At 68.3% G+C, this 226592-nt stretch carries 218 protein-coding genes, 3 tRNA genes and 3 pseudogenes (1 of these 224 running past the window's edge); 89 read left to right on the top strand and 135 right to left on the bottom strand.

Features of this window, described 5'->3' with window-relative positions; all coding sequences use genetic code 11:
- The coding region (locus E6C70_RS11675; RefSeq protein WP_136424735.1) for a glutamine amidotransferase-related protein at window positions 1-632 on the top strand (632 nt) is incomplete at its 5' end.
- Window positions 633-641: 9 nt separating this feature from the next.
- On the opposite strand, the gene tadA is transcribed toward E6C70_RS11675, so the two are convergent.
- On the bottom strand, window positions 642-1103 hold the full coding sequence (tadA, locus tag E6C70_RS11680) for a tRNA adenosine(34) deaminase TadA (protein ID WP_207670118.1): 462 nt from the start codon (window positions 1101-1103) through the stop codon (window positions 642-644).
- A gap of 34 nt (window positions 1104-1137) precedes the next feature.
- On the opposite strand from tadA, the gene upp reads away from it, so the two are divergent.
- Complete coding sequence (upp, locus tag E6C70_RS11685; protein WP_136424736.1) at window positions 1138-1770, top strand: uracil phosphoribosyltransferase; 633 nt, start codon at window positions 1138-1140, stop codon at window positions 1768-1770.
- A 496-nt stretch (window positions 1771-2266) separates the two neighbouring features.
- Window positions 2267-3004 (top strand): winged helix-turn-helix domain-containing protein, encoded by a 738-nt coding sequence (locus E6C70_RS11690; RefSeq protein ID WP_136424737.1) that lies wholly within the window; start codon window positions 2267-2269, stop codon window positions 3002-3004.
- Between the two features lie 358 nt (window positions 3005-3362).
- Here E6C70_RS11690 and E6C70_RS17090 read toward each other — a convergent pair whose 3' ends face one another.
- Both E6C70_RS17090 and E6C70_RS16730 read right to left on the bottom strand, forming a co-directional pair.
- A complete protein-coding gene (locus E6C70_RS17090; protein ID WP_235833421.1) occupies window positions 3363-5507 on the bottom strand; it encodes a cation:proton antiporter in 2145 nt (714 codons plus the stop codon).
- A 34-nt stretch (window positions 5508-5541) separates the two neighbouring features.
- Window positions 5542-6042, bottom strand: coding sequence for a MarR family transcriptional regulator (locus E6C70_RS16730; protein ID WP_168770939.1), 501 nt, complete (start codon window positions 6040-6042; stop codon window positions 5542-5544).
- Between the two features lie 84 nt (window positions 6043-6126).
- Here E6C70_RS16730 and E6C70_RS16735 point away from each other — a divergent pair, with 84 nt between their 5' ends.
- Together E6C70_RS16735 and E6C70_RS11710 are read left to right on the top strand one after the other, a co-directional pair.
- Window positions 6127-6294: a hypothetical protein gene (locus E6C70_RS16735; RefSeq protein WP_168770940.1), complete on the top strand. Its 168-nt coding sequence runs from the start codon at window positions 6127-6129 to the stop codon at window positions 6292-6294.
- The gene (locus E6C70_RS11710) at window positions 6291-7943 is read left to right on the top strand and encodes a DHA2 family efflux MFS transporter permease subunit (RefSeq protein ID WP_136424739.1); all 1653 of its coding nucleotides are present in this window, start codon (window positions 6291-6293) and stop codon (window positions 7941-7943) included. Before E6C70_RS16735 ends, E6C70_RS11710 begins: the two co-directional genes overlap by 4 nt.
- 216 nt (window positions 7944-8159) lie before the next feature.
- Here the strand turns inward: E6C70_RS11710 and E6C70_RS11715 are convergent, their stop codons facing one another.
- From E6C70_RS11715 to E6C70_RS11725, 3 genes are all read right to left on the bottom strand, one after another.
- Entirely contained in the window at window positions 8160-8459 is a 300-nt protein-coding gene (locus E6C70_RS11715; protein WP_136424740.1) for a metal-sensitive transcriptional regulator, read from the bottom strand.
- Window positions 8460-8500: 41 nt separating this feature from the next.
- Window positions 8501-10591, bottom strand: coding sequence for a copper-translocating P-type ATPase (locus E6C70_RS11720; RefSeq protein WP_136424741.1), 2091 nt, complete (start codon window positions 10589-10591; stop codon window positions 8501-8503).
- A 129-nt stretch (window positions 10592-10720) separates the two neighbouring features.
- Window positions 10721-11329 carry a TetR/AcrR family transcriptional regulator gene (locus tag E6C70_RS11725; RefSeq protein ID WP_235833422.1) on the bottom strand — a complete coding sequence of 203 codons (609 nt, stop codon included), beginning with the start codon at window positions 11327-11329 and terminating at the stop codon, window positions 10721-10723.
- An 83-nt stretch (window positions 11330-11412) separates the two neighbouring features.
- Here E6C70_RS11725 and E6C70_RS11730 point away from each other — a divergent pair, with 83 nt between their 5' ends.
- A complete protein-coding gene (locus E6C70_RS11730) occupies window positions 11413-12348 on the top strand; it encodes an aldo/keto reductase (protein ID WP_136424742.1) in 936 nt (311 codons plus the stop codon).
- A 15-nt stretch (window positions 12349-12363) separates the two neighbouring features.
- Complete coding sequence (locus E6C70_RS11735; protein ID WP_136424743.1) at window positions 12364-12684, top strand: DUF2316 family protein; 321 nt, start codon at window positions 12364-12366, stop codon at window positions 12682-12684.
- A gap of 28 nt (window positions 12685-12712) precedes the next feature.
- On the opposite strand, the gene E6C70_RS11740 is transcribed toward E6C70_RS11735, so the two are convergent.
- Window positions 12713-13009 (bottom strand): hypothetical protein, encoded by a 297-nt coding sequence (locus E6C70_RS11740; protein ID WP_136424744.1) that lies wholly within the window; start codon window positions 13007-13009, stop codon window positions 12713-12715.
- Between the two features lie 57 nt (window positions 13010-13066).
- The gene (locus E6C70_RS11745; protein WP_136424745.1) at window positions 13067-13294 is read right to left on the bottom strand and encodes a VOC family protein; all 228 of its coding nucleotides are present in this window, start codon (window positions 13292-13294) and stop codon (window positions 13067-13069) included.
- A gap of 117 nt (window positions 13295-13411) precedes the next feature.
- On the opposite strand from E6C70_RS11745, the gene E6C70_RS11750 reads away from it, so the two are divergent.
- Both E6C70_RS11750 and E6C70_RS11755 read left to right on the top strand, forming a co-directional pair.
- Window positions 13412-13864 (top strand): hypothetical protein, encoded by a 453-nt coding sequence (locus E6C70_RS11750; protein ID WP_136424746.1) that lies wholly within the window; start codon window positions 13412-13414, stop codon window positions 13862-13864.
- Window positions 13865-13912: 48 nt separating this feature from the next.
- Window positions 13913-14572, top strand: coding sequence for a dihydrofolate reductase family protein (locus E6C70_RS11755; protein WP_136424747.1), 660 nt, complete (start codon window positions 13913-13915; stop codon window positions 14570-14572).
- On the opposite strand, the gene E6C70_RS11760 is transcribed toward E6C70_RS11755, so the two are convergent.
- A complete protein-coding gene (locus E6C70_RS11760) occupies window positions 14550-15599 on the bottom strand; it encodes a helix-turn-helix transcriptional regulator (RefSeq protein ID WP_136424748.1) in 1050 nt (349 codons plus the stop codon). The two genes, E6C70_RS11755 and E6C70_RS11760, sit on opposite strands and share 23 nt — an antisense overlap.
- Before the next feature lie 101 nt (window positions 15600-15700).
- Between E6C70_RS11760 and E6C70_RS11765 the strand changes: the two genes are divergently transcribed.
- Entirely contained in the window at window positions 15701-16168 is a 468-nt protein-coding gene (locus E6C70_RS11765; RefSeq protein ID WP_136424749.1) for a VOC family protein, read from the top strand.
- Window positions 16169-16257: 89 nt separating this feature from the next.
- Here the strand turns inward: E6C70_RS11765 and E6C70_RS11770 are convergent.
- Window positions 16258-16646: pseudogene (locus tag E6C70_RS11770) on the bottom strand (VOC family protein).
- Window positions 16643-16960, bottom strand: coding sequence for an ArsR/SmtB family transcription factor (locus tag E6C70_RS11775; RefSeq protein WP_235833423.1), 318 nt, complete (start codon window positions 16958-16960; stop codon window positions 16643-16645). The pseudogene E6C70_RS11770 and the gene E6C70_RS11775 overlap by 4 nt, the downstream one beginning before the upstream one ends.
- A gap of 297 nt (window positions 16961-17257) precedes the next feature.
- On the opposite strand from E6C70_RS11775, the gene E6C70_RS11780 reads away from it, so the two are divergent.
- Window positions 17258-17692 (top strand): MarR family winged helix-turn-helix transcriptional regulator, encoded by a 435-nt coding sequence (locus tag E6C70_RS11780; protein WP_136424750.1) that lies wholly within the window; start codon window positions 17258-17260, stop codon window positions 17690-17692.
- A gap of 414 nt (window positions 17693-18106) precedes the next feature.
- Here the strand turns inward: E6C70_RS11780 and E6C70_RS11785 are convergent, their stop codons facing one another.
- Both E6C70_RS11785 and E6C70_RS11790 read right to left on the bottom strand, forming a co-directional pair.
- Window positions 18107-18457, bottom strand: a complete 351-nt coding sequence (locus E6C70_RS11785) for an A1S_2505 family phage non-structural protein (RefSeq protein ID WP_136424751.1) — start codon at window positions 18455-18457, stop codon at window positions 18107-18109.
- A 4-nt stretch (window positions 18458-18461) separates the two neighbouring features.
- Entirely contained in the window at window positions 18462-18779 is a 318-nt protein-coding gene (locus E6C70_RS11790) for a DUF7882 family protein (protein ID WP_136424752.1), read from the bottom strand.
- A gap of 141 nt (window positions 18780-18920) precedes the next feature.
- Here E6C70_RS11790 and E6C70_RS11795 point away from each other — a divergent pair, with 141 nt between their 5' ends.
- On the top strand, window positions 18921-20396 hold the full coding sequence (locus E6C70_RS11795) for an FAD-dependent oxidoreductase (protein ID WP_136424753.1): 1476 nt from the start codon (window positions 18921-18923) through the stop codon (window positions 20394-20396).
- Between the two features lie 132 nt (window positions 20397-20528).
- Window positions 20529-21518, top strand: coding sequence for a prohibitin family protein (locus E6C70_RS11800; protein ID WP_136424754.1), 990 nt, complete (start codon window positions 20529-20531; stop codon window positions 21516-21518).
- A gap of 54 nt (window positions 21519-21572) precedes the next feature.
- On the opposite strand, the gene E6C70_RS11805 is transcribed toward E6C70_RS11800, so the two are convergent.
- The 10 genes from E6C70_RS11805 to E6C70_RS11850 all read right to left on the bottom strand — a co-directional run bounded on the left by E6C70_RS11805 (window position 21573) and on the right by E6C70_RS11850 (window position 32835).
- Window positions 21573-22988 carry a dihydrolipoyl dehydrogenase family protein gene (locus E6C70_RS11805; protein WP_168770941.1) on the bottom strand — a complete coding sequence of 472 codons (1416 nt, stop codon included), beginning with the start codon at window positions 22986-22988 and terminating at the stop codon, window positions 21573-21575.
- Between the two features lie 157 nt (window positions 22989-23145).
- Window positions 23146-23218, bottom strand: a tRNA-Arg gene (locus E6C70_RS11810).
- A gap of 174 nt (window positions 23219-23392) precedes the next feature.
- On the bottom strand, window positions 23393-24313 hold the full coding sequence (locus E6C70_RS11815; RefSeq protein WP_235833456.1) for a carbohydrate ABC transporter permease: 921 nt from the start codon (window positions 24311-24313) through the stop codon (window positions 23393-23395).
- Window positions 24314-24357: 44 nt separating this feature from the next.
- Window positions 24358-25332 carry a carbohydrate ABC transporter permease gene (locus tag E6C70_RS11820; protein WP_328590850.1) on the bottom strand — a complete coding sequence of 325 codons (975 nt, stop codon included), beginning with the start codon at window positions 25330-25332 and terminating at the stop codon, window positions 24358-24360.
- 84 nt (window positions 25333-25416) lie between these two features.
- On the bottom strand, window positions 25417-26784 hold the full coding sequence (locus tag E6C70_RS11825; RefSeq protein ID WP_136424757.1) for an ABC transporter substrate-binding protein: 1368 nt from the start codon (window positions 26782-26784) through the stop codon (window positions 25417-25419).
- Between the two features lie 90 nt (window positions 26785-26874).
- A complete protein-coding gene (locus E6C70_RS11830) occupies window positions 26875-28539 on the bottom strand; it encodes a glycoside hydrolase family 13 protein (protein ID WP_136424758.1) in 1665 nt (554 codons plus the stop codon).
- A gap of 193 nt (window positions 28540-28732) precedes the next feature.
- On the bottom strand, window positions 28733-29746 hold the full coding sequence (locus E6C70_RS11835) for a LacI family DNA-binding transcriptional regulator (RefSeq protein WP_136424759.1): 1014 nt from the start codon (window positions 29744-29746) through the stop codon (window positions 28733-28735).
- A 94-nt stretch (window positions 29747-29840) separates the two neighbouring features.
- The gene (locus tag E6C70_RS11840; RefSeq protein WP_136424760.1) at window positions 29841-30290 is read right to left on the bottom strand and encodes a hypothetical protein; all 450 of its coding nucleotides are present in this window, start codon (window positions 30288-30290) and stop codon (window positions 29841-29843) included.
- A 113-nt stretch (window positions 30291-30403) separates the two neighbouring features.
- Window positions 30404-31186, bottom strand: coding sequence for an aggregation-promoting factor C-terminal-like domain-containing protein (locus E6C70_RS16740; protein ID WP_168770942.1), 783 nt, complete (start codon window positions 31184-31186; stop codon window positions 30404-30406).
- Window positions 31187-31446: 260 nt separating this feature from the next.
- A complete protein-coding gene (locus E6C70_RS11850; protein WP_136424762.1) occupies window positions 31447-32835 on the bottom strand; it encodes a glycine--tRNA ligase in 1389 nt (462 codons plus the stop codon).
- Between the two features lie 134 nt (window positions 32836-32969).
- Here E6C70_RS11850 and E6C70_RS11855 point away from each other — a divergent pair, with 134 nt between their 5' ends.
- The 13 genes from E6C70_RS11855 to E6C70_RS11915 all read left to right on the top strand — a co-directional run bounded on the left by E6C70_RS11855 (window position 32970) and on the right by E6C70_RS11915 (window position 48566).
- Window positions 32970-35537: a rhomboid family intramembrane serine protease gene (locus E6C70_RS11855; protein ID WP_136424763.1), complete on the top strand. Its 2568-nt coding sequence runs from the start codon at window positions 32970-32972 to the stop codon at window positions 35535-35537.
- A 91-nt stretch (window positions 35538-35628) separates the two neighbouring features.
- Window positions 35629-36882 (top strand): ROK family transcriptional regulator, encoded by a 1254-nt coding sequence (locus E6C70_RS11860; protein ID WP_136424764.1) that lies wholly within the window; start codon window positions 35629-35631, stop codon window positions 36880-36882.
- A gap of 218 nt (window positions 36883-37100) precedes the next feature.
- Complete coding sequence (locus E6C70_RS11865) at window positions 37101-39803, top strand: discoidin domain-containing protein (RefSeq protein WP_235833424.1); 2703 nt, start codon at window positions 37101-37103, stop codon at window positions 39801-39803.
- Window positions 39804-39939: 136 nt separating this feature from the next.
- Window positions 39940-42210, top strand: a complete 2271-nt coding sequence (locus E6C70_RS11870) for a discoidin domain-containing protein (RefSeq protein ID WP_235833425.1) — start codon at window positions 39940-39942, stop codon at window positions 42208-42210.
- 97 nt (window positions 42211-42307) lie between these two features.
- Window positions 42308-43252, top strand: a complete 945-nt coding sequence (locus E6C70_RS11875; RefSeq protein ID WP_207670137.1) for a DUF1996 domain-containing protein — start codon at window positions 42308-42310, stop codon at window positions 43250-43252.
- A gap of 142 nt (window positions 43253-43394) precedes the next feature.
- On the top strand, window positions 43395-43730 hold the full coding sequence (locus tag E6C70_RS11880) for a ferritin family protein (RefSeq protein WP_235833426.1): 336 nt from the start codon (window positions 43395-43397) through the stop codon (window positions 43728-43730).
- Window positions 43731-43901: 171 nt separating this feature from the next.
- Complete coding sequence (locus E6C70_RS11885; protein ID WP_136424765.1) at window positions 43902-44201, top strand: hypothetical protein; 300 nt, start codon at window positions 43902-43904, stop codon at window positions 44199-44201.
- Between the two features lie 4 nt (window positions 44202-44205).
- Window positions 44206-44790: a GrpB family protein gene (locus E6C70_RS11890; RefSeq protein WP_136424766.1), complete on the top strand. Its 585-nt coding sequence runs from the start codon at window positions 44206-44208 to the stop codon at window positions 44788-44790.
- A gap of 228 nt (window positions 44791-45018) precedes the next feature.
- Window positions 45019-45630 carry a LysE family translocator gene (locus E6C70_RS11895; protein ID WP_136424767.1) on the top strand — a complete coding sequence of 204 codons (612 nt, stop codon included), beginning with the start codon at window positions 45019-45021 and terminating at the stop codon, window positions 45628-45630.
- A 29-nt stretch (window positions 45631-45659) separates the two neighbouring features.
- Window positions 45660-46325 carry an HAD family hydrolase gene (locus tag E6C70_RS11900; RefSeq protein ID WP_136424768.1) on the top strand — a complete coding sequence of 222 codons (666 nt, stop codon included), beginning with the start codon at window positions 45660-45662 and terminating at the stop codon, window positions 46323-46325.
- A gap of 87 nt (window positions 46326-46412) precedes the next feature.
- Window positions 46413-47369, top strand: coding sequence for a TIGR03557 family F420-dependent LLM class oxidoreductase (locus E6C70_RS11905; RefSeq protein WP_136424769.1), 957 nt, complete (start codon window positions 46413-46415; stop codon window positions 47367-47369).
- A 180-nt stretch (window positions 47370-47549) separates the two neighbouring features.
- Complete coding sequence (locus E6C70_RS11910; protein ID WP_136424770.1) at window positions 47550-47909, top strand: cupin domain-containing protein; 360 nt, start codon at window positions 47550-47552, stop codon at window positions 47907-47909.
- A 114-nt stretch (window positions 47910-48023) separates the two neighbouring features.
- The gene (locus E6C70_RS11915) at window positions 48024-48566 is read left to right on the top strand and encodes an alpha/beta fold hydrolase (RefSeq protein WP_235833427.1); all 543 of its coding nucleotides are present in this window, start codon (window positions 48024-48026) and stop codon (window positions 48564-48566) included.
- On the opposite strand, the gene E6C70_RS11920 is transcribed toward E6C70_RS11915, so the two are convergent.
- Entirely contained in the window at window positions 48455-48826 is a 372-nt protein-coding gene (locus tag E6C70_RS11920) for a hypothetical protein (RefSeq protein ID WP_136424771.1), read from the bottom strand. The two genes, E6C70_RS11915 and E6C70_RS11920, sit on opposite strands and share 112 nt — an antisense overlap.
- A 100-nt stretch (window positions 48827-48926) precedes the next feature.
- Here E6C70_RS11920 and E6C70_RS11925 point away from each other — a divergent pair, with 100 nt between their 5' ends.
- Entirely contained in the window at window positions 48927-49379 is a 453-nt protein-coding gene (locus tag E6C70_RS11925) for a TIGR03618 family F420-dependent PPOX class oxidoreductase (RefSeq protein WP_235833428.1), read from the top strand.
- Between the two features lie 32 nt (window positions 49380-49411).
- On the opposite strand, the gene E6C70_RS11930 is transcribed toward E6C70_RS11925, so the two are convergent.
- The 9 genes from E6C70_RS11930 to E6C70_RS11965 all read right to left on the bottom strand — a co-directional run bounded on the left by E6C70_RS11930 (window position 49412) and on the right by E6C70_RS11965 (window position 59993).
- The gene (locus E6C70_RS11930; RefSeq protein WP_235833429.1) at window positions 49412-50776 is read right to left on the bottom strand and encodes an MFS transporter; all 1365 of its coding nucleotides are present in this window, start codon (window positions 50774-50776) and stop codon (window positions 49412-49414) included.
- A 3-nt stretch (window positions 50777-50779) separates the two neighbouring features.
- Window positions 50780-51034: a hypothetical protein gene (locus tag E6C70_RS17095; protein ID WP_235833430.1), complete on the bottom strand. Its 255-nt coding sequence runs from the start codon at window positions 51032-51034 to the stop codon at window positions 50780-50782.
- Between the two features lie 4 nt (window positions 51035-51038).
- Window positions 51039-52070 (bottom strand): glutaminase A, encoded by a 1032-nt coding sequence (gene glsA / locus E6C70_RS11935; protein ID WP_136424772.1) that lies wholly within the window; start codon window positions 52068-52070, stop codon window positions 51039-51041.
- A gap of 72 nt (window positions 52071-52142) precedes the next feature.
- Complete coding sequence (locus E6C70_RS11940; RefSeq protein WP_136424773.1) at window positions 52143-53285, bottom strand: glutathione-independent formaldehyde dehydrogenase; 1143 nt, start codon at window positions 53283-53285, stop codon at window positions 52143-52145.
- A gap of 139 nt (window positions 53286-53424) precedes the next feature.
- Window positions 53425-54291: a fumarylacetoacetate hydrolase family protein gene (locus E6C70_RS11945; RefSeq protein ID WP_136424774.1), complete on the bottom strand. Its 867-nt coding sequence runs from the start codon at window positions 54289-54291 to the stop codon at window positions 53425-53427.
- Between the two features lie 10 nt (window positions 54292-54301).
- Window positions 54302-55900 carry an FAD-dependent monooxygenase gene (locus E6C70_RS11950; RefSeq protein WP_136424775.1) on the bottom strand — a complete coding sequence of 533 codons (1599 nt, stop codon included), beginning with the start codon at window positions 55898-55900 and terminating at the stop codon, window positions 54302-54304.
- A 2-nt stretch (window positions 55901-55902) separates the two neighbouring features.
- Window positions 55903-56991, bottom strand: a complete 1089-nt coding sequence (locus E6C70_RS11955) for an amidohydrolase family protein (protein WP_136424776.1) — start codon at window positions 56989-56991, stop codon at window positions 55903-55905.
- 2 nt (window positions 56992-56993) lie between these two features.
- Complete coding sequence (locus E6C70_RS11960) at window positions 56994-57605, bottom strand: VOC family protein (protein WP_136424777.1); 612 nt, start codon at window positions 57603-57605, stop codon at window positions 56994-56996.
- 45 nt (window positions 57606-57650) lie between these two features.
- Window positions 57651-59993, bottom strand: coding sequence for a thiamine pyrophosphate-binding protein (locus E6C70_RS11965; RefSeq protein ID WP_136424778.1), 2343 nt, complete (start codon window positions 59991-59993; stop codon window positions 57651-57653).
- Window positions 59994-60123: 130 nt separating this feature from the next.
- Between E6C70_RS11965 and E6C70_RS11970 the strand changes: the two genes are divergently transcribed.
- The 4 genes from E6C70_RS11970 to E6C70_RS11985 all read left to right on the top strand — a co-directional run bounded on the left by E6C70_RS11970 (window position 60124) and on the right by E6C70_RS11985 (window position 63525).
- Window positions 60124-60822, top strand: coding sequence for a GntR family transcriptional regulator (locus E6C70_RS11970; RefSeq protein WP_136424779.1), 699 nt, complete (start codon window positions 60124-60126; stop codon window positions 60820-60822).
- Window positions 60823-60916: 94 nt separating this feature from the next.
- Window positions 60917-61795, top strand: a complete 879-nt coding sequence (locus tag E6C70_RS11975) for an alpha/beta hydrolase (RefSeq protein WP_136424780.1) — start codon at window positions 60917-60919, stop codon at window positions 61793-61795.
- Between the two features lie 44 nt (window positions 61796-61839).
- Window positions 61840-62604, top strand: a complete 765-nt coding sequence (locus E6C70_RS11980) for an SDR family oxidoreductase (protein ID WP_136424781.1) — start codon at window positions 61840-61842, stop codon at window positions 62602-62604.
- A 117-nt stretch (window positions 62605-62721) separates the two neighbouring features.
- Window positions 62722-63525: an SDR family oxidoreductase gene (locus E6C70_RS11985; RefSeq protein ID WP_136424782.1), complete on the top strand. Its 804-nt coding sequence runs from the start codon at window positions 62722-62724 to the stop codon at window positions 63523-63525.
- An 89-nt stretch (window positions 63526-63614) separates the two neighbouring features.
- Here the strand turns inward: E6C70_RS11985 and E6C70_RS11990 are convergent, their stop codons facing one another.
- Genes E6C70_RS11990 through E6C70_RS12005 form a run of 4 tightly spaced genes read right to left on the bottom strand, consistent with a single transcriptional unit; the run spans window position 63615 to window position 68867 of the window.
- The gene (locus tag E6C70_RS11990; protein WP_136424783.1) at window positions 63615-64943 is read right to left on the bottom strand and encodes an ABC transporter substrate-binding protein; all 1329 of its coding nucleotides are present in this window, start codon (window positions 64941-64943) and stop codon (window positions 63615-63617) included.
- A gap of 29 nt (window positions 64944-64972) precedes the next feature.
- Window positions 64973-65881, bottom strand: a complete 909-nt coding sequence (locus E6C70_RS11995) for a carbohydrate ABC transporter permease (protein ID WP_207670120.1) — start codon at window positions 65879-65881, stop codon at window positions 64973-64975.
- Window positions 65878-66816 carry a carbohydrate ABC transporter permease gene (locus tag E6C70_RS12000; RefSeq protein WP_136424784.1) on the bottom strand — a complete coding sequence of 313 codons (939 nt, stop codon included), beginning with the start codon at window positions 66814-66816 and terminating at the stop codon, window positions 65878-65880. The genes E6C70_RS11995 and E6C70_RS12000 overlap by 4 nt, the downstream gene beginning before the upstream one ends.
- Window positions 66816-68867 (bottom strand): beta-galactosidase, encoded by a 2052-nt coding sequence (locus E6C70_RS12005; protein ID WP_136424785.1) that lies wholly within the window; start codon window positions 68865-68867, stop codon window positions 66816-66818. Before E6C70_RS12005 ends, E6C70_RS12000 begins: the two co-directional genes overlap by 1 nt.
- Window positions 68868-69000: 133 nt before the next feature.
- Between E6C70_RS12005 and E6C70_RS12010 the strand changes: the two genes are divergently transcribed.
- Window positions 69001-70023 carry a LacI family DNA-binding transcriptional regulator gene (locus E6C70_RS12010; protein WP_207670121.1) on the top strand — a complete coding sequence of 341 codons (1023 nt, stop codon included), beginning with the start codon at window positions 69001-69003 and terminating at the stop codon, window positions 70021-70023.
- 16 nt (window positions 70024-70039) lie between these two features.
- Here E6C70_RS12010 and E6C70_RS12015 read toward each other — a convergent pair.
- The 6 genes from E6C70_RS12015 to serS all read right to left on the bottom strand — a co-directional run bounded on the left by E6C70_RS12015 (window position 70040) and on the right by serS (window position 75014).
- Window positions 70040-70128: transfer RNA gene (locus E6C70_RS12015), tRNA-Ser, on the bottom strand.
- A gap of 72 nt (window positions 70129-70200) precedes the next feature.
- Window positions 70201-71457, bottom strand: coding sequence for an LCP family protein (locus E6C70_RS12020; RefSeq protein ID WP_235833431.1), 1257 nt, complete (start codon window positions 71455-71457; stop codon window positions 70201-70203).
- A gap of 37 nt (window positions 71458-71494) precedes the next feature.
- A tRNA-Ser gene (locus E6C70_RS12025) sits at window positions 71495-71579 on the bottom strand.
- A gap of 107 nt (window positions 71580-71686) precedes the next feature.
- The gene (locus E6C70_RS12030; RefSeq protein WP_235833432.1) at window positions 71687-72853 is read right to left on the bottom strand and encodes an LCP family protein; all 1167 of its coding nucleotides are present in this window, start codon (window positions 72851-72853) and stop codon (window positions 71687-71689) included.
- Between the two features lie 62 nt (window positions 72854-72915).
- A complete protein-coding gene (locus tag E6C70_RS12035; RefSeq protein ID WP_136424789.1) occupies window positions 72916-73746 on the bottom strand; it encodes an HAD family hydrolase in 831 nt (276 codons plus the stop codon).
- On the bottom strand, window positions 73743-75014 hold the full coding sequence (gene serS / locus E6C70_RS12040; protein ID WP_136424790.1) for a serine--tRNA ligase: 1272 nt from the start codon (window positions 75012-75014) through the stop codon (window positions 73743-73745). The genes E6C70_RS12035 and serS overlap by 4 nt, the downstream gene beginning before the upstream one ends.
- Before the next feature lie 84 nt (window positions 75015-75098).
- Between serS and E6C70_RS12045 the strand changes: the two genes are divergently transcribed.
- Complete coding sequence (locus E6C70_RS12045; RefSeq protein WP_136424791.1) at window positions 75099-76091, top strand: diacylglycerol/lipid kinase family protein; 993 nt, start codon at window positions 75099-75101, stop codon at window positions 76089-76091.
- On the opposite strand, the gene E6C70_RS12050 is transcribed toward E6C70_RS12045, so the two are convergent.
- From E6C70_RS12050 to pheA, 3 genes are read right to left on the bottom strand one after another with little or no spacing between them, the layout of a single operon-like run.
- Window positions 76061-76309 carry a hypothetical protein gene (locus tag E6C70_RS12050; RefSeq protein ID WP_136424792.1) on the bottom strand — a complete coding sequence of 83 codons (249 nt, stop codon included), beginning with the start codon at window positions 76307-76309 and terminating at the stop codon, window positions 76061-76063. The two genes, E6C70_RS12045 and E6C70_RS12050, sit on opposite strands and share 31 nt — an antisense overlap.
- Window positions 76309-77046, bottom strand: a complete 738-nt coding sequence (locus E6C70_RS12055; RefSeq protein ID WP_136424793.1) for a flagellar biosynthesis protein FlhF — start codon at window positions 77044-77046, stop codon at window positions 76309-76311. Before E6C70_RS12055 ends, E6C70_RS12050 begins: the two co-directional genes overlap by 1 nt.
- 8 nt (window positions 77047-77054) lie before the next feature.
- A complete protein-coding gene (gene pheA, locus E6C70_RS12060) occupies window positions 77055-78041 on the bottom strand; it encodes a prephenate dehydratase (RefSeq protein ID WP_136424794.1) in 987 nt (328 codons plus the stop codon).
- A gap of 78 nt (window positions 78042-78119) precedes the next feature.
- Between pheA and pgm the strand changes: the two genes are divergently transcribed.
- Window positions 78120-79748, top strand: a complete 1629-nt coding sequence (gene pgm, locus E6C70_RS12065; RefSeq protein ID WP_136424795.1) for a phosphoglucomutase (alpha-D-glucose-1,6-bisphosphate-dependent) — start codon at window positions 78120-78122, stop codon at window positions 79746-79748.
- 172 nt (window positions 79749-79920) lie between these two features.
- Here pgm and E6C70_RS12070 read toward each other — a convergent pair whose 3' ends face one another.
- The 3 genes from E6C70_RS12070 to E6C70_RS12080 form a co-directional block, all read right to left on the bottom strand.
- Window positions 79921-81003 carry an amidase domain-containing protein gene (locus E6C70_RS12070; protein ID WP_136424796.1) on the bottom strand — a complete coding sequence of 361 codons (1083 nt, stop codon included), beginning with the start codon at window positions 81001-81003 and terminating at the stop codon, window positions 79921-79923.
- A gap of 126 nt (window positions 81004-81129) precedes the next feature.
- Window positions 81130-81975 (bottom strand): M15 family metallopeptidase, encoded by an 846-nt coding sequence (locus E6C70_RS12075; RefSeq protein WP_235833433.1) that lies wholly within the window; start codon window positions 81973-81975, stop codon window positions 81130-81132.
- Between the two features lie 22 nt (window positions 81976-81997).
- Complete coding sequence (locus E6C70_RS12080; RefSeq protein ID WP_136424797.1) at window positions 81998-82618, bottom strand: amidase domain-containing protein; 621 nt, start codon at window positions 82616-82618, stop codon at window positions 81998-82000.
- 155 nt (window positions 82619-82773) lie between these two features.
- On the opposite strand from E6C70_RS12080, the gene E6C70_RS12085 reads away from it, so the two are divergent.
- A complete protein-coding gene (locus E6C70_RS12085; RefSeq protein WP_136424986.1) occupies window positions 82774-84819 on the top strand; it encodes an MDR family MFS transporter in 2046 nt (681 codons plus the stop codon).
- Between the two features lie 348 nt (window positions 84820-85167).
- Here the strand turns inward: E6C70_RS12085 and E6C70_RS12090 are convergent, their stop codons facing one another.
- Window positions 85168-86109 carry an endonuclease domain-containing protein gene (locus E6C70_RS12090; RefSeq protein WP_136424798.1) on the bottom strand — a complete coding sequence of 314 codons (942 nt, stop codon included), beginning with the start codon at window positions 86107-86109 and terminating at the stop codon, window positions 85168-85170.
- 335 nt (window positions 86110-86444) lie between these two features.
- On the opposite strand from E6C70_RS12090, the gene E6C70_RS12095 reads away from it, so the two are divergent.
- The 5 genes from E6C70_RS12095 to E6C70_RS12115 all read left to right on the top strand — a co-directional run bounded on the left by E6C70_RS12095 (window position 86445) and on the right by E6C70_RS12115 (window position 92361).
- On the top strand, window positions 86445-87764 hold the full coding sequence (locus tag E6C70_RS12095) for an ABC transporter substrate-binding protein (protein ID WP_136424799.1): 1320 nt from the start codon (window positions 86445-86447) through the stop codon (window positions 87762-87764).
- Window positions 87765-87844: 80 nt separating this feature from the next.
- Window positions 87845-88963: a carbohydrate ABC transporter permease gene (locus E6C70_RS12100; protein WP_235833458.1), complete on the top strand. Its 1119-nt coding sequence runs from the start codon at window positions 87845-87847 to the stop codon at window positions 88961-88963.
- The gene (locus E6C70_RS12105) at window positions 88960-89871 is read left to right on the top strand and encodes a carbohydrate ABC transporter permease (protein WP_136424801.1); all 912 of its coding nucleotides are present in this window, start codon (window positions 88960-88962) and stop codon (window positions 89869-89871) included. Before E6C70_RS12100 ends, E6C70_RS12105 begins: the two co-directional genes overlap by 4 nt.
- Entirely contained in the window at window positions 89871-91298 is a 1428-nt protein-coding gene (locus E6C70_RS12110; protein ID WP_168770943.1) for a GH1 family beta-glucosidase, read from the top strand. Before E6C70_RS12105 ends, E6C70_RS12110 begins: the two co-directional genes overlap by 1 nt.
- Before the next feature lie 85 nt (window positions 91299-91383).
- Entirely contained in the window at window positions 91384-92361 is a 978-nt protein-coding gene (locus E6C70_RS12115) for a LacI family DNA-binding transcriptional regulator (RefSeq protein WP_136424988.1), read from the top strand.
- A gap of 12 nt (window positions 92362-92373) precedes the next feature.
- Here the strand turns inward: E6C70_RS12115 and E6C70_RS12120 are convergent, their stop codons facing one another.
- From E6C70_RS12120 to E6C70_RS12135, 4 genes are all read right to left on the bottom strand, one after another.
- Window positions 92374-93195: a VOC family protein gene (locus tag E6C70_RS12120; protein WP_136424802.1), complete on the bottom strand. Its 822-nt coding sequence runs from the start codon at window positions 93193-93195 to the stop codon at window positions 92374-92376.
- Window positions 93196-93389: 194 nt separating this feature from the next.
- On the bottom strand, window positions 93390-94163 hold the full coding sequence (locus E6C70_RS12125) for a PspA/IM30 family protein (protein WP_136424803.1): 774 nt from the start codon (window positions 94161-94163) through the stop codon (window positions 93390-93392).
- 39 nt (window positions 94164-94202) lie between these two features.
- Window positions 94203-96224: a TPM domain-containing protein gene (locus E6C70_RS12130; protein ID WP_168770944.1), complete on the bottom strand. Its 2022-nt coding sequence runs from the start codon at window positions 96222-96224 to the stop codon at window positions 94203-94205.
- A 172-nt stretch (window positions 96225-96396) separates the two neighbouring features.
- Window positions 96397-97290, bottom strand: a complete 894-nt coding sequence (locus E6C70_RS12135) for a DNA-methyltransferase (protein ID WP_136424805.1) — start codon at window positions 97288-97290, stop codon at window positions 96397-96399.
- Between the two features lie 58 nt (window positions 97291-97348).
- Here E6C70_RS12135 and E6C70_RS12140 point away from each other — a divergent pair, with 58 nt between their 5' ends.
- On the top strand, window positions 97349-97633 hold the full coding sequence (locus E6C70_RS12140) for a GNAT family N-acetyltransferase (RefSeq protein WP_136424806.1): 285 nt from the start codon (window positions 97349-97351) through the stop codon (window positions 97631-97633).
- A 165-nt stretch (window positions 97634-97798) separates the two neighbouring features.
- Here E6C70_RS12140 and E6C70_RS12145 read toward each other — a convergent pair whose 3' ends face one another.
- From E6C70_RS12145 to E6C70_RS12175, 7 genes are all read right to left on the bottom strand, one after another.
- Entirely contained in the window at window positions 97799-98110 is a 312-nt protein-coding gene (locus tag E6C70_RS12145) for a hypothetical protein (RefSeq protein ID WP_136424807.1), read from the bottom strand.
- Window positions 98111-98199: 89 nt separating this feature from the next.
- A complete protein-coding gene (gene lplAB / locus E6C70_RS12150; protein WP_136424808.1) occupies window positions 98200-99249 on the bottom strand; it encodes a lipoate-protein ligase LplAB in 1050 nt (349 codons plus the stop codon).
- A 110-nt stretch (window positions 99250-99359) separates the two neighbouring features.
- Window positions 99360-100931, bottom strand: a complete 1572-nt coding sequence (locus E6C70_RS12155) for a glycoside hydrolase family 6 protein (protein ID WP_168770945.1) — start codon at window positions 100929-100931, stop codon at window positions 99360-99362.
- A 153-nt stretch (window positions 100932-101084) separates the two neighbouring features.
- Window positions 101085-101936, bottom strand: a complete 852-nt coding sequence (locus E6C70_RS12160; RefSeq protein ID WP_136424810.1) for an alpha/beta fold hydrolase — start codon at window positions 101934-101936, stop codon at window positions 101085-101087.
- 378 nt (window positions 101937-102314) lie between these two features.
- Window positions 102315-103160 carry a transglutaminase family protein gene (locus tag E6C70_RS12165; protein ID WP_136424811.1) on the bottom strand — a complete coding sequence of 282 codons (846 nt, stop codon included), beginning with the start codon at window positions 103158-103160 and terminating at the stop codon, window positions 102315-102317.
- Window positions 103157-104086, bottom strand: a complete 930-nt coding sequence (locus E6C70_RS12170) for an alpha-E domain-containing protein (protein WP_136424812.1) — start codon at window positions 104084-104086, stop codon at window positions 103157-103159. The genes E6C70_RS12165 and E6C70_RS12170 overlap by 4 nt, the downstream gene beginning before the upstream one ends.
- Entirely contained in the window at window positions 104080-105837 is a 1758-nt protein-coding gene (locus E6C70_RS12175) for a circularly permuted type 2 ATP-grasp protein (protein WP_136424813.1), read from the bottom strand. Before E6C70_RS12175 ends, E6C70_RS12170 begins: the two co-directional genes overlap by 7 nt.
- Before the next feature lie 278 nt (window positions 105838-106115).
- On the opposite strand from E6C70_RS12175, the gene E6C70_RS12180 reads away from it, so the two are divergent.
- Together E6C70_RS12180 and E6C70_RS12185 are read left to right on the top strand one after the other, a co-directional pair.
- Window positions 106116-106535, top strand: coding sequence for a MarR family winged helix-turn-helix transcriptional regulator (locus E6C70_RS12180; protein WP_136424814.1), 420 nt, complete (start codon window positions 106116-106118; stop codon window positions 106533-106535).
- Window positions 106535-108025, top strand: a complete 1491-nt coding sequence (locus tag E6C70_RS12185; protein WP_136424815.1) for an MFS transporter — start codon at window positions 106535-106537, stop codon at window positions 108023-108025. Before E6C70_RS12180 ends, E6C70_RS12185 begins: the two co-directional genes overlap by 1 nt.
- On the opposite strand, the gene E6C70_RS12190 is transcribed toward E6C70_RS12185, so the two are convergent.
- The 9 genes from E6C70_RS12190 to E6C70_RS12230 form a co-directional block, all read right to left on the bottom strand.
- A complete protein-coding gene (locus E6C70_RS12190) occupies window positions 108002-109024 on the bottom strand; it encodes a LacI family DNA-binding transcriptional regulator (protein WP_136424816.1) in 1023 nt (340 codons plus the stop codon). The genes E6C70_RS12185 and E6C70_RS12190 overlap by 24 nt on opposite strands.
- Window positions 109025-109391: 367 nt before the next feature.
- Entirely contained in the window at window positions 109392-109808 is a 417-nt protein-coding gene (locus tag E6C70_RS12195; protein WP_136424817.1) for a hypothetical protein, read from the bottom strand.
- The gene (locus E6C70_RS12200; protein WP_235833435.1) at window positions 109805-110326 is read right to left on the bottom strand and encodes a TetR-like C-terminal domain-containing protein; all 522 of its coding nucleotides are present in this window, start codon (window positions 110324-110326) and stop codon (window positions 109805-109807) included. Before E6C70_RS12200 ends, E6C70_RS12195 begins: the two co-directional genes overlap by 4 nt.
- Before the next feature lie 43 nt (window positions 110327-110369).
- On the bottom strand, window positions 110370-111206 hold the full coding sequence (locus E6C70_RS12205) for an alpha/beta fold hydrolase (protein WP_235833436.1): 837 nt from the start codon (window positions 111204-111206) through the stop codon (window positions 110370-110372).
- A gap of 307 nt (window positions 111207-111513) precedes the next feature.
- Window positions 111514-111840 carry an antibiotic biosynthesis monooxygenase family protein gene (locus E6C70_RS12210; protein ID WP_136424820.1) on the bottom strand — a complete coding sequence of 109 codons (327 nt, stop codon included), beginning with the start codon at window positions 111838-111840 and terminating at the stop codon, window positions 111514-111516.
- A gap of 251 nt (window positions 111841-112091) precedes the next feature.
- Window positions 112092-112955: a DNA-3-methyladenine glycosylase family protein gene (locus E6C70_RS12215; RefSeq protein WP_136424821.1), complete on the bottom strand. Its 864-nt coding sequence runs from the start codon at window positions 112953-112955 to the stop codon at window positions 112092-112094.
- A 16-nt stretch (window positions 112956-112971) separates the two neighbouring features.
- A complete protein-coding gene (locus tag E6C70_RS12220) occupies window positions 112972-113463 on the bottom strand; it encodes a hypothetical protein (protein ID WP_136424822.1) in 492 nt (163 codons plus the stop codon).
- 230 nt (window positions 113464-113693) lie between these two features.
- The gene (locus E6C70_RS12225) at window positions 113694-113984 is read right to left on the bottom strand and encodes a hypothetical protein (protein ID WP_136424823.1); all 291 of its coding nucleotides are present in this window, start codon (window positions 113982-113984) and stop codon (window positions 113694-113696) included.
- A gap of 50 nt (window positions 113985-114034) precedes the next feature.
- Entirely contained in the window at window positions 114035-114628 is a 594-nt protein-coding gene (locus E6C70_RS12230) for a TetR/AcrR family transcriptional regulator (protein ID WP_136424824.1), read from the bottom strand.
- 207 nt (window positions 114629-114835) lie between these two features.
- Between E6C70_RS12230 and E6C70_RS16865 the strand changes: the two genes are divergently transcribed.
- From E6C70_RS16865 to E6C70_RS12295, 13 genes are all read left to right on the top strand, one after another.
- Window positions 114836-117529 (top strand): family 43 glycosylhydrolase, encoded by a 2694-nt coding sequence (locus E6C70_RS16865; protein ID WP_207670122.1) that lies wholly within the window; start codon window positions 114836-114838, stop codon window positions 117527-117529.
- 149 nt (window positions 117530-117678) lie between these two features.
- Window positions 117679-119205, top strand: a complete 1527-nt coding sequence (locus E6C70_RS12240) for a sugar ABC transporter ATP-binding protein (protein WP_136424825.1) — start codon at window positions 117679-117681, stop codon at window positions 119203-119205.
- Window positions 119202-120248 (top strand): ABC transporter permease, encoded by a 1047-nt coding sequence (locus tag E6C70_RS12245; RefSeq protein ID WP_136424826.1) that lies wholly within the window; start codon window positions 119202-119204, stop codon window positions 120246-120248. Before E6C70_RS12240 ends, E6C70_RS12245 begins: the two co-directional genes overlap by 4 nt.
- Window positions 120241-121347 (top strand): ABC transporter permease, encoded by a 1107-nt coding sequence (locus E6C70_RS12250; RefSeq protein WP_136424827.1) that lies wholly within the window; start codon window positions 120241-120243, stop codon window positions 121345-121347. Before E6C70_RS12245 ends, E6C70_RS12250 begins: the two co-directional genes overlap by 8 nt.
- A gap of 13 nt (window positions 121348-121360) precedes the next feature.
- On the top strand, window positions 121361-122422 hold the full coding sequence (rhaS, locus tag E6C70_RS12255; protein WP_136424828.1) for a rhamnose ABC transporter substrate-binding protein: 1062 nt from the start codon (window positions 121361-121363) through the stop codon (window positions 122420-122422).
- Between the two features lie 96 nt (window positions 122423-122518).
- Window positions 122519-122932 carry an L-rhamnose mutarotase gene (locus E6C70_RS12260; protein ID WP_136424829.1) on the top strand — a complete coding sequence of 138 codons (414 nt, stop codon included), beginning with the start codon at window positions 122519-122521 and terminating at the stop codon, window positions 122930-122932.
- Window positions 122929-124095, top strand: coding sequence for an L-rhamnose isomerase (rhaI, locus tag E6C70_RS12265; protein WP_136424830.1), 1167 nt, complete (start codon window positions 122929-122931; stop codon window positions 124093-124095). Before E6C70_RS12260 ends, rhaI begins: the two co-directional genes overlap by 4 nt.
- Before the next feature lie 16 nt (window positions 124096-124111).
- A complete protein-coding gene (locus E6C70_RS12270) occupies window positions 124112-125554 on the top strand; it encodes an L-fucose/L-arabinose isomerase family protein (protein WP_136424831.1) in 1443 nt (480 codons plus the stop codon).
- Between the two features lie 2 nt (window positions 125555-125556).
- Entirely contained in the window at window positions 125557-125886 is a 330-nt protein-coding gene (locus E6C70_RS12275; protein ID WP_136424832.1) for a putative quinol monooxygenase, read from the top strand.
- Window positions 125887-125898: 12 nt separating this feature from the next.
- Window positions 125899-127935 carry a bifunctional aldolase/short-chain dehydrogenase gene (locus E6C70_RS12280; protein ID WP_136424833.1) on the top strand — a complete coding sequence of 679 codons (2037 nt, stop codon included), beginning with the start codon at window positions 125899-125901 and terminating at the stop codon, window positions 127933-127935.
- Entirely contained in the window at window positions 127932-129356 is a 1425-nt protein-coding gene (locus E6C70_RS12285) for a rhamnulokinase (RefSeq protein WP_136424834.1), read from the top strand. The genes E6C70_RS12280 and E6C70_RS12285 overlap by 4 nt, the downstream gene beginning before the upstream one ends.
- A 163-nt stretch (window positions 129357-129519) precedes the next feature.
- The gene (locus E6C70_RS12290; protein ID WP_136424835.1) at window positions 129520-130437 is read left to right on the top strand and encodes a 2-hydroxyacid dehydrogenase; all 918 of its coding nucleotides are present in this window, start codon (window positions 129520-129522) and stop codon (window positions 130435-130437) included.
- 97 nt (window positions 130438-130534) lie between these two features.
- Window positions 130535-131425: an NYN domain-containing protein gene (locus E6C70_RS12295; RefSeq protein WP_136424836.1), complete on the top strand. Its 891-nt coding sequence runs from the start codon at window positions 130535-130537 to the stop codon at window positions 131423-131425.
- Between the two features lie 9 nt (window positions 131426-131434).
- On the opposite strand, the gene E6C70_RS12300 is transcribed toward E6C70_RS12295, so the two are convergent.
- Window positions 131435-131887, bottom strand: a complete 453-nt coding sequence (locus E6C70_RS12300; RefSeq protein ID WP_136424837.1) for a DUF1707 SHOCT-like domain-containing protein — start codon at window positions 131885-131887, stop codon at window positions 131435-131437.
- 88 nt (window positions 131888-131975) lie between these two features.
- Entirely contained in the window at window positions 131976-132935 is a 960-nt protein-coding gene (locus E6C70_RS12305) for an aldo/keto reductase (protein WP_136424838.1), read from the bottom strand.
- 164 nt (window positions 132936-133099) lie between these two features.
- Between E6C70_RS12305 and E6C70_RS12310 the strand changes: the two genes are divergently transcribed.
- Together E6C70_RS12310 and E6C70_RS12315 are read left to right on the top strand one after the other, a co-directional pair.
- The gene (locus E6C70_RS12310; RefSeq protein WP_235833437.1) at window positions 133100-133828 is read left to right on the top strand and encodes a FadR/GntR family transcriptional regulator; all 729 of its coding nucleotides are present in this window, start codon (window positions 133100-133102) and stop codon (window positions 133826-133828) included.
- Complete coding sequence (locus E6C70_RS12315; RefSeq protein WP_136424840.1) at window positions 133828-135093, top strand: alpha-hydroxy acid oxidase; 1266 nt, start codon at window positions 133828-133830, stop codon at window positions 135091-135093. Before E6C70_RS12310 ends, E6C70_RS12315 begins: the two co-directional genes overlap by 1 nt.
- Window positions 135094-135248: 155 nt before the next feature.
- On the opposite strand, the gene E6C70_RS12320 is transcribed toward E6C70_RS12315, so the two are convergent.
- Window positions 135249-136016, bottom strand: coding sequence for an SDR family oxidoreductase (locus E6C70_RS12320; RefSeq protein ID WP_136424841.1), 768 nt, complete (start codon window positions 136014-136016; stop codon window positions 135249-135251).
- A gap of 192 nt (window positions 136017-136208) precedes the next feature.
- On the opposite strand from E6C70_RS12320, the gene E6C70_RS17325 reads away from it, so the two are divergent.
- Complete coding sequence (locus E6C70_RS17325) at window positions 136209-136304, top strand: VOC family protein (RefSeq protein ID WP_407921038.1); 96 nt, start codon at window positions 136209-136211, stop codon at window positions 136302-136304.
- 6 nt (window positions 136305-136310) lie between these two features.
- Here E6C70_RS17325 and E6C70_RS12330 read toward each other — a convergent pair whose 3' ends face one another.
- The 21 genes from E6C70_RS12330 to E6C70_RS12430 all read right to left on the bottom strand — a co-directional run bounded on the left by E6C70_RS12330 (window position 136311) and on the right by E6C70_RS12430 (window position 152496).
- Window positions 136311-137219 (bottom strand): fumarylacetoacetate hydrolase family protein, encoded by a 909-nt coding sequence (locus tag E6C70_RS12330; RefSeq protein ID WP_136424842.1) that lies wholly within the window; start codon window positions 137217-137219, stop codon window positions 136311-136313.
- Window positions 137216-138433, bottom strand: coding sequence for an FAD-dependent monooxygenase (locus E6C70_RS12335; protein WP_207670123.1), 1218 nt, complete (start codon window positions 138431-138433; stop codon window positions 137216-137218). Before E6C70_RS12335 ends, E6C70_RS12330 begins: the two co-directional genes overlap by 4 nt.
- A 46-nt stretch (window positions 138434-138479) precedes the next feature.
- Window positions 138480-139136 carry a polysaccharide deacetylase family protein gene (locus E6C70_RS16870; protein WP_136424844.1) on the bottom strand — a complete coding sequence of 219 codons (657 nt, stop codon included), beginning with the start codon at window positions 139134-139136 and terminating at the stop codon, window positions 138480-138482.
- Window positions 139136-139666, bottom strand: coding sequence for a maleylpyruvate isomerase N-terminal domain-containing protein (locus tag E6C70_RS12345; protein WP_136424845.1), 531 nt, complete (start codon window positions 139664-139666; stop codon window positions 139136-139138). The genes E6C70_RS16870 and E6C70_RS12345 overlap by 1 nt, the downstream gene beginning before the upstream one ends.
- Entirely contained in the window at window positions 139663-140760 is a 1098-nt protein-coding gene (locus E6C70_RS12350; RefSeq protein WP_136424846.1) for a cupin domain-containing protein, read from the bottom strand. The genes E6C70_RS12345 and E6C70_RS12350 overlap by 4 nt, the downstream gene beginning before the upstream one ends.
- Window positions 140750-141385: an MBL fold metallo-hydrolase gene (locus E6C70_RS12355; protein ID WP_136424847.1), complete on the bottom strand. Its 636-nt coding sequence runs from the start codon at window positions 141383-141385 to the stop codon at window positions 140750-140752. The genes E6C70_RS12350 and E6C70_RS12355 overlap by 11 nt, the downstream gene beginning before the upstream one ends.
- Before the next feature lie 34 nt (window positions 141386-141419).
- Window positions 141420-142115: a maleylpyruvate isomerase family mycothiol-dependent enzyme gene (locus E6C70_RS12360; RefSeq protein ID WP_136424848.1), complete on the bottom strand. Its 696-nt coding sequence runs from the start codon at window positions 142113-142115 to the stop codon at window positions 141420-141422.
- On the bottom strand, window positions 142112-142813 hold the full coding sequence (locus E6C70_RS12365; RefSeq protein ID WP_207670124.1) for a class II aldolase/adducin family protein: 702 nt from the start codon (window positions 142811-142813) through the stop codon (window positions 142112-142114). The genes E6C70_RS12360 and E6C70_RS12365 overlap by 4 nt, the downstream gene beginning before the upstream one ends.
- On the bottom strand, window positions 142810-143145 hold the full coding sequence (locus tag E6C70_RS12370) for a ferredoxin family protein (protein ID WP_136424849.1): 336 nt from the start codon (window positions 143143-143145) through the stop codon (window positions 142810-142812). Before E6C70_RS12370 ends, E6C70_RS12365 begins: the two co-directional genes overlap by 4 nt.
- 2 nt (window positions 143146-143147) lie before the next feature.
- Entirely contained in the window at window positions 143148-144149 is a 1002-nt protein-coding gene (locus E6C70_RS12375; RefSeq protein ID WP_136424850.1) for an NAD(P)/FAD-dependent oxidoreductase, read from the bottom strand.
- Between the two features lie 3 nt (window positions 144150-144152).
- The gene (locus tag E6C70_RS12380) at window positions 144153-145166 is read right to left on the bottom strand and encodes a TAXI family TRAP transporter solute-binding subunit (protein ID WP_136424851.1); all 1014 of its coding nucleotides are present in this window, start codon (window positions 145164-145166) and stop codon (window positions 144153-144155) included.
- Window positions 145163-145432 carry a DUF4242 domain-containing protein gene (locus tag E6C70_RS12385; RefSeq protein ID WP_136424852.1) on the bottom strand — a complete coding sequence of 90 codons (270 nt, stop codon included), beginning with the start codon at window positions 145430-145432 and terminating at the stop codon, window positions 145163-145165. Before E6C70_RS12385 ends, E6C70_RS12380 begins: the two co-directional genes overlap by 4 nt.
- A 61-nt stretch (window positions 145433-145493) precedes the next feature.
- Window positions 145494-146033, bottom strand: a complete 540-nt coding sequence (locus E6C70_RS12390; protein WP_136424853.1) for a cupin domain-containing protein — start codon at window positions 146031-146033, stop codon at window positions 145494-145496.
- The gene (locus tag E6C70_RS12395) at window positions 146033-146680 is read right to left on the bottom strand and encodes a hypothetical protein (protein WP_136424854.1); all 648 of its coding nucleotides are present in this window, start codon (window positions 146678-146680) and stop codon (window positions 146033-146035) included. The genes E6C70_RS12390 and E6C70_RS12395 overlap by 1 nt, the downstream gene beginning before the upstream one ends.
- Before the next feature lie 253 nt (window positions 146681-146933).
- Window positions 146934-147401 (bottom strand): MarR family winged helix-turn-helix transcriptional regulator, encoded by a 468-nt coding sequence (locus tag E6C70_RS12400; RefSeq protein ID WP_168770946.1) that lies wholly within the window; start codon window positions 147399-147401, stop codon window positions 146934-146936.
- 35 nt (window positions 147402-147436) lie between these two features.
- The gene (locus E6C70_RS12405) at window positions 147437-148225 is read right to left on the bottom strand and encodes an IclR family transcriptional regulator (protein WP_136424856.1); all 789 of its coding nucleotides are present in this window, start codon (window positions 148223-148225) and stop codon (window positions 147437-147439) included.
- Between the two features lie 58 nt (window positions 148226-148283).
- Complete coding sequence (locus E6C70_RS12410; protein WP_136424857.1) at window positions 148284-148589, bottom strand: hypothetical protein; 306 nt, start codon at window positions 148587-148589, stop codon at window positions 148284-148286.
- Window positions 148586-150250 carry a bifunctional 3-(3-hydroxy-phenyl)propionate/3-hydroxycinnamic acid hydroxylase MhpA gene (gene mhpA, locus E6C70_RS12415; RefSeq protein WP_168770947.1) on the bottom strand — a complete coding sequence of 555 codons (1665 nt, stop codon included), beginning with the start codon at window positions 150248-150250 and terminating at the stop codon, window positions 148586-148588. The genes E6C70_RS12410 and mhpA overlap by 4 nt, the downstream gene beginning before the upstream one ends.
- 4 nt (window positions 150251-150254) lie before the next feature.
- Window positions 150255-151013: a GntR family transcriptional regulator gene (locus E6C70_RS12420; RefSeq protein WP_136424859.1), complete on the bottom strand. Its 759-nt coding sequence runs from the start codon at window positions 151011-151013 to the stop codon at window positions 150255-150257.
- Window positions 151013-151879, bottom strand: a complete 867-nt coding sequence (locus tag E6C70_RS12425; RefSeq protein WP_136424990.1) for a fumarylacetoacetate hydrolase family protein — start codon at window positions 151877-151879, stop codon at window positions 151013-151015. Before E6C70_RS12425 ends, E6C70_RS12420 begins: the two co-directional genes overlap by 1 nt.
- A gap of 5 nt (window positions 151880-151884) precedes the next feature.
- Window positions 151885-152496: a VOC family protein gene (locus E6C70_RS12430; RefSeq protein ID WP_136424860.1), complete on the bottom strand. Its 612-nt coding sequence runs from the start codon at window positions 152494-152496 to the stop codon at window positions 151885-151887.
- A 130-nt stretch (window positions 152497-152626) separates the two neighbouring features.
- Between E6C70_RS12430 and E6C70_RS12435 the strand changes: the two genes are divergently transcribed.
- The gene (locus E6C70_RS12435; RefSeq protein ID WP_136424861.1) at window positions 152627-153085 is read left to right on the top strand and encodes an anthrone oxygenase family protein; all 459 of its coding nucleotides are present in this window, start codon (window positions 152627-152629) and stop codon (window positions 153083-153085) included.
- 100 nt (window positions 153086-153185) lie between these two features.
- On the opposite strand, the pseudogene E6C70_RS17100 reads toward E6C70_RS12435, so the two are convergent.
- Window positions 153186-153476: pseudogene (locus tag E6C70_RS17100) on the bottom strand (glycoside hydrolase family 3 N-terminal domain-containing protein); the annotation flags it as partial.
- A 305-nt stretch (window positions 153477-153781) separates the two neighbouring features.
- The gene (locus tag E6C70_RS12445) at window positions 153782-155263 is read right to left on the bottom strand and encodes a peptide MFS transporter (protein WP_136424862.1); all 1482 of its coding nucleotides are present in this window, start codon (window positions 155261-155263) and stop codon (window positions 153782-153784) included.
- Window positions 155264-155414: 151 nt separating this feature from the next.
- Between E6C70_RS12445 and E6C70_RS12450 the strand changes: the two genes are divergently transcribed.
- The 3 genes from E6C70_RS12450 to E6C70_RS12460 all read left to right on the top strand — a co-directional run bounded on the left by E6C70_RS12450 (window position 155415) and on the right by E6C70_RS12460 (window position 157258).
- A complete protein-coding gene (locus tag E6C70_RS12450) occupies window positions 155415-156245 on the top strand; it encodes an SDR family oxidoreductase (RefSeq protein ID WP_136424863.1) in 831 nt (276 codons plus the stop codon).
- 67 nt (window positions 156246-156312) lie between these two features.
- Window positions 156313-156753, top strand: a complete 441-nt coding sequence (locus tag E6C70_RS12455) for an Lrp/AsnC family transcriptional regulator (RefSeq protein ID WP_136424864.1) — start codon at window positions 156313-156315, stop codon at window positions 156751-156753.
- Between the two features lie 142 nt (window positions 156754-156895).
- On the top strand, window positions 156896-157258 hold the full coding sequence (locus E6C70_RS12460; protein WP_136424865.1) for a GntR family transcriptional regulator: 363 nt from the start codon (window positions 156896-156898) through the stop codon (window positions 157256-157258).
- A gap of 221 nt (window positions 157259-157479) precedes the next feature.
- Here E6C70_RS12460 and E6C70_RS12465 read toward each other — a convergent pair whose 3' ends face one another.
- Entirely contained in the window at window positions 157480-158676 is a 1197-nt protein-coding gene (locus E6C70_RS12465) for a RimK family alpha-L-glutamate ligase (RefSeq protein WP_136424866.1), read from the bottom strand.
- 25 nt (window positions 158677-158701) lie between these two features.
- On the opposite strand from E6C70_RS12465, the gene E6C70_RS12470 reads away from it, so the two are divergent.
- Entirely contained in the window at window positions 158702-159190 is a 489-nt protein-coding gene (locus E6C70_RS12470) for an ATP-dependent zinc protease family protein (RefSeq protein WP_136424867.1), read from the top strand.
- A gap of 125 nt (window positions 159191-159315) precedes the next feature.
- On the opposite strand, the gene E6C70_RS12475 is transcribed toward E6C70_RS12470, so the two are convergent.
- Complete coding sequence (locus tag E6C70_RS12475; protein WP_136424868.1) at window positions 159316-162873, bottom strand: proline dehydrogenase family protein; 3558 nt, start codon at window positions 162871-162873, stop codon at window positions 159316-159318.
- Window positions 162870-163232 (bottom strand): hypothetical protein, encoded by a 363-nt coding sequence (locus tag E6C70_RS12480; RefSeq protein ID WP_136424869.1) that lies wholly within the window; start codon window positions 163230-163232, stop codon window positions 162870-162872. Before E6C70_RS12480 ends, E6C70_RS12475 begins: the two co-directional genes overlap by 4 nt.
- Between E6C70_RS12480 and E6C70_RS16875 the strand changes: the two genes are divergently transcribed.
- The 3 genes from E6C70_RS16875 to E6C70_RS12495 all read left to right on the top strand — a co-directional run bounded on the left by E6C70_RS16875 (window position 163231) and on the right by E6C70_RS12495 (window position 166563).
- Window positions 163231-163956, top strand: coding sequence for an META domain-containing protein (locus E6C70_RS16875; protein WP_207670125.1), 726 nt, complete (start codon window positions 163231-163233; stop codon window positions 163954-163956). The two genes, E6C70_RS12480 and E6C70_RS16875, sit on opposite strands and share 2 nt — an antisense overlap.
- A 41-nt stretch (window positions 163957-163997) precedes the next feature.
- The gene (locus E6C70_RS12490) at window positions 163998-165686 is read left to right on the top strand and encodes a phytoene desaturase family protein (RefSeq protein WP_136424870.1); all 1689 of its coding nucleotides are present in this window, start codon (window positions 163998-164000) and stop codon (window positions 165684-165686) included.
- A gap of 97 nt (window positions 165687-165783) precedes the next feature.
- On the top strand, window positions 165784-166563 hold the full coding sequence (locus E6C70_RS12495) for an alpha/beta hydrolase (protein ID WP_136424871.1): 780 nt from the start codon (window positions 165784-165786) through the stop codon (window positions 166561-166563).
- An 18-nt stretch (window positions 166564-166581) separates the two neighbouring features.
- Here the strand turns inward: E6C70_RS12495 and E6C70_RS12500 are convergent, their stop codons facing one another.
- Complete coding sequence (locus E6C70_RS12500) at window positions 166582-166959, bottom strand: hypothetical protein (protein ID WP_136424872.1); 378 nt, start codon at window positions 166957-166959, stop codon at window positions 166582-166584.
- 89 nt (window positions 166960-167048) lie between these two features.
- Here E6C70_RS12500 and E6C70_RS12505 point away from each other — a divergent pair, with 89 nt between their 5' ends.
- Together E6C70_RS12505 and E6C70_RS12510 are read left to right on the top strand one after the other, a co-directional pair.
- On the top strand, window positions 167049-167555 hold the full coding sequence (locus tag E6C70_RS12505; protein ID WP_136424873.1) for an SRPBCC domain-containing protein: 507 nt from the start codon (window positions 167049-167051) through the stop codon (window positions 167553-167555).
- Window positions 167556-167573: 18 nt separating this feature from the next.
- Window positions 167574-168671, top strand: a complete 1098-nt coding sequence (locus tag E6C70_RS12510; RefSeq protein ID WP_136424874.1) for an AI-2E family transporter — start codon at window positions 167574-167576, stop codon at window positions 168669-168671.
- A gap of 21 nt (window positions 168672-168692) precedes the next feature.
- Here the strand turns inward: E6C70_RS12510 and E6C70_RS12515 are convergent, their stop codons facing one another.
- The 6 genes from E6C70_RS12515 to E6C70_RS12540 form a co-directional block, all read right to left on the bottom strand.
- Window positions 168693-169256 carry an acyl-CoA thioesterase gene (locus tag E6C70_RS12515; RefSeq protein WP_235833438.1) on the bottom strand — a complete coding sequence of 188 codons (564 nt, stop codon included), beginning with the start codon at window positions 169254-169256 and terminating at the stop codon, window positions 168693-168695.
- Between the two features lie 120 nt (window positions 169257-169376).
- Window positions 169377-170492 carry a bifunctional 2-methylcitrate synthase/citrate synthase gene (locus E6C70_RS12520; protein WP_136424875.1) on the bottom strand — a complete coding sequence of 372 codons (1116 nt, stop codon included), beginning with the start codon at window positions 170490-170492 and terminating at the stop codon, window positions 169377-169379.
- Window positions 170493-170722: 230 nt separating this feature from the next.
- Entirely contained in the window at window positions 170723-171622 is a 900-nt protein-coding gene (gene prpB, locus E6C70_RS12525) for a methylisocitrate lyase (RefSeq protein ID WP_136424876.1), read from the bottom strand.
- A gap of 78 nt (window positions 171623-171700) precedes the next feature.
- A complete protein-coding gene (locus E6C70_RS12530; protein WP_136424877.1) occupies window positions 171701-172504 on the bottom strand; it encodes a GNAT family N-acetyltransferase in 804 nt (267 codons plus the stop codon).
- A gap of 9 nt (window positions 172505-172513) precedes the next feature.
- Window positions 172514-174052 (bottom strand): MmgE/PrpD family protein, encoded by a 1539-nt coding sequence (locus E6C70_RS12535; RefSeq protein WP_136424878.1) that lies wholly within the window; start codon window positions 174050-174052, stop codon window positions 172514-172516.
- Between the two features lie 276 nt (window positions 174053-174328).
- Window positions 174329-175360 (bottom strand): 3-hydroxyisobutyryl-CoA hydrolase, encoded by a 1032-nt coding sequence (locus tag E6C70_RS12540; RefSeq protein WP_136424879.1) that lies wholly within the window; start codon window positions 175358-175360, stop codon window positions 174329-174331.
- 160 nt (window positions 175361-175520) lie between these two features.
- Here E6C70_RS12540 and E6C70_RS12545 point away from each other — a divergent pair.
- Window positions 175521-176160, top strand: a pseudogene (locus tag E6C70_RS12545) (LysE family translocator).
- 150 nt (window positions 176161-176310) lie between these two features.
- On the opposite strand, the gene E6C70_RS12550 reads toward E6C70_RS12545, so the two are convergent.
- Complete coding sequence (locus tag E6C70_RS12550; protein ID WP_136424880.1) at window positions 176311-176847, bottom strand: YbhB/YbcL family Raf kinase inhibitor-like protein; 537 nt, start codon at window positions 176845-176847, stop codon at window positions 176311-176313.
- Between the two features lie 214 nt (window positions 176848-177061).
- Between E6C70_RS12550 and trhO the strand changes: the two genes are divergently transcribed.
- Window positions 177062-177958 carry an oxygen-dependent tRNA uridine(34) hydroxylase TrhO gene (trhO, locus tag E6C70_RS12555; protein WP_136424881.1) on the top strand — a complete coding sequence of 299 codons (897 nt, stop codon included), beginning with the start codon at window positions 177062-177064 and terminating at the stop codon, window positions 177956-177958.
- Here the strand turns inward: trhO and E6C70_RS12560 are convergent.
- Window positions 177948-179381 (bottom strand): LssY C-terminal domain-containing protein, encoded by a 1434-nt coding sequence (locus E6C70_RS12560; protein WP_136424882.1) that lies wholly within the window; start codon window positions 179379-179381, stop codon window positions 177948-177950. The genes trhO and E6C70_RS12560 overlap by 11 nt on opposite strands.
- 66 nt (window positions 179382-179447) lie before the next feature.
- Here E6C70_RS12560 and E6C70_RS12565 point away from each other — a divergent pair, with 66 nt between their 5' ends.
- Entirely contained in the window at window positions 179448-180656 is a 1209-nt protein-coding gene (locus E6C70_RS12565) for a cysteine desulfurase-like protein (protein ID WP_136424883.1), read from the top strand.
- A 16-nt stretch (window positions 180657-180672) separates the two neighbouring features.
- Here E6C70_RS12565 and E6C70_RS12570 read toward each other — a convergent pair whose 3' ends face one another.
- Both E6C70_RS12570 and E6C70_RS12575 read right to left on the bottom strand, forming a co-directional pair.
- Window positions 180673-181638 carry a MarR family transcriptional regulator gene (locus E6C70_RS12570; RefSeq protein WP_136424884.1) on the bottom strand — a complete coding sequence of 322 codons (966 nt, stop codon included), beginning with the start codon at window positions 181636-181638 and terminating at the stop codon, window positions 180673-180675.
- A 31-nt stretch (window positions 181639-181669) separates the two neighbouring features.
- Complete coding sequence (locus E6C70_RS12575; RefSeq protein WP_207670126.1) at window positions 181670-182068, bottom strand: DUF7882 family protein; 399 nt, start codon at window positions 182066-182068, stop codon at window positions 181670-181672.
- 135 nt (window positions 182069-182203) lie between these two features.
- Between E6C70_RS12575 and E6C70_RS12580 the strand changes: the two genes are divergently transcribed.
- The 5 genes from E6C70_RS12580 to E6C70_RS12600 are packed head-to-tail and all read left to right on the top strand — an operon-like array spanning window position 182204 to window position 186699.
- Window positions 182204-183256, top strand: a complete 1053-nt coding sequence (locus tag E6C70_RS12580; protein ID WP_136424885.1) for an ATP-binding cassette domain-containing protein — start codon at window positions 182204-182206, stop codon at window positions 183254-183256.
- A complete protein-coding gene (locus tag E6C70_RS12585; protein WP_136424886.1) occupies window positions 183253-184092 on the top strand; it encodes an ABC transporter permease in 840 nt (279 codons plus the stop codon). The genes E6C70_RS12580 and E6C70_RS12585 overlap by 4 nt, the downstream gene beginning before the upstream one ends.
- Window positions 184093-184119: 27 nt before the next feature.
- The gene (locus tag E6C70_RS12590) at window positions 184120-185148 is read left to right on the top strand and encodes an MDR family oxidoreductase (RefSeq protein ID WP_136424887.1); all 1029 of its coding nucleotides are present in this window, start codon (window positions 184120-184122) and stop codon (window positions 185146-185148) included.
- Window positions 185149-185153: 5 nt separating this feature from the next.
- Window positions 185154-186266, top strand: coding sequence for a winged helix DNA-binding domain-containing protein (locus tag E6C70_RS12595; protein WP_136424888.1), 1113 nt, complete (start codon window positions 185154-185156; stop codon window positions 186264-186266).
- 43 nt (window positions 186267-186309) lie between these two features.
- A complete protein-coding gene (locus E6C70_RS12600; protein ID WP_136424889.1) occupies window positions 186310-186699 on the top strand; it encodes a DUF1304 domain-containing protein in 390 nt (129 codons plus the stop codon).
- Between the two features lie 28 nt (window positions 186700-186727).
- On the opposite strand, the gene E6C70_RS12605 is transcribed toward E6C70_RS12600, so the two are convergent.
- The 15 genes from E6C70_RS12605 to hemE form a co-directional block, all read right to left on the bottom strand.
- Entirely contained in the window at window positions 186728-187054 is a 327-nt protein-coding gene (locus E6C70_RS12605) for a DUF4190 domain-containing protein (RefSeq protein WP_136424890.1), read from the bottom strand.
- Window positions 187051-187419: a hypothetical protein gene (locus E6C70_RS12610; protein WP_136424891.1), complete on the bottom strand. Its 369-nt coding sequence runs from the start codon at window positions 187417-187419 to the stop codon at window positions 187051-187053. The genes E6C70_RS12605 and E6C70_RS12610 overlap by 4 nt, the downstream gene beginning before the upstream one ends.
- An 83-nt stretch (window positions 187420-187502) precedes the next feature.
- Window positions 187503-188678 (bottom strand): alcohol dehydrogenase catalytic domain-containing protein, encoded by a 1176-nt coding sequence (locus tag E6C70_RS12615; protein WP_136424892.1) that lies wholly within the window; start codon window positions 188676-188678, stop codon window positions 187503-187505.
- A gap of 105 nt (window positions 188679-188783) precedes the next feature.
- Complete coding sequence (locus E6C70_RS12620; protein WP_136424893.1) at window positions 188784-189656, bottom strand: Rieske (2Fe-2S) protein; 873 nt, start codon at window positions 189654-189656, stop codon at window positions 188784-188786.
- A gap of 99 nt (window positions 189657-189755) precedes the next feature.
- Window positions 189756-191078: a glutamate-1-semialdehyde 2,1-aminomutase gene (gene hemL / locus E6C70_RS12625; RefSeq protein ID WP_136424894.1), complete on the bottom strand. Its 1323-nt coding sequence runs from the start codon at window positions 191076-191078 to the stop codon at window positions 189756-189758.
- A complete protein-coding gene (hemB, locus tag E6C70_RS12630) occupies window positions 191075-192073 on the bottom strand; it encodes a porphobilinogen synthase (protein WP_268895963.1) in 999 nt (332 codons plus the stop codon). The genes hemL and hemB overlap by 4 nt, the downstream gene beginning before the upstream one ends.
- 404 nt (window positions 192074-192477) lie before the next feature.
- The gene (locus tag E6C70_RS12635) at window positions 192478-193260 is read right to left on the bottom strand and encodes a uroporphyrinogen-III synthase (RefSeq protein WP_136424995.1); all 783 of its coding nucleotides are present in this window, start codon (window positions 193258-193260) and stop codon (window positions 192478-192480) included.
- 5 nt (window positions 193261-193265) lie between these two features.
- A complete protein-coding gene (gene hemC, locus E6C70_RS12640) occupies window positions 193266-194297 on the bottom strand; it encodes a hydroxymethylbilane synthase (protein WP_136424895.1) in 1032 nt (343 codons plus the stop codon).
- Window positions 194240-195496, bottom strand: coding sequence for a ferrochelatase (locus E6C70_RS12645; RefSeq protein ID WP_136424896.1), 1257 nt, complete (start codon window positions 195494-195496; stop codon window positions 194240-194242). Before E6C70_RS12645 ends, hemC begins: the two co-directional genes overlap by 58 nt.
- Entirely contained in the window at window positions 195496-196251 is a 756-nt protein-coding gene (hemQ, locus tag E6C70_RS12650; protein ID WP_136424897.1) for a hydrogen peroxide-dependent heme synthase, read from the bottom strand. Before hemQ ends, E6C70_RS12645 begins: the two co-directional genes overlap by 1 nt.
- Window positions 196252-196367: 116 nt before the next feature.
- Window positions 196368-196634 carry a DUF3618 domain-containing protein gene (locus tag E6C70_RS12655; protein WP_136424898.1) on the bottom strand — a complete coding sequence of 89 codons (267 nt, stop codon included), beginning with the start codon at window positions 196632-196634 and terminating at the stop codon, window positions 196368-196370.
- Window positions 196627-197034, bottom strand: coding sequence for a phage holin family protein (locus E6C70_RS12660; protein WP_136424899.1), 408 nt, complete (start codon window positions 197032-197034; stop codon window positions 196627-196629). The genes E6C70_RS12655 and E6C70_RS12660 overlap by 8 nt, the downstream gene beginning before the upstream one ends.
- Before the next feature lie 4 nt (window positions 197035-197038).
- Window positions 197039-197401, bottom strand: coding sequence for a YtxH domain-containing protein (locus E6C70_RS12665; protein ID WP_235833440.1), 363 nt, complete (start codon window positions 197399-197401; stop codon window positions 197039-197041).
- 101 nt (window positions 197402-197502) lie between these two features.
- Window positions 197503-198987 carry a protoporphyrinogen oxidase gene (gene hemG / locus E6C70_RS12670; protein WP_136424901.1) on the bottom strand — a complete coding sequence of 495 codons (1485 nt, stop codon included), beginning with the start codon at window positions 198985-198987 and terminating at the stop codon, window positions 197503-197505.
- Complete coding sequence (gene hemE / locus E6C70_RS12675; protein ID WP_136424902.1) at window positions 198984-200141, bottom strand: uroporphyrinogen decarboxylase; 1158 nt, start codon at window positions 200139-200141, stop codon at window positions 198984-198986. Before hemE ends, hemG begins: the two co-directional genes overlap by 4 nt.
- 261 nt (window positions 200142-200402) lie before the next feature.
- On the opposite strand from hemE, the gene E6C70_RS12685 reads away from it, so the two are divergent.
- From E6C70_RS12685 to E6C70_RS12695, 3 genes are all read left to right on the top strand, one after another.
- Complete coding sequence (locus E6C70_RS12685) at window positions 200403-203606, top strand: hypothetical protein (protein WP_168770948.1); 3204 nt, start codon at window positions 200403-200405, stop codon at window positions 203604-203606.
- 82 nt (window positions 203607-203688) lie between these two features.
- Window positions 203689-204582, top strand: coding sequence for a DUF4397 domain-containing protein (locus tag E6C70_RS12690; protein WP_168770949.1), 894 nt, complete (start codon window positions 203689-203691; stop codon window positions 204580-204582).
- A gap of 33 nt (window positions 204583-204615) precedes the next feature.
- Window positions 204616-205350, top strand: a complete 735-nt coding sequence (locus tag E6C70_RS12695) for a sortase domain-containing protein (RefSeq protein ID WP_136424906.1) — start codon at window positions 204616-204618, stop codon at window positions 205348-205350.
- Window positions 205351-205616: 266 nt separating this feature from the next.
- On the opposite strand, the gene E6C70_RS12700 is transcribed toward E6C70_RS12695, so the two are convergent.
- On the bottom strand, window positions 205617-207080 hold the full coding sequence (locus E6C70_RS12700; RefSeq protein ID WP_136424907.1) for an HNH endonuclease signature motif containing protein: 1464 nt from the start codon (window positions 207078-207080) through the stop codon (window positions 205617-205619).
- Between the two features lie 121 nt (window positions 207081-207201).
- On the opposite strand from E6C70_RS12700, the gene E6C70_RS12705 reads away from it, so the two are divergent.
- Window positions 207202-208095: an alpha/beta fold hydrolase gene (locus E6C70_RS12705; protein WP_136424908.1), complete on the top strand. Its 894-nt coding sequence runs from the start codon at window positions 207202-207204 to the stop codon at window positions 208093-208095.
- A 381-nt stretch (window positions 208096-208476) separates the two neighbouring features.
- Here E6C70_RS12705 and E6C70_RS12710 read toward each other — a convergent pair whose 3' ends face one another.
- Window positions 208477-209226 (bottom strand): tyrosine-protein phosphatase, encoded by a 750-nt coding sequence (locus E6C70_RS12710; RefSeq protein WP_136424909.1) that lies wholly within the window; start codon window positions 209224-209226, stop codon window positions 208477-208479.
- The gene (locus E6C70_RS12715; protein ID WP_207670127.1) at window positions 209223-209933 is read right to left on the bottom strand and encodes a YdcF family protein; all 711 of its coding nucleotides are present in this window, start codon (window positions 209931-209933) and stop codon (window positions 209223-209225) included. The genes E6C70_RS12710 and E6C70_RS12715 overlap by 4 nt, the downstream gene beginning before the upstream one ends.
- A 241-nt stretch (window positions 209934-210174) precedes the next feature.
- Between E6C70_RS12715 and E6C70_RS12720 the strand changes: the two genes are divergently transcribed.
- From E6C70_RS12720 to E6C70_RS12735, 4 genes are all read left to right on the top strand, one after another.
- Window positions 210175-211476 carry a glutamyl-tRNA reductase gene (locus E6C70_RS12720; RefSeq protein WP_136424910.1) on the top strand — a complete coding sequence of 434 codons (1302 nt, stop codon included), beginning with the start codon at window positions 210175-210177 and terminating at the stop codon, window positions 211474-211476.
- Window positions 211476-212132, top strand: coding sequence for a GNAT family N-acetyltransferase (locus E6C70_RS12725; RefSeq protein WP_136424911.1), 657 nt, complete (start codon window positions 211476-211478; stop codon window positions 212130-212132). The genes E6C70_RS12720 and E6C70_RS12725 overlap by 1 nt, the downstream gene beginning before the upstream one ends.
- Entirely contained in the window at window positions 212129-213424 is a 1296-nt protein-coding gene (locus E6C70_RS12730; RefSeq protein WP_168770950.1) for an alpha/beta hydrolase, read from the top strand. The genes E6C70_RS12725 and E6C70_RS12730 overlap by 4 nt, the downstream gene beginning before the upstream one ends.
- Before the next feature lie 392 nt (window positions 213425-213816).
- The gene (locus E6C70_RS12735) at window positions 213817-214854 is read left to right on the top strand and encodes an NAD(P)H-binding protein (RefSeq protein ID WP_136424913.1); all 1038 of its coding nucleotides are present in this window, start codon (window positions 213817-213819) and stop codon (window positions 214852-214854) included.
- Here E6C70_RS12735 and E6C70_RS12740 read toward each other — a convergent pair.
- The 5 genes from E6C70_RS12740 to E6C70_RS12760 form a co-directional block, all read right to left on the bottom strand.
- The gene (locus tag E6C70_RS12740) at window positions 214824-216269 is read right to left on the bottom strand and encodes an ion channel protein (RefSeq protein WP_207670128.1); all 1446 of its coding nucleotides are present in this window, start codon (window positions 216267-216269) and stop codon (window positions 214824-214826) included. The two genes, E6C70_RS12735 and E6C70_RS12740, sit on opposite strands and share 31 nt — an antisense overlap.
- Complete coding sequence (locus E6C70_RS12745) at window positions 216266-217570, bottom strand: alpha-hydroxy-acid oxidizing protein (RefSeq protein ID WP_136424914.1); 1305 nt, start codon at window positions 217568-217570, stop codon at window positions 216266-216268. Before E6C70_RS12745 ends, E6C70_RS12740 begins: the two co-directional genes overlap by 4 nt.
- A 189-nt stretch (window positions 217571-217759) precedes the next feature.
- Window positions 217760-218350, bottom strand: a complete 591-nt coding sequence (locus E6C70_RS12750) for a DNA alkylation repair protein (protein ID WP_136424997.1) — start codon at window positions 218348-218350, stop codon at window positions 217760-217762.
- The gene (locus tag E6C70_RS12755) at window positions 218347-219255 is read right to left on the bottom strand and encodes a serine hydrolase (protein WP_407921039.1); all 909 of its coding nucleotides are present in this window, start codon (window positions 219253-219255) and stop codon (window positions 218347-218349) included. The genes E6C70_RS12750 and E6C70_RS12755 overlap by 4 nt, the downstream gene beginning before the upstream one ends.
- Window positions 219256-219331: 76 nt before the next feature.
- A complete protein-coding gene (locus tag E6C70_RS12760) occupies window positions 219332-221311 on the bottom strand; it encodes a M13 family metallopeptidase (RefSeq protein ID WP_136424915.1) in 1980 nt (659 codons plus the stop codon).
- A 330-nt stretch (window positions 221312-221641) separates the two neighbouring features.
- On the opposite strand from E6C70_RS12760, the gene E6C70_RS12765 reads away from it, so the two are divergent.
- From E6C70_RS12765 to E6C70_RS12780, 4 genes are all read left to right on the top strand, one after another.
- Window positions 221642-222211 (top strand): hypothetical protein, encoded by a 570-nt coding sequence (locus tag E6C70_RS12765; RefSeq protein WP_235833443.1) that lies wholly within the window; start codon window positions 221642-221644, stop codon window positions 222209-222211.
- A 127-nt stretch (window positions 222212-222338) separates the two neighbouring features.
- Window positions 222339-223079 (top strand): YcnI family copper-binding membrane protein, encoded by a 741-nt coding sequence (locus tag E6C70_RS12770; protein ID WP_136424917.1) that lies wholly within the window; start codon window positions 222339-222341, stop codon window positions 223077-223079.
- Window positions 223080-223083: 4 nt separating this feature from the next.
- Complete coding sequence (locus tag E6C70_RS12775) at window positions 223084-223725, top strand: copper resistance CopC family protein (RefSeq protein ID WP_136424918.1); 642 nt, start codon at window positions 223084-223086, stop codon at window positions 223723-223725.
- Entirely contained in the window at window positions 223718-225802 is a 2085-nt protein-coding gene (locus E6C70_RS12780) for a bifunctional copper resistance protein CopD/cytochrome c oxidase assembly protein (RefSeq protein ID WP_136424919.1), read from the top strand. Before E6C70_RS12775 ends, E6C70_RS12780 begins: the two co-directional genes overlap by 8 nt.
- 66 nt (window positions 225803-225868) lie before the next feature.
- Here E6C70_RS12780 and E6C70_RS12785 read toward each other — a convergent pair whose 3' ends face one another.
- On the bottom strand, window positions 225869-226348 hold the full coding sequence (locus E6C70_RS12785) for a GbsR/MarR family transcriptional regulator (RefSeq protein ID WP_136424920.1): 480 nt from the start codon (window positions 226346-226348) through the stop codon (window positions 225869-225871).
- Window position 226349: 1 nt separating this feature from the next.
- A protein-coding gene (locus E6C70_RS12790; protein WP_136424921.1) for an ABC transporter permease crosses the window boundary here: on the bottom strand, window positions 226350-226592 show its 3' end. It continues 1395 nt past the right edge of the window; 243 of the gene's 1638 nt are visible here — the last part of the coding sequence; its start codon lies beyond the right edge, outside the window — the gene reads right to left on this strand; its stop codon occupies window positions 226350-226352.

A 226592-nucleotide genomic window follows, 5' to 3' on the forward strand; every position in this document is an offset into this window, starting at 1 on the left:
ACACCCCGACTGCTGACCTCGCCGGCATCGACCCGGCGGCAGCCGACCTCCTCGTCGTGCTCGGCGGCGAGGAGGGTGCGTACGAGGGCGCGGACTTCCCTTACATCGCCGTCGAGATCGACCTGTTGCGCGCCCGCATCGACGCGGAGGCGCCCATCTTCGGCGTCTGCCTCGGCGCACAACTGCTCGCCGCATCGCTCGGCGCATCCGTCTATCGCGGGCCCCGCAAGGAGGTCGGCTACCTCGACGTGACGCCGACGGATGCCGGAGCCGACTCTCCCTTGCGTCACCTGTCCGGCGTGCCCGTCATGCAGTGGCACGGGGACACCTTCGACCTGCCGGAGGGCGTCACACGGCTGGCGACCTCGCCGCAATACGAGAACCAGGCCTTCGGCATCGACGACTGGCTGCTGGCCGTACAGTTCCACCCCGAGGTCACGAGTGCGATGCACGATGAGTGGGTCGGGTTGTGGAGCGACGAGCTGCCCGAGTACGGACAGGACGCCGAGAGCATGGCCCGCGATCGCGATCAATACTCCGCGGCGATGCAGGACGCGTCCCGCGCACTCCTCGGCGACTACCTCGCCGGACTGCGCTCGCGGCGCTCGACGGGTGCCGTCCGCTACCTCTAGTTCCGCGGATCAGCGGCGCTGCTCGAAGAAGTCCAGCAGCAGCGCTGCGCACTCCTCGGCCCGAACGCCCGCGTGGACCTCGACACGATGGTTGAGCCGTCGATCGCGCAGTACGTCGTAGACCGAACCTGCGGCGCCAGCCTTCTCGTCCCACGCCCCGAACACCACGATGGGCAGGCGAGCGGCGAGGATGGCGCCCGCGCACATCACGCACGGCTCGAGGGTGACCGTGAGCGTGCATCCGTTCAGCTGCCAGTCTCCCAGGGACTCGGCGGCGGCGCGGATGGCGAGCACCTCGGCGTGTGCCGTCGGGTCGTGCCGCAGTTCACGCTCGTTGCGACCGACGCCGATGATTCGGCCCGCGGCATCCGTCACGACGGCCCCGACCGGCACGTCCCCGGTGGCCGTTGCAGCGCGGGCCTCGGCGAGGGCTGCGGTCATCCGCTCGTCGTGGTCGCCGGAGGTCGCCATGCTCGCCGCACCTCCTAGAACCTAGGATGAGCCTATGCGAGTACACGTTGCCGACCACCCGCTGATCACTCACAAGCTCACGGTGCTGCGCGACAAGAACACGCCGTCACCGGTCTTCCGCGCCCTGGTCGGCGAGTTGATGACCCTGCTCGCCTACGAGGCCACCCGCGACGTCCGCGTCGAACCGCACGCCATCGAGACGCCGGTCGCTCCCACGACGGGCGTGCGCATCAGCGAGCCTCGGCCGCTCATCGTGCCGATCCTGCGCGCGGGCCTCGGCATGCTCGAGGGCATGGTCACCCTGCTCCCGACCGCCGAGGTGGGTTTCCTCGGCATGGCGCGGAACGAGGTGACACTCGAGCCGACGACCTACGCCGAACGCCTGCCCGACGACCTGTCCGACCGCCAGTGCTTCGTGCTCGACCCGATGCTCGCGACCGGCGGATCTCTGACGGCCGCCATCCAGTTCCTCTTCGCCCGCGGCGCTCAGGATGTCACCGCCATCTGCATCCTCGCTGCACCGGAGGGCCTGGCCGCCATCGAGAAGACGCTCGACGGTCATGACGTCACCATCGTGCTCGGCGCCCTCGACGACCACCTCAACGAGAACGGCTACATCATCCCGGGACTCGGTGACGCCGGCGATCGGCTGTACGGACTCGTCTGAGCCTCGCGCGCGCAGCTTCTTCATGCGGTGACGCGCCGGCGGTGTGGAACTTCACGGATATCCGATGAAATGCCTTTCGGTCGAACAATTATCGATTGATTGGCGATCGACGACGGAATGTGTGGCGAATCACGCCCTGATCGAACGTCATACGGCGTCATCGGCGTCATGCGACGACGCCGGATTGACACACGCCGTCACAGTGGATTTACTAACCGACATGACGACCAGCGCGCTCCCCTCGACCTCTCCTGAGGCCCAGAGGCCTGCCGGCATGATGATGCCCGGCATGGCGCATCCGTGTTGTCGAATGTGCCGCTGACCGACGAACTCCCGCCGAGCAGCCGACGCAGGGCCCGCATCCCGGCCCGTGCGGCACTCCCGGATCAGCTGATCCGCACCGGCTCACGCCGAACCTCTCGAACCGCTCTTCGCGATCCCCTCAGCGACGGTTCCGCTTCATCATCTGCCAGCATCATCACCTGAAGGACTCATCATGTCGATCGCCCAGCTCTCCCCCGCCGCCATCCGTCGCGCCGATCTCGCCGAGGTGGCCGCCCCTTCGTCGATCGGCACTCCGACCCCGGCCACCGCGCCCGCCCCGCGCATCCGTGCCGTGCCAGAGGGCACCGAGGCCCGCGGCTTCGTCCTCTACGTCGGATTCGACGAGGCCAAAGCCGCCGCCGCCGGCACGTCGCTGCACCGCGTCGTGGAAGCGCTGAAGGCGTTGGCGGAGGAGGTCGCACCCGGCTCCCAGACCTACGCCGCCGTCGCCCTCGCCCCCGAGGGAGCCGGCGGACGCGACGTGGACGTCGTCCGGCTCGCGCTGCAGGACCCGTCCGCGCTGGCCAAGCACCGACAGGCGACCGAGACGACGGATGACGCCGACCGCCACCCCGCCGGCGTGATCGTCGACATCAGCCGCAAGCGCGTGCTGCTCGACGGCGACTCGGCCGGGCTCACCTACAAGGAGTTCGAGCTGCTGCAATACCTCGTGCTGCGCGAGGGCCGCACCATCGAGCGCGCCGAGCTGATCTCGTCGCTGTGGGACGCCGCAGACGAGGACGACGTGCCGAACGAGCGCACGATCGACGTGCACGTGCGCCGTCTGCGCGCGAAGCTCGGCGCATACGAGGACATCGTGCGGACTGTGCGCGGCGTCGGCTACCGGTTCGACCGTCACGCGGACGTGTCCATCCGCCAGGCCTCCACCCCCAGCCCCGACCGGTTCTGAGGCCGGTTCTGGGGCGTGCGGGTTCGGGCTCGGGCTCCGCTGGGGCTCCGGCTCGGGTTCGACTGCTGGGGCTTGGGCTTGGGCGCGAGCTTGAGCTCGGGCTCCGCTGGTGCTCGGGCTCCGGCTCGGGTTCGGGTTCGGGTTCGGATGCTGGGGCTTGGGCTCGCGCGCGAGCCTGAGCTCGGGCTCGGGCTTGGGCTTGGGCTCTCCTATCCGACTCGGCACTATGGACGCGCATTCAGGCAATCGGACGCGGGTCAGGCGAGAATCCACGATTTTCGGCCTGACTGCGCGACGTTCGCCTGAATCTGCGTGGCTCGCGCGGCCGGAGTCGAGCGTGCACGTGGGTCGACGTGCATCACGCGTCGACGGATCGCACCTCGATGCTGATCTGGTCGGCGTCCAACGACTCGAGTGCCCATGACAGCGCCCCCGACGAGTAGGTGCCGGCCTTCTGCAACTCCAGCAGCCGCGATCGCTGCGCCTCGATCATGAGCAATCGCGCCACCCGGAACTTCTCGAAGTCGACGGATGGCGTGGGCACGTCGCCGTCACCGCCTTCGCCCCCCTCCCCGCCGGTCACCACCTCACTGCCCTCGCCGCCCACCTCGCTGCTGCCTTCGTCGCCGACCGCACCATTGCGGACGTCGTCACCTCGTCCGTCACCGCCCTCGCTGCCGTCACCGCCCTCGCTGCGCCCGCCTTTGCTGCGCTTGCCGACTTCAGAGCCGGCTTCCTTGCCACTGTCGCCGACCACCCTGCTGTCCGCATCGCCCCCGTCGCCGCCCGCACCGCTCTGGCCGCCGTCGCCGCCGCCGTCGGCGCTGCTCTCGCCCTGACCCACGATGAGCCGTCCCTCCCGCCGCAGGTCGATGCCGCTGTCGTCGAGCGCGGCCTTGGCGGCGACCCGCAGCTCGTCGGAGAGCCGCTGGCGTTCCTCGATGTTGGTGCGCACGCCGGTGAGCCCGAGCTTCGTTGCGACGTAGCCGAGCGTTCCCCCTTGAATGAGGAGCGATGCGGCGGCGACCAGGAAGGCGATGAGGACGAGCAGGGAACGCGACGGAGTGTCTGCCGGGAGCGTCTGGGCGGCCGCCAACGTCACGACACCACGCATGCCCGCCCACACGACGACGCTGCCCTCGCGCCACCCGAGCGGCTCCCCTTGCAGGTAGGCGACGTCTGCCACGTACCGCACGGCGCGCTGCTGGAAGCGCAGGACATCCTCCGGTTTGACGGTGCGACGCATCCGCTTGTCCTGAGCCTGGATCGACTCCGGCGATCCCGGCGCCAGCGGCCTGCCCGCACGACGCTCGGCCCGGGTCGGGCGCTCGCGGAGCGCTGAGGCACCGGCATCCGTCTGCGAGGAATTCGTCCTGTCGCCGGCCACCCCGGCAGCCCCGCTCGGCGATGCGACGATCGCGCGTGGCTCATCCGTCGACTGGGCAGCGACGAGGCCGTTCAAGCGGGTCTGGATGGAGGCGAGCCCTTCCTTGCGCTCGGCCTTGCGCTCGGCTGACCGCCGCAGACCGCGCAACAGAGGGAACACGTAAGCCGCGCGCACCGCCACCGTGACGACCAGCGCGGCGAGGGCGATGCCCGCGGCTACGCCCAGTCCGGCTCCGCCGTCGTTCTGCACGTCGCCGAGGATGACGGAGAGCTCCAGACCCATGACCAGGAAGACGGCGCCCTCGAGCAGCAGTTCGACGAGGCGCCAGTTCTGGGAGTCCGAGAGCCGATGGGTGGGCGAGAGCCACTTGGCCGCCCCGCTGCCGGTGATGAGCCCGGCGGTCACCGCGGCGACGAGGCCGGATGCCCCCAGGTACTCGGCGGGGATCGCTGCGATGAAGGGGACGGTGAACGAGATGGCCGTGTTGACGGCGGATTCCCGCACCTTGGAGCGCAGGCGCAGATTCAGCCAGCCGACCACCAGCCCGATCGCCACGGCAACGGCGACGGAGTAGAGGAAGGTGCCGATGACACCCCAGAACGAGACGGCCGCGGCGGTCGCGACGATGGCGGTGCGCAGGAGCACGAGCGCTGTGGCGTCGTTCAGCAGGCTCTCGCCCTCGAGCACGGCAACGATGCGCGGAGAGACGCCGAGTCGCTTGACGATGGTCGTCGCCACGGCATCCGTCGGGCTCACGATGGCGCCTAGGGCGATGCCACCCGCCAGCCCGAGACCGGGAATCAGCCACCAGAACAGCAGGCCGAGCACCGCGGAGGTGAGCACCACGAGCACGACGGATAGCCCCGCTATCGCGCCGAAGTCGCGCCGGAAGTCCATCGTCGGCATGGACACCGCCGCCGAGTAGAGCAGCGGAGGCAGCACTCCGGCGAGGATCCACTCCGGTTCGATGGGCACGTCCGGAGTGAACGGCAGGAGGCTGATGCCGGTGCCCAGCACTACGAGCAGCAGCGGCGTGGCGACCCGCATGCGAGTGGATACCTGCGACGCCGCGACGATCGCGAGCACTCCGAGCACGCCGATGATCAGCCAGTCCATGGGTTCCCCTCTCGGCGGGCGTTCGCCCGGCGTGTCACTCGGTCGCTTCGCCTCCGCGCAGGCGATCGGCGTGAGCCGACATCCCGTCCGCCGCCTTGTCCAGGTAGCCCAGAATCAGGTCGAGCTGCTCGGGCGTGTACTGCCTCATCAGATCGGTCGTGACCTCGCCGAGCGGCCGGAAGAATCCCTCCGCCATGCGCATGGCGTGGTCGGCGTAGTGCAGGTGCACGCGGCGGCGGTCCACCGCGTCGCGCCGGCGCTCGAGGTGGCCGGCCTTCTCGAGCCGGTCGATCAGACCTGTCGTGGCCGCCGAGCTGAGGTGCACCGCGGCCCCCAGCTGGCCGGGGGTGAGCGGCGAGCCCGCCTGCTCGGCGTTCATCACCGCGAGCAGCGCCTCGAGGTCGACGCGGTGCAGGCTGTTCGCCGCGGCGAACTGGCTCGAGACCTCCTCGGTGGCGGAGTGCAGCCGCTGGTGGGCGCGCGTCACGCGACGGAGGTAGGACTCCTCCGTGTACCCCGCATCCGACGCGACCACAACCCCATTGTGGCGGACGAACGCCGTCGAATAAACTCTCGGTGTCCGAGAGATATCACTGCAGAGATAAAAGGAGTTCCGCGGATGGCGTCCGAGACCGCAGAGCCGAGCCCGATGCGCGAGGCCGACGTTCCCACATTCGCCGAGGAATCGGCGCGCGCGGACCGCGTCGTCGAGCGGGCGTTCACCCAGCGCGAGCCCGCCGATCGCGCGGTGATCGCGGCATTCCTGCGCGACGTCCTCGACGCATGAGCGCCGAGCAGTCCGGGGCGCCTGCCCGGCCCGAGCAACCGACATCCGATCGACGTCGCTGGCTCGGCCTCGTCGTCATCAGCGTCGCGGTGGCACTCATCATCGTCGACTCCACCATCGTCAACGTCGCGATCCCGTCGATCATCGACGACCTCGGCATCACCTCCACCCAGGTGCAGTGGGTGCAGGAGAGCTACACCCTCGTGTTCGCCGCGCTGCTGCTGGTGTTCGGCACCCTCGCCGACCGGTTCGGACGACGACGGATGCTGCTGATCGGCGTGAGCATCTTCGCGCTGTCGAGCATCGCGGCCGCGCTGGCTCCGACCGGCGACTTCCTCATCGGCTCGCGCGTCATCCAGGGCGTCGGCGGAGCCATGATCCTGCCGACCACTCTCTCGATCATCAACGCCACCTTCCGCGGTCGGGAGCGCGGCATCGCGTTCGCCGTGTGGGGGTCGACGATCGGCGGCATGGCGGCCGTCGGCCCACTGCTCGGCGGCTGGTTGACCACCGACTTCTCGTGGCGGTGGGCGTTCGGCATCAACGTGCCGCTCGGCATCATCATCGTCGTCGGCATCCTCTTCGCGGTGCGCGAGTCCCGCGCGGCGAATGCGGCGAGGGTCGACGGCGTCGGTGCGATCTTCTCGGTCATCATGTCGGCGAGTCTGGTCTTCGGCCTGATCGAGGGCCGAACCTACGGCTGGTGGCTGGTCGACAAGCCGTTCACGATCGACGACTGGACCTGGCCGTTCGCTGTATCGGTGATCCCGTTCGCCTTCGCCGTCGCTGCTCTCGGTGTCGTCGCGTTCGTCGCGTGGGGACTGCACCGCCAGCGTCAGGGTCGCAGCACGATGCTCGCGTTCTCGCTGTTCCGCATCGCGTCGTTCCGCAACGGCAACATCGCCGCGATGATCGTCTCCCTCGGCGAGTTCGGCATCATCCTGTCGCTGCCGCTGTGGCTGCAGAACGTGCTCGGGTACGACGCCCTGCAGACCGGGTTCGTGCTGCTCGCCCTCGCGATCGGCTCGTTCGTGGCGAGTGGAGCGGCGGCGGGCTTCGGCAACCGGATCGCAGCCGTGTGGATCGTGCGTGCCGGCATCCTGTTCGAGATCATCGGCCTCGTCGCGATCGCCCTGGTGATCTCGACGGACACCCCGTGGTGGCAGCTCGTGATCGGGCTGTTCGTCTACGGCTTCGGGGTGGGCCTCGCCACAGCGCAGCTGACCGGCGTGGTGCTTGCGGACGTGCCCGTGGAGCAGAGCGGCGCGGCATCCGGCACGCAGAGCACCGCGCGGCAGTTCGGCTCGGCGCTCGGCATCGCCGTGCTGGGCACCGTGCTGTTCACGTCGCTCGGTGGCGGGCTCGACTCGAGGCTCGAGGGATCGGTTCCGGATGCGACCCGCGCGAAGGTGGTCGACCTCGTCGTCGACAGTGCGGGCGCCGCCATCCCAGCCCTCGAGAAGCAGTCACCGGCCGCAGCGACAGCAGCGCGCGAGGCGTTCAGCGATGCGACCCGCTACGCGGCATTCTCGGCCGCCGGCTTCCTGACGCTCGGCCTCCTCACAACGCTCTCGCTCGTGACAGGGCGAGTCCGCGAGGATGACGACGCGGTGACGGATGCCGCTGCCGCGCCGCCCGTCGCCGCCTGAGTCCGGGCATCCGCCCACCCCGTCAACGGAGACTTTCACCCGCACAATTCAGGACTGGAGAGCGTGTCGCGCTTCGTCCACCGGGCGCGGCACCGTGCGACGCACCTCCGATCCTGAATAGTGCGCCGGCCGGAGGGATCGAATCGGGGCGGGTCGGCCTTTGCGCGGGCGCTCGAGGGTCGCGCGCGTCAAGAACGCAAGAGTGGCAGGCGCTCGTCAGGAGCGCACGAGACGGGCGATGGCGGCCGAGGCCTCGGCGATCTTCTCGTCCGCGGCATCCCCACCGACGACCACCGCGTCGGCAACGCAGTGCTTGAGATGGTCGTCCATGAGGCCCAGCGCGACGTTCTGCAGCGCCGAGGTGATCGCCGAGATCTGGGTGAGGATGTCGATGCAATACTGCTCCTCGTCGACCATGCGGTGGATGCCGCGGGCCTGACCCTCGATGCGCTTGAGGCGCGCGAGGTAGCGATCCTTGTCGCTGATGTAGCCGTGAGCGGCTGAGGTGTGGTCCATGTGTGTGTCGTCCTGTCAAAGATGCGTGGGGGTGATGCGGGTCAGCGGGAGGCGCGCGCGAGTTCGCGGTCGGAGGCGGGGGTGGAGCTGCGAGCGGATGCCGAGTGCCCCAGCGCGCGGCGGACGCTCGCTTCGGGACTCACGTCGAGTCGGCGCAGCAGCTGAGCGTTGAGCGCGACGACGATGGTCGACAACGACATCAGGATCGCGCCGACCGACATCGGCAGCACGAACCCGATGGGCGCGAGCACCCCGGCAGCGAGAGGGACGGACAGCAGGTTGTAACCGGCCGCCCACCAGAGGTTCTGCGTCATCTTGCGGTAGGTCGCTCGGGAGAGATCGATCACTGACACCACCGAGCGCGGATCGTCGCCGGCGAGGATGACGCCTGCCGAAGCGATGGCGACATCCGTTCCCGCTCCGATCGCGATGCCGACGTCGGCCTGCGCGAGTGCTGGGGCATCGTTCACGCCGTCCCCCACCATCGCCACCCGGCGGCCCTCGGCCTGCAGGGTGCGAACGGCGTGGGCCTTATCCTCTGGGCGGACGCCAGCGAAGTAGCGGTCGATGCCGAGCTCGGCGGCGACCGCCGCTGCAACCGCTTCGGCGTCCCCCGTGATCATGACGACCTGCACGTGCAGTGCGCGGAGGGCGTCCACCGCCTCGCGCGACTCGGGCCGGACGGTGTCGGAGAGGCGCAGGCTCCCCAGGACGGTGCCATCCGCCACGACATGCAGGACGGTCGAGGCGTCGGCATCCGGGTCGGATATGGCTGACACGCCCTCCTCCTCGAGGAGGCGGGGGCCGCCCACCCTGATGCGCCGACCGTCGACCGTCGCGGTCACACCGACGGCGGGTGACGACGCGAAGTCGGATGCCGAAGCGACCACCAGGCCTCGGTCGTGCGCGGCACTGACGATGGCTCGCGCGAGCGGATGTTCGGAGTCGCTCTCGGCCGCGGCGGCCAAGGCGAGCAGCTGGTCGTCATCCGTCCCGGGCGCGGAGTGAATGCCGACGACCTGGGGCCGACCGGTCGTGAGGGTGCCGGTCTTGTCGAACAGCACCGTGTCGACGGTGCGCATGCCCTCGAGCGCGAGACGGTCCTTGACGAGCACCCCGCCCTTCGCCGCGCGTTCGGTGGCGATGGACACCACGAGCGGGATGGCCAGGCCGAGCGCGTGCGGGCACGCGATGACCAGAACCGTGATGGTGCGCACGACGGCTTCGTCGGGCAAGCCGATGAGCGTCCACACGATCGCCGTGAGGATGCCGGCTCCCAACGCGAACCAGAACAGCCATCCGGCCGCGCGGTCGGCGATGCGCTGCGCACGCGACGACGAATTCTGCGCCTCGGCGACGAGCCGGCTGATGCCGGCGAGCGCGGTGTCGTCGCCCACCGCGGAGATGCGGATGCGCAACCCGGAGTCGGTCGCCACGGTCCCCGCGACCACTGCGTCACCCTCGGAACGACGGACGGTGCGCGACTCCCCCGTGATCATCGACTCGTCCATGCTCGCAGCGCCGGACACGACCGCGCCGTCGGCCGGCACCCGACCACCTGGACGTACCACGACGACATCGCCGATGCGAAGGTCGGCCGGAGCGACCGTCACCGTGGAATCGCCTTCGACGCGTTCGGCCTCATCGGGCAGGAGGGCCGCGAGCGAGTCGAGGGCCGAGGTGGTCTGCGCAAGAGCGCGCATCTCGATCCAGTGACCGAGCAGCATGATGACGATCAACAGCGCGAGCTCCCACCAGAAGTCGAGCTGGTGGTCGAGGAGGCCGAGGCTCGCCCCGAGGGAGGCGAAGTAGGCGACCGTGATGGCGAGGGCGATGAGCAGCATCATCCCCGGTTGACGGGCGCGCAGCTCGGTGACGGCACCGGTCAGGAACGGCTTGCCGCCCCAGACGTACATGAGCGTGCCGAGCAGCGGAGACACCCAGGCGACCCACCCCTGGGCAGGCAGCGAGTATCCGAGCAGCATCGCGAACATGGCCGAGAATCCGATGACCGGCACGGCGATGACGAGCATGATCCAGAACAGGCGCCGGAACTGGGCGACGTGGTCGCCGTGCCCGGCATGGCCGGAGTGGCCGTGCTGATCATCGTGGTGCTGGTGCTCGTGACTCATGTCGACCTCCATACCCCCGGTGGGTATCATCCCTCCACTATACCCCCGGGTGGTACGGCATCATCGGGTCGGCGACGCCGGAATCCCGACTGGCACGCCGTTGTCCGCGCCGATGAGCCCTGGCCGCCCTCACGCCGCGCGCACCGCGTCGAGAATCAGGTCGAGCAGACGTGCCATCTGCTCGTCGTCGTCGTTGCGCGCCGTCGAGAGGAAGACGCCGAGCACGAGAGTCGTGACGTCGTCCGCCAGCACGTCCGAGCGAAGCGTGCCCGCACGCACTCCGGCCTCGAGGATGGCGGCGATGGCGGCTGTGACCCGCTCGCGGGTGGTGGGGGTCGCCATCCGTCCCGACGCCCATCCGGCGCGGAGGGTGTCGATCATTCCCCGCTTGTGCTCCGCGAAACGGGCGTACCCGTCGAGCCACGCGCGCAGCGCGACATCGGGCGGGAGGGTCGCCAACAGCGTCGGGGCGCTCGACGTCACCTCGTCCAGCTCGGCGGCGTAGACCGCCTCGACGAGCGCCTCACGGGTGGGGAAATGCCGGTAGAGCGTGCCGATGCCCACGCCCGCGTCGCGCGCGATGACCTCGAGGGCCACGGTGTCGTCCGCGGCGGCGAATGCCGACTGCGCGGCCGCGACGAGCCTGTCGCGGTTGCGCTGCGCATCCGCTCGGAGAGGGCGGGCGTCGGGCTCCGGTGCCCCGGCCGCCTCGGCGAGTACGGGATTCAGCGAACTCAAAGCGGAGGCACCTCCACTTAGTGCTATCGTGGCTAACGGAGGGACCTCCGGATCTTCCCATCATCTCATACGGAGGAGAGAACATGACCGCTGACACCCGCTCAGAAGACGTCACCGCAGTTGGTGCTCCCCGACCCGGCGGAGCTGGACGGATCGGCGACCGCATCGTCTCGCGCATCGGCTACGGGGCCATGCAGCTGGAGCGGCTGCGCGACGACCGTCCCGCCGCGGTGGCACTCCTCCGTCGTGCCGTCGAGCTCGGGGTCGATCACATCGACACCGCCCAGTTCTACGGGGACGGACTGGTCAACGGCATGATCCGCGAGGCGATCCGACCGGAGGACGGCGTCACGCTCGTGAGCAAGGTCGGCGCGGAGCCCGCAGCCGGCCCCGTCCCGCTGCGTGCCGCGCAGCGCCCCGAGCAGTTGCGCGCGGGCGTGGAGGACAACCTGCGCAGCCTCGGCATCGATCAGGTGCCGGTGGTGAACCTGCGCCGCCTCGACAGCGGCCCCGGCCTGCGCGCCGAAGGCGATCAGGCCGTCGACCTCGACGACCAGCTCGCGGTCATGACCGCGATGCGCGACGAGGGCATGATCGGCGCGATCGGCCTCAGCAGCGTGACGCTCGAGGGACTGCGGAGGGCTCTTCCCGCCGGAATCGTCTGCGTTCAGAACGCGTACAGTCTCGTGTCGCGTGGCGACGAGGACATGCTGGAACTCTGCACGGCAGAGGGCATCGCCTGGGTGCCGTACTTCCCGCTCGGAAGCGCCTTCCCCGGCATCCCGAAGGTGACGGATGAGCCGGCCGTCCTCGCGGCCGCCACGTCCCTCGGCGTCACCGCGTCCCAGGTCGGCCTGGCGTGGTTGCTCCACCACGCCCCCGAGTCACTGCTCATCCCGGGAACGGCCACCATCGGTCACCTCGAGGAGAACATCGAGGTCGGCAGCCTCGTCCTCGATGCGGCGACCCTTGCCGAGCTCGATTCCGTCCCGACTCGCTCGGCCGGTTCACTCGGCTGAATTGAAAGGCACCCCATGCTCAACGCTGAAGAATGCCGCCGGACGAGTGACGAGCTCACCCGCAACCTGTCCGTGTCCGGACTGACGCCCGCGGAGGTCGCCGCCGACCTCGGGTACTCGCCACGACGCCTCGCCTCCACCCTGGCGGTCGACGGCCCGACCGACCCGGTCGACGTCTGGCAGCTGCGTGACTACCTCGAGCAGGCGGTGCGCGATGCGGGCCAGACACCCGTCCCGTTCACCGTGCTCACCGAGCGATCGCGCTCAGCCGCGGTCTCGTGGTTCCGCCTGCGTTCGGCGCCGCATCACGACTTTACCGCGGCTGGAGTGGTCTGAGGCGCAGTCGGCGCTCTGCCGGGGGCCGCTAGCGCTGGGCGGACGAACGTCGGAGACGCGCGATCAGGCCGACGACCGCGAGCGCCACGAGCGTGATGACGGATGCGATGAGGATGGCGCTCCATTGCGTTCCGGCGACGGGATCCGCCCAGTTCTCGATCTCCGGTCGCGCGGCGAATGCCGCCCGGTTGGCGCCGATCAACGTGCTCTGTGCCAGCCAGCGAACCGCGAGCCACACGCCCACGACGGCCGCGAACCCTGCGAGGCCGAAGAGGATTCCCGAGGCAGACGCGTTGCGGTCCCGCGACACGGAATTCTCACCCATGGTGCGATCGTATCCGCCTGGAAGCCGCATCGAAAGCCTCCCCGTGCCATGCGCCCGTCAAGCGTCGCCGCCTCGCACTCCGAGCGCGTACCCCGCCGTCTGCCGAACGTGTCCGGCATCGACGCCACGGGCGAAGACGGTGTCGAGGAAGAGAGTCGCACCGCTGCCCATCCGGTGCACGAACCGCTTACCGTCGGCTGAGACGGGGATGTCGAGCCCGACGAGTCGGTAGAACCGCACTACGGCTGGCATGTCGGTCACGATGATGCCGAGCAGGGATCTCAATGACTCATCCTCGTCCTGCTCCTCGGGGTTCTCGATCGATCAGGATTGGAGAAGCGCCAGGGCGTCCCGACGGATAGCGTCTAGGGAGTCGATCATCACCAGAAGAGGGAGCGAGACATGGCGGACCAGACCAAGACGCAGAAGGCGGCCGACGGGCTGTCGAAGGACGAGCGCGACGCGGTCAGGAACCGTGCAAAAGAGCTGCGCGCCGAAGCGAAAGCGGCTGGCAATCGGGCGGCCGGGGAGAAGGCGCTGCTCGAGGCCATCTCCGAGATGGCGGATCACGAGAAGGCTCTCGCCGAGGGCCTGCACGCGATCGTCACGGATGTCGCCCCGCAGCTGATGCCGAAGACCTGGTACGGGTTCCCGGCGTACGCGGACGACAATGCGAAGGTGGTGCTGTTCTTCCAGCCCGGGTCGAAGTTCAAGACCCGCTACTCCACCGTCGGCTTCAACGATGCGGCGCAACTCGACGACGGCGACCTCTGGGCGACGGCATTCGCGCTCGCGAAGTTGACCCCGGCGACCAAGAAGAGCCTCACCGACCTCGTGCGTCGCGCCGTCGGCTGACTCACCACCGCGACGGGACTGTCAGTGGTCGCCGAGTAGGCTCCTGCCATGGCCCTCGTCCGCGTGCACAACTTCTCGGTCTCCCTCGACGGCTTCGGCGCGGGCGCTGGCCAGACCCTCGACACGCCGTTCGGCCACGCAGGCATGCGACTGATGACGTGGGCGGCCGCAACACGTACGTTCCGCGCTATGGGGATGCCCGGCGAGGGCGACGGCTCCTTCGGCGTCGATGAGGCGTTCGCCGGCAACTGGGGACCGGGGATCGGCGCCGAGATCATGGGCCGCAACAAGTTCGGCCCTCAGCGAGGCGCTTGGGAGAACGAGGAGTGGAAGGGGTGGTGGGGCGATGACCCGGTGTTCCACACCCCGGTCGTGGTCCTGACGCACCACCCCCGACCCGTTCTCGAGATGGATGGCGGAACCACCTTCCACTTCGTCGACGCCGACCCCGCCACCGTCCTCGAGCAGGCCCGCGCCCTGGCCGGCGACCTCGACGTGCGCATCGGCGGCGGCGTCAGCACGGTCCGACAGTTCCTCGAAGCCGACCTGATCGACCACATGCATATCGCCCTCGTGCCGATCGTTCTCGGCCGGGGTGAACGACTCTGGGACGGACTCGAGGGACTCGAGCAGCGCTTCGACATCGAGGCGACGCCGTCGCCCTCCGGCGTCACCCACCTGATCTTCACACGTCGCCCGCGGTCGTAAGCTCTCCCGTCGTCACGCGACGGTGTTCGCGCTCGTATTGGGCCACGGTGTCCGAGTTGCGTGCGGCGAGTCGCGCGAACGCATCCGCCAGTTCAGCTGGACCGATCACGTCGATGTCGGCGTCGAATCGGTTGAGAGCTGCCGCAAGGGCCGTCCATGACCAAGAGCCGCCTTCGATGCTGCAGCGGTCGCCGCCGAGGTCCTCGACGATTCCGTCGCCGGCGAACGGCAAGACGTATGACGCAGGCCGGTGAAGGACGACCGCGCCGTAGCAGGGCCAGCTGTTCTCCTGGGTCGATCCCTTGAACCGGGCGGATACGTAGGCGGCGACGTCGCCGCCGGGGATGTCGCGTGGTGCGAAGCGGCCGCCGGTGGGGGTACGGGGTTCGATCCGGTCGGCACGGAAGATGCGCCAGTCATCTCGATCGAGGTCCCAGGCGAGGAGATACCAGCGGCCGCCGGAGTTCACCAGATGATGAGGCTCCACTCGGCGTGGCGGTCGCGGTTCTGTACGCGCGCTCTTCCCGCCGACTCCCGGCCCATCGGAGTAGTCGAACCGCAGCACCTCGGAGGCGCGGGTCGCCGCCGAGATGGCGAGGAGCACCTCCGGCGAGACAGCAAGCGTCGCAGCCTCACCGGGTCGAGCGACGATGGACGTGAACTCGAGGGCGTCGAGGCGGTGGCGAAGCCGCGAAGGCATCACCTGGCGCACGGTGGTCAGGGCGCGGAGGGCCGCCTCCTCGATGCCGGCCCCGATCACGGTCGCCGCCTGCAGTGCAACCGCCAGAGCGATGACCTGATCGTCGTCGAACAGCAGCGGCGGCAGCTCGGCGCCCGAGTCGAGCCGGTAGCCGCCATCCGGCCCCATCGTCGCCCCAATGGCGTAGCCCATCTCGCGCAACCGTTCGACGTCACGACGCACCGTGCGGCCGCTGACCGCCAGGCGTGAAGCCAGCACGCCGCCCGGCCAGTCCCTACGCGTCTGCAGGAGGGACAGCAGGGTCAGCAATCGAGAGGTCGTGGGCACTGCGCCACAGTAGGCCGACCCTAGGACAGAACCCGTCCTATACCGCTGTCAGAGTTGAACCCGTCGGGGAAAGACTCCGACAGGTTATGCGAGGAGCAGCCATGAGCATCACCACTACCACCCACCTCAACTTCCGCGGCGAAGCGCGTTCCGCCCTCGGCTTCTACCAGTCGGTCTTCGGCGGACGGACGACGATTGCGACTTACGGAGATTTCGGGATGCCCGCGGATCTTCCCGGTTCTGAGAACGTCGTCTTCGGCCAGGTCGAGGCCGCCGATGGGTTCCGGGTGATGGCCTACGACATCCCGGGGAAGCCCTCGGCTGCAGCAGAGACGGCGAGTTCCACGCGTCGCGAGAACGGCCTCACCATCACCGACCAGCCGTTCTTCGTCTCGGTCCGAGGCGAGACCCTGGACGAGGTGCGGGGCTACTGGGACGAGCTCGCTGTCGGCGCGTCGATCCTCGAACCGCTCGCCGCCTCCGCCTGGAGCGCCGGGTTCGGGATGCTCACGGATAGCTTCGGAGTCACGTGGATCCTCGACGTCGCCACCGCGCGACCGGAGAGTTGACCCGCCGTGAGGTGCGGTGGGGATCTCCGTACCGCACCCCGTCGGGACGCCTCGGCTCCGACGAGTCCGGCGGACGTGCCAATACCCGCTCAGCGGATGAACTGAGCGAGTTGCAGCAGATTGCCGCAGGTGTCGTCGAGCACGGCGATGATCACGGGCCCCATCTCGGTGGGCGGTTGAGTGAAGGTCTCGCCAAGCGCGACGAGACGCTCGTACTCGGCCTGGACGTCCTCGACTCCGAGCATGCAGAAGGGGATCCCATCGGCGATGAGCGCGTCGGTGAATCGTGCGGCAGCCGGATGACCCTTCGGCTCGAGGGAGATCTGGGTGCCATCGGGTCTCGCCGGGTCGACGACGGTCAACCATCGGTACTCGCCAGAGGGACGTCGGCGGCGACCTCGAACCCCAGCCGGTTCGTGTAGAAGTCGACGGCGCGCTGCTGGTCGTCGACGAAGATGCTGACGGTCTGAAGTTTCATGGGTGGGTCCTTCCAGAGGGCCATCGATCGGCGATCTGCTTCAAGGGGGCGGTATCGATCGTGTGGAGCTTGTAGCGCCCGCGGCGCGCGGTGTGAACGAGGTCGGCTTGCTCGAGAACCTCGAGATGCTGCGAGACGGCTTGGCGCGATGGCGTGAGGTCGTACCGCACGGCGAGCTTCGAACACAGCTCGAACAGCGTCTGCTCGTCGCGCTCGAGGAGCAGGTCGAGCAGGGCGCGGCGCGTCTCGTCGGCTATTGCCCGATACACGTCGCTCACGCGCCCAGAATAGGCAAGCAACTGCTTGCCTGTCAAGGAAAGGTCCTCAGGAAGACGGAGCGGCTATGAACGCGATGAGAATCCGAGAATTTCATCGCGGCGCACTAGCGGCCGTTACCTCATCGTTATATATTCATAGAGCGTCAGTTGTTTGCTGTGGCGGCTGACGCGGAATGTGATTGCAGGACACTCTTGGTGCAAGGGAGAGGGCCGGTCGTTAGCCTCAACGACCGGCCCTCAATCACGTTCGGACGACTTGCGTCAACCGGGCTTGGCCCGCGCGTAGGTCGGCGACTTCACCCCTAGTCTGGACTCGAAGGGGAGGTCGGGCAGATGTCGGATCGCGCGCTCGCTGTCGCAACATGGGAATCGCTGTTCCGCGCCCAGGTCGCGGTGATGCGCACCCTTGCGACCGAGTTTCCGACGCAGGAGATCTCGTTCAACGAGTACGACGTGATGTTCAACGTCAGCCGAGAGCCCGGACGCCGACTGCGACTCCGCGAGCTCAACAAGCACGTGCTTCTCACGCAGCCGAGCGTCAGCCGCTTGGTCGACCGGCTGGTCGCCCTGGGCTTCCTCGAGAAGATCGCCGACCCCGAAGACGGTCGCGGCGCCATCGTCCTGCTGACGGATGCCGGCTACACCGCCTACCGCCGCGTCGCCGTGCAGCACGCGGAGTCCATCCGGCGCCGGGTCGGGTCCGTGCTGGACTCCGACGAGATGACCCATCTCGCCCAACTCTGCGACAAGCTCCAAGCCGCCGAGTGATGCAGCGCATCCGTTAAATGACGATGGGGCGGAGACCCTACTCCCCACCCCATCGCGGCAGTCCCTCGCAGGATTGCCTCCTCGGCCGGGCTACCCGAACATGGCCCGTCGAGAGCACACCGATGACGCGTCACGTGAACGTCCGGTCGCCACGAAGGACGAAGCGCGGGCGCGGTCGAGGGAGGCCGGAGCTGGGCGCTCCGGGGTGGGCAACAGGAGTTCGGGCTCCATGTCCACGTGCCTTTCGGGTCGGATCACGTGTCTGCGCACCACAAGGCCTCTGAAAGAACCTCGCGTGACGCGGAATCGGGTATGGGTGATCACCGGAGCGAACACCTTCGGACAACCATATACAAACGCATCGTGCCACACAGTACCCAGAAGGGGGGTGAATCGGCGAGTCGGAACGTCGATTCAGAGCAGATCCATGAACGGCTGCGGTAGGACGACGTTGTCAGGCACCTCCGCGAACAACGGGGCGATCTGCTCGGGCCGGTAGCCGGCGATGCCGCACCCGATCTCGGTGACGAGGAAGCGGAGCTGCGGATGCTGCTCGGCGAATTCGAGGAAGTCGGCCACCTCATCCGCGATCACGTCGAATCCGCTCATCGTGTCGATGCCGTAGGAGCGACCCTGCAGACCTTCGCCCTGACCCCACACGGCGCCGAAGTGATCGTACGCGTACCGCGCCGCGCCGCCTCCGTGGGCGCCCGAAGCGTTGGAGCCGAAGACGAAGATCTCGCCCTCGCCGAGCTCCGTGATCATGACGTCAGGCCGTGACTTCGGCCATCACGGGCTCTTCGCCGAGCACCAGCCCCTGAGTGCTCGCCGCGGATGCCGCCAGCTCATCGAGCCACTGCCGGTTGAGCAGCGGCGCGCGCGAGCCGTTGAAGCGGAAATAGAGGGGGATGGAATCGGACACCCAGAGCGCCCGCCGACCGCTGCCGAGGTCGACGCCATCCGTCCAGCTGAAGAAGAAGCTCTCGTGGCGTCGCAGCTTGGCGCTGAAGACGACCTGGAGGTGGGCGAGCACCCGGTCGTCGAACGTGAATTCCGCGGCTGGCGTGCCGTAGTAGAGGATTCCCATTGGTGATTCTTCCCATCGTGCCGAGGGGTGAGGGCCCCGTTACGCGTCCAGTTTATGCGTCTGCATGCCCTCGCGATATAGCGCGGTTCGCGGCGAGGCAACCCCGTCGCCGGCGTCGGCTCGCGAGCGTACCGTCGAGCCATGAGTTCCCTGTGGCTGGACCGGTCCCCGTCGATCGAGACGGATGCACGTTCGCGACCCGATTTCGACGAGATCATCGTGGGTGCGGGCATCACGGGGCTCATCACCGCCGTGCTGCTCGCCCGAGCCGGCCGACGCGTCGCGGTGCTCGAGGCTCGGACGGTCGGCGCCGTCGCGACCGGCAACACGACGGCGAAGCTGAGCGTGCTGCAGGGCGCGCACCTGCAGAAGATCAACGCGCGCTGTACGGACGGCGCCACGCACGCCTACGTGCGCGCGAACCTCGCCGGTCGACGCTGGGTGCTCGACTTCGCCGAAGGCCATGGCGTTGCCGTGCAACGTCGCGACGCCGTCAGCTTCGCATCGACGCCGGATGGCGCGGCGTCCGTCGAGGAGGAGTATCGCCTCGCCTCGACAGCCGGGCTCGCCGTCACGCTGGAGGCGGACGCGGGACTGCCGTTCCCCACTTTCGGCGCGGTGCGGCTGGCCGACCAGGCCGAGTTCGATCCGATGCAGCTGCTCGCCGCTCTCGCGGACGAGGTGCGCTCGCTCGGCGGCGTTATCCGAGAAGGAGTGCGCGTGAGCGGTGCGAGCGCCCGGCACCCGGTGCGGGTCCACACGGATCGCGGGGAGTTCAGCGCCGAGCGGCTGGTGCTCGCCACCGGCACCCCGATGCTCGACCGCGGATTGTACTTCGCGAAGCTGGCCGCCCAGCGCTCGTACGCGGCGAGTTACCGCGTGCCGGGGTCGCTGCCGCGTGACATGTACCTGAGCGTCGACGAGCCCAGTCGGTCGATTCGAACCACTCCTGAGGGTGACGGTGAGCTGCTGCTCGTCGGGGGCTACGGCCACACGGTCGGACGGGAGCCATCACCCGCGTCACAGCGTGACGAACTGTTCGCGTGGACGGAGTCGACCTGGCCAGGCGCGGAACGCACGCACGACTGGAGCGCTCAGGACTACGAGACCCCGCATGGCGTGCCGTTCGTCGGGTGGCTTCCGCGCAGCGGCGGCCGCATCTTCCTCGCCACCGGCTACGACAAGTGGGGCATGACCAACGCGGCGCAGTGCGCCATTACCCTCGCCGGCGACCTGCTCGGCGGTACACCCGAGTGGGCGGCCGTGCTGCATCACCGGGTCACCCTTCCTGCGGCGATCGGACGCGGCATCGGCATGAACGCCGCGGTGGCCAAGCATTACGCCGTCGGGTGGACGCGCGCTCTCGTGCATCGGCTTCCGGATGCGACACCTCCCGAGGGCGCGGGCGCCGTCGGCCGGATCGGCATCGCCCCCGTCGCCGCATCGACCGTGGATGGACGCACCTGCCACGTCACCGGAATCTGCCCGCACCTGGGCGCGATCCTCACGTGGAACGATGCGGAGGCGAGCTGGGACTGCCCCGCTCACGGGTCCCGTTTCGCGGCATCCGGCGAACGGCTGGAGGGGCCGGCCACCCGCGACCTGCGCCGCCGCTGAGCACCTCGCGCCGCGCATCCGTCCCCGTCTCCGAGCCTCTCGGAGTGTCGACGGCACACCTCGCCCTGAGGGGGTCAGGGCGTCGCTAGACTCCAGCACCGGCATTGCCATCGCTGAAGAAAGCAGACCCCCGTGTTCGTGTTCGCGCTCGTCCTGATCCTGCTCGCGATTCCCACCTTCGTGTTCGCCCTCAGCCGCTACCGCAAGGCGCAGGCAGCTGGCGGTGCGGATGTCGCGCCCGACGTGTCGACGAGCGCCGGCGGCTACAAGCTCGGCGCTCGCATCGCCGGCGGCATCGCGATCGCGCTCGCGGGCGTCGGGGTCGTCATCCTCGCCGTCACGAGCTTCTACACCCAGGATCCGGGTCAGGCGAACGTGCTGAAGGACATCACCGGCAACGTCGTCGGGCAGAACAACTCCACCGGCCTGCAGGCGAAGGCGCCGTGGGTCGACACGGTCACGTTCAACATCCGCAACCAGCAGATCGTGTTCGCGGGCGAGAACGGGGCGGCATCCGACAACAACGGCGGGACGGCGGCAGGCCCCCAGATCACCGTGCAGGACAAGGACGGCGTCTCCTCGAACATCGATATCGCGGTGCGGTACTCCATCCGCCCGGATGCCGTCACCGACATCTACAAGAAGTTCCTGTCGGAGGACAACTTCAAGACCTCCTTCATCGAGCAGGACATCCGCTCGGTGGTGCGCCTGGTGCCGAACGACTTCTCGACGCTCGCGCTCATCACCAATCGTGGCGATGTCGAGGCCGCCATCCTCAAGGCCCTCGAGGCGCGCTGGCAGGACGACGGCGTCTCGGTGGACTCGATCAGCCTGCAGGAGATCCGTCCGCCCAAGGCCGTCGTGGACTCGTACGCTGCCGCACAGCAGGCCCAGATCAACGTGACCAAGGAGCAGGCGAACCTCGACGCTGCCAAGGTCTCGGCGCAGCAGAAGGTCGTGCAGGCGCAGGCGGAGGCGGATGCGAACGCCATCCTGGCGGCGTCGCTGACGGACCCCATCCTGCGTCAGCGCTACCTCGACACTCTCAAGGAGCTCGCGGCGGCCGGAAATCTCGTCGTCGTGCCGGACGGTTTCAACGGGCTCGTCAACGTGACCAAATAGGGCCTCGCGCGCGAAGCACCGCCGCCGGGTCGGTACCGGATCGATGCACCCTGCTCAGTTGTCCGCTGGCACACGCAACAACTCCCGCGCGGCCATGCCGATGATGGCGCTGTAGGTCGGATAGGCGAATTTCACACTCGCGAGCGTCGACACCTCCACACTCGCCGCCATGGCCGTCGTCACCGACTGGATCACCTCGACCGCGTTCTCGCCGACGGCATGCGCGCCCAGAATGACCTCGCGACGGCGGTCGGCGATGAGCTTGAGGAAACCAGTCTCGCGATCGTCGATGACGGCTCGGTCCAGCGACGTGAACGGGACGACGGCGACGACGCAGAGCGGGTCGCTCTGCCGGGCTCGGTCCTCCGTCCACCCCACCCCCGCGTAATCGGGATCGGTGAAGCCTCCCGCGGGCAGGAGCTGATGAGGGGATCGGCGATTTGTCCCGAGCACGGCGTTCTCGGCGGCCACTTCGCCCTCGAAGTTCGCAGCTTGCACGAGCATGTCGCTGCCGTTCGCGTCGCCCACCGCGAAGATGTGCGAGGCGGCGGTGCGGAACTGCGGATCGACGGGGATCGCCGATCTTACCGTCTCGAGACCGGCCTGAGCGAGTCCGAGGTCCTCGACATCCGCCGGCCAACCCGTGGCCATGATGACGGTGTCGAAGACTGCCTCGACCGGCTGCCCGGATGCACGCCAGTGCAGCACAATGGATCCGTCATCGGCCTGCTCGAGACGTTCGACGCCCTCGATTCCCTCCTCCACGACCATGCCCTGCTCGCGGAATGCACGGGCGATCGCCGCTGAAATGGCTCCGTCGGAAGCCATGAGCACCCGCGGCGCGAGGTCGAGCAGCGTGACAGCCGATCCAAACGAGCTGAGGATGGTGGCGAGTTGAGCTCCGGTGTTCCCCGCACCGATGATGGCGACGCTCTTCGGCAGAGCGGGGAGGTCGAGCACGTGCTCGGGGACGGTCGCGAGTTCGGCACCGGGGATCGGCAACCGGCGCGAGTGTCCTCCGACGCAGATGATGACCGACCGGGCTGTCACCCGGCGGCCGCTGTCGAGCTGGAGCGTGTTGGCGTCGACGAATCGAGCCTTGCCCTCGAGAATCAGGTCGATGCCGGCACTAGCGAAACGCTGCGCTTCCCGCTTGATCGAGCGCACCTTGTCCACGCGTTGCTGGACACGGGCGACGGTTGTCGGCCAGTCGATGTCCTCGAGGCGCACGGCGATCCCGTAGGCGTGAGCGGTGCGCACCTCGCGCATCATCCTGGCGGTCTTCGCGAGCACCCTCGTGGGGACGCACCCGGTGTTCACGCAGGTGCCACCGAGGCGATCGGCCTCGAGCACCACGACGCGCGCGCCGAGTTCCGCCGCGCGCAGGGCAGCTGCCGTGCCGGCCGGTCCGGCGCCGATGACGGCGACGTCGTAGGTCGTGGCGACGTCGGGGGCAGGCGTGTCCATCATCGAGGTCTCCTTCAGGCGGTCCTGGCTCGCCCTCATATTCGCATGAGTGCGGCGCGGCTGCCCGCTGGGATACGACGTGTGCTGGTCAGTCGTCATCCGCACCGGTATACGAACGCAGAAGAGCCCCGACCGAAGTCGGGGCTCTAACGGAGGAAAGTGCGCCCGGAGGGATTCGAACCCCCAACCTTCTGATCCGTAGTCAGATGCTCTATCCGTTGAGCTACGGGCGCGTGCTCGTCCGGGCGAAAACCGCTCGGAAGCAACCTAGAGACTATATCCCAGGATGCGGCCCCCGACCAATTCGCGCCCTGGTCACGGCGGCCCCGCGCCGAGATCGGAGAATATGCGGGTGGTGAGGGCGTCACACCCGCATATTCTCCGTTCTCGGCGCGAGAGAGAGGCGATCAGCCCTTCACGGCTCCGCCTAGGCCTGCACTGCGCAGGAACAAGCGCTGGAAGACCAGGAACAGCACGACCGGGATGATCGTCGAGATCGCGAGGGCCGCGAGGAACACGTCGAGCTCGGTCTGCGACTGCACGGCAGGCAAACGCACGGACAGCGGCTGCACGGCAGGGTCGGGGAGCACCAGCAACGGCCAGAGGAAGTCCTTCCACGCGGCGATGATGGCGAACACCGACACGACACCGAGAATGGGCCGCGACATCGGCAGCACGATCGACCAGAACACTCGGAACGGACCGGCGCCATCCGTCTTCGCCGCCTCGAACACCTCACGTGGCAGGTTGTCGAAGAACCGCTTGACCAACAGGATGTTGAACGCGTTGGCGGCGGCGGGCAGCCACACGGCCCAGAACGTGTTGAGCATCGAGGTGCCGATGATCGGCGGATGCAGGATCGTCAGGTACAACGGCACCAGCAGCACCACGGCGGGGATGAACAGCGTCGCGAGCACGAGCCCATTGAGGATGGGCGCGTACTTCGGGCGCAGGATGGACAGCGCGTAGCCGGCGGTCGTCGCGACGAGCACCTGGAAGAACCAGGACCCCAGCGCGATGATGATGGTGTTGAGGAAGTACTGGTCGATGTGGATGTCGTTCCACGCGGTGGACAGGTTCGCCCAGTCGATGCCGTGGGGCCACAGCGCGAACGGCTGGCGCAGGGTGTCCTGCGTGGGCGTGACGGCCGCCTTCGCCAGCCACAGGATGGGGCCGAGCCCCGCGACGACGAGGCCGACGAGCAGCACCACGTGAACGGCGCTCATCGTGATCTTGACGCCGGGCCGCTTGCGGTCGAAGCCGCTCAGCACGCCACGATCGGCCAGGTCGTCGAGCGACTCACGCCGCTTGCTCTTCTTGACGCTCATCTGAGGCCGCTCGATGCGGCTCAGGTCGGTGGGGACGCCGGCGGTCAATTGGTGCTCCATCGTTCGGTCAGCTTGAAGTAGGCGAAGCTCAGGATGCCCAGGAAGATCGCGAGCATGAGGCTGAGTGCTGTCGCCTCGCCGTAGGCGCCACCCAGGCTGTTCTGGAACGCGTAGCGGTAGATGAGCAGCAGGATGGTGAGCGTCGCGTTGTTGGGGCCACCGCCGGTGAAGAGGTAGGGCTCGAGGAACACCTGCGAGGTGGCGATCACCTGCAGGATGAGCATGATGAACAGGACCCCGCGCAGCTGGGGCAGCGTCACGTGCCAGATCTTGCGCCAGATGCCCGCGCCGTCGACCTCCGCGGCGTCGTAGAGCTCGGGCGGAACGCCGATGAGCGCAGCCAGGTAGATGATGATCGACCCGCCAGCGGCCGCCCAGGTCGCCTCGATGACGATCGACGGCATGGCGGTGGCGGATGACTGCAGCCACGGCTGCGGCGGGATGCCGAATGAGCCCAGGATGACGTTGAAGACGCCGTTGGGACTCGCGTCGTAGAACACCGTCCAGAGCAGCACCGCCACGACCGGCGGGATGACGACGGGCATGTAGGCGAGAGCGCTGTAGAGGCCCTTGCCGCGCTTCACCTCGCTCATCAGCACGGCGAGGATGATCGGCAGCGGGAAACCGAAGACGAGCGCCAGGCCCGCGAAGTAGAGCGTGTTGACGATGGCGGTCCCGAGGTTCGGGTCGGCCAGCACCTTGGCGAAGTTGTCGAATCCGACGAAGACGGCCGGCGTGACCAGGTTGGTCTTCTGGAAGCTCATCACCACCGACTGCACGATCGGTCCCCAGCTGAACACGGCGAAGACGATGAGCATCGGCGCCAGGAAGATCAGGTTCGAGAGACCGCCGCCGCGCACCCAGCTGGCCGGATTGCGCACGCGCTTCCGCTTCTGCGGATGGCGAGCGACGCCCTCGTCGCGCATCGGCTCGGCCAGAGCCGGAGGATCGTCGGTCATCGTCATCGATTCTTTCCTTCCAGGGGGGCGGGCGGGATGCCCGACGCGCCGCGGGGGCTCAGCGCGCCGGGCATCCGTTCCGTGTTATTTGCCGTCGATCAGGGCTTGGGCGTCGGAGTCCACCTTCGTGAGGAGGGCATCGATGTCCGCGTTCTGATCGGTCAGCACCGCCTGCACGACGTTGTCCATCAACGCGTAGATGGGCTGGGTCTGCACCTTGGACTCCCCGACCGGCTTCTGGTCGAAGATTCCGTCGGAGAAGCCCTTCATCTGGTCCAGCGGCACGTTCACGTACGGCTTGATCCATTCCTGGTCCTGCTCGTACGTCGCCTTGTCGAGCACCGGCAGCACCGGGGTGCCGACGGCCTGGTCGCTCGCGGCCAGCGCCTTGGCGTCGGCCACGGCGGCGTCCTTGTCCAGCAGCTTCTGCATGTAGTACCAGTCGATCCACGTGATGCCCGCCTTCTTGTGGGCCGCGTCGATCTTCGGGCTCATGACCGCCACGTCGCCTCCGCCGAGCACGCCCGCGTCGTCACCCTGGGTCGGGATCACGGTGAGGCCGTACTGCGCCGGCTTCATGCCGAAGTCGCGGACCAGGGCGGTGTAGACGTCGGACCCCGAGGTGTACATGCCGATGTTGCCTGCCGCGAACTCCTTGTTGATGCCGCTCCAGTCCAGCAGGAAGTTGTTGCCCATCGAGTTGTCCTTCCAGCGGAGGTCGGACAGCCACTGCAGCGTCTCCTTGGTCGCCGCGTTGTCGATGGTGGACTTCACCTTGCCGTCCTTGTCGGTCTGGTCGACCGCACCGCGGGAGACCGATTGCGTGGTGAGCTGCCATCCGCCGGTGTTGCCCTTGGTCATCGTGGCGTAACCGGCCTTGCCGGTCTGGTCGGAGATGATCTTGGCGTCCTTGCGCACCTCGTCCCACGTTGTCGGGGGCTTGTCGGGGTCGAGCCCGGCCGCCGTGAACAGGTCGCGGTTGTAGTGCAGGCCGTTGGCGTACGCCTGGCGCGGGAACCCGAAGATGTGGCCCTTGTCGTCCTTCACCTCGTTGAGGATGACGGGGTTGAACTTGTCGGAGTATCCGAGGCTCTTCATCTCATCGGTGACGTCCATGAGCTGGCCGTTCTCGAGGAGCGTCTTGGTGTCGGTGAACGGCACCAGGAACACGTCGGGCAGGCTGCCGCCGGCGAGCTGCGCGGCGAAGGTGGGCGCCTTCCATTCGTACTCGACGCCGATGATGTCGATGTCGGGATGGAGCTTTTCGAACTGCTTCTCCTGCGTGGCGAAGGCGTCATAAGCGGCCTGGTCTGCGCCGGGCGGGAAGGTGGCGACGCGGAGCTGGAGCTTTCCGCCGCTGTCACCGCCCGCGCCCTGTGCGCAGCCCGCGAGGCTGCCGGCGAGAGCGAGAGCTGCGGCGCTCGCAATCGCGATCTTGACTGCTGACTTCATCGTCTGGTCCTTTCGAGCTGTGGAACTGTGTGTGGAGGGGGTGGATGGGGTGTTGGTGCCGAGGGATGTCTCGCCGACGGCCTCCGCCGGTCAGGCCGTCGTACGCAGCCAAGCCGTGGAGTCTTGGGGCAGCAGTCCGTTCCCGTCGAGGGGGGAACTGCTGATGAGGATGCTCTCGTGCTCGGGAAGCGCGATCGCGTGGGCGGAGAGGTTGGTGACGCAGACGAAGTGCGGGCCGCGGACGAACGCCAGCACGTCGGCGCCGAGATCGAGCCACGACAGCGAGCCGTCACCGAGCTCGTCATCGCGGCGACGGATGCGCAGGGCCTGGCGGTAGAGCCAGAGCATCGACGACGGATCGGCCTGTTGCGCCTGAACCGTGAGCGATGACCAGTCCGCGGGCTGGGGCAGCCAGGGCTGGCTGGCGGCGTCATCGGGGCTGAACCCGAAGGGCGGTTCGACACCGCGCCACGGCAGCGGCACGCGACATCCGTCCCGACCCGGATCGACGCCGCCCGAGCGGAAGTGCATCGGGTCCTGCAGCAGGTCGACCGGCAGCTCGACCTCGGGCAGGCCGAGTTCGTCGCCCTGGTAGAGGTAGAGCGAGCCGGGAAGGGCGGCGGTCAGGAGCGCGGCAGCCCGGGCGCGGCGGGTGCCGAGCTCCAGATCGGTCCGCGTTCCGAAGCGCTTCTTGACGAACGCGAACGAGCTGTCCTCGCGACCGTACCGGGTGACGGGACGCGTCACGTCGTGGTTGGAGAGCACCCACGTGCTCGGCGCACCGACGGGCGCGTGGGCTGCGAGCATGAGGTCGATGGAGGCCCGGAACTCGGCGGCGCCCCACGGCCGGGACATGAAGTCGAAGTTGAACGCCGTGTGCATCTCGTCGGGGCGCAGGTAATCGGCGAAGCGCTTGGCATCCGGAACCCACACCTCCCCCACCAGCACCCGGGTGCCCTCGTAGGAGTCCGCGATGCGCCGCCAGGATCGGTAGACGTCGTGCACCTCGTCGCGATCCTCGGTGGGATGCTGACCGGGCCCCGGGTTCTCGGGAACTTCCGGCAGGGCCGCGTCCTTGATGAGCAGACCGGCCGAGTCGATACGCACGCCGGCCACACCGCGGTCGAACCAGAACCGCAGGATGGACTCGTGCTCGGCCACGACGTCGGGGTGGTTCCAGTTGAGGTCGGGTTGCTCGGGGGTGAACAGGTGCAGGTACCACTCACCGGGAGTGCCATCGGGGTTGGTCGTGCGCGTCCAGGTGTCGCCCGCGAAGTTCGACACCCAGTGGGTGGGCATCTCGTCGCCGTTGTCTCCGAGACCGGGGTGGAACCAGAATCGTTCCCGTTCCGGCGAGCCCGGGCCGGCCGCGAGTGCGGCTTGGAACCAGGGGTGCTGGTCGCTGATGTGGTTGGGGACGATGTCGATGATGGTGCGGATGCCGAGCTCGAGCGCCTCGGTGATGAGCAGTTCGGCCTCCTGCAGGGTCCCGAACGCGGGATGGATGTCCCGGTAATCGCTGACGTCGTATCCTCCGTCGGCGAGTGGGGACGGGTACCAGGGGTTGAACCAGATCGCGTCGACGCCGAGGTCCTTGAGGTAGCGGAGGTGCTGTCGGACACCCGCGAGGTCACCCGTGCCGTCGCCGTTCCCATCGGCGAAGCTGCGCACGTAGACCTGGTAGATGACGGCGCTGCGCCACCAGGTCGCGTCGGCGTCCAGCGCCTTCGCCGTGTCTGCCTCGAGAACGGTCATGCTCACTCGTGCTACTCCTCATCGATTCGCACGGTGATCCCGTGCGCACCGGTGAGTGCGAACGATCGGCATCAGCGGCGTCGAGTAGAAATGTAGTGTTTGAAACAAATTGATGCAACAACTCAATTATCTGCAAGCAACTTGCGTGAATTGACGTCGCATCAGACGCGTGAGGGTGCGGGTCGAAACGATGTCAGGCCGCGGTGCGGACCCGCCCTGTCGACGCCCGGACGACCAGCTCCGGCGCGAACAGCAGCTCGTCGACGAGAGGCGACCCGGTCGACATCTGGCGCATCAGCAGCTCGACGATCATGCGGCCCATCGACTCGATCGGCTGACGCACCGTGGTGAGCGGGGGCTCCACGCAGTTCATCAGGGCCGAGTCGTCGAAGCCGATCACGGAGATGTCCTCTGGCACGCGGAGCCCGGCGCGCCGGACAGCCCGCACCGCGCCGAGGGCCATCGGGTCGCTCGCGCACACCATCGCGGTGACGCCCTCGCGCAGCAGCCGCGCGGCAGCCGCCTGACCGGCCTCGAGCGAGTACAGCGAGTGCACGACACGATTCTCGGGGAGGGAGAGTCCGGCTGCCTTCGAGACCCTCTGAGCGGCGTCGAGCTTGCGCCGGGATGGCATGTGGTCGGTGGGGCCGAGCAGGATGCCGATCTCGGTGTGGCCGAGCTGCGTCAGGTGGCTGAACGCCTGCTCCATCGAAACGCCGTCGTCGCAGGAGACGGTCGCGAAGTCGAGATCGGGCACCGGGGCGTTGACCAGCACGGTGGGCAGGTCGAGCTCGCGCAGGCGCTCGTAATGCTCGTGCGAGGTGTCGGCCTGGGCATAGGCGCCACCGACGAAGATGACCCCGGAGACCTGCTGGTGCAGCAGCAACTCGACATAGTCGGATTCCGAGATGCCGCCGGCGGTCTGGGTGCAGAGCACGGGCGTGTAGCCGTTCTGGGCCAGTCCGCCCGAGATCACCTCGGCGAACGCGGGGAAGATCGGATTCTGCAGCTCCGGCATGACCAGGCCGACGAGCCGCGCCCGCTCGCCGCGCAACTTGGTCGGGCGCTCGTAGCCCAGCACGTCGAGTGCGGTCAGGACGGTCCGTCGCGTGGTCTCGGACACTCCGGGCTTGTTGTTGAGCACCCGACTCACGGTGGCTTCGCTGACACCGACCTTGCGCGCAACATCCGCTAGACGCCTCGACATGAACGCAACTCTACGACAGGACTTGCAATCGGGCAGCAGAACGGCCCCGGTCCGATGCTCGTCGGGAGCGGTCGAACCGGGGCCGTGCAGTGAATCAGCTCTTGCAGGCGTCGTCGACGGCGGTTGCAGCCTTATCGATGTCAGCGGTTACCGACGCCTGCGTGTCGGCGTCGGCATCGGATCCGTCGACCGGAGCCGCCTTCACCCAATCCTGACCGGCGTCGATCTTGCTCGCGAGGTCATCCAGAGCAGAGGTGACGCCCTTGTTGTCGGAGTAGCTGTCCTCGAGCTTCTTGGCCTGATCGGAGAAGTCGGCGAGAGCGGATGCCGAGGCGGTCTGGGCGTCGGCGTCGGCCGGTGCGGTGGCCAGCGTGTTCTGCGCTCCGTTGCTGATGTCGCGCACATCGGAGTGCAGCTTCGAGCAGTCCGAGCCGGCAGCGGCGGTCGTGGTCGCTGACGAGCCTCCCCCGGACGCGCACCCGCTGAACAGCAGGGCAGCGGAGACGGCGATGACGGCGGCGATGGCGGGACGGGTGTTCTTCATGGGTTCTCCCCCGGTTCGATGCGGATTATTCGCGGATCGCGCAAAGCACCGATATTACGCCCGAACGGGCCGCCGCGGCTAGCCGGGTCTCACCCGACCGACCGCACGAACGCTCAGTACCAGTTGAGCGACTGGCTGTGACTCCAGGCCGCACACGGCGTCCCGTAGCTGCCCTTGATGTAGCCGAGGCCCCAGACGATCTGGGTGCGCGCGCTGGTCTGCCAGTCGGCCGCGACCGTGGCCATCTTGTCGCCCGGCAGTGCCTGTGGGATGCCGGTCGCACCGGAGCCGCCGTTGGACGCCTCGACTCGCCAGTTGGACTCCTTGGTCCACAGGCTGTTGAGGCAGCTGAACTGGTCGTCGCCCCATCCGTAGCTCGATGCCATGATGTCGCGGGCCTGAGCGCGGGCGCCGTCGGGGGTGTTGGCCAACCGGGCCGCCTCTGCGGCGGCTGCTGCTGCCGCGTCCGCGGCCGCGATGGCGCTCTGCGTCTGCTGCGCGGCCGTCTGGGTCGCATCGGTGAGGGCTTCTACCCGTCCGACGCTGAGGAGCTTGTAATTGGCGAGCTGCTTCACCGTGGTGCTGAGCTGCGTCGCGTCGACCTTGGAGCTGGCCGCGGCGATGACGGTGTTCGCGCTGTCGATGGTCTGAGCGGCTTCGGCGTGCGCACGGTACTCGGCCTGCTCGGAGTAGACCGACAGGTGTTCGCGATCGAGGGAGCCCTGCTGGGAGAGGGCATCCGTGGTGCGCTGCGCAGAACTCTGCTGAGTGCTCGCATGGGCGATGAACGGGGCGGATGCGAGGGATCCGGCGATGGCGACCGCGACGATACCGGTGGTGATGAATCTGACGGGACGGACGAGGGAGGACTGCTGACGGTGGCGGTGACGCTGCACGGGCTTCCAATGCTGGTGCTTCCCTGCTGCGGGAGCCGCGCAGGGGCGGCGGCCGCGGGCGCGCGCGTGAGCACGCTGGCGCCGACAGGCTGGAGGGCGCACGGCCGACCCGTCGAGGAACAAGCGGAGCCGCACGCAGGAGCTCGCCGCTCAGGGCGGCGAACCTGCACTAGCTTAAGCGCCCTGTCTGGACGAGTTCTGTGGCGTGCCTGTGAAGTCTCTGCACCCGGCGCAGACGGACGCCCCGCCGGATCGGCGGTTCAGAACTCCTTGAGACGCGGCGAGAGGTAGTCGCGCAGGCCGTCGAGAGGCACGCGCTCCTGCTGCATCGTGTCGCGATCGCGCACGGTCACGGCGTTGTCCTCGAGCGAGTCGAAGTCCACCGTGACGCAGAACGGCGTGCCGATCTCGTCCTGCCGGCGGTATCGGCGTCCGATGGCGCCCGAGTCGTCGAAGTCGACGTTCCAGCGCTTGCGCAGGTCGTCGGCCAGGCCGCGTGCGAGCGGCGAGAGCGCTTCGTTGCGGGAGAGCGGCAGTACGGCGACCTTCACCGGCGCCAGACGCGGGTCGAGGCGCAGCACCGTGCGGGTGTCGACCCCGCCCTTGGCGTTCGGTACCTCCTCGGAGTGGTACGCGTCCACGAGGAACGCCATCATCGCGCGGGTGAGGCCGAACGAGGGCTCGATGACGAACGGGACGTAGCGCTCGTTCTTGGTCTGGTCGAAGTAGCTGAGGTCCTTCCCCGACGCCTCCATGTGCACCCGCAGGTCGTAGTCCGTGCGGTTGGCCACGCCCATCAGCTCACCCCATTCACTGCCCGTGAAGCCGAACTTGTACTCGATGTCGACGGTGCGCTTGGAGTAGTGCGCGAGCTTGTCCTTCGGGTGCTCGAACCAGCGGATGTTCTCCGGCGTCATGCCGAGGTCGATGAACCACTCCCAGCAGAGCTCCATCCAGGCCTCCTGCCATTGCTCGTCGGTGCCGGGCTCGACGAAGAACTCGATCTCCATCTGCTCGAACTCGCGCGTGCGGAAGATGAAGTTGCCCGGCGTGATCTCGTTGCGGAACGCCTTGCCGATCTGGCCGATGCCGAACGGCGGCTTCTTGCGGGCGGTCTGGAGGACGGCCGCGAATTCCGTGAAGATTCCCTGCGCGGTCTCTGGACGCAGGTAGTGCAGGCCCGACTCGTCGTCGACGACACCGAGGTAGGTCTTCATGAGCCCGGAGAACTGCTTGATCTCACTCCACTGGCCGATGACCTTGGGGTTCTCGGGGTCGGGGATGTCGGCCAGGCCGTTCTCCGGCGGATGGCCGTGCTCGGCCTCGTACGCCTCGAAGAGGTGATCGGCGCGGTAGCGCTTGTGCGACACCAGCGATTCGGTGAGCGGGTCGCTGAACACCTTGACGTGTCCGGAGGCCTGCCAGACGGCCGTCGGCAGGATGACGGCCGAGTCGAGACCCACCATGTCGCCGCGACCGCGGACGAAGCGGTTCCACCACTCCCGCTTGAGGTTCTCCTTGAGCTCCACGCCGAGCGGCCCGTAGTCCCACGCCGATCGGGTTCCGCCGTAGATGTCGCCAGAGGGGAAGACGAAGCCACGGTGCTGGGCCAGTGTGATGACGGCGTCGAGGCGGGACTGCTCTGCCATGGTTCTCCCCGGGGTCGGAAGGCGAAGTCGTGCACGCTCATCCTAATGAACAGGCCCCGCACCTCCCCCGATGCTCTGTGTCGGCTGCGTAGAATCCGGAGGGAGAGGCCGTGTGCATCACGAGGGGACCAGCGATGAGCAACACGCGAACCGAATCCGAGTCGGCCGCAGAGGACCGCGCTCCCGCCGGGCGCCTGCGCAGCACGGCCGAGGCGATCGGCGGGTTCCTACGCCGCGTCCCGTTCGCGATCGGCCTCGCGGTGGTGCTCGTCATCACGGCGCTGGTGACCGGGACCTTCTTCGGCCCGGCCACAGCCGACACGCTCGCGTACTGGGCGGCCGGCGTCATCACCACCTTCGACCTCGGCCACTGGTGGAGCGCCTTCACCGCGTTGTTCGTGCCGGCCGATCCGTTCCAGCTGGTCGCGGGCGTCATCCTGTCCGTCGTGCTCCTCGGGGTTGCCGAACGACTGATGGGAACCGCCCGGGCGATCATCGCCTTCGTCGTGACCGGCGTGATCGGGCTCGCTGTCGGCGTGCTCATCCAGTGGCTCGGATCCAACGTCGGGGAGTGGTGGGCGACCTCGACAGCCGCCGACTCCACCCTCGACCCACTGACCGGCATCGTCGGCGCGCTCATCGCAGCCACCGCCTTCATGGGAGCACTGTGGCGACGCCGAGTGCGCGTCGTCACGCTCGCCTTCATCCTCATCTTCGTGCTCTACGACGGCGACTCGTCCAACAGCTACCGCCTCATCGCGGCGATCGCCGGTTACCTGCTCGGAGCCCTCCTCGCACGCAATGCCGCGCTGCTCAAGCCCAGCCGCGCCTCCCACCGCGAGCGCCGCACGCTCATCGCGACCATCATCGCCGTCACGGCGATCGGTCCTGTCGTCGCACTCATCAACGGATCCGGGCTGACCCCGCTCGCCTCGGCCTCCTACCTGTACAAGGACGAACTGCCCGATCTGAGCGCGCTGATCGACAAGTGCAACGACTCCGGCGCCGCGATCACCGAGACCTGCCGTCAGCAGTTGGTGCTGGTCAACAACAACGGCTTCGGCATGCTGGTCCTCTCCCTGCTGCCCGTCGCGCTGCTGCTCCTGGCCGGCTGGGGTCTGAACAACGGTCGCCGGTTCGCGATGTGGCTGGCCATCGGCGTCAATCTCGCGATCCTCCTGTTCGCCCAGGCCTCGTTCGAGGTGAGCCAGGCGATCGCGGACCTGACCAGCAACGACCCCAGCGTGCTCGACCTCGGCGAGTTCCTTGTCTGGATCATCGCCGGCGGCCTGTTGCCGCTCGGGTTGATCATCCTCCTGCTGCTGAACCGCCGGGAGTTCGCCATCCGTTCTCCGCGCCGGGCGCTCGGACGCTTCTGGCTGACGGTGGGCATCGCCTTCGTCGCGCTCGCAGCCGTGTACTTCGTGGTCGCCCTCCTGAACATCACGAGCTATTACCCGGTCGCAACGGTCTGGGACATCGTTATCGACACCGGCAAACGATTCGTGCCTGCGCACTTCGTGAGCGCGTCGGGCACCGTCATCATCACCGACAACGGTTTCGCCTTCATCGTCCACCAGATCGTCGGCATCCTGTTCTGGATCGTGTTCATCGTCGCGGCCGTCATCCTCATGCAGAAGTCGCGATCGCGCGCCACCCCCGAGGACGCGTCGCGCATCCGCGAGCTCATCCGTCGCGACGGGGGCGGAACGCTCGGCTTCATGGCGACGTGGCCCGGCAACCTGTACTGGTTCGCCCCCGACGATCGCGGAGCCGTCGCCTATCGGGTCATCAACGACATCGCCATCACCCTGTCCGACCCGATCTGCAGCGATGCGGATGCCGAGGACGTCATCCGCGGCTTCGTCGCGTTCTGCGACGCCAACAGCTGGACGCCCGTGTTCTACAGCGTGCATCCGCAGTACCTGCCGGTCTTCGAGTCGTTGGGCTGGCTGCACATGTCGGTCGGCGAGGAGACCCTGGTGCATACCAAGGGTCTGGAGCTGGCCGGAAAGCCGTGGCAGAAGGTGCGCCAGGCCCTCAACCGCGGCATCAAGGAGGGCATGACGACGGTCTGGACGACGTGGGACGAGCTGCCGCTGTCGACGGTCGCCCAGATCAACGCGATCTCCGAGGAGTGGGTGGCCGAGAAGGAACTGCCCGAGATGGGGTTCACTCTCGGAGGCATGGAGGAGCTCAAGGACCCTGAGGTCAAGCTCATGCTCGCCGTCGATCCCGATGGACGGATGCAGGCCGTCACGAGCTGGCTGCCGGTGTACCGCGACGGAGTGCCCATCGGCTGGACCATCGACTTCATGAGGCGCACCGACGAGTCGATGAACGGCATCATGGAGTTCCTCATCGCATCGGCAGCGCTCCACATGAAGGAGAGCGGCGCCGAGGTGCTCAGCCTCAGCGGTGCCCCGCTGGCCACCAAGCCGCTCGCAGCCGGGCAGAGTGCGCCGCCGCCCACCGTGATGACGCGCCTCAGCGAGTTCCTCGCCAACACGCTGGAACCCGCATACGGCTTCTCCTCGCTGTTCCGCTTCAAGGCCAAGTTCAATCCCGATTACGAGACCATATCGATGGCCTACCCCGACCCGATCGAGCTGCCGACCATCGGCATGGCCATCGGCAAGGCGTACCTTCCGCAGGTCAGTCCGAAGGAAGCCGTCGCGCTCGTGAGAACCCTGACGAAGTAGGAGAGGCGGATGGGAAGCCGTCACGACGAGGCGACCACGCACGGCTTACGATGGCAGGACGACCGCACACCCGATCAGAATCGCGGAAGCAATGCCCGAGACGCGCACGACCACCGTGCGTGACCTGCGTCGCAGCAACCAGTCACGCACCCTGTGGGAGCTCTACCTGCACGGGCCGTTGACCTACCAGGAACTCGCGACGGCCGCCGGAGTGAGCATCGCCACGGTCAGCAACGTGATGGGCCACCTGCTGCGACAGGGCGCCGTGCTCGAAGTCGGTGTCGAAGACTCCAACGGAGGGCGGCCCCGCGGGCTCTTCCACATCAACCCCGCCTACGGCCACGTGATCGGCGTGGATGTCGGCGAGACGGCGATCATGGTGGAGCTGTTCGACCTGCGGATGCGGGCGCTCGCGTCGCACCGCTCGGTGACCACGCACACACGGCTCGAACCGGCTGAGGTCGTCGACCAGGTCGTGGAGGGGATCGAGGCCGTGCTCGAGCAGTCCGGGCGGTCCGAGAGCGAGATCCTCGGCGTGGGCGTCGGCGTTCCGGGTCTGGTGGAGCACTCCGTCGCCGGCGAGGCCGTGGTCTTCGACCAGAGCATCGGCTGGGGAACCGTGGCGATCGAGCGGATGCTGCGGGAACGGACATCCCTTCCACTCTCCGTCGACAACGGTGCCAACACGCTCGGTCAGGCTGAGCGCTGGTTCGGTGCGGCCCGGGGCAACGCGAGCTCGATCATCGTGCTGCTCGGCGCCGGCGTGGGGGCGAGCATCGTCTCCGGGCCGCCCAAGCACGACGAGACGGCATCGCTGCCAGCCGAGTTCGGCCACACCACCGTGGTAGCGGGGGGCCGACCCTGCGTGTGCGGCGCGCTCGGGTGCCTCGAGGCCTACGCGGGCGCCGATGCGATGGTCGCCCGCTACGACGAGCTGAACGCCCGGCGTCAGGCCGCGAATCCCCGCGAGGTGGAGGATCGGCTCGTGGCCATCCTCTCCGCGGGGCCGGAGGACGCCCATGCGGCGCAGGTGATCGACGAGCTCTACCGTTACCTCGGCGTCGGCCTCGGCAATCTGGTCAACCTGTTCACGCCCGACCGCATCGTGATCGGCGGATGGGTCGGTCACGCGCTCGGCGCACCTGCCCTCGACCGATTGCGCGGAGAGATCGCCTCCAACGCGCTGCATCGCCCCATGTCCCGGCTCGAGCTCGCGCCGGCACAACTCGGAACGGATGCGGTGGCCATGGGCGCCGCCACGCTCCCCGTCGCGAGCTTCCTCCGCTCGGGTGGGGAGTCGGAGGAGTCGGCGACTCCCCGCCGCCGGTTGACGGCAGCAGAGTAGGTCTTCGTCCCCCTCGCTCGTCGGGTGGGGTACACGGTGGAGCCGTGACCGTACTGTCCGGTCGGTATCGAGATTTCATCACGTCCCCCTTGTAGGGGTGCTTTCTTCACGCTATGTTCTAAGTCGTTACGAAAAGCGTCACCGTCGACGTCGGATCTCTTCGACCCGGTCGAACGTGGCGCATCAGCGCTCCACTACCAAAGTCGATAGGTCAGCCGATGAGCATCAGCAGTAGTCCCCTTTCCGATTCCGGCGGATCTCCGCTCGGCCGGCGCATGCGAAGGGGAGTGATCATCCTCTTGGCTGCGGCCCTGGCCTTGACCGGGGTTTCTGTAGCTCAGGCTGGCCCGGCTCATGCGGCCGACACCCTGCTCTCACAAGGCAAGAAGGCGACAGCCAAGAGCATCGAAGGCGCCGGCACTCCCGCATCGGCCGCCGTGGACGGAGACGCGGGCACGCGATGGTCCAGCGAGCGTTCCGACCCGCAGTGGCTCGAAGTCGACCTCGGCGCGGTCTCGACGATCAGCAAGGTCACTCTCAACTGGGAGAGCGCCTACGCCACCGGCTTCGAGATCCAGACCTCCGATGACGAGTCCACGTGGACTCCGATCTACTCGACGACGACCGGGCCGGGCGGGGTACAGAACCTCACTGTCAGCGGCTCGGGCCGCTACGTCCGCATGTACGGAACGCAGCGCGCCAACGGCTACGGCTACTCCCTCTGGGAGTTCCAGGTGTTCGGCACCGCCGGAACGGGCGGCGGAACCGGTGGTGGTACCGGCGGTGGTACCGGCGGAACCTGCGAAACGAGCAACGCCGCCCTCAACCAGCCGGCGAGGGCATCCAGCGAGGAGAACGGCGGCACGCCGGCCTCGGCAGCCGTTGACGGCAACGCCGGCAGCCGGTGGTCGAGCGCGGCATCCGACCCGCAGTGGCTGCAGGTGGACCTCGGTGCCCGCACCGCCGTCTGCTCGGTGACGATCGCCTGGGAGACCGCATACGCGAAGGCCTTCGACATCCAGATCTCCGACACCGGAACCGGCGGATGGACGCCCCTGTACTCGACCACGAACGGAACGGGCGGTACGCAGACCCTCACCGTCAACGGCACCGGACGTTACCTGCGCGTCAACGGTACGCAGCGCGCCACCCCGTGGGGCTACTCGATCTACGAGCTGACAGTGAACGGAACGGGCGGCAACGGCAACGGAGGCGGCGGAAGCACGGGCGGCGGAACGGGAACGGGCACACCCCTGCCCACCTCTGACACCCCCGACTTCGGCGCCAACGTGGCGATCTTCGACCCGTCCATGCCAGCGAGCACCATTCAGACGAAGCTCGACAGCGTCTTCAACGCTCAGAAGGTCAACCAGTTCGGGTCGGAGCGCGACGCTCTGCTGTTCAAGCCGGGAACCTACAACGGCGTGTACGCGAACATCGGCTACTACACGTCGATCGCCGGCCTCGGCCAGAACCCCGACGACGTCGCCATCAACGGCGCCGTGACGGTCGACGCGTTCGACGGAACCGGAAACGCCACGCAGAACTTCTGGCGTTCGGCCGAGAACTTCGCGCTCACCCCGGTGGGCGGCAGCGAGCGCTGGGCGGTGTCGCAAGCGGCTCCGTTCCGTCGTGTGCACGTCAAGGGAGACCTCGAACTGCAGCCGGCGAGCGGTGGCTGGTCCTCCGGCGGCTACATCTCGGACACCAAGGTAGACGGCACCGTGTCGTCGGGCTCGCAGCAGCAGTGGTACTCCAAGGATTCGACCATCAAGGGCTGGGTCGGCGGCGTGTGGAACATGGTGTTCTCGGGAGTGAACGGAGCCCCGGCGCAGAGTTTCCCCAAGCCTCCCTACACGGTGCTCGGTTCGACGCCCGTCTCTCGTGACGTGCCCTACCTCTACCTCGACGGCAGCGGCAAGTACCGGGTCTTCCTCCCCTCCCAGCGCACCGGCGCGAGCGGGGCGAGCTGGGCGGGTGGACCCACCCCCGGCACCTCGGTCTCGATGAACACGTTCTACGTCGCCAAGCCGGGCGACAGCGCGACCAAGCTCAACCAGGCGCTGGCACAGGGACTCAACCTGTTCTTCACCCCGGGGGTCTACCACCTGAGTGAGACGCTCAACGTGACCAAGGCCGGCACGGTCGTGCTGGGCATCGGACTGCCGACGCTCATCCCCGACAACGGGGTGAACGCCATGAAGGTGGCGGATGTCGACGGCGTGCGCGTCAAGGGCATCCTGTTCGATGCCGGCACCGTCAACTCGGCTGCGCTGCTCACGGTGGGAACCGCGGGCAACACGACCAGCCACGCTGGCGACCCGGTATCCATCCAGGACGTGTTCTTCCGTATCGGCGGAGCGGCGGTCGGCAAGGCCACCTCGAGCCTGGTCGTGAACAGCAGCAACACGCTGGTCGACCACATCTGGGCCTGGCGCGCCGACCACGGCGTCGACGGAGTCGGATGGAACGTCAACACGGCCGACAACGGACTCACCGTGAACGGCGACAACGTGCTGGCAACCGGACTGTTCGTGGAGCATTACCAGAAGTACGAGGTGCTCTGGAACGGCCAGAACGGCAAGACCATCTTCTTCCAGAACGAGATGCCCTACGACGTGCCCAACCAGGCGGCGTGGAAGAGCACCCCGAACACGAACGGCTACGCGGCTTACAAGGTCGCCGACTCCGTCACCACCCACGAGGCGTGGGGGCTCGGCAGCTATGCCTACTTCGCCTCCGACCCGACCGTGGACTCCGCCCGCGCCTTCGAAGTTCCGGAAAGCGCTTCGGGAGTCAAGTTCCACGACCTGTTGACCATCTCGCTCGGCAACAACGGCACGATCAGCCACGTGATCAACAACGTGGGAGACGTCACGCCTTCCAACACCACCACCTCGACGGTGACCAGCTTCCACTAAGGAAGCTTCCACCTGGAGGGCCGGGGCGTCCCCGTCCCGGCCCTCCATCCGCTTTTCCGGCACCACCGTTTTTTCAGCAACACCGCGAACAGGCAACGCGTCGCGCTGCCCGCATGAGACACACCAGGAGGAATTCGTGAATCCAACCCCATCCGTCGCGACCGGCCCGGCGAGGAGGTGGCGCCGCTCGAAGCGAGAGGTCGCCATGCTCGCCGTCGCCGTCGCCCTCGCCCTCACCGGGGCAGCGCTGGTGCCGTCCGGCATCGCCAACGCCGCCGACACCGTTCTGCTCTCGCAGGGCAAGCCGGCCACGGCGTCCAGCGTCGAGAACAAGGACTACACGCCGGCGGCCAACGCCGTAGACGGCAACACCGGCACCCGCTGGTCGAGCGAACGCTCCGACCCGCAGTGGCTTCAGGTCGACCTCGGCCAGACTTCCACAATCAACCGCGTGGAGTTGACGTGGGAGGCCGCCTACGCCACCTCCTACGAGATTCAGGTCTCAGACTCGGGCACCGGCGGGTGGAAGCCGATCTACTCGACAACCACGGGTCCCGGCGGCAACGAGACGCTCTCCGTCTCCGGCACGGGCCGCTACGTGCGCATGTACGGAACAGTGCGCGCCAACGGCTACGGATACTCGCTGTGGGAGTTCAAGGTGTTCGGCTCAGCCGGCTCGACCAACCCTCCCACCGATCCGCCGACCGACCCTCCCACCGATCCTCCGACAGACCCCGGTTCGGTCAACCCCGGCTACCCCAACCAGCCCGGCCCGTTCACTCAGGCCAGCGTGGTGAAGGTCACCGGAGGAAACGGCAACTGGAAGCTGCAGGTCGACGGCAAGCCCTACACCGTGAAGGGCTGGACCTGGGGTCCGTCAGCCGCTCAGGCCGACACCTACATGCCGGGCCTGGTCGCCGAGGGCGCCAACACCATCCGCACCTGGGGCACGGGCACTGACACCAAGACGCTGCTCGACTCTGCCGCAACTCACGGCATCCGCGTGATCAACGGCTTCTGGCTGGCACCAGGCGGCGGCCCCGGCAGCGGAGGCTGCATTGACTACACGAGCGACTCGAAGTACAAGTCCGACCAGAAGGCCGACATCCTCAACTGGGTGAACACCTACAAGTCGAACCCGGGCGTTCTGATGTGGAACGTGGGCAACGAGTCGATTCTCGGTCTGCAGAACTGCTACTCGGGTCAGAAGCTGGAAGACGTTCGCAACGCCTACGCCGCCTTCGTCAACGAGGTCGCGGTCGCCATCCACGGCGTCGACGCCAACCACCCGGTCACCTCGACGGATGCCTGGACCGGCGCCTGGCCCTACTTGAAGCGCAACGCTCCGGCACTGGACCTGCTCGCCGTCAACTCCTACGGCGACGTCTGCAACATCAAGAAGACCTGGATCGACGGCGGCTACAACAAGCCGTACATCGTGACGGAGGGTGGAGCAGCCGGCGAGTGGGAGACCCCGAACGACGCCAACGGCGTGCCGACCGAGCCGACCGAGTCTCAGAAGGCTGCGGCGCTGGTCAACTCGTGGAAGTGCATCATCGACCACACCGGAGTCGGACTCGGAGCGACGTTCTTCCACTACGGCACTGAGGGCGACTTCGGCGGCGTGTGGTTCAACGTGATCCCCGGCGGCAACAAGCGTCCCGGCTACTACTCGATCGGCAAGGCGTGGGGCGCATCCTTCGCCAACACGGCACCGACCATCTCGTCCATGACGGTCACGCAGAACGTGGCTGCCGGCGCGAGCATGACGGTGAGCCTCAAGGCGACCGACCCCGACGGCGATGCCATCAAGTACGTGCCGTTCTTCAACAGCAAGTACATCGACGGCGCCGACGGTCTGCTCTTCCAGGACGGCCCCCAGCCGACCCCGGGCACCTTCCAGCTGACCGCTCCGCAGACGCTCGGTGTGTGGAAGGCCTACGTGTGGGCTGAGGACGGCAAGGGCAACGTGAGCGTCGAGTCCCGATCGTTCCGCGTCGTGGCTCCCCCGGTGGCCGGCACGAACATCGCCAAGGGAAAGCCGGCATCGGCATCCTCCTTCCAGACCACGGTCGACAACTTCACGCCCGGTCAGGCCTTCGACGGAAACGCGGCAACGCGCTGGTCGAGCGACTGGAGTGACGCGCAGTACTTGCAGGTCGACCTCGGTTCCGTGCAGTCCTTCAACCACGTGCAGTTGCTCTGGGAGAAGGCCTACGGCAAGGCGTACACGGTGAAGACGTCGAACGACGGCGTTGTCTGGACGACGGTCAAGACCGTCACCGATGGTGACGGCGGAGTCGACGACTTCGCCGTCTCCGGCTCGGGTCGCTACGTGCGTCTCGACCTCAGTCAGCGGGGAAGCCCCTGGGGCTACTCGCTTTACGAGTTCGGCGTCTACCAGTAGTCGAACGACGGCCACTCGGCCACATCGTCCCCGGGGCGGGCTGCAACCGCCCGCCCCTGGGATTCCAGGGAAACCTCCATCAGAAGGAGAACATGAAATGATCCGACGTCCGATAGCGCTCACGGTTTTCGTGGGCGCGACGATGGCTGCGGCGGTGGCGCTTCTCGGGGTGCTCGCCCCCTCGCCGTCGTCGAGCGCTCAAGCCGACGACTACGTCTCGCACCACGAATTCCAGGTCAACTGCGGGGTCTCGCACACCGCACCCGACGATCCGATCGTCTACCCGGGTCAGCCCGGAAGGTCTCACAACCACACCTTCCTCGGTGCCACGACAACGAACGCGAACACCACGACCGAGTCGTTGCTCGCGTCGTCGACCACCTGTCTGGTGCCGGCGGATCACTCGGCCTACTGGTTCCCGACGCTCTACAACGGCGACCAGCAGGTGCTGCCCAACTTCAAGCAGGTCATCTACTACAAGTCCGGCATCCTCGACTATAAGAAGGTGGTGCCGTTCCCGCAGGGGCTGCGCTTCGTGACCGGAAACATGATGGCAACGCAGGATGAGTTCCGCACGGCGCCCGGCGCCGTCGAAGGCTTCGAGTGCGGCAACATCTCCAAGAGCTGGGACATCCCGTCGTACTGCGATCCGGGTAGCCAGATGAACATCCGCTACCAGGCTCCGAGTTGCTGGGACGGCGAGCACCTGACCCCCCAGGATGCCGAAGCCCACCACGCCGGCTCGAAGAACATGGCCTATCCGGTGAACGGGGTCTGCCCCGACGGCTTCCCGATCGCGGTGCCGATGATCGAGTTCAAGATGGCCTTCCCGCTCAGTGGCGACATGTCGAGGGCGCATTTCGCGAGTGGCCGCGGATTCTCGTGGCACTACGACTTCTTCAACGCGTGGGAGCCCGCGACGCTCGACGCGCTGGTGAAGCACTGCATCAACGGCGGGCTCCAGTGCGACCCGCGCGGGTTCGACCAGTACAAGCCCGACCGCGGGCAGGTGCTCGACGCGAACTACCAGTTGATCGGCTGACATTCGTCAGCCCAGCGTCCCGAGGGGACGCTTCAGCACGGTTGAGGAAGTCTCCCACCGTGCCGAGGCGTCCCCTCAGCCGCGTGCCGCAACCCCTCGCGTGGCCAGACGGCGCGGCGTACTCTCGAGCATCATCCGTTCCATGAGGGGAGCCTCCGTGTCGACCGATCAGTACCACGAGCCGCCGAGCGAGTTGAGCGCCGAAGTGAGGACGTTCGCGCGCATGTGCGCGAGCCTCTCGGAGGAAGCCGAGGCCATCGGCTGGTACGAGCAGCGCATCGCCGTGGAGACGGATGAGGATGCCAAGGCCATCATGACCGACTCGCTCGGCGAGGAGTTCAAGCACTTCAGCATGGAGCTCGAGTTCCTGTTGCGCAAGAAGCCGCAGTGGCGCGAAACGGCGCGGGGAATCCTGTTCAAGGAGGGCGACATCGTCGAGCATGGTGAGGCCGCGGAAGAGGCTGCGTCCTCCAGCTGACGTCATTCGCCGGCGTCGCTCTATCGCGCGTCCGGGGACGCGCCGGCTCAATCGCGCCGAACGGGTGATGCGCGTTATGGCACCGAGCGACTCGCGGGACGCGCGTTATGGCACAGAACATCACGGGCCATGGGGCGCGTGCCCGTGGGGGGCGGATGGCAGAATGGCCGCATGTGGAAGCATCCCGCGCAGGAGCGCCGCGAACCTGGTCCGACTTTCGGAGTCGGCGTGCAGGTGCACGTGGACGAGCCGTCGACCGAGCGCGAGTACGACTGGACGGGTGAGCCAACCGGCGTCATCGTGTCCAACGGCGCGCCGCGGCCCGACGGCCTGCCGATCTCGTCGCGATCGGGACCGATCTGGCTGGTCGCCTTCGATGAGCCGCAGTACCGGCGCGACGGACGCGGCCCGTTCACCGAGGCCGCCATCCCTCAGTCGCGCCTGGTCGCGGCAGAGCCGATGGAGTACTGAGCGGATGCCGACGCCCGCCGAGATCACGACTCATCACGATCCAGCGCCCGACGGCAACCCGTGGGTCGTCGACGAGATCATCGAGCAGGTGACGCTGGTCGACTACCAGAGCGAGTGGCCGATCATTTTCGAGGCACTGGCGCACGACATCCGCTCGGCGCTCGGCGAGCGCGCGCTGACCATCGAACACGTCGGCTCGACCTCGGTGCCCGGGCTGGCCGCGAAGCCCGTCATCGACGTCGACCTGACCGTGGCCGACACCCGCGTCGAGGCGGACTACGTGCCGGCTCTCGAGGCGATCGGCTACATCCTCACCATCCGGGAGGAGTGGTGGTTCCAGCACCGCATGCTCCGCCTCGCCGAACCCCGCGTGAATCTGCACGTGTTCGAGCCCGACTGCCCCGAGCTCATTCGACACCGCTTGTTCCGCGATCGGCTGCGGGGCGACGCGGATGACCGGGACGCGTATGTCGCCGCCAAGCGCGGAGCGGCGCCGGGCGCCGCATCCGTTCTCGACTACAACCAGCGCAAGCAACCGGTCATCCGCGAGATCTACGAACGCGCCTTTCGCGACGCCGGCCTGCTCTGAGCGACGCGAGAACGAGCCTCACCCCGTCGCGAATGCCGCACACGAAAGCGGCGACATTCTCGCGGAGCGCCTCGATTCGTTGCTGACGCGCCGTGCGCACATCGACGTCCGCCCATCTCTCGAGATACTCCGAAGCGCGCTCAGCTGAGGGAACGAGAGTGGAACCGGCATGCCGACGAGACTGTCCACCCGGTAGCCTTCGAGAACGATCGCAGAGGAGGTGGGCCGATGAGCGTCGCGTTTCTGCTGACGACACTGGTGGTCGTGGCGACTCCCGGTACCGGTGCCGTCTACTCGATCGCGGCCGGACTCTCGCGAGGGACTCGGGCGGGCATCATCGCCGCCTTCGGATGCACGCTCGGAGTCATCCCGCACATGATCGCGGCCATCACCGGCCTCGCGGCCATCCTGAACGCCAGCGCGGTCGCCTTCCAGACCATCAAGTGGATCGGCGTGGCGTACCTGCTCTACCTGGCTTGGCAGAGCTTCCGCGACACCTCCCCGATTGCGGTCGACGACGGCCCGTCGGCGGCGTCGTTCTGGCTCGTCATCCGCACCGCCGTGCTCATCAACCTGCTCAACCCGAAGCTCACCATCTTCTTCTTCGCCTTCCTGCCCCAATTCGTTCCGGCGGGAGAGCCCAACGGCACCTGGCACATGGTCTGGCTGAGCCTCGTCTTCATGGCCATCACCTTCTTAGTCTTCGCGGTCTACGGCGTCTTCGCCGCGACGATGCGCACGCAGGTGATCGGCCGACAGAAGGTCGTGACGTGGCTGCGACGAACCTTCGGGGCCACCTACGTGCTGCTCGCCGGGCGACTTGCGCTCGAGAACCATTGACCCACCGACGCGACCTGAGGACTGGACGCATGACCGATGACCGCATCGCCGCCCTGTTCGATATCGACGGCACCCTCGTCGACTCCAACTACCTGCACGTCGCGGCGTGGCAGCACGCTTTTGAAACGCTGGGAGAGGATGTCGAGGCCTGGCGTGTGCATCGCGCCATCGGCCAGGATTCGAGCCTGCTCATCTCGTCGCTCGTCGGTGACAAGGAGGAGAGCTGGGTCGAGCGCGCGACCGACCTCCACGCGACGAACTACACCGCTCTCGCCCCGCGGCTGCGCGCCTTCGACGGAACGCGACGGCTGCTGCGGACGCTCTCCGATCGCGGTGTGGTCGTCGTGCTGGCGACGTCGGCGTCGCCCGAGGAACTCGACATCCTGCTCCGCGTGATCGACGCCGACGACGCGATCGACGCAACCACCAATGCCGAAGATGTCGACGCGGCCAAGCCGAAGCCCGACATCGTCGAGGTCGCCGTCGAACGCGCCGGCGTCGACGCGAGCCGCGCGGTGTTCATCGGCGACTCGGTCTGGGACATGGAGGCGGCCGAGCGCGCCGGGGTCTCGCCGTTCGGCGTGCTGTCCGGAGGCGTCGCGGAGAGCCTGCTGACGGAGGCGGGTGCCCGGATCGTGTTCGAGAACCCGGCCGACCTCCTCGCACGTCTCGACGAGATCGACCTCTTCCGCTGAGAGCCGCCGTTCGCGCCGCATTGTGGCCGGTCAGCGTGCTCCTTGCAAGCGCCTTGCCGTCGACGCTCGAGTGCGTAGCGTCGAGGCATGCAGATCGGATACAAGCTCGTGGCCGAGGGGTTCGGCCCTCAGGAACTCGTGCGGCAAGCGGTGCGCGCAGAGCAGGCGGGGTTCGACTTCGTCGAGATGAGCGACCACTTCCATCCATGGGTCGAAGCTCAGGGGCACTCGCCGTTCGTCTGGTCGGTGTTGAGCGCCATCGCGGCCAAGACCAGCACGCTCGGTCTCGCCACGGGTGTGACGTGTCCGAGCGTGCGCTACCACCCCGCGATCATCGCCCAGGCCTCCGCGACCCTCGCGTTGCTGTCGGAGGGACGGTTCACCCTCGGCGTCGGGGCTGGCGAGCGCCTCAACGAGCACATCGTCGGTCGCGGGTTCCCCGGAGTCCACGAGCGGCACGCGATGTTCCGCGAGTCCCTCGAGATCATCCGGTTGCTGTGGCAGGGCGGCTACCAGAACTACGACGGCACCTACCTCAAGCTCGAGGACGCCCGCATCTTCGACCTCCCCGATGCGCTGCCCGTCATGGCGGTCGCCGTGAGCGGGCCGGACTCCGTGAGCCTGGCGACCGAGCTCGGCGACGGACTCTTCGCGGTCGAGCCGGACAGCGCCCTGGTCGACGGATACCGCACGGCCGGTGGCACCGGACCGCTCTACTGCGAGGCGCCGCTCGCCTGGGCTGCTACCGAGGAAGCCGCCGTCGACGCCGCCCACGAGACGTCGGCCTGGTCGGTGACCGGATGGAAGGTGATGGCAGAACTCCCGAATCCCGTCAACTTCGAAGCGGCGGCAGCGACCGTTCGCAAGGAGGACATCCGTGAGCAGTTCGCCTGCGGACCGGATGTCGAACGCCACCTCGAGGTGATCGGACAGTTCACCGATGCCGGCTTCGACCACGTAGCCCTCATGAACGCCGGACCCGATCCCGATGGCTTCTTCGAATTCTTCGAGAAGGAGCTGCGACCGCGCCTGACCAGCGCCTGATCTCGGCCCCGGGACGCGATTCCCTTCCATCCGACCGCTCGTGAACATGCTCTCGACAGAGCGCCGTCAGGGGAGGACGATCGTGAGGTGAGCGATGCTCATTCCATGCAGCGTCGCAGGAAGAGCCCACCCGGAGGAGGTGGCGGACCACATCCTGAAGGCCGTGAAGGCCGTGTCCTGATGGCGGATGCGGAGCCCGTCGATGCGCTGGCGGGGAAGCTGAAGAGGACCGAGATTCAACACCGGACGTCATCGCTCCCGGGTCGCGACATCGTGCAGGTGCTGACCGAGATTCCCGCGGGCGTCGAGTCGGGCTGGCACACCCATCCGGGTGAAGAGGTCGGCTACATTCTCGCCGGAACGGTCGAGATGAGGATCGAGGGGCAACCCACGCTGACCCTTCACACGGGCGATGCAATCCTGATGCCACCCGGCACCGCCCACAACGCGCGCGACCTCGGGCCCGACACCGGCCCGACGCTCTCCACCTACATCGTCGAGCCCGACGAGCCGCTCGCCTCGTTCGTCGACGTCACCTGACGGACTGCGGCGGAGGTCAGCGGTGCACTCACTCGAGAGCTCGCCCTGCAGAGGGTCCGCACCGGCACCCTCGAGATCGAGTACGTCGACCTCGGCCCGCCGGACGGCGACCCGGTGATCCTGCTGCACGGGTTCCCTTACGACATCCACAGCTTCACGGATGTCGCGCCGCTCCTCGCCGACGCCGGCCGCCGCGCGCTCGTTCCCTACCTGCGCGGACACGGCGGTACCGTCTCCCTCGACGATGCCGGGCGCTCGGGTCAGCAGGCGGCGATCGGGGCAGACGTGGTCGAGTTCATGGATGGTCTGAATCTGGACCATGCTGTGTTCGCCGGCTTCGACTGGGGCGGCCGGGCTGGCTGCGTCGCCGCGGCGATCTGGCCGGAACGGTGCACCGGACTGGTGTCGGTGAACGGGTACCTGATCCAGAACATCGCCGCGGCGGCTACACCCATCGCTGCCCCAGGAGGCTCCGCGCGCGTTCGTGGATGCCATCCTCGAACTGAACGACCTCGCCTCGGCAGCGGATTCCGTCTGACGGCGCGTCAGTTCTTGGCGACGTCGACGGTGAACGTGACGTCCTGGATGCCTCCGTTGGAGTTGGAGAGCACCACCTTCGTGCTCCCCGCCGACAGGCCCTTCACCCCCGGGTTGTAGGTGGTGCCGCCGTCCTTCCGGCCCTTCGAGAAGGCGGCGACTCCGGTGTCGTCGACCTTTCCGGAGTAGCTGTCGACGGCGAGGTCGCCGGTGTTGATGTCGAGCGACTGCCCGACGACGAGATCGACGGTCGCCCCCTGCAGGTCGCCCACATCCTTCGTCACCGGCGCAATGGCAGGACTGTTGTCCTGCGCGCAGCCGGTCAGTCCAACCGAGGCGACCACAATCGCGACGCCCACCACCCATCTCGATATCCGCATGCGCCCAGCATGACACGCGATCGCCAACGCGGCTCGACGTCGATGACGATTCCTCGCTCGGGGCCTTCCCTCGCGCCCAGGCTCTGACTAGATTGCCATCATGGGGCGGAAGGCGTCACCGTTGGTGGTATCCGCCGATCGCGTGGATGCCAAGGTGGGGAGCACGATGTCACTGCTACCGGAAGTCAGGGAACTGCTCGACGGAACGCCGATCGCCCACCTGGCCGCTCTTCTTCCCGATGGCTCGCCACACTCGGTCCCCTTGTGGATCGGCGTCCACGACGACCACGTCGCCATCCTGACCGGACCCGGCTCGCGCAAGGCGCGCAACCTGCGCCGCGATCCTCGAGTCGCAATCTCGCTCACACCGCCCGGCGCAGCTTTCCCCCCGGTGGTGCTGCGCGGTCGAGTCGTCGAGTGGCTCGACGGCGAAGAAGGCTGGGCAGCGGTGGACGAGCTCGCCAGAAAGTACACCGGCGCGCCGTACAGCCGAGAGCAGGAGCGGGTGGTCGCGCTGATCGACCTCGACTTCCAACGCGTCGGCCTCGGGTGACCGGCACTGCACAGGAAAGACGTCCCGGTGTCCTACTCGTCGACCGTTGAGGGGTCGGGGATCTCGCCGGGACGGTAACGCGGCAGGCGTCCGACCGGGATGATCGCGAGCGCGCTGATGGCGGCGAGCACGACGAGGCCGATCCGCAGCGCCGAGAGCCGTGCATCCGTATTGATCTGAACCGCCTTGTCGACCTGGCTCGGTGTCGCACTGGTGCCCTCGAGCACCTCGCGCAAGCGAGGATTGCTGACGAAGTTGATGCGATCGAGCCCGGCCTCCTGCTGGATCGTGGCGGGGAGCTCCGAGCTTCCGGCCAACGCCTGCGTCACCCCGACTCCCAGCAGCGTGACGAGCATGGCACCGGCCAGTGCGGTCCCCACCGCGGACGCCAGGTTCTGCGTGACACCGCGGAGGGAGCCGACATCGCCGGCCAGCTCCTTGGGCGATGACGTGACGAGGACATTGAAGAGCAGCGTGACCAGCGCCCCTTGCCCGATGCCGAAGACGATCAGGCCGAGGATGGTCGGAACGGTCTCCCAGTTGTTCGTCACCACGAACGAGAGCCAGATCAGCGCGACCGTCGTGAGGATGAACGCCGCGCGGGCGATCACCCGCGTGCTGAATCGCTTGTAGAACCTCACCACCAGTAGCGCCGAGAAGAACACGGTGAGGTTGAACGGCAGCATCGCCACCGAGGTGGCGAGGGGCGTGCGGCCTTGGACGATCTGGATGTAGAGCGGAATGGTGAAGTTCAGCGAGGCCTCGAGCCCGACGATGATGAACAGCGCGTAGACGGCTGCGCGCTCCTTCTTCGAACCGATCACGGTGAGGCTGATGAGCGGCGTCCTCCCGTACCGCGTGCGTCGTCGGGTCCAGACGAGGAAGCCCTGACCGAGGATGACTCCGGCGACGACCAGCACGGGAGCCAGGGAGAGTCCGAAGACGTTCGGCGCTCCCGGCTCGGCGGCGAGGTCGCCCCACCCGTTGAGGTTGTTGAAGCCGAGCGTCAGTGACACGACCGCCGCGCCGATGAGCACGGCGCCGACCGCGTCGATCTTGACGTCCTTGCTGCCGGGTGCCGAACGCAGCCGGAAGCTGAGGATGAACACGACGGCCGCTAGTACGACGAGGATGCCGAAGATCGGCCGCCAGCTCACGTAGGTGGCCAGCACCCCGCCGATCAGGAAGGCACTGACGCCGGATGCCGCCCGCGCCGAACCGAGCGAGCCGACGGCGGTGGCCTGCTGCTCCCCGTGGTAGTTCTCGGCGATCAGCGCCACGAGCGCCGGCACGATGATGGCTGCTGAAGCCCCCGCGAGGGCTTGGGCCGCGATCATGAACCCGACGCTCGGGGCGAAGGTCATGGTGAGCATCGCGACGGCGAACACCGCGATCACGACTCAGAAGACCAAAACCCAGCCGAACTTCTGCCCGAGTTTGGCGCCGGTCATCACCAGTGCGGCCACGACGAGTCCGTACGTCACGATGCCGGTGCTGATCGCCGTTGGCGGGACGCCGAAGTCGTCGACCATGCCACTGAGCGAGATCGGCAGGGCCGAGACGTTGAACGACATGAGCACCTGAGCGAGCGCGAGCGCGACCATCGGAGCCCATGAGGCTTTGACGGCGGTCGGTTGAGCGACGGACGACGTCATCGATTCACCCTTCTCGAGATATCTGCAGCGGTCCGTCGTCAGCGGCGGCTGCCGACGCGAACAGGTTGAGGCCCAGCACGCCGGACAGGTAGCGGGTGGCACGCTTGCCGCGAACGCTGTTGCCCGCGACATCCAGCCGCGGAGAGAACGTCGCCAGGCCGCCCTTGCCGGGAGCGATCGTCACGATCCCCCCGGAGACGCCGCTCTTGCCGGGCATGCCGATCTCGTAGAGCCACTCGCCCGAGTGCTCGTACAGGCCCGACGATGCCAAGGCGGCCAGAACCCGGATGCACACCGCCGGGTCGACCACCTGCTCGCGCGTGATGGGGTTGACGCCGCCGTCGGCGAGGGTGGCCGCCATGACGGCGAGGTCCCTCGCTGAGACGAGGAGTGAGCACTGCCGCGTGTAGACGTCGGTGGTCTCGAGCGGATCGAACCCCATCCGCCCGTAGCTCTGCAGAAGCCGGGCGATTCCCTGGTTGCGTTGATTCGTCGCGGCCTCGGACTCGTAGACCTGCACGTCGAGAGCGAGCCGGCGCCCGGCGAAGGCCGACAGGCCATTCTGGATGTACTCCCACTTCGCCGCGGCGGACGCCCCCGGCACCAAGCTGGTCGTCACGAGCGCGCCCGCGTTGACCATCGGGTTCATGGGGTGGCCGTCGTTGAGTTCTATCGCCATCACCGAGTTGAACGGAAGGCCGGTGTTGTCGACTCCGACCCTCTCGAGCACCTCCTGGTAGCCCCGCTCCTGGCACACGAGCGCGAAGACGAAGGCCTTGGAGATGGACTGGATGGAGAACTCGTGGTCGACGTCACCGGCCGCGTGGATCGTGCCGTCGACCTCGGCCACGCAGAGCCCGAAGAGCGAGGGATCCGCAGCGGCCAGCGCGGGGATGTAGTCGGCCACGGCGCCCTCGTCGAGGCCGCGGTAGCGCTCCCACGCGTCGAGCAGGAGGGAGTCGATCAGCGGGCGGTCGGGGAGGTGGCCCGTCGAGACGGACCGGCTGGCATCGAAGCCATCGAACTCATCCACCATGGCCACCGTCCCGAACCGAGCACCGTCGTGCAGCGATCCTAGCGCTCGGCGTGGGCCATCAGTGGGCGCCGGTCATCGACCGTCCGGGTGCAGCAGCACCTTCGTCCATCCGTCGAGGCGGTCGTCGAAATTCTTATAGCCCTCCGCGGCGTCATCGAGGCTCAGCTCGTGCGACACGATGATGCCCGGGTTGAGCTTGTCGCGGTGGATGAGGTTGCGGAGCTGGCGGTTGTACTGCTTGACGTTCGCCTGCCCGGTGCCCATCGACTGCCCCTTGAAGAAGAAGGTGCCGAAGTCGATCGCGAACTGGCCCTTCTTGGCCAGCGAGTCCTGCGCCGACGGGTCCTCGGGCACGAACACCCCGACGACGCCGATGCGACCGGTCGGCCTCACGGCGGCGATCAGGCTGTTGATGGTGAGGCCCGGGGACTCGTTGCCGTGGTGATCGTGCGCCTGATATCCGACAGCCTCGACACCACGATCGGCGCCCTCGCCTAGAGTGGCGTCGAGGATCTGCTGCACGGCGTCGCCCGTGCTGTCGTCGATCGGCGTGGCACCAATGGTCTCGACGAGCTTCAGCCGGTCGGGTTGACGATCGACGACGAAGACTTGGTCGGCGCCGCGGAGATCGGCCGACATCGCAGCCATGAGTCCCACGGGCCCGGCTCCCCAGATGACCACCGAGTCGCCGATGCCGACCTGCGCCAGCTCGGTGCCGTGATAACCCGTGGGCAGGATGTCGGAGAGCATGACGTAGTCCTTCTCCTTCTCGCGGGCGTCATCCGGCAGAACCAGGGCGTTCCAGTCCGCGTACGGTACGCGCAGCAGCTCGGCCTGTCCTCCGTTGTACGGCCCCATGTCGGCGTAGCCGTAGGCGGCTCCGGCGTTCGGCGGGTTCGCCGTCAGGCAGAAGCCGGTCAGGCCGGCCCCGCAGTTCTTGCAGAATCCGCAGCCGATGTTGAAGGGCAGCACGACCATGTCGCCGACCTTCACCCGGTCGACGCCGTCGCCGACTTCGATGACCTCGCCCATGTTCTCGTGGCCGAGCACCTTGCCCTTCTCCACGTCGGTGCGACCCTCGTACATGTGCAGGTCGCTGCCGCAGATGTTGGCCGTCGTGATTCTGACCAGCACGTCGGTCGGTCGCTCGATGGTCGCGTCCGGGACCTCATCGACCGAGACGTTCTTCGGTCCGTGATAGACGAGTGCTCGCATGATGATCTCCCTGGTTCGATCCGAAGCCGCACCGGTCGACGGGCGACGTGTCCTACCAGTGCATCCCCGGCGGCGCGAAACATCGCTGGGCTTGCCAGATCAGCGCCCGAGGTCTATGGACGGCGCCGACGGATGCCCATCACTCCCGCGCGTGGAAGCGCTGCTCGATCGTCCCGATGCCCTCGATCTCGGTGATCAGGCGCTCGCCATCGCGGAGGAAGCGCTTGGGTTCCATCGCCGCGCCGACTCCGGGCGGCGTGCCGGTGAAGATGAGGTCGCCGGGGCGCAGCTCGACGATCGCGGACAGCCACGCGATCAGGGCCGGGATGCTGAAGATCAGCTGATCGGTCCGCCCATCCTGAACCGTCGTCACGGCGCCGTCGGGGCCGTGGATGGTCGTCGTGAGGCGGAGGTTCTCGGGATCGGCGAGCTCGTCCACGGTGACGAGCACCGGACCGATGGGGGCGAACCCCTCGTAGGACTTGCCCGCGCTGAACTGCGGAGTGCCTCCGGCCCACTGCAGGGTGCGCTCGGAGAGGTCCTGGCCCGCGGTGTAGCCGGCGATGTGCGCGGCGGCATCCTCCGCCGCGATGTTGCGGCCGCCGCGCCCGATCACGACGACGAGCTCGGCCTCCCAGTCGACGGTGTCTGCCGGGAGCGTCACATCCGTGTCCGGTCCGGCGACGGATGAGGCGAACTTCGTGAACACCAGCGGGGTGTCCGGGCTCTCGAGGCCGGCCTCCGCGGCGTGATCGGCGTAGTTCAGCCCGATGCCGAACACCTGCGATGGCCGCGGCGACGGCGCTCCGAGATCGGTGGCCGCGTAGGACTCCGACGCGGCGTCCGTCACGGGGTTCTGGTCGCCCGCCCAGGCCATCAGCTCATCCCACCGGTCGAAGAGGTCTGCGGGATCCGACGGGAAAGTGCCATCGGACGCCTCGGCGATGTCGATGGCTCGTCCGTCGGCGACGAGGGCCGCTCGGCCGTTGAGGTTGGCGATGCGCATGGTGATCCTCCTAGGATGCGGCGGCGGCCGCGGTGGTGAAGCCGAGCAGGGCGGCGTCGATGACGGAGTCGAGCTGCTCCGGCGCCGTCTCCCCCACCCAGGCCAGATGCTGGTCGGGCCGCACGATCGCCAGCACGGGGACGTCGTGCTCGTCGAAGCCCTGAGCGACGGCGTCGAGGTGCGCGACCGGCACGCCGCGATCCGAGAGAGCGTCGACGAGCGGCTGCGCCTTCTCGGTGGAGCCGATGACGGTGAATTCCGGACCGAGGGCGTCGAAGAGCGAGGCACCAGCCGCGGTGCGCGCGTGCGGGAGGCGATTGCCGGGCCGGGCCTGTGGGCGGTAGATCTCGCCAGTGGGCGCTTGGTCTGCCGACTCGGCCGCGTAGCCGTAGCCGAGCACGAGTCCGAGGCTGTGGAACTCGGCGCGCTTCGCGGCTTGGATGGCCGCCGCTGCGACCGATCGCGCCCGCACGCCCTGTTCGTCGTCGCGCATCAGGGCGGCGTCGCTGAGGTCGACGGACAGGGTGCGCATGTTGGAGGCGGCGAAGGTGATGGTCTGCACCGCGATGGGGCGACGCTCCTCCTCGTAGCTCGCGAGCAGCTCGCGGGGCGCCCAGCCGTGGATGACGGCGGCGAGCTTCCAGGCGAGGTTGACCGCGTCGCCGACTCCGGTGTTGAAGCCGTGACCGCCCCACGGCGGGTTCTGGTGGGCGGCATCCCCGGCCAGGTAGGCCACGCCCGACCCGTAGCTGTCCGCCAGCAGCAGCCGTGCCTGCCACGGGTCGGTCGCGAGCACCTCGACGTCGATGTCGGCACCGACGAGCCCACGCACGAGGGCGATCGCCTCATCGTCATCGGCGATCGATGCGGCACCGGTCGCGATGGCCCACCACGTTCCGTCGAGGTCGAGCGGGCCGACCACGCCCGGCGCCTCGGGGTTGAGCACCCAATGATGGATGGCGGCGCGCCCCGGAAGCAGCCGCGCGAGCGCCTGCGAACGGAAGGTGATGTTGACGTTCGGGCGACCGCCCGGCGCGCCCTCGTAGAGCGCACCGATGGCGGAACGCACGCCGCTCCGCGACCCGTCGGCGCCGACCACGAAATCGGCCTCGATCACCTGCACCTCCCCGGAGGCGTCCGTGATCTCGACCTGCGTCGGTTCACCGAGACTCACCGCGGTAGCACGCGAGCCGAACAGCAGGGTGACCAGCGGGTCACCGTCCAGGCGATCGCGCAGCACCTCTTCGACGACGGGCTGCGTCACCTGCTGCCCGGCTTCGGAGGTGAGTGATGAGCCGGTGAGGTCGAGTCCCAGTGCGCCGGTGATGCGGGTGATCTCGGCGCCGGTGACCGTCGTGCAGAAGCGGATCTCGTCGGAGTAGTCGACCGGGATCCCCGCGCGCCGACGGATCTCGTCGGCGACCCCCGTGCGTCGGAACAACTCCATCGTGCGTGCCGTGGTGGTCTTCGCCCGCGGACGGTCGTGCTCGACGACCAGCCGCGGCTCGACGACGGTGGAGGCGACGCCGTGGTGGGAGAGCTCCAGCGCGACGGTCAGCCCGACGGGGCCGCCGCCGACGATGAGGACGGGCGTGTGGATCGGGGGCATCGTCAGCGTACGCGCTCCCCCGCGATCCAGACCCCGCGGATGGCGCGGGTCGCGCTGATGTCGACGGTCGGGTCGCCATCCACGAGCACCAGATCGGCCCGCAGACCGGGCTGGATTCGACCGCGGTCGGCGAGACCGAAGAAGTCGGCTGCGGTGGAGGTCGCTGCGCGCAGGCTCTCCACGGGGGTCACGCCCGCCTGCCCCATGAGCTCGAACTCGGTGTGCAGCGACTCCCCGGGGGGCGGGCTCGCGGGCGTGGCAGGGTTGGTGTTCGCATCCGTTCCGGCCACGATCGTGACACCCGCGGCACGCAGGTTGCGCAATGACTGGAGGCAGTTCTCGAAGCTCACCCCCGGTGGCCGGACGGGGAACGGCCAGTCCGTCGCCATCGCATTCATCATGGACAGGGTCGGGATGGCGATGACGCCCCTCGATGCGACCTCCCGCGCAAACTCGACGCCGAGCACGTCCCCGAGCGGAGTGTGGGTGAACGCGTCCACGCCGCTTGCGACGGCGATCTCCGCGGTCCTGCCGGTCGTCGTGTGGGCGATGACCTTCTTGCCCGCTGCATGCGCCGCACGAACGATCGCCGCGGCGGTCTCGGGCTGCAGCGGCTTCGGCTGCTGCGGGATCTCGGGCTCGAGAAGCACCTTGATGTAGTCCGACCCCTCTGCCACGCGCGCAGCCACCCAGGCCTCCGCCTCATCCGGCCCGCTGATGCCGACGGATTCCGGGAAGCCGAGCCGGGCGATGTGGGTGCCGTGCGGTGGACCCGCCGGGAACCCCGCCGATCGCACGTCCGACCCACCGGCCACGCCCCGCGTCGCCTCGATGACGCCCGGGTCCTTCGCGCCCATGTCGAGGGCCGTCGTCACGCCCCAGTGCGCGAGCGTCCTCGCCTGCTCCGGATCGCTGATGTGCACATGGGCGTCGATGAGGCCCGGCAGCAGAACCGCGCCAGCGGCATCCACCGTCTCGGAATCGGCGCCGGGCTCCTCCGTGATGAGTCCGTCGACAACGTGGACCGAGCGCGGCTCGCTGAGCCGCTCACCGTCGAATACCCGGGCGTTCTCGATCGAGAACGCGCCCATGCTCACCACACCTCGGGAAGGAAGATGTCCTCGGGGATGACGGCAGGCAGGTACTCGCCGGCGCGCGTCCGCTCGTGGATCTCCTTGAAGGACAGGCCGGCCTCGCGGGCGGCGACGATCTTCTCCGGGTCGAAGAACGTGCCGATCGGGTTCTCGGCGAACTCCTTCGCGTTGGCGATCCACTCGCTCGAATCGGCCCAGTCGCCGAATCCGTCCACCTGGATCTCGACGCCATTGCCGTCGGGGTCCTGGTAGTACACCGACATGGTGATGCCGTGGTCGAGCATGAGGAACGGGAGGATGCCGTGGTCGCGCAGGCGGATGTAGTTGTTCAGCCACATGTCGAACGTGCCGAACTCGAAGGCGGTGTGGTGGATGCCGGTCTCGTGTCCCTTGTCGGTCGGGTGCTTGAGCCCGGGAGGGGACAGCAGGGCGATGCGGTGGTTCGCCTCGTCGTTGGTCAACCACGACGCCTCATTGCTCTGGAAGACCGGGCGCAGGCCGCAGACGAGTCCGTACCAGCTGACCATGTCGCTCATGCGGAGGGTCGTGAAGGTGGTGTGGTGCAGCTTGGGCGGATTGGCCGGCCAGTTCTTCGCCATGTTCTCAGGCATGTCTCTCCTTCGAGATCGATTGGGGTGAGCGGATGGGGGTATCGGTCACGTCGGGTCCACCAGATCGAGTGCTGCCTCGATGATCGCATCGGTCCCGATGCCGTTGGAAGCGTAGAGCTCCTGGAGGGTGCCGGTCTGGCCGAACTCTGTGACGCCGAGGTTGGTGCTGCGCACTCCGTTGACGGCGGCCAGGAACGCCAGGGCGTGCGGGTGTCCGTCGAGCACGGTGACCATCGGCGCCGCCCGCGTGGCCGGGAAGACCTGCTCGATGATCGCGGAGTCTCCATCGCCGCGACCGCCCCGCGCGCGGACCGCGCGATACAGGCGGTCGGCGCTCGTCACGCAGACGACGTCCGCTTCGAGTCCGAGTGCCGAGAGACGGTCGGCCGCGGCCAGCACCTCGGGCATGAGTGCTCCCATGCCCACGAGGGTCACGACGGGGTGCTCGGCGCGCCGCATCGCGTACCCGCCCGAGACCACCTGGCGACGCCGTCGCTCGCGCGCGGCCGGATCGGCCGGAACGGATGCCCGGGCCTGGTCGAGCATCCGCGACGACAGCCTCAGGTAGCTGGACGAGCCGTCGGGCCGCCCGAGCCGGGAGAGCGCGTCGAGCATGCACCACTCGAAGTCCTGCACGAACGCCGGTTCGAAGCCGACGACACCGGGCTGCTCGATCCCGATCGACGGCGTGATGATCGACTGGTGAGCTCCGCCCTCAGCCGCGAGGGTCACGCCGGACGGAGTGCCGATGAGGATGGACTGCCCACCGCCGTAGACGCCGAACGACCACGGTTCGAGCGCGCGGGTGACGAAGGGGTCGTAGAGCGTGCCGATCGGCAGGAGCGCCTCGCCCCATCTGCTCCAGGTGGCGCCGAGTTCGCCGAGCAGCGAGACCAGGTTCACCTCGGCGATGCCAAGCTCGATGTGCTGCCCGGTCGGGCGCTCGTCCCAGTGCAGGATGGTCTCGCCGTCGTCGGCGAACCAGTCCCGCTTCTGCGCCGACGACCACACTCCCGCCTTGTTCAGCCAGCCCCCCAGGTTGGTGCTCGAGGCGACGTCGGGTGCGACGGTCACGACGCGGCGTGCCGCGTCCGGGGCGAGCCGGGTGAGGTCGAGCAGCAGGCGGCCCAGGGCCTGCTGCGTCGAGCTGCGTCCGACGACCGTCCGACCGAAGTCCCGCGGAACGACCGGTGGAACGGATGCGTCGACCGGGTCGCGCTGCAGCCGCTCGGCGGTGCGAGCGCAGAGCAGAGCGGCGTCCGTTCCCGCGGCGAACCGGCGCCACGGGTCCTCCGTACGCTCGCCGAGCTGGGCGGCGACAACCTCCAGTTGCGCGGGGTTCAGCAGGTTGGAGTGGTTCTGCGGGTGTCCGGCGCTCGGCAGGCCGTTTCCCTTGATCGTGTACGCGAAGATCACGGTCGGTCGGGTGTCGTCGATCTCGCCGAAGGCGTCGACGAGACCGCCGATGTCGTGGCCGCCGAGACCGGCGATGACCCGCGGCATGTCCTCGTCGGCCACGTCCTCCAGCAGGGTCCGGATGTGCTCGGCGCCCGCGCCGGCTCCCGGCATCCGGTCGCGCAGTTCGGCCGGCGAGCAACGCAGCATGCGCTGGTACTCGGGGTTCGACATGCCGTCGATGCGTGCCTTGAGGTGCTCACCGCCCGGTCTCGAGAACAGCTCCTGCAGCAGGTGCCCGTACTTGAGCGTGATCACCTGCCAGCCGGCGGCCGTGAACATGGCCTGCAGGCGCGTCGCGGAGATGTTCGGCACGACCCGGTCGAGGGACTGCCGGTTGAAGTCGACGATCCAGACGATCTCCCCGAGCTCGGCGACCATGGGGTCGAGGATCGCCTCCCACACCGCGCCCTCGTCGAGCTCCGCATCGCCGACGAGGCTGTACTGACGTCCGCTCTGTCGCGGACGTCCGGCGGTGTCCGCTGCATAGCGCCGAGCGATCGCTCCCCAGATGGGCGCCGTCGCGCCGATGCCGACGGAACCCGTCGAGTAGTCGACGGTGTCGGCATCCTTCGATCGGCTCGGGTAGCTCTGCAGCCCCTTGTAGGCCCGCAGCGTTCCCAGTTGCTCGGGCTCCAGCTCGCCGAGCAGGTAGTTGATGGCGTGCAGGACGGGCGATGCGTGCGGCTTGACCGACACCCGGTCATCGCTGGTCAGTTCGGTGAACCACAGCGCCGTCATGATGCTCACCATCGACGCGCTGGACGCCTGGTGCCCGCCGATCTTGAGGCCGTCGGGGTCGCGACGGTCGGGCGCGTTCGCCGCTGCGATCATGGCCGTCGACAGCCAGAGCACCTTGCGCTCGACCTCACCGAGGGCGACGAGCCGATCCGCGAGCGCGGGCTCGCGCCGAGCGCCTGCCTCAGCGTTCATCGGGCGACTCCTTCGTCTTGTCAGCGCTTCGCCGTGCTGGAGATATACGCTATATCCTAGCCAACGGCATCTCAAGCCGGTAGCGCGCGGCAGGCGTGATGGCACGATGTAGACCGACGGATGGAGCAGCGTGGCGCTTGAGGGGCAGGTGCGCTCGGTCGCCCGCGACAACAGCTCGGCGGTCGACCTGGTGACGGCGGAGATCCGTCGCGCAGTGCTGACGGGCGCTCTAGCGGCCGGCGAGCAGTTCTCCATCCGCGACCTCGCCCTGCAGCTCGGCGTCAGCCACATCCCCATCCGTGAGGCGCTGCGCCGCCTCGAGTCGCAGGGGCTCATCGTGCTGCGACAGGCTCGCAGCGCCGCCGTCGCGCCGCTGTCCATCGCCGATATGGAGGCGATCTACCGGCTCAGGACGGTCATCGAGCTGCCGTTGGCCGGCACGTCGGCGGGACGGCACTCGCCCGAGCAGGTCACTCGCCTGCACGAGCTCCTCGAGATGAGCCGCGACCACGACCCCGAGCGCGCCTGGCAGGCGCACTACGACCTCCATGCGGCGTTGGTGCATCCCGCGGCGAACGAATGGGACGAGCGCGTGCTTCACACCCTCTGGTTCGCGACCGAGCGCTACTCGCACCTCGTCTTCGATCCGACGCAGATCACCGAGGAGGAGCGCGCCTACCGGTACGGCCGCCACAAGGTGCTGGTGGACGCCGCGCTCGCCGGCGATGCCGCTGCCATGAGTGCCGCTCTCGATGAGCACCTCTCCACGAACCGGGAGCGCATCCGCGAGTTCATCGCCCGCTTGGAGTCGGAGCAGAACCCGTCGTGATGGCATTGCGTCCGGAGGCCGGGCGTGCGACGATGCAGAATATATCCTAGCGAGTAGCTCACCGCAGAGCTCCTGCCGACCCGAAAGGACGACGATGTCCACCTCCTTCACGCATTCCGTCGCCGACCGCGACTACAGCGGCCGCACCAACATCGGGGCGGGCGTCGACGCCGCACCGGGCGCTCCCCTCGTGATCGCCCTGCACGGCGGCACGTACAGTTCCGAGTACTTCGACATCCCCGGGTACTCGTTGCTCGACCGCGGGTCGGCGGCGGGCGTTCCCGTGATCGCTCTCGACCGCCCCAACTACGTGGACTCCTCGCCGCTCGAGAGCGACGGGTCGATCATCTTCGACAACGCCGAGGTGCTCTCCGAGGCGATCGGCTCGATCTGGGAGCAGTACGGCGATGGCCGACCGGGCGTCGTACTGGTCGCGCACTCCATCGGTGGCGCCGTCGCCACCGCCATCGCCGCATCCTCGCCGTCGTGGCCGCTCCTGGGCCTTGCCACCTCCGGATGCCTCGTGCGCGTTCCCGAGGAGTCGAAGGCGGCGTGGGCGCAACTGCCTCCCATCCCCATGATCGACCTGCCCGTGCCGATGAAGGATCAGCTCATGTTCGGGCCTGCCGAGACACTCGACGCTGACATGCCCGCCGCGAGCTACCCCTCCAACACCCTGGTGCCGAAGGCGGAACTGCTCGACATCACCGGCAACTGGATCGAGCGCCGCGCCGAGACGTGCGCTCGCGTGACGGTTCCCGTCCTCCACCGCCAGGGCGAGTTCGACGCGCTGTGGGTGACCAGCCAGGACGAGGTCGACCAGTACGGCGCCGGCTTCACATCGGCGGCGTCCGTCGACGCCGCCCTGCAGACCGGCAGCGGCCACTGCATCGACTTCCACCGGCCGAGCGGGGACTTCCAGGGCTCCGAGCTCGCCTTCGCGCTCGAGTGTGCGAAGGCGGCGGTCGCCTGAGTGTCGGAACGCCCGGTCGCCAAGGTGAGACCTGAGGCGGCGGCGTGAGACTCGACGGCAACGTGGTGCTCATCACGGGCGGAGGCACGGGCATCGGACGCGCCCTCGCCGAAGCCCTCGCCGCCCGCGGCAACACGGTGATCATCGCCGGGCTGCGGGCGGATGACCTCACGCCGGTCGCCGACGCGACGCCCGGCATCGACATGCAGGTGCTCGATGTCGCCGATGCGGAGAGCATCTCGACGGGCGTCCGGGCTGTGCTGGGCCGGCATCCGCGTCTGAATGTGCTCATCAACAACGCCGGCATCATGACCGACGACGACCCGGCCGAACCGATCGACGACGACGGTCTGGTGCGCATCATGGCCACCAACGTGCTCGGGCCGATCCGGCTGATCTCGGCGCTCATCGAGCACCTGCGCGCCACGCCGGACTCCGTCATCGTCAACGTGACCTCGATGCTCGGCTACGCGCCACTGGCGCGCTCCCCGTTGTACTCGGCGACGAAGGCGGCGATGCACTCGTACACGCTCTCCCTGCGCCATCGCCTGGGCGACGCCGCGCCGACGGTCGTCGAGATCGCCCCACCTCTCACCCGCACCGCGCTCCAGGCCGTCAACCTCACCGACGAGCGCGCGATGCATCTCCAGGACTTCATCGCCGAGACGCTGGCCGCTCTCGAGGCGGGGGATGCGGAAGCCTACGTCTCGCGTTCCCGTGAACGTCGCGACGCCCAGCGCGTCGACGACATCGGCATCACGCGCCGGTTCAATGAGGCGATGGGCCAGCCGCCGGGAACGCCCGCCTGATCGCTTCCCCCTCGGCGCCGGATTCGCAACCGGTCGACGCAGGCCCGCTTCGCCCGTAGACCGGAGATCACGCCGATCGAACGGCGACATCGGCATCGAATAGGAACGGGAGCGATCATGGCCTTCACCCCACGCACAGCCATCGTGACGGGATCGGACTCCGGCATCGGGCGGGCGACGGCGGTCGCGCTCGCCGAGGGCGGCATGGATGTCGGCGTCACGTGGCATTCCGACGAGGACGGCGCCCGTGAGACCGCCCGACTCGTCGAACTGGCCGGGCGTCGCGCCGTCATCGCACGCCTCGACACGACGGATGCGCCCGCGTGCGGCGACGTCATCGACAACCTCGCCGAGGCCCTGGGCGGAATCGACGTCTTCGTCAACAACGCCGGCATGAACGGCGGGCCGGCGTTCTTCGACACGACCTGGGAGACCTTGAAGGACACGATCACAGCCAACCTGAGCGGGCCGTTCGTGTGCATCCAGCGGGCGGCCAGTCGCATGGTCGAGGCCGGGCACGGCGGAAGGATCATCGCCGTCACGAGCGTGCACGAGCACCAGCCACGAGTCGGTTCCTCGGCATACGACGCATCCAAGCACGGCCTCGGCGGACTGATGAAGACCCTCGCGCTCGAGCTGGGCGAGTTCGGCATCACCGCCAACAGCGTCGCGCCCGGCGAGATCGCCACGGAGATGACGGGCGCGGAGGACGAGGACGCAACCGACATCCGCCGACCCGGGATCCCGCTGGGGCGACCCGGCGATGCCCGGGAGGTAGCGGCCGTCATCGCCTTCCTCGCCTCCCCCGCCGCGTCCTATGTGACGGGCGCATCGTGGGCCGTCGACGGCGGGATGCTGCAGATGGGACCGCAAGCCGGCTCGCACATCACCACCGACGACTGGCGCGAGGTCTGCGACTAGGCGCGAGCTCGCCTGCCGGTCGTCAGTATCTCGCGCACGGGGGGGGCCGCGACGCACCACGTGCACCGCGACCCGCCCGATCCGTTCCGTTATTTGACGGGAATGGATTGCGCCTTGAGCGCGTCGATCGTCTTCTGCTGGCCGGTCTTCAGCGCGTCGGTCAATGTCCCGCTTCCGCCGAGCGCAGAGCCGAAGCCGTCCGAGACGTCGGTGTAGGTCTGCGTCATGGTCGGGCCCCACGTGAAGTCGGGATTCACCTGGCTGGAGGCCTCCTTGAACACGTCGTAGATCTTCTGCCCGCCGTAGAACTCCTGGCCGCTCGTGAACGCATCGAGGTCAGCGCCCGCCTTGGCCGCGGGGTAGAGGCCGCCGAGCTTGTTCTCGAGGGCGAGTGCCTCGGGGTCGCTGTTGAGCCACATCGCGAACTTGGCCGCCTCGTAGGGGTGCTTCGATCCCTTCAGCACCGCCGTCGAGGACCCGCCCCAGTCGCCCGCCTGATCGCCGCCCGACTTCCACTGCGGCATCGGGGCGACCGCCCACTTGCCCAATGTGTCAGGAGCCCCGGTCTCGAGCGTCGACGCACCCCAGACCGCGGAGATCCAGGTCCACTGCTGGCCGTCGTTGAACGACTTGTTCCACTCATCAGAGAACGAGGCGAGCTTGGACACCTCGCCGTTGTCGATCAGCTTCTGCCAGTAGTCGGCGACCTGGGTCGACTTGTCACCCGTCAGGTCGACGGTCCAGTCGTTTCCATCGTTCTTGAACCACTGGCCGCCGTTCTGCCAGACCATTCCGGCGAACCAGTTCACGTCGGTCTTGGGGAAGTTGGTGATGTACGAGCCCTGCGCCTTGATGAGCGCCGCGTCCTTCGCGTACTCGTCCCACGTGGTGGGCACCGGGATCCCCGCGGCGTCGAACAGGTCCTTGCGATAGAACATGGCGATCGGCCCGGTGTCCTGCGGCACGGCGTAGACCGCGTCCTTCTCATCGAAGGTCACCTGCTTCCAGGTCCAGTCGACGAACTTGTCCTGAGCGCCCGAGACCGGCGTGCACGCTGCGATGTTGGTCAATCCGTCCTGGACGCGGAAGTTGGGCAGGGCGTCGTACTCGACCTGGCCGAGGTCCGGAGCGTTTCCTGCCTTGATCTGATTGAAGAAGTTCTGGTAGGTGCCGGCGTTGCCGCTGGGGCCGGTCTGGAACTTCACCTGGATGTCGGGGTTCTTCTGGTTCCAGAGATCGACGACCTTGTCCATCCCCGGCACCCACGTGGTGAAGGTGAGGTCAACCTTGCCGGATGACGGTGCGCAGCTGCTCGAGGCGGTGCTGCTGTCACCCCCGGAGCTGCCGGTGCACGCCGACAGGGCGAAGGCGGTGACGACGGCCACTGCTGCGGCGACCATCTTGGACTGCGTTTTCATTGGGTGTCCTCTTCGTTGGGGTGATGCGCTTACTTGATGCTTCCGGCGGCCAGACCACCGCTCCAGAACCGTTGGAGGCTGAGGAAGGCGATGATGAGCGGAACGATCGACACGAAGGCGCCGATGATGACGAGCGATCGGAGTTCCGGCGCCTGACCGATCGAGCTGTTCCACGCGTACAGCCCGAGGGTGACGGGAAACAGGGTCTGATCCCGCAGCATGATGAGCGGCAGGAAGAAGTTGTTCCAGATCGCGACGAACTGGAAGAGGAACATGGTCACCAGAGCCGGCGACATGAGACGGATGGCCAGGGTGAAGAAGGTGCGCACCTCACCCGAGCCGTCGAGGCGCGCGGCCTCGAGCAACTCGTCCGGCACGCTCGACGCGGCGAAGATGCGCGCCAGGTAGACGCCGAACGGACTGACGATGCTCGGCAGGAACACGGCCCAGTAGGTGTTCGTGAGCTGGACCTGACTGAAGATGAGGAAGAGCGGGAGGGCCAGAGCGGTCGCCGGGACGAGCACGCCACTCAGGACGACGTTGAAGAGCACCTCGCGCCCGCGGAACTGGTATTTCGCCAACGCGTACCCGCACATGGCTGCGACGAGGGTGCCCAGGAACGCGCCCGCTCCGGCGTAGAACACGCTGTTGACCAGCCAGCGGACGAAGACGCCCGAGTCGTAGGAGAACAGCGTTCCGAGGTTGGCCACGAACGAGCTGAATCCATCCGGGGTGAACCAGAGCGGCGCCGTGGATGAGAACTCCCCGCGCGTCTTGGTGGACTGGACCAGGAGCCACCACACCGGGATCAGGAAGTAGAAGGTGAAGACGGCCATGACGAGCATCGCGCCCGACCTCGACACGATGCTCTCCCGCCCTGCTGTGCGAGGAGGGGCGTCGTTGCGGATCAGGCGGCGTTGCGTAGCGGTGGTGCTCATGCGAACGCCCTCCTCTGGGTGAGCTTGAGGAACACGAAGGAGAGGATGAAGGTCGCCAGCGCCAGCACGACCGAGAACGCGGCCGCGAGGCTGTAGTTGGGGATGGAAGCCGTGGTGTACACAGCGAGATTGGGCGTGTACGTGCTGCTGATGGCCGAGCTGAAACTGCGCAGGGTCTGCGGTTCGGCGAGGAGCTGCAGCGTGCCGATGATCGAGAAGACGGCGGTCAGGATGATGGCCGGAGTGACCAACGGGATCTTGATGCCCACGGCGATCTGCCAGTTGTTCGCGCCGTCCAACTTGGCAGCCTCGTAGATCTCCTGCGGTATGGCGAGCAGCGAGGAGTAGATGATCAGCATGTTGTAGCCGACGTAGACCCACGTCACGATGTTCGCGATGGACCACAGCACGAGGTCGGCCGAGAGGAAGTTGACACTCGAGGTCAGTGCGCTGAACGGCGAGAGCGACGGGGAGTACAGGAAGCCCCACATGATCGCCGCGATGACGCCCGGCACGGCGTACGGAGCGAAGAAGGCGAGCCGGAAGAACTTCTTGCCCCTGAGCAGCGGTGAGTCCAGGAGAAGGGCGAACAGTAGGGCCAGGAACAGCATCACCGGCACCTGCACGATGCCGAACACGAGCACCCGGCCGACCGAGCCCCAGAACGCCCCGTCCTGGAAGACGAGGATGTACTGCGACAGACCGCCGAACACCTGTTGCGCGGCACCGAAGGTGCCCTCCCGCTTGACCGTCAGCAACGACTGGTAGATGGCGAACGCGATCGGGATCACGTAGAAGAGGGCGTAGAGCACTCCGAACGGCGCGACGAAGACCACCACCGCTCGTCTCAGGCTGAGACCGCCGGGGCGCCCGCGGCGCTTGGAAGAGAGCGACCCCGTCGTCGGGGCTGTCGTTTCGAGTGACGTCGTCGTCATCACTGTTCCTCACTGGGGTTCGCCGGCGATGGCGGGGCTGCGAGTCTGACCACCCGCACGCCTCCGGACGGCACCACGAATCCGTCGACGTCGACGGCTGTCGTCAGCTCGTATCCGCGCTCAGGTCGGTCGACGTCGCGGTCGCGGTGATTGATCACGAACAGATAGTCGGCATCCGATCCGCGTCGCAGAACGGCCTCGACACCGTCGTGACCGTCGCCGGTCGACTTCACTCCCGCCTGCTCCGCCGCGGCTTCGAGCGCACGGCGCAGATCGGGTTCACTCAGGGCGGTGCCGACGTACCACGCGGTTCCGTCGCCGAAGCTGTTGCGCGTCGTCGCCGGCCATCCCGCCATGGGGCCATCGACGAACGATGCGACGACCGTCGCGGCCTCGACCGCGATCCGCTCCGACCAGATGGTGGCCGCCGAGCCGTCATCGAGCCCGACGTTCTGGCCGGGCGCCAGCGGGAAGAACTCATCGATCCGGATGCCGAGCAGATCGACGAATGCTCCGGGGTAGCCGCCGAGACGCACCCGGTCGTCCTCGTCGACGATGCCGCTGAAGAAGGTCACGAACGCCGATCCGCCGCTGGCGACGAAGGCGGCGATGGTCTGCGCCGCCGCGTCGGAAACGAGGTAGAGGGCCGGAACGACGACCATCTTGTACGCGGAGAGATCGGTCCCTGGTGCGACGATGTCCACCGTGATCCCCGCGTCCCACAGCGCTCGGTATGCGGCGTGGATCTGGTCGAGGTAGCGCACATCGCGTGACGGAGTGGAGTCGGCGTCGACGGCCCACCACGAGTCCCAACTGAACACCATCGCCACCTCGCCGACGACCGTGCTCCCGGCGACCTCGCTGATGCTGCGGAGGACTCGACCGAGTTCGAGCACCTCACGCCAGGTCTGACTGTCGGTTCCGGCGTGGGGAACCATTCCCGAGTGGTACTTCTCCGAGCCTTGAGCGGAGGCGCGCCACTGGAAGAAGCAGATGCTGTCCGCCCCCCGCGCCACATGGGTGAGCGAGTTGCGGAGCATCTCCCCCGGCACCTTCGCGATGTTGTGCGGCTGCCAGTTGACGGCGCCCGTCGACTGCTCCATGAGCATCCACGGCCTGCCGTCGGCGAGCCCTCTGGTGAGGTCGGCGGCGAACGACAACTCCTGATGCGGCTCCGGCAGGCGGTGGTCGAGATAGTGGTCGTTCGCGACGACGTCGACGTGAGGGGCCCAGTCCCAGTAGTTCTGCGTCCGGATGTGGGCGGTCACCATGAAGTTCGTCGTGACGGGTACATCGCTCAGCCGGCGGAGCACCCGCTCCTCCATCAGATAGCACTCGAGCACCTCATCGGAACTGAATCGTTCGAAGTCGAGAGCTTGGGTGGGGTTGCCGACGGACAACGTCCTTCGAGGCGGCAGGACTTCGCTCCATTCGCCATATCGCTGGCTCCAGAAGCTGGTGCCCCACGCGGAGTTGAGCGCCTTGAGGGTGCCGTATTTGGAGCGAAGCCACTTACGGAAGGACTCCGCCGACACGTCGCAGTAGCACAGCGCATTGTGGCAACCGAGCTCGTTCGAGACGTGCCACAGCTCCACGGCCGGATGCGCTCCGTACCGCTCGGCGACCGCGGTGGCCAAGCGGACGGCGTGCTCCCGGAAGATCGGCGAGCTCGGGCAGTAGGCCTGTCGGCCGCCCGGCCAGCGTCGGGTGCCGTCCGAGGCCATCGGCAGGATCTCGGGATGTTCGGTGGTCAGCCACGGCGGTGGCGACGCCGTACCGGTTCCCAGATTGATCCGGATGCCCGCCTCGTGAAGCAAGTCGACGACAGCGTCCAGCCCGCTGAAGTCGTAGACGCCCGGGCGAGGCTCCAGCAGCGCCCAGCCGAACACGTTGATCGCGACGATCGTGATGCCGGCCTCGCGCATCAGGCGGATGTCCTCGGGCCAGATGTCCGGGCTCCACTGCTCGGGGTTGTAGTCGCACCCGAACGCGATGTACGTCCCGGGGCCGACTGTCTCAACAGTCGTCGGAGTCGGTTCGGTCGTCGTCATGATAAGCGACCTCCTCCATTGGATCCATGCTGTGAACGTTCCCAGTCGATCGCCCACGATCCGCAGGTAGACTTTCTGGGAACGTTCACACAATAAGCACGGCCATCGTCGACTGTCAAGCTACGATCTGTCTGTGCCTTCCGAATTCGCTCGGCGACGCTCGGCCACCATCCACGATGTGGCGGCCGCCTCCGGTCTGTCCCGGGGCACCGTGTCGCGCGTCATCAATGGCGAGAGGTACGTCTCCGCCGAAGCGAGGGATTCGGTCATGTCGGCCATCGCCGAGGTGGGATACGTGCCGAACACGGCCGCGCGCAATCTCAAGACCAAGCGCTCCCACGCCATCGGCCTGATCGTCCATGAACCGCATTCGCTCTTCCTCGAGGATCCGAACATCGGCGCGATCCTCCTCGGTACCAACTCGGTGCTTTCAGCCGCCGACTACCAACTCGTCTCGCTGATCGTCGATTCCGAGCGGGACAGCGATCGAGTCGCCGAGTACCTCCGGGGCGGCTTCGTCGACGGCGTGATCATCATCTCGGCTCGGGAGAACGACCCCATCGGACGAGCGGTGGTCGCGATGGGCATCCCGGCCGCCTTCGTGGGTCATCCGCCCGACATCGACGGCATCGCCTACGTCGGCATCGACAATGTGCAGGCCGCCGAGGCCATCACCACCCGCCTTCTGCACACCGGACGCCGACGCGTCGGAATGATCGCCAGCGCACTCGATCGGGATTCCGGGCGCGACCGCGTAGCCGGGTTCCGAGCTGCCCTGGGCGATGCGTTCGACCCGGCACTGGTGGTGGACTACCCGCTGTACTCGTACGACAGCGGCGTCGAAGGAATGCGTCGACTGCTCGATCGGGCACCGGACATCGACGGCGTCTTCGCCGCATCCGACGCGATCGCGGCTGGGGCCATGGATGTTCTGCGTGCGGCGGGGCGGTCGATCCCGAAGGATGTCGGCATCGTCGGCTTCGATGACAGCGCATGGGCGCTCCGCTGCCAGCCGCCGCTGTCAACCGTGCGCCAGCCCGCCGGGGACCTCGGGCGGATGGCTGCACAGCGGGTGCTGGACCAGCTGGATGGCAGGGAATCCGCCACGGGGGGAACGTTCTTGGAAACCGTGATCGCCTGGCGAGAATCAGCCTGATCAGGGCGATCTTGGGCGGAGACGGTGGGATTTGAACCCACGGTGCCCGTTAGGGCACTCCACCTTAGCAGGGTGGTGCACTAGGCCGAACTATGCGACGTCTCCGTGAGATCCGCTACCGCGGAACACACGACAGCCATCATAACCAGAGTTCAGGCGACGGCAGAATCGCGGATGCTACTGGTCGTCCAGGGTGCGGCCCTTGGAACAGGTGTACTGTCCAGCGGTCTGACCCGAGACGTCGCTCGGCAGCACGGCGTCCGTCCCCGAGGTCGCGGCGGGGTCGGGGGCGGCTGTCGCATCCGTCGTCGCCGGCGCCTGAGTGGCGGCGGGAGCGTTCGGGTCGGTGACCGATCCACCGGTCGTGCCCGAGAGGGCGATCGGCTGGTCGGCGAGCAGCGCCGCGTTCAGGGCATCCGCCGCGTCGACCCGCGGGATGACGCCGCCCTCGGTGCTGCCAGTGGGGTACTGCACGAAGACGATCTTGCCGAGGTCGATGTCCTTCAGCGCGAGCGCGATCGAGACGACGCGATCCATGTTGGACAGGCTGTCCGACAGGGTCATGTTGCCGAGCGCCGCCTTGGCCAGGGAGTAGAGCTTGACCGGGTTCGAAAGGGTGTCGGCACTCTTGATGGTGCGCACGAGCGAAGAGAGGAACACCTGCTGGTTCGAGATGCGGGTGAGGTCGCTGCCATCGCCGACGCCGTGGCGGGTGCGCAGGAACTGCAGCGCCGCCATCCCGGAGAGGGTGTGCTCGCCCGGGTCGAGGAAGGTGCCGGTGTACTCGTCCTCGATCTTGTCGGCCACGCAGACGGGAACGCCGCCGACCGCGTTGGACATCTCGATGACGCCGCCGAACTGGATCTCAGCGGCGAACGGGATGGTCAGGCCGGTGAGTTTCTCGACGGTGAGGACCGTGCACGGCAGGCCGCCGTAGGTCAGGGTGGTGTTGATCTTCTGCCGCGTCATCGAGTCGAACGTTCCGCCCGACGGGTCGGGGCAGGACGGGATCGGAACGAACATGTCGCGCGGGAAGCTGACGACGGTGACGTTGGAGTGGTCCTGCGAGATGTGCATGAGCATCGTCACGTCGTTGAGGTCGCCGGTCTCGTCCTCGGCGCCGAACACGGGATCCTGTCCCTTGCGCGAGTCGCTGCCGACGAGCAGGAGGTTCACGCCACCGTCGATCGCACCGATGGAGGGAATCTTGCCCAATGCCTTCTCATTGGCGAGGTGAACGGATGGCTGCGCAGCCGAGGCGAGGCTGACCGTGGCGATCCCGGCGACACCGGCGGCGCTGACGAGGATGACGGCGAGCGCCGCCCCGATCAGCTTCGCCATCGTGGCGAGGGCGCTGGACCGCTTCAGTCGGCCGTGCCGAGCGATGGTCGGCGTGCGCGCTGCGCGGCGATTGCTGGGGCGCGGGTCGCTCACACGTTTCCTCTCGGTGAATGGGTGCCGGCTGTGCCAGCGGAGGGCGTGGGATTCGAACCCACGAGACATTTCTGCCCACCAGTTTTCAAGACTGGCTCCATCGGCCGCTCGGACAGCCCTCCGATCCGGTTCGCATGACCTGAGGGGGCCGCACGATCGAACAGTGCCCGATTCTAGCCGATGGCATTCTCACCAGCCTTGCACATGCCGCTGGCAGGATGCTGGACGGCTACTGGTTGTCGAGCGTCCGGCCAGCGCTGCAGGTCTGGTCGGCCGCGGTCTGGCCGGTGATGGAGTCGGGAAGCGCGACCGGCGTCGACACCGGTGCCGGGGGGGCCGTTGCGATCGGCTGCGGTGCCGCATCCGTCGCCGGGGGTGCGACGGGCGCCGGGTCGGCCTGCTGGCTGCCCTGCCCCACGCCAGCCGGGACGACCGCCTGGTCGGCTGCGATGGCCTGCATGAGGACGTCGGCGTCATCCGTGTTGGGCTCGAGCCCCGTCTCGACGGTGTAGGTCGGGTACTGCACGAAGCTCACCCGGTCGAGCGGGATGTCCTTGAGCGCCTTCGCGATCGAGACCATCACCACGATGTTGTTCAGCGAGGTCGACAGGGTCATGTTCGCCGCGGCCGCCTTGGCCAGCGAGTACAGCTTGATGGGGTTCGTCAGCGTGTCATCGCTCTTCATCGTTCGCGCCAGCGCGGCGAGAAAGACCTGCTGGTTCGAGATGCGGGCCGTGTCGCTCCCGGTGGCGATGCCGTGCCGGGTGCGCAGGAACTGCAGGGCATCGACGCCTTGGAGGGTGTGCATCCCGGGGTCGAGGTAGGTGCCGGTGTACTCGTCCTCGATCTTCTCCGCGACGCAGACGGGAACTCCCCCGACCGCGTTCGACATGGCGACCACGCCGTTGAACTCGATGGTCGCCGCGTAGGGGATCTCGAGCCCAGTGAGCTTGCTCACCGTGCGGACGGTGCAGTTGAGTCCGCCGTAGGAGAGCGCCGTGTTGATCTTGTCCTTACCGCCGTCCGAGCCGGGGGCGTCCTCGGATGGCGACGCGTCGCACTCGGGGATGCGCACGAACAGGTCGCGCGGAAAGCTGACGACGGTGGCGTTGGAGTGGTCGTTGGCGATGTGCAGCAGGATCGTCACGTCGCCGAGGTGCTCGCCACGATCGCCGTACGCAGGGTCACCCTGCCCGCTGTCACTGCCCACCAGCAGCAGGTTCACTCCTCCGGGGATCGCGCCGACGTCGGGGATCGGAAGCGGGGAGGGCGTGCCTGTCGAGCCGGCGACGGGGTCGAGGTCGATGGTGGGTTTGACGCTCGTCGTCACGCTACCGAGCGCGATGGCCAGCACCGAGGTGCCACTCACCAGCACCACGGCCGCCACGATTCCCACGAGCCCGAGCAGAGTCGGGATCGGACGGGACCGTCGCAGGCGGCCGTGCCGCGTGAGTTCGCTCAGCTCTCGCCGCCCCCCACGCCGGCCAGCACGCGGGCGAGGCCGTCTTCACGAACGGATGCCGTCACCTCGGTGGCCGCAGCCTTCACCTCGGACGGAGCCTGCCCCATCGCCACGGCTCGCCCGTGCTCGCCCGCCCAGGCGAACATGTCGATGTCGTTGCGGCCGTCACCGACGGCGAGGACGTTGTGCCGGGGGATGCCGAGACGCTCGCGCACCTTCTCGAGCCCCGTGGCCTTGTTGACGCCATCGGGCGCGATGTCGAGCCACGCCATCCATCCGATGGCGTACGTCACCTGGTGCAGGCCCATGCCCTCGACGATAGTGAGGAACTCCTCGAGATCGTGGTCAGGCGACACCACCACAACGCGTGTCGCGAGTCGCGTGCCCAACTCCTCGAACGGCACCATGTTGGCGTCATCGAGATCCCACTCGTCCATGCCTTCGGTGAAGTAACGTTCGCCGTCGCCGTCCTCCACCATGAAGCGGCCGGTCGGCAGGTGCTCGCGCACCCGCTCGAGGGCGGGACGCGGGTCGAAGGTCTCGACGAGCGCACGCCGATATCCGTCCGGGGCGGTCGCATCGCGCTGCATGACCACGGCGCCGTTGGAGCACACCACGTACTCCGGGTCGAGTCCGAGGTCGGCCAGCACGTGGCGCGCGGTGTTCCAACTGCGCCCGGTGGCGAGGGTGACCTCGTGGCCGAGGGCGTGCACGCGCTCGACCTCCTCGACCACGGCCGGGCTCAGCGTCTCGTCCTCGTGCAGCACGGTCCCGTCGACGTCGAGCGCGATGAGCAGGCGACCGTCGACGGAGTGCTCGGCGTTCATGCCCGGCCGACCGGCTCGAGTGTCTCGAGTCCGCCGAGGTAGGGCCGTAGCGCCTCGGGCACCCGCACCGATCCGTCGGCCTGCTGGTGCGTCTCGAGCAGCGCGACGATCCATCGCGTCGTCGCGAGCGTTCCGTTGAGCGTCGCGACCGGGGTGGTCTTGCCGCCATCGGCGCGGTACCGGATGTCGAGCCGCCGCGCCTGGAAGGTCGTGCAGTTACTCGTGGAGGTGAGCTCGCGGTAGGCGTCCTGCGTCGGCACCCACGCTTCGACGTCGAACTTGCGGGCGGCGCTCGAGCCGAGGTCTCCGGCGGCCGTGTCGATCACGCGGTAGCTGAGCCCCAGCTCCTGCAGCATCTCCTCCTGCCAGGCCACCAGGCGGGCGTGCTCGGCCTCCGCGTCCTCGGGGAGCGTATAGACGAACATCTCGAGCTTGTTGAACTGGTGCACCCGTATTATGCCGCGGGTGTCCTTACCGTGGCTTCCGGCCTCCTTGCGGTAGCAGGTCGACCAGCCGGCGTAGCGCATCGGGCCGTTGGTGAGGTCGAGGATCTCGTCGGAGTGATATCCGGCGAGCGCCACCTCGCTCGTGCCCGTGAGGTAGAGGTCGTCGGCGGGCAGGTAGTAGACCTCGTCGGCGTGCGCACCGAGGAATCCGGTGCCGCTCATGATCTCGGGCTTGACCAGTGTCGGCGTGATGAGCGGCACGAATCCGTTGCCGAGCGCCTTGTCGAGGGCCATGCTCATGATGGCGAGTTCGAGCCGGGCGCCGATGCCGCGCAGGAAGTAGAAGCGGGCCCCGCTCACCTTGGCCCCGCGCGCCATGTCGATCGCGCCGAGCAGCTCCCCGAGCTCGAGGTGATCGCGAGCGGGAAAGTCGAACTCGGGAATCGCGCCGACCTCGCGCAGCACGACGAAGTCGTCCTCCCCACCGGCGGGGACGCCGTCGATGATGGGGTTGCCGATGCCGCGCACCACGTCGTCGAAGGCGACGGATGCGGCATCCGCTGCTTGATCCGCCTGCTTCACCCGAGCGGCGAGGCTCTGCACCTCGGCGACGAGCGCCTTCTTCTCGTCACCCGAGGCCTGAGCGACACGGGTGCCGAACGCCTTCTGCTCGGCGCGGAGTCGCTCGTACTCCGAGATCGCCGACCGCCGGGTGGCATCCGCTGCGAGGGCATCGTCGACGAGCTCCGGGGAGTCACCGCGGGCCTGCTGCGAGGCCTTGATGAGCTCGGGATTCTCGCGCAGGAGTACGGGATCGATCACGCGACGAGTCTACAAGCGCGCCTTCGGGCCCGGCCGCCGCCTCCACAGGGCCCCGCCCAGTTGCGATGCAATACGGTAGTGCTCATGTCGGCGGCTGAATCGGGTGAGCGGCGCGCGGCAGTCGTGGTGAACCCCACCAAGATCGATGTCGCGCTGCTGCGGGATGCCGTGCACGGGGCAGCGGAGGCCGCCGGGTGGGGCGAAACGCTCTGGTTCGAGACCACCGTCGAGGACCCGGGACACCGAGTGACGGATGAGGCGGTCGCCGCGGGAGCCGCCATGGTCCTGGCCGCCGGCGGAGACGGCACGGTCCGAGCGGTGGCGGCAAGCCTGCGCGGCACCGACGTGCCGCTTGCGCTGGTGCCTCAGGGAACCGGCAACCTGCTGGCGCGCAACCTGGCGTTGCCGCTCGGCGACATCCGTTCCGCCGTGGACGTCGCCTTCGCCGGCGAGACCCGGTCGATGGATGTCGGCATCACCAGGGTGACCGCGGAGGACGGCACCGAGCAGGAGCACGCCTTCGTCGTCATGGCCGGGCTCGGGCTCGACGCCGACATGATCGCCAACGCCAACCCTGCCCTCAAGAAGCGTGTCGGCTGGCTGGCCTACGTCGATTCGGGCGTGCGGGCGCTGCCCAAGGCTGCACGCTTCCGCATCGGCTACCAGTTCGACGGCCACAGCCATCATCACGCGCACATCAGCTCCATCCTCATCGGCAACTGCGGCACGCTCCCCGGCAACCTGCCGCTGTTCCCCGACGCCGAGATCGACGACGGCGTTCTCGACATCGCCATGCTCCAGCCCAAGAACCTGTTCGGCTGGCTCGACATCTGGCGGCGCATCGCGTGGGAGAACCGCGTGCTGCGACGCTTCGCGGTCGGCCGTCGCATCATCGAGCTGACGGATGCCGCTCGCCCGGCCACCATGACGAGCTTCCGCGGCACTGGGCTGCGCATCGACCTCGACGAGCCCCGCGTGTTCGAGCTCGATGGCGACGAGGTCTCCATCGTGAGCACGCTCACCGCATCCGTCGACCCGGAATCGCTCTATGTGCGCGTGCGAAAGCCGGCCGCGTAGTAGACCAGCAGGCCGAGAACTGCGCTGACGAGCACCGTGACGGCCGCCGGCAGCCAGAGCACTTGGATGATGTTGACCCAGGCCCAGTCGACTCCCGCGTAACCCGCTTCGGTCCTGCTGCGCGGTAGTGCCTCGACGAGGGCGAACGCGCCTCCGATGCTCGCCACCACGCCGACGCCCGAGACGACCCACAGCGCCACCAGCCACCGGTTGCGCATCAGCGGGTACCCCGGGGGTGACGGCGCATCCAGGTGATCGCGTGCCAGACGATCAGCCCGACCATGGCGGTGAGGCCGAACTGGAGGGCGATGGGCGCGACGGTCCACGCCGTGCGCGCGAAGATGTCGCCCACCGCGACCGAGGCGACGAAGCGAGCGGTCGGATTCTCCGACGCCTGCAGGATGTAATAGGCCCCGGCGACGACCAGGAGCGCGCTGACGATCCAGAGAGCCACGATGAACGGGTTGACGCGGGGCGTCGTCGCGGTCTGCGCCGCGTCGGCCGGGGGCTCGCGCTGATCAGCTGGGCGTTCGTCGTCAGGGCGTTCGTCGTCAGGGCGTTCGCCACCGCCGGCGGTCCCGCCGCGCCGATCCCTGTCGGCGAGAGGTGGAGTGGCGGCTCGAGATTCCTCAGTGGTCAGCGGGCGGATGGGCCGCTCGGGAGCTCTCGGGCGCTCGTCGCGCGGCGCCACGGGCGGAGCGGATGCCGGTCCTTTGATCGTCGACGAGAACACCGGAGGAGCCGCGTCTCGGTCGGCTCGGGTCGGGGCGTGCCGGTCGGGGTCGTAGCCGCGCTGGAACTGCGGGTCGAACCGCGGGTCGAGGCGCTCGCCGGCACGACGGGTCGGCGCATCCGCGTCCGTGTCGGCACCGGGTTCCGGCACCTCCGGCGTGTACCCGCGCTGGAAGCGCGGATCGAACCGCGGGTCGAGCTCGGCGTCGTCGCCATCCGTCATCGTGAGTCCTATCGTCCTCCGACGGCGTCCGCATCGACAGGTTCCCGGTCGACGGGCTCGGCGGTGATGATTCCCCGCAGCCAGTCGCGCGCCTCGATGAACACCTCGTCGTCGTAGCGGGAGGTGAATTCGATGGGCTGCTTGTCCGCTCGCGGATAGGAGCCGAGGAAGATCACCTGCGGGCTGAACCGGCGCAGGCCGAGCAGGGCATCAGCCACCCGCTCGTCCTCGATGTGCCCGTCCGCGTCGATCACGAAGCGGTAGCGGCCGAGGGCGTCGCCGATCGGGCGGCTCTCGAGCAGGCTCAGGTTCACACCGCGGGTGCTGAACTGCTCGAGCATCTCCAGCAGCGCTCCGGCGTGGTCGTCGGGCAGCTCGACGATGAGGCTGGTCTTGTCGGCGCCCGTGCGCGGGGGGATGGCTCGGATGCGGCTGACCAGCACGAAGCGTGTGACAGCGTTCGGGTTGTCTCCGATGTCCTCGGCCAGCACGTCGAGGTCGTAGTGCGCCGTGATGCCCGGCGGGGCGACGGCGGCCTCGGCGTGATCGTTCAGCAGCAGGGCCGACGCCGCCGTGACGTTGCTGGTCGCGGGAATGTGACCATGATCGGGCAGGGCGGTCTCGAGCCAGCCGCGGCACTGCGCGTAGGCGACCGGATGCGCGTTGATGACCTTCACGTCCGTGAGGGTCGTACCCGGGCGACCCACGAGCACGAAGTTGACCGGCACCAGGTACTCCCCGATGATGCGCAGGCCCGGCACACTCGCGAGGGCATCCTGTGTCGCCGAGACACCGCCCTCGATGGAGTTCTCGATCGCGATCATCGCGGCGACGCTGCGACCGCTGATGACGTCGGCGAACGCCTCTCCCACGTTGTTGACCGGGCTCCACGCCTGGCCCCGCGCCGCTTCCACCTGGCCGAGCGCCGTCTCGGTGAACGTGCCTGCCGGGCCCAGGTAGCTGTAACTCATGGTGGGCGACGGGGCATCGGACATGCCGACAGCCTAGTGAGGAGGTGCCGGTGACGCGTCAACCCTCGATAAGGTCGAGGCGCCGGTGACAGACTGGGCACCATGACGGATCGCGCAGGAACTCCGGCCACCCCCTCCGACCTCATCGACGTCGGTGAGCTGATCAGGGCCTATCACGAACGGCGGCCCGACCCATCGATCCCCGAGCAGCGGGTGGTCTTCGGCACCAGTGGCCACCGGGGCAGTTCCCTCAACACCGCCTTCAATGAATGGCACATCGCCGCGACCACTCAGGCGATCGTCGACTACCGCACCGCGCAGGGCATCGCCGGCCCGCTCTTCATCGGAGCGGACACGCACGCGCTCAGCGCCCCGGCCATGACCACCGCCCTCGAGGTGCTCGTCGGGAACGACGTCGATGTCATGGTGGACGAGTTCGGCGACTACGTGCCGACGCCCGCCGTCTCGCACGCCATCCTCGCCTGGAACAACGACCCGAGCCACCGCGGCGGCAGCCAGACGGCTGACGGCATCGTCGTGACGCCGAGCCACAACCCGCCAGCCGATGGCGGCTTCAAGTACAACCCGCCGCACGGCGGACCGGCAGACACCGACGCCACGACGTGGATCGCGGGACGAGCCAACGAGCTCATCGAGGGTGGTCTGAAGGACGTCAAGATGAGCGAGCCGAGCGCCGTCGACACGTATGACTACCGCGGCATGTACGTCGAGGACCTTCAGAACGTCATCGACTTCGATGCCATCAAGCGCAGCGGCATCCGCATCGGCGCCGATCCGCTCGGTGGCGCATCCGTCGGCTACTGGGGTGCCATCCGCGATCGCTACGGGCTCGACCTCACTGTCGTCAATCCGAAGGTCGACCCGACGTGGTCGTTCATGACGCTCGACTGGGACGGCAAGATCCGCATGGATCCGTCGAGCCCCTCCGCGATGGCATCCGTCGTGGAGCACCGCGCGGACTACGACATCCTGACCGGCAACGATGCGGATGCCGACCGCCACGGCATCGTGACGCCCGACGCGGGGCTGATGAACCCCAACCACTACCTCGCCGTGGCCATCGAGTACCTGTACGGGCACCGGAGCGGCTGGCGCGAGGACGCCGCGATCGGCAAAACGCTCGTCTCGTCCAGCATGATCGACCGGGTCGCCGCGTCACTCGGTCGACGGCTGTGGGAGGTTCCGGTCGGCTTCAAGTGGTTCGTGCCGGGCCTCGTCGACGGATCCGTCGCGTTCGGTGGCGAGGAGAGCGCCGGGGCGAGCTTCCTGCGGATGGACGGCACCGTGTGGACGACCGACAAGGACGGCATCCTGCTGGCGCTGCTCGCGTCGGAGATCCGCGCGGTGACGGGCAAGAGCCCGTCTGAGTTGTACGCCGAGCTGGTCGCCGAACACGGCGACCCGGCGTACCAGCGCATCGACGCTGCCGCATCCGGTGCCCAGAAGGCCGCTCTCGCCAAGCTCGACGGTGACGCCATCTCCGCTGACGAGCTCGCGGGCGAGCCCATCACGGCGAAGCTCTCGAAGGCGCCCGGCAACGACGCGGCCATCGGCGGGGTCAAGGTGGTGAGCGAGAACGCGTGGTTCGCGGCCCGGCCGAGCGGCACGGAGGATGTCTACAAGATCTACGCGGAATCGTTCCTCGGCGAGGAGCACCTGAAGAAGGTGCAGGCCGAGGCGAAGAAGATCGTGGACGCCGCCATCAGCTGACCACCCCGCTGGTTGAGTAGCGCGCGATGAAGGAGCCGGGCGTATCGAAACCCGCCGGCGCTCGTCGACCTGCGATTCAGGCGATGACGCGCTGCTCAGGACGTTTTCGAGGATCCGTGCCTGAGCCGCGGCCTATCGCCTGAACGAGCGTCTGCGACCCGTCTCGAAGCGCCTAGTGGATGCTCCAGTACACGACGGTGCCGCCACCGCTCGCGAGCGCCTCGTCGACGTCCCAGTAATCGGCGTCCTTGGTGTGCCCTGCCGTCCAGACGCGGGTTCCGGATGCCGTGTGCTCGACGCGGGTGACCGTTGCCGTGTGATCCTCGTCGCCCGAGTCATCCCAGTCGAACTGAGCGATGTCACCGACCTTCACCTGGTCGCGCTGCGCATCGCTCAGGAGAGTGGCCCGCTCGGGGTGCGCGGCGAGGTAGCCGCGAAGGGCCGTCGAGCTGATCCACGCGGAGCTCGTCGCGCCGCCCGAGTACCACCAGTCGGCGTCCATGGCCCAGCCGCGTGCGACGAGCCCCTGGCTGGCGAAGTTGGCGCAGTCCATGCCGTCGAGCACGGTGTAGTCAGGGTTGTAGTTCGCCCAGTGCGCGAGCACGTAGGCCTCCTGCGCCTCGATGCCGGGATCGGGCGTGTACGTGAAGGTCAGCGCCGGAGCCGGTGCGTTCTGCGTCACGACCAGACCGGCGGGCGTGGTCGCGGGGGTCAGGTCGACGGGCACGGCCGCGCCCGTGGTGTCGTACAGGTCGATGGGCGCCGCACCCTCGGTGTAGTCCGCGGACGCAGGAACAGCGATGGTCACGGCATCCTTGGTGACGGCCGCGACGGTCGCGGGTTGCCCGCCCACCGTGGCCGAGGTCACGGCGGTCAGGTTGTCACCGGCGAGCGTGAGTGTCGTCCCGCCCACGATCGAGCCGCTACTGACCGTCGGGAGCGATGCGATCACGGGCTTGCCGTCGTTGACGACGAGCGGAACGTGCGTCGAGGCTCCCGTGATGCTGGTCGTGACGTGGTTGTGCTTCACGACGGGGGCGACGGATGCCGTGGCAGCCGAGCTGGATGCACCGCCCACGGTGAGCGCACCGGTGGTCACCGCAAGGGCGATGCCGCAGCCGACGAGGAGGGTTCCGCCAGTGAACGCGGACTGCTTCGCGTGCCTGCCCGCGCGGTGCCTGCTCGTGAAGACGAGGGCGAAGCGGGAGCGAAGGGAGGGTGAGGAGAAGGAGGGGTAAGCGATGGTGCGGGTCACGTAAGAGAAATTCCGGGTTGCGTGGCGAGGGACCCGTCACTCCATCACGCGGGTTTGAGCGAGAACTGAACAAATCCTCGACATTCCATGGGAACGCATGGAACCGCACCGTTCGCGCGGCAGCCGTCATCCGTAGTTCGGCGCGGCCGGAAGGCCGAAGAACTCCTCGAGCGTCGTGACACCCTTGTCGTGCATCTCCTTGGCCAGGTCGGTGCCGATGTAGCGGTAATGCCACGGCTCGAATTCGAACCCGGTGACCGGGACCTTGTCGGCCGGATACCGCAGGAGGAAGCCGAAACGCCACGCGTTGGCGGCCAGCCAGGTGCCCTCCGCCGTGCTGGCGAAGCACGCGGAGAGTGAGCAGTCACCGGAGTCGGCGCCGATGTCGATGGCCAGCCCGGTCTGGTGCTCGCTGAATCCCGGGCGCGCGGTGAGCGAGTCCGCGGCGTCCCGCCCATTCGCGGCGACGTCGTCGTTGTAGACGCTGGTCTGCGAGTCGAAACTGCGGTAGGCGCTGTTCGACGCGAGGGTCAAGCCGGCCTCGGAGGTCGCCGCGGCGAACAGCGCGACCACCGCATCCGACGCCTCCTTGCGCAGCTGCGGCGCCCAGGTGTGCGGAACCGGCACGTCGACGAGATCGGGCGGCACGAAGTCGACCGGATTGAGCGGCCGCAGCTTGTCGCTGACGACCCAGATACTGGTCGGGTCGTCGATGGAGCGCGCCTTCTTGTCGAACGTCGGCACGGCGGCGGGCGCGACCACCTGCGCTGGCGTCGGTCGCGGCGCTGCCGTCGGGCTCGGCGTCGATGTCTGCGCGACGGATGCCATCGCCGCTCTACCGGTGTGCGAACCGATCGCCATGCCCCCCGCGGTTACCGCGACTCCGAGCACAGCGAGCCCGAGGCCCGCGGCGATCGCACGGTTGCGACGCACGCGGCGCGATGGGCCGCTGAGCTCGGGGGTCTCTGACACCCCTCAAGAGTACGACCTCAGGTCAGTTCGCCAGTGACCAGTAGTACACCCGCGCGCCGGGGTGGTCGACGTGGATCGCCTGATCGACGCTGCGATAGACGCTGTCGTCGGTGTGTCCGGCGAAATAGATCTGCGTTCCGGACGCGGAGTGCTCCACACGGGTGACGATTCCCGTGTGATCGCGGTCGCCGGAGTCGTCCCAGTCGAACTGCACCAGGTCGCCGACCTTCACCTGGGCGCGCTGGGAGTCGTCGAGCTGAACAGCCAATTCGGGGTGCATGCCCAGCCAGTCGGCCATCGCCGTGGAGCTGCGCCACGACGGAGTTGAGTCCTCGACGTCGCCGGAGCCGTAGTTCCATTCGTCGGTCTGCGTCCACCCTCGCGCCACGAGCGACTGGCTCGCGAAGTTCACGCAGTCGTTGTCGGAGAGCGTGCCGTACTCGGCGGTGTTGTAGTGCTTCCAGTGCGCCCGGACGTAGGCGAGCTGGGCATCGACGGCCGGCGAGAGAGGCGCAGCCGTCGTCTGCTCGCTCGGCGCAGCGTCGCGTGAAACGGCGTCGGCGCTCTGCTCTGCGCATCCGGAGAGGGCGAGAAGGAGTGCTGCCGCGGCGATGACGGATGCGACGGATCGGGTGCGGAGCATCCGAGAACCCTAACAAGGTGGAAATGGGAGGACACTTGGAGGAGCTGTGAAGCTGTAAGCGATTTGTGAGAACCCTGCGATGGGCTCGATACCGACCCACCCACCCCTCGAGAGGCCGCACCATGTCGATTGACGCAGCGCCGTCCAAGCCCCTGATGAGTCACCGTCAGATCCTGTTCGTGATCTTCGGACTCATGGCCGGGATGTTCCTGTCGGCCCTCGATCAGACCGTGGTCGGAACGGCGATCCGCACGATCGGCGACGACCTGCACGGACTCAGCCAGCAGGCCTGGGTGACCACGGCCTACCTGATCGTGTCGACCATCTCGACGCCGATCTACGGAAAGCTCTCCGACATCTTCGGCAGACGGCCGCTGTTCATCTTCGCGATCGTCGTGTTCATCCTCGGGTCGGTGCTCGCGAGCTTCTCGGGCTCGATGATCGAACTGGCCGGGTTCCGTGCCATCCAGGGCCTCGGCGCCGGCGGCCTGATGTCGATGCCTCTGGCCATCATGGGCGACATGCTCGCCCCCCGGGAGCGCGCCAAGTACCAGGGCTACTTCCTCGCGGTGTTCGGCATCTCGAGCCTGATCGGGCCGCTCGTGGGCGGCCTCTTCGCGGGTGCGGATCAGATTCTGTGGCTCGCCGGATGGCGCTGGGTGTTCCTCATCAATGTTCCGATCGGGCTCATCGCCCTCGGCATTGTTCTGCGCTTCCTGCACCTGCCCAAGACCGAGCGCTACTCGGTGCGGATCGACTGGTGGGGCGCCACCACGGTCATCATGGCCTTGGTGCCGCTGCTGCTCGTCGCCGAAGAGGGACGCCAGTGGGGCTGGGGCAGCGCCGGCGCGATCGCCTGCTACGTCATCGGCGTCGCCGGCATCATCTCGTTCATCCTGGTGGAGCGGGCGATGAAGGATGACGCGCTCATCCCGCTCAAGCTGTTCCGTTCGCCGACCTTCTCGATGGCGACCATCATCGGCGTCTTCGTCGGGTTCGGCATGTTCGGCGCCATGCTGACCCTCCCCCTGTACCTGCAGCTCGTGTTGGGATCCACTCCCACCGAGAGCGGATTCCAGACGCTGCCGATGATCCTCGGCCTCATGATCTCCTCCATCGCGAGCGGCCAGATCATCGCCCGGACGGGTCGCTACCGCCAGTTCCCCATCCTCGGAACCGCGTTCCTCTCCGGTGGCTTCTTCTACCTGACATTCCTGCGCTACGACAGCTCGTACTGGTTCCTCGCCGGCGCGATGTTGATGATCGGCCTCGGCCTCGGCCAGCTGATGCAGACGCTCACCATCGCCAGCCAGAACTCCGTGGGCCTCCGCGACATGGGCGTGGCCACCAGCGCGTCGACGTTCTTCCGTCAGATCGGTGGAACCCTCGGCACGGCGGTTCTGCTCTCGCTGCTGTTCACGCTGATGCCCGGCAATATCACCGGATCGCTCTCCGACAAGGCGACGTTGGACGACGCCCTGAACGCCGCTCTCGACCCTGCGGTGGCGAGTGCTCCCGAGAACAAGCAGATCATGGACACCATCTACAGCCGCATCGTGACGCCGATCGAGGCGCAACTGCCGCCCGGCACGGATCTTTCCGATGACACTACTCGTGCCGCCGTCGTCGATCAGGTGGCTCCGACCATCCAGGCCACTCTGGAGAAGGGGTCTGGATCGGGCGCTTCGTTCGGCAGCAGCACGCTCGACGACACGTCGTTCCTCAAGGGGGCGGACCCGCGCCTGAGCAAGCCGTTCCTCAGCGGGTTCAATGCGTCAGCGGTACAGGTCTACTGGGTCGCTCTCATCGTCGTGCTGATCGCGTTCGTCCTCACCCTGTTCTTCAAGGCGCCGCCGCTGCGGGCGAAGTCGGCGCTTCAGGAGGCGGCGGACAACAGGGCCGAAGCCGAGCGCGCTGCTGCCGACCGCGAAGCCGCCGACGCCGCGGATGCCGCAGACGACGGCGAGCCCGTCGCCGTCGGAGCGGGTCGCGCCGAGGCCGAATACACGGGAGCGGATGCGGCCGACCTGGCGCGCGACCGAGGGGCTCGCGGGTCTCGTACCGACGTGCTCGAGCGCGATGGCGACGTCGAGCACGACGAGGGCGTCTACGCCCAGCGTGCCGCTGACACCTTCGGCGCCCTCGTCGACCCGGGCACCGCGACGGGCTCCACCCGAGCGATCGACCACGACCGCACCTGACCCGTCCCTCCCCCTTTCTCTCGACCGTTGGGCAGTACGCGTCGGCCTCGAGACCCGAGCCGCGCATCCAGTGCCCAACGGTCGATCGCGCCCGGGTGCGCGGTCTCATCCGCTGGGCAGTAGGTGTCGCCCACGAGGGAAAGACCGGACACTTAGTGCCCAGCGATTAGTGGGGTGAACGGGCGACCCCATTCATTGGGCAGCAGGTGTCGCCTTCGAGCCTCGAGCCGTACATCTAGTGCCCAGCAGTTGACCGGAGATGGGCGCGCGGTCCCGTCCGTTGGGCAGTTGATGGCGCCCTCGAGTCCCCAGCCGGACATCTAGTGCCCAGCGGGTGGTGAGGGCGGGTTAGCGAGCGGTGGCGCGCTGGGCGAGACGGAAGCGGACTCGCTCGATGAGTGCTTCGCCGCCATCCCGCAGGTCTGCTGCGGTGACGGTGATGACGATCCAACCGGCATCCTCGAACCGCGCCCGTCTGGCGAGATCCCGCTGGAACTGGCCGCGATCACGGTGGTGATCACCCTCGTACTCGATCGCGATGCGATGTTCGGGGTAGGCCAGGTCGACCATCCCAAGTAACAAGCCGGTGGGCGAGTAGACGCGGTGGTTCAGGGCGGGTTCGGGCAGCCCGGCCACGAGAACCAAGCGCGTTGCGGTCTCCTGCGGGGAAAGCGATCCGTAGCGCACGAGCCCCGCCGCGACGCGGAGCCTGGGAATTCCCGGCAGCCTCATTCGAGCTCGGTAGGCGAAGGCGTCGGCTAGTTCGGATATCGAGGCCAATGGCGGCTCGCCCGAATATGGTTCGTTGCCGGTCGCGAAGAAGTCCCCGGCCGCGACCAAGTCGTCGATACCCAGCATCGCGCTCAGATCGCACCAAGTCTCCGCCGCGCACGAACAGCGCAGACCGTCTACCATCACGCATCGCACCGGTCGCATCGTGCGGTGCGCCACGACGCCCGCCACCCGGGGTCGCAGGTCGTATCCGCGGGTCGTCGTATGCAATACGGGCGCGGACTCAATCGACCAGGGCATCGGCACGCCGAACAGGGCCGCCGCCGTCGAGTGGCTAAACCACTCATCGTCGCGCATCCGTTTGGCGTACGCCTCGGCGAGGCGACGCGGGTCTGTGCTCCGGTATTTCTCCGCAGGGACACGGATGCCGCGGTGCGGCGCGACGAATGCGCTCCCGCGCATTCGCCCGATCGAAAGCCCGTTGGCCGCCCCCTCGGCGGTCGTGAAGGCGCCGGTCTTATCCGCCTGTTCGCGTTCGTCAATCCATGAATTTCGCATGCGTCACCGTCGCCCACTGGGGACTCCCCGGCGAGCACCAAATACCGGACTGCAGGTTATCCGCGGCACGCCCGCGTTTGGGGAGGAGTCGATGACCAGCACCCTGAAACCGCTGGGCAGTAGATGCCCATTAGCGGTGGAAAAACGCGCAACTACTGCCCAACGGATAACGGTTAGGACACGAGATCGGCCCGACCGAAGGTTCGTGAGAGCGCTCTCTTGACAGGGTGGCACGAGCCGCCATAGCATCGACCTCGCAATTGTGAGAGCGCTCTCACGCGCAGGTGAGAGAGCGCTCTCATTCATCCAACTCAACCACGCACAAGGGAGTGACCGTGAAGCTTTCACGACGCACCAGGGCTGTTGCGGCCGTCGCAGGCGCAGCATCCATCGCCCTTCTCGCCACCGCTTGTTCCACCAACGGTTCGTCCGGCGGATCGAGCGACGAGAAGATCACATTGAACGTCACGACGTTCGGAACCATGGGCCTCGACGACCTCTACAAGTCGTACGAGAAGGCCAACCCGAACATCACCATCAAGGCCACGAACATCGACACGGGCGGCAACGCCCTGACCGACTGGAAGACGAAGCAGGCCGCCGGATCGGGCCTCCCTGACGTGCAAGCCGTCGAAGAGGGCTGGCTCGGTCAGGTGATGCAGGTCTCCGATACCTTCACCGACCTGTCCAAGTACGGCGCGGGCGACATCAAGGATCGCTGGGTCGACTGGAAGCTCAAGCAGGCCACCGATAAGGACGGCCGCATCATCGGATACGGCACCGACATCGGCCCGGAGGGGCTCTGCTACAACAGCAAGCTCTTCGCTGCGGCCGGCCTGCCGAGCGACCGCGACGGCGTGGCCTCGCTGTTCGGCGGCAAGGACGCGACTTGGGACGACTTCTTCAAGGTCGGCGAGCAGTACAAGGCGGCGACCGGCAAGGCGTTCTACGACCAGTCCGGGTTCGTCTGGAACGCCATGGTCAACCAGCTGCCCGCGGGGTACTACTCCAAGGACGGCAAGATCGACGTCACCAGCAACGACGACCTCAAGAAGCAGTGGGAGAAGCTCTCCGGGGGTGCGGCCGCCGGCCTCTCCAGCGGTCAGACGGCGTGGGACTGGGGCAAGGGCAAGGCCTTCACCGACGGTTCGTTCGCGACCTTCATGTGCCCGGGCTGGATGCTCGGTGTCGTGAAGGGCCAGGTCGAGACGGCCGGCGGAGACGCCACCTCCGGATGGGACTTCGCCGACGTGTTCCCCGGCGGCCCGGCCAACTGGGGCGGATCGTTCCTGACCGTGCCGACGCAGTCCAAGCACCCGAAGGAGGCGGCAGCACTGGCGGCCTACCTCACCACCGCGAAGTCTCAGGTGGCTGCGTTCCAGGCAGCCGGCACATTCCCGAGCGTCACGGAGGCGCAGAGCGACTCCGGCGTCACGGGCGATAGCTACCTGACCAAGTTCTTCAACAACGCCCCGGTCGGCAAGATCCTCGCATCGCGCGCCGACGGCGTCGTCGCCCAGTACAAGGGTCCGAACGACTCGGTCATCCAGGAGCAGGTCTTCGGTCCCGCCACGCAGGAACTCGACAAGGGAACGGATGGGACGACCGCGTGGAATGACGCGCTCACGACCCTGAAGAACCTCGACCTCAAGTAACAACACGCTTCACGTCAGGCCCCCCGGAGACCCGCTTTCCGGGGGGCCTGATTCCTCGAAGGAGATCTTGCATGTCCACGATGACGCGCCATCAGCTGCCGGATATCCGGCCCGACGCCGAGCGCCCCACGAGCACGCCACCGCGGCTCAGCTTCAGCCAGCGCCTCAGCCGCTTCGACGTCAAGGCGTCGCCCTACCTCTACATCGCACCGTTCTTCGTGCTGTTCGGGCTGGTCGGGCTGTTCCCGCTGGTCTACACCTTCGTCGTCTCGCTCAACGACTGGGACATCCTCTCCGGTCCGGGCGACTGGATCGGCCTCGCCAACTACGGCACCGAACTGTCCGACCCCTACTTCTGGAACTCGCTCTTCAACACGCTGAGCATCTTCCTGCTGAGCTCCATCCCGCAGATCATCGCCGCCGTCTTCATCGCCGCGATCCTCGACCAGAACCTGCGCGCCAAGACGTTCTGGCGCATGAGCGTGCTCATTCCCTACGTCGTGACTCCGGTGGCCGTCGCGATCATCTTCTCGAGCGCGTTCAGCGAGAAGTACGGCCTCATCAACAACATCCTGCAGAGCTTCGGCCTCGACCCGGTGATGTGGAAGACCGAGGTCCTCCCGAGCCACCTCGCCATCGCGAGCATGGTCAACTGGCGCTGGACCGGGTACAACGCGCTCATCCTGCTCGCGGCGATGCAGGCCGTGCCCCGCGACATCCACGAGTCCGCGGCGCTCGACGGTGCCGGCTCGTTCCGACGGTTCTTCTCCATCACGCTGCCGAGCATCCGGCCCACGATGATCTTCGTCATCATCACCGCCACCATCGGCGGCCTTCAGATCTTCACCGAGCCCAAGCTGTTCAACCCGCAGAGCGCCAACCTCGGCGGTCCGCACCGCGAGTACCAGACCACGGTGCTCTACCTCTGGGACATGGCGTTCAACCGCGGCAACTTCGGCAAAGCCTCCGCTATCGCCTGGCTCTTGTTCATCATCATCGTGGCCTTCGGGCTGCTCAACTTCCTCATCTCGCGGCGCATCGCGTCCGTCGAGAGCGCCGGCATCAGCACGCGGAGGGCGCGCAGGCTCGCGCAGTACCGCGCGGAGACGGATGCCTCGAGCGCGGTCCCCACCACGCCCGATCAGGTTCCCGCGTCTGTGGAACCCGCCGCCGTCATCGCCCAGGAGAGGCGCTCATGAGCACCACAGTGCAGACCAGAGAAACGTCGGCCGAGTCGGGCGATACGCGCGCCTCAAACCCTCCAAGGCAGAGGAAGCGCCGGGCGCTCGGCATCGAACGCCGCCCCGGATTCCTCACCTACGGGCTGCTGATCGCCCTGTTCCTCGGCGGCGCGTACCCGCTGTGGTGGTCTTTCGTCGTCGGATCCAGCGACAACAAGGTCCTCGGCGATACCTGGCCGCCGCTACTGCCGGGCGGACGTTTCTGGGACAACGTCGCATCAGTCCTCGACACCGTCGCCTTCTGGCAGGCCCTCGCCAACAGCGTCATCGTGGCCACCGTCATCACCGCGAGCGTCGTGTTCTTCTCGACGCTCGCCGGATACTCGTTCGCGAAGCTGCGTTTCAGGGGCCGCGAGGGACTCATGGTCTTCGTCATCGCGACGCTCGCCGTGCCCACCCAGCTGGGCATCATCCCGCTGTTCATGCTCATGAAGCAGTTCGGCTGGACGGGAACTCTGGGCGCCGTCATCGTGCCGACCCTCGTCACCGCGTTCGGTGTGTTCTTCATGCGCCAGTACCTCGTCGACGTCATCCCCGACGAGCTCATCGAGGCGGCCCGCGTCGATGGCGCGAACATGTTCAGCACCTTCTGGCACGTCGGGCTGCCGGCCGCGCGACCGGCGATGGCCATCCTCGGCCTGTTCACCTTCATGACGGCCTGGACCGACTACCTCTGGCCATTGCTGGTGTCACCGCAGAATCCCACCCTGCAAGTGGCGCTCAGCCAGCTCCAGAGCGCGAAGTACGTAGACTATTCCATCGTGCTAGCCGGAGCGGTGATGGCCACCATCCCGCTTCTCGTCCTCTTCATTCTCGCGGGGCGTCAACTCGTCTCGGGCATCATGGCAGGAGCAGTCAAGGGCTGATGAACGATCCACGTGCCGACATGACCTGGCCGCCGGGTTTCCTCTGGGGTTCTGCCACTGCCGCCGCGCAGATCGAAGGGGCCGCTCACGAGGGCGGCAAGGAGGACTCGATCTGGGATGCCTACGCGCGCCAGCCGCTGGCGATCGCGGGGGGCGACACGCCCGAGCGGGCGGTGGACCACTATCACCGGATGCCGCAGGACGTCGCACTCATGAAGGACCTCGGCCTCGACTCCTACCGTTTCTCCACGAGCTGGGCGCGTGTCATCCCGGGTGACCGTGCCATCAATCGCACCGGACTGCGTTTCTACAGCGACCTGGTTGACGAGCTCATCGGCGCCGACATCCTGCCGTGGCTGACGCTGTACCACTGGGACCTCCCGCAGGCCCTGCAGGAGAAGGGCGGCTGGGCCAACCGCGAGACCGCCTACCGGTTCGCGGAGTACGCCGAGGTGGTCTACAACGTCCTCGGTGATCGGGTGACGCACTGGACGACGTTCAACGAGCCGCTGTGCTCGTCTCTCATCGCCTACGCCGGCGGCGAGCACGCGCCCGGCCTCACCGATCCCGACGCGGCGCTGGCGGCGTTGCACCACCAGCACCTGGCTCACGGACTCGCCGTCCGCCGGCTGCGCGAGCTGGCCGCGCGTGACGGTCGCGAGCTCCACATCGGCATCACGCTCAACCTGACCAACGCCGTCGCCGACGACCCGACCGACCCGGTCGACCTGGACGCCAGCCGACGCATCGACGGCCTCTGGAATCGCATGTTCCTCGAGCCGCTGCTTCTGGGTGCCTACCCATCCGACGTCCTGGCCGATCTGCGCGAGTTCGACTTCGAGCAATACGTGCAGCCCGGCGACCTCGAGATCATCGCGGCCGACATCGACTTCCTGGGCGTGAACCACTATCACGATGACAACGTGAGCGGACATCCCGCGTCTCCGGATGCCCCGCCGTCGCTACGGCCGACCGCCAAGCCGGGTGCGTCGCCCTTCCCCGGCAGCGAGCACGTCTCGTTCCCATCGCGCGGCCTGCCTCGCACCGCCATGGACTGGGAGGTGAACCCGGATGGCCTGCGCACCCTGCTCGTTCGGCTCGGCCGGGAGTACCCGACGTTGCCGCCGCTCTACGTCACGGAGAACGGGTCGGCGTACGAGGACGAACGTGTCGGTGATGAGATCGACGACGCCGAACGGGTGGCCTACCTGCGCGCCCACGTCGCCGCGGTCGGCGCTGCGGTGAAGGACGGCGCCGACGTGCGCGGATACTTCGTCTGGTCGCTGCTCGACAACTTCGAGTGGGCCTGGGGCTACGCCAAGCGGTTCGGCATCGTCTACGTCGATTACGAGACGCTCGAACGCGTGCCGAAGCGGAGCGCCCGCGAGTACGCCGCCATCATCGCCGGGTCCAGAGCCGTCGTCTGAGCGGGGATAGGGTGAGACCATCCTGAGCACGGGGAGCGACCCAGTGGCCGAGAAGCTGCGCGATCACGCCGTGCCGACCCTGGAGATGGTGGCGGCACGGGCGGGAGTCTCGCGCGCGACGGTGTCACGGGTGGTCAACGGATCGCCCAAGGTCACACCCGACGTCGCCGCCGCCGTGCAGCAGGCCATCGAGGCGCTCAACTACGTGCCCAACCGGGCGGCACGCTCCCTCGTCTCCCGCAAGACGCAGGCGATCGCCCTCATCGTGCCGGAATCGGCCGCGCGCCTGTTCGCAGACCCGTTCTTCGCCTCCGTCGTCCAGGGTGTCGCGCTGCACCTGGCCGACACCGACTACACGCTCAACATGATCATCGAGTCGGAGTCGCAGGCGGGCAAGACGCGGCGCTTCCTGCTGGGCGGCAACGTCGATGGCGCTCTGGTCGTGTCGCACCACACCGGGGACCACTCCTACGCCGAACTGAGCCGGTCGCTTCCGGTGGTCTTCGGCGGCCGCCCGCTGAGTCCGCTCGAGCACGGCAACTACTTCGTCGACGTCGACAACACCGCTGGCGCTCAGACCGCCGTCGAGTACCTCATCGCGTCGGGCCGCCGTCACCTGGCCACCATCGCCGGGCCGCAGGACATGCCGCCGGGCGTGGACCGGCTGTCCGGGTGGTACGAAACGCTGGCTGCGCACGGGTTGGATGCCGGGCTCGTCGAGGTCGGGGATTTCTCGCCGGCGTCCGGAGCCGCTGCCATGCGCCGACTGCTCGATCGGGGCGTGCCGATCGACGGCGTGTTCGCCGCCAACGACCAGATGGCCATCGGCGCGTACACGGCCATCCGTGAAGCCGGTCTGTCGATCCCGCAGGACGTCGCCGTCGTCGGCTTCGATGACGACAACTACGGCCTCAATGCATCGCCGCCGCTGACGACCGTGCACCAGCCGTCCGTCGAGATGGGCCGCGAGATGGCGCACGTGCTCGTGCGCTTGATCGAGGGCGAACCGACCGAGCTGATCACCCGGTTGCAGACCTCGCTCGTCGTGCGCGACTCGGCCTGATTCGCCTGCCTGCTACTCCGGATCGAACTGGCTGATCGCGAACTCCGCGCCGGACGGATCCCGGATGAGCGCTCCCTTGGTCCACTCATCGTGCCCGCGCGAGACCACGGTTCCGCCCGCCTCCTCCGCGATCTCGGCGGATGCGTCGCGGTCCTGGACCGCGAAGCGCACCTCCCACCGTGGCTGGCCCTCCCGCGCCTCGACGCCGGCCACCACGTCGGCGAAGCCGGGAGGCGCGAATGACTGGCGCTCATGGATGTCGGGGTCGACCGTCGCGGCGAGGTGGTCGCCGTAGCCCGGAAGCCGCACCATGCCCGCGCCGAGATCGGCGTCGACCTCCCACCCGAACACCTCGCCGTAGAACGTGATGGCATCCGCTGGCCGAGGCGTGATCAGGACGCTGAAGTTCCACGCACCAGGCGCGTTGACGAGCTGCGCGCCCAGTCGATGCCGGGCCTGCCACAACCGGAAGACCGCACCGTCGGGGTCGGAGCACTCGGCCCACCGGCCGGCCGGCCCCGTGTCGAGCGGGTCCTGCACCACCCGCCCGCCCGCGGCTCGCACCAGGGCGGCCGAGCTGTCCGCGCTGTCGCACGCGACGTAGGTGTTCCACCGGCCGACGGAGGCTGCAGCCGGTGCGATCGCCGCGACGTCATGCCCGTCGAGCGTCCCGATGAGATAGGAACCCGGTGCCCCCGGCGGGACCGCCTCGTGGAACTCCCAGCCGAACAGGCGGGCGTAGAAGTCGGTGACGGATGCCGGGTCGGGCACCTCGAGGTCGACCCACGACGGGACGCCCTGCGGGTAATGACGGTGGTCGGCGATGTCGGCCATGGTGTGTTCTCCTCTCGGGGACCTCTGTTGGGGATGACGACGGGTCTCGATACGCCTGCTCGCTGCGCTCGCGGGCTACTCGACCGGCAAGGGATCACTCGCCGGCAGGTCCGCTGCGCTCACGGGCCGCTCGACCGGCAGATCCGCTTCGGGGGGGTCACTCGACCAGCGGGGAGCGTGTCGAGAACCGGCGCCTACTGGTCGGCCGGTGCCGAGGTCGGGGCGGACGCAGCCGACTCGACGGCCTTGGGCTCCGAGCCGCCCGTCTTCAGCGCTGCCAGGCGCGCCTCGACCTCGGTGAGCTCGCCGAGGTCCTCGAGGCTCTCGAACTGCGCGTCGAGGCTCGACGCCGCGAGCTCCTGCTGGCCGCGCACCTTCGCCTCCTCGCGCCGGATCTTGTCCTCGAAGCGGCTGATCTCGCTCGTCGGGTCGGTGATGTCGACGCTCTTGATGGCGTCGTTGACCTGCGACTGGGCCTCGACGGTCTTCGACCGAGCAGTCAGCTCGTCGCGCTTGGCGGAGAGCTGCGAGAGCTTCTCGCGCATCTTCTGCAAGCCGTCCTTGAGCTGGTCGACCACGGCGGTCTGCGACGCGATCATGGGCTCGGCACCCTTGGCCTCGTTCTCCGACTGCAGCTGGCGGCTGAGCGCAACGCGCGCGAGGGCGTCGAACTTGTCGGCATCCGTCGCGTTGCCGGATGCACGCAGCTCATCGCCCTTCTGGCTGGCCGCGAGCGCCTTGCGACCCCAGTCGGCAGCGGCGGTGACGTCCTCCTTGTGGTCGTCCTCGAGCATGCGGAGGTTGCCGATGGTCTGCGCAACGGCGCTCTCGGCCTCGCCGATGCTCGCGGTGTAATCGCGCACCATCTGGTCGAGCATCTTCTGCGGGTCCTCGGCCTGGTCGAGGAGCGCGTTGATGTTGGCGCGCGCGAGCTGAGTGATGCGACCGATGATGGACTGCTTTGCCATGATGTTCCCTCTCTCGTACTGCTTACAGATGTTGCTCTTCTAGAACCGGCCGCCGGATCCTCCGCCGCCGAAACCTCCACCGAAACCGCCGCCGAATCCCCCGCCGCCGCCTCCGAAACCTCCGCCGCCGCCACCGAAGCCGCCGCCACCCCCGGACCAACCCCCGCCACCGCCCCCGCCGCCGCCCAGCAGTCCGCCGAGGATGCCGCCGATGACGGCCGCGGGAATGACGCCGCTACCGGAGCGTCGACCGCCTCCTCCGCCCCACGGATTGTCATCGTCGTGGTACCGGTCGACGTCGCTCTGAGCGAGCTGGATTGCGGATGCCGCAAGCGACTGGGCGCGCTGGGCCTGGGTGAGGGCCTGCACGGGATCCGTGGCACCGAGCGCTGTGGAGGAGTCCAGCAGCCGCTGCGCCTCCGACAGTCGCTGACGCGGCTCGGAGCCGACGGCACCACGGCGGGTGGCGATGTAATCCCCCGCCGCGGCGATCTGCTGCTGTGCCGCCACCTGAGTGCGACCGAGGAGTGCAACGGCCTTGTCTCGCTGCACGCGCTCCTCGCGCGACGGGGCGAGCGCCGCGTCGAGCGCGGCCTCCGCCTTCTGCAGGCGGTGCACCATGGCAACAGGGTCGGTCTTGTCGGATGCAGGTGCCGGAGCAGTCGCGGCCGTCACGGCGTCGGCACCCGCAGCGATGGGGCCGGCGAGAGCGGGGACCTGTCCGACGAGAGCTCGAGCCTCGGTGAGGTCGCTCTGCACGTCGTCGACCTCCTTGGCGACCGCCGCGGTCGCGTCAGCGAGGGTCTGCTCCACCTTGTCGACGGCGTCGAGAAGCTGGCCGGCCTGTCCGATGCTCTGCTGTGCGGCGCGCACCTGCATCGCGACGCTCGCTCGGTGCCCGTTCGGCGCGACGGGGGCGGAGAGCGTCGCCGCCGCCTGCTGAGCCGCATCCGTCGCGAAGGCCAGCAACTGATCGGCCTGCGTCGCGTTGCCCACCAGGGTCGCCGTGGTCTCGCCCTCGAAGCGTTGCTGGAGGTCGGCGATGCGCGCGTGCGCGGCGTCGAGCCGACCGCGCAGGGTCTCCGCATCCGCCGTCACGGTCTTGAGTGCGTCGACCGCGTGGTCATCGAGCGCTCGCAGGGCGTCGAAGTCGGCGGAGCGGGCGTCGAGCTCGGCGATGGCGCCCTCGGCGAGCGTGGTGATCTGGGCCGTCATCGAAGCGCGTTGCTCGGGGGTCTCGGGGAAGGCGTCCTCGAGTTTCTGCTTGATCGCGAACGCGTCGCGCGCGGCTCCGCCGGCCTTCGTCAGCGCATCGGTGAACGGTTTCACCGCATCGTCGCCGAACTGCGCCTGGGCGAAGCCGACCTCCTGCTCGCTCGTCTTGAGGGCGTCGTCGAGCTGGACGAGAAGGCTGCCCGCCTTGCGCTCCAACTGCTCGCGCTGCTCCGCTGCTGCCCGGGCGACCGCTCGCTTCTTGAGGCTCCTACGGAAGAAGATGAACAGGATCACGGCGACGGCGATGACCGCCAGGATGCCGAACACCCATCCGGCTCCACCACCGCCCGATGAGTCGGACGATCCCGAGCCGGTGCCCGAGCCCGAGCCGCCGTTCAGCTGGCCGGCGGCCGCGGCACGGATGCCGTCGGCCGCACCGATCGCCGCTCCGGCCCAGTCGTTCTTCGACAGGCTCGGCACCACGTACTGCTCGGCGATGGCATCGGAATCGGCCTGCAGGGGCGACTGATCGGAGAAGGACAGCTGGTAGAGCCGGTCCTTGACCGCGATCGCCAGCACGACGTTCGTGTTTCCGAGCTGGTTGGCATCCCGGACCTGCTGCACCCACTGCTCGCGGTCGCTGGGATTGTCGAACGTGTTCACGTAGGTCACGAGAAGGGTCTGGCCGGTGTCGGCCTGCAGCTTGTCGATGGCCTGCTGCACGGAGGACGTGTCGCCGCCGAGCACGCCGGCCGAGTCGACGATGTCGCCAGAACCGAAGTCGACGGGTGACTCCGCGTAGGCGGCGGTGCCCGGCAGCCCGACGATCGCCACGACGACTGTCATGGCGAGGACTGCCAGTGTCGCCCTCCAGGGTGCACGCCCCGCCACACTGCCTCCAACCGCGACCGCGCCGGCATCCGAACGCGTGCTCATCACGCTAGCGGGACGGCGAGCACGCCGCGAGACTCTCCCAGCATCCGTTCAGCGACCGCTCGACCCCTGCCAAGCCGAGCCGTCACAGGGCGTCGGCCAATGGGCTCTCCTCGAAGGCGACGTCGAGCGATGCGAAGCGTGCGCGCATGACGGCGATGGCGTCGGCGCTCTCGTCGACGAGGGTGAACCGGCGGCCGAGAGCGGCCGCTGCGGCGCCCGTCGTTCCGCTGCCGGCGAAGAAGTCGAGCACCTCGTCGCCGTGGCGCGTGGACGCCTGGATGATGCGGCGCAGGATGCCCTCGGGCTTCTGGGTGGGGTAGCCCGTCTTCTCACGCCCGGTCGGCGACACGATGGTGTGCCACCACACGTCGGTGGGCAGCTTGCCCAGCTCGGCCTTCTCGGGAGTGACGAGCCCCGGGGCCATGTACGGCTCCCGGTCCACGGCCGTCGAGTCGAACCAGTAGGCGGCCGGATCCTTGACGTAGACGAGGATCGTGTCGTGCTTGGTGGGCCACCGGCTCTTCGACTTGGCACCGTAGTCGTAGGCCCAGATGATCTCGTTGAGGAACGCGTCGCGGCCGAACAGGGCGTCGAGCAGCACCTTGGCGTAGTGCGCCTCGCGATAGTCGAGGTGGAGGTAGAGGGTGCCGTCGTCGGCGAGGAGTCGCCAGGCCTCGACGATGCGCGGCTCGAGGAAGCCCCAGTAGTCCTCGAAGCGGTCGTCGTAGCTGAGCAGGTCGCCCCGGATGCGGCGATAGGCCTTGCCCTTGAAGCCGCTGACCGTGCCGATGGCGCGGGTGGCGGCATCCGTCGACGGCGCGTCGGCCGCCTCGTGCCGGGTCGCCTGACGGGCCTGAGCCCGGCCGGTGTTGAACGGCGGGTCGAGGTAGACGACCGTGAAGCGCCCGTCGGCGAGGGACGGCAGCACGGCCAGGTTGTCGCCGTGGATGACGGTGCCGACGGGGGCGCTGGGCATGCGCCCATTCTGTCAGCCGGGCATGGTGCCGCCTCCGGCGCGAGCGTAGTGTGTGCCCATGACGACGGAGTTGCGGCACGAGTCGGAGTATTCCCGCTACACCTTCTGGGTGGATGACGAGCAAGTGGGGCTCACGGACTACCGGCTGCACGATGGCTCCATCGACATCGTCCACACCGAGATCGACCCCGTCAGGCGGGGCGTCGGGCTCGGCGGACGGATGGTCCAGCAGGTGCTCGACGACATCCGCACCGACGTCGATGACCCCGTGCGGGCGACCTGTCCCTTCGTCGCGCGCTACATAGACGAGCACCCAGCCTACGAGGACCTGCTGACGCGCTGAGTCGCCGAGTCGCTGCAGTCGCTGAGTCGCTGCAGGACCTTCTCCGAAGCGCGGTCGCGCTGCTCGGACGGACGGATGCCGGCGCCGCGGCGGGCGCGGCTGTCCGTTCGAGCAGCGGCATCCGTTCGAGCAGCGGCATCCGCTCGGCTCGACGGCCTCAAGCGGTCATACGTCGATGCGGACGGTACCGTCGAAGCGCTCGTCGGGCGCGGCATCCGGATCGGACTCGGCGATCGCCGCGATGCCCAGGTCGCCGTCGCCCGGGATCGGCTTCTCGACCGGGAGCACCGCCTCCTTCTCGCGCTGCACCTCGATCTCGTGCCGGTGCGGTGCGAAGACCTCGTCGACGACGCCGAACGCGTTGCCGATCGGGCCACCCCTGCGGGTCTTGTTGCTGAGGTCGATCCAGCCGAGCCTCGAGGCCAGCCAGATGAGCAGAACGAGCGCGACGATGCCCCCGACGATCCACCAGTTCATCTGGGTATCCTATGCGGCCGCCGTGTCCCGTCGGTGACGGAGCGATGCCACAGGGCTCCGAGCCGGCACGACGGATGTCGGTCGCTCGGTCACGGAACGCGGGTGAGCCACTCCTCAGTGGAGAACTTGGTGCGCACCAACTCCTCAGCCTGCTCGTACTCGTCGGCGGTGATGTCGCCACGCACGGCTCCGGTCAACGCGGTGAAGACCTCCTCCATCCGCTCGATGATGGCCGCTCGCGGAAGGCCGGTCTGGCTCTTCAGGGGGTCGACGCGCTTGGCCGCCGACGCGATGCCCTTGTCGCTGATCTTCTCCCGGCCGATGCGCAGCACCTGGGTCATCACCTCACCGTCCATGTCGTAGCTCATGGTGACGTGGTGCAGGATGCCGCCGCCGGCGAGACGCTTCTGCGCCGCACCCCCGATCTTGCCCGTCGGGCTGGTGATGTCGTTGAGGGGCTGGTAGCTGGCGTCGACGCCGAGGGAGCGCAGGGCGTCGATGACCCAGGAATCGAGGAAGGCGTAGGACTCGGCGAACGTCATGCCCTGCACGAGCTCGCTCGGCACGTAGAGGGAGTAGGTGACGACCGCGCCCTTCTCCATCATCATCGCGCCGCCGCCCGAGATGCGGCGCACGACGTCGTAGCCGAAGCGGGCCGCGCCATCCGGATCCACCTCGTTGCGCACCGACTGGAAGCTGCCGATGACGACCGCTGAGGTGTCCCACTCCCAGATGCGCAGCGTCGGCTTGCGGCGGCCGGCGCCGACCTCGATGGCGAGGACCTCGTCGAGCGCGAGGTGCGTCGCCGGGCTCACGGCCCTCGCGTGCACGAGCTCCCATTCGTAGTCGCGCCAGCTCGTGGCTCTCCTCAGGGCGCGACGGATGGCCACGGCCACCGATTCGGCGGAGAAGCCGAGCATGGTGGTTCCAGCCGGGAGGGCAGCGGTGATCGCGCGGCCGATGGCGGTCGCATCTGTCTCGACCGAGAGCCCGTTGACGGCACCGTCGATGGCGGCGAGCGCCTCGTCGGGCTCGAGGAAGAAGTCGCCGGCGAGCCGGAAGTCGGCGAACGCGTCGCCTTCGACCTCGAAGTCGACCACCACGAGCTTGCCCTGGGGCACCTTGTATTCACCGTGCATGACATCCAGCCTAGGTCGACCGGTCGCGCGATCGAGGCGCGCGCTGCGTCAGGCGCTCCCGCCGCAGCCGAGGCGGAGCACAGCGCCCCTCCTCGGGACCCGCTTCCGTCTCAGTCCGACGAGCAGGGCTGTCCGTTCACGCGGAACAACCACGGCTCGACACGGGTCGATGCGCCCTTCGCGAGGAAGGCGACGGCCGTCTTGCCGCCTGCCTTCACCGATCCAGTGAGCCTGCCCGACGTGATGGCGGCAGCGTCACCGGCCTGGCTCTTCACACCCCCCACGACGGTCACGAGCTTCTCGCTGCCCGCCCAGTTCCAGCTGAGGGTCCACGACTTCAGCGGGGCCTGGCCGAGGTTGGTGATGGCGATGCCACCGGCGAAGACGCCGAACAGCGGCTTGGTCGCCGAGTACGCGACGTGGCAGCCGACGGGTGCGAACGTGGGCGACGCCGAGGCGATCAGCTCCCGGGCCTGCTGCGGGAACCATTGACCCGCTGCCGGGTCCTCGATGCCACGGATGGGATCGGTCGGGCCGCCGGTGCCGCGATAGCACTGGCCATCGCTCTCGCCGGGGACCTTGATCCACAGGTAGGCGTCGATGAACGGGTTACCCGTGGACGTGCTCGGGCGCAGCCCGGCTCCGCGGTCGGGCGGGTTGCACCACGCCTCGATGTCACCGTTCCATGCGGGCGGCGACCACGCTCCCTGGCCGTTGCGGCTGGTGTCGATGACGAAGTGCTTCTGCGTCGCTGCATCCTGCACCAGGCCGGCGCCGGCCATGTCGGTGGCGTACTTGTCGTCGGTCGCCGTCCACGTCGAGAAGTCGTTGGGGTCGGCCGGGTAGTACTGGCTGGCGCACCAGCCGGCGTTCCACCAGCTCACCGAGGTGGTCAGAGCGAGGCAGTCGCTGATCCAGGTGCCGTACTTGGTCAGACGGTCGGTGGTGACGTAGTTGGACGCGTTGAGGAAGAACCCGTCGGTCTTCGCCACCCCGGCCTTGACGAGGCGGTCGGTGATGTCTCCCACGCTCAGCCAGCCGCTGTGGGTTCCGTCGAGGTAGACCGCGGTGTTCGGCAGCGCCGTGAGGGCGTCGACGGCGTAGTTCAGTTGCGCGAATCGATCCGCGGCGGCTGTCGCGGCATCGGCATCCGCCGGCTGGCACCACTCCTTCACGTTCTGGTTCGTGGTGTACCACGGGATGATGCCGAGCCCGTCGGGTTCGAGCATGATCGCCGCCTTGGCCGAGCCGATGCCGGCAGCCACGCCGTCGATCCACGCCTCGTATGCCGCCGTGTCCGCAGCGCCGCCGGCCGAGTACTGCGAGCAGTCGCGGTAGGGCAGGTCGTAGACCACGAAGGTGGGCACCTGGCCGGCCGCGGTGGCGGCGGTCGCGGTGACGGATGCGGCCTGCTGCACCTCCGCCGGCGTTCCTTTCGTGAGCCACGTGGCGCTCGGGAAGCTGCCGAGGAGTTGGGCGTCGTATCGCGCCTCACCGTTCAGGCCGCTCGCCGCCTCGAGGGTCGTCGAGTGCGGGTCGGCGTAGAGCGTCGTGCCATCCCCGAGCACATCGTTCGCCGCGAAGGCCGGAAGTGGCGACAGCCCGGCCGCCACGAGGGCGGCGACCGCGACGGCCGTGAGAGCGAGCGGGCGTGCTGCTCGGGCAGGTATCGATCTGGGCATGCGCTTCTCCCGAGGGTCTACGTCGACCGCGTTCGACGTCATTGTGAACGGAGCGTCAGGGCGAGCGAGATGTGAGAGCGCTCTCTCGACCGGATCAAGACCAGCGTGGCCGCGATCGTGTCCCCTGTCAAGGGGTCATCTCACCAAGGCCTGCTACGCGGGGATGCGCTCGCTCAACCACCCGACGGTGTCGGCGAGCACCTCGTCACGGTTGGTCTCGTTGAAGACCTCGTGCCGCGCGCCCTCGTAGACGATCAGCTCGATGTCGGTGATGCCGGCGCGGCGACGATAGGCGTCGACGAGCTTGAGCGCGCTGCGCTCTGCTCCGAGGATGTCGTCGGAGCCGACCTGGATGAGGATCGGCACATCGGCCATCTCGGGAGACGGTCGGCCGAGCAGGCGTGCGGCATCCGTCAGCCCGAACAGCTTCTGCAGCGACTCGTTGGTGGTGAGCGGGTCGTCGAAGAACGCCTGCGACACCGCGGCGTCGCGGCTCAGCCATTCGGCTCCCGTCGTGCCGAGATGCTGGTGGCGCTTGTTGAGCGGCCCGGAGTACATGTAGCCGGGCCAGCGGTAGACCGTGCCGGTCAGGACGGCGGCGGCGAAGTCGGACGCGTGCCGGTTGAGCATGATCTGAGCGACGAAGGATCCCCACGAGTGGCCGAGCAGCACGACGGGCGAGTCGGGATTCTCGTCGCGGATGATGCCCGTGAGCTGCGACGCCGTTCGGATGGTTGCGCGGAGTCCGCCGGGGCCGAGCCGCCCGAGTTGGGTGGCGTCTCCCCCGTGCTGCTCCATGCCGGTGCGCCCGTGCCCCCGCTGATCGGCCGCGTAGACGGTGAATCCGGCATCCGTCAGTGCGCCGGCGACGTGGCCATAGCGACCGGCGTGCTCCCCGACCCCGTGCACCAGTTGGACGACACCGCGGGGGTTCTGTGCGGAGTAGACGTCGAAGTGGATGCGCACGCCCTCGGCGTCGACGTAGCTGCGAGCCTCGATGGTCATGCGCTCATTCTGGCGCACGGCGGGGCGTGTGCGGGGGTTCGGGTGGTCGGCCGTCGGCGGTCGGCCGCTCAACAACATCACGTCGTCCTGAGTGGACCACAGTGCCATAACGCGCATCCACGACTCGGGATGCGCGTTATGGCACTTCTGCTGGGCGCAGCCGGTGAGGACCGGGCGCCACCTCTCCCGGATGCGCGTTATGGCACGGACGCGCGAGCTGATGCGCGTTATTGCACTTCTGGTCAGGCGTTGGACACGACCGTCGCTGCGGTGACGGATGCGGGATGCGGGATGCGCGTTATGGCACGGACGCGCGAGTGGATGCGCGTTATGGCACTGATGGGGGGCGAAGGTGTCCGCGACCGGCGGCGCACCGGGTTACGCCTCGCGCGTGATCTCCACTTTCACGAAATGCTCGCTCGCCTTGGTACCCGCGTAGACGCCACGGAGCGGTGAGACGTCGCGGTAGTCCCGCCCGCGCCCGACCAGCACGTGGCGCTCGCCGATCTCGATGCGGTTGGTGGGGTCGAACCCCATCCAGCTGCCACTGAACCATTCGACCCAGGCGTGCGATTCGCCCGTGACCGTCTCGCCGACGGCTGCGCTGGGCCGCGGATGCAGGTAGCCCGACACGTATCGCGCGGGAATGCCGACCGAGCGGAGCGCCCCGATGGCCACGTGGGCGATGTCCTGGCAGACGCCCTTGCCGACGCCCCAGGCCTCCTCGGCGGTCGTCGTCACGGCCGTGACGCCGGGCATGTAGTCGATGCGCTCCCGTATCGCCCCGCAGATCGCCATCGCCGTCTCGTGCGGGTCGTCGTATCCCGACGCGACCTCCGCCGCGAGTGCCTCCACCTCGTCCGGAGGCTGCGTGCGGAAGGTCTGCCGACTCTGCTCCACATAGAGGGTCGCCGTGTCGCGCAGGGCGGCGAGCTCCTCCCATCCCATCGACGAGGAGGGATGGCTGCCCGGCGAGACCTCCACGAGACTCGTCGCGGTGACGGAGAGCTCGGTGTGCGGATGCAGCACCTCGAAGGTGCTCACCCGCGTGCCCCAGTAGTCGATGTACGAGTGCTGGTGCGCCGTCGGCTCGATGGCGAGCTCCGAGGAGAGGACGAACTGGCGGTCGCCGTGCCACGGCAGCATCCGCGCCTCGTTGTAGGACGCGTTGGCGGCCTGCGCATAGCTGAACCCCGTTCGGTGGACGATGCGGATGCGGCTCACGAGTTCTCCCCGATCCAGATCGGCACGGCGCTGGTGGGAAAGTAGCGTTGCCGGATCGCCTCGCTCACGCCGCTGATCTGCACCTGCAGCTCCTCCATCTGGTCGGGGAGATCGGCAATGGTCTCGGCGATGGGTCGGTAATCCAGCTCGGCGCGGACCTGGCCGAGCATCCGGGATGCCGCGTCGCGGGTGCCGACGCGGTCGTTGGACGGGTCCAGTGCCCGCAGGTACTGCTCCCCGGCGCTCACCGCGAACATGACCGAGCGCGGGAACAGCCGATCGAGCAGGAGGAACTCGGCCGCGTTGCGCGCCGACGGCGCCCCGCGGTAGGTGCGCAGGTACGCCTCGAATGCGCCGCAGCTGCGGAGGATGGTGGTCCAGCTCGGGCCGCTGGCCTCGGTCAGCGACCGGGTGGCGAGCAGGCGTGCGGTCATGTCGGTGCGTTCGATGGCGCGTCCGAGCGCGAAGAACAGCCACGGGTCGTCACGACTGGTCGAGGACTCGGTCACCCCGATCGCCAGGGCGGTGCGCTCGTGCACCCAGCGGAAGAACTCGTGCGACTTGTCGCCGGCGATGCGCCGGGGCGTGCGGGTGTAGGTGGTGTTGAGGCACTCCCACAGTTCGGTCGAGATGATCTCGCGGGCGCGGCGGGCGTTCTCGCGGGCGGCATTGATGGACGAGGCGATCGATGCCGGGTTGTCGCGGTCGACGGCCAGCATGGTCAGCACGGATGACCTGCTGAGGGTGACGTCATCGTCCACCTCGCCGCCCATCACCGAGACGAGCGAGCGGCAGGCGGTGTCCTCGTCGATCCACGGATCCTCGAGCAACAGCTGCAGGTGCACATCGAGGATGCGGGCGGTGCCGTCGGCCCGCTCGATGTAGCGGCCGATCCAGAACAGCGATTCCGCGATGCGGCTCAGCATCCGTCGGCCTCCCCGGTCGTCGGCGGAGCAGTGGTCGGCAGAGCGGTCGTCGGCAGAGCGGCCGTCGGCAGAGCGGCCGTCGGCAGAGCGGCCGTCGACAGGGCGAATGACGACAGCGCGGATGCCGACCGCTCGGCCTGCTGTTGCTGCTGCTCCTGCTGCTGGCGGACGGATCCGTTGTCCTGCGGCGACGAGCCCGGTGCGGCCATGGCGTCGTAGACGACCGCGGCGGCGCCGATGGTGGCCTGATCGGCGACGATGCCCGCGGCATCCGTGATGGCGACCGTCCCCCGCCGACCGAGGACCCAGGTGTCCTTGGAGCCGCCTCCCTGGCTGGAGTTGACCACGAGTTCGCCCTCGGGGAGGGCGACGCGGGTGAGGCCGCCGGGCAGCACCCAGACCTCGTCGCCGTCGTTCACCGCGAAGGGACGCAGGTCGGCGTGCCGCGGGCGCATCCCGTCGTCGACGAGGGTGGGAATGGTGGAGAGCTGCACGACCGGCTGCGCGATCCACCCGCGCGGGTCGGCGACGAGACGCGTGCGGAGGGCGTCGAGCTCGTCGCGGGAGGCGTCCGGGCCGACGACGAGTCCCTTGCCGCCCGACCCGTCGACCGGTTTGACGACCAGCTCGTCGAGGCGGTCGAGCACCTCGGCGAGCGCCTCGGGCTCTTCGAGCCGCCAGGTGTCGACGTTGGGCAGGATCGGGTGCTCGCCGAGGTAGTACCGGATGAGGTCGGGCACGTAGGTGTACACCAGCTTGTCATCCGCCACCCCGTTGCCGACCGCGTTGGCGATGGTCACGTTTCCGAGCCGCGCGGCGAGCAGCATGCCGGGCGAGCCGAGCACCGAGTCGGGCCGGAACTGTTGCGGGTCGATGTACTCGTCATCGACTCGCCGGTAGATGACGTCGACGCGGGTGGGGCCGGATGTCGTGCGCATCCACACGCGGCCGCCCGAGCAGAACAGGTCGCGACCCTCGACGAGTTCCACGCCCATCGACCGGGCGAGGAGGGTGTGCTCGAAATAGGCGGAGTTGTAGACGCCGGGCGTGAGCACCACGATGTTGGGGTCGTCCACGCTCTCGGGGGCGCTGGCGCGCAGCGCGTGCAGCAGCCGAGCGGGATAATCCCCCACCGGCCGCACGCTCATCGAGGTGAACAGCTCGGGCAGCGTCTGCGCCATGACGCGACGGTTGGAGATGACGTAGCTCACCCCGCTCGGCACGCGCACGTTGTCTTCGAGCACCCTCCAGGCGCCGTTCTCATCACGGATGAGGTCGATGCCCGACACCTGGATGCGCACGCCGTTGGCGCTCACGATGCCGGCGGCCTGACGGTGGAAGTGGCTGGACGAGGAGATCAGCGCGGCGGGGATGACGCCGTCGTGCACGGCGGCCTGGTGTCCGTAGGCGTCGGACAGGAAGGCCTCGAGAGCACGGACGCGCTGCTGCACGCCGCTCTGCACGAGGTTCCAGTCATCGCTCTCGATGACGCGCGGGACCGCGTCGAGCGGAAACGGGCGCTCCTCCCCCGCGAAGTCGAACGTCACGCCTTGCGCGAGGTAGGAGCTCGCCAGCGCGTCGGCTCGACCGCGCAGCTCATCCTGGGTCATCTGCGCCAGAGCCCGGTGGATGTCGGCGTACGCGGTTCGCGGCGACGCCTCGTCGCCGATGGCGTCGAACATCTCGTCCCACGGCGACGCGCCGGAGCGCCGGGTGGCGACGGATCCGTAGCCCTCGAACAGGTTCGCCATGCAGGAAGCCTTCCAGCGATCGGTTACGACGGTGTTTCCGACAGGCGTCGGGGCCGATGGTGGCGTGCAGCACGCTCAGGCATCATTCTGTCGACGCAGCCGGCATTCGTCGAGCCGGCGGCCCGTCCCGCTCGGTAGAGCCACCCGCCTGCCGAGATGACGGAAACTGTCGGTTCTGAGCGCAACGGTGCGACAGTTACCGTCACCTCAGCATGGCGGGAGCGCCAAGCGGTATAGGATTTGTTTAGCAACACTAATGAGCTAGGCTAAGTATTCTGATGACGACTCCCGGACAGGCCTCGCAGCTGCGGCTGGCCACCTTCCGACTGGCGCGCCGACTGCGCACGCACAAGTCGGACGACTCGGTGACCGATGCCCAGTTCACCGTGCTCGGCGCACTCAGCCGCTTCGGCCCGCACACCCTCTCGGCGCTCGCCGAGCGCGAGCGGGTCTCGGCGCCGTCGATGAACCGCACGGTCAACTGCCTCGAGGAGGCCGGTCTCATCATGCGCAGCGAGGACAGCGCCGACCGGCGTCGCACCAACATCGAGATCACCGCGTCCGGCACCGACGTCGTCACGCGCACGGTGTCGAAGCGCGATGCCTGGCTGACCGAGCGCCTGAACGAGCTCTCCCATGAGGACCATGTCGCGCTCGCGCGTGCCACCGAGATCATGGCGAGGTTCGCCGACCAGTGATGTTCCGCAGTCTCCGCATCTACAACTACCGGTTGTGGTTCTTCGGTGCCCTCATCTCCAACGTCGGCGGGTGGATGCAATCGACCACACAGGACTGGGTGGTGCTGACGGAACTCACCCACAACAACGCCGCCGCGGTCGGCACCACCATGGCACTGCAGTTCGGCCCACAGCTGCTGCTCGTGCCGCTGACGGGAGCGGTGGTCGACCGCTTCGACCGGCGCCGGCTGCTCCTGGTGACCCAGACGATGCTCATGCTGCTCGCCGCGGGACTGGGTCTACTGCTGCTCAGCGGCCACGCGGAGCTCTGGCACGTCTACGGCTTCGCGCTCGCTCTCGGAATCACGAACGCCTTCGACGCCCCAGCACGCCAGACCTTCGTGTCGGACGTCGTCGCGGGCAAGGACGCCTCCAACGCCGTCGCCCTCAACGCCGCCTCGTTCAACACGGCCCGCCTCATCGGACCCGCCGTCGCCGGCGGGCTCATCGTGCTGGTGGGTTCGGGATGGGTGTTCCTCATCAACGCGTTCACCTTCGTCGCCATGATCGGCGCGCTTCTCGCCCTGCGCACCGGCGAACTCGCGCACCGGCCGCGACCCGTCAGGACGGGCAATCCGCTCGTGCAGGGGTTCCGCTATGTCGGCAGTCGATCCGACCTCGTCGTGGTGATCTCGATCGTCTTCCTCATCGGGGCGTTCGGACTCAACTTCCCGATCTTCTCCTCGACCATGGCCGTCATGTTCGGCGAGGGTGCCGGTGAGTACGGCATCCTCTCCTCGGTACTCGCGATCGGATCGCTCACCGGGGCGCTGCTCGCGGCCCGACGCGAGCGAGCGCGTCTGCGGGTGGTGCTCATCGGGGCCGGGGCATTCGGAACGGCGGCTCTGATCGCCTCGCTCATGCCCACCTACGGCACCTTCGCCGCGTCGACGATCCTCATCGGGTTCAGCTCGGTCACTCTCCTGACGACCGCGAACGGCTACGTGCAGACCACGACCCCGTCGGAGGTGCGCGGGCGCGTCATGTCGCTCTACACCGCGACCCTCATGGGCGGAACCCTCATCGGCGCCCCGATCGTCGGCTGGGTCGCCGACGCGTTCGGTCCGCGGTGGGCGCTCGGCGTCGCATCAGTGTCGGGCTACGCCGCGTTCGCCATCGGGCTGGGCTGGCTGGTCTTCGCGCGAGGCGCACGCCTGGTTCGGCTGCCGGCGTCGCGCTGGCGCTTCGGCGTGGCCTGGTCGGCCGCGACGGAGGCCATCGCCGATGGCGACGCGGAAGCCCTGCCGACGGGAGCACTCCAGGCGGTACGTCCCGACCCCGACGACTTCTCCGACCAGGTGGCGATGACCTCGCCGATCCGGTTGCCAGCACTGCCGACCGGTTCGCCGCACACGAGCAGTCCCGATCGGGATCGCAGCCGCGCGAGGTCTAGTCGCGCCGCCAGATCTCGCCGAGCGTCGATCGTCTCAGGTGGAGGCTGGCGAGGTTGACTCGCGCACGACGAGCTCGGGTTGGAACAGGACCTTCTGCGATTCGCCCGCGGCATCCGTCTCGGAATCGCTCGCTTGCAGCATGAGGTCGACCGCGGTGTAGCCGATGAGCGCGGCCGGCTGACGGATGCTCGAGAGCGGCACAACGGCCGCCTGGGCGAAGGCGATGTCGTCATAGCCGATGAGCGCGATGTCATGGGGGACGCGGATGTCGCCGACCATCGTAAGGGCTTGCAGCACGCCCATGGCGAGCAGATCATTCGCGGCGAACACCGCTTCGGGCCGACGGGTGACGTCACGCTCGCGGAGGGTCGCGCCGGCGGAACGGCCCTGGAGCACGGTCAGCGCATCCGTTCCCACGAGCTCGAGGAGCGCGCCGGGCACCTCTGCGATCGCCCGGCGTGCACCGGCTAGACGATCCACCACCTGACGGAGTGTGTGCGGGCCACCGACGAAGGCGATGTGGCGCCTTCCCGTGTCGAGCAGGTGACGAACGGCGAGGTAGCCGCCAGCGACGTCGTCGACGGCGACGGACGCGAAGCCATCACGATCGGCCTGATGGTCGACGAGCACGGTGGGAGTGCCGTTGCGACGGAGGCGGTCGAGCCGGGTGAGATCCTCACCGACCGGCGTGATGAGCACTCCAGCCACTCGCTGCTCCTCGAACAGGTCGAGGTAGGTCGCCTCGCGCTCGGCCTTCTCGTCGCTGTTGCCGAGCAGCAGTGCGAGGCCGGCCTCGGCCGCTCGATCCTCTGCGCCTCGGGCGACATCGGTGAAGAAGGGGTTTCCGACGTCGAGTACCACCATGCCGATGGAACGGCTCTTGCCCGCGCGCAACTGACGCGCGGCGTCATTTCGCACGAACCCCAGCTCGGCGATGGCAGCATGCACGCGGGCCACTGTCTCAGAGGCCACCTTGTCTGGCCGATTGAGCACGTTCGAGACGGTTCCGACCGAGACGGATGCCGCCGCAGCGACGTCCCGCACGCTCACCGCCATGGGCGACCCTCCCCTTCACGACGAATCCTACCGAGGAGCGCCCGCCCGTGTAACGATTCAGCGGCGCCCTCGTGCATCGGAGTCGCGTCTTCGCGAGTTCCCGTGGGACGCGGTCGCCCGAAGGCGGCGTCTATCCGGAGGCCGATCAACCCGGTGGAGCATGCTCCGTTCGGCGACGACTGGTGGCATCCCGGATGCTGTTGAAGCCGACCTGCTCGGTCGACTCGACCTCATGCTGGAGGGCTTGGGGAGCGGCTGAGGCGAAATGGGTGTCGTGCGAGTACGCCTGTCCGAGCACCGGGGGGCAGTGATGGAAAGGCTGGTGCGGAGCCAGGCCGTCCGGAGCTGGGGTACCGACGTCGTCGGCTCACCCGTTCGTGTGCTGTCTCCAGTCGGTGCCGATCAGAGCCTTCCATCGTGTCTGCTCGGTACCGATCACCACGAGGCACAGAATAGTGACCGCTATGGCGAGCCACCAGGGCCAGACAACCCACGCGGCCACGGTTGCCGCGGCCAGATCGATCACGACGAAGAGGATGGTGACTACCCCTGGGACGGCGATCGGCCCGCCGCCGCCTGGGCGGTCGCCGGGAGTGCTGAACACTGCTGGTAGTGCGATCAGAACGACGGCCGCTGCGATGGCAAGGGGGATGGAAACGGGCCAGAGCGCCCACGCTGTCGCGACCATGGCGGTGAGTTCGGCCGCGAAGCGGAGACTGCCGCGAACGACATCGTGGCCGGGCGGCCTGCGGGTTGGCGAGCGAGCGGCGTTCGTGCCGCTCACGATGTTTCAGCAGCGCGGAGGCCGCGATCGATGAAGTCGACCATCCACCTGCAGCTGTCATCGATGTCGGCGCTCATCTGGAAGCCGTCGGCGACTTCCAGGGTCGCGAAGCCGTGGAGCGCGCTGCGCAGCATACGGATCGCGTGGATCTCTGCATCGGGGTCGAGCCGGTAACCCCGCAGGACTGCGCCGAAGGAACTCAGCGTCCGGTCCAGCTCGACAGCCACCGGGTCATCCCCCTCGGTAGGGCCGAGTCCGATCGTCGCGGCGTATCGTCCCGGGTGCTGCTTCACATAGGTGCGGATGGCTTGCGCGGCGGCGGCGAGTGCATCCCTGCCGGCCCGTCCCTGCATCGCTTCCCTCAGTGCATCGCCGAGCTCGGCTACGCCGAGAATCGCGACACGGCGGGTCAGGTCATCGAGGCCGTCGACGTGCTTGTAGAGCGAGGGACCCTTCACCCCGAGACGCTCGGCGACGACACTCATCCTCAGTGGAGCCGGACTGATTTCGTCCGCCACCTGCGCCGCAGCCTCGGTGACGGACGCACCGATCAATCCCGCTCTAGGCATTGTTCGTGGAGGGGGCGAGCGACCTGCGCAGGAACGGCAGCACGACAGCGAGAACCTTCGCGGGTACCTCTCGATGCAGGTAGTGGCCGGCGCCGTCGATCACGACGAGTTCGCCGATTCCGCCGGGGAGATCGACGATGATCTTCGACCCTTCGGCGCCCGGATCGACCCAGTCCGGATCGGCACTGCCCTCGACGATCAGAGCCGGACAGCGCACCCCTGCCAGCTTCGCCCCGGCGTCCGCCGGGGATGTCTTGAGCATGGTGCGGAGAACTGCCATCCGCTCGGGCCGACTCAGTGCGGTCTCGATGCGTGCGCGGTCATCGCTCCAGTCGGCGGGCTTGGCGGGGATGGCGACGTCGAGGTATCCCATCCATCCCTTCAGACTGCCGCTCATCATGACCTTGGCGAGCTGCGTTGTCCCCTGGCGAACGCGCTTGTTCCGGAGGATGCCCACCAGGTCGAATGACTGCTTGCGGGTGAATGGTGCAAGCTCCACGACGCCAGCAATGTCCTCGGGTGCATCCGCCGCGGCGATCGTCGCAGCGCCACCGCTGATGGACTGCCCGACGACGACGGCAGGGCCCCCCAGATGACGCACCAGGGCCACCACGTCGCCGGCGATATCGGTGCGCTCATAGCTTTTCCAGCCCACGCTCGAGTCTCCGCAGCCGCGGATGTCGACGTTGGCGACCCGATAACCGGCAGCAACCAGCTCGGGCACGATGAACCGGTAGGAGTGCCGGCTGTCACCCATGCCGTGGGCGAGAACCACGAGCGGTCCGACCCCGCTGATGTCATACGCGATGGTTCCGTCGCCGATGCTCATGTACTCGACCACAACTGCCTCCAAAAGCTACGATGTCTAGCATCAAGCTATTAGTCGTAGCCACCCCCGTCAAGCAACGACCGCGATCTTTTACCAATCAAGTCCGCGTGCGCGCCCGGCATCGCTCGGGAAGACGAGCGGTCGCGCGGTGCACTCGCACCGCTCGACCCCCGCTACCGACGGTGTAGCCGCGGCCTTGATTCGAGCCGCGTGGATTTGTCTGGATGCCACGGCCAACCTCGCCTGCCCGGGCTCGCCGAGGCGAGCCCGGGCAATCGAATGCCGGGGCGGTGCTTGCGGGGGGGGGTCAGTCGGCTTCGATCGATTCGCGAAGCTCGTAGAAGATCGGATCGAACGATTTCGCCACCTGCGCGGCTCGCGCCATGTGGGCCTTGACGTCCGCGTTCTGCGTCGCCGCCTCGTAGTCGGCTCGACTGCGCCACTGGGCGTAGTTGGCAACGTGATTGCGGTCGACATCGAGGTGCAGGCTTGCGGATATGAAGCCCGGTTGATTGTGAAATTGCTCGCGTGTTGCGCGAGTCAGTTCGTCCAGCAGCTGCTCAGCCTGATCCGGTTCTACGGCGAAGGTGTTGATCAACGTGTAGTAGTCGGCGGCGGGATCGAGAGTAACCATGTCTATTCCTCCTAGATGGGCGATGCAGATATCGCAACGCGAAAAGTAGAACAGACGAGAGCCGGTACTCAAACCCCTCGTACCAAACCACCGTCGGCTCGTGCAGCGATGACACGACACCGACGGGAAGATCCGAATCGTTACCGAGTCGCCTCACCGGGCGGCCTATCGATCGCGGCGAAATCCTGCTCCGAGCATGACGTCACGCCCGACACGTGTCTGCGAAGACTCGGCCGGTATCCTCTCGCTCGTCAGTGCGAGTGGCGGGGGTCGATTTCGTGGAGCCGCTCCTCGCGCAGCGCGCGCAGGTGAACGGAAGCCCAGGTGCGGAAGGGTCGCCATCCCTCCGAGACATCCGCCAGGTCCGCCTCAGGGCCGTAGCGCTCGGTGACCTCGTCCGCGAGTCGACGCTCATGCTGCGGTGCCAGATCGGGAGCGTTGGCACCCCGGGCAACCACGAGTTCCGCCGCAAAAGGCCCGAGGCCTTTCACGCCTTGCACGGTCTCGACGGCCTCCTCCGCGCGCATGCCCCGCAAGTAGGCGCTATCGAGAACCCCGTCCAGCGCGGCGGCAGCGACCGACTTCAGATATTCCGCTTTGCGGCCGGGTAGATCCAGGCGCGCCTTCCGCAGCGCCGCCGGACCGGGGAACGCCCCGTCATCGCCATACGCGTCGATCACGTCGCTTCGCAGTCGTGCCGCCTGCGTGATCCGAATTCGCTGCGATAGAACGGACCACGCGGCAGCCTCATACGCGGAATAGAACCCGCACGGGCGCAAGCCCGGAAGTTTCTCTTGGGCATCCGCGATGACGCGATCGTCTTGGGCAACCTTCGTCCAGCCGCGACCGTCGATGTCTATCGCGAGGAATCGGGCCACCTGCGTCGCCGCCTCGTCCAGATGATCTTCACCCCGAAGCCGTAGACGGGCTGTGTGTCCCTCCTGTACGACTTCCGCCTGTACGCGCCCCCATCCGTTCTCCGCCAGGAACACGCAGCTCAGAGCGCCGCCCTCGTGTTCTGGCAGGGCGTTCGGCGAGAAGCCCTCCCAGAACCGGCGACTCGTAGCCAGCGACCATGGTCCCTTCACCTCGACCTCGATACCGTGAGTAGGCATTGCGCTCCTTCCTTGTTCACCGTCTGATCTCGATCAGGAGAACCCAAGCGTTGTACGTGGCTGTCGTCACGCTGGCTACGACGCCCACGAGCAGCCAGTACAGCCCGCCTCCGTCACCGGCCATGAGTGACACGCCCGCAACCACCATGGGGATCGTAGAGACGGCTGTCATGAGCAGTCTGCTCACGCGCCATCCCAGCTGCTCCAGTCTCGACAGACTCCGCGAGACGAGGACGAACAGCAGCGATGCAGTCGACGATCCCAGCACCAACAGTTCGATTCCGAGAGCGACGGCCGGCTGGCCCGGCACGAGGCCGAAGCAGCAGGCGAGGACCACAGCGAGGAGCATCGAGATGGATGCCGCAGCCAGGGACGGAAGCGCAGTGAACTTGAGGATCTGTTCGAGGTTGAGGGAGACCGCGACGAAAAGCAACCCAGCCAACGCAGCAGACGCTCCTCCCGTCATGATCAGGAAGTCATGCCAGGCGTCGGGCTCGTATGCAGTCACTTTCGTCGCGATCTCCGGCACTCGCATCTCTGCGAAATCAGTGCCCGTCCTGCTGGGCTGCGGAGCGGTCGCGCTGCCTGCGCTTCACGTTCGCCTTGTCTTGAACACGTTGGTGCGCTGTGCTTCCTACGCCGAAGCGTCCTCGCTTCTCGTCATCGTCCGACCTGGACATCTTGGAATCGGGGCGCCCAGTACCCCGGGCATATCGCGCGCTCACTGGATGGACCCGCTCACATCACATCGCCGAGGAAACCGGCCGGCGCCTTGCCGCCGGCGAGCTTCGTCGCTCGGTCGATCTTCGGGTCATTGAGGTATTCCTTGAGCACTGCTTCGCCTTGGGCCTGCTCATGCCACTGGGTGATGACCGCAACGTGACCCGAGTCGGCGAGATCGCGCACCACGTCGTGACGAACGTATCCTCTGGTCGCGGGCATGTCGGCGCCGATGCTGAAAGCCAGGTTCACTCCCTCGTCGGCGTGGTCCGCGGGGAAGTGGAAATCGAACACTGATGAAACGGCCATGGCGGTCCTGCCTTCTTCTAGGATGAACGTACTAGTGCGACGCTATCAGCTCAGACGCCGATCTCGAAAGGCTTCTCCTCGAGTGTCAGCGCTGATCCAGCAGCCCGCACGGCCGCAGCGCCGTCGTCGAAAGGCGACATGTCGCCCGCGGCACGACACAGCACTTGCGTACCCTCGAGGAAGACGATCAACAGCACCGCGACGGCATGCGCAGCTGCGGCCGGCGCTCCGGTGGCGACCAGCCGTGCTTCCAAGGTATCGACCCACGACTGCAGCGCCTCGGACGCAACCGCAGTCAGCGATCGGTCGACCTGACCGGTTTCCAGGACCACCGCGGCGACCGCACACGACACACCGGTAGCGGCCTCTGCCACGACCGGCCGAATGGCGTCGAGGAACTCTGCAAGCACTTCCGCGGGCTCCGAGCCGGGGAGGGTAACGAGGTTGGTCTTCACCCGATTCCCCGTCCAGACAACCGCCTCTCGCGTCAACTCCACTTTGCCGTCGGGGAAGTGATGATAGATCGCTCCGCGCGCGGCGCCACTGGCGGCCAGCACATCGGTGAACGAGGCCGCGCTCATTCCTCCCCGTCGGAGCAGCAGCGCCGTGGCTTCGATCATTCGCTGTCGCGTGTCCACCGACATTTCTCCTCCGATCGAGTCGTGACCGATGTGTACCCTAATCAATCTTGCACCCGGCGGCGCCGTTCCCTGAGGGTGAGCCGGGCCGGCGGCGGTCGGCGTCACACCAACTTTCAGGAGGCGGATTCTGCGACCGGTCTTGATCGGACACGCCGCCACGGTTACGGTTTAAATCGATTCAATGCTGAACGTATGACGTAGGAGAAGACGATGATGTCGAGAAGCACGAAGGCATGGGCATTCGCGGCAACGGCCGCCCTGTTCTTGGCAGGCCTGACCAGCGGTGCACAGACCGCTTTCGCCGCGGGTGCGGAGGAGAGCCGCACCCTCGTCAACCGCGATACGACCGGTGCTCCCACGCTCAGGTTCGACGTCTCCGGCAACGCGATCGACGCCCACGACGGGCAGATCCAGTACTTCGATGGGCGATACCACCTGTATGGAACGGCGTACGGCTGCGGCTACGAGTGGAACACGCCCGGTGCACCCTTCTGCGGGTTCGTCTCCTACTCGTCACCCGATATGGTGAGCTGGACTCCGGATGGACCCCTGTTCGACGCGACCTCCGCTCTCTGGCAGAGCCGGTGCGACGGCAGTACCTACGGTTGCTACCGTCCGCACGTCGTCTACAACGCATCCACCCGCAAATATGTACTGTGGATCAACGCCTATGACAACGGCGTGGGCTACCACGTCTTCACCTCGGATCGCCCCGACGGGGGCTTCCAAGAGACGGCCGAACCAGACCTCGCCGTCCCGGAAGGCGCTCCCGGCGGGGTCAACTACGGCGACCAGCAGGTCTTCGTCGATCACGACGGAACGGCCTACCTGTCCTTCACCGACTGGCGGGTCGGCGGGGACATCCTCATCGAGAAGCTCGACCCGACGTACACCACGGGTTCCGGCCAGTGGACCAGTGTGGGCCTGCGGTCAACGGAGGCGCCGACGATGTTCAAGCGCGGGGACCGGTACTACCTCACCTATTCCGATCCGAATCGAGGGTACGCCACCACCGGTACGGGCTACGTGACCGCGACCTCGCCGCTCGGACCGTGGACGGGCGCGGGAACGGTTCCGGACTCGTGGACGATCGCAGACGGCGCGCTCGGCATCGTCGGCGGCGACGTCGGCGTCAGTAAGCTCGGCGCCGATTGGACCGACTACACCTTCCGAGCGTCGGTGACGCCGCTGAAAGCCGACTCCGGAAACTACGCCCAGGCGGGACTCGTCTTTCGGAGTTCGGATGCCGGGTCCTACCAGTGGCTCATCGGCAACTACCCGCATGCCGGCGCAGAGGGCGGAAACCTCACCAAGATCATCCCCGGCCGGGGAGCCACTGTCGTGCCTCTTCCCGCGAAGATCACCACCGGCCAGACGTACGACGTCGCGATCACCGTGACAGGAAGCGCGATCGAGACGAGGATCGACGGCGTGCTCGTCGACTCGACGACCGACAGCACCCTGGATCACGGAGGCGTCGGCTTCCGTGCCAGTGCGCCCGACAATGAGCGCATGAGGGTCGACGACGTCCAGGTGACGGATGCTCAGGGTGCAACGCTGCTGCGCGACGACTTCAGCGGCGATCTCTCCCAGTGGAACCGTCCGGCGAGGATCGTCAAGGGCACGAATCTGACCATCACGTCGTGCGGCGGACAACCGACGGACGTGCTGGAGATCCCGACATCCGCGGGCCCGACCTACCTCTATCAGTCCGACGTGTGGATGGACGCCAAGGCGAACGAGGCGCTCGCGAAGCAGTACTGGGCCCCGCTCGAATTCGACGCGGCGGGTGGAATCCTGCCGATCGACTGCAAGAACTCGGTCGATGTCACCATACCGATCGGTCAGCCCGGAGCGGCCCATCCGGTTCCAGCGGTCTCCGTCGGGGACAGAGGCTTCCGTACCCACGCCGACATCTCGGGTGGCCTTCAGCGGGCGCAGGAGTTCACGGTGCCCACCGCGGGAGTGATGAGCGCGGTGCGATTCATGTCGTACCAGGACAACCATCCCAACGCGGACCTCCGCCTCGACCTGCGCGCGCTCGACTCATCGGGTGCACTGGGGCCGGTGCTGGCGACCGCCTCGATTCCGGCGAAGAACATGTCGTGGGCCGCCTCCTGGGCCGAGATCAAGCTCGCCACGCCGATAGCCGTCCAGGCCGGTGCCCGCTACGCGATCGTCGCGTCTTCCGCGACGACCACGGGCGCTTACGGGATCGCCTACAGCGACACCACTCCCTACGCGGGGGGCAGGGCACTCATCAGCAATGACGCCGGCACGTCATGGAGAGCGGAGGCCGGTCGAGTGCTGCGCATCGAGGCGGACATCGCGCCCGTGCCCGCAGACATCACCAGGCCGGTCGTGACGCTGGTCGCTCCCACCGCGGCCGGACCATCCCCCGATCTGTCGTTGCGGGTCGACGCTACCGACGATGTCGGCCTGTCGAAGATCGTGGCGAACATCTACCGGGACGGCCGGCTCGTGAAGTCGACGCAGACGGCGGCGAACGGTGCGGCTGCGGCGACGCACACCGCGACCGTCTCCCTGCCCGACGGCTCGTACTCGCTGAAGTACAACGCGCACGACGTAGCGGGCAACGTGTCGAAGACGGGGACGTTCGCGTTCTCGATCGACTCGACGAAGCCGACAGCGACGATCAAGGCGGGGGCGCCGTACACCGTCGAGGCGGGCGGAGCGTACGACGTGATCAGCTTCAAGCTCGCCGACGCCGGCGAGATCGACAAGGTGGAGCTCAACGGCGTGGTGAAGGATCTGACCGACAATCGTTGGTCGGACGTCAACTTCATCAAGCCGCCCACCTTCGGCGCGGTCAGAGGCGCCAACACCCTCGTCGTGTTCGACGTGGCAGGCAACACCGCGACGTACACATTCGTCCTCAACTGACCCGCCCCGCCAGCACGCCTGCCGCAGCTCGACGAGCGAGTCGAGCCAATGATCTCGAACCGTGATCATTGCGCTCTTGACTGTCTCGTACGGCATGGCATACATTCCTTTTGAATCGATTCACACCTTGAGGGAGAGGTATTCAGCCAATGGCGACTGACCACGAGGCGTCCGCGCGGACGCCGGCGCTCTCCCTGACCGGCGCGGTCAAGGCGTTCGGTCCCGTCATCGCCCTGGCCGACGGGACGATCGAGATCCTCCCCGGCGAGATCCACGCGCTCGTGGGCGAGAACGGAGCGGGAAAATCGACCCTGGTGAAAATCCTCGCGGGTCTTCACCATCCCGACGCCGGTGATTTCCGCGTGGACGGCGAACCGATCGCCTTCCGATCCGTGGCCGACAGCAAGGCAGCCGGCATCTCCGTGATCTACCAGGAGCCCACGCTCTTCCCCGACCTGACCGTTGCCGAGAACATCTTCATCGGCCGTCAGCCGCGGGGACGCTCAGGCCTCATCAGCCGTGCCGAGATGCGCGCAGGGGCGCGCGAACTGTTCTCGCGCCTCGGCGTGCCGATCGACCCCGACCGCAGCGCCGAGGGTCTCTCCATCGCCGACCAGCAGATCATCGAGATCGCCAAGGCCATCTCACTCGACGCGAAGGTGCTCGTCATGGACGAGCCGACCGCCGCGCTCTCGGGCGTGGAAGTCGATCGACTCTTCGCCGTCGCTCGCAGCCTGCGAGACCGTGGTGCCGGCATCCTGTTCATCTCGCACCGGTTCGATGAGGTCTTCGCCCTCTGCGATCGCATCACCGTCATGCGTGACGGCCGTTACGTCGCGACCCTCGAGACCTCGTCGGTCACGGTGGACGAGATCGTTCGCGAGATGGTCGGCCGCGACATCGACCAGCTCTTCCCGAAGGAGCCCGCGCAGATCGGCGATCCGGTGCTCACCGTGCGCGGCCTGAGCCGCGCGGGCGTCTTCGCCGACATCGACCTCGATGTTCGTGCGGGCGAGATCGTCGCACTGGCCGGACTGGTCGGCGCCGGTCGCACCGAGGTCGCTCGCGCCGTCTTCGGCATCGATCGCTACGACACTGGCACCGTCGAATTGAACGGGCGAGCGTACACAGCCGGAGACCCCCAGGCCGCCATCGACGCCGGCGTCGGCTTCGTACCGGAGGATCGCCGCAAGCAGGGCCTCGTGATGGACCTCTCCGTCGGCCGCAATGCGACGCTGACGCTTCGGAGCGCTCTGGCTCGATTCGGCATCATCAGCAGCGCGCGAGAACGCCGCGCGGCCGAGAAGTGGACCAAGACACTCCAGGTCAAGACGGGCTCCCAGGAGTACGCGGTGTCGACCCTCTCGGGCGGAAACCAGCAGAAGGTCGTCCTTGCGAAGTGGCTGGCCACCGAGCCGAGGCTTCTCATCATCGACGAGCCGACACGGGGAATCGACGTCGGCACGAAGGCCGAGGTGCACAGGCTGATCTCCAGCCTCGCCGCACGCGGCATCGCGATTCTCATGATCTCCTCCGAGCTTCCCGAGGTGTTGGGCATGGCCGATCGGGTGCTCGTCATGCACGAGGGGCGCATAGCAGCAGAGATCGACCGCGCGGATGCGACGCCGGAAGCGGTCATGCATGCCGCGACCGCTTCAATGGAGGGCAGCAAGTGACCACGACCGTCCACCCCACCGGCACGGACTCGCCGCGCCCCTCGTCGGGGCGCCGTTCACCGTTGTCGGCCATCGCGCACCTTCGCGAGCTGCCGGTGCTGCTCGCTCTCGTCGCGCTGATCCTGGTCACCTGGCTCATCAACCCGCTGTTCCTCGCGCCGCAGGGTGTCAAAGACATCCTGCTGAACGCGACGATCGTCATCATCCTCGCCGCCGGCCAGGCGATCGTCATCATCACCCGCAACGTCGATCTGTCGGTCGGTTCGATCCTGGGCCTGGTCGCGTTCGGCACCGGGTCCCTGTTCGTCGCCGTGCCGGGCATTCCGATCATCGTGGTGATTCTGGCAGGAATGCTCTTCGGAGCCGTCCTCGGAGCCATCAACGGATTGCTGGTCACCCTCGCCAAGGTGCCGGCCCTCGTGATCACGCTGGGAACGCTCTACATCTTCCGCGGCCTCAACAACGCGTGGGCAGGCGGCACCCAGTTCTTCGCCGACGACCGGCCGCAGGAGTTCGGAAACCTGTCCGTCGACACGGTGCTGGGCTTTCCGCTCATCACGCTCATAGCGATCGTCGTCGTCGTGATCGTGGCCGTCTTCATGTCTGGCACGCGGTCGGGCCGCGACCTGTACGCGATCGGGTCCGATCCCGATGCCGCGCGGGTGTTCGGTGTTCCCGTGACGCGACGGGTGCTGTTCGCGTTCGTGACCAATGGCGTGCTCGCTGGCCTCGCGGGAGTGCTCTACACTTCCCGATTCAACTCCGTGGGCGCGACGACCGGTACCGGCCTCGAACTGGACGTCGTCGCGGCCGCCGTGGTGGGAGGCGTCGCGATCTTCGGTGGTAGCGGGTCGGTCATCGGAGCCGCCCTCGGAGCCCTGCTCCTGACCACCATCACCGGCGCGCTGACCGCCGTTCGGGTGGACAAGTTCTGGCAACAGGCGATCGTGGGCCTGCTGATCCTGGCGGCGATCGTGATCGACCGCATCGCTGCCGTCCGAACAGCAAGGAGACTACGAGTGAGCGAGTCGCGCGATGTCTGAAAACGCAACCAAGCAGGCCACGCGAACGTCCGAGACGGCCAACGTCCTCGCTGACGAACCGAAGGGGCGCACGGGCGCATCCCGCGTTCTGCTCGGCCGCGACGCGATCATGATCTACATCCTGCTCGCGTTCCTCGTGTACGCCTCGATCGCTCTTCCGCGGTTCGCGTCCCCGGTCACAGTCGGCTTCCTCCTGCTCGACGTGATTCCGGTGCTGCTGATCGCCATGCCGATGACTCTCGTGATCATCACCGGAGAGATCGACCTGTCTGTGGCCTCGATCGCCGGGCTCACGAGCGCGCTGATGGGCGTGCTCTGGCAGGCCGGGCTCGACATGGGCACCGTTCTCGTGATCTCGGTGCTGGCAGGTGTCGTCGCTGGAGCGCTGAACGGATTCCTGGTCGCCGTCGTCGGACTGCCCTCCCTGGCGGTGACGATCGGAACGCTTGCACTCTTCCGCGGCCTCGCCCTCGTCGTCATCGGTGACAACGCCGTCGCGAATTTTCCCCCCGCCCTCACCGGATTCTTCATCTCGAAGCTCGGCGCGACCGGAATCCCGACCGTCATGATCGGCGTACTCGTCGTGATGGTCTTCTTCGGTGTGCTGCTGCACTTCACACCCTTCGGCAGGGGACTCTACGCGCTCGGGTACAGCAAGGAGGCCGCTCGCTTCGTCGGCATCCACGTCAACCGATCCAAGTTCTGGCTCTTCGTGGCCACGGGAACCGTCTCCGCACTGGCCGGGGTCTACTGGACCCTGCGCTACTCGAGCGCGCGCAGCGACAACGCAAGCGGCCTGGAGTTGACCGTGATCGCCGCCGTCCTCCTCGGCGGAGTGTCGGTCTTCGGCGGCAAGGGCTCGATTCCCGGCGTCATCGCCGGCGTGCTGCTGATCGGCTCGATCAACTACGCACTGCGCCTGAGCCGGGTCTCCGACGTCGTGCTGATCATCGTCACGGGCTCCCTCCTGATCCTGAGCGTCATCACGCCAAGCGTGATCAGCGCGATCCGCAGATGGAACCACGATCGAAGACTGCGTCGACATGTTCCCCAGGCACCCGCCTCGGGGTCAACCAGCGCCGTGCACCAGGCGCACTGAGAAAGGAAGAACAATGGAGTTGTTCGCAAATCGCGCAAAGCGACCCGGCGTGCGGCGAGTCGTATCCGCCGCCGCCCTGATCGCGGCAGTCGCTCTCGTGGCCACCGGTTGCGCGAGCGGAGGCAGCACGGGCGGAAGCAGCGGGGGTGGCGGCGGAGGCGATCAGACCATCACCTTCATTCCCAAGCAGCTCAACAATCCCTACACCGACGTCGTGCTGGGCGGAGGCAAGGACGGCGCCAAGGCCGCCGGGTTCTCCAAGAGCCAGGTCGTGGGACCGCTCGACGCCAGCGCGTCGAGCCAGGTCTCCTTCATCAACGCGGAGACCCAGGCCGGCACCAACGTCATCGTGATCGCAGCCAACGACCCCGACGCGGTGTGCTCCTCCCTTAAGGAGGCACGCGACGGCGGAGCCAAGATCGTCGCCTTCGACTCGGACACCAACCCCAAGTGCCGCGACATCTTCATCAGCCAGGTCGTAGCCAAGGATGTGGCTCTGATTCAGACGAAGCTGATCTCCGAGCAGATCGGCGGATCGGGCGAGATCGCGATCCTGTCGGCCACGGCCAACGCGACGAACCAGAACGAGTGGATCAAGTACATGGAGGAGGATCTGAAGGCCAACTACCCGAATATCAAGCTCGTCTCCACCGTCTACGGCGACGACGACGACACCAAGTCGTTCCAGGAGGCGCAGGGTCTCCTGCAGGCGTATCCGGACCTCAAGGGCATCATCTCGCCGACCACGGTGGGCATCGCAGCCACCGCACGGTACCTGTCCACCTCGGAGTACAAGGGCAAGGTCGCTCTGACGGGCCTCGGCCTGCCGAACGAGATGCGTCCCTTCGTCAAGGACGGCACGGTCACGGCGTTCGCGCTCTGGGACCCGGCGCAGCTCGGCTACGTCGCGGCCTTCGCGGGCAAGGCTCTCGCCGACGGCGACATCACCGGCAAGAAGGGCGACAAGTTCAAGGCGGGCGACCTCGGCGAGCGCACCGTCGGCGAAGGGGGCACCGTCATCGTCGGTCCGCCGACGACCTTCACCACGGACAACATCGACGACTACGACTTCTAGTCGCCACCAGGGGCCGGATGCCGGTCGGCATCCGGCCCCTAGTCTTTCCTCCCCGGAAGCTCCGAGACTCGGACGATGCGAATGGATGACCAGCCGATGAGCACCGAAACGGCGGTCGACACCCCTAGCGGGCGTCGCGAGCGAGTGTGTTTTCACCTGCAGGTCAAGCCCGAGCTCATCGACGAGTACCGCCGACGCCACGCCGCTGTCTGGCCCGAGATGCTCGAAGCGCTGCACTCGGCCGGCTGGAACAACTACTCCCTCTTCCTGCGCGATGACGGACTCCTCATCGGCTACTTCGAGACTTCGTCTCTCGACGACGCCCAAGCACGCATGGCGGCCACCGAGGTGAACGAGCGATGGCAGGGGGAGATGTCCCGGTTCTTTCTCGACCTCGACGGTTCGCCGGACGAGGGCTTTCTCAGACTCACCGAGGTGTTCCACCTCGAAGATCAGCTCGCCCCAGCGCGAGTACGTGACACCGCACCGACAGAAAGTGACGCATCATGAGCACTCTGACCCCCGAGATCCTGGGCGAGCTCGAACACCAGGCGATCGAACTCCCCTCCTGGGCTTTCGGCAACTCCGGAACCCGCTTCAAGGTGTTCTCGACGCCGGGTACCCCGCGCGATCCTTTCGAGAAGATCGCCGACGCCGCCCAGGTCAATCGCTACACGCACCTCTCGCCGACCGTCGCCCTGCACATCCCCTGGGACAAGGTGGATAACTACATCCGCTTGCGTGCCTACGCCGAGGACCTCGGCGTATCGCTGGGAACCGTCAACTCGAACACCTTCCAGGACGACGATTACAAGTTCGGCGCTCTCACCCACGAGGATGCCGCCGTTCGGCGAAAGGCCATCGACCATCACCTCGAGTGCATCGAGATCATGCACCAGACCGGCTCGCGCGACCTGAAGATCTGGCTCGCCGAAGGATCGAACTACCCGGGCCAGGCCGACCTCCGAGGCCGCCAGGATCGCCTGCACGAGTCGCTGAGCGAGATCTACGCGGGCCTCGGCGACGAGCAGCGGCTCGTCCTCGAGTACAAGTTCTTCGAGCCGGCGTTCTATCACACCGACGTTCCCGACTGGGGAACCAGTTATGTCCAGGTCGCCGCTCTCGGAGACAAGGCGATGGTCTGCCTCGACACCGGGCATCACGCGCCAGGCACCAACATCGAGTTCATCGTCATGCAGCTGCTCCGCCTGGGCAAGCTCGGATCGTTCGACTTCAACAGCCGCTTCTACGCCGACGACGACCTCATCGTCGGCGCGGCAGACCCCTTCCAGCTGTTTCGCATCCTCTACGAGGTCATCCGCGGCGGCGGCTATGCCAACCCCGACGTGGCGTTCATGCTCGACCAGTGCCACAACATCGAGGACAAGATCCCCGGCCAGATCCGAAGCGTGCTGAACGTGCAGGAGATGACCGCGCGCGCGCTGTCCATCGACACCGAAGCGCTGGCAGCAGCGCAGAAGTCCGGCGACGTGCTCGGCGCCAATGCGATCTTCATGGACGCGTTCTACACGGATGTGCGCCCCGACCTGGCGGCCTGGCGCGAGTCTCGCGGCCTGCCGGCAGACCCGATGGCGGCGTTCGCGGCATCCGGCTATCTGCAGAGGATCGCCGAGGAACGCGTCGGCGGAGTGCAGGCCGGCTGGGGCGCCTGAGCAGGGGGATGCGGACATGACCGATCAGAACAACACCTTCACCGACCTCCTTCCTGCCAAGGAGCGTCGCAAGCCCCGAATCGGCCTGGTGGCCGGCGGCCTCGGCACCTACTGGCCCCAGTTCCCCGGCCTGCTGCCCCAGCTGCAGGAGTCGTCACGCTACGTCTCCGAGCGCTTCGCGCAGATGGACGCAGACGTGGTCGATGTCGGCTTCATCTCCGATGCCCAGGAGGGCGATGCCGCCGCGGAAGCGTTGCGCCTCGCCGATTGCGACCTCATCGTGATGTTCTTGACGACCTACCTGACCAGCTCGATGGTGCTCCCGATCGCCCAACGGGCCGACGCTCCGGTACTCGTGATCGACCTGCAGCCCACCGAGAAGATGGACCACGCCAACTTCGACACCGGCCTCTGGCTCGCCTATTGCGGCCAGTGCCCCGTGCCTGAGGTCGGCAACGTCTTCCGCCGCGCGGGCATCCCGTTCCGCAGCGTCTCCGGATGGTTGAGGCAGGCCTCCGCGTGGAAGCGCATCGAGCAGTGGACCACCGCTGCCCATGTGCGAGCGGCGCTTCGGCACGCCCGGCACGGCCTCATGGGCCACGTCTATCCCGGCATGCTCGACGTGTCCACCGACCTGACCCTGCTTCCCGTCACCTTCGGCTCGCACGTGGAGGTCGTGGAGTTCGACGACCTCCGCGTCTTGGTCGACGAGGTGACGGATGCCCAGACGGAGCAGCGCATGTCCCTCGCACGAACGATCTTCACCCTCGACGACACGGTCAAGGACGAGGACTTCGCGTGGGGCGCCAGAGTCTCGGTCGGCCTGGATCGGCTCGTCGAGGAGTTCGACCTCGATTCTCTGGCGTACTACCACCGAGGCCGCAACGGCGAACAGCACGAGCGCTTGGGCGCGGGCATGATCCTCGGCGCGTCGTTGCTCACCGCACGCGGCATTCCGACGACCGGCGAGTACGAGCTGCGAACCACGGTCGCCCAGCTCGCCACGCACGTCGCCGGCGCGGGGGGTTCCTTCTGCGAGATCCAGGCGCTGAACTTCGAAGATGACGTCGTGGAGATGGGGCACGACGGCCCTGCGCACCTGGCGGTCTCGTCGCGGGACCCGCTGCTGCGCGGACTCGGGGTCTATCACGGCAAGCGGGGCTGGGGCGTGTCGGTCGAGTTCGACGTGCAGCACGGGCCGGTCACGCTGCTCGGGCTCGGCCAGGACCGCGACGGCGCGCTCGCCTTCGTCGCCTCGGAAGGGACAGTGGTTCCCGGGCCCCTGCTCGCGATCGGCAACACCACCTCCCGAGTGGACTTCGGCCGAGACCCTGGTGAGTGGGTCGATGAGTGGAGCGCGACCGGAATCGGGCACCACTGGTCGTTGTCGATCGGTCACCGCGCGGCCGACTACCGGGCGGCGTCGTCGTTGCTCGGCATCGACTTCCGCCAGGTCTGAGCATGAGCATCACGGTCGTTGCGGTGCTCACCGCCAAACCAGGTCTCGGTCCTGGGGTGATCGAGTCGTTCCGGGAGGTCTCCCCCCTCGTGCATCAGGAACCCGGTTGCGAGCTCTACGCAGCACATCTCGAGCTGGACGGCGACACCGTCGTCATGGTCGAGCGCTGGAGCACGAGAGCAGACCTGGATGCGCACGCCGTAGGCCGTCCGCTCGCGCGTTTGAACGCGCTCAACACCGATCTGCTGGAGAGGGACTACGACGTCTGGTTCCTCGACAACATCCCACTCGGCGACCCTCTCAAGGCCACCGTCCCCTCGTCCACCGACTGAACCGGAAAGAACATGACCAACCCCACCGCAGCAGAGCTGATAGCCCGGAGCAACCGGCTGGGCGCCGACCCGCGCAACACCAATTACGCCGGCGGCAACACGTCCGCGAAGGGAACCGACACCGACCCCGTGACGGGCGAGCCCGTCGAGCTGCTCTGGGTGAAGGGCTCGGGCGGCGACCTCGGCACGCTCACCGAGGCCGGGTTGGCCGTGCTGCGGCTGGACCGCATGCGGGCGCTCGTGAACGTCTACCCCGGCGTCGAGCGCGAGGACGAGATGGTCGCCGCCTTCGACTACGCCCTGCACGGCAAGGGAGGCGCCGCCCCCTCGATCGACACCGCCATGCACGGCCTGGTGGATGCCGCACACGTCGACCACCTGCATCCCGACTCGGGAATCGCGATTGCGACTGCAGCGGACGGTGAGTCGCTGACGACGAAGATCTTCGGCGACAGGGTGGTCTGGGTGCCTTGGCGCCGGCCCGGCTTCCAGTTGGGCCTCGACATCGCCGCGATCAAGGATGCCCATCCGCGGGCGATCGGCTGCATCCTCGGCGGCCACGGCATCACCGCGTGGGGCGAGACTTCCGAGGAGTCGGAGCGCAACTCGCGCTGGATCATCGACACGGCCGCCGCCTACATCGACGAGCACGGAAAGGCCGAGCCGTTCGGCCCCGCCCGCGACGAGTTCGTCGCGTTGAACCCGGAAGAGCGACGCGCGAAGGCCGCCGCGCTGGCCCCCACCATCCGCGGGCTCGCCTCGCACGACAAGCCCATGGTCGGCCACTTCACCGACGCACCCGAGGTGCTCGACTTCCTTGCCGCCTCCGAAAGCCCGCGGCTGGCCGCTCTCGGCACGAGCTGCCCCGACCACTTCCTGCGCACCAAGGTCAAGCCGATGCTGCTCGACCTGCCCGCCGACGCCTCCATCGAAGACTCGATCGCCCGGCTCAAGGAGCTGCACGAGGCCTACCGTGCCGATTACACCGCCTACTACGAGCGCTACGCCACCGCCGACTCGCCAGCCATGCGCGGCGCCGATCCGCTCATCGTGCTCGTTCCCGGCGTCGGCATGTTCAGCTTCGGTGCGAACAAGCAGACCGCCCGGGTGGCCGGCGAGTTCTACGTCAACGCCATCAACGTCATGCGCGGTGCCGAGGCGCTCTCGACCTACTCGCCCATCAGTGACGAGGAGAAGTTCCGCATCGAGTACTGGGCTCTCGAGGAGGCCAAGCTGCAGCGGATGCCCAAGCCCAAGACGCACGCGTCGCGGATCGCGCTCGTGACGGGCGCGGCATCCGGAATCGGCAAGGCCATCGCCACCCGCCTCGCCGCCGAGGGCGCCTGCGTCGTGATCGCCGACCTCGACCTCGAGAAGGCGCAGGCGGCCGCCGCAGAACTGGGCGGCACGGATGTCGCCATCGGGGTGGCTGCGAACGTGACGGATGCCGCGGCCGTGCAGCGGGCGATCGACGACGCGGTGCTCGCGTTCGGCGGCCTGGACCTCGTCGTCAACAACGCCGGACTCTCGCTCTCCAAGCCGCTGCTCGAGACCACCGAAGCCGACTGGAACCTGCAGCACGACGTCATGGCGAAGGGCTCGTTCCTCGTCTCGAAGGCGGCGGCGCGGGTGCTCATCGACCAGCAGCTCGGCGGCGACATCGTCTACATCTCGTCGAAGAACTCCGTCTTCGCCGGCCCGAACAACATCGCCTACTCGGCGACCAAGGCCGACCAGGCCCACCAAGTGCGCCTCCTGGCCGTCGAGCTGGGCGAGCACGGCGTGCGGGTCAACGGCATCAATCCCGACGGCGTGGTGCGCGGCTCCGGCATCTTCGCCTCGGGCTGGGGCGCCAATCGGGCGAAGACCTACGGCGTCGACGAGCAAGACCTCGGCAAATTCTATGCCCAGCGAACGATCCTCAAGAGGGAGGTGCTGCCCGAGCACGTCGCCAATGCGGTGTTCGTGCTCACCGGGCCTGAGCTCAGCCACACCACGGGCCTCCATGTGCCCGTCGACGCCGGTGTCGCTGCCGCCTTCCTGCGATGAGCCGCGGGGCGGTGGCCGCCGTCGACCTCGGAGCGACGAGCGGGCGCGTCATCATCGGCCGGGTGGGCGACGGCCGGATTCACCTCTCGCACGTCGCACGCTTCGCCAACCAGCCCGTTCGCACCGTCAACGGTCTGCACTGGGATCTGCTCGGGCTCTACCGCGGGGCGGTCGACGGGCTGCGCGGCGCTGTGCGCGAAGATCCGGAACTCGCCTCGATCGGAGTCGATTCGTGGGCGGTGGACTACGCCCTCCTTCGCCGGGGACGCATGCTCGGCACTCCCTTCCACTATCGCGACGCGCGAACCGCCGCCGGCGTCGAGGCGGTGCATGCCAGCGTTCCGTTCGCCGAGTTGTACCGCCGCAACGGCCTCCAGTTCCTCCCGTTCAACACCATCTACCAGCTCGCCGCCGAGCACGATGGAGTCGACCTGGTCTCGCTCGCCGACACGATGCTGCTGGTGCCCGACCTGCTCGGCTACTTCCTGACCGGTGAGACCGTCGCCGAGCGCACGAATGCCTCCACCACGGGACTGCTCGACGTGCACACGCGCCAGTGGGATGCCGGACTGCTCGACGTTCTCCACCTCCCCCCCGGACTCCTGCCGCCGCTCGTCGACCCCGGCGAGCGCATCGGAGCCACGCTGCCCTACGTCGTCGACGAGATAGGCGCCCGGCGACCGATCGACGTCGTCGCCGTCGGTTCGCACGACACCTCATCCGCCGTCGTCGCCGTCCCGATGGACCCGACCAGCGCCGCTTACATCTCGTGTGGCACGTGGAGCCTCGTGGGGGTCGAGATCGGGCACCCGGTGACGACGGATGCCGCCCGCGACGCCGGTTTCACCAACGAGGGAGGCGTCGACGGCCGCATCCGCTTCCTGCACAACGTGATGGGACTCTGGCTCTTGAGCGAGTCGGTGCGGCACTGGGAGCGCGACGGCGAGAGCATCGACATCCCGGCGCTCGTCGCCCAGGCCTCGGCCGTGAGCACTCCCGTCAGCGTGTTCGATGTCGACGACGCCCGCTTCCTCCCCCCGGGTGACATGCCTGCGCGCATCGCGGCGTGGTGCGCAGAGCACAGCGCATCCGTTCCACGGAGCCGGGCGGAGTTCGCCCGAAGCATCATCGAGTCTCTCGCGCAGGCCTTCGCTGACGCCGTGCGAGCAGCCGCCGACCTCTCGGGCGTGCCCGTGCGGGCTGTCCACATCGTCGGCGGTGGCGCCCAGAACTCACTACTCTGCCAGCGCACCGCCGATCGCTCGGGCCTGCCGGTCGTCGCGGGACCCGTCGAGGCGACGGCTATCGGCAACATCCTCGTGCAGGCGCGTGCGGCGGGCTTCGCCGAGGGCTCGCTCGAGTCGCTGCGGGCGATCGTGCGGACCGCGACGAGCCCGCGGCACTACTCACCGCATCCGTGACCCTGCCGTGTGAAGGCATCGGACGGCGCGGATTCCCGGCAACGCGCGGCTCAGCACACCACCTCCTTCACAAGGGGCGACCATTGCCTTCAGACGGTAGAGGCGAACGGGCGGATGCCGTCACGAGCAGCGGACGCACTCCCGCTCGGCCTACGCTCGACGCATGAGCATCACCGTGAGCCTGCCCGGTACAGCCCTCCGCGACGCGCTCGGCGCGATGCCCGATGGCGTCGACCTCCTCGAGTGGGACCTCTCGGGCCCGCCGCCCGCCGAGCACATCGACATCGTCGTGCCCCCCTATATGGACACGCTCGGCCGGCTGGGCGCCCTGTCCGGAGTCACGACCCGACTCGTGCAGAGCCAGTCCATTGGCTACGACGGGGTCGAGGATGCGCTGCCTCCCGGCATCGTCTTCGCCAACGCGGCGAGCGTGCACGAGACCTCGACCGCCGAGCTCGCCGTCGCGCTCATCCTCGCGTCGCAGCGCGGCATCCCCGACTTCGTGCGCGCGGCCGACCGGGGCGAGTGGGCGCCGAAGCGACACGCGAGCCTCGCCGACCGCACCGTGCTGCTCGTCGGAGTCGGCGGCGTCGGCCGCGCCGTTCTCGAGCGCCTCATCCCGTTCGAGGTGAACGTCGTGCGGGTCGCCCGCACCGCGCGCGATGACGAGACCGGCCGCATCCACGCGATCGACGACCTGCCGTCGCTACTGCCCGATGCCGACATCGTCGTCATCGGCGTGCCACTCTCGCCGGACACCGAGCACCTGGTCGACGCCGCGTTCCTGGCCGCCATGAGCGACGGGGCCCTGCTCGTCAACGTCTCCCGCGGATCCGTCGTCGACACGGAAGCCCTGCTCGCCGAGCTGAGCAGCGGTCGCCTGCGCGCAGCGCTCGACGTCACCGACCCCGAGCCGCTGCCCGACGGGCATCCGCTCTACACCGCACCCAACATGCTTCTCAGTCCTCATGTCGGCGGGGCGACGACCGCCATGATGCCTCGGATGGCGAAGCTGCTGCGCGATCAGATCGAACGGATGCTTCGCGGCGACGAGCCTCGCAACGTCGTGCTCCGCAGCTAGCGGGGGATCCGGCCGGGCTGGGCGCATGCGCGGGCGTGGCGGCCACCGAGCAACGACCGTAGGATCGGCACGGGGTTCAGGCGGTGAGGAGACGGCGATGAACGGCACGGGTGAAGCACGGGTGGCTGTCTACATCGACTTCGACAACATCGTGATCTCGCGCTACGACCAGCTCTTCGGCCGCGGTCGCTTCAATCGCGACAAGGTGCGCGTCGCCGACAACGACGAGGCCGACCTCGCCGCCCGGATCGAGCGAGCGACCGTCGACCTGGGAGCCGTGCTCGATTTCGCCTCGTCGTTCGGCACGATCGCCGTCAGTCGCGCCTATGCCGACTGGTCGGTTCCGATCAACGCCGGCTATCGCAGGCAACTCGTGGAGCGGGCCGTGGACCTCGTGCAGCTCTTCCCCGTCGTCGCGTCGATGAAGAACGGCGCCGACATCCGCCTCTCCCTCGATGTCGTCGACGACCTGTTCCGCCTGGCCGACATCACGCACGTCGTCGTGGTGGCCGGCGACTCCGACTACATCGCCCTCGCCCAGCGATGCAAGGCGCTCGGGCGCTATGTGGTCGGCATCGGCGTGGCCGGCTCGACGAGCAAGGCGCTCGCGGCGGCCTGCAACGAATTCGCCGACTACGACGCGCTGCCCGGCGTGGAGAGCCTCCCCGACCCCGCCGAGCCGGTGAGCGAGAACACCACGCCCGTCGTGGCGGTCGACTCGTCGAAGCAGCGGCGCCAGTCCGAGCGCACAGCGCGCCGCCTGCTCACGCGGGCGCTCGAACTCGGAGCGGCCAAGAACGACGAGGAGTGGCAGGCGGCGGGCGCCGTCAAGAACCAGATGCTGCGCATGGATCCGACCTTCCAGGAGCGCGCGCTCGGCTTCGGCTCGTTCAGCGAGTTCGTGAAGTCGGAGGGATCACTCGTCGAGCTCGACGAGACGCATCCGTCCCGGCGCATCCGCTTGCGTCCCCAGGGTCGCAAGGCCTGACCGCGGCGATCAGCGGCGGTAGCGGGCGCCCGGCCCGTAGACGACGATGCCGGCGATGGGGATCAGCAGGAAGAACACCCACGACCACGTGAAGCTGCTCGTGAAGCCGAACAGGAAGAACAGGGCGATGGCGATGAACGGCGAGAGTGCGACGAGCGTAGCGCCCCACGCTCCGCCGAGGGCTCCGGCTCGTGCCCCGGGCGTGCCGACCGGGGTGGGTATGGCTCCCGACGGAGGGGTCGAGTAGACCAGCGGCGCATCGGCACCGAGCGGAAGATCGCTGAACAAGGGCGTCAGGTCACCTCGGGTGACGGCCATCCGCGTGGTGGATGCCCGCGCGTCGTACTCTTCTGGCGTGAGACGACCGTCGTCCCGTGCCGCGGCGAGCCGGGCGACGGCCTCGTCCCGGTCGGTATTGCTGAGCCGTTCGGAGGTGCGCCGCGGGTCGCTGTAGTCCGTCATGCGTCCACTCTCGTCCGAAACTCTCGCCGAGGGAACCGTCCATCGACGGATGGGGTGCGCTCACGGCATCCGTCGACCGGTCGATGGCTCAGGCGGCGTCGCGGCCGTCCGTCGCCGAGGCGTCGTCGAGCGCCGCCAGCTCGTCTGCGCCGAGCTCGACCTCGAGGGAGGCGAGCAGATCGGGCACCTGTTCTACGGTGCGCGCGCTCGCGATCGGGGCGAGGACGGTGCGCTGCTCGCGGAGCCACGCGAGCGCCACGGCCGTGACCGATGCCGAGTGCGCCGCGGCCGCCGCGTCCAGTGCCGAGAGGGTCCGTCGTCCCCGATCGTCGAGGTACTTCGAGGCTCCGCCGGCGCGTGGGCTGTCGACCGTGACGCCGTCACGATACTTGCCGGTGAGGAATCCGCTCGCGAGGGCGTAGTAGGGCACGACCGCCAGATCGAATCGCTCCGCGCGGTCGCGAAGCGCTCCCTCGAAGTCCCGCTCGACGAGGTTGTACTGCGGCTGAAGCGCCACCGCTGGGTGGAAGCCGCCCCGCTCGGTCACCTCGAACCACTCGTCGATGCGCTCGGGTGAGTAATTGGAGATGCCGATGGCGCGCACCTTGCCGGCGTCGACCAGGGCCGACAGCGCTCCGACGGTCTCATCCAGCGGCACGGACGCGTCGTCGAAGTGGGCGTAGTAGAGGTCGATGCGATCGGTCTGGAGTCGGGCGAGCGACGCGTCGGCCGCCGCGGCGATGTTCGCTGCGGAGAGTCCGGAGAACGAGGGGTGCGTGCTGACCTTCGTCGCCACGACGACATCGTCGCGTCCTCCGCGGGAGGCGAGCCACTCACCGATGATGATCTCGCTCTCGCCGCCCGAATTGCCGGGCACCCAGCGCGAGTAGCCGTCCGCCGTGTCGAGGAAGTCGCCACCGCCGGCGCGGAACGTATCGAGCACGTCGAAGGACACGTCACGGTCCGCCGTCCAGCCGAAGACGTTGCCTCCGAGGGCGAGGGGGGCGACGGTCAGGTCGGATGCTCCGATGCGACGGGTGGCTGACATGCGTTCTCCTTCTGTCGGGCGCCGCGCTGCGGGCGCTCTTGCAGCAACGAGCATCGAGCGGTTGACATTCCCTCCCGAGGCACTTCTCTGCGGTCAGACCACATGATAGTGTGACCAGACCACACGGGATGAGGAGCATCGCCGTGACATCGCGGAGGAGAGTCGTGGAGACCACGGATCGTCGCGCCTGGGAAAGCGTCCTCACGCATATCGAACAGCAATTGCTCGACGGTCTCATCGGCCCCGGCGATCACCTTCCCCCCGAACGCTCCCTCGCCGCCGAACTCGGCGTCGGCCGCTCGAGCGTGCGCGAGGCGGTGCGCGTGCTCGAGGTGATGGGCCTCATCCGCACCCAGACGGGATCGGGGCCGACCGCCGGTGCGATCATCCTCGCGCGGCCGCAGGGTGGGATGAGCGCGCTCATGCGGCTGCAGGTCGCTGCCCAGGGCTTCGCCGTCGGCGACGTCGTCAAGACACGACTTCTGCTCGAGACGGCCATCGCCGTGGAACTCGCCGAGGGATCCCCCGACTTCCGCGACGCAACCATCCTGCTCGACGCGATGGACGACGACGCGCTGAACGCCGAGGAGTTCCTCGCGCTCGACGCGCAGTTCCACGTGAGTCTCGCAGAGGCGACGGGAAACGAGGTGGTCGCTGCGATGATGGCCGGGCTGCGCTCGTCCATCGAGGGCTACGTGCTCGCCGGCGTCTCCGGCATCGCCGACTGGGCTGCGACCTCCGCCCGGCTGCGGCGCGAGCACCGTGGAATCGTGCAGGCCATCAAGGACGGGGACGCGGCGGCCGCGCACGTGCGCATCGAGAACCACATCACCCGCTACTACGCCGAAGCCAATCCCGCCGAGGCGGCGGCGAACGATCCGAGGAGCACCTGATGATGAAACGACAACTTCCCGATGCGCGCGAGCTCGCCCAGCTCATGCGCTTCAAGGCGCCGACGCTCGATGCGAAGAAGCGACGGCTGGAGAACGCGCTGACGGTCGCCGACCTGCGCGCCATCGCCCAGCGCCGCACGCCGAAGGCCGCCTTCGACTACACGGAGGGAGCAGCCGAGGGCGAGATCAGCATTGCCCGCGCCCGCCAGGCCTTCGAGGACATCGAGTTCCATCCGTCGATCCTGCGCAACGTCTCCGACGTCGACACCGGCCGCGACGTGCTCGGCGGCCGCAGCGCCCTGCCGTTCGGCATCGCCCCGACGGGCTTCACCCGCCTCATGCAGACGGAGGGTGAGACCGCTGGCGCCGGAGCCGCCGGGGCAGCGGGCATCCCGTTCACCCTCTCGACCCTCGGCACCACGTCGATCGAGGACGTCAAGGCGGCCAACCCGACGGGGCGCAACTGGTTCCAGCTCTATGTCATGAAGGAGCGCGAGATCTCCTACGCGCTCGTGCACCGCGCCGCGGCCGCCGGCTTCGACACGCTGTTCTTCACCGTCGACACGCCCGTCGCCGGAGCACGGCTGCGCGACACCCGCAACGGCTTCTCGATCCCGCCGCAGTTGACGCCGCGCACGGTCATCAACGCCATCCCCCGCCCCGAGTGGTGGATCAACTTCCTCACCACCCCACCGCTCAGCTTCGCCTCGCTCTCATCGACGGGCGGCACGGTGGGTGAGCTGCTCGACTCCGCCATGGATCCCACGATCTCCTTCGCGGACCTCGACATCATCCGCGAGATGTGGCCGGGCACGATCGTGGTCAAGGGCGTGCAGACACTCGCGGATGCCCGCAGCCTCGCCGACAGGGGCGTCGACGGGATCGTGCTGTCCAACCACGGCGGCCGCCAGCTCGACCGGGCGCCGATTCCGTTCCGGCTGCTGCCGAGCGTCGCCCGCGAGGTGGGCGCCGACCTCGAGGTGCACGTCGACACGGGCATCATGTCGGGCGCCGACATCGTCGCGGCCATCGCCCTCGGCGCGCGCTTCACGCTCATCGGCCGCGCGTACCTCTACGGGCTCATGGCCGGCGGCCGCGCCGGCGTCGACCGCACGATAGGAATCCTGCGCCGCGAGATCGAGCGCACCATGAAGCTGCTCGGCGTCGCGACGCTCGATGAGCTCGGTCCGCAGCACGTCACGCAGCTCGCACGCCTCACTCCGGTGACGCAGCAGGCGACGGATGCCGCGGAATCGGTCGAGTAGCCCGCGACGAACACCTCCCCCTACTGATCGAGTAGCGCAGACGCGGGGCGGCTCCGCGTATCGAGATCCTCGGGTGACGCAACGGGTCTCGATACGCGTGCTCCTTCGTCGCCCGCTACTCCGCCGGCAGCTCCTACTCGATCAGCAGGTCCGGCTTACCAGGGCAACCGGCCGTAGCCACCGTCGCCATCGCCCTCGGTCGTCCAGAGATGACCCCAGAGGATCCCCGATGGACCATCGTCAGGCAGGGTGGCCAGGTGCACACTGGGCTCGGCGCCCTGCGCTGCCGTACGGAATCCGCGATGGTCGTTGAAGTCCGTCGCGGTGAAGCCCGGGTTCGCGGCGTTCACCTTAATCGCCGTGTCGGACAGCTCCTTCGCGTACATCGCCGTGAGCATGTCGACGGCCGCCTTCGACGACGGATACTGCGCGCTCGGCGGCATCCCGCTCAACGGACTCGTCTCGGAGGTCTGCGACCCGATCGATCCCACCTCGCTGGACACGTTCACGATGCGAGCGGCGGGGGCGCGCCGCAGCAGCGGCAGCATCGCGTTGGTCACGGCGACGAGGCCGAACACGTTGATGTCGTAGACGGCGCGCATGTCCTCGAGCGAGGTGCCGCTGGGCAGGGTCCGCTCCCGCGAGATCGTGGCCGAGCCGGCGTTGTTGACGAGGATGTCGAGCAGACCGTACTCGGAGTCGATCCACGCGGCCGCCCGGTCGATGGAGGCGGCATCCGTCACGTCGATCTGCACGAAGCGCGCGTCCGCTCCCTCCTCCCGCAACACCCGCGCAGCCTCCTCGCCGCGGCCCTCGTCGCGCGCGCCGACGAGAACCGTCACGTCCTGCTCGGCGAGCTGCCGCGCCGTCTCGAGCCCGATTCCCTTGTTCGCCCCGGTGATCAGGGCCACCTTCTTCGTCATGCCCTCACCCTACGTCCGGCCGGCGCGAGCGCCTCGAGCTGGTCGACATGGCAGGCGGTCGGCATGGAACGCGTGCTGGGCATTCGATTCCGAGACCGACTACTTCGGCCGACGAGCGCAGCAGACCATGCTCAACTTCCGGGTCGGCGACCTCGCCGCCATGCTCGCGCAACTGCGCGCCCGGGAGCCGACGTGTCGGCGGAAATCCAGGACATGGACGGTGTCAGTCGCTTCGGCTGGGTCGCCGATCCCGAGGGCAACCGCATCGAGCTCTGGCAGCAGTGCTGAGACGCATCACCGCGAGCGGACCGGCGTCACATCCTCCGGCGGGCGGGGTCCTCTCCGCGCACCGTTCGTCGGACAGACGACGGCATCCTCGCTCGAGACCGCTGCCGTCAGCGTGCCGAGACCGGTGATCTCGACGGTCAGCCGATCGCCGTCCACGACCTGGCCCACCCCGGCGGGCGTGCCCGTGGTGATGACGTCGCCAGGACGCAGGGTCATCACCGACGATGCGTAGGCGATCAGCTGCGGAACACCCCAGATCAGGTCGCGGATGTCGGCGTCCTGGCGAAGGTCGTCGTTCACCCATGTGCGCAGCTGCAGTTCGTCGAGAGCCCCCACCTCGTCGGGGGTCACCAGGAAGGGACCGATAGGCGTGAAGGTGTCGAACGACTTTCTCGTCGAGCGGTCCTCACCACCCCGCATGGTCATGTCGAGCAGCATCGTGTAGCCGGCCACGTAGTCGAGTGCCTCATCGACGGAGACGTTCCGCGCTTCTCGACCGATGACCAGGGCCAGCTCCCCCTCCTGATCGAACCGGCGATCGGTGTAGGGCAGGCGCACCGTCTGACCGGAGGCGATCACGGAGGAGGGCGCCTTGAGGAACACTCCGAGGGCGTCGATGTGGAAGTCCTCCTGCATCTCCGCCTGGTGGTCGCGGTAGTTGACCGGGGCGGCGATGACCTTGCCGGGATCGGGGATGACGGGCTCGAGCTGCACCGAGTCGAGCGGCACTCGCCGTCCTTCGAAAGCTTCCAGAAACGCCGCGACGGGTTCCTCCCGTGAGAGGAGAGCCCGCATCGGGCTGACCGCGCCGGGCTGATTCCGCTCTCCGACGCCGGCGGTCACGTCGATGAGCTCATCACCGTCGACGACCCCGAGCCGGTGCTCGCCGCCTTCTCGATAGCTGACCAGTCTCATCGTCGTGTCTCCAGTTCTCGTCGCGCCGGCCCGAGCAGATCGTCGAGCGCATCGTCGTACAGCCAGGCCACCTCGTTGTAGTCGTCGGGCCTGCGCAACCGCAGGTATCGGTCGCGATAGGCGCGCAGGATCGGATCCGTCGCGTGCCAGGACTCACCCCACGGCCTCGCCGCTCGTTGACAGCGCGTCGTCCGGGGCACCCGAAGGGCATCGTAGCGGGCGAGCCCCGAGACGTCGTCGACCTGCCCGTCGAGCACAGCGGCGAGCGCGAGGCCGTCTTCGAGTGCCTGACAGGCGCCCTGACCCAGGTATTGGAGCATCGGATGCGCGGCATCGCCGATCAACACCGCCCTGCCGGCGACGAATGTGCGGAGCGGCTCCTTGTCGAAGTTGGGGTAGGCGGTGGCGTCCGCGTGGGCCGCAACGGTCGAGCGCACCGGTTCGCACGTGGCGCTGAAGCGTTCGATCAACTCCTCGCTGGTGCCCCAGTCGGGTCGTCCTTCGTCCTTCCACACGGTGCGGAACACGGCCACCTGGTTGTACATCGTGCCGCTTCGCACCGGGTACTGCATGAGGTGGACGTTCGGTCCGATCCACAGGTGCACGTCGGACGCGTCGGCATCCGCAGTCCCTTTGTCGATCGGGGTCGCTCCGCGGAAGGCGATGTAGCCGCTGAAGACGGGTTCGTCGGTGCTGATCAGACGCCGCACCTTCGAGTTGAGCCCGTCGGCGCCGACGACGAGCTTCGCCGTGAGCTCGTGTCCGTCCTCGCACCGGATCCGCATGCGGTCACCCTCGTCGGTGATCTCGCTGATCGTGCGATTGTTCTCCAGCGTGACGTGCGGGTGGGCCCGGCAGGCCTCCAGGAGGGGAGTCAGCACATCGTTGCGGTGAAGCACGATGTAGGGGTAACCGAAGCGCTCGGTAAACGACGGGCCGAGGTCGAGCGTGGTCAGCACCTGCCCGGTCAGCGCGTCGGAGATCACTCCCCGCTCGGGGAAGACGGCCGTCGCGTAGATCTCATCGAGCACGCCGAGCCTGTCGAGGGCTCGGACGGCGTTCGCGCCCACCTGGAGGCCGGCACCGACCTCGGAGAACTGAGGCGCGCGCTCGAGAATGTGCACCGCTATGCCGCTCTGCGCGAGGGCGAGCGCTGTTCCGAGACCGCCGATGCCTCCTCCGACGACGATGATCTCGTGATCTGTTCGGCTCACGACTACTCCTTCAACTTGGACGAATGGGGACGGATGACGGGAGCCGTCATCGGGATGCAGCACGTGGTGTGACGAGGGGCCCGACCGCCGACCCGGCGACGCCCGCGACGATCGGGGTGCAGGATCTCGGGAAATCCGTCCTGAAGTCGGCCCCCTCCGAGACGAGCGCGTCGAGGAGGTCGGGTAGCAGCCCCATGCCGGCGGGATACCCGTCGTGCAGCACGACGACGGCGTGTTCGAGGCGCTTGCACTGCTCGAGGACGCCATCCGACCAGTCGTCGGGGCGCTCCCAGTCGTGGGGAACGACGTTCCACAGCGCCATGGTGTATCCGCCGGCCTCCAGCACGTTCAGCGCCTCGTCGTCGAGCAGCCGATCGTCGATGACCGCTCCCGGAGCAGCGCCTACCGGGCGGAACAGAGGAGGGTCCTCGGCGTACGGGCCGATGGCCCGCTGCGTTCTGCCGATCTCGGCACCGGCGAAGCCTGGCTCGATCGCCGCCCCGAGCGGTCTGGAGTGCGACCAGGTGTGGTTGCCGATCAGGTGGCCGGCCGAGCTCGCCGCCGCGAGGAGTTCCGGATGAGCGTCGGCCTTCTGCCCCACCACGAAGAAGACCGCCGGAATGCCGCGCTCGGCTAGAGCAGAGAGCACCATCGGTGTTCCCTCCACATCCGGGCCGTTGTCGAAGGTGAGGGTGACGCGCATCAGGCCTCCACCATGAGGCGATCGAGCACGGCGGACGGAAAATCGGCTACGCTCGCTCCCGAGCCCAAGTCGACGGCCGCGAGCCAGGTCTGCCGCGCCCGCAGCCACGGTGTGTCGGCGATGGCAAGCGACTGGCCGGTTCCGTCGACGCTCCGCCCGTGCCACGCGCTCGCCGGAAGATCGCGCCACTCCACCGCCAGGTGCACGGCCGAGTGCTCGACGAGGTGCCGGAGCGCTCGCGGCGGCAGGGTCGCCCCCGAAACGATGGCGGCCTCCCGCTCGCCGGGAGCGAAGGTGGCGGGGTGCTCTCGCCCCTCGCGAAGCTGCTCGGCGAGACGCGCCCAGCCGCGCGCGTCGTAACCGACGGTGGCGATCGTCGTGCGGCGATCGCACTCGGATGCCGGGGCTCCGGGTTCGTCATACGCCCGCTCGGGCAGCAGGGCGAGCCAGCGGAGGAAGTAGGCGGTGCCCCGGTAAGCGAGAAGGAGATCCTCCGCCGGCCCGCCGAGCGCCGTCCGAGCCCCCGTCATCGGCCCACGACGTGCGTTCTCGCGAAGCCCAGCCGCTCGATCACGGGCCCGTCGTTGAAGCGGAACAGGTCGAACTCGGTCTCCGCCTCGATGGACCAGGGAATCCACGAGGGCACAACGACGAGGTCGCCCTTGTCCATCTCGTGCCGGACGCCGTCGACGACGAACGCGCCGCGGCCTTCGAAGACCTGCCACACGGATGACCCGACCTCGTGTCGGCTGGGCGTGCTCGTGCCGGCGCGCAAGCGGTGGAACTCGGCACGCAGGGTGGGCATCACGTCGCCTCCGGTCGTCGGGTTGACGTAGCGGATCGCCGCGTGTCCCTGCTCGACGGTGGCGGGGTGGCCCTCGTCCTCGAGCAGCAGCTGCTCGGCGACGGCCCGGTCGGTGTACTCCCAGCGATAGGCCGCGATCGGTGAGCTGACGCGGTCGTCCAGGCCGGACAGCGGGCGCAGACCGGGGTAGGCCCAGAGCCGCTCCGAGCGCGAGATGTCGGGGCTGGCCTCATCGGTGACGCGTTCCGTGCCGTACTCGAAGAACCCGATGTCGATGTGGTCGGAAAGCGGCACGTCGAGGCCGTCGATCCAGGCCATCGGGGCGTCGGTGTCGTTGTGGTGACCGTGGAAATTCCAGCCGGGGGTGAGCAGGAAGTCGCCCCGCCGCATGGCGACGGGGTCGCCGTTGACGACCGTCCAGACGCCTTCGCCCTCCACCACGAAGCGGAAGGCGTTCTGCGCGTGGCGGTGCTCGGGCGCCGTCTCGCGCGGACCGAGGTACTGGATCGCCGCCCAGATGGTCGGCGTCGCGTAGGGCGCACCGCCCAACCCGGGGTTGGCCAGGGCGATGGCGCGTCGTTCCCCACCGCGGCCGACCGGCACCAGGTCACCCGACCGAGCGGCGAGCGGATACAGCTCGTTCCACCGCCAGACGAAGGGCACGGCATCCGATCGCGGGTGGAAGGTGAGCACCTCCGAGGCCTGCGTCCACAGCGGCGCCAGGTGGGCGGCGGCGAAATCGGCGTAGAGCTGCTCGAGTTCCGGTGTCGATTCGAGGTCCGCGTTCTGCAGGTCCTCCGCGAGGTCTTCAGAGGTCACGAGCCACTCCCTCCTCGAGGATGACCAACTCGGCCGGAACGAGATTGCGGAGCAGTCCGTAGTGCAACTGGCGGTGCACGTCGGCCAGGCCAGCTTGGTGAATGGGCACGACGACGCGCGGCTGCACGGCGCGGGCGAAGTCGATCGCCTCCGACACCTTCATCCACGGTCCGCCGATCGGAAGCAACAGCACGTCCACCCGTCGCGGCTCGGCGTCGAACGCATCACCCGGGTGCCAGAGGACGTCGTCGAGGATGAAGCCGGTGTTGGCGGCGGGAGGCAGCGCGGGATGAATGGTCGCATGGACGCTCCCCGTCGGCTGGATGCGCACTCCGGCGACGTCGAAGGCCTCGTCGTCGGACACCACCCTGTCTCCGTCGCGGGGAGGCCCCGCGGCCTCGGCACCCTCGCTGTTGGTGACCAGCACCGCGTTCGGGTTCGCCTCACGCAACACCGGGAGCCGCTTCGGGTCGAGGTGGTCGGCATGGGCATGCGTGAGGAGGATCGCATCGAGCCCCGTGAGGTCCTCGAACCCGGAGGAATACGCTCCGGGGTCGAAGAGGGCTCTGGCGCCCCCGCTCGTCTCCACCAGAACCGCGGAATGTCCGAAATGCGTGAGTCTCATGGGCGTCTCCTTCAGGCTGTTCGAAAAGGTGTTGTCAGAACCAGATGCGCTCGTCGATGCCGGGTGGCCCCGAGCCGGTTTCGGCGGCGCCGGAGCGCCGACCGGACACCCAGGCCAGCAGCGATCGCGAGTCGCCCCTGACCACGGTCGAGCTCTCATCCGTTCGCTCCGATACCAGCGGCTCGTCGGCTTCGGCCACCAGGCGGATGCCGACCAGTTCCGCCGGCATGAACACGGGCAGCCACGACACGACCAGTGCCGCGTCGCCTTCCCGAACCGCCTCCCACGGGCGTCCGAGGTCGGCGCGGTGCACAAGCAGTTGAGTCAGTCTCCGGGCGGGGATGTCGCGGGCGGGCGTGGAGAGCGAGGACCAGTCGTCCACCCCCTGGAGCGCGTCCCGCAGACGCTCGGACGATCGGGTGACATCGTCGATGAGCACCGCGCCGGGCCGGTCGGCTCCATAGTCGACACTCCACTGCCGATCGGCGTCGGGCGGCGGCACCTCTCGTCCGGTCGCGGCGAGGAGGTCATCCGCCATCTGGTCCGCGTCTCGCGCCAGGTGGGTGAGCACGTGACCCCCGGTGAAGTCGCCGATGACGGGCTGGCCCTGCAGGTCGATCTCGAGGAACTCATCGAGTACGGCGTCGAGGAGGGACGAGGTCTCGCGCTCGAGCGCTTCGAGGACCGGCGCCATCTGCGCATCCCCCGACCCGTCCGAGGCGTCGGTCATGCGGCAGCGCCCCGTCGGGCGAGGTAGCGGAACCCGGCGTCGAGCTGGGCTTCCGTCCAGATCTCGGCTTGCTTGCTGGCGGTCTCGCGCTCGTCGGAGAACACCTTCGGTCCGCCCGCCGCAAGCGCGGTCAGTTCGGTGCGGCACGCGCGCTCGAGCAGCACGGAGTACATCACCGCCGCCGCGATGTCGGGTCCGACGGTCACAGCTCCATGACTCGGCAGCAGGATGGCGGCAGCGTCACCCAACTCCTCCGCGAGCGCGTCGCCGAGACCCGGCGTCGAGATGAGCGAACCGGTCACCGCCGTCAGACGCGGCAGTTGCGGGTGAGTGAAGGGGACCGCATCGTGCGACAGCGGATGCAGGGACACGTCGAGCGATGCGAAAGCCGACAACGCGGGAGCGTGGGTGTGCACCACGGCGTTGATGTCGGGACGCGCCCGGTAGATGGCGGCGTGGATGTGGAACTCCAGATGCCGTCGACCGCTGCCGACGAGCACATCGCCCGACCACGAGACAAGGACGACCCGGTCGGCGTCGATCTCATCGAATCCGTAGCCGGCGGCCTTCATCCAGACGCCGCGGCCCGCCGTGTCGCGCACGGAGGGGTGCCCCCAGATCATGTCGCCGAGCCCCGCTGCCGCGAGCGCGGCGCATGCTGCGACGACATCGTCGATCTCGGTGGCCGATTCGATCACGCGCCCGCGGCCCGTTCCGTGACGAGCGGCGTGTCCACGCCGATCTTGCCGAGGGTCGAGGCGCCGCCGGGGCTGCCGATCGGCTCACTTCGGCCGGGCAGAGTCAGGTCGAAGAAGACGGCATTGTCGCGCTCCCAGACCGGATCGTGCCCGTCCTGAGGGGCGGTGATCGCCACGACCGGGCAGACGGTCAGACAGGCCCCGCAGTCGATGCACTCCACCGGATTGATGTAGCGCTTCTCCTCGCCCTCGTAGATGCAGTCCACAGGGCACACGTCCACGCACGAACCGTCCATCTCGCCGATGCAGCTCTCGCCGATGACGTAGGTCATGGTCAGCCTCCGATTCCCACGGGTAGCGTGCTCGCGAGCTCGGACGAGTGCCCCGGAAAGAGGTCCTCGCCCGGCCGCAGCACGACCGCGATGTTGTTGACGGCGGTTGCCGCCTCTCCGAAACCGACGACCATCAGGCGAACCTTGCCGGAGTAGTCGGTGATGTCGCCGGCCGCATACACCCGCGGACGTCCTGTCGCCATGTCGCTGCCGACCTCGATCTGGCGCCCCTTTATCGACAGGCCCCAGCCGACGAGCGGACCGAGGGAGGCGATGTGACCGAGCGCGGGGATGATGACGGAGGCCGGAACGGATTCGATCGACTCGCTCGCGGCATCTCGCACGAGCACGCGCTGCACTCCGCCACTGCCGATGACGTCGATGATCTCGGCCTGGGTCATGATGCGGCAGGCGGATTCCCGCACCCGAGCGACCGAGCTCTCGTGTGCCGTGAATCGTTCGCGCCGGTGGATCAGGGTGACCGAGGCTGCGGTCTCGGCGAGCATGGTCGCCCAGTCCACCGCGCTGTCTCCGCCTCCGACGATGACGACGTCGTGCCCGGCGTAGTCCTCGGCCGGCCCGACGACGCGGTGAATGCCGGACCCGGTGAAGGCGTCAACGGCGGGAAGCGGACGCGGAGTGAATCGTCCGATTCCGCCGGTGATGAGCACGGCGCCGCAATGGATCGCCGTGCCGACCGTGGTGGTGACGATGACCGAACCGTCGGACTGATCCTCGAGGGTCGAGCATTCCTCGCCGAGGATGATCTGCGGCCGCGCACTCTGCGCCTGCTCGGCCAGCCCGGCGATGAGGTCGCGGCCGCGCACCGCGGGCAGGCCAGCCACGTCGTAGACGAACTTCTCCGGGTAGAGGGCGGCGACCTGGCCGCCCACATGGGTGAGACTGTCGACGACGACGACGCGGAGGTCGCGCATTCCGGCGTAATAGGTGGCGAACAGCCCCGCGGGGCCCGCACCGATGATCAGCAAGTCACAGTCGATCATGCGTCACGTCCAGATCAGGCCGTCGGTGAGCGGCCCCTCGCCGTCGAGGTCGCGATAGGCGCGCTGCGCGCTCTCGTGCAGTGGCACGGGGGTGTTCTGCATCTCGGCCGGGTCCTGCGGGTAGCCCACGGGAGTGTGATCGGCGGGGATGTGGCGGTACTGCCCTTCGAGCGCGAGGCGGGTCTTGACCATGCACCAGGTGGCGAGGTAGACCACCTCGTCGTCGAGGTCTTCACGGCAGAGCAGCAGGAAATCCGCGAAGTCGAGGGTGAGCAGGTCACGGTCCTGGCCGGGCAGGTACCCCTTTTCGATCACGGCACTCGGCCAGCCCAGAGCTGCGAATCCGTCGATCACGGCGTCTCCCCACTCGAGGTAGCGCACCGGGCGTCGATCGGCGATGTGCTGCCAGGCCGGCATCATCACGGCCTCCTGGATGATCACGTTGGCCGAACCGGTCGCGAACGCGTGCACGAGGGGAAAGGGGCGCTCGTCGTAGAGGAATCGGGCGCCGTCGCGGAGGAGTTGCTTGGGGTCGGCCCCGGCGAGCTTCAGTCCGTAGTGGGCGGCGAGGCCGATGGCATTAACCCCGTCGTCGGCCGACGTCGCGATGACGAGTCGATCGGCGATCGCGGACAGATCGGCGACATTCTCAGCGTCGAGGGACGCGTCGACGGCGACCACCAGGCGGTCGCGGTGGGTGATCTTGCCGAGCGACCGGAGCCACGGAGCGGCCGGATGCCCCGCAGGCCCGCTGCCGTCGTACAGCAAGCGGCTGGATGCGGCCGGCGTCACGAGGGCGATGTCGACCTTGCCGTCTCGAAGAGCCTCGATCGCGTCGATCCCCGCGCGACCGGCGTGGATCGAGAAGGTCGACCCCATAGGGGAGCGATCGCCGATCTCTTGCGCGAGCCATCCCGAGATTCGAGTCAGGTTGGCTTGACCCCAGTCAGCCTTGAAGCGCAGATCGACCGGCGACGACAGGCGGGGCTCCATCGACCGCGTATCGGTCGAGCTCATGCCGTGGGAATGGCAGCGAGTCCGGCGGCGTCTGCGGAGAAGTGCACCTCGGTGACCGTGTCGACCGGCCACCCGATGCGGTCGAACTCCTGGCGCACGGCGTCCTCCGACTCGGCCTCGTACACCGTGACGATGTAGCCGAGCTCGAGGTTGATGAAGCACTGCTGGAACTCGGCGTAGGTGTTCTGCTTGATCTCGGGAACGTAGGAGGCGACCTCCTCGGGATCGAGCGCGGGAGCCTGGTGGACGCTGACGTAGACGGTCATCTGCTGGTGCTTTCTCTTGGTGGTTTGTGGTGGGCGTTATCGCACACCGGGGGTCATGGCCTCAGGATGCGAGAGCGTCGGGCCAACCGAGGCGCTCGAGTGAGATCTCGCCGGCCGTCGTCGCGCACACCGGGCACGTCCGCACAGCGGGATCGTCGTTGAACCGGTTCACGACGTTCGAGTAGATGGCGACGGCATCGACCTCGAGGTCCTGCTGCCATTCGAGCCGCTGGAGCTCCTCGCCGCAGTTCTCGCAGGCGAAGACGGCGGCGCGGTAGGCGGGCTCGTTGCCGACGTACCGGAGCATCACGCTCTCCTCGAGCGGTTCGATGCGGTGCGGGGTGCCCGCGGGTACGTACACGTGGTCACCGGGAACGAGCGACCAGCTGTTGACGTTCGACTCCCGTAGCCGCACGGTCGCTGTTCCCGACATGAGGGCCATCACCGTGTCCTCCTCGAAGGCGAGGTAGAACGGCTGCGGCTCGGAGTTGCGGGAGAGGATGATCTGAGGATCGACATCGATGGGCATCACCGGCACGTCGGCGTAGTTGCCGAGATCCTTCGCGGCCTGGAAGGCCTGCAGCATCCGTCGCCTGGCCATCAGCCGAGCACCTCCTTCGCACTGGTCTGCAGTGCGTGGTAGGCGGCGTTCGAGATCTTGGTCTGGTTGTACAGGCGATCCCAGCCCCAAGGCTTCAGATCGAACAGGTAGTTTTCGTGACCGCAGTTGGCGCACACGCGCACCTCGTCGGAGTTGCGCAGTTTGACGAACTCGACACCGCCCCACTGGGTCGAGAACTGGCGGAAGACGTCATCCGCGTCGCCGAATGCGGTCGCATCGTAGTCGGGGGCGCCGAGTGGTGCCGAGTCGTACTCGAACTTGATGAGATCTTTCTTGCAGCTCGCGCACTTGGCCGTCAGGGCCTCGCGCTGGCCCGCCTCGGAGGATTGCCGTTGCGTGATCGTGACGAGGGCGAATGCGCCGTCCTTCTTCTCGTCCTTGAGGAAGGAGTTGACACCGTGGAAGGGCTGAGTCGCCATGAACGAGCCGGTCGCGATCATGGCGTCGCTCGACCCCCACGCGACCAGGATCTCCGACACCGTGTTCCAGTGGAAGAAATGTCCGTGGAAGCGATCCTCCCCGCCGTAGAGCATCGCGCCGCACGGCACCATGGCGCCGGCCTCGTCGTACGGGAAGATCGGCATCAGCTGGGCGTTCGACTTGGCCATGCTCTCGTAGATGCTCACCTTCAGAGGCTCTCGTTCGCCGGTCGGCGGCTTCACGTGGCGCGTTGGCGCAATCTCCGGCAGGGCACCCACTTCAGCGTTTTCGACGACGATCGACACGACAATCTCCTTTGATGGTCTAACAATGTCGCGCAGGGTGACACATGCGCTTACTTCCTGACGCAAGGCTAGCTGTCGGATGGTACCGCAGCAAGTGAAATCAGCTGAGAGTTCGCCGACGAGCCATCCTCGTCACTACCCCTGACATTGACAACTAGTTGTCGACTGAGCGACTATGCCCCGCCCTGACCAGTCCACGCAGGCGACGCAGCACCCGCATGGTGGTCAGAATCTCCTCTTCCGTGAGGATCTCCTCCATCGGCCCGGTCCACTCCGTGCGCCAGAGCTCGAGGGCTGTTTCATAGGACGCCCGGCCGGCATCCGTCAGCGCAACCACTTTCGACCGGCGTCTGTCGGGATTCTCCCTGGTCTCCACCAGGCCCAGAGCCGCCATGTCGTTGGTGGACCGTTGAACCGCCTGGCGGCTGAGCCCCATGTTGCGCGCGATGTGAGCGACCGAGAGTGGCGCGTGGGAGAGGGCGATCGCTCCGAGCACGAGCCAGCGGGCGCTCGTGAGCCCGACGCTCGATACTGTCGCATCTCCGACGGCGAGCAATCGGTCATTCACCCGGAAGATCTCGAACATGAGTTCGTCGATCGGTCGAGTGTCTCGTCGGAACATCCACCCATGCTCGCACAGCGCGATCGGCATGAGTATCAGGCGATGATGCCGCCGAACTCGGCCGCGACCGTGAGGGCGGCGGCTCCCGCCGACCGCATCCAGCCGTCGTCGCCTCTCATGCGTGGTGCGGTGATGGACAGTGCGGCGCGTGCGCGATTCTGCCGATCACGCAGCACGACTCCGATCGCGCTCACGTCGGGCTCGCTCTCGCCGAAGTTGGTGGCATAGCGCCGTGCGCGGACGAGTTCGAGTTCGGCGAGAAGGTCGATCCGGCGAAGCTCACGAGCCTCGCCCCGCTTCTCGATGATTTCAGCGGGAAAGATCGCCAGCACCTCCTCGTCGCTCAACTCGGCGAGCAGAGCTCGACCGGCTGCGGTGGCATGAGCCGGCAGGCTCCATCCGGTTCTGCTCCCTGTTCGAACGGTCTGAGTGCTCTCGATGCTGTCGATGCATAAGATCTCGTCTTTGCGGAGCACACTCAGATGGGCTGTCTCGTTCGTCAGCGTGGCAAGTTTCGAGAGCGCCGCCTGCCCGATCGAGCGCAGGTCGCTGCTCTTGACGGCGACCAGGCCGATCTCCGTGAGCACGGGTCCCGGACGGTACACCCGCGCGACCGCGTCATGGTCGACGTACCCGTAGCTGCTCAGCGTATTCAGCAGCCGATGCACCGTCGACCGAGAGAGCCCGAGCCGTTTGCTCGCCGAACCGACATGGATGCTGGACCCGTCGGAGAACAGATGGAGCAACTCGAGTGCGTTGGCGACCGCACCGATGACATCGGGACGACGGGCGTCGTCGTCGACCTTGTGCTCCGCGCCGTTCATGTCATCGATTATCCCCGCTTCCGGTGACGTCGACGATCGCGCGCCCTCACGCCTCTCGCTATGCTCGGCGGACACCCGAGAACTTGGAGGCCGGCAGGAACTTCATCTTGCCGGTACCGACGAAGGAGTCTGCGCCGCCGAGCGTCAACGCTGCATCGGCCTTTCCCTTCAGCGGCTTGGTCAAGTTGATGGTCATCGTCAGGTTGTCCTCGTCGGAGGCGATATCCGAAACCGTCGCGACGACCTGGGGCGAGTCGAACGCCACATCGATGCCTCCGTCCTTCTCTGCGACAGTCATGGTCATGACGAACGTGCCGACGATCGAGGTCTGCTCGACGTCCCAGGTTCCGATCCAGTTGCTCATTTCGTTCTCCTCCTTGAGACCCGGGCCACCGGCTCAACCAGCCGTGACGTGTGCTGCGGAAGGGTTCCTTCCGCAGCAGGGGCGTCGACGGCTTCCGAGTAGGCATCCGCCAGGCGGTTGGCGCAGCCCGGGCCGGCTTCGGCGCCGAACACGTAGAGGTCGGGTCGCACCAACACCGCATCGGCACCGATCTGCTCGAACCACTCGGCATACGTTCCGCGGGCATCGTGGAAGGCCGAGACATCCGCCGAGCCGGGAAAGGCGGGGTCGAAGCACACCGCGACGACACCGAGTGACCGCAAGCGGTCGATCTCCTGCTCCGTCAAGCGCTGCGCGTCTTCGGCTGACCGCACGATGAGCGCGGCGGGACCGAACACATCGTCGAAGCGAACGTCGGCGCGATCTTCGACATCGACCCGCCCCTGCCAGGAGAGATAACCTCCCTGGTCGCCGCGATGCAGTCCGGCGCCCAGCCGCGGCCGCGGCGGAGGCTCGGGGTCGCGGCCGGAGGCGAGAGCGGCGATCATGGCGGCGTCGCGCTGGGCGGCCTCATCGTGATCGATGATGCAGATGATCTTGCCGAGCGAGATCGAGAAGTCGATGAAGTCGGACACGTGAACCGCTCGCTCCGAGCCATACGTGTCCAGCACCGCGTCGGCGAGAACGCCCTTGAGCACGAGGTCGAGCTTCCAGGTGAGGTTCAGGCAATCCCGCAATCCGGCGGCGAGGCCCTGGCCGGCGAACGGCGGCATCTGGTGCACCGCGTCTCCCACGAGCAGCACTCGGTCTCTGCGGAACTCCGATGCCCAGCCGGAGGCGAACGTGTACACGACACCCCGCTCGATCTGGGCGTTGTCCGGGGTGACATCGAACGGCCTCAGCAACTCCCAGATGCGTTCCGGCCGGGTCAGCTCCTCGTTCGTTTCCCCTTCGAGCCGCATGAACTCCCACCGCCGGCGTCCCGGGCCCGCGGGAACGACCGTGGTCGGACGAACTGGGTCGGCCACTTGCTTGGCGATGGTCAGCTTCTCCATGCCCTCGCCGGGAATGACGTCGACGACCAGCCAGTCGAAGAAGTATCCGAGATCGGTCCACTCGATGCCGAGATGACGACGAGTCGCGCTGTTCGCACCGTCGGCCGCGATGACGTAGCGTGCTCGGAACGTCTCGCCCTCACCGGAGACGGTCACGCCCTGCTCGTCCTGGGTCTCCACCGTCGCGTGGAACCCGCGCAGGAGGGTGACGCCGGCGCAGTCGCCGAGTGCCGCCTCGAGATGACGTTCGAGTGCCGGCTGGTTGTAGAAGTAGGTGTTGTTCCAGCCCGACGTGTCGTAGCCGCGCCAGTCGACCAGATGGAGGGTCTCTCCCGCGGCGTTCACCCAGACGTAGAGATCGTCGTAGGGCTCGACCGCATCCGGAATCGAGTCCACGGGCATGCCGACGCCCTGCAGCACACGGGCGATCTCCGCGTCGTGGGCGACCGCCCGAGGCAGCGGGTAGGTCTCCTCCTTGCGTTCGAGCACCAGGACGGCGTGTCCCCTCCGCCCGAGCATGAGCGCCGCCATCTTGCCGACCGGTCCGCCGCCTACCACGATGACGTCGTAGTCGATGCCGTCGTGATCGATGCCGTTCTGTCCGGTCTCCTGTGATGCGGGTGCCATTGGGTCAGTTCCTTCCATGCGGGGATCCGTCCCTGTGCTCGACCAGGAATCGGGAAAGGCGCGGACGCCGATCATCCGACATCTCCGCGAGGACGGCCTCCAGAGTTCGAGTGAGATGAGACACGAGGAGGCGAGCGCAGGTGTCGGTGTCCTTGGATATCGCTGCCTGCAGCATCTCGCGATGCTCAGCTTGCGAGACGGCGAGTCGCTCTGATGAGGCCCCCCCGAGGTCGTCGACGTCGGCGTGCAGATATCGGAGGCGGTATCGCTCGGAGTGGTCCCACAGTTCAGCGAGCAGCTTGCCCACTCGATCACCTGCGTGGGCAGCCAGACCGAGATGGAACAATCGGTGGTTGTCCCGGAAGTCCATCATGTCAACGTGCGCAAGGGCGTCGTCCATGCCCGAGACGAACGACTCGAGTCGGATGTTCTCCGCCTCTCCCAGTTGCGGGATGGTCGATCGGATCGCCAAGGGCTCGATCGAGATGCGGAGGGCGTAGATCTCGTCAAAGTCGCGAAGATCGAGGCTGGTCACCTTCAATCGCCGGTTGAAGTCTCCGGCTACGAGCCCGTCGGACGCGAGTTGGCGCAGGGCTTCCCGCAGCGGCGTGCGGCTGATCTGCAACGCGGACGCGAGCGATACCTGCGACAGGACGGTGCCGGGCGGAATGGTCCCGTCGAGGATCTCTCCGCGCAGCGTCCGGTAGGCGAACGCAACCGCATCCGCCGACGGCTCGCCCGTACCGCGCTGACGACGCTCCATCAGTCGGTGATCTTCTGGGTGATGGGGTAGAGCTGGTCGATGCCGGTGTGCAAGGTGCTGCCGGCCGCCAGGAACTCCTGGGGGTCGCGGCCGAGGCCCACTCCCGATGGCGTGCCGGTGAAGATCAGGTCTCCAGCGCGCAGTTCGACGACGTCACTGAGTCGGGCGATGATGGCCGGAACGGAGAACACCATGTCGGCCGTCGTGCCATCTTGGAGTACGCGTTCCTCACCGCCCTCCACGGTGACGGTGCTGTGCACGCGCAGCGAGTCGCGATGCTCGACTGCCGAGAGCGGCAGTACCGGACCGACCGGGGCGAAGCCGGCGAATGACTTGCCGAGACTGAACTGAGCGGGCTTTCCCCGTGATTGCACCGTGCGATCGCTGAGATCCTGACCGACCGCCAACCCCGCGACGTGGTCCCAGGCGTCGGCCTCGTCGATGGAACGGCCGGACCGGCCCATGACCACCACCAACTCGGCCTCCCAGTCCATCGTCGGTCCGGTGAGCGCTACCTCGGTGACGGCTCCCGCGAGGCTCGAGCCGAACTTCGTGAAGACGATCAGGTTCTCGGGCAATTCCATCCGCGCCTCTGCGGCATGATCGGCATAGTTGAGGCCGATGGCGAAGATCTGGCTCGGCGTGGGGACAGGAGTCAGAAGCTCATCGGGGGCGAAGGCACGCCGAGGCGAGGATGAGAGATCGGCCTGACGCAGCCACGTGGAGAAGTCGTCCCACCTCTCGTAGGCATCCGCGGGCGCCGGGCCGAATCGGCCACCACTCACCTCGGCGACGTCGATCGCTTCGGCGGCATCGGTTTCGTCGGTGAGCAGACTGAGCCGCCCGCTCACGTTGGCGATGAACATCGAGTTCACCAGAACTCCGGAAGGTAGACCTCGGGAATGACGTCGGGCAGGTACTCCCCGGCCGTCGCCCTGCCGTGGATCTCCTCGAACGTCAGCCCCGACCTCCGCGCAGCCGACACCTGAGCCGGATCGAAGTGGACGCCGATCGGGTTCGCATCGAACTCCGCCGAGGCCCACATGAACTCCTTGGACTTCGCCCAATCCCCGAACACGTCGACCTGGATCTCCACACCGTTGCCCTCGGGATCCTGGTAGTACATCGACATCGTCATGCCGTGGTCGAGATTGAGGAACGGGTGGATGCCTTCTGCAGCGAGTCGCTCGTAGTTGTCGATCCACTGCGAGAAGCTGCGGTACTCGAAGGCCGTGTGATGCAGTCCTATCGTGTGGCCCTTATCATCCGGCTCCTTGAGATCGGGCAGGGCGAGAAGGGCGATGCGGTGATTCGCCTCGTCGTTGGTCAGCCATGCCGCGCCGGGGCCGTGATAGACCGGCTCGAGACCGGCGACGTTCTCGTAGAACGAGACCATCTCGTCGAGCTTCCGCGTGGCCAGAGTCGTGTGATGGAATTTCGGTCGGGTTATCGGACGCGGCCGGCGGCGACGACTCTCGGTCATGTGCACTCCCTTGTTGCATTTCGGCAAAGGTAACAAGCCACCCGATTTCTGTCTACATTTTTCGCGCAATCTGCATGCAGAAAAGCTACTGTGGGCGCAGCCCCGATGATCGTGGCGACAGGGAGGACGGATGGAGACCATGCCCAGGCTGGCTGCTCTTCTGATGGTGGTACCGACGGCGATCTGGGCAGGCGCGATTTTCTTCTACGCTGTCGAGCGCGTCAACCTGTGGGCTCGCATGCCCCTCGATCAGTACGTCGTGGATTTCCGCCGATCGCTCTATCGCTCCGACCCGCTGCAGCCGATCCTCGGAATTCTGGCAGTGATCGGATGCGTGGTGTTCGCGTTGACCACCGGTGGTGCCGCCTCCGCATGGGCGTGGAGCGGCGCCCTGCTGATCGTCGCCGTCATCGTGTTCTCGATCGCGCTTCCTGAGCGGATCAACTCCCAGTTCCGTCGGCGGCCCGAAGGAGAGGTGCCGCCGAACGCGGCGGAACTGCGTAGGCGCTGGCGCCTCTTCCACTTCATCCGGACCGTGCCGGCGATTGCGGCGCTGCTCTGCGTGGTACTCGCAACGACCTTCGCGTGAAAAACGCACTTCCTGGGAATCGGCCGGTACATGGTTCGGTGGTGAGCGCGGAGGGGCTCCTCGTGGCCTCACGCGATTGCCGCTCGCGACGACGGCCCCCGACGATCTCGGCATCCGTCGTTCCGCCGCTCGACGGCATCTCGAGGTCTAGCCCGGCGGCCAGACCGGCGACGCGGTCGTTCACTGCTCCGCCGTCCGAGACGACGAGCCCCTCGAACCCCAACTCGTCTCGCAAGAGGCGCGAGAGGAGCCACGGATCCTCCGAGGCGTGGACGCCGCTGATGCGGTTGGACGAGCACATCACCGTCCACGGCTGCGCCCCCGGACCACGCGGAAATCCCCGCAAGTAGATCTCCCGCAGCGGCCTCGGGTCGATGCCGGAGGAGACCCGGCCTTCTGATCGATGGTGAGGCCCTTCATGGCATCGCCGATGCTCGTCCGGGTGTCGGGAGTCTCGGTCATGCCGGTGCTCCCTCGGTCGTCTCTTCCATCTCTAGCCGGAATGGCGGCTTTCCGTCGTCCCTTCATCAGTAGATCGAAGCCATGCGGTGCATCCGCCTGGGAATCGGTTGGCGGGCGCACGCGAGCACCGTGGTGGGTCACGACGGTTCGGCCCGCATCCACGACGTGGCGGCCCCGCGTCGCTGCTGCGCGCACGCGCTGGCATCCGCCCAAGCAGCGCTCCGTCCCCTCCGATCAGCGCACGCCCCTCATGAGACGCAGCACCGGCTTCGCGATCACCAGCAGCAGCACGCCCACGGCGATCGCGATGGCGCCGAGAATTCCGAAGTACGGCACCTCGTTCTTCGTGTCGTAGAGGGTCGCGAGCTGGCCCGACAGCGCGGTTCCGAGTGCGACCGAGAGGAAGAACAGCGCGACCATCTGCGTCGTGAACGCCGAAGGCGCCAACTTGGTGGCGACCGAGAGGCCGACGGGTGAGAGCAGGAGTTCCGCGATCGTGAACACCAGGATGATTCCGGCGATGGCCAGCAGGGGGGTCGAGTTCGGCCCTCCTCCGGCGAACGGAAGGAACAACAGGAAGGCCACGCCCATGATCGCGGTGCCGAGTCCGAACTTCACCGGGGTGGATGGCTGCCGGTCGCCGAGCTTGGTCCAGATCGCCGCGAACACGCCCGACAGGATGATGATGAAGATCGGGTTTATCGACTGCACCCACGAGACCGGCATCTCCCACCCGAACAGGTTGCGGTCCAGCTTCTTGTCGGAGTAGATCGTGAGCACGGTGAACTGCTGCTGGTACAGCGACCAGAACGCCACGCTCGCGATGAACAGCGGGATGAACGCGAATACGCGGCTGCGTTCGGTCGCATCGATGCGGTGGCTCGACAGGATCACGACGAAGTACGCGACGGCCGCCACGATGATCAGTCCGATCACGATCAGCGCGAGGTTCTTCGCCGTGACCAAGCCGGTGAAGACGCACACGAGGATGACCAGCACGGCGGCGATCGCGATGCCGATCACGAGGGGCAACCGGTTGCGCGGGAGGGGATTCGCGACGCGGTGCGCGATCTTCGGAAGGTTCTTGCGCCCGATCGCGTACTGAACGAGACCAGCCGCCATGCCGACCGCGGCCAGCCCGAATCCCCAGTGGAAGCCGAGCGTGGTCTGCAGCAGACCGGTCAGGATCGGCCCGAAGAAGGCGCCCAGGTTGATGCCGAGGTAGAACAACGAGAATCCGGCATCCCGTCTCGGGTCGTCCGCGTGATACAGCGTGCCGACCACACTCGTCGCGTTCGCCTTCAGACCGCCCGAACCGATCGCGATGAGGATCAGACCGACGATGACGCCCGCGAACCCCGGCAGTAGGGCCAGCGAGATGTGCCCGAACATGATGACGACGGCGCTGATGAACAGCACCCGCTCGGGGCCGAGCAACCGGTCGGCCACCCAGGCGCCGAGGATGGTCGAGAGGTAGACACCGCCGCCGTATGCGCCGACGATGGCGGCAGCGGTGGCCTGCGGCACGCCGAGTCCGCCGCGGGACGCCGAGTAGTACAGGTAGATCAGCAGGATGCCCTGCATGCCGTAGAAGCTGAACCGCTCCCACATCTCGACGCCGAACACCGTGGCCAGCGGTCGGGGCTGGCCGAAGAAGCCGCGATCGAGCGTGCGGTCCACCGGTTCTTCGTCGACGGCGGGGGTTTCTGTGCTCATTCCCCCAGTGTGGCACCGGGTCTCGCGATCGTCCCGGAAAACTTCGGCGGGCGGATGGGGGCACCACCCCACGGCGGACCTTCGCAACCCCGGGGCGTGTTCGGCGGGGCGGGAGCAGACTGGACGTGGACGTTTCCACGACGGAGGTTTCATGAGCAAGGTCTGGTTCATCACGGGTGCATCCAAGGGCTTCGGCCGGGAGTGGGCGGAGGCGGCGCTCGAGCGCGGCGACCGGGTGGCCGCGACGGCGCGCGACGTGTCGGCGCTGGATGCGCTGGTCGAGAAGTACGGCGACGCCATCCTTCCCCTGCAGCTCGACGTGGACGATCGCGCCGCCGACTTCGCCGCTGTGCAGCAGGCGGCCGAGCACTTCGGAGCGCTCGACGTGGTGATCAACAACGCCGGCTACGGACACTTCGGCATGATCGAGGAGCTCACCGAGCAAGAGGCGCGCGCCCAGCTCGAGACGAACGTCTTCGGAGCGCTGTGGGTGACACAGGCCGCGCTGCCGATCCTGCGCGAACAGGGATCGGGCCACATCATTCAGATCTCGAGCATCGGCGGCATCAGCGCGTTCCCCGGCATCGGCGCCTACCACGCGTCGAAGTGGGCGCTCGAGGGATTCAGCCAGGCGCTCGCACAGGAGGTGGCCGGCTTCGGCATCCACGTGACTCTCGTGGAGCCCGGAGGCTACTCGACCGACTGGGCGGGCCCGTCCGCCAAGCGCTCCGACGAGAACGACGCCTATTCCGCCGCCCACGAGGCGAGTCGCAACCGTCCGACGGCGACCGCCCGCCGCGGCGACCCGACCGCCACGCGCGGCGCCATGCTCACGGTCGTGGATGCCGAGAATCCCCCGCTGCGCATCTTCTTCGGCACCTCGCCGCTCGAGACCGCGACCAAGGACTACGAGGCGCGCCTCGCCCTCTGGAACGAGTGGCAGCCGGTGTCGATCGCGGCGTTCGGCGACCCCGAGAGCTGAGCAGGTCGACGCTGCATTCGTGCGTAGATTCCCTCCGCCACGCAACGGACACGCCTAGACTGCGGGCATGGACAACATCGACCGCAGCATCCTCGACCGGTTGCGGCAGAACGCTCGCGCCGGCTACGGCGACATCGGCTCGGTCGTCGGGCTGTCCGCCTCCGCGGTGAAAAGACGGGTCGACCGGCTCGTCTCCGACGGGGTCATCCGGGGTTTCACCATCCATGTCGACCCCAACATCGACGGCGCGACCACGGAGGCCTGGGTCGAGATCTTCTGTCGCGGAACCGTCTCGCCCGACGAACTGCAGCGCATCCTCTCGGGCGTCCCCGAGGTCGTCTACGCCGGCACTGTGACGGGCAGCGCGGATGCCGTCGTGCAGATGCGCTCGCGTGACATCGCGAGCCTCGAGGCCGCACTCGAGAAGGTGCGCCTCGCGCCCAACGTCGACCACACGCGCAGCGCCATCGTGCTCACCCGCCTTGTGCAGCGCTCCCCCGACGAGTGATGCGCGTGCGATGCGCACATTTTTCCGCTTCTGTCGGCCATGTGAAGGCGGCGCGATCGGCCTCTTCGCGTGATTCCGGGCCAGGCGGCGTAGGCGCCTTCACGCGGACGTCGGCTCGCCTTCATATGGCAGGGCGGGGCGCATGAAGAGGTTCTCGATCGACCCGCACGCGGGCGAGCCGCCGTTCGAGCAGCTGCGCCGCCAGGTGATCGACGGTGTGAGGTCCGGTGAACTGGTCGCCGGAGAGCGGATGCCCACCGTCCGCGGGCTCGCGACCGACCTCGGGCTGGCCGCGAACACCGTGGCCAAGGCCTATCGAGCGCTCGAGGCCGACGGGGTGATCGTGACCGGCGGACGGGCAGGATCGGTGATCGCCGCCACGGGCGATGTGACGCACCGGCAGGCGCAGGCCGCGGCGCTCGCGTTCGCCACCCGCATCCGGGAGTTGGGGATCGACGACGACGAGGCCGCGGCGCTCGTCGCTGCGGCCCTTCGGGCGCGCTGAGCGAGCAGCACGCGACGAATGCGCGGGTTTCGATACGCGGAGCCGCTGCGCGTCTGCGCTATTCAACCAGCGGTGCTGATCGAGTGGCTCGCTGGTCGAAGCTATGGATTCAGGCAATAGTGCGCCAATCAGGCTTGAATCGCCGAAAGCAGCCTGACCAGCCGTCTATTGCCTGAATGCACGGCTTCGGATGCGTGCGGCGCCGGACCGCGGAGAAGCGGCTACTCGACGAGCGCCGGCAGGGGCTCCTTGGGCAGACGTCGCACCTTCGCCCGGCGCTTGCGTCGCTCGGGGATCATGGAGCGCATCTCCTCGAGCTTTCCGAAGCACAGCAGGCGATCGCCGGCCTCGAGCACCACGCTCCCGCGCGGGTTCGGCACCACGGATGTGCCGCGGTGCAGCGTCAGCACGCTGATGTCGCGTTCGGCGAGCCCGGACTCGCGGAGGGCCGTCCCGACCAGGTCCGCGCCGCCGTGGACCATGAGCTCGGCCACCCCGTAACCCGTCGAGACGGTGAGCCGCTGACGCACGTCGATCTCGGGGAAGGCGACCTGGTTGGCGATGTAGTCGATGATGGCGCCGGCAACGTCGAGGTTGGTCGCCGTCTCGATGCCCTGCAGGCCGGGCGAGGAGTTGACCTCCATCACGAGGGGGCCGTCGTTGCCTTCGAGCATGTCGACGCCGGCGACCTTGAGCCCCATGATCTGCGCCGAGCGCACGGCCGCCTGCTCGTACTCCGGCGGCAGGTCGATCGCCTCGACGCTGCCTCCCCGGTGCACGTTCGAACGGAACTCGTCCCCGTTCGCCGTGCGACGCATCGCCGCCACGACACGATCGCCGACGACGAGCGCGCGCACATCCTTGCCCCGGCTCTCGGCGACGAAGCGCTGGATGAGCACGTTCTGCTTGGTCGAGTGCAGGGTCTCGATGATGGCCTCGGCCACCTTCACCTGGGGAGCCAGGATGACGCCGATGCCCTGCGTGCCCTCGAGCAGCTTGATGACCACGGGTGCCCCGCCGACCTGCTCGATGGCCGGCCGGACATCCGCCCGGTTGCGAACGAATGCCGTCGCAGGCATGCCGATGTTGTGACGCGAGAGGATCTGGCTGGCGCGCAGCTTGTCGCGAGCGTTGGTGATGCCGTTCGCGGTGTTGGGCGTGTAGACGTCCATCTGCTCGAACTGGCGCACGACCGCGGTGCCGAAGTAGGTGATGGAGCTGCCGATGCGCGGCAGGATGGCGTCGTAGTCGCTGAGCGGACGGCCGCGGTACTGCAGGTCGGGCTCGGTGCCGGACAGGTCGATCGCGAACCGCAGTGTGTTGAGCACCTTCACACGGTGGCCGCGCTGCAACGCCGCCGCCCGGAGACGCTGGGTGGAATACGCCTGCGGGGCGCGCGAGAGTATCGCGAGTTTCATCGGGTGCCCCTGACAAGATGGACGGGTGAACGAACCTTCCCATTCAAGCACCATCGCCGGGTGGCGCGAGTGGGTCGGCCTGCCCGAGCTCGGAGTGCCCTGGATCAAGGCGAAACTCGACACCGGAGCGCAGACGAGCTCGCTGCACGCCTTCGACATCGAGGAGATCCGAGCGGATGGCGGGGACCGCGTTCGGTTCGGCGTGCAGCCGTGGCAGCACAACGACGCGGATGCAGTGGTGGTGGAGTTGCCGGTGCTCGACCGGCGCTCGGTGCGGAGCTCATCCGGGCACACCGAGGAACGCATCGTCGTGCTGCTCGACGTCGCGCTGCTCGGCCGAACGCTCGCGGTGGAGGTCACGCTGACCAACCGCGACTCGATGGGATTCCGCATGCTCATCGGACGCGAGGCGCTGCAGCAGGGGTTCCTGGTGGATTCGGCGCGCTCTTTCGTCGGCGGGCGCGCCCCCCGTGCGGTGCGCCAGCAGAACCGGGACGTCGCACCGGCCGTGTAGCACGAGCGGCGGTGTTGGTCGAGTAGCGCAGACGCGCAGCGGCTTCGCGTATCGAGACTCTCGCACGTGCGACCAGCGGATCTCGATACGCGGGCTCCTTGGTCGCGCTGCTCGACCAGCGACGATCAGATCACGTCGTCGCTCAGCGTCGTCGGGTTACCGAAGCGATGGTTGGTGATGGAGATCGCCTGCTCGTGCACGAACGGCAGCAACTCGACGCGACCGGATGCCGTCACCTCGTGCGCGTAGACGGCCAGGTCGGGCGAGCCGCCGGTGGCCTCGGCCACGGCGCGCATGCTGCCCCCGATGAGACGGATGCGGGACGGGCGGGCGGCATCCGCCTCGGCCGATCCCTTCCTGCCGTCGAACAGCGAGCCGACTCGCTTCAGCCACGCCGCGTCCGACTCGACCGTGACGCGGACATCGCGGTCGGCGAGCAGCCGCTTGACCGCGGAGGGAAGCGCGGACGAGGTCGACACCGAGAAGGCCGACGACGACAGCGTTGCGGCCGCGATGACCCGCAACGCGTCGACGAGGGACGCGTCATCCGACACCCGAACACCCACGGGGACCGACAGGTAACGGAACAGGTTGCGCTCGACGCCCACGTTCGAGACGTCCTTCACGGCGCCGTACTCCTCGCGCCAGGCCAACGCGTCGGAGAGCGCGCCTCGCCGCAGCAGGTCGAACTCGTCGTAGGAGAGCGAGGGTTGCGACGCCTCGATGATGTCGGTGACGCGGCGCTCGAGGCCCCGCAGGTGCAGGGTCTTGGACGGGCTGCCGGCATCCGCCTTCCAGTCGCCGAGGCCGAACAGGTAGTTGGGGCCGCCGGCCTTGGAGCCGGGGCCGACGGACGAGCGCTTCCACCCGCCGAACGGCTGACGGCGCACGATGGCACCCGTGATTGCGCGATTGACGTAGAGGTTGCCCGCCTCGACGGTGGCGAGCCACAGCTCGAGCTCCACCGGGTCGAGCGAGTGCAGGCCCGAGGTGAGCCCGTAGTCCACGGCGTTCTGGAACCGGATGGCCTCCTCGAGCGTGCGGGCGCGCATGACGCTCAGCACGGGGCCGAAGAACTCGGTGAGGTGCGCGTACGAGCCGGGAGCCACCCCGTCGCGGATGCCCGGTGACCACAACCGCCCGCTGCCGTCGAGCTGCCTCGGCTTGACCAGCCAGCTCTCACCGATGCCGAGCTGGGTGAGACCGGCGCGCAGCTTTCCCGCGACCGGTTCGATGACCGGCCCCATCTGCGCCGCCGGGTCGTCGGGATACCCCACCCGCAGCGATGACGTGGCGTCGACCAGCTGGTTGATGAAGCGCTTCGACCGCCCGACCGAACCGACCAGGATCACCAGGCTCGCTGCCGAGCACTTCTGGCCGGCGTGACCGAAAGCGCTCTTGACGACGTCGGACGCCGCCAGATCGAGGTCGGCCGACGGAGTGACGATGATGGCGTTCTTGCCGCTCGTCTCGGCCAGGAGCGGCAGGTCGGGGCGGAACGAGCGGAACAGCTTGGCGGTGTCGTAGGCGCCGGTGAGAATGACGCGGTCGACGGACGGATGCGCGATCAGCCGCTCGCCGAGCGCACCCTCCTCGATGTCGACGAGGGCGAGCAGGTCGCGCGGGATCCCGGCCTCCCAGAGCGCCTCGACCATCACGGCGCCGCAGCGCTTCGCCTGGGGCGCTGGCTTGATGATGACGCCCGACCCGGCGGCGAGCGCCGCGAGGACTCCCCCGGCCGGGATGGCGACGGGGAAGTTCCACGGCGGCGTCACGACGGTCAGCTGCGACGGAACGAAGAACGCGCCCTGCACGTGGTCGAGTTCGCGGGCGCGCTCGGCGTAGTAATGGGCGAAGTCGATCGCCTCGCTGATCTCGGGGTCGGCCTCGGCGATGGTCTTGCCGGTCTCGGATGCGCTCACCTCGATGAGGCGATCGCGGTTCGCGGCGAGCGCGAGCCCCGCGCGGTGCAGGATGGCCGCCCGCTCTCCACCCGTCCGCTCACCCCAACGTCGTCCGGCGGCTGACACGGTGCGCACGAGGGTGTCGAGGTCGGCGGCGTCCGTCAACGCGGCGGAACGGATGGCGTTCACGCCGAGCTGCGAGGCCGCTACCCGCTCGAGAACGCGACGACCCCAGGCGCGGTTGGCGGGCAGTGCGGGGTCGGTGTCCGGCTCGTTGCTGAAGAAGTCCGTGGACCCTCCGCTGCCGCGGGTGAGCCCGAGCACGGCGGCGGTCAGCAGCGGCTGGGTCTCGCCGAGGGCGTCGTCACCGTGGGCGGTGGGCTCCAGCTGGGCCGTGCGGGTGCGGTCCTGGGTGCGCGTCGGGCCGGGGACGCTCTCGTCCAGCGCCGCCAATGAGGCGAGGAAACGATCCCGCTCGCGTCGCAGCAGGACGCGGTCGCTGGTCAGCTCGAACACCGCGGACATGAAGTTCTCGGTGCTCGCATTCTCCTCGAGGCGCCGGATGAGGTAGGCGATCGCGACGTCGAACTCCGCTGGGTCCACGACCGGCGTGTACAGCAGCAGTCGACCGACCGTGGCGCTGACCGCCTCGGCCTGCCCCGTCGCCATGCCGAGCAGCATCTCGAACTCGACGGCATCCGTTACCCCGCGTTGCCGGGCGAGCAGCCACGCCCAGGCGACGTCGAAGAGGTTGTGGCCGGCCACCCCGAGGTGCACGGCATCCGTGTTCTCGAGAGTCAGCGCCCAACTCAGGACGCGCTTGTAGTTGGTGTCGCTGTCCTGCTTGCTCGAGTAGGTGGCGAGCGGCCAGTCGTGGATGGCGGCGTCGACCTGCTCCATCGCCAGGTTCGCGCCCTTCACCACCCGCACCTTGATCGGCGCCCCGCCTGCTGCGCGACGCTGGCGCGCCCACGCGGTGAGCTGCTGGAGCGCCCCGAGCGCGTCGGGGAGGTAGGCCTGCAGCACGATGCCCGCCTCGAGGTCCTTCAGCGAGGGCTGCTCGAGGATGCGCGTGAACACCGCGATGGTGAGATCGAGGTCGCGGTACTCCTCCATGTCGAGGTTGATGAACTTGGGGCTCGCGTTGCGCGCGGCGAGCTCGTACAACGGTGTGAGCCGCTCCACGACGGTGTCGACGGCCTCGTCGAACGACCACATCGAGAGCTGGCTGACGACGCTCGAGACCTTGATCGACACGTAGTCGACGTCATCGCGGGCCAGGAGTGCCCGGGTTCCCGCGAGTCGGCGCGCGGCCTCCTTCTCGCCGAGCACCGCCTCGCCGAGCAGGTTCAGGTTGAGCCGGTTGCCGCCCTCACGCAGCTTCTCGATCACCGGGCCGAGCTTGGCGGGCGTCGCGTCGACGACGAGGTGGCCCACCATGCTGCGCAGGACGCGGCGCGCGATCGGGATGACGACCCACGGGATGACCGGTCCGACCTGGCCGCCGAGCCAGACGGCGGCGCGCATGTACCAGGGGAGGAATCGCGGGGTGGCCGACGAGACCAGCTTGAGGTTCTCGCCCGCCACCATGAGGTCCTCCGGCCGCATCACGCCGTCGACGAAGCCGACCGTGAACTCGAGGCCATGGGGGTCCTTGAGGACACCGGCGAGACGCTCCGCCGCCGGATCGGCGGGGATGTCGGCGCTCACCGCCAGCCAGCGATCGACGAGAGCGACCACGTCGGTCGCGAGCGCGAGCGGAGCAGAGGTGTCGGTCACAGCGACGTCCTTATCTCGAGTGTGCCCCTCCAGTCTCCCCCCTCCGCGGGGCGCAAGCGGACGAATCGGGCGGGCATCCGCGGGCACGACCGTGCGGCATCCGCGGGCACGACCGTGCGGGCATCCGCGGGCATGACCGTGCGGGCATCCGCGGGCACGACCGTACGGGCATCCGCAGGCACGACCGTGCGGGCATCCGCGCGCACGACCGTGCGGCGCACCTTGTGTGCGCCGGCGCAGGGCGCACGGTGCGCCCGTGCACACAAGGTGCGCCAGAGCAGGGTGGGGGCGCGGACGGATGCGGCACGCTCACGGATGACGCTGGCGGGGTGGCCGAGGCGGGGATACGCTCCGAACATGACACGATCCATCGCCCGCGTGAGCGTCGTCGCCCTGCTCGCCACCGCAGCCCTCGCTCTCACGGCCTGCTCGGCGATCGACCCGCCCGGCACCGATCCCTCCGGCGTGTGGGGCGACTCCGCGCCCGGCGCCGCGCAGCCCTACCTCGAGCTGTCGGGTGACGGCAGGGTCACCGGCAGCGACGGCTGCAACCGGCTGCTGGGCGACTGGAAGGGCGACGGGAGGACCGTGACGTTCAACCGGCTCGCCTCCACCCGCATGGCCTGCGAGGATGTCGACACCTGGCTCTCGGGAGCGGCGTCCGGCCGCGTCAAGGACAGCACGCTCATCATCTACGACACGGATGGCAGCAGGATCGGCGAACTCAAGCGATCGAGCGACGTCCCCTCCGCGACGACGCAGGCGACGTCCTCGGCGCCCGTCGCGGGAGATGCGAATCCCGCACTGGCCGGCGCGTGGGGCGTCAGCGAGCAGGGCAAACCCCATCTCACGTTCACGGATGCTGGAACGGTCAGCGGGAGCGACGGATGCAACCTCATCGCCGGATCGTGGAAGCTTGCGGACGGCGTCGTGACCTTCGGCCAGCTCGTCTCGACGCTGATGGCCTGCGATCAGGTCGACACCTGGCTCGGCGGCGCGTCCACCGCCACCGTGAGCGGCGCCACGATGACCGTCTACGACAACACCGACGCGAAGATCGGCACGCTCGAACGAGCGAGCTGAGCGGGCGCGAGGCGGCGCCGCCGCGCCGGTAGGGTCGTCGGATGACCCACGCTGAACACGACGTCGTGATCGTCGGCGGAGGCCACAACGGTCTCGTCGCCGCCGCCTACCTCGCCTCCGCCGGCCGCAGCGTGCTGCTTCTCGAGCGCGACGATCACGTCGGCGGGGCCGCCGTGTCCGCCCCGGCCTTCGTCGGCGTCGACGCCCGCCTGTCCCGCTACTCCTACCTCGTCAGCCTGCTTCCGCAGCGCATCAGCGACGAGCTGGGCCTCGACATCCGTCTGGTGCGACGGCGATTCTCGTCGTACACGCCCGACCCCGCCGACACGTCGCGCGGCCTCCTCGTCGACAATGCGGATCCTGAGGCGACACGCGAATCGTTCGCCGCGATCGGCGCGGAGGCGGATGCGGCCAGCTGGACCGACTTCTACGCGACGACCGCCCGGATGGCGCGCGCGATCTTCCCGACGCTCACCGAGCCGCTGCCGACGCGCGAGGAGGCACGCCGAATGGTGGGCGACGACGAGGCATGGACCGCATTCGTCGAACGCCCGCTGGGCCAGACGATCAAGGCGCGTTTCGACGACGACCTCGTGCGCGGCGTCGTGGCGACGGACGGCCTCATCGGCACCTTCGCCGCCCTCGACGACCCGACGTTGGACGCCAACCGCTGCTTCCTCTACCACGTGATCGGCGGGGGAACCGGGGACTGGGACGTTCCGATCGGCGGGATGGGCGCCGTCAGCGGAGAACTCGAGCGGGCAGCCCGGAAAGCGGGGGCTCGCATCGTGACGGGGGCTGATGTGCTCTCCGTGACGCCGGACGGAGAGGTACGGTACGTGCGCGACGGCGTCGAGCAGATCGCCCACGGCGCGTGGGTGCTCGCGAACGTGGCGCCGGTGGTGCTGGAGCGGATGCTGGATGCGGGTGCGGATGATCTCGATACGCGTGCTCGCTCCGCGCCCGCGCTACTCGATCAGCGGGACCGAACGGGTGCGGGCGATCACGATCGGCGTTGGTCGAGCAGGCCGCGAGTGCAGCGAGCAGCCGTATGGAGACCCGCCGACGCAGCCGAAGGTGCTCAGGTGAAGGTCAACCTCATGCTCACCCGGCTGCCCCGGCTGCGTGACACCTCGGTCTCCCCCGAGGCGGCCTTCGGCGGCACGTTCCACATCAACGAGCGCTACGGTCAGCTCGAGCGCGCGTACGAGCAGGCGGCGGGCGGTGAGATCCCGGATGTCATCCCGTGCGAGGTCTACTGCCACTCCCTCAGCGACCCGAGCATCCTCTCGCCCGAGCTCGCCGCATCCGGAGCGCAGACCCTCACCGTGTTCGCCCTGCACGTTCCCGACCGGCTGATGGACACCGGTGACGAGGACGACCTGCGAGCACGGCTGCAGGCCGCGGTACTGGCCTCGCTCGACTCGGTGCTCGCCGAGCCGATCGCCGACGTCGTCATGCTCGACGCGAACGGCGAGCCGTGCATCGAGACCAAGACGACGCGCGACATCGAGCGAGCCATCGGCATGCCGGGAGGCAGCATCTTCCACGGCCCGTTGTCCTGGCCGTTCCTCGAGGACGACGAGCCGAGCGACACTCCGGCCGACCGGTGGGGCGTGGCGACCGCGCATCCGCGGATCCTGATCTGCGGGTCCGGCGCCCGCCGAGGCGGCGCGGTCAGCGGTATCGGCGGGCACAACGCCGCGATGGCCGTGCTGGAGAGCGACTGAGCCGCCGCGACTCGGCTCCCGTGCCGACGGGCGAGCCGGGTCGCCCGGGCGACCGCGTCGCGTCATGATGAGAACCTGACAACGGGAAGGCCATCCGATGACCGACGACACCATCACGACCCTCGACTCGGGCGTGCGCCCGCGCCGTCACCCTGTTCGCACGACGCTCATCTGGATCGTCGCGGTGCTGCTCGTGATCGTCGTCGGATTCCTGACCTGGACGCAGATCGTCATGCTCGGCGAACGCCCGGCGGCGCTCAAGGCGTGGCGGAATGACGCGATCGCCATCCGTTCGACCGATCACAGCATCGTGATGACGCCGACGGATGGGGGTGACGGCAGCGGCCTGGTGTTCATCCCCGGCGCCAAGGTCGACCCCTACGCCTACCTCTACAAGCTCTCGGGCATCGCGGCTGGCGGCACGACGGTTGTCATCACCAAGCCCACCCTCAACCTCGCGTTCTTCGACACCCGGCCGTTGTCGACCTGGACCGCCGACGCCCCCGACGTGACCGACTGGTCCGTCGGCGGCCACTCGCTCGGCGGGGTGCGGGCGTGCATGCTCGCCGACGATCCGGCCGTGCGCGGCATCGTGCTGTTCGGCAGCTACTGCGCCAACGACCTGTCGAAGACCCGGCTCGGGGCGCTGAGCATCGGCGGGACCCACGACGGACTCTCCACGCCGGCGAAGATCAAAGATGCTGCGCCGCTGCTTCCGTCGAACGCCGTGTTCGTGGAGATCGCGGGGGCGAACCACGCGGCGTTCGGCGACTACGGCGTGCAGCCCGGTGACGGCGAGGCCACCATCACGTCACGGCAGATGCGCGCCGACATCACGAAGGCCTGGTCGGCCTTCACGGGGGCCGATCGCGGCTGACTCAGCCCCGCGCACGCCTCAGAAGACGAACAGCTGGCCCAGGACGATGGCCAGGATCACGAGCACCGCGACGGCACCGGCGAGGATGGAGAGCGCACGCCCCGAGAGCCGCGCGACACCGAAGCCGACGATGAACGGCAGCGCCAGCAGCAGGAGGGTGACGATCCACCAGAACGCCTGGTAGCCGCCGGTGGTGGCATCCGAGAGCCGCCCCGCGAACAGCTGCTTGGTGTCAGGGTGGGTCGCGAAGGCGAACGACGCCGACAGCGGCAGCGCGACGAACACCAGCACGACGAGCCCGGACAGCCAGCCCCAGGCGGTGGAGCGGTCGTCGGCGAGCAGGACGCCGTGGGTCTCGTGGTGGGTCTCGGTCGCGGCGCGGGACTTGTTGCTCATGGGCACACACTCTATGGCACGTCGGAAGCATGGCTGCGCACCGGCCTCGGGCCTAGTGTGGGAGGCAGACGACTCACACGGAGGTGACCATGTCAGCGCGACCGACGGGCCGACTCGTTCGGCGAGAAGACGGCCTGTACCTGCAGCTCGACCGCCTGTTCTCGGCAACGATCGACGACGTCTGGCGCAGCCTCACCAACCCCGAGGCGATGAGCCACTGGATCGGCACTTACACGGGCAACCCGCGCACCGGTGCGGTCAAGGCGAAGCTTTCGCAGTCGCCGCACGCGGACTGGGAGTACGCGACGGTGATGGAGTGGGATCCACCGCATCGGCTCCAGTTCGACCTCGGCGACGGGGAGTTCCAACGCCGAGTGTTCTGTCATCTCTCCGAGGGCGGAGGGCACACGACCCTCACGATGGGACAGCGCCTGCACTCCCCCGTCGAGGCCGGCGTGGTCGGACCCACCCTCGACTTCTACCTCGACCGCCTCACGGCCTACCGCCACCACGAGCCGCTGCCGTCCTACGACGCGTACTTCTCGCCGTACTCGTTGTTCTATCGAGAGCTGATGGTTCCGCCGAAAAGCGCTTGACGGCCCTAGGCTGACGCCGTGACCAACATCCGCCAGAGGGCCCAGCACTCGAAGCTCGTCGAGAGCGCGACGAGCGTGATGAGCGACCACCCCTTCCGTTGGGCCTTCATCGCCACTCTCGGCGTATTGGTCGCCTTGGGGCTGGCGTCGGCATTGGTCGGCCTCGGTTCCGTCATCTTCGCGGTGTTCGCCGCAATCTTCATCACGTTCGGACTCGACCCGCTCATCCGCTGGTTCCAGCGGCACGGCATGAAGCGCGGCTGGGCGCTCGTCACCGTCATCCTGCTGTTCGTGGTCGTCGTCGTCGTTCTGCTGTCGGTGCTGCTGCCGCTCGTCATCGGACAGGCCAGCCAGTTCATCCAGCAGGTTCCCTCGATGTATCAGAAGCTGCAGCAGCAGGACTGGTTCAAGGCGGCTCAATCCGGATCGGGCGGCCTCCTCGGAACGCTCTACGAGTGGGTCGTCACGACCATCTCGGATCCCTCGTTCTGGACAACGGTCGGCGGAGGAGCCGTGAAGGTCGGCGTTGCCATCATCAGCGGCATCTCGAGCGGAATGTTCATCTTCATCCTCACGATCTATTTCATCGCGACCCTCGACTCGTCCAAGGCGGCCGTCTACTCGCTCGTCTCGGCGTCTCACCGCGAGTCGGTCACGGGCTACGCCGACCGCATCATGCAGAACATCGGCCGCTACTTGAGCGGCATGGTCGTGCTGGCATTCATCAACGCCGTGTTCAGCTTCATCGTGCTGCTGATCGCGCAGGTTCCATTCGCCCTCGTCATCGCGGTGGCCGCGTTCTTCATCACCCTCATCCCGCTCATCGGAACGGTGCTCACGACCGCCGTCATGTCCGTGCTCGCGCTCCTGGTCTCGCCGTGGTCGGGCCTCTTCGTGCTCGTCGCGATGCTGGTCTACATGCAGGTCGAGGCCTACATCTTCACGCCGAAGGTGATGAGCAAGGCCGTTCAGGTGCCGGGCTCCATCGTGCTGATCGCCGCCCTGGCCGGCGGAACGCTCGGGGGGCTCCCCGGCGCCCTCGTGGCCATCCCGGTGGCGGCCGGCATCCTGCTGATCATCAAGGAAGTGGTCGTGCCTCGGAAGGCCGCCTCCTAACGACCCTCGCCATCGCCGGGGTCACTCCCAGACGGATGGCGCCTCGGCCCGCGTCGCCGGAAGGGCGACTCCCGCCCCCCAGTCGAGCAGCCGCTGCGGCACGACCACGTCGGAGGGCACCTCGCCGAGCATGGTGATGAGCTCGGAGACGGGAACGGTGCCGCCGCTGCGACGCAGGAAGCGCGCGCGGATGTACGCCTTCGCGTAGATCTCGGCTCCGCCATCCGCGCCTGGTCGGGTGAAGCGCTGCTCCATGTAGACGGCCTTGTCGTCGAAGCCGAGCAGTCGCGACTCGATGCTGAAGCGCTGCCACAGCGTGAGCGACTTGCGGAAGCTGATGGTCTCGGAGACCACCACCGGGTACCACTCGTTGTCCTGCATGATCTTCCACGCGCCCGTGCGCTTGAGCATGTCGAAGCGGGCGACGTCCATGATCGAGAGGTAGACGCCGTTGTTCATGTGCTTGAGGATGTCGAGGTCGGTCGGCAGTGTGATGAAGTTCGTGCGCGCCACGTCGTAGTGACCGAGCCGGCGGCCGAAGCGGGAGAGCCAGAAGTGGAGGACGGTCCGGAAGTACATGTGCACGATCGCACGCTACCCCCGCCGTCGACGGTCGTCATGTGCGCTGTGACGTGGCCACAGCTTCCGTCGCCCGGTGGCGGTCGACGTTGCCGGAACCCACAGGATGCCGACGACGAGTATCGACTACTCCGGAACCGCGCGCCGCTCGATGCCGTTGTAGACGCTCAGGGGGCGGATGAGGGCGTTGCTCGCGAGCTGTTCCATGATGTGCGCGGTCCACCCCGTGACGCGCGCGGCCACGAAGATGGGCGTGAACGTCTCGGTGTCGAAACCCATCACGTGGTAGGTCGGGCCGGCCGGGTAGTCGAGGTTGGGCTTGATGTTCTTCTGCTCGCCCATCGCCTTCTCCATGCGCTCGTACATCTCCAGGAGGTCGGGCCGGTCGTAGTGGTCGAGCATCCGTTCCATGGCGGCGCGCATGGTGGGCACGCGGGAATCGCCGTTCTTGTAGACCCGGTGGCCGAAGCCCATGATCTTGGCCTTGCGAGCGAGCGCGTCGTCGAGCCATTCCTCGACCTTGTCGGGCGTGCCGATCTGGCCGAAGGTCTCCATGACGGCCTCGTTCGCTCCGCCGTGCAGCGGTCCCTTGAGCGCACCGATCGCCCCGACGACGGAGGAGTGCAGGTCGCTCAGGGTCGATGCGATGACACGTGCGGTGAACGTCGAGGCGTTGAACGAGTGCTCGGCGTAGAGCACCATGCTCACCCGGAAAGCGTCGACCACCTCGGGGTTGGCCTCCTCGCCGAACGTCATGTAGAGGAAGTTCTGCGGATAGTCGAGGTCGTCGCGCGGCTCGATGAGCGGCAGGCCGTGGCGGCGGCGCTGGTCGTACGCCACGATCGCCGGGATCTGCGCGAACAGGTGCTTGGCCTTGCGCAGGTTCTGCTCGGGATCGTTGTCCTCGGCATCGGGGTCGTTCGCCCCGATGACGCTGACGGCCGTGCGGACGACATCCATGGGGTGGCTCGTCATCGGGAGGTCGTCGATGGCGCGGCGCACGTTCGGCGCGAGAGCCCGGGCGCTCCGTTCGGTCTCGACGAGGCCGTCGAGCTGCTCGGGCGTGGGGAGCTCGCCGTACCACAGGAGCCAGGCGACCTCCTCGACGCTCTTCGTGGCGGCGAGGTCCTGCACGGGGTATCCGCGGTAGAGCAGCGAGTTGCTCTCGGGATCCACCTTGGAGACGGCGGTGTAGTCGACGGGAACGCCCGCCAGGCCCTTGTAGATCTCGCGCTCTTCCATCCACGTCTCCTTCGTCTGCGATGCGGGTCTCACACTACCGACCGCGGTGGGCCATCCGCTCTGCGCAGCCGCCTCGTGGTGTGACAACTGCTCGCGCGGCCGCCCTGCGCCACTTCTGCGGGGTCCGCGCCCATCGACGTGGCGCGGAAGCCGGCCAAGTGGCGCGGGGGGCGGTGTTCCGGGGCGGGCTGGAGGGGAGGCACGCGTGGCGCTGGGGGCGCGGGGTGGGGTCAGCGGGCGACGGTGAAGTTGAAGATGGAGGTGTCGAAGTGGTTGTAGCCCTCGTAGTCGATGAGCTCGTACAGCTCGGAGCGGTGCTGCATCTCGCCGAGCTTGCCGGTGAACGACCCGGCATCCGTCAGCTCGTCGAGGCCGCGCATGGCCGCGCCCATCGCGAGCCGTAGCAGGGAGACCGGCCAGATGACGAGGTTCATGCCGACGTCGGCGAGCTGCTGCACGGTGAACAGGTCGCTCTTGCCGAACTCGGTCATGTTGGCGAGGAGCGGCACGTCGACGGCCCCGCGCACCGCCGCGAATTCGTCGAGGTCGGCCATCGCTTCGGGGAAGATGGCGTCGGCGCCGGCGTCGACGAGGGCCTTGGCACGGTCGATGGCTGCGTCGAGGCCGTCGACGGCGCGGATGTCGGTGCGCGCCATGATGAGGAAGTTGGGGTCGCGCCGCGCGTCAACGGCCGCACGGATGCGCTGGAGCGCGGTGCCCTGATCGACGACCTGCTTGCCGTCGAGGTGCCCGCAGCGCTTGGGGTTGACCTGGTCCTCGATGTGCAGGCCGGCGAGACCCGCGTCCTCCATCTCCTGCACAGAGCGCGCGACGTTCATCGGCTCGCCGAACCCGGTGTCGGCGTCGACGATGGCGGGCAACTCGGTCATGCGGGCGATCTGCTTGGCACGGCCGGCGACCTCGGTGAGCGTCGTGAGTCCGATGTCGGGCAGACCCAGGTCGGCCGAGAGCACGGCGCCGGAGATGTAGACCCCGTCGAAGCCCTTCTGCTCGATGAGCCGGGCACTCAGCGGATTGAACGCGCCGGGAAAGCGGAGCAGCTCACCGGATGCGAGAGCCGCGCGGAAATCGGCGCGCTTGTCGGCCGGGGTCTTCTGGGCGTAGAGCATGCATCCAGCCTAGAACCGCCGACCCATCGCATCCGTCGTCGGAATCGCTGCTGGCTCGGGTCGGCGCAGGAGAAGGCCTTATCGCTTCCAGAGGTAGGGGGTGGTCGAGGACACGGCGATCAGACCGGCCTGCTCCAGGATCGGGCGCGAGTACTCCGTCGAGTCGCTGTGGATCAGGGTCTTGCCCAACGCGATGGCCGCGCGCGCCCGGGCCGCCGTGAGGGCGCGATAGATTCCCCGGCCGCGCCACTCGCTGCGGGTGGCGCCGCCCCAGATGCCAGCGAAGTCGGTGTTCGCCACCGGCTCGAGGCGTCCGGCGGTCACGATCTCGCCGTTGGCCTCGGCGATCCACAACTGCATGCCGTCATCCAGCGAGAGCCGGTGGAGCAGGGCATCCGCCGGTGCATCCGAGACGGGGTCGCCGAACACCTCGTCCTGCATCGCTGCCATGGCGCGGACGTCGTGCTCCTCCGTCACGCGGCGCAGGCGGACGCCGGGGGGCAGGGCGACATCGACCGCGAGCGCCCGCGCCTCGCCGACCATGATCGACTCCCTCTCGTCGGGGACGAAACCGTTCTGCAGGAGGGCCTCGTGCAGTCCCGGCGCATGGTCGTGCCCTCGGGTCTTCCACTCCACCCGGGTGATCGCGGTATCCGTCGCGAAGTGCGCGAGACCATCGCGCACGAGCCGAGCGACATCGCCCGCGTCCACGTCGCCCAGCCCACGGTAGGTGATGAACCCGCGTCCGCCGCGAAAGGTGACGAGACGCAGCGGACCCAGCCGGGTGACGGCGATGGCGCTCGGCGTCTCGGCATCCGTGCGCAACTGCTCGTCGTACGCGGCCAGCAGCCGGGCGCGCGTCGCGGTGTCGTCACCAACCACGAGGCCGCCTCAGAAGATGCCGGTCGGGTTCTCCACGGAGGAGAGCACGCCGGGGGCCGCGGTGATGGTCAGGCCCACGAGCTCGTCGGAGCCCAGCTCCGGCAGGCGCTCGACGAGGGTCAGGAATCGCTCGATCTCGGACTCGTCGAGCACGAACTCGGCGAGCGAGCGGAACTTCGCCGCGTACTCGGCGCGACCGAACGGCCGGGCGCCGAGCGGATGCGCATCCGCCACCGCGATCTCCTCGCTGATGGTTCCGCCGTCGGCCAGCACGATCTCGACGCGGCCGCCGAACGCCTTCTCGGCCATGTCGAGGGAGTGGTAGCGGCGCGTCCACTCCTCGTCCTGGACGGTGGTGATCTTCTTCCACAGCTCGACGGTGTCGGGCCGGGCGGCGCGCTCGGGCCGGTACGAGTCGACGTGGTGCCAGCGACCGTCCTGCAGGGCGACGGCGAAGATGTACGGGATGGAGTGGTCGAGGGTCTCGCGCGACGCCGTCGGGTCGTACTTCTGCGGGTCGTTCGCGCCGGATCCGATCACGAAGTGGGTGTGGTGAGACGTGTGGAGCACGATGCGCTCGACGCGATCGGGGTCGTCGAGGATGAGCGGGTACTCGTCGTGGAGCTTGCGGGCGAGGTCGATCCAAGCCTGCGCTTGATACTCGGCGGAGTGCTCCTTGGTGTAGCTGTCGAGGATGGCGCGCTTGGCCTCGCCGGCGGACGGGAGCGAGACGTCGTACCGCGCATCCTTGCCGTCGAGCAGCCAGGCGATGACGCCGTCCTCGCCCTCGTAGATGGGAGAGGGGCTGGTCTCTCCGCGCATCGCCCGGTCGACGGCCTCGACCGCGATCTTGCCGGCGAAGGCGGGAGCGTGCGCCTTCCAGGTCGAGATCTCGCCCTTGCGCGACTGCCGCGTGGCCGTGGTGGTGTGCAACGCCTGCCCGATGGCCTGGTAGACGGTGGCCTGGTCGAGTCCCAGGAGAGTGCCGATTCCGGCGGCGGCGGATGGGCCGAGGTGGGCGACGTGGTCGATCTTGTGGGCGTGCAGGCTGATGGCCTTCGCGAGGTCGATCTGCACCTCGTAGCCGGTCGCGATGCCGCGCACGATATCCCGGCCGGTGAGCCCGCGGGCGTCGGCGAGGTGCTGCGCGACGGCGACGACCGGAGGGATGTTGTCGCCCGGGTGCGAGTACTCCGCCGCGAGGAAGGTGTCGTGGTAGTCGAGCTCGCGCACGGCCACCCCGTTCGCCCACGCCGCCCACTCGGGAGAGGTGCGGCGACCGCCATCCGCCCCGAAGACGGTGGCACCTTGGCCGGCGATAGAGACCGGATGCGCCAGCGCCTGCGACCGGGCCGACGTGACAGGCGGTCGCAGGAGGGACGCGGCGGCGACGGCGGCGTTGTCGATGACGCGGTTGATCACCATCTCGGTGACCTCGTCGCTCACCTCGACGTCGTCGACCGCCACACCGGCGAGCTTCCAGGCCAGCTGATCCTCGCGGGCCAGGTTCTCATCACTGCGGTGCACGCGTACGGAGAGTTCATCCACGCGTCAACGGTACCTGAGCCCTCCGCCCGCGGGCGGGAGCGGCTCGACCCGCTCGCGCCCGCATCCGTGCGCGCGGTCGTGGGCTGGGCACTCGTTGCTCATCGGTTGGGCACTCGTTGTCGCCCGAAGCGCCCGGCGCGCGCACCTACTGCCCAACGGTTGGTCGGACGGCCAGACGGGCCTCATCGGCTGGGCACTTGTTGTTGCCCGAAGCGCCCTGCGCGCGCATCTACTGCCCAACGTTGGTCGGCCGGACCGGCGAGGGGCGTTCGCGGGTCAGAACACCGAGTCCGGCAGCTCGTTGCCGAGGGCGAGCTCGGCGGCATCCGGAATGAGCGGCATCCACTGCGGGGCACGGTCCTTGTCGATGACCTGCGCGCGGATGCCCTCCCGCAGGTCGGGTTGCTCGATGAGCCACGCGGAGGTGCGGTACTCCAGCTCCAGCGCGGCCTCGAGGCTGCCGGATGCGCGAGCCGCCCGCACCCCGGCGAGCGTGACGGCGAGCGCGGTCGGCGACAGCGCGGCGAGTTCGTCCGCTGCGGCATGCGCCTGCTCGTCGTCGCGTCCGCGGAGGCGGTCGATGATCTCGGGCACGGTGTCGGCCGAGTAGCACGCGTCGATCCACGCTCGGTCGGCTGCCAGCCGCGACACCGGCGGCGTCTCGTCGAACAACAGCACCACCTCGGCGGCCGAGCCCGGGTCGGCCCGTTCGGCGAGCGCCTCGCGGAGGTGGGGCATCCGCTCGTCGTCGACGAGGTAGTCGGCGAATCCCGCCTCGATGGCGTCCGCGGCTGACATGGTCACCGCATTCAGCCCCAGATACTCACCGAGCCGGCCGGGCGCGCGGCCCAGCAGCCAGGTTCCGCCGACGTCGGGGGCGAATCCGATGCGGGTCTCGGGCATGGCCAGTCTCGAGCTGTCGGTGACCACACGGATGGACGCGTGCCCGGCGACGCCGATGCCGCCCCCCATCGTGATGCCGGTCATCAGCGCGACGACGGGCTTCGGGTAGCGGGCGATGAGCGCGTTGAGGCGGTACTCGTCGCGGAAGAACACGCGCGAATCGACGTTGCGGCCCGCGCTCGCGTTCTCCCACAGGGCACGGATGTCGCCGCCCGCACAGAACCCTCGGTCGCCCGCGCCGTCGAGGACGACGAGCGAGACCTCGCTGTGCGAGCGCCACTCCTGGAGGGTCTCCGTGATGAGCGTGATCATGCCGTAGGTCAGCGCGTTGATGGCGCGTGGTCGGTTGAGCGTGATGCGTCCGACGCCGTCGGCGACGTCAGTGAGGATCTCGGCATCGGTCATGCCTGCCACGCTAGCCGCTGCGCCGGGAGCGGTCGTGACGGCGGGATGGATGTGGTCGCGCTGCTCGGACGGACGCTCGCGCCCGCCGCGGCGGCAGCATCCGTCCGTCGGAGCAGCGCAATCCCACCACCGGGCGGACGGGCGCGTCTACGATTCAGGGATGGTGCCTGCATCGAACCTGCTCGCGTTCGCACTGGCGTCGGTCGTGCTCATCGCCATCCCCGGTCCCAGCGTGCTGTTCACGATCGGCCGCGCCCTCGCACTCGGACGTGTCGGCGGTCTGCTGAGCGTGCTGGGCAATGCCATCGGGATGCTGCCCCTCGTGGCTGCGGTGGCTCTTCGGACTCGGCGCGATCATCGCCGAATCGGTCGTCGTGTTCACCGTCGTCAAACTGGCCGGAGCCGCCTACCTCGTCTGTCTCGGGGTGCAGGCCATTCGCCATCGGGCGGATGCGGCCACGACCGCAACGACCGACGTCGCCCCGCGATCGCACCGGCGGCTGGTGGGCGAGGGCATCATCGTCGGCGCGACGAACCCCAAGACGATCGCCTTCTTCGTCGCGGTGCTGCCGCAGTTCGTCGACTACCGTGCGGGCGCGGTCGCCCTGCAACTGGCCGAACTCGGAGCGATCTTCGTCGTGCTGGCGCTGTGCTGCGACAGCATCTGGGCACTCGCGGCGGGCAGCGCGCGGGACTGGTTCGCCCGCTCACCCCGACGCATCTCGCGCCTCTCGGCCACGGGCGGCGTCATGATGATCGGCCTCGGCGGAGTCCTCGCGTTCAGCGGCAACAAGCACTGACCTGGGGCCGGATTGCGCTCACTGAGATCGTGCTGCTCAGACGGACGGATGCGCCCGCCGAGGCGTCAGCATCCGTCCGTCTGACCAGCACGAGCGGGACCGAGCGCGCATCGCGAGCGAGTGAACACGCCGCGGTCAACCGCCGGCAGGTCAGTCCGACGTGGCGGTGGGCACCAGGATGCCGCGCGCGATCGAGTGGAAGTGTGCGTTGAACCCCAGGACGGCGGGCGTCGCATCCGCCGGGATGTCGAGCGTCTCGACGTCGAGCGCGTTGACGACGATGAAGTAGCGGTGCACGCCGGTGCCGGGAGGCGGAGCGGCGCCGGCGAACGAGGTCAGTCGCATCTCGTTAGGGAGCGTCACAGCTCCGGCCGGCAGCGCCGTCGACCCGGGCGTACCGGCCCCGGTCGGCAGGGAGGTGACGGATGCGGGGATGTTGAACACCGCCCAGTGCCAGAAGCCGGACCCCGTCGGCGCATCCGGATCGTAGACGGAGACCGCGAAGCTCTTCGTCTCCGGTGGTGCGCCACTCCACGACAACTGGGGCGAGATGTCGCTGCCGCCCGAGTCGGCACCCCAGTACTGCTTGTCGAGCGGCTCGCCATCCGTCACGTCATCGCTTGTGACGGTGAGCGGCGGGATGTCTCGGAGGGTGGCGAGTTCTGCATACGGATCGTGATCGAACATGTTCTCAACGCAAGCACCCCGCCCGCGCCCGGACAACCCCCTTGCCCGGCCCGCCGCATCCGTTACGGGGTCTTGCTGCTGCGACGGACGGATGCGGGTGCCTCGGCGGCCGCAGCTGTCCGAACGAGCAGCGCGAGGAGGCACTGCGGCCGGGCACGTCGGCCGGGCACGGCGGCCGGGCACGGCATCAGGCGCCGTCGGCGAGAATGGACGGATGCCCGTGCCCAAGATCCTGCTGTACTACGCGTTCACACCGCTCGCCGACCCCGACGCCGTGCGACTGTGGCAGCGGGACCTCGGCGAGTCGCTCGGGTTGCGCGGACGCATCATCGTCTCGAAGGACGGCATCAACGCCACGGTCGGCGGCGAGCTTCGCGCGGTCAAGCGCTACCTGCGGAGGACGCGCGACTACCCGGCCTTCGCCCGCATCGACGTGAAGTGGAGTGAGGGGTCGGGCCTCGACGAGAGCGGACGGAGCATCGACTTCCCGAAGCTCAGCGTGAAGGTGCGCGACGAGATCGTGTCGTTCGGCGCGCCCGACGAACTGCGGGTCGACGCCGGCGGCGTGATCGGCGGCGGCACCCACCTGGCACCCGCCGAGCTCGACGCTCTCGTGGCCGAGCGCGGTGACGACGTGGTGTTCTTCGACGGGCGCAACGCGTTCGAGGCGCAGATCGGGCGGTTCCGCGACGCTGTCGTTCCCGATGTCGCCACCACACGCGACTTCGTGGCCGAACTCGACAGCGGCCGGTACGACCACCTCAAGGACAAGCCCGTCGTCACCTACTGCACGGGCGGCATCCGGTGCGAGGTGCTGTCGAGCCTGATGGTCAGCCGCGGCTTCGGCGAGGTGTACCAGCTCGAGGGCGGCATCGTCCGCTACGGCGAGGCGCGCGGCGACGACGGCCTGTGGGAGGGCTCGCTCTACGTGTTCGACCGGCGCGGTTCACTCGACTTCAGCGATCACGCCGCGGTCATCGGATCGTGCGCCGTGTGCGGCGAACCGTCGAAGCGGATGCAGAGCTGCGCCGAGCCGTCCTGCCGCGAACAACTGGTCGTCTGCGAGCGGCACGCGGGAGAAGCGTTCTGCCGGGAGCACCTCAGCGCGTGAGCGGTGCCGGTCGGTTCTTCCGCCTCGAGTAGGCGCGCGCGGAACGGCTCGAGAGCGCCAGCAGGATGAGGATGTCGATCGAGAGGGTGAGGAGTGTCGTCTTCACGGTGATCTGCTGGCCGCCGGAGAAGAAGTCGGTCGCGGCCACGATGATCCCCATCGTCGACACGAGGAGCACGAGGATGCGCGCCCAGTTGACGCCGCGGTAGACGAACAGCACGACGCTGAGTTGCACGAGCATGCCGAGCACGCCGAGCACCGCGATGATCCACAGCGACACGTTGGCCGAGGCGACGTCGACGTCGTCGGTGCCGATCGAATCGTTCACGGCCTTCTGCCAGTTGACGGCGAGGTCGACCAGCCAGACGCCCCCGGCCAGGACGCGAATGACCAGTAGCACGACGCCCATCGTGATGGTCGACGGACGGACGCGGACCACCTCGCCGCTCGCGCGATCGGCCAGGTCGAGTGGGTTCTCGTACGAGTTGCGCTTGGCGCCGGGGATCGCGGCATCCGCTCGAGCCGCGCGCTGCTCCGCGACGACCGCTCGATCGGCGCGGGCCGCGAGGAACTCGCGATCGGCGCGTCGATCGGATCGCACGTCGAGGATGGGCAGATCGCCGTCCGTGGTGATGGAGTCGCCGCCGCCGTTGCGTGAGTGATAGCCGGTCGAGAAGTCGCGGATGACGTCGACACGCGCAGATGGCACCGCCTCGCGCACGGTCGCGATGATGTGGTCGCGCTCGACATCCGTGTCCGCATCGATCTTGTGCGTGATCTGCATGGTGAAGAGCGAGAAGCCCACCGCGCGGTCGAACGTGCCGGCCGCCAGCCACTCGACGCGTCGGCCGCCGGGCAGCAGCCAGTCGTCGGGACACCGCCAGAAGCGCACGTGGTGTCGTTTGGCCGGGTTGCCCGCGACCTCCTGCTGGTAGGCGAAGTCCTGCTTGCGGCTGAACAGGAACAGCGGGCTGACGGGAGCCTCGTCGTAGCTGCGTCGGGAGAGGGTGGAGCCGATGATGCGCAGGCTCGACGCGACAGTGACGTCGTCGGCTCGCGTCCACCCGGCGGCCACCATGGCGGCGTTCACCTCCTCCTCGGAGCCGAGGAGGGCGAGATTGACCGGGTCACCCAGCAAGCCGTCACTCGTGCGGGCCCGCCCGATGAAGTAGTCGGGCACGTAGATGGTGGTGAGGATGCGGTGGACTCGAGGCAGCAGAAGGTAGGCCAGCAGCACCCAGAATGCGACGAAATAGACCACGGATGACCAGCGCCACTGGAAGCTCTCGTTGAACACGATGGTGGCGAGCCAGATGGCGGCCAGAGCGGCGAAGACGAAGAAGAATCCATCGAGGAAGGCCGTGAACGACCGACGCGGGCGCGTCACCGCGTCCGTCGTGCCCACCACCTGCGTCGCGGCCATGTCCACATGCTAACGCGGGCCGATCCCGCATCCCCGACCGCAGACGGGCGCCCGTAGGCTCGGGGAATGGCCTACGACGTCGATCGCATCCGTTCGCAGTTTCCCGCTCTCGCCGACGGGGTGGCCCACTTCGAGGGTCCGGGCGGCACGCAGACCCCCGCATCCGTCGGTGAAGCCATCGCACGCACGCTGAGTGCACCCCTGTCGAATCGCGGCGTCGTAGGTGCATCGGAACGCACCGCGGATGCCGTCGTCGCCGCGTTCCGTTCGGCGTTCGCCGACCTGCTCGGTGCGCAGTCACGTGGCATCGTCCTCGGCCGCAGTGCGACCCAGCTGGTCTATGACTTCGCCCACCACCTCGCGCGCGACTGGGCGCCCGGTGACGAGATCGTCGTGACGCGGCTCGACCACGACTCCAACATCCGGCCGTGGGTGCAGGCGGCTGAGCGGGCCGGGGCGACGGTGCGATGGGTCGACTTCGACGCGGCAACGGGAGAGTTGCTGACGGATGCCGTCGCGTCCGCACTCGGCGAGCGCACCCGGCTGGTGGCCGTCACGGCCGCCTCCAACCTCATCGGCACCATTCCCGATGTGCGAGCGATCGCCGACGCCGCCCATGCCCACGGCGCCCTCGTCTGGGTGGACGGCGTGCACTACGCCGCGCACGAGCTGCCCGACCTGGGCGAGTTCGGCGCCGACTTCCTGGTCTGTTCCCCCTACAAGTTCCTCGGCCCGCACTGCGGCGTGCTCGCGGCGGCCCCCGAGGTGCTCGAGAGCGTCCACCCCGACAAGCTGCTGCCGTCGACGAATGCCGTGCCCGAGCGCTTCGAGTTCGGCACGCTGCCGTACGAGATCATGGCGGGCGCGACGGAGGCCGTCGACGTGCTGGCCGGCCTCGACGACGCGGCGGACGGGACGCGTCGCGAGCGCCTGACCGCCTCGTTCCACGCGCTGCACGAGCATGAGGCCGAGCTGCTCGAGCTGCTCGAGCGCGGCATCCGCTCGCTCCCGGGCGCAACGGTCTTCTCACGTGCCGCTCGTCGCACTCCGACGCTGCTGGTCACGTTCGAGTCGGTTCCTGCGGCGGAGCTGTATCGATCGCTCGTCGAGCGCGCCATCCTGGCGCCGTCCGGCAACTTCTACGCGCTCGAGGCCAGCCGACTGCTCGGGCTGGGCGACACGGGTGGCCTGCGACTCGGGCTGGCTCCCTACACGACCTCCGAGGAGATCGACCGCGTGCTCGCGGCGCTGGCGGAGCTGCTCGCCGAGCGCTGAAGGTCTCGACCGCGGCTCAGCGATCCGCGCCGACGAGGGCGATGGCGTCGGTGATGTCGGCGAGGAAGCGCTCGACGACGACCGCGGCGTGCTCGTCGAGCGCGCCGGGCACGGCGATCATGCGCCCGTGCATGGTGCCGAGGGTCGCTCGCACCTCGGTGTCGGCGGCCGGCGTGGGAATGATCGCCACGCTGCGGCGATCGGACGGATGCGGCTCGCGGATGACGTGCCCCGAAGCACTCAGCCGGTCGAGCATCGCCGTGACCGACGACGACTTCATCGCGAGCTCGGATGCCAGGTCGGCCGCATTGATGCAGGTTCCCTGGCGCTGGCCCTTCAGCAGGTAGCGCAGGGCGTGCAGGTCGTTGTCGCCCATGCGCATGGAGTCCCTCGTGCGCTGGCGCATCCGCTGCTCGCTGGCGCGGTACTCGCGCAGGCCGCTGAGCACGGCGGTGGCCGCGTCGTCGTCGGCTCCGAACCAGAACCGATCAGGCATCGGCGTCACCCCGTCGTCGAGGGCCGCGCGCATGTCGTGCAGGAAGCGGACGACGATGGCGGCGTCGTTCCGATCGAGCTCCGCCGCCCGTCGCGCCACCCCGCTTCGGAGGTCGACGAGGTGCTCATGGATGCCGGGATCCTCCGGCTCCCGCGGGACGAGGATCATGGAGCGGCGGTCGTGGGGCGCCCGGCGCCTCCGGAGGTAGCCGGCACGCGAGAGCCGGTCGAGCATCACGGTGACCGAGGGCCGGGTGAGTCCGAGGTGTTCGGCGAGCTCGGCCGGCGTGACCTGGCGCCCCGCGCGATCCTGTTGGAGGAGGTAGCGCATCGCGGAGAGGTCGTTGTCACCCAGCCCGGTGGAGGTGCGCGCACGCTCGCGCATCGCCAACTCCGCATCGCGGTAACGGCGCAGCGCCTCCAACACCAGACGGGCCCGGGTCTGACGGTCCTGATACCAGTAGGAGGCGTCCTCCTGTGCTGTCATGAGGGTGCCTCGTCGCCGGACGGTCGGCTGGTCACACGGAGTATACGGCCGAGGTGCGCACGTACGGGGCCGACGCGGGGCGCGGGGCACGAGCCGCGGTCTCGCTCTTCGCGTGAGCGTGGGGTGCGTCGTCCGCGGGGACGTCCTTCGGCTCCTCTCCCAGCACCAGGCCCGCAGGGCGGCGGCTGCCGTCGATGAGCTCGGACACCCAGTGCCGGTTGAGGACGTGGTTTCCGTCGTCGTGGAAGGAGAAGCGGATAGGGATGCCCGTGTCGACCCAGACCGATTGCCGAAGGCCCGTGCTGGCGTCCGTCCACCCGAGGATGAACGACTCGCGGCGCCGCAGTTGCATGCCGATCACGGTCTGCAGGTGCGCCAGGACGCGATCGTCGAAGCGGTAATCCTCGGTGCCGTAGCTCATGACGCCCATCTGCAGTCCTTCCGTGAAACTGATACCTAGTTAGTCTAACTAGCTTTTTTGATGAATGCCAGCGTCCACCGTGCGGCTGCTGACCGCCCGCGCGACCGAGCGCTATGGTGGGGCCATCGACGAAGGGGGATCCTCATGCCGACCGGCCTCCCGATCGAGTTCTCCGCGGTGTCGAAGACCTTCGGCCCCGTCACTGCCGTCGACGACCTCTCGTTCTCGGTGGAACCGGGTCGCGTGACGGGCTTCCTGGGCCCCAATGGTGCCGGAAAGACGACGAGCCTGCGCATCCTGCTCGGTCTCGTCACGGCATCGAGCGGCACGGCGACCATCGGCGGCACCCCGTACCACCGGCTGCCCAGCCCGCTGACGACAGTCGGGGCCGCGCTCGAGGCCGCGAGCTTCCACCCCGGTCGTACCGCCCGCAATCACCTGCGGGTCTACGCGACGGCCGCGGGAATCGACATCGCTCGGGTCGGCGTCGTGCTCGACCGGGTGGGCCTCTCCGAATACGCGGGACGCCGTGTCGGCGGTTTCTCGCTCGGCATGCGGCAACGGCTGGGCTTGGCCTACACGCTGCTCGGCGACCCCGGCGTCCTCGTGCTCGACGAGCCCATCAACGGCCTCGACCCCGAGGGCATCAAGTGGATCCGCGGCTTCCTCCGCGAACTCGCCGGCGAAGGGCGCACCGTCCTGGTCAGCTCGCACCTGCTCAGCGAGGTGCAGCAGTCGGTCGACGAGGTCGTCATCATCGCCAAGGGACGGCTGGTGCACCGGGGCGATCTGTCGACCCTCGACACGGATGTCGCGCCTCGCGTCGTCGTCGACTCGCCCGACCGCGCCCGGCTCGCCGACGCGTTGAGGGCGGAGGGGCTCGAGTTCAGCGATGGTCGTACCGGCCTGCTCGTCTCCAGCCCCGACCCCGCGCGCATCGGTCACATCGCGTTCATGAACTCGCTCGAGCTGTCCGCCCTGTTCCGCCAGCGCGCGGGGCTGGAGGAGTCCTTCCTAACCCTGGTCGGCGGCGGGGAACTCGCCGACCATGACGAGCACCCGGCCGCCCCCGACCACGCCGAGATTCCGGAACCGACGCTGGACGCCGGCCGCACCGGGGCCGCGGAACCCGCCCCCGACCCGGATCCAGCACCCGACCCCGCGACAGCACCCGACGCCGAGGGGGACGACCGATGAGCACGCTGCTGCGAGCGATCGGCTCCGAGTTCCTCAAGCTGCTCACCACGCGGATGTGGTGGGTGCTCGCGCTCGTCATGACGGGCTACGTGGCGATCGCCGCCGGCGGGCTCGGGGCCGCGTTCGGCTACCTCTCCGAGCATCCGGATGCCGCCCGCTCCAATGGACCCGGCGCAGGAGGCGGGGTGCCGACGGGCTCCGGGCTCGAAGTGCTCATCTACGGCTTCGCCACCACCGTCGGCTACGTGTTCCCCGTGCTCCTCGGCGCCCTCGCTGCCACCGGGGAGTTTCGCCACGCCACCCTGACTCCCACCTTCCTGGCGACTCCGCGGCGCGGCCTCGTGCTGCTCGCCAAGGTCAAGGTGCTGGTCGTCTTCGGCGCCGTCTTCGGGGTGATCGCCTGGGCCGCCACGATCGCCGCCGGCGCCGCGACGCTCGGCGCAGCCGGCCTGCCGACCGGACTCGACAGCTCGGACACGTGGGCGCTCGCCGGGCGCGGCATCCTCGCGATGGCGCTGTGGGCCTCCATCGGCGTCGGCCTGGGAACGCTCGTCACCAGCCAGGTCGCCACCATCGTGATCGTGCTGGCCTTCACGCAGTTCGTCGAGCCGTTGCTGCGCCTCGCCGCCGGCTTCATCCCCGCGACCGCCGACATCGCCCGCTTCCTGCCGGGGGCGGCCAGCGACGCTCTCGTGGGCGCAAGCTTCTTCACCATCAACGGCTCTACTCAAGCCGACGCGTTGGACTGGTGGGCCGGCGGTCTCGTGCTGCTCGGCTACGCCGTCGTGCTCACCGTGCTCGGCTACCTCGTGAGCTGGCGTCGCGACGTCTCCTGAGTGGGCGGTGCTCGCTACGCTGACGGAATGAGCGAGACGTTCCGTGCCATCGTCGTCGACCGGGACACGGATGCGAACGGGCGAACATCCCTGTCGTCCTCCCTCCGCGAGATCGGCCCCGATTACCTCTCCTCAGGCCCTGCGGCGGCCGAGGACGGCGTCACGATCGACGTGGAGTACTCGAGCCTGAACTTCAAGGACGGGCTGGTGGTCGCTGGCCGGCCGGGCGTGACGCGCGCCTATCCGATCGTCGCCGGCATCGACCTCGTCGGCATCGTTTCGGCCAGCACCGATTCCCGCTGGGCGTTGGGCGAACGGGTCGTGCTCAACGGTGCCGGCCTCAGTGAGACGCGCCACGGGGGTTATGCCGAGAGGGCGATCGTCGACAGCGGCTCGCTCGTGCGCGTGCCCGACGGTATCACCGCCCGTCAGGCGGCGGCCGTCGGAACGGCGGGGTTCACCGCGATGCTCTCGGTGCTCGCCCTCGAGCGCCACGGGCTGGTCCCGGGCGCCGGCGAGGTGCTCGTCACCGGTTCGTCCGGGGGCGTCGGCTCCGTGGCGATCGCACTCCTCGCCCGGCTCGGTCACACGGTTGTGGCGGCCAGCGGACGCGCGGACGAGAACGAGAGCTACCTGCGCGAGCTCGGCGCCGCATCCGTCATCGACCGCTCCGAGTTCGCCGAGCCGGGCAAGCCGCTGCAGTCCCAGCGCTGGGCCGGCGCCGTCGACTCGGTCGGCGGCGTCCCCTTGGCGAACGTGCTGGCCCAGCTCGCTTACGGGGCGGCGGCCACCTCGTGCGGACTCGCCGCATCCGCCGACCTGCCGACCACGGTGATGCCCTTCATCCTCCGCGGCGTCGCGTTGCTCGGCATCAACTCCGTCGATGCGCCCGTCGAGCTGCGGCAGCAGGCGTGGCGGCGGCTCTCGAGCGACCTCGACCTCGACCTGCTCGACGGCATGACCGAGGAGATCGGCCTCGGCGAGGTGCGGGATGCCGCCGACCGCATCCTGGCCGGCGCGACCCGCGGGCGTACCGTCGTCGACGTGAGGCGGTGACGGGGATGGAGCCGCGCGAGGCGCGCACTCGGCGCCTGGACGGGCTCCGGCTGTGGGCGCCCGAAGCAGCAACCCCGACCGAGGTGGTGCACCGGCTCGTCGCCGTGCAGGGTCAGGAGCATCCGTACGCCCTCTGGTCGGTAGCGCAACGGATCGAACACGACTCGCGCCCGACCGCAGCCGACATGGCGGTCGCCTACGACCTCGGCGACGTGCTGCGCACTCACGTCATGCGCCCGACCTGGCACCTGGTCGCGCCCGCCGACGCTCGTTGGCTGCTCACGCTCACCAACGGGCGCGTCCGTCGATTCAACGCCCCCATCTTCACGCGAGAGAACATCGACGATGCGCTCATCAGCCGTGCGATCGACCTCTTCGCCCGCGAGGTCGACCGCGGTCGGCATCGCACTCGCGATCAGCTGCGCAGCGCGCTGGGCGACGCCGGGATCCACCTCTCGAGCCTGGGGTTCACCTGCGTCCTCATGGCGGCCGAGCTCGAGCGCGTGCTCATCAGCGGCGCGAGCGACGGCAAGCAACGCACGCATGCAGCCTTCGACGAGCGCGTACCGCCGGGATTCGTGGGCGGAGCCTCGTCGTTCGACCGCGAAAGCGCCTTGGCCGAGCTCGCCGGGCGATACTTCGCCACCCGTGGGCCGGCCTCTGTCGCCGACCTGGCAGCGTGGAGCGGGCTGACCATCGGCGACGGCCGACGGGGCATCGCTCTCGCGCTCGAGCGCGCCCCGGGTTCGCTCGAACCGGTCGAGCTGGACGGCCAGGAGTGCTGGCTCGCCCCCGCGGAGCTGTCCCGCGCGCCGCGCTCACCTCGCGTCGACCTGGTGCAGGCGTTCGATGAGTACGTCATGTCGTACAGCCGCACGCGCGCGCACATCTTCCCCGACGGCTTCACTCCACCGACCACGCCAACGACCAACATGCACTGGATGCTGACGGATGGCGTGATCTCCGGGTCGTGGAAGCACGAGCTGCGCAGCTCCGACGCCCGGCTGCAGCTACGGGCGATCACTCCCCTCGACGACGCGACCGCCGCCGCCCTGCGTGTGGCGGTCGCCGACTACAGTCGCTACCTCGGCCTCCCCATCGAGCTGCTGCTGCAGTGAGTGCGGCATCCGTCGTCTCCTGCGTGCGTGGCAGGATGAGCGCATGATCATCGCCGGCTCGATCTTCGTCGCCCTTGCCGCCCTGCTGCACGTCTACATCTTTCTGATGGAGAGCCTGTGGTGGACCCGGCCGAGCACGTGGAAGCGCTTCGGCGTCGCCGACCAGGCCGCCGCCGACACCACCCGGCCGATGGCGTACAACCAGGGCTTCTACAACCTGTTCCTCGGCGTCGGGGCGGTGATCGGCCTCGTGCTCTACGCCACCGGCGCTCACGCGGCCGGCTGCGCACTCGTGCTGTTCAGCACGGGGTGCATGGTGCTCGCCGCGGCAGTGCTGACGACCACGGGGCGCAGCTATCTGCGACCGGCGCTCATTCAGGGCACGCTTCCGCTGGTCGGCTTCGTGCTCTTCGCGATCGGCTGCGCGCTGTAGTCATCCTGCCGACCGCGGGGCGACGTGTTCAGCGACCGACGACGGATGCCGCTGTCCCGATCAGCGCGATGCCGATCACCGCGCCGATGAGGATCTCGAGGACGGCGACCACGATGCCGGCCACGGCGAACCCGTTGCTGCGTCCGGCCTTCCTCGACTGCGAATAGGCCACGATGCTGACGATCAGGCCGACGACGTTGAGGAAGAAGGCGAGTACCAGCCCGACGATTCCGAGCGTGCGGCCCGGGTAGTCGGCGTCGGTGGGCTCGAGCGGCTCGGCGTCGAAGCCGTTGAGACGCTCGGAGTTGCCGCGGTCGTCGGGGCCCTGTCCGGGCATCTCGCTGAATCCCGTCATGAGGCTGCCACATCCGTTTCATTGATCTTGAGCGAGCCGATCAGTTCGACCGCCTGGGGGGTGCTGACGATCACGCGCGAGAACTCGCCGTCCGCGATGTCGATGATGACCGTCTGCCTCTTGTTCTTGACGACGAGGAAGTCCTTGCCGCCATGGAACTTCCATGTCCCGACGGCGAGCGTCAGCGGCACGAACGCGCCGGGCGCGCGGATGCCGCGGATCCAGATCCACGGGTCGTCCGTGATGGCCACCGAGCGGATGTCGTCACGCGGCACGACGATGTCGTCGCGTCGCAGCGAGAGCACCTTCTCGGCGGACGAGAGGTGGATCTCGAGCCGGTCGGAGTGCACGCGCAGTGAGGCCATGGTCCCATCCTGCCGTGTCCACCCCTCGGGCGTCGACAGGCCCGGCGCGCGCCGCTCAGCACGCCCGACGACGGCCGGTCGGGTCAGGGCTGGAGGACCACCTTGATGCAGCCGTCGTCCTTATTCTTGAAGGTCTCGTACATCACGGGAGCCTCATCGAGGCCGACCCGATGGGTCACGAGATCCTCGGTGCCGAGCGGATCGGACGGATCCTCGACGATCGGCAGCAGCTCGTCGCGCCAGTGGTGCACGTTGCACTGGCCCATCCGCATCGAGAGCTGCTTGTCGAACATCGTCATGAAGGGCATCGGGTCGGCAGCGCCCGCGTAGACCCCGCTGAGCGAGACCGTGCCACCGCGCCGCACGGCTTCGATGGCCAGCATCATCGCGGCGAGGCGGTCGGCGCCGGCCGTCTGCATGATCGGCTTGGCCAGCCCGTCGGGCAGCAGACCGACCGCCTTCTGCACGAAGGACGTCCCGGGGTTGCCGTGGGCCTCCATGCCGACCGCATCGACGACGGAATCGGGGCCGCGGCCATCCGTACCATCGCGCAAGGCATCGAGCACGTCATCCGTCAGGTCGAGCGTCTCGACGCCGTACCTCTCGGCCATCGCGCGGCGCTCGGGCACCGGATCGACGGCGATGACGCGGAAGCCGAGGTAGCGCCCGATGCGGGAGGCGAACTGTCCGACGGGACCCAGCCCGAGGACCCCCAACGTGCCGCCAGCGGGGACTTCGGCGTAGCGGACGCCCTGCCACGCGGTGGGGAGGATGTCACTGAGGAAGAGGTACCGGTCGTCTGGCAGCTCGGTTCCCACCCGGTAGGCGTTGAAGTCGGCGCGCCGCACCCGCAGGTACTCGGCTTGGCCGCCGGGGACGGACCCGTACAGTTCGGTGTACCCGTAGAGATCGGCGCCCGTGCCCGAGCCTCGGTTCTGGGTCGTCTCGCACTGCGTGGTGAGGCCGCGGGAACACATGTAGCAGTGCCCGCAGGCGATGACGAACGGGACGACGACGCGATCGCCGACGGCGAGGTCGGTCACAGCCGATCCGATCTCTTCGACGATGCCCATCGGCTCGTGGCCGAGGATGTCGCCCGCCGACAGGAACGGCCCGAGGACGTCGTACAGATGCAGGTCCGATCCGCAGATGGCGGTGGAGGTCACCCGGATCACCGCGTCCGTGTCATCCTCGATGCGCGCATCGGGCACATCTTCAACCGATACCTTCTTCGTTCCCTGCCAGGTGAGTGCTCTCATACCTCTGGTCTACGCGTGTTCGGTCTCGGAGTCGACGGGCTTGACGCGGGTGACATCGCCCCGGCCATGTCACGCGTGACTCCCGCGGAAGAGAATGCGCGCCTCTCAGCCGGCTCCGGGCAGGCACACCTCGACGAGTCCGTCGACGACGCGAGTGTCGAAGCGGGGTTGGGGCGCGGTCGCCGGACCGTGCACCACCTCGCCCGTCGCCAACAGGAATCGACTCTCGTGCCACGGGCACTCGATGCACGCGTCGGCGCCGGTCCCGACCAGGCGTCCCTCCGACAGCGGTCCCGAGAGGTGGCTGCACACGTCGGAGAGCACCTCGACTCCGTCGCCGCTCCGCACGACCAGCAACGGCTGACCACTCACCTCCACGTGCGTCGGCTGGTCGACGACGAGCGCGTCCAACTCGACGAGTCGCTGCCATCCCTCCGGGAAGAGGTGCGGGACGTGTTCGGTGTGGTTGGCGCCAGAGGCCTGACGGAAGCTGAGGTGGCCTCCGACGAACGCGGACCCGGAGACGACGGCGAGGCCGAGCAACGCCAGCAGCTTCCCGCGGCCGGTGCCCGGGGTGCGACGGAGGAAGGAGGCGAGATAGAGGCCGGAGGCCGCCACGTTCGCCGCCGAGTGCAGCAGGCCGACGCGCTTCTGCTGCTCGTGGAGCTCGGCCCAATCCGTGAAGCCGGTGAGGCTGGCCGGCAGCGTACCGACCAGTCCTGCGGCGACGAGGAGACGTGCCGAGCGCTCCGTGCCGGGTACGAGGTCGAGCAGGCTCGCGCTGATCCAGGAGCCGAGCGGCAGCAGAACCACGGCAGGGTGCAGCGGGTGGCCGATCGGTACTCCGTGCAGCACGTCCCGCACGGCACGAGGCCGCACCACCGCGTTGACGCTCCCGACGATCCGGTCGATGAGGGGGTCGAGCGCCGCGACGCCCTCGACACGGGACAGCAATCCGACGATTCGAAGTTCTCTCACCGTCGAATCACATCACCTCGGCGACCCGATCGCGCAGATCGGCGTGAGGCTGGACATCGGGCCTTCGCTGTGCTGGGGGCTTCGTTCGCCGGGGTCCGGTCAGGCCGGGGGCTGCGCGGATGCCGCCGCGCGCGCGGCTGCGGGAAGCGCCTCCGCGATGCGGCCGATGACGTCCTCGTCGTGGGCGGCCGTCACGAACCAGGCCTCGAACACCGACGGAGGCAGCGAGACCCCCGCGTCGAGCATCGCGTGGAAGAACGCCGGATAGCGCCAGGCCTCCTGGGCGAGGACGGTGTCGTAGTCGCGGATGGGCCCGTCGAACGATCCGAACGCGACGCTGAACAGGTTGCCCGCGCGTTGCACGGAGTGAGCGACGCCGGCCGCCGTCAGGGCATCCGTCACGGCCTCCGACACGGACGCGGCTGCCGCATCCAGCCGGGCGTACAGGGCGTCATCGGCCAGGCGCAGTGTCGTGAGGCCGGCAGCCACGGCGACGGGGTTGCCCGAGAGCGTGCCGGCCTGGTAGACCGGCCCGAGCGGCGCGAGGTGGTCCATCACGTCGGCACGGCCGCCGAGCGCCGCGACCGGCATCCCCCCGCCGATGACCTTGCCGAAGGTGAACAGGTCGGGGGCGTACGGATGCTCGGGCCCTCGTACCTGGTCGAGTCTCCAGTAGCCCGCCCGCGAGACACGGAAGCCCGTGAGCACCTCGTCGAGGATGACGAGCGCGCCGTAGGCGTGGGCGAGTTCGACGAGGGCCGCGTTGAAGCCGGCATCCGGCTCCACGACGCCCATGTTGGCGGCGACGGCCTCGGTGATGACGGCGGCGATGTTGGAGCCGTGCTCGGCGAACGCGGCCCGCACGGCGTCGAGGTCGTTGTAGGGAAGCACGAGTGTCTGGGCCGCTGTGGCCTTCGTGACCCCGGCGGATGCGGGCAGCGCGAGGGTGGCCAGGCCCGACCCGGCTGCGGCGAGGAGCCCGTCGGAGTGCCCGTGGTAGTGGCCGGCGAACTTGACCAGCAGGTCGCGTCCCGTGAATCCGCGCGCGAGGCGGATGGCCGTCATGGTCGCCTCGGTGCCGGTGGAGAGCAGCCGAACCTTCTCGACGGGTGCGACCCGCTCCTCGACGAGTTCGGCCAGTTCGGTCTCGGCGGGCGTCGACGCGCCAAAGGAGAGACCTCGAGCAGCCGCCTGTTGGACGGCGTCCACGACGACGGGGTGCGCGTGCCCGAGGATCGCCGGACCCCAGCTCGCGACCAGGTCGACGTACTCGCGACCGTCGGCATCCGTCACGTACGCGCCATTCGCCGACGTGATGAAGAGCGGCGAGCCTCCCACCGAGCGGAACGCACGCACGGGCGAGTTGACGCCGCCCGGGATCGCGGCCTGCGCGCGAGCGAACAGGTCGTCGTTGAGGCTCACGCCACGACTCCCTCGGTGATCCAGTCGGCGAGTTCGACCGCCCAGTAGGTGAGCACCGCATCCGCCCCCGCACGACGGATGCCGATGACGCTCTCGTGGATGGCGCGCTGCCGGTCGATCCAGCCGTTCGCGGCGGCGGCCTCGATCATGGCGTACTCCCCCGAGACCTGGTAGGCCCACACCGGCACGTCACTGGCCGCCGCGACGTCGGCGAGCACGTCGAGGTAATTGCCGGCTGGCTTGACCATGACGATGTCGGCGCCCTCCTCGATGTCGATCATGGCCTCGCGCACGCCCTCGCGGCGATTGCCCGGATCGAGCTGGTAGCTGCGTCGATCGCCCTGCAGAGTGGAGGCGACGGCCTCGCGGAACGGGCCGTAGTAGGCCGAGGCGTACTTGGCGGAGTAGGCGAGGATGGCGGTGTCGAGGAAGCCGGCGTCGTCGAGGGCCTCGCGCACGGAGGCGACCTGGCCGTCCATCATGCCCGACAGCCCGAGCAACTGCGATCCGTGTCCGGCCTGGACGAGAGCCATGTCGCGGTAGCGCTCGAGTGTGGCGTCGTTGTCGACCCGCCCGTCGGGGTCGAGCACGCCGCAGTGCCCGTGATCGGTGAACTCATCGAGGCACAGGTCGGTCTGCACGACGAGCGCGTCCCCCACCTCGTGGTGGACGATCCGGGTGGCCTGGTTGAGGATGCCGTGCGGGTCGGTCGCGCCCGAGCCGATGGCGTCGCGCACCTCGGGCACGCCGAACAGCATCACGCCTCCGACGCCGGACTCTGCGGCATCCGTCACCGCCCTCCGCACACTGTCGAGCGTGTGCTGGACGACCCCGGGCATGCTCGCGATAGGCGCCGGTTCGCTGATGCCCTCCCGCACGAAGATCGGCAGCACCAGCTGGGACGGGTTCACGTGCGTCTCGGCGACGGCCCGTCTCATGGCGGCGTTGGACCGGAGTCGACGCGGACGGACGCGCGGAAGGATCGGATCGCTCACCGCACAAGCCTACGTCGCGCCCGCCGCCCCTCCGCCGCGGTGCCATAACGCGCATCCCGACGAGCAGCGGTGCCATAACGCGCATAAGCCAAGGTGAGCGGCTCCGATAACGAGAGTGCCCACAGAGCAGAAGTGCCATAACGCGCATCAGCCGGGGTTCAGCGGCGTGACGACGCGGGCGCCCTTGGAGCAGAAGTGCCATAACGCGCATCCCGTCGCCGAACGGTGCCATAACGCGCATCCCGCGGAGGCGAGCGGCAAGACGACGAGGTCGCCCGCCGAGCAGACGTGCCATAACGCGCATCCCGTCGACGAACGGTGCCATAACGCGCATCTGGCACAACGGGCGTGTACGAAACCCGGGCAGCGCACAGGCGCCGGCGGCCGAGGCAGCGCACCAAGGCTCAGGCGCTGGCGGCCGCCTCGCGCACGAGCGCGTCGATGAGCGACTCCGCGGTGCGGTCGTCGGCGATCGCATCGACCCGCAGCGCGTGCTCGCGGGCGTCCTTGGCGGTCTGCGGCCCGATGCACACGACGAGCGTGTGGTCGGGCAGCGGACCGAGCTGGAGCTGCACCTGTTCTGCAACGCTTCCCGAGGTGACGAGCACGGCGTGCACGCGACCGGATGCCACATCGGCGCGCACCTGGTCGGACACGGGGACGCCGACGGTCCGGTACGCCACCACCGATCGCACCTCGTGCCCGACGCGCTTGAGGCCCTCGGTCAGCAGCGGCTTCGCGATCTCCGAGCGCAGGGTCAGGACGCGCAACGGCACGACGCCGTCGGTCGCGGCCGACCACTCCTCGAGCAGCCCTCGAGCGGAGTTGTCCTCGTGGGGCACGATGTCGACGCGGTATCCGGCTGCGGTCAGCGCTGCCGCCGTGGTCTCGCCGACGGCGGCGACGCGCGTGGTGGCCGGGATCGTGGCGCGATGCGACGAGAGCACGTCGACCGTGGTCGCGCTCGTCACGGTCACCCAGTCGAACGACCCGGCCGCGAGGTCCTCCAACGCGGCGACCAGCGCCTCGACGTCATCGGTCTGGGCGAAGTTGATCATCGGGGCGACGACGGGAGAGGCCCCCTTGGCGCGCAGGTTGGCTGCGACGCTGTCGCCCCACGGACCGCCGCGCGGCACGAGCACACGCCAGCCTTCGAGAGGCTTGGGAGCTCGGGTGGCTCGATCGATCACGGTCAGTCCTTCATGCTCCGCAGCGGAGCGAGGTCGGCGGCACCGTTGCCGAGCAGTTCAGCGACGACTCTACTCGCCACGTCGCGCGCGGCTTCCGCCAGGTGCTTCGCTCCACGCGAGTCGGGGGTCGCGGCGTGCGACGCGGTGATGCGCGCGGTGCCGTCAGGAGCGTAGACCGTCGCTGTCAGGAACAGCAACTCGCTGTCGAGGACGGCGGATGCGGCGACGGGCGCAGCACATCCGGCTTCGAGGCCGGCGAGAACGAGCCGCTCGGCATCCACCGCAGCAGCCGACGCGGCGTGATCGACGGCCTGCAGCCCCTGTTCCAACTCGCGGGAGGGGCGGATGTCGACCACCTCGAGCGCGAGCGCCCCCTGACCGGGCGCGGTCGGCCAGTCGCCGAGCTCGAGCAACTGGGTGATGGCGTCCGATCGGCCGAGCCGACCGAGACCGGCCGCGGCGAGCAGCACGGCGTCGAGCCGTCTGTCGTCGTCGATGCCCGCATCCGTCCCGCCGACCCGTGCCAGTCGGGTGTCGATGTTGCCGCGGATGTCGACGATCGTGAGGTCGGGCCGAGCGGCCCGCAGCTGCGCCATCCGTCGAGGGGAACCGGTGCCCACCCGGGCCCCGGAGGGAAGTGTGTCGATCGTGAGGCCGTCCCGTGCGCACAGGGCATCACGCGCATCCGCGCGCTTCGGCACGGCGCCGATGCGCAGGCCCGGGTGCGCAACCGTCGGCAGGTCTTTGAGGGAGTGGACGATGACGTCGCACTCGCCGGCGAGGAGGGCGTCGCGCAGGGCGGACGCGAACACGCCCGTGCCGCCCAACGAGGAGAGCGAGTCGGATGAGGTGTCGCCGTGAGTGGTGATGGGGACGAGCTCGACCTCGGCCTGCGCGGCCGACCCCAGTCTCGCCGCGACCTGCTGGGTCTGCGCCAGGGCGAGGGCGCTGGCACGGGTTCCGACGCGAATGACGGTCACGGCGCGATTCCGGAGAGGGCCGGCTGGAACCCGCGACGCACGTTCTGGCAGCATCCGGGTCGGCAGACGTCGTACCAGGGGCCGTATTCCGTCACGGCGGGCCGGTCGGATGCGGGCGTACCGGTGACGCGCTCCATCACCAGGTCGACGAGGCCGGAGACGAAGGCGGGATGGGTGCCGGGCGTTGGCACCCGCACGGCCTGCAGCCCGTGCTCCGCGCTGGTCTCCATCGCTTCGTTGTCGAGGTCCCAGAGCACCTCCATGTGGTCGCTCATGAAGCCCAGCGGCACGATGACGACGGCCTTGATGCCCCGCGCGGGCAGGAGGGCGATGGCGTCGTTGACGTCGGGCTCGAGCCACGGTTGCGTCGCCGGGCCGCTGCGCGACTGGTACACCAGCTGCCAGGTGTACGTGTCGTCCCAATCGGCGGTCGCGTCCCGCATGACCACCTCGGCGACCGCAGCGTGCTGGGCCGCGTAGGCTCCGCCCCCGCCGAAGCCCCGGTCGGCGTCGAGCTCGTCGGCGGACACCGCCGGGCCCGAGCGCAGCGCATCCGTCGTCGGAATGGAGTGGGTGGCGAACAGCACCTCGACCTCGCCGGGCCCGTAACCGGCGCGCTCGTAAGCGGCCAGCGCATCGCGGACGCCCTCGACGAACGGCTGCACGAATCCCGGGTGGTCGAAGAACTGGCGCACCTTGTCGATCTCGATCACGCCGCCGAGTCCGGTGTCCTGCAATGCGTCGGCCAGATCCTCGCGGTACTGCCGGCAGCTGGAGTACGAGCTGTACGCGCTCGTCGCGAGGGTGAGGAGTCGGCGGAATCCGCGCCCCTCGGCCTCGACGAGCGCGTCGTTGAGGTAGGGGTCCCAGTTGCGGTTACCCCACAGCACGGGGAGGTCGACCCCGCGGGCGGCGAGTTCGGCCTCGAGTGCCGCGCGCAGATCGCGGTTCTGTTGGTTGATGGGGCTGATGCCGCCGAAGTGGCGATAGTGGTGGGCTACCTCCTCGAGACGCTCGTCGGGGATGCCGCGGCCACCGGTCACGTTGCGCAGGAAGGGGATGACGTCGTCCTGTCCCTCCGGCCCGCCGAAACCGGCCAGCAGGATGGCGTCGTAGGCGACCGGCTGCTCCACATGCGCCGGGCCGGACTGGGCGGCAGGCGTCGCGCCCGGAACGCGAGCCCCGGATGCGCAGAACGCGTCCGTGGCGGGCGCCGGCTTGCGGCCGGCGGTTCCGAGGTTGTGCGCGGCCACTACTGCAGCACCTCGACGAGTTCTGCCGTGGTGATGCGACGCCCCGTGTAGAACGGAACCTCCTCGCGCACGTGGCGCCGGGCATCCGTCGCGCGCAGTTCGCGCATCATGTCGACCAGGTCGGTGAGCTCGTCGGCCTCCATCGGCAGCAGCCATTCGTAGTCGCCGAGGGCGAACGAGGAGACGGTGTTGGCGACGACCCCGCGGAAGGCCGCACCCTTGCGGCCGTGCTCCGCCAGCATGCGCCCGCGCTCCTCCGGGGGCAGCAGGTACCACTCGAAGCTGCGGACGAAGGGGTAGACCGTCATCCAGTTCTTGGCCTCGACGCCCCGAAGGAACCCGGGAACGTGCGCCTTGTTGAACTCGGCGTCGCGGTGAACGCCCATCGCGTTCCACGTGGGCAGCAACGACTTGATGAGGCGTGCCCGGCGGAGTTCGCGGTGAGCCCACTGCAGGGTCTCGGCGTCGTCGGCGTGGGTCCAGATCATGACGTCGGCGTCCGCGCGCAGACCGGAGACGTCGTAAAAACCACGGACGGTCACGCCCTCGCTCTCGATGAGACGGATGGTGTCGTCGAGTTCTGCCACGATCTTGGGCACGTCGTGGCCGTCGAAGTCGTCGGGGACGGCGGGGTCACGGCGGAGGACGGCGAACAGCGTGAAACCCTCGGGTCCGACCTCGGGGCGCGCATCCGCCTCCGACTGGGAAGGGTTCGGCACGACGTCGTCCGCCTCGTCATCAGCGAGGTGAGTCATGCGTCCAGTCTCTCTCGGTTTCGAGCGCGATCCAAAAGGGGTGGGTTCCCGGGCGCGCGAGTGTTATAGGCGCCGTGGCCGAGAGGCGGTGTCGCTGGCGAGGCCGAGCGGCCTACTCAGTCCTTCATGACGGCGGCGACGATCGCCCAGACTGCCCCGCCGACGACTGCGGCGGCTCCCACGGCGATGCCGACCAGCACGAGGGGGTTCTCGCGCGTGATCGTGCGGATGTTCTCCGTAGTCTGACGCGTCGCGCGCTTGACGCGCTTTGGCACGTTGAGGCGGTCCTCGATGGCGTCGAGCGTCGCGGCCAGCTGCACGCGCGCGGCCTCCACGTCGGCGTGGAGCTCGACGCGGGTCTTGTCATGGGGCTTGTCACTCATAGACGCCCTCTCCCTTCACTGCCTCGACGTCGTGCTGGATGGCTTCCTTGATCGGTTCGCCCTCCGTGTTGGTCCCCGCCTTGATGCGCGCGACCCCGATGACCACGAGCAGCAGGATGATGAGCAGCAGGATGGCCGCGACGACCAGTGCGGCTGCCCAACCGGGCAGGACGAGGGCGAAGGCCATGATTGCGCTCGAGATGAGGACCGCGACGACCCAGAACAGCAGGAACGCGGCCGCCGCGAACATGGCAGCACCGAACCCGATGCTCTTGCCCTTGCGGATGAGTTCGGCCTTGTAGGCCGCGATCTCGGCGACGACCAGGTCTCTGGCGTGGCCGGGCAATTCGCCGACGAGCTCGAACAGCCCTTTCGAGCGCTTCGGGTTGAACTCGTTCACGGGCTCACTCCTTCTTGGCGGTGGATGCCTTCGAGGTGGCCGACGTCGTTGCCGGCTTGGAGGTGGTGGAGTCGCTCGAGCTGGACCTCGCGGGCGCCTTCGTGGCGGTCGTCCTCGGTGAGGAGGCGGATGCCCGCGTATTGCTCGACTTCTGCGCGTTGGTGGCGGCACCGACGAGCTTCTTGGCCCCGTCGAGGACGGCGTCGGAGACGACCGTCACCCGCGCCATCGCGAAGTCCTTCGCGGCGTCTACGCCCTTCTGCACCGTGGGCGTGTTCCACGCCTTATCGGCTGCGTCCTTGATCTGCTCGTATCGCTCACGGCCGGCGCGCGCACCGAGCACGTAGCCCACGGCCGCTCCTGTCACGAAGAGAAGCTTGCCTTTCACTGTGCACCCCGTTTCGAATCGATCTGCCCAGCGTAGCGCCGCACCTCTACCGGGCGGGGGGCTTGACAGGTTCCGTGATCCTATATTCCACCATCGGTATGCAGCGCGCTACGACGAAGTCGGCGGGCGGCTTCTCGCGCATCCGGGATCACCGACGCCAGGCCGGTGCCCGACACCCACGATCCGACGACGGCGACCGTCTCATCATCCTCGATAGCCTCGCGTACCTCGTCAACGCGTTGGCGCTGGCCCACGGCGGCCTGCGAGACGGCATCCGTCCACCGGGTTCGGGCGAATCCGTCGACGGCCGCGGGGTCGAGGGGCACACCGAGGATCGCGCTCGCATCGCTGACGGCGAGCGCGGTGACGTCCTCGTCGCTCATTCCCGATGTCGGCAGCAGCTCGCCGACCCGTCCGTACGAGAGCCTCAGCACATGGCGTCCGGCACCGGCATCGTCGGCCAGGGACTCGGCCACCCAGGCCCACTTGGCGCTGACGTGGGTGAGGGCCTTCGCGCTCACGCCCGGGGTTCCCGAACCGACGAGAGCGCCGGTCCCTCGCGGTGCGGCGTCGAGAGCGGGCGCGTCGATCACGAGCGTCGCGAGCTCGATGGTGGTGGGCTGCGGCCAGTCCAGTCGTGCCAGCCGCTGCCATTCCGTCCGGGCGGTGGAGAGCAGGCGGATGGCCTCGCCCGACGAAGCGGCGATCATCACGCGGCGGGCGCGTACGCGCTGCTCGGCACCACCGGCGCCCTCGAGGGTGAGCGTCCACCCCGGCTCGCCGTCGAGATCGGTCGGCTGCAGGTCGCGCGCTCGGGTCGAGGTGCGGATCTCGCCGCCGAAATGCTCGATATCCGCAGCCACGGCGTCGATCAGGCGGGAGACGCCCCCGCGGATGCCGAGCACTGCGGCGCCCGGCCGGGCTCCGCTGCGGAGCTCGGCGACGGCGCCCGAGAGCGAACCGGCGCGGGTGATGGCGGCGTTCAGGCCGGGTGCGACGACGTCGATGTCGAGCTCGTCGGCATCTGCTGAGTAGACACCGGTCGAGATCGGCGAGACCAGGCGCTCGAGCACCGCTCGACCCATACGCCGGGTCACGAGCGGCCCGAGCCTGTCCGAACCGCCGATGGTGAGCACGGGGCGCAAGCGGTCGAGGTAGGCACGGAAGGATGCTCGGGCGCCGATCGCGGCGCGCACGTCGTCGGCGAGGGGCGACGCCGGGATGCCGAGGAGGGTGTTGCGGGGCGACGGCACGCTCATCGACCCGCCGCGGCGGAGAGCCGGAAGGTGCAGCCACGAACCGGCGGGATTCGGGGAGACGACGGCATCCGTCAGCCCGAGTTCGTCGATGAAGGCGGAGACGGTGCCCCCGCGGGTGGCGAAGCTCTCCGCGCCGGAGTCGAGGGTGATGCCGGCGACGTCGTGCGAGCGGACGCATCCGCCGACCGCGTCGGACACCTCAACGACCAGCGTGGTGAGCCCGACGTGAACCAGCTCGCGAGCAGCCGTCAGTCCGGCAGCACCCCCGCCGATGACGACGACGTCGAGTGCGGCCGACTCGCTCATGCGCCCAGCTCGTGCACCAGTTCGACGACGCGGGTGAGCACATCGGGGTCGGTCTCGGGTGCGACGCCGTGACCGAGGTTGACGACGTGAGCCGGCGCGGTGCGTCCGCGGGCGACGACCTCGCGCACGTGGCTCTCGAGCACGGGCCAGGGCGCGAACAGCAGGGCGGGGTCGATGTTGCCCTGCAGGGGCACGTCGCCGCCGAGGCGTCGGTTGGCCTCGTCAAGCGGGATGCGATAGTCGACGCCCACGACGTCGGCGCCCACGTCGCGCATGGCGGCGAGCAGCTCTCCGGTCCCGACCCCGAAGTGCACGAGCGGCACGTGGCGCCGCTCTCGATAGGGGTCAGCGCCCTCGTCGTGGGTGCGGACGGTGTAGGAGATCTCGTGTACGTGGGACAGGGCGCGGGCGGATGCCGGAGCGACGTGCTCCTCGTAGTCGGCGAGGGAGAGGCCGCCCGCCCACGAGTCGAACAGCTGCGCTGCGCTGGCGCCGGCCATCACCTGCGCGCGCAGGAAGCGGCCCGAGACGTCGGCCGTCCAGTCCATCAGCGCGCGCCAGGCCGACGGATCGGCGTGCATGAGCGTCCGGGCCGCGATGTGGTCCTTCGACGGGCCGCCCTCGACGAGGTAGGCGGCGAGCGTGAAGGGCGCACCGGCGAAGCCGATGAGCGGCACGGCGCTCGAGTCGGGGCCCAAGTGCGCGAGCTCGGCGACCGTGCGGCCGACGGCATCCGTGATGGGATCGATGACGGAGTCGAGCGTTGCGGGGTCGATCTTCACCAGTTCGGCTGCGTCCGCCCCCGTGCGCACCGCCTGCGCGAACACCGGTCCGCGACCGGGCACGATCTCGACGTCGACGCCGATGAGCTTGAGCGGCACGACGATGTCGCTGAAGAAGATGCCCGCGTCGACGTGATGGCGGCGCACCGGTTGGAGGGTGATCTCGCTCGCGAGCGCAGGGTCGAGGCACGCGTCGAGCATCCGAGTGCCCACTCGCAGCTCGCGGTACTCGGGCAGGGACCGGCCGGCCTGGCGCATGAACCAGACCGGCAGCCGATCGCCGCGCTCACCCTGGTAGGCCCGCACCAGCGGGGATTCGGTCGTCTGGCCGGAGGCGAGCGGATGGGCGGCGGGAAGAGTCACGTGCTCCATTGTCTCCCACCTCGAGCGAGCGCTGTCGCGGTGAGGGCCATCGCTGTCTCCGTGCGGCCGCCACCTCGGGGCACGCTTTCGGCTGCCCATCCTGCATCGGTGTGGACGGATTCCGGCACCCGTCCCCAGAACAGGGCGCATTCGACCAAACCGATAGGGGGGATGGTTCCGAATATCCGTCATGACCGCAGTGACGTCACCCCTCGGCGTGCCTGCTGCCCCCGCAGCCGCTCCGGCCACCACCGTTCTGGGAGGAACGCGATGACCGACCTGATCAATCGCACGCACGGCACCGACGGCGACGGCGACGGCGCGCCGGGATCGCCGGATGCGCCGAGCTCCACCCAGTCGGGCCCTGTCGCGACGGATGCTGTCGCTCAGGACGCTCACGCGCAGGATGCTGCTAAGACCAATGCTGCTGAGACGGATGCTGGCGCGGACAGTCGCAAGAAGTCGACCACCCCGGCTATCCGGCCCGAGACAACCGACGACGCCCCGTCCAAGAGCGCACGGACCGTGCGGACGCCCGCTGCCGCAAAGCTGGCCACCGCCGAACCGAAGCCTGGCGCGTCGAAGAACGGCACGGCCAAGAGCGGTGCGGCGAAGAGCAGTGCGCCCAGCAAAGCCGGTGTCGCGAGCAAGACGGAGACGCTGAGCAAGACGGGGGTGACGAGCCGGACAGGCACCCCGAAGGCTCCTGAGAGCAAGGCCAGCGCCGACAAGGCCGACGACGGTACGAAGTCGCCGGTTGAGCAGGCTCCGCGTGCGAAGAGACCGACCCCCAAGTCCTCCAGCACGCGGACCCCGTCAGCGAACGCGACCGTCACGAAAGCGGCTGTCGCCGAGGCAACTGGCGCAAAGGCACTCGGCCCGACGACGGCGGCTTCGAAGCGTGCCGGTTCTGCAGCACCCGCCACGAAGGCGGCGACCGCCAGGAAACCAGCCGCCAAGAAACCGGCCGCCCAGGTACCGGCTCCCTCCACCGCGAAGACCGAAGCGACGGGTACCACCGTGACGACCGGGAGGACCGGCGCCACCACAGCGCGCCCGAAGCGTCCTACGCAGGTGAAGAGCGCCTCGACCAACGCCACGACGTCCGCTACGAAGCAGAAGCCCGTCACGAAGGCGAAGCCCGCTCCGACCGACGCGGGGTCCGTACCCGACTCGAGGTCAGACACAGGGCCGCAGCCGAGCACCGACGCGGCCACGTCCTCCGCCATCGAGCCCGACGCGGCAGTCCCAGGCACAGCGCTTCCCGACACGACGCTCCCGGACACAGCCCTGCCCGACGCAGCACTCACCGACGCGGCCGCCGCTTCGGCAGAAAACGCTCCCGGTGCGGCACCGAGCCCAGCGTCGGCTGGCATGTCGATTGGCGAGACCGCGGGCGCATCGTCCGCCGCTCTCCTGGTCGAACCGAGCACGACGCCGTCCGAACCGGCGACCCCATCGGCCATCCCGGCCGAGAAGACACCGAAGAATGCACCGGCGAGCGCGCCGCGTGCGACGCCGGCTGCGCTCAAGGCGCCGGCATCCGTCGCGAAGCGCGACCCGCGGTCTGCAAGCCTCAAGCGCGCCGTCGACCGCACGGCGCACAGCCTGGTCTACCTGCTTCCGCTGCTCGCCATCGCCGCCGTGATCCAGGTCGTCAACCTCGCCGGATCTCCAGCGCGCATCGCCGAGGAGGGCACCAACACTGCGCAGGCATGGTCGGTGCTGAAGCTCGGCGAACTCGTCAGGGACGCCAACTGGTTCGATCACCCGCCGCTCGGCTGGCTTCAGATATCGGGGTACGCGGGCCTCACCGGCGCCTTCGACCGCTACGACCTCGCAGTGCTGGCCGCGCGTGAAGCGATGGTCGCCTTCGCGCTCGTGTCGGTACTGCTGGTCTGGGTGCTCGCCCGGCGCCTGCGGCTCACCCGCCCGGCCGCTGCCGGGGCCGTGCTGCTGTTCGCCCTGTCGCCTCTGGCTCTGCAGCTTCACCGAACGGTCTACCTCGACAACGTCGCCGTGCCGTGGTTGCTGGGCGCGTTCGTGCTCGCGACGCTGCGTCGTTACCAGCTGGTGGCATTCGCCGGCAGCGCGGTCGCCTTCTCCGTCGCCATGCTCAGCGGCGAGACGGCGCTGCTCGCGCTGCCCTTCCTCGCCTGGGTGATGTGGCGTTCGTCCGACTCGGAGACGCGTCTCTACACACTGCCTACCGCCGGCGCCATCGTCGTCGTGAGCGGCCTGGCGTACGTGCTCTATGGATCCAGCAACGGCGGACTCACCCAGGCTCCGGGCAGCGGCGGCCTGCTCGGAAGCCTCATCTTCCCGTTCGCCGCATCCCTCTCGAACGCATCGCTCGCCGACCCGGGCGCGACGACGGCCGGTACCCTGTCGACCTGGTGGCAGCTCGATCCGGTCCTCCTCGTCTCGGGAGTGGTCGCGGCCATAGCGGCGCTGTTCCTCACCCGACTGCGGCCGATCGCTGCATTCGTGGTGTTCTCCGCCCTGCTCGTGCTGATGCCCGGGGCGGCGACGCCCGCGTCCTACGCCATCGTCCTGCTGCCGTTCATTGCTCTGCTCATCGCCGGGGTGGTCGAGGAGGCCGTCATACTGGTCCGTTCGCGGGAGCGCTCCTATTGGCTGCGGATGGCGGACCGCGGCATCGGTGGAGTCATCCTCGCCGGCGCGGTGGCTGCGATAGTCATCGCCGCTCCCGCCGCGGTCTCGCAGATTCGAGGGTTCCTCGCCGGCGATGCCGACCGACCCGCGCGTCAGGCAGAACAGTGGCTGACCGACAACGTGCCGTCGAACGCGCGCGTCATCGTGGACGACTCCAGCTGGGTCGACCTCGTCGCCGCAGGCTTCTCGCCCGACCGCGTCGACGGATACGACCCGACGGATGCCGGTGCGTCCGCCCCGGAGCAGGTGTTCGGCACCGCTCGTCCCGCGGACTATGTCGTCGCGCCCGCTTCTTCCGGCGCGATTCCGGCCGGCCTGTCACAGGTTCGTCGAGCCGTCGCCAACTCGGTGAGCGTCGTGCGCTTCGGGTCGGGAGATCGCGCCGTCGAGGTTCGCCGCATCGAGACCGTCGATCCCACGGCGGCGCGAGCGACGGAGACCGCGCTCACGCAGAAGCGCGCCCGCGCGGGCGCCGAGCTCCTCGCCAATCCGGCGCTGACCGTCTCGACCGGTGCCCGGGGCGTGATCGCAGGGGGAAACCTCGACGGCCGGCTGATCGTGCTGCTCGGCCAGCTCGCGGCATCCGGCGACGTCGCGGTGACGTCCGCCCCAACCGGCTTGACCGAGACGACGAATGTCCGCCGCATGGTGACGCTGACGACGGGTTCGGCCGCCGGGGATGCCGAGCTGCTGGCCTCGCTCAAGGCCATGACGGGCACCTATGCTCCCGACGCCTCGGCCGTGCCATCCGGTCTCCGACTAACCGTCTCGGCCGATGAACCGGACGTGTTCGGATGACCCGCTTCCCGTTTTCTCCTCGCTCTTCCCCCCTCGCAACAGAACATCCTCATCGCCCTCAATCGAACAAGGAGTCCCTCTCATGAACAGATCGTCCATCATCCGCCGCGTCGTTGCGGGCAGCATCGCCGCTGTCGCCGTGGCCGGTGCCATCGGTCTCGCCGCAGCTCCGGCGAACGCGGCAGTACCCGCGTCGGTGTCGTCGTCCGTCCAGACCGCGGGCACGAACACCGGCTGGGTCCGCGTCGGCCACCTGTCGCCCGACACCACGTCCGTCGACGTCAAGCTCTCGGCCCTCTCGGGCGGGGCGGTCATCTTCGAGCTCAAGAACGTCGCGTACGGACAGGTCTCGCCGTACAGCAACGTCGGGGCCGGCACCTATGTGGTGTCGATGGTTCCGGCGGGCTCCCCCGCCAGCACCCCGGCGATGATCTCGGCCAACGTCACCATCACGCCGGGCGAGGCTGCCACGGTCGCGGCGTACGGGCCGAACAAGAGCATCAAGACGAAGGTCTTCACTGACGACCTGACGGGTCCGGCGGCCGGGCAGTCCCGCATCCGGCTCATCCAGGCGTCCACGCGGGTCAAGAGCGTCGACGTCTCGACGACGACGGGAATCGCCATCGCGAAGGGGGCGAAGGCGGGTAGCGCCACCAGCTACGCCAGCGTCCCGGTCGGGCCGTGGGGGCTCAATCTGGTGTCGCCGACGACGACATCGCAAGCCTCCATCAGCCTCGCGCCGGGCACGGTGAACACGCTCTTCGTGCTCGACAACGCCTCGGGCGGGCTCACACTCATGTCGGTGCTCGACAGCTCCGGCGCCGGCGAATCGCCCGACGGACCGATCGAGACCGGTGGGGGCGGCCTGCGCGACTCCGGTTCGAGCGGGCTCGCCGCTGCACCGGCGAACGACCCGTGGAGCGCCGTCGTCACGTTCTTCACCCACCTGTTCGGCGCCCCGGCCGGCACACGCTGACCGGCGTGGCCCACTGATCGGCGAGCGTGCATCATGACGAACTCCGCACCGCGGCATCGTGCCCCACGAACGCACGCGCGTCTGCGGCGCACGCTCGTCGTGGGCGCGGTGCTCGTGGTCGGAGTTCTCGCGGTGAGCGGGGGCGCACTCGCGTCGTCGTTCGCCGTGAACCGGTCGGCGTCAGCGCCGAGCGCCGTTCAGCACGCGTCCGGTTCGGTCGGCGCGACGCCATCGCCCTCCTCGAACGCGTCCCATGAGGGAGCGGCGGGAGGCCTGCAGGACCCGGCGATCCCCATCCCGTCCGCCGACGTGAGCGGCGTCACCGTCAGTCGCGTACAGATTCCCGCGATCGGAGTGGATGCGGCCGTCGAGCTGATCGACCGTGACGCGACCGGCGTGCTGCTCCCGCCGGGCAAATGGGCGGATGCCGGCTGGTATCGCTCAGGCGTGCTGCCCGGCCGGGTCGGACCGGCGATCATCGCGGGACACCTGGACACGACGTTGCGCGAGGCGGTGTTCGCGCACCTCAAGCAACTGGTCGCGGGCGACCGGGTCACCGTCACCCTCTCCGATGGCAGCCAGTCCACGTTCGCGGTGGACAGTGCCATCAACGTGGAGAAGAAGACGTTCCCGACCCAGGAGGTGTACGGACCGACTCCGGATGCCCAGCTGCGACTCATCACGTGCAACGGGCCGTACGACGACGCCGCGCACTCGTACGCCAACAACTACGTGGTGTTCGCCTCACTCGTCGCACCGGGCACCTGACCGAACCCTCCCCGCTTTCGCGCCCCTGCTGGCTTTGCTGGACGACTCGAGACCTGCCGGCGGCGCTTGAGGACTCGCGCCCCTGCCGGCGGTGCTGGACGACTCGAGCCCTGCTGGCGGCGCTCGAGGACTCGTGCACCTGCCGGCGGCGCTCGAGGACCGGGGCCCGGCCCGCGGTGCTGGACATGCATTCGGCGGTCGTGGACTTCTGCGTTGGTGAGAGACACCCAAACGCTCGCATCCTTGCCCGCGAGGGCCGGCTCTTCCTAGACGAGGGCAGGGACCTTCACTCGGAACCGTTCGCGTCCCCCGATGCGAGGCTTCTGCAGTGGGTCGATGTGGGGTGGAGGAGTGAACCAGACCGTTCCGGCCCTGATCGCGATTCCCCAACCGTCCCGGTGGATCATGTGGTGGCAGAAGCTGCACAACATGACCCCATTGTCGAGATCCGTCGGTCCGCCATCGCGTTCCCACCACCTGATGTGGTGAGCGTGGGCGAAGCGGATGTTCTGTCCGCATGAGGCGCATCCACCGTCGCGTTCTCCGAGGGCGAGGCGTTGCTCTCTGCTGAAGAGTCGCGCTCTGCGGCCCATGTCCAAGGGGACGGACGCCTCGCCGAGGACGAGTGGCAGGAACTCGCCGTCGATGGCGAGGAGTCGGGCCGATGCAGCGCTGATGGGCTGGTCGATTCCATCGATCGTGGCCCGACCGAGCCCATCGATCAGGGCTTCGACGTCCATGCGCACGACGGTCGTGGTGGTCGCGAGTGCGGTGTCCGCTGAGGAGCAGCCGAGGTTGTGGGTGACGAGATCGGCTAAAGCATCGGCCTGCATCTGAGGGATGGTGCGGGTGTCGTCGATGGCCGATCGACCGCCGTGGGTATCCCCGCCGGACACGACGCACTCCCCGTCGGTGCTGTCCCAAGCGGCTTGGTCGCTCGTGCTCCGACCCGTCGAGCCGACTCCGCGTTGCTGTCGCAGCGCGGCTGTGACCAGAGCGTCGATCGCGGTCTTGATGCCCGCTGCCGTCAACGGATCGAGCCGCGCATTCAGGTGGATCATGCCGTCTCGATGTTCGCGGAAGGTAAGCGACCGGCTCTGCCACCGCAGCTCATCGGCGGGTTCGAGTCCATCCTGGTCGAGTCCGGCCGCGGCCTCCTTCACGGCTCGAGCGAGCAGGTCGAGCGGCAGGTTCACGGCGTGATCGACGAGGATTCCCTCCACCTCGACCGCCAACGCCGGGTCGGCCCGATTCGCGACCCGATCGAGCATCGCCGTGATGAGGTCGGCTGCATCGACGCCGATGGTTCCGGACGACAGCGCGTCGGCGACGTGCGGATGCGCTGGGGGAAGCGACCCGCTGAACGACTCTCTCGACGCCGTCGCCACTCCGACCCTGATGAGCCGGGACGCCTCGGTGACGCTCGTGCCCGTCGACGCCGCGATGAGGCGCGCGGGATTGTGGAATCCGCACGCCTTGGCCAGTCCGTCGACGCCGAACTCCGCCCCGGAACGTTGCGACACCTCAGCCGCGGCACAGGTCAGCAGCGCCTCGGTGTCGCGACGCATCTGCGCCAGCGCATCCGTCACGGCGACGAGTCCGGAGCTGCTCATCTGCTTCATCACCGCGCCCGCGCGGCCCGGAATGAGACCGAACGGAGGGAGAGCCCCAGCCCACGTCGCATGCAGGGTCCCGAGATGTTCCTCGAGGTTCTGCAGCGGATCTTCCATGACTCGATTGTCCCATAACGGCAAGACATTCGAAAGTGTTTTCTACTGTTGATCTGGACTTTCTTATCCACAGGCTGGGGAGAACTAGCCCGTTCTGGCGACTGGGGAGGAGACTGCACTGATGCGAACAGAACCCATCCGCACCGCCGGGACCCCCGTGCTCGAGATCACGTACGAGCAAGTCGGCGACCCGGCCGGTACGCCTGTCGTACTGCTGCACGGCTTTCCCTACGACGTTCGCTCGTACGACGATGTCGCGAGCGTGGTCGCGGATGCCGGCGCACGCGTCATCCTGCCATACCTGCGGGGCTACGGGCCTACCCGCTTCCTCCGCGACGACACCATGCGTTCCGGCCAGCAGGGAGCCCTCGGCCAAGACCTGATCGACCTCCTCGACACGTTGGACATCGAGAGCGCGGTCGTCGGTGGCTACGACTGGGGAGGCCGAGCTGCGTGCATCGCCGCCGCGCTGTGGCCGGAGCGCATCCGAGGTCTCGTGACTGTCGGCGGCTACAACATCCAGGACATCGCGAAGGCGACTCCTCCCCAACCACGCGACTTCGAGCCCGGACAGTGGTATCAGTACTACCTCTACACGGAGCGCGGTCGCGAGGGGTTATCTCGGTACCGTGAGGAATTCGCGCTTCGACTGTGGCAGCTGTGGTCTCCGACGTGGACGGATGCCGCACACGCCTTCACGGCGAGTGCCCCAAGTCTGCACAACCCCGACTTCGTCGACGTGGTCGTCCACTCCTATCGGCACCGTCGTGGGCTCGCCGCGGGCGACTCCCGCTACGACGGACTGGAGGCCCAGTTGGCCGCACGGCCCTCCATCACCGTCCCGACGATCGCGCTCGACGCTCTCGCCGATGGGCTCGGTGGCCCCGACGACTCGTCCGAGGACCGTCCCCTGTTCACCGGTGGACTCGACATCCGCGCCGTCCCGGATGCCGGCCATGACCTGCCTCAAGAGGCTCCCGACGCGTTCGCGCGCGCCGTGCTCGACCTGCTCTGAGGCGCTCACGATGGAAGCGGGGCCGCACTCGCGTGCGGCCCCACCCCTGCGTTTCCGCCCCTACGCGGGCGCATGATGCGACGGATGCGACGGGCCGGTCGGACGATGCGCCGCAGCACGGCAGATCGCTCCATCGACGGCGGATCCGGGTAAGCGGGGCCGCCGCGGCCAGCCTACGTTCGGGATCCATCGGACGCATGTCCCCATGTAAGGCACGCACGCCTCGGCGTTGAGTGCTTGCAGCCTCGCAGCTCAGCATCCAAGCCGGACCAAGCCAACCCCGACGCGAGCGGTAGGGCATCGGGTCGGCCTCAGGAGCGCCTGCGCGCTGCGACACGGCTCCGCCATCCCCACCTCTTCCGTCCCCGAGACGAGCGCAGTCTATTCCGACGGCTGATCGGTGGCGAGAGGAAGGCTTCCGCGCCAGCTCAGGATGGCGTTGCGCTCGGCGAGGTCGAGGTCCGTCAGCGCCAGCCAGGTGCCGACGTCGAATGCCGCGAGCGACTCTCGGAACAGGCGTTCTGGCGTCGTGCCGAGCGACGCGCAGAGCAGTTCGACCTTCGCCTCATCCTGCATCCGGTGCGCCCCGAGCGCCCCCGAACGGCCGAGTCTCATCGACTCGAGGTAGTCATCGACGATGTCCTCCTCGATGACTCCGGCCGCCGCCTGCAGCACCATCGCGATCATGCCGGTGCGGTCGCGTCCCGCCGCGCAATGGAAGAGAACGCCTCCGTCCGGCGCATCCGCGATCGCACGCAGGACAGCCGCGGTGCGCTCGGGCATCGCCGCAAGATGCGGCCCGTAATAGAGCGCGGTGCCGGCGAGACCCGCATCCCAGTAGTCGGCCCAGAACGACGCGTTCTCCAGGCCGTCGAGGTCGATCTCGCGAATCGTGATCTCAGCGGGCCGATTGGTCGCCGCATTGCGCTCATCGGGCTGACGCAAGTCGACGACGGTGCGGATGCCGAGCTCCCGCAGGTGTCGCCATCCCTCGGGCGTCACCTGGTCCGTCGACTCCGAGCGGAACAGGACGCCGTGCGGGGTGACGGATCCATCGCGGCATCGGAGGCCGCCGAGGTCGCGCACGTTGGAGAGCCCGTCGACTGCGGCCGCCCGAGAGGGGCGGATCATCCGCTCACCGCCACAGACCGCGGCGCGGTTCGCCCACTCTGTTCGGCGACCCGACGCGACGTGGCGCCGAACTCTCGCTCGAGCGCGGCGGCGCGAACCCGCACGGCAACGAGTTCGTGCACGGCCAGCAGCGGCTTCGCCCAGAAGTACTCGCCGAACCGGTAGTCGGCCGCGCGCCGCAGCCTGGCCGCCAGTTGCGGCGACTGCGTGGCGAGGTAGGCGCGCAATCTCCGGGCGTGGAACGAGTTGGATGCGATCTTGACGACGGAGGCATCGGCGAGGAGCGGAAGGCTGAACGCGATGTTCTCCCACGAGGTTCTGGAGTGCTGCTCGAGCATGATGCGCTCCGGCGCGACACCGAATCGCGCGACGGCGTGGTCGGCCATCACGGATGCCTCCGACCGCGAGCCCCGCACCGGTCCCCCGGTGAACACGAACCGGCCTGCCTCATCCGTGGAGCGCACGGCGATGCGCACCCGCCAGCGCTGGATCGCATTGGCGCGTCCGCCGCGGCTCGAACGGAACCCCGGCACGACCACCACCTCGCCGGGCTCGACGACCCGGGCGTCGAGGCGATCGGCGGGCAGGCCCGACCGGGAGGCACGCCGGGTCGTCCACTCACCCCAGGCGACGAAGCCGAGGCCAGCAGCGAGAGCCGCCAGGACGACCCGCATCGGGGTAGCGGATGTCGGCGCTCGACGAGGCATGAGTCCATTCGACCATGCACGGGTCTCGATACGCCTGCTCGCTCCGCGCGCCGCCTACTCGACCAGCGGTGGCTTGCACACCCGGTGATGCTCGTACTCGACCAACGGTGGGCTGCGCATTCGGCCGCACCGCCCACTCGCGGGCTGTTCGACTAGCGGACAGCTCGCGGGCTACTCGACCAGCGGGAGGCCTAAGACCAGCGCCGACGATGGCCGTGCGCGGTGCGGATAGAATCGACCGGTGCTCATCTGCATCTCCGCGAGTCACAAGAACTCGAGCTTCGAACTCCTCGAACGACTGAGTGTGGACGCCGAAACGCTGGGCCGCAGCATCGTGGATGGTCACGGGACTCTGAGCGGCGCCGTCGTCGTCGCCACCTGCAACCGCTTCGAGGCCTATCTCGACCTCGACGAGCCCTACGGGACGTCCCCTCTCCCCGCCGTGTTCTCGACGATCGCCGCCGTCAGCGACGTCTCGGGCGTGCCCGCGGATGACCTGCGCGCCACCCTCGAGCTCGCACACGGCAACGGCGTCGCCGAGCACCTGTTCTCCGTATCCGCCGGTCTGGAATCGGTCGTGGTCGGCGAAGGCGAGATCGCGGGACAGGTGCGGCGGGCACTCGAGAACGCGCGCGCCGCCGGAACCACCAGTCCTGAGCTGGAGCGCCTGTTCCAACGGGCGTCGCAGACCTCGCGCAGCATCAAGAACCGCACCGGCATCGGCTCGGCCGGGCGCTCCCTGGTGCGTCTGGCCCTCGACCTCGCCGAGAGTCGGGTGCGCGACTGGGCGGATGCTGAGGTGCTGCTCATCGGCACCGGCCGCTACGCCGGCGCCTCCTTAGCCGCTCTCCGCGAGCGCGGAGCCGAGAACGTGCGCGTGTATTCGCCGTCGGGGCGCGGAGCCCGGTTCGCCATCAACCACGGGATCCCCACGGTCACGGCCGCCGAATTCGCAGCGGCAGCGGCATCCGCCGACGTCGTCGTCGCGTGTGCGGCGACCGAGGCCCACGTGCTCTCCGCCGCCGACCTGACCATCGGGCGTGCGGGCCGGGCGCCGAAGAGCCAACTCGCGATCGACCTCGGCCTGCCGCGCAACATCGACCCCGACGTGTCCGCCGTCGAGGGCGTCGAGCTGCTCGACCTCGAGACCATCCGACTGCACGCCCCGCTCGACGCCTTCGACGAGGCTTCGACCGAAGCGCACGCGATGGTGGCCAAGGCGACCCGCAAGTTCGGTGCGGTGGCCGAGGAGATCAACGTGACCCCCGCCGTCGTTGCGCTGCGCGGCCACGTCATCGGCATCCTCGACGCCGAGATCGAGCGGGCACGTGCTCGCGGCGATGACTCGGAGGCGACGGAGAAGGCGCTGCGCCACCTCGTGGGTGTCCTGCTCCACACCCCGATGAAGCGTTCTCGCGAGTACGCGCACTCGGGCGACGCGCAGGCGTGGCTCGACGGGCTGGAGGCGCTGTTCGGCATCGTGCCCGAGGCCGAATCGGATGTCGAAGCCCGACACGTACCCGACGAGCGCCCCGCGGTCTGATGGGCGAGACCAGCGAGGGTGCAGCCGCCGCGCTCGGATCCGACGCGCCACCCGCCCTCCGCATCCCGTTCTCGGCGTCGACGCTCGAGCGCGAACCGATCCTGACCGAGCGGATGCGGATGCGCCCGCTCGTGGTCGAGGACGCCCGCGATGTGTGGGAGTACGCCCAGCTGCCCGACGTCATCCGCTACATCCCGTGGCCGCAGCGCTCGGAGGATGAGGCGCGCGACCACAATGCCCGACGATCGGGCATGAGGCTGATGGAGAAGAACGAGGACGGCATCATCCTCGCCTGCGAATTGATCGGCGAGTCGTCCATCGGCAGACCGGGCGACCGGGTGATCGGCGACGTGATGCTGCGCATCGATGACCTCGAGAGCGCCGACATCGAGATCGGCTGGGTGTTCCACCCCGACTTCCAAGGCCGCGGGCTCGCCAGCGAGGCGGCATCCGCAGCCATCGACGTCGCCTTCGACCGTCTCGGAGCGCACCGGGTGCACGCCATGCTCGATGCACGCAACGACGCGAGCGCCGCGCTCTGCCGACGACTCGGAATGCGCCACGAGGCGACCTTCCTCGAAGACGAGTTCTTCAAGGGCGAATGGACGGACTCCGCCGTCTTCGCCGTGCTGCACCGCGAGTGGATCGCGCGGTGAACCTGCTGCTGTCGATCGACGTGATCGACGGCCCGGTGCTCGCCATCCTCGGCACGCTCTCGATCGCTCTCGTCATCTACCTGCTGCTGCGCGGGCGGGATGCCGAGTGGTTCGTCACGGCGGGAGCGGCGATGCTCGTCGGAGCCCTCGTCGGCTGCGGCCTGCTGTGGATCGTCAACGTCGGCGGCCTTCTCGGCGGACCGGCCGATAGAGGGGTCTGGTTCTGGGCGCCGGCCGGGTTCGCCGCCATCGGTCTCGCCGTCGTGAATCTCTGGCATGCGCGCTGGTGGCGCGTGGTGGTCGCGGTCGTCGCCATCCTCGTCTTCACCCTCACGACCTTCCTCGGCGTCAACGCCGTCTACGGCATCGGACGCACGCTCGCCGCCTTCCTGCACGTCTCGACCGCCTCGCCGGTGGCCATCCCGAGCGTCGTACCGACCCCCGGCGCCAGCACCACCCCGCTGTACCAGCGTTGGAAGCCGCCGAAGGACATGCCAGCCCACGGGACGGTCGGCCTGGTTCCGGGCGGCATCCCCAACACCGCATCGGGATTCGACGCCCGCCCGGCGCAGATCTACCTGCCGCCCGCAGCGCTCGTGGCCGACCCGCCCGAACTGCCGCTCGTGATCATGATGATGGGCCAGCCCGGCGACCCGGATGCGAGCTACATCGGCGACGTGCTCGACGACTACCAGGCGCAGCACGACGGCCTCGCCCCGATCGCACTCGTCGTCGACCAGCTCGGGGATCCGTTCACCGACCCGCTCTGCCTCAACACCGAGCGCGGGCAGGTCGAGACCTACGTGATGACGGATGTCGTGGGCTGGGCACGCAGCCACCTCAACATCCAGCAGGGCCGGGATGCCTGGACTGTCGCGGGCTACTCGAACGGCGGGGCGTGCGCGGCGTACTTCGGCTCGAAGCACCCCGACGTCTTCGGCAACCTGCTCGACGTGTCCGGCGTGGAGTACCCGGGCGCGGAGACCAGCTCGATCGTGCTCGACCAGATCTTCGACGGCGACCAGTCCGCCTTCGACGCGGTGAAGCCCGCGAGCATCATGAGGGCCACGGGCGACTATCCCGACACGGTGGCGGTGTTCACGATGGGTCAGTACGACGAGGAGTTCCGTCCGGGCTACGAGCGGCTGTGGCCCGTGGCGAAGGCGGCGGGAATGCGCGTGACGCACAAGCTCATCATCGGCGCGGGTCACGGTCTCGAGGCTCTCGACGGCGGCCTCGACGAGGGCTTCCGAGTGCTCTACCCGCGGCTGGGTCTGGACGCGGGCGAGTAGCGTCGCGCGCCCGTTGCCCTCCCGATCTCATCCCCTCATCTCGCACTCGACCCCACACCCTCTCCTCTTGTATTCACCCGCACCTCGCACCCTCTTTCCTCACCTCGTCCCACTCCCCCTCTTGCAGCCGCGCATTCAGGCAATCGGTCGCCAGTCAGGCTGTAATTCGGGGTTTCAGCCTGAACAGCGTTCTATTGCCTGAATCCGCGCGGGGTCGCGGCGCGGGAGCGGGATGGCGGCTGAGCAGGGGGGCCGGCCGAGGGGGTGCCGCCCGAACAGGAGCGCCCTAGCGGGACGCCGCCCGAGCGTGAGGCCGACGCAACGAGTGCCCCGCGTTCTGCCCTCAGCAGACGGGGCTGCGCGCATCCGTCCCGCCGCCCTAGCGTTGTGGCATGAGCGAGCGCAGCGCCTTCATCATCGGCGGAACGGGACAGATCGGCACCGCGACGGCGGAGCGCCTCCTCCGAGACGGATGGCGCGTGACCACGGCCCATCGCGGCGAGCGCTCGGCCGCGGGGGTGGCGGGCGCGACATCCGTGATCCTCGATCGCGACGACACGGATGCGCTGCGCTCGGCAGCAGCCGGCCACGACGTCGTGGTCGACACGGTCGCCTACCGGCCTGAGCACGCCGACCAGCTCATCGAGCTGGCTCCGGAGGTCGGCTCGCTCGTCGTCATCTCAACCGGATCGGTGGCCGCACCGCTGACGGGAACCTGGCTCGAGGCCTCCACCGGGCTGGACGACGCACCGCGCTACCCCGATCCGCTCGACGAGGACGTCGCCATCCTCGACAGCGCAACGGACGCCTACTCGCCCAATAAGGCCGAGGTCGAACGGCGACTGCGCGCGACCGAGCTGCCCATCAGCATCCTGCGACCGGGCGCCATCCACGGCCCGGCGAGTCCGATGCTGCGGGAGTGGTACTTCATCAAGCGGGTGCTCGACGGCAGGCCGTTCGCGATCCTGGCCTACGACGGCGAGAGCCTGTTCTCGACGACCGACACCCGCAACATCGCCGAGCTCATCGCGCTGTGCGCCGACAATCCCGGCGCTCGACTGCTCAACGCCGTCGACGAGGAGCTGCTCACGGTCGCCGAGATCGGGCGGACCGTGTTCGACCTCATGGGTCATGACGCGCCCATCCGAACGATCTCGGGACCGCCGCGCGCCGACGGCGTGGGCGACAGCCCGTGGGCGCTCGCGCATCCGTTGCGGATGCCAATGGATCGCGCGCGACGCGAACTCGGCTATCGGCAGGCGGTGAGCTACCGCGACGGCATGACGGATGCGATCGAGTGGTCCGTCTCGGCGTTGCGAGCGGCGGAGGCGCGCGGGGGCGACTGGCGCGATGCGTTCCCGATCATGGTGTCGCGCTATGGAGCCGGCGAGTGGTTCCCCTACGACGCCGAGGACGCCTTCCCCGGCTGATCGGGCCGCGCCGGCTGATCGGGCTGGCCATCCTGATCGGGCCGAACCGGCTCATCGGCCCGCGCCGTCTCACCGGGCGCCTCCGGTCCAATCGAGGGTGGGACATCCGTCGGCGGCAACCGGTCGGGTCGAGGGGCCGGCACGCGCACGATCATCTCGGGCGCCTTGGTGACGACGAGCCACGCGGGAAGCAGCGCGAGGCAGAGCACCGGGAGGGCGGCAATGCTCCCCGTGATGACGACGGCGACGAAGAGGGCGATCCATCCGTCCCGACCGACGGCCAGCAGCATGCCGAGGACCCCCGCGGAGACGGCGATCGGCACCGGGATGCCCGGAAGGAGCGCTTGGGCGAGCACGCCGATCGCGGCACCGATGAAGACGGCCGGGAAGATGCGACCGCCACGGAACCCGGCCGCGGCAGCGACGATGAGCGCGACGAGCTTGATGACGACGATGAGCACTAGCTGGCCGGCCGTGAAGTCCGCGCGGTCTGCAACGAGTTGAGCGAGCTGTGCGAGGCCCTTGAACAGGGTGATCGGCCCGCCGATCGCGCCCAGGATGCCGAGCACGACGCCGCCGACGGTCACGTACAGCGCCGGGTTGCGCAGCAGCCGGAAGGTCGCGTGAACCCGCGGGAAGACGACGGCAGCGAGGACGCCGATGGCTGCGGCGATCACAGCGATGACCACGGCGCTCAGCAGGTCGATCGGGGCGACGGAGGTGTAGGCGGGCATGGGAACGGCGAACGACGGATGCGCGAGCAGCGTCATGGTCACCGCTCCGGCGCCGGCCGACGCGAGCGGCATGAAGAGGCGATCCCACAGCGCACCGCCCGCCGCCATGCCCCCGACGATGCCGGTGAAGGCCAGCACGGCCGCGACGGGGGTGCCGAACAGGGCGCCGATCGTTCCGGCCGCAGTGATGAGCAGCACGAACTGCACAGGCAGCGCCGGCCATAGCCGCGCGAGCAAAGCCACGAGGATGGCCGTGTTGATGGCGATGATCGGGCTCTCCGGCCCGAGGCTCACGCCGCCGGCGAGGGCGAGGACGGTGACAACGATGAGCGACGGAACAGATGCCAGCGGCAGCGGCGGGGCCGTCAGTCCGGTGGTTGCTGAATCGTCGCCACCGTGCCCGGGAAGCAACCAGACGCAGAGCCCGACGGCCAGGCCTGTGAGGCTCAGCACGCCGAAGATCCACCAGCCGGAGTCGGGGTCGACGCCGACGGCGTGCGGCAGGGTCGACCAGATGACGTTCTGAAGAGCCCCGGCCACCTCGTCGAGTGCGAACAGCACGAGTGCGGACACGACGCCAATCACGATCGCCGGCACGCTGAGCGTGAGAAGACGACGCACGCCCGGCGACTCGGTGCCGGGGGGCGCGGCGGGCGTCACCGCATCGGGCCGCGCCGTCATGAGCGCAATACCTTCGAGGTGAGGCCGCGCACCGAGGTCTCACCGGCGAGCGCGAGCGCGATGTCCAGTTCAGCGAGCAGGTTGCGAATCACCTCGGCGACTCCGAGCGCACCGCCCACCGCGAGGCCGTAGGCGTACTGCCGACCGATGCCTACGGCCGTCGCACCGAGAGCGAGCGCGATGAGCGCATCCGTCCCACTCCGGATGCCGCCATCCATGATCACCGGAACCGCGCCGGCCACCCGTCCGACGACCCCCGGCAGCGCGTCCAGCGTCGCCACCGAACGATCGAGTTGCCGGCCGCCGTGGTTGGAGACCCACACGCCGTCGACTCCGGCATCCAGCGCCCGCGCAGCGTCATCCGGATGCATGATGCCCTTCAGGATGATGGGCAGCGTCGTCCATTCGCGGAGCTTCACGAGGTCGTTCCACGTGAGCGCCGGATCGGAGAACACGTCGAGGAACGTCTCGACGGCCGCCCGCGGGAGCGGTGAGCGCAGGGCGCCTGCCAGACCACCTGGGCTCACCGACGTGCCCGCGCTCGCGCGCGCCATCCGGAGGGCCGTGGCGATCGCGGTGGGCGTGACCTTGACGGCGGTGTCGTCGTGGCGGGGCCGACCGGCGCGTTCTCGCACGAGTCCCGCGAAAACGGGGTCGCTGGTGTACTGCGCGATCCCACGTCCGCGCGTGAACGGCAGGTAGCCGAGGTCGAGGTCGCGAGCACGCCAGCCGAGGAGGTGGGTGTCGAGGGTCACGACGATCGCCTCGCAGCCGCACTCCTCCGCCCGCTGCAGGAAGCTCTCGTTGAGCGCGTCATCGGAGCTCCAGTAGAGCTGGAACCAGCGCGGACGACCGGGGGCGGTCGCGTCCATGGCGACGGCGACCTCCTCCATCGGCACGGATGCCTGGTTGGAGAGCACGTACGGCACCGCGTTCGCCGCGGCGGCCCGGCCGACCGCGAGGTCCGCTTCGGGGTGGGCCAGCTCGGCGACCCCCACCGGGGAGAGTACGAACGGCGTGCGGCGCTGCTTTCCGAGGAGGTCGACGGTCAGGTCGCGCTCGGAGACGTCGCGGAGGACGCGGGGCCAGATGGCGTGCCGGGCGAACGCGGCGCGGTTCGCCTCGACGGTGTGCTCCGACCCGGCACCTCCCGCGAGATAGGCGAAGGCCTCCGGACGCAGGGTGTGCTCCGCCGCGCGGGCGAGCTCATCGCGGTCGACGGGCACGATCGGTCGAGTACCGCTGACGCCGGCGCGGAAGATCGCCGACTGCACCGAACGCCCGTAACCCGTGTCCGCCATCCACCACTCCCGCCGTCGCGTCAACGCTAGCGCCGAAGCGTCGCCCCCGGCAGGTCGGCCTGCCGGTCGAGTAGCGCAGACGCGCAGCGGCTCCGCGTATCGAGACCCTCGAACGTGCGAGTGGCGGGTTTCGATACGCCTGCTCGCTGCGCTCGCGGGCTACTCAACCAGCAGCTACTCAACCAGCGGCTACTCGACCTGCAGGGCGGCACGCGCAAGGGCGAGTGCCTCGCCGACGATGGGGTCGTCCTCGACGACGGATGCCCAGCGGATGCGGCGAGCCGCCCGCTCGACATCGCCGCCGCCGGCCCGCAACTCGCGGAGGGGCGCGAGCAGGGCTGCACGACGCAGCCACGGGCCGTCCTCGCGCGACCACCGATCGAGCACGAGCTCAGCGCGCCCCCGCGAGCGGGCGTCGAGCCCGCTCATCAGCTCCCCGACCACGTCGACGGCGAGCAGGTCGACGAGTTGCCGCCGCTCACCATCACGCACGAACCCCTCGACGCGTGTGAGATCCGTCGCCTGCAACTCCCCCACGCGCGACTGCAGCAGCACGACCGCCGCGAGGCGGAGCTCCTCGACCCCTCGAGCCCACAGCTCACTGCTGAGCGCGGTCAGCTCGTCGTGACCGAGCGACGGATAGCGGCGGAGCGCATCCCGCACGGTCCCGCGCACTGCTCCGACTGATGCGCCGTACGACCCGGCATCGCCCCAACCGGATCCCTCCCGCCGCAGGGTCTCGTCGATCCAGTCGGCAGCCTCGCCAGATGCGTCGCTCAGTGCACGTACTCCAGCAGGTCGAGGCCGACCTGGCGCATGCCGTCGAGCACCGCGAGTCGCGCGGTGAGGTTGGTGTCGGCGAAGTACATGGAGACGGCGTAGGAGACCGCGGCGCGGGGGCCGCGCAGAACGCCGGCATCGGCGCGCACTCCGGCATCCGTTCCCGTCTTGTTGACCAGCAGGATGCCGTGGTCGCCCGTGCGATGAGCGAGCGGATCGAGGCCGAACGCGTTGGCGACCATCGACAGATCGGTGTTCAGCGAGAGCCAGCCGATGACCCGCTGCGACACCTCCTTCGAGACGATCTCGCCGCGGGCGAGCGCCGAGAACAACCAAGTCAGCTCGTTGGCCGAACCGATGGAGAGCTGGGGCGCGTCGTCGGGACCGCGGTGGTCGCGCACGAGGTCGAGGAGGGCGGTGCGCTTGAGCCCCAGGGACTCGGTGCGGGCGCGCACGGCCTCCAGCCCGACGGTGCGGATGAGCACGTTCGTCGCGAGGTTGTCGCTCGTGGCGCCGATGAGTGCCGCGAGGTCGGCGATGGGCAGCGCCGGCGCCTGCAGGTGCTGCCAGATGCCCGAGTCGCCCACGTAGTCGCCCGAATTGCGGTCGAGGATGGCGAACGCGTTGAACGCGGGATCCGCCAGCCGCGCGGCGACCTCGACGAGCAGCAGCACCTTGCCGATCGACGCGGTGGGCATGACCACGTGGTCGTCTACGGAGAACAGCACCTTGCCGTTCGAGAGGTCCACCGCTCGCGCCGAGACCTGCACGCCGTTGATCGCGAGCTCGCCCAACGCGGTGAATCCGCGGGCGAAGTTGTCCTGGTTCTCGCCCCCGGTGTGGCGCCCCGCTCGGATGGACGTGTGGCGCGCACGACGTTCGGATTCCATCGCAGGGATCGACAACGTTGTTCCTTCTGAGGGGACGAAAAGGGGGAGGCTCACGGCAGCTTAGCCCCTCATCGGGGGTGCCGCCCGCGTGTCACCAGATCGTCACGCGCTCGTCGGACGGCAACCAGGATGCGTCCGATTCCTGCACTCCGAAAGCGGAGTAGAACTCATCGATGTTGCGCACGATCTGGTTGCAGCGGAACTCGTTCGGCGAGTGCGGATCGATTGCCAGCAGACGGATGACCTCCGCATCCCGAGCCTTCAGCTGCCACGCCTGCGCCCACGACAGGAAGAACCGCTGCGCCCCCGTGAGGCCGTCGATGACGGGTGGCTCGGCGCCGTCCAGCGAGATGACGTACGCCTTCCACGCGATCGCCAGGCCCCCCAGGTCACCGATGTTCTCGCCGATCGTGAGGGCGCCGTTGACGTGGTGGTCGGGCACCTGCAGCGGCGCGAGCGCGTCGTACTGGGCTATCAGGGAGGCGGTGCGCTCGTCGAAAGCCGCCCGGTCGGCTTCGGTCCACCAGTCGGTGAGCCGGCCGTCGCCGTCGAACTTGGAGCCCTGGTCGTCGAAACCGTGTCCGATCTCGTGGCCGATGACCGCGCCGATCGCACCGTAGTTGGCCGCGGCATCCCGCTCGGGCGAGAAGAACGGGTACTGCAGGATCGCCGCCGGGAAGACGATCTCGTTGAACCCGGGGTTGTAGTACGCGTTGATGGTCTGCGGGGTCATGAACCACTCGTCGCGGTCGAGCGGCTTGCCGATCTTGCCGAGCTCGCGGTCGAACTCGTAGTGGGCCGTCGCACGCACGTTGGAGACCAGGTCGTCGGAGCTGATCGCGAGCGAGGAGTAGTCGCGCCACTTCACCGGGAAGCCGATCTTGGGCGTGAATTTGCCGAGCTTCTCGAGCGCGCGGGCGCGGGTGTCCTCACCCATCCAGTCCAGCTGCGAGATGGACTGCCGGTAGGCCTCGACGAGGTTGGCGACCAACACGTCCATCGCCGTCTTGGACTCCTGCGGGAAGTGCCGCTCGACGTAGATGCGTCCGACGGCCTCTCCCATCGCGCCCTCGACCAGCGAGACACCGCGCTTCCAGCGCACGCGCATCTCAGGCGTGCCGGACAGGGTGCGGCCGTAGAAGTCGAAGTTGGCCTCGACGAACGCCGTCGAGAGGTAGGCGGCATTGGAACGGATGATCTGCCAGCTCAGCCAGTCCCGCCACGCGTCGATGTGCTCGTCGACGAGCAGCGCGCCGAGCCCGGTGAGGAACTCCGGCTGACGCACGACGACGTTCGCGAGGGCTCCAGCCGGGGCACCGACGGCGTCGAGCCAGACGTTCAGGTCGGCGCCCGCCGGCTCGGCGACCGCAGCGGCCACCTCGTCCCAGGTGCGCAGGTTGTAGGTCTTCTCGCTGTCGCGCGAGGCGACGTTGTCCCAGTGGTGGCCCGCGACATCCGTCTCCAGGGTGAAGACGCGCTCGGCACGCTCGGCGGCGTCGCTCATACCGGCCAGGCCGAACATGCGCTCGAGGTGGGCGCGGTAGGCATCGCGGATCTCGGCGAAGGAGTCCTCGCGGAAGTAGCTCTCGTCGGGCAGTCCGATGCCGCCCTGCTCGACGAAAACGAGGTAGCGCTCGGGGTTGCCGGGGTCGTTGTCGACGAACAGCTGGGCGAACCCGCTGACGCCGTCGTGCTCGAGGCTGCCGAGCGCGCTCAGCAGGTCGGGGACGGAGTGGACGGATGCGGCGAGCGCGAGCTGCTCGGCGATCGGGGCGGCCCCGAGCGACTCGATGCGCTCATCGTCCATGAAGCTCGCGAACAGGTCGCCGACCTTCCGCTCCTCGTCGGTGCGCCCGTCGGTCTTGTCGGCCGACTCGACGATGATGTCGTGCACCGCCTGCTCGGCCGCCTCGTGCAGTACGTAGAAGGAGCCCCAGCGCGCCTTGTCCGACGGAATCTCCGTCCGCGCCATCCACGAGCCGTTGACGTGACGGAACAGGTCGTCCTGCGGACGGATGCTGTCGTCGAGTTCGGCGGTGTCGATTCCAGAGGTGAGCGCGTCATCGGTCATTCCTCCAGCCTATGGGTGGCCGCCGGTGCCCGGTTCATCGTGTGCGTCCCTACGCTGTGGAGGCGACCCGATGTCGTACCTGGGCGGGTGTGCTCAGGGCTCGCCGCCCAGCCGTCCCTTCGCCTTCGCGACCGCCACACCCTCGCGAGCCGCATACCGATCACATCACGCCGTCGTCGACCTGGACATGTCGACTCGGCCGACGCATGCGGCGTGTGGCTTGACCGGCCACTCGGCCGCGGTTGCGGAGAGTGTCAAGTCTTAGACTGGTGTCCTGGGCGTATTGGGAGAGCTATGTCATCGAGATCGGCTCGGGTCGTTCGCGGCCTCGTGGCTGCACTCGTCGCGACGCTTACGGCCGCGTTATTCCATGTGGCCGGTGGGGGGGCGGTTCCGGGCGTTCTTGCTGTGACGTTGAGCCTGTCCTTCTCCGCGCTGGCATGCATCGCTCTCGCGGGCCGGGCGTTGAACCTGTGGCGGTTGGCCGCGTCCGTCGTGTTCAGTCAGTTCCTGTTTCACGCGCTGTTCTCCCTCAGCGGCTCGGGCACCGTCCTGAGTACATCGGCTCATCTCCATGCGGGTGAGCACATTCAGATCGTCGCCGGCTTCGCACCATCCATGGCCGGGATGGCGCATGACACGACTCTCATGTGGGCGTCTCACTTAGCCGCCGCGGCTGTGACCATCGCGGCATTGCGCTTTGGTGAGAGGGCTTTCTGGGGGCTGTGGGAGTTCACCGCCCTGTCGGTGCGGCGCGTCCTGCGCCCGGTGGTGATGGTCGGGTTGACCTCGGTGAGGGTTCCCGTCGATTCCCGGCCGGCGAGCCTTCCCCACCTCGACCTGATCATCGGCTCGATGCGACACCGGGGGCCCCCTGCTGGCGCCATCGCGCACGGCTGATCTGCTCGGTCTCCGGCGCCACACAATCGCGTTGCACCCCGCAGCCGCTGCCATGGACGTGGTGCGACGTCGACCATTCTTTCCTCTTCTGTCGACCGGACGTGATCCGGTTGAGAACGGACTCTTCATGAAAAACCCCACTTTCACGCGCGGTGCCATCGCCGCCGCAGCTGCCGCGATCCTGATCGTCGCAGCGCCCCTGTCGGCCAGCGCACACGTGCGCGTCACCCCCGACCAGGCTGCCCCCGGCAGCTACGCAACTCTCACCTTCAAGGTGCCCACCGAATCCGCGACCGCGGGAACGGTCAAGCTCGAGGTGGACCTGCCCACCGAAACCCCTTTCGGCTACGTCGCCTACCAGCCACTGGCGGGCTGGACTGCCGAGGTTGTTACGGAGAAGCTGGCCACACCTATCAAGACAGATGATGGGACGGTGACGGAGGCTCCCACGAAGATCGTCTGGACCGCTGACGCTGGGGTCCAGATCGCGCCGGGCCAATTCCAGGAGTTCGTCATCTCCGCCGGGGCGATGCCCGACACCGGCAGCATCCTGTTGCCTGCTCACCAGAGCTACTCCGATGGCACCGTCGTGGACTGGGATGAGAAGACGCCCGCCTCGGGGAAGGAGCCCGAGAACCCGGCGCCAACGGTGTACGTCAACGACGCCCCGCCGACCGAGGACGGCTCATCGAGGGGTGCCGCCGTGACCGCGACGCCGATCCCCGACCCGACGGCCGCTGCCTCGACCGGTGACCCGGTCGCGACCGGGCTCGGCATCGCCGGACTGGCGCTCGGGGCGATCGCACTGGTCGTCGCCGTATTCGCCGCCACCCGCCGCGGACGCGCCGCTCAGGGCGAAAGCAAGTAACCCGATGGACGCGCGGAAACGTCGGCGGTCTCTCCGCGCGTTCGCCGGCGCCCTGCTGGTGCCGTTGGTCGGAGTGCTGGCGCTGGCCCCCGCGGCCGGCGCCAGCGCGCACGACTTCCTCGTGCAAAGCTCCCCGGCAGCCAACTCGGTCCAGACGACGCCGATCGCCGAGGTGTCGCTCACCTTCAACGATCGTGTCCTCGACCTCACGGGCGACGGTTCCTCCGCCCTGGCCCAGGTCATCGGCCCGAAGGGGAAGCACTTCGAGACGGCATGTCCGTCGATCCTCGATCGGACGGTGACCGTGCCAGTAGCGCTCGGCGGAGAAGGGAAGTACACGGTGACGTGGCAGATCGTCTCTGCCGACGGGCACACCGTCTCCGACTCGATCGTGTTCGAATACCGTCCCGACGCAGCTGCCACGTCCGCCACGGGCCGGACCGGCCGACCCCGGTGCGGAACAGATGCCGGCACCTCGACCGCTGTCCCGCAGTCAGCGGGTGGCGGCGGTGTGCGACCGGATGCTGTCGTGATCATCGGGATCGGCATCGGCATCGTCGTGCTGGCCCTGCTCACGTCGATCATCCTCATCCTCTCCGGCCGGCGGTCCGGTCGACGCGCACAGCGCATCTCCGACGATGTCTGACACGCCCACCACTGAAGCGGCGCCCGAATCCCCTGCCGAGGACGTGAACCGGGAGCAGATTCGTCTCCCGCACGTCGACGTGACCACGCTCGTCTTGGCCCTGTGCGTTCCGCTGACCGTCGCGATGACCCTGCTGGCGATGGTGTTCACGGGTGCGTTCACCACGGGAAGGGCGTTGTTCGACCCGGGCGACCTGGTCACCTACGGCCTTCCCATCGCCCGAGCAGTTCACGATCTCGCTGCAGCCGCCACAATCGGGCTCCTGCTTCTGGCGGTCTTCATCGCACCCGGCCAGACCAAGGACCTGGGCGCGCTCGGGCGGTCGCAATGGCGCTCAGTCAGGTGGGCGGCGTGGGCTGCTGCGGTGTGGCTCGCCTCAGCCAGTACTGTTGTGGTGCTCACCGGCGTTGAGATCTCGGGTGTCGGCCCGGGCCAGCCCGGCTTCATCGACACCATGAAGATCTTCCTGTTCTCCGTCGAGCTCGGCCAATCTCTCCTGTTCTCCACCCTGTGTGTGCTGATCGTGCTGGTCGTCGCCGCATTCGCGCGACGCTTGACACCGGTGGCGTTCGCGTTCGGCATCGGCTTGTTCGCCCTGCTGCCTCTGGCGCTTTCGGGCCACGCGGCGGGCTCGTTCGAGCACGCCAACGCCGTGAACAGTCTCGCGCTGCACCTGGTGGGCGTCACCCTGTGGGTCGGCGGACTCCTCGCCCTGATCCTGCTCCGCGGCACGATCGGGCGCGGATTCGGCACCAGCGTCGCACGGTACTCAACGCTCGCAGGGTGGGCATTCGCTGCGGTGGCGGCCTCGGGGATAGTCAACTCCTCGCTGAGGCTGAGCACTCCGGCTGACCTGTTCCAGCCCTACGGTGTGCTCATCATCGCCAAGTCCACCATCCTGGTCGTCCTCGGGCTGGCCGGGTTCATGCAACGACGACGGATCATCCCCGCACTGCTGAAGGCACCGACGGAGCGCCGGTTGTTCATCCGGTTCGCTGTGGCCGAGGTCGTCTTCATGGCTGTGGCGATCGGCATCTCCGTGGGCTTGTCCAAGAGCGCCCCGCCGGTCTCTCAGGAGCCGCTGTCCGGCGACCTCCGCCGCGAGGGCCTCCTCGGCTTCCCCTACCCACCCGCCGTCGACTTCGCACGGATGTTCACCGAGTTCCACTGGGACTGGTCCTGGGTCATGGTCGCCGCCTCGCTCGCCGGACTCTACTCATGGGCGTACGCACGCATGCGCCAGCGGGGCGACCGGTGGCCCGTGTACAGGCTCGTCGCGTGGCTGCTCGGCTGTCTGGCACTGGTGTGGGTGACCAGCGGAGGAGCTGCCGTCTACGGCGAGATCCATTTCAGCACCCACATGGTGCAACACATGGCGCTGATGATGGTCGTGCCACCACTCCTCGTCCTCGGCGGACCCGTCCTGCTCGCCCTGCGCGTGCTGCCAACGCGGCACGACGGCAGCCGCGGCATCCGCGAGTGGCTCCTCCTCTTCACCCACTCCCGCTTCCTCCGTTTACTGTCGCGTCCAGCGGTGGCCGGGGTCATCTTCGCGGGCAGCCTGATCGTGTTCTACTACTCGCCGGCGTTCCAGTCCGCCCTGTTCAGCCACCCCTGGCACATCTTCATGATCGTGCACTTCCTTCTCAGCGGATACCTGTTCACTTGGGTGTTCATCGGCATCGATCCCGGTCCTACCCGACCGCCGTACCCGATCCTTCTGATCGTTCTTCTGGCCACGATGGCCTTCCACGCCTTCTTCGGGGTGGCGCTCATGGAAAGCAGCGACATTCTCGCTCTGGACTGGTGGCACGCACTGGGGCAATCCGATGACACGGTGCTTCTGGCCGATCAGCACATCGGCGGAGGAATAGTCTGGGGAGCCTCCGAGCTTCCCATGGTGCTCATCGCTCTCGGTGTGGTTTACCAATGGATCAGATCGGACGAACGCACCGCAAAACGACTGGACCGGCAAGCCGACCGCGACGGCGACGCCGACCTCAACGCCTACAACGACCGCTTGCAACGAATGGAACGAACCGACAACCAGAGCCCAGCCCGAACCCCCAACACCTGATCAACGTCGTCCGCTGACGGATCCGTTGTGGGCGCTGGGCCGATAAGGCTGACCGAATAGGATCCACTACTCGGCCGGCTCCTCACGGCTCACCCGCCACTCCTCGAGCAGCTCGGGCAGGCGGCGCTGGATGAACGCGAAGAAGTCCGACATCTCCTGCACGCGCAGCGCGCCCGGCGATGACGGCTCGCTGAACGCCGGCACCGCGCGGGCGGCGAGCATCCGGATGGTCTCGTAGGTCGGGTTGGTGCCGCCGAGCGTCGCCGTGTACCAGGTGTGCTCCGGCACCTCGTAGCGATCGCGGCGGGAGCCCGGCTGCGAGATGCGGTGCACCATCCGTACCGTCTGCAGGTAGCGCACCGCGCCCGAGATTCCCGCCGCACTCGCGCCGAGGTAGTCGGCGAGCTCCCGAGCGGTGAGCCCCGGCTCGTCGGTGACCATGAGCGTCATGAGCACCCGGGCTGGCATCCGGGGAAAACCTGCACCGGCGAGCGCCGCCGCCGACTGCTCGACGAAGTCGGAGATCGCCCGATCGTCGCGTGCCATCTCAGCCTCCCAGCGCCAGATCGCGGCGGCGAAGCAGGAGGACGGATGCCCCGCCGATCACCACCGCGACTCCCAGCATGACCCACGCCGCGGACCAGTCGACGTGTGGACCGATCACCACGGGCGTGTGCGAGAACGGCGAGATTTCGCGGACGCCGTCGGGCAAGCCGAACAGCCCGCCGAACTGGCCGATGAAGATTGCCAGCAGCAGGACCCCCCAGCCGAGACCCACGGTCAGTCGCGG

Source organism: Orlajensenia flava (assembly GCF_004801905.1).
Classification (GTDB): domain Bacteria; phylum Actinomycetota; class Actinomycetes; order Actinomycetales; family Microbacteriaceae; genus Orlajensenia; species Orlajensenia flava.

Bases quoted from the DNA above. Each gene is read 5' to 3' on its own strand.
- E6C70_RS12120 (WP_136424802.1), bottom strand. From the start codon at position 93,195: ATGGCCGACATCGCCGACCACCGTCATTACCCGCAGGGCGTCCCGTCG.
- E6C70_RS12380 (WP_136424851.1), bottom strand. From the start codon at position 145,166: ATGAGCTCGACCGATACGCGGTCGATGGAGCCCCGCCTGTCGTCGCCG.
- E6C70_RS12080 (WP_136424797.1), bottom strand. From the start codon at position 82,618: ATGCTCCGCACCCGATCCGTCGCATCCGTCATCGCCGCGGCAGCACTC.
- E6C70_RS12725 (WP_136424911.1), top strand. From the start codon at position 211,476: ATGGGCGAGACCAGCGAGGGTGCAGCCGCCGCGCTCGGATCCGACGCG.
- E6C70_RS11755 (WP_136424747.1), top strand. From the start codon at position 13,913: ATGGCCCTCGTCCGCGTGCACAACTTCTCGGTCTCCCTCGACGGCTTC.
- E6C70_RS17095 (WP_235833430.1), bottom strand. From the start codon at position 51,034: ATGACGTCGTCCGTCGCTCAACCGACCGCCGTCAAAGCCTCATGGGCT.
- E6C70_RS11960 (WP_136424777.1), bottom strand. From the start codon at position 57,605: ATGCCTGAGAACATGGCGAAGAACTGGCCGGCCAATCCGCCCAAGCTG.
- E6C70_RS11855 (WP_136424763.1), top strand. From the start codon at position 32,970: ATGAGCAACACGCGAACCGAATCCGAGTCGGCCGCAGAGGACCGCGCT.
- E6C70_RS11820 (WP_328590850.1), bottom strand. From the start codon at position 25,332: ATGACCGACGATCCTCCGGCTCTGGCCGAGCCGATGCGCGACGAGGGC.
- E6C70_RS12435 (WP_136424861.1), top strand. From the start codon at position 152,627: ATGGAGACCATGCCCAGGCTGGCTGCTCTTCTGATGGTGGTACCGACG.
- E6C70_RS12130 (WP_168770944.1), bottom strand. From the start codon at position 96,224: ATGACAGTCGTCGTGGCGATCGTCGGGCTGCCGGGCACCGCCGCCTAC.
- prpB (WP_136424876.1), bottom strand. From the start codon at position 171,622: ATGCTCTACGCCCAGAAGACCCCGGCCGACAAGCGCGCCGATTTCCGC.
- E6C70_RS12420 (WP_136424859.1), bottom strand. From the start codon at position 151,013: ATGGAGCGTCGTCAGCGCGGTACGGGCGAGCCGTCGGCGGATGCGGTT.
- E6C70_RS12225 (WP_136424823.1), bottom strand. From the start codon at position 113,984: ATGGCCGTTTCATCAGTGTTCGATTTCCACTTCCCCGCGGACCACGCC.
- E6C70_RS12190 (WP_136424816.1), bottom strand. From the start codon at position 109,024: ATGGCGGTGAGCGTGCGGGACGTCGCTGCGGCGGCATCCGTCTCGGTC.
- E6C70_RS11985 (WP_136424782.1), top strand. From the start codon at position 62,722: ATGGCCTTCACCCCACGCACAGCCATCGTGACGGGATCGGACTCCGGC.
- E6C70_RS12045 (WP_136424791.1), top strand. From the start codon at position 75,099: ATGTCGGCGGCTGAATCGGGTGAGCGGCGCGCGGCAGTCGTGGTGAAC.
- E6C70_RS12270 (WP_136424831.1), top strand. From the start codon at position 124,112: ATGACCGATCAGAACAACACCTTCACCGACCTCCTTCCTGCCAAGGAG.
- E6C70_RS12600 (WP_136424889.1), top strand. From the start codon at position 186,310: ATGATCATCGCCGGCTCGATCTTCGTCGCCCTTGCCGCCCTGCTGCAC.
- E6C70_RS12505 (WP_136424873.1), top strand. From the start codon at position 167,049: ATGTCAGCGCGACCGACGGGCCGACTCGTTCGGCGAGAAGACGGCCTG.
- E6C70_RS11840 (WP_136424760.1), bottom strand. From the start codon at position 30,290: ATGAAGAACACCCGTCCCGCCATCGCCGCCGTCATCGCCGTCTCCGCT.
- E6C70_RS11865 (WP_235833424.1), top strand. From the start codon at position 37,101: ATGAGCATCAGCAGTAGTCCCCTTTCCGATTCCGGCGGATCTCCGCTC.
- E6C70_RS12455 (WP_136424864.1), top strand. From the start codon at position 156,313: ATGGACAACATCGACCGCAGCATCCTCGACCGGTTGCGGCAGAACGCT.
- E6C70_RS11825 (WP_136424757.1), bottom strand. From the start codon at position 26,784: ATGAAGTCAGCAGTCAAGATCGCGATTGCGAGCGCCGCAGCTCTCGCT.
- mhpA (WP_168770947.1), bottom strand. From the start codon at position 150,250: ATGGCACCCGCATCACAGGAGACCGGACAGAACGGCATCGATCACGAC.
- E6C70_RS12090 (WP_136424798.1), bottom strand. From the start codon at position 86,109: ATGCGAAATTCATGGATTGACGAACGCGAACAGGCGGATAAGACCGGC.
- E6C70_RS11965 (WP_136424778.1), bottom strand. From the start codon at position 59,993: ATGAACGCTGAGGCAGGCGCTCGGCGCGAGCCCGCGCTCGCGGATCGG.
- E6C70_RS12520 (WP_136424875.1), bottom strand. From the start codon at position 170,492: ATGGAAGAGCGCGAGATCTACAAGGGCCTGGCGGGCGTTCCCGTCGAC.
- E6C70_RS12370 (WP_136424849.1), bottom strand. From the start codon at position 143,145: ATGACCTACGTCATCGGCGAGAGCTGCATCGGCGAGATGGACGGTTCG.
- E6C70_RS11990 (WP_136424783.1), bottom strand. From the start codon at position 64,943: ATGAAAACGCAGTCCAAGATGGTCGCCGCAGCAGTGGCCGTCGTCACC.
- E6C70_RS12280 (WP_136424833.1), top strand. From the start codon at position 125,899: ATGACCAACCCCACCGCAGCAGAGCTGATAGCCCGGAGCAACCGGCTG.
- E6C70_RS12655 (WP_136424898.1), bottom strand. From the start codon at position 196,634: ATGAGTGACAAGCCCCATGACAAGACCCGCGTCGAGCTCCACGCCGAC.
- E6C70_RS12305 (WP_136424838.1), bottom strand. From the start codon at position 132,935: ATGTCAGCCACCCGTCGCATCGGAGCATCCGACCTGACCGTCGCCCCC.
- E6C70_RS12710 (WP_136424909.1), bottom strand. From the start codon at position 209,226: ATGATCCGCCCCTCTCGGGCGGCCGCAGTCGACGGGCTCTCCAACGTG.
- E6C70_RS12715 (WP_207670127.1), bottom strand. From the start codon at position 209,933: ATGCCTCGTCGAGCGCCGACATCCGCTACCCCGATGCGGGTCGTCCTG.
- tadA (WP_207670118.1), bottom strand. From the start codon at position 1,103: ATGGCGACCTCCGGCGACCACGACGAGCGGATGACCGCAGCCCTCGCC.
- E6C70_RS12135 (WP_136424805.1), bottom strand. From the start codon at position 97,290: ATGCCCAGCGCCCCCGTCGGCACCGTCATCCACGGCGACAACCTGGCC.
- E6C70_RS11880 (WP_235833426.1), top strand. From the start codon at position 43,395: ATGAGGGGAGCCTCCGTGTCGACCGATCAGTACCACGAGCCGCCGAGC.
- hemE (WP_136424902.1), bottom strand. From the start codon at position 200,141: ATGGAGCACGTGACTCTTCCCGCCGCCCATCCGCTCGCCTCCGGCCAG.
- E6C70_RS12425 (WP_136424990.1), bottom strand. From the start codon at position 151,879: ATGTTCATCGCCAACGTGAGCGGGCGGCTCAGTCTGCTCACCGACGAA.
- E6C70_RS12110 (WP_168770943.1), top strand. From the start codon at position 89,871: ATGAACGATCCACGTGCCGACATGACCTGGCCGCCGGGTTTCCTCTGG.
- E6C70_RS12085 (WP_136424986.1), top strand. From the start codon at position 82,774: ATGAGTCACCGTCAGATCCTGTTCGTGATCTTCGGACTCATGGCCGGG.
- E6C70_RS12445 (WP_136424862.1), bottom strand. From the start codon at position 155,263: ATGAGCACAGAAACCCCCGCCGTCGACGAAGAACCGGTGGACCGCACG.
- E6C70_RS12215 (WP_136424821.1), bottom strand. From the start codon at position 112,955: ATGCCTACTCACGGTATCGAGGTCGAGGTGAAGGGACCATGGTCGCTG.
- E6C70_RS11900 (WP_136424768.1), top strand. From the start codon at position 45,660: ATGACCGATGACCGCATCGCCGCCCTGTTCGATATCGACGGCACCCTC.
- E6C70_RS12695 (WP_136424906.1), top strand. From the start codon at position 204,616: ATGACGAACTCCGCACCGCGGCATCGTGCCCCACGAACGCACGCGCGT.
- E6C70_RS11905 (WP_136424769.1), top strand. From the start codon at position 46,413: ATGCAGATCGGATACAAGCTCGTGGCCGAGGGGTTCGGCCCTCAGGAA.
- E6C70_RS12495 (WP_136424871.1), top strand. From the start codon at position 165,784: ATGACCGACGACACCATCACGACCCTCGACTCGGGCGTGCGCCCGCGC.
- E6C70_RS12035 (WP_136424789.1), bottom strand. From the start codon at position 73,746: ATGAACGCCGAGCACTCCGTCGACGGTCGCCTGCTCATCGCGCTCGAC.
- E6C70_RS12345 (WP_136424845.1), bottom strand. From the start codon at position 139,666: ATGACGGGGGCTCGGACGGCGCTCGGCGGGCCGGCGGAGGATCTCCTT.
- E6C70_RS12570 (WP_136424884.1), bottom strand. From the start codon at position 181,638: ATGACAGCACAGGAGGACGCCTCCTACTGGTATCAGGACCGTCAGACC.
- E6C70_RS11850 (WP_136424762.1), bottom strand. From the start codon at position 32,835: ATGGCAGAGCAGTCCCGCCTCGACGCCGTCATCACACTGGCCCAGCAC.
- E6C70_RS12405 (WP_136424856.1), bottom strand. From the start codon at position 148,225: ATGAACGGCGCGGAGCACAAGGTCGACGACGACGCCCGTCGTCCCGAT.
- E6C70_RS11715 (WP_136424740.1), bottom strand. From the start codon at position 8,459: ATGGACCACACCTCAGCCGCTCACGGCTACATCAGCGACAAGGATCGC.
- E6C70_RS16735 (WP_168770940.1), top strand. From the start codon at position 6,127: ATGGCGTCCGAGACCGCAGAGCCGAGCCCGATGCGCGAGGCCGACGTT.
- E6C70_RS11895 (WP_136424767.1), top strand. From the start codon at position 45,019: ATGAGCGTCGCGTTTCTGCTGACGACACTGGTGGTCGTGGCGACTCCC.
- E6C70_RS11785 (WP_136424751.1), bottom strand. From the start codon at position 18,457: ATGATCACGGAGCTCGGCGAGGGCGAGATCTTCGTCTTCGGCTCCAAC.
- E6C70_RS12375 (WP_136424850.1), bottom strand. From the start codon at position 144,149: ATGATCGACTGTGACTTGCTGATCATCGGTGCGGGCCCCGCGGGGCTG.
- E6C70_RS12385 (WP_136424852.1), bottom strand. From the start codon at position 145,432: ATGACCGTCTACGTCAGCGTCCACCAGGCTCCCGCGCTCGATCCCGAG.
- E6C70_RS11890 (WP_136424766.1), top strand. From the start codon at position 44,206: ATGCCGACGCCCGCCGAGATCACGACTCATCACGATCCAGCGCCCGAC.
- E6C70_RS12705 (WP_136424908.1), top strand. From the start codon at position 207,202: ATGCGAACAGAACCCATCCGCACCGCCGGGACCCCCGTGCTCGAGATC.
- E6C70_RS11950 (WP_136424775.1), bottom strand. From the start codon at position 55,900: ATGCCCCCGATCCACACGCCCGTCCTCATCGTCGGCGGCGGCCCCGTC.
- E6C70_RS12360 (WP_136424848.1), bottom strand. From the start codon at position 142,115: ATGACCGACGCCTCGGACGGGTCGGGGGATGCGCAGATGGCGCCGGTC.
- E6C70_RS12355 (WP_136424847.1), bottom strand. From the start codon at position 141,385: ATGAGACTCACGCATTTCGGACATTCCGCGGTTCTGGTGGAGACGAGC.
- E6C70_RS12140 (WP_136424806.1), top strand. From the start codon at position 97,349: ATGACGACGGAGTTGCGGCACGAGTCGGAGTATTCCCGCTACACCTTC.
- E6C70_RS11940 (WP_136424773.1), bottom strand. From the start codon at position 53,285: ATGCGAGCACTCGTCTATCACGGACCGAAGAACGTCTCGGTCGATGAG.
- E6C70_RS12615 (WP_136424892.1), bottom strand. From the start codon at position 188,678: ATGAGAGCACTCACCTGGCAGGGAACGAAGAAGGTATCGGTTGAAGAT.
- E6C70_RS12330 (WP_136424842.1), bottom strand. From the start codon at position 137,219: ATGAGACTGGTCAGCTATCGAGAAGGCGGCGAGCACCGGCTCGGGGTC.
- E6C70_RS11920 (WP_136424771.1), bottom strand. From the start codon at position 48,826: ATGCGGATATCGAGATGGGTGGTGGGCGTCGCGATTGTGGTCGCCTCG.
- E6C70_RS12685 (WP_168770948.1), top strand. From the start codon at position 200,403: ATGACCGACCTGATCAATCGCACGCACGGCACCGACGGCGACGGCGAC.
- E6C70_RS12320 (WP_136424841.1), bottom strand. From the start codon at position 136,016: ATGACGAAGAAGGTGGCCCTGATCACCGGGGCGAACAAGGGAATCGGG.
- E6C70_RS11885 (WP_136424765.1), top strand. From the start codon at position 43,902: ATGTGGAAGCATCCCGCGCAGGAGCGCCGCGAACCTGGTCCGACTTTC.
- E6C70_RS12560 (WP_136424882.1), bottom strand. From the start codon at position 179,381: ATGGCCGCGACGCAGGTGGTGGGCACGACGGACGCGGTGACGCGCCCG.
- E6C70_RS16870 (WP_136424844.1), bottom strand. From the start codon at position 139,136: ATGCGCGTCACCCTCACCTTCGACAACGGCCCGGATGTGGAGGGAACA.
- E6C70_RS12290 (WP_136424835.1), top strand. From the start codon at position 129,520: ATGAGCATCACCGTGAGCCTGCCCGGTACAGCCCTCCGCGACGCGCTC.
- rhaS (WP_136424828.1), top strand. From the start codon at position 121,361: ATGGAGTTGTTCGCAAATCGCGCAAAGCGACCCGGCGTGCGGCGAGTC.
- E6C70_RS12410 (WP_136424857.1), bottom strand. From the start codon at position 148,589: ATGAGCAACTGGATCGGAACCTGGGACGTCGAGCAGACCTCGATCGTC.
- E6C70_RS12430 (WP_136424860.1), bottom strand. From the start codon at position 152,496: ATGACCGAGAGTCGTCGCCGCCGGCCGCGTCCGATAACCCGACCGAAA.
- E6C70_RS12450 (WP_136424863.1), top strand. From the start codon at position 155,415: ATGAGCAAGGTCTGGTTCATCACGGGTGCATCCAAGGGCTTCGGCCGG.
- E6C70_RS11710 (WP_136424739.1), top strand. From the start codon at position 6,291: ATGAGCGCCGAGCAGTCCGGGGCGCCTGCCCGGCCCGAGCAACCGACA.
- E6C70_RS12180 (WP_136424814.1), top strand. From the start codon at position 106,116: ATGACGACTCCCGGACAGGCCTCGCAGCTGCGGCTGGCCACCTTCCGA.
- E6C70_RS11975 (WP_136424780.1), top strand. From the start codon at position 60,917: ATGTCCACCTCCTTCACGCATTCCGTCGCCGACCGCGACTACAGCGGC.
- E6C70_RS12210 (WP_136424820.1), bottom strand. From the start codon at position 111,840: ATGGTTACTCTCGATCCCGCCGCCGACTACTACACGTTGATCAACACC.
- E6C70_RS12160 (WP_136424810.1), bottom strand. From the start codon at position 101,936: ATGACCATCGAGGCTCGCAGCTACGTCGACGCCGAGGGCGTGCGCATC.
- pheA (WP_136424794.1), bottom strand. From the start codon at position 78,041: ATGTCCGATGCCCCGTCGCCCACCATGAGTTACAGCTACCTGGGCCCG.
- E6C70_RS12250 (WP_136424827.1), top strand. From the start codon at position 120,241: ATGTCTGAAAACGCAACCAAGCAGGCCACGCGAACGTCCGAGACGGCC.
- E6C70_RS11750 (WP_136424746.1), top strand. From the start codon at position 13,412: ATGGCGGACCAGACCAAGACGCAGAAGGCGGCCGACGGGCTGTCGAAG.
- E6C70_RS12000 (WP_136424784.1), bottom strand. From the start codon at position 66,816: ATGACGACGACGTCACTCGAAACGACAGCCCCGACGACGGGGTCGCTC.
- E6C70_RS11910 (WP_136424770.1), top strand. From the start codon at position 47,550: ATGGCGGATGCGGAGCCCGTCGATGCGCTGGCGGGGAAGCTGAAGAGG.
- E6C70_RS12700 (WP_136424907.1), bottom strand. From the start codon at position 207,080: ATGGAAGATCCGCTGCAGAACCTCGAGGAACATCTCGGGACCCTGCAT.
- E6C70_RS11795 (WP_136424753.1), top strand. From the start codon at position 18,921: ATGAGTTCCCTGTGGCTGGACCGGTCCCCGTCGATCGAGACGGATGCA.
- upp (WP_136424736.1), top strand. From the start codon at position 1,138: ATGCGAGTACACGTTGCCGACCACCCGCTGATCACTCACAAGCTCACG.
- E6C70_RS12775 (WP_136424918.1), top strand. From the start codon at position 223,084: ATGGACGCGCGGAAACGTCGGCGGTCTCTCCGCGCGTTCGCCGGCGCC.
- E6C70_RS11815 (WP_235833456.1), bottom strand. From the start codon at position 24,313: ATGAGCGTCAAGAAGAGCAAGCGGCGTGAGTCGCTCGACGACCTGGCC.
- E6C70_RS12170 (WP_136424812.1), bottom strand. From the start codon at position 104,086: ATGCTGAGCCGCATCGCGGAATCGCTGTTCTGGATCGGCCGCTACATC.
- E6C70_RS11925 (WP_235833428.1), top strand. From the start codon at position 48,927: ATGGGGCGGAAGGCGTCACCGTTGGTGGTATCCGCCGATCGCGTGGAT.
- E6C70_RS11735 (WP_136424743.1), top strand. From the start codon at position 12,364: ATGCTCAACGCTGAAGAATGCCGCCGGACGAGTGACGAGCTCACCCGC.
- E6C70_RS11790 (WP_136424752.1), bottom strand. From the start codon at position 18,779: ATGGGAATCCTCTACTACGGCACGCCAGCCGCGGAATTCACGTTCGAC.
- E6C70_RS11780 (WP_136424750.1), top strand. From the start codon at position 17,258: ATGTCGGATCGCGCGCTCGCTGTCGCAACATGGGAATCGCTGTTCCGC.
- E6C70_RS12390 (WP_136424853.1), bottom strand. From the start codon at position 146,033: ATGGCCAGGCGACGGATGCTGCAGGCCTTCCAGGCCGCGAAGGATCTC.
- E6C70_RS12155 (WP_168770945.1), bottom strand. From the start codon at position 100,931: ATGCCCAGATCGATACCTGCCCGAGCAGCACGCCCGCTCGCTCTCACG.
- E6C70_RS11720 (WP_136424741.1), bottom strand. From the start codon at position 10,591: ATGAGTCACGAGCACCAGCACCACGATGATCAGCACGGCCACTCCGGC.
- E6C70_RS12465 (WP_136424866.1), bottom strand. From the start codon at position 158,676: ATGAAACTCGCGATACTCTCGCGCGCCCCGCAGGCGTATTCCACCCAG.
- E6C70_RS12590 (WP_136424887.1), top strand. From the start codon at position 184,120: ATGAGCGAGACGTTCCGTGCCATCGTCGTCGACCGGGACACGGATGCG.
- E6C70_RS12115 (WP_136424988.1), top strand. From the start codon at position 91,384: ATGGTGGCGGCACGGGCGGGAGTCTCGCGCGCGACGGTGTCACGGGTG.
- E6C70_RS12690 (WP_168770949.1), top strand. From the start codon at position 203,689: ATGAACAGATCGTCCATCATCCGCCGCGTCGTTGCGGGCAGCATCGCC.
- E6C70_RS12315 (WP_136424840.1), top strand. From the start codon at position 133,828: ATGATGAAACGACAACTTCCCGATGCGCGCGAGCTCGCCCAGCTCATG.
- E6C70_RS11690 (WP_136424737.1), top strand. From the start codon at position 2,267: ATGTCGATCGCCCAGCTCTCCCCCGCCGCCATCCGTCGCGCCGATCTC.
- E6C70_RS12760 (WP_136424915.1), bottom strand. From the start codon at position 221,311: ATGACCGATGACGCGCTCACCTCTGGAATCGACACCGCCGAACTCGAC.
- E6C70_RS11955 (WP_136424776.1), bottom strand. From the start codon at position 56,991: ATGGGCGCGTTCTCGATCGAGAACGCCCGGGTATTCGACGGTGAGCGG.
- E6C70_RS12300 (WP_136424837.1), bottom strand. From the start codon at position 131,887: ATGACGGACTACAGCGACCCGCGGCGCACCTCCGAACGGCTCAGCAAT.
- E6C70_RS12480 (WP_136424869.1), bottom strand. From the start codon at position 163,232: ATGTTCGGAGCGTATCCCCGCCTCGGCCACCCCGCCAGCGTCATCCGT.
- hemC (WP_136424895.1), bottom strand. From the start codon at position 194,297: ATGCTGCCAGAACGTGCGTCGCGGGTTCCAGCCGGCCCTCTCCGGAAT.
- E6C70_RS12585 (WP_136424886.1), top strand. From the start codon at position 183,253: ATGAGCACGCTGCTGCGAGCGATCGGCTCCGAGTTCCTCAAGCTGCTC.
- E6C70_RS12205 (WP_235833436.1), bottom strand. From the start codon at position 111,206: ATGAGCATCGGCGACGGAACCATCGCGTATGACATCAGCGGGGTCGGA.
- E6C70_RS12490 (WP_136424870.1), top strand. From the start codon at position 163,998: ATGACCCACGCTGAACACGACGTCGTGATCGTCGGCGGAGGCCACAAC.
- E6C70_RS12740 (WP_207670128.1), bottom strand. From the start codon at position 216,269: ATGACGGCGCGGCCCGATGCGGTGACGCCCGCCGCGCCCCCCGGCACC.
- E6C70_RS11730 (WP_136424742.1), top strand. From the start codon at position 11,413: ATGACCGCTGACACCCGCTCAGAAGACGTCACCGCAGTTGGTGCTCCC.
- E6C70_RS11945 (WP_136424774.1), bottom strand. From the start codon at position 54,291: ATGCGCATCGCCAACCTCAACGGCCGAGCGGCCCTCGTCGCCGACGGA.
- E6C70_RS12145 (WP_136424807.1), bottom strand. From the start codon at position 98,110: ATGAACTGGTGGATCGTCGGGGGCATCGTCGCGCTCGTTCTGCTCATC.
- E6C70_RS12605 (WP_136424890.1), bottom strand. From the start codon at position 187,054: ATGACGGGATTCAGCGAGATGCCCGGACAGGGCCCCGACGACCGCGGC.
- E6C70_RS12105 (WP_136424801.1), top strand. From the start codon at position 88,960: ATGAGCACCACAGTGCAGACCAGAGAAACGTCGGCCGAGTCGGGCGAT.
- E6C70_RS12595 (WP_136424888.1), top strand. From the start codon at position 185,154: ATGGAGCCGCGCGAGGCGCGCACTCGGCGCCTGGACGGGCTCCGGCTG.
- E6C70_RS12230 (WP_136424824.1), bottom strand. From the start codon at position 114,628: ATGTCGGTGGACACGCGACAGCGAATGATCGAAGCCACGGCGCTGCTG.
- rhaI (WP_136424830.1), top strand. From the start codon at position 122,929: ATGAGCACTCTGACCCCCGAGATCCTGGGCGAGCTCGAACACCAGGCG.
- trhO (WP_136424881.1), top strand. From the start codon at position 177,062: ATGCCCGTGCCCAAGATCCTGCTGTACTACGCGTTCACACCGCTCGCC.
- E6C70_RS12770 (WP_136424917.1), top strand. From the start codon at position 222,339: ATGAAAAACCCCACTTTCACGCGCGGTGCCATCGCCGCCGCAGCTGCC.
- E6C70_RS11835 (WP_136424759.1), bottom strand. From the start codon at position 29,746: ATGTCGAGGCGTCTAGCGGATGTTGCGCGCAAGGTCGGTGTCAGCGAA.
- E6C70_RS12260 (WP_136424829.1), top strand. From the start codon at position 122,519: ATGAGCACCGAAACGGCGGTCGACACCCCTAGCGGGCGTCGCGAGCGA.
- E6C70_RS12575 (WP_207670126.1), bottom strand. From the start codon at position 182,068: ATGGGCGTCATGAGCTACGGCACCGAGGATTACCGCTTCGACGATCGC.
- E6C70_RS11875 (WP_207670137.1), top strand. From the start codon at position 42,308: ATGATCCGACGTCCGATAGCGCTCACGGTTTTCGTGGGCGCGACGATG.
- E6C70_RS12295 (WP_136424836.1), top strand. From the start codon at position 130,535: ATGAACGGCACGGGTGAAGCACGGGTGGCTGTCTACATCGACTTCGAC.
- E6C70_RS12550 (WP_136424880.1), bottom strand. From the start codon at position 176,847: ATGTTCGATCACGATCCGTATGCAGAACTCGCCACCCTCCGAGACATC.
- E6C70_RS12100 (WP_235833458.1), top strand. From the start codon at position 87,845: ATGACGCGCCATCAGCTGCCGGATATCCGGCCCGACGCCGAGCGCCCC.
- E6C70_RS16875 (WP_207670125.1), top strand. From the start codon at position 163,231: ATGACACGATCCATCGCCCGCGTGAGCGTCGTCGCCCTGCTCGCCACC.
- E6C70_RS12240 (WP_136424825.1), top strand. From the start codon at position 117,679: ATGGCGACTGACCACGAGGCGTCCGCGCGGACGCCGGCGCTCTCCCTG.
- glsA (WP_136424772.1), bottom strand. From the start codon at position 52,070: ATGGTGGATGAGTTCGATGGCTTCGATGCCAGCCGGTCCGTCTCGACG.
- E6C70_RS11805 (WP_168770941.1), bottom strand. From the start codon at position 22,988: ATGATGGACACGCCTGCCCCCGACGTCGCCACGACCTACGACGTCGCC.
- E6C70_RS12785 (WP_136424920.1), bottom strand. From the start codon at position 226,348: ATGGCACGCGACGATCGGGCGATCTCCGACTTCGTCGAGCAGTCGGCG.
- E6C70_RS12055 (WP_136424793.1), bottom strand. From the start codon at position 77,046: ATGACGGATGGCGACGACGCCGAGCTCGACCCGCGGTTCGATCCGCGC.
- E6C70_RS12285 (WP_136424834.1), top strand. From the start codon at position 127,932: ATGAGCCGCGGGGCGGTGGCCGCCGTCGACCTCGGAGCGACGAGCGGG.
- E6C70_RS12175 (WP_136424813.1), bottom strand. From the start codon at position 105,837: ATGGCGAACCTGTTCGAGGGCTACGGATCCGTCGCCACCCGGCGCTCC.
- E6C70_RS12005 (WP_136424785.1), bottom strand. From the start codon at position 68,867: ATGACGACGACCGAACCGACTCCGACGACTGTTGAGACAGTCGGCCCC.
- E6C70_RS12735 (WP_136424913.1), top strand. From the start codon at position 213,817: ATGAGCGAGCGCAGCGCCTTCATCATCGGCGGAACGGGACAGATCGGC.
- E6C70_RS11830 (WP_136424758.1), bottom strand. From the start codon at position 28,539: ATGACCGTTCTCGAGGCAGACACGGCGAAGGCGCTGGACGCCGACGCG.
- E6C70_RS16865 (WP_207670122.1), top strand. From the start codon at position 114,836: ATGATGTCGAGAAGCACGAAGGCATGGGCATTCGCGGCAACGGCCGCC.
- E6C70_RS12275 (WP_136424832.1), top strand. From the start codon at position 125,557: ATGAGCATCACGGTCGTTGCGGTGCTCACCGCCAAACCAGGTCTCGGT.
- E6C70_RS11860 (WP_136424764.1), top strand. From the start codon at position 35,629: ATGCCCGAGACGCGCACGACCACCGTGCGTGACCTGCGTCGCAGCAAC.
- E6C70_RS12610 (WP_136424891.1), bottom strand. From the start codon at position 187,419: ATGGCCTCACTGCGCGTGCACTCCGACCGGCTCGAGATCCACCTCTCG.
- E6C70_RS12540 (WP_136424879.1), bottom strand. From the start codon at position 175,360: ATGACCGATGCCGAGATCCTCACTGACGTCGCCGACGGCGTCGGACGC.
- E6C70_RS12400 (WP_168770946.1), bottom strand. From the start codon at position 147,401: ATGTTCCGACGAGACACTCGACCGATCGACGAACTCATGTTCGAGATC.
- hemG (WP_136424901.1), bottom strand. From the start codon at position 198,987: ATGAGCGAGTCGGCCGCACTCGACGTCGTCGTCATCGGCGGGGGTGCT.
- E6C70_RS12580 (WP_136424885.1), top strand. From the start codon at position 182,204: ATGCCGACCGGCCTCCCGATCGAGTTCTCCGCGGTGTCGAAGACCTTC.
- E6C70_RS12500 (WP_136424872.1), bottom strand. From the start codon at position 166,959: ATGAGCAACAAGTCCCGCGCCGCGACCGAGACCCACCACGAGACCCAC.
- E6C70_RS12780 (WP_136424919.1), top strand. From the start codon at position 223,718: ATGTCTGACACGCCCACCACTGAAGCGGCGCCCGAATCCCCTGCCGAG.
- E6C70_RS12050 (WP_136424792.1), bottom strand. From the start codon at position 76,309: ATGCGCAACCGGTGGCTGGTGGCGCTGTGGGTCGTCTCGGGCGTCGGC.
- lplAB (WP_136424808.1), bottom strand. From the start codon at position 99,249: ATGCACGGTGAATACAAGGTGCCCCAGGGCAAGCTCGTGGTGGTCGAC.
- E6C70_RS11740 (WP_136424744.1), bottom strand. From the start codon at position 13,009: ATGGGTGAGAATTCCGTGTCGCGGGACCGCAACGCGTCTGCCTCGGGA.
- hemQ (WP_136424897.1), bottom strand. From the start codon at position 196,251: ATGACTCACCTCGCTGATGACGAGGCGGACGACGTCGTGCCGAACCCT.
- pgm (WP_136424795.1), top strand. From the start codon at position 78,120: ATGACGGATCGCGCAGGAACTCCGGCCACCCCCTCCGACCTCATCGAC.
- E6C70_RS11995 (WP_207670120.1), bottom strand. From the start codon at position 65,881: ATGAGCACCACCGCTACGCAACGCCGCCTGATCCGCAACGACGCCCCT.
- E6C70_RS12185 (WP_136424815.1), top strand. From the start codon at position 106,535: ATGTTCCGCAGTCTCCGCATCTACAACTACCGGTTGTGGTTCTTCGGT.
- E6C70_RS11765 (WP_136424749.1), top strand. From the start codon at position 15,701: ATGAGCATCACCACTACCACCCACCTCAACTTCCGCGGCGAAGCGCGT.
- E6C70_RS12745 (WP_136424914.1), bottom strand. From the start codon at position 217,570: ATGGCGGACACGGGTTACGGGCGTTCGGTGCAGTCGGCGATCTTCCGC.
- E6C70_RS12565 (WP_136424883.1), top strand. From the start codon at position 179,448: ATGGCCTACGACGTCGATCGCATCCGTTCGCAGTTTCCCGCTCTCGCC.
- E6C70_RS17090 (WP_235833421.1), bottom strand. From the start codon at position 5,507: ATGGACTGGCTGATCATCGGCGTGCTCGGAGTGCTCGCGATCGTCGCG.
- E6C70_RS12125 (WP_136424803.1), bottom strand. From the start codon at position 94,163: ATGGCAAAGCAGTCCATCATCGGTCGCATCACTCAGCTCGCGCGCGCC.
- E6C70_RS12460 (WP_136424865.1), top strand. From the start codon at position 156,896: ATGAAGAGGTTCTCGATCGACCCGCACGCGGGCGAGCCGCCGTTCGAG.